Source organism: Pseudonocardia kunmingensis (assembly GCF_006716445.1).
GTDB lineage: Bacteria > Actinomycetota > Actinomycetes > Mycobacteriales > Pseudonocardiaceae > Pseudonocardia > Pseudonocardia kunmingensis.
Genome location: NZ_VFPA01000002.1, coordinates 228,697 through 456,490, shown reverse-complemented (window position 1 = coordinate 456,490; position 227,794 = coordinate 228,697). Strand labels below are relative to the sequence as shown.

Below are 227,794 nucleotides of genomic sequence, written 5' to 3'. Positions count from 1 at the left end.
ATGCTGTCCGAGGGCCGCAACTATCTCGACCGGGCGCCGTACCTGATGCTCTACCCGGGGCTCGCGATCTTCCTGCTCGTCCTCGGCTTCAACCTCCTGGGCGACGGCCTCCGCGACGCCCTGGACCCGCGAGCGCGGCGACGCTGAGATCGGCCGGCGGCCGAGCAGGCGAGCGAGCAGGCGGGCGAGAACCGGGCTCGCTGCTCAGTGCCCGATCCGGTCCGCGAGGGCGAGGTACAGGGCGGCCTGCGCCTCCTGGATGCGGTGCACGCTGTCCGAATCGACGACGAACAAGTGGTCGATCGTCCCGACCGTCGCCATGGCGCCGCCGTCGTATCCGGCGAAGCCGATGCTCAGTAGGCCGTCGTGCCGGGCCCGGTCGAAAGCGGCGAGCACGTTGGCCGATCCGCCGCTGGTGGACAGGCCGACGGCGACGTCGCCCGGCCCGGCCAGCGCGGCGATCTGCCGGGCGAACACGTGCTCGACGCCGACGTCGTTGGCCAGCGCGGTCACGACGGCCGTCTCGTCCGCCAGGCAAACGGCCGCGACACCGCTGCCGCGCAGCGTCAACGCGAGCGCGGCGGCATCCGTCGAGCTCCCACCGTTGCCAAACGTCAGGACGCGCCCGCCTGCGGTGACCCGCTGGCCGATCTCGGCCGCGCACCGGTCCAGTTCGGCGCCGCACCGGGCCAGCACCGCTGCGCAGAGCGCGGTGCTCTCGGCCCGCTTCGTCGCCAGCGAGCGTTCCGCGTCGGCACGGAGCCGGTCCGTATCGGCGCCGCCGTAGAGGAAGGCCAGGTCGGCGTCGGTCCGGCGGTCGGCCGATTCGAGGATCAGCTGCGTGATCTCCCACAGCAGGTGGTAGCTCGTGACGAAGCCGTGGCCGTCCGCCTCGAGCTCGAAGGCCTCCAGACCGGACTGGCGGGCGGCGTCGAGGAACTCCGGCGATGGCCCCAGCGCAAGCGCAACGTCGCCCGCTCGGCCGAGCAGCTCGACGTCACGAGGCGCCGTCACGCACAGCGCCGGGTAGGCGGCCTTGCCGACGATCACGGGATGCAGGAACTCGACCACGACGTGATGCGCGTCGGGCGCCAGGTCCCCCGGCCCGTGCACGAGCAGCGTCGCGCCGTCGGCCAGCCGCGCGGCCAGCCGGGTCGCGACCGCAACCAGATTCGTCACGCCCCTCCTCGCTGGCGTTGGATGGTGGCCTCGCAGCCTCGGTCAGCAGATCCTCGGCAGCGGGTCCCCGATGAGCGTGTCGAGGATGCGGTGTCCACCGATGCCGGTGCGGACCAGCACCATGCCAGGTGGGTCGGCCGCCACCTCGCCGATCAGCTCGGCGTCCTCACCGCCGGGTGCGCCGCGCACCGCGGCGAGCGCGGCGTCGGCCACGTCGGCGGCGATCACCGCGATCAGCACACCCTCGTTGGCGACATAGAGCGGATCGAGCCCGAGCAGTTCGCAGGCGCCGTGCACGACGGGCCGCACCGGAACCGCGGATTCCGCGATCACCACTCCGACGTCGGAGGCCATCGCCAGCTCGTTGAGCACGGTGGCCACGCCGCCGCGGGTGGCGTCACGCATGACCCGGAGACCACTCCCGGCGGCGGCACCGAGGGCGGCGGCCACCGGCCACAGCGGCCGGGTGTCCGACGCGACGTCGGCCTCGAGGCCCATGTCGTCTCGGGCGAGCATGATCGCCGTGCCGTGGTCACCCACGTATCCGGAGCAGAGCACGCGGTCACCTGGCCGAAGACTGGCGGGGTCGAGGCCGGGTAGCTCGACCCGTCCGACCCCGGAGGTCACGATGTACAGGCCGTCGGCCTTACCGCGCTCGACCACCTTGGTGTCCCCAGTGACGATGGCGACGCCTGCGTCCCGGGCGGCGGCGCCAGCAGCTTCGACCTCGGCGCGCAGCACCTCGATCGGCAGCCCCTCCTCGAGCACGAAGGCGGCGGACAGCCCGAGCGCCCTGGCCCCGGAGACCGCGAGATCGTTGACGGTACCGTGCACCGCCAGCGAGCCGATCGATCCTCCGGGAAAGCGGAGCGGACTGACGACGTAGGCGTCGGTGGTCAGCGCGATCCCGCCGGGCATCACCGCGGCGTCGGTCAGCCGCTCCAGCACGTGATTGTCGAACGCCGGGACGAACAGCGCCTCGACCAGGGTCGCGGTGGCCTTGCCGCCCGCCCCGTGGGCCATGGTGATGTGCTGGTCCTTCAGCCGGGGACGGGCTCGCCTGGCCCGCTCGATGCCCTGCTGGACCTGGACCTCGCTGCGGGTCATCGCCTGCCGATCTCGACGTGCACCGGCTGTCGCTCTCGCGCGAACCGGCCGAAGTTGTAGTACGCGGCGCACGCGCCCTCGCTCGACACCATGCAGGTGCCGATCGGGGTCTCCGGCGTGCACGCGGTGCCGAAGACCTTGCACTCCCACGGCTTGAGCACGCCCTTGAGCACCTCGCCGCACTGGCATGCCTTGGGGTCCGCCACGCGCACGCCGGGCACGGCGAACCGGCGCTCCGCGTCGAAGTCGGCCCAGTCGTCGGCCAGCGCGAGCGCCGAGCGGGCGATGAAGCCAAGGCCCCGCCACTCGAACTGCGGCCGCAGTGTGAAGACGGTGCTCATCACGCGCAGCGCGGCCGGGTTCCCCTGGTAGGGCACCACCCGCGAGTACTGGTTCTCGATCTCGGCGCGGCCCTCGGCGAGCTGGCGCATCACCTGGTAGATCGCCTGGAGCACGTCCAGCGGCTCGAAGCCGGTGATGACGACCGGGCGGTTCCACTCGGCGGGGATGAACTCGAACGGCCGGCACCCCACCACGACCGAGACGTGGCCCGGCCCGAGGAATCCGTCCAGGCGCAGGTCGGGCGACTCCAGGATCGCCCGCACCGGCGGCACGATCGTGACGTGGTTGCAGAACACCGAGAAGTTGGTGAGCCCCTCGGCGCGCGCCCGCATCAGCGTCATCGCCGTGGACGGGGCAGTGGTCTCGAAGCCGATCGCGAAGAAGACCACCTCGCGGTCGGGGTTGTTGCGGGCGATGCGCAGCGCGTCGAGCGGTGAGTAGACCACGCGGACGTCCGCGCCGCGGGCCTTCGCGTCGAGCAGGCTGCCGTTGCCGCCGGGGATGCGCATCATGTCGCCGAAGCAGGTGAAGATCACTCCCGGCTGCTGGGCGACGGCGATCCCGTCGTCCACCCGCCCCATCGGGATCACGCAGACCGGGCAGCCCGGCCCGTGCACGAGCTCGACGTTCTCGGGGAGGAAGTCCTCCAGGCCGTGCTTGTAGATGGTGTGGGTATGGCCCCCGCACACCTCCATGACCTTGTAGCGGCGGCCCGGCTCGGCCAGCGCCGCGATTTGCGCGCCCAAGGCGCGGGCCGTGGCAGGGTCGCGGAACTCGTCGGAGTACTTCACTCGATCCGGCTCTCGAACAGGGCTTCCAGCTCTTCGGTGTAGGGATCGCCCATGCCCGCGAGGAACGCGAGCGTCGCCTGGGCCTCCTCCTCGTCAATCTTCGACAGCGCGAAGCCGACGTGGATGAGCACCCAGTCGCCGGCGGTGACGCCCTCGTCGACGATCAGTCCGACGTTGACTTTCCGCCGCACCCCTTCAACGTCGACGACGGCCAGCTGGTGCTCGGCACTCGTGATCTTGACGATCCGGCCCGGTACTCCGAGGCACATGTCAGCCGTTCACCCCGGCGAGGCGCTCGGCCTTGGCCGCGATCGACGGCAAGGCGCCGTTGATCTCTCGCAGGGTCTTGTTGATCCGCAGGACCGAGGGGCCGATGGGTGCGGTCTGGCTCTCCACCGCCCGGATTCCGAACGTGATCTTTCCGAGGTAGGTGCAGATCACGGCGAGCCTGCGGTGCAGGAGGATGAGGTAGGTCGCCAGCACCGCGACCACGACCGCTGCCTCGATGATGGTGAGGACGATCAGCAGCGTGGTCACGGGCGGCCTCCGGTCGGCTGCGGAGCGGACTGGCCGGCGGCGTCGAGCAGCGCATCGTGTCGCAGCGCCTCGGCCTTGAGAGCTTCGAGCGCGTCGCCGGTGCCGCCGAGCTGCCAGGTCGTCGCGGTGTTGCGGGCAACCGTGGTCGCGGTGTTCCAGAGGTCGATCACCGACCGCTCGACCCGGCCCACGGTGCGAAGCAGCCGGTGCAGCAGGAAGACCACGACCGGCACCACCACGAACAGGGCGATGCCGAGCGCGAGCCACCACAGGAACAGCACGTCGTCGGGCAGTGCTGAGGCGCTCTCCGCCTGGGCTACGAGCTGCGTCATGATCCCTCCAACGCCTTCCGGGCCGCCGTGGCGGTGTCCAGGATGTTCCCGGCAACGCGGTTCGTCGTGGCCACCTGCCAGAGGACCTCGGTGCGCTCCCGGGCCACGTGCAGCGTCGAGGTGATGTCGTCGGCGACGTCGGCGATGCGCCCGGCGGTTGCGGTGATCGCCAGCACCAGGACGGCGACCAGCAGAACCACGACGATGGCCAGCCCGTATCCGATGTACCAGCCGGTGAGATGGGATGACGCCAGGACCATCGTCGGCCCCCCGTTCGCCGTCTCGACAGAGTGGATCTTGACTAGGTGTGTTGACCATACACCGGCCTTGACGAGGCGTGAAGACGGTACCGTGTGCTGCGTCACAGCCTCTGGTTCCGCAAGATGGTCTTGAGTAGTAGCGTGCGGCCTACCGCTAGATGCAGATGACATCTAGGCCGAGAGGCGGATGCAATGGCGCCCACCACGAACGGTCAGACCCCGGCGGAGCGATTGCTCGAAATCCTGGGACCGGTGGACACGTTCCACGATCAGGAGGCGCTCGGCGACTTCGGGATGCCCGCTCGGATGATGACGGAGCACCTCCTCGAGCCGGTGGCCAAGGGATCCGTGACCAGTCGGCTGGGTCCGCTGGAGAAGGTGCACGCGTTCTGGTTTGCCGGCATGAGCTGCGACGGCTGCACGGTCTCCGTCACCGGCGCCACCACGCCCTCGATCGAAAGCCTGCTGCTCGGCGCGCACCCCGGGTTACCTCGGCTCATCCTGCACCACCCGGTGGTGAACGTGGAGTCCGGACCGAACTACCTGCGGGCCCACGAGGAGGCGATCCAGGGCAAGCTGGACGCCCCCTACGTCATCATCCTCGAGGGTTCGATCACGGACGAGACCCTCGCCATGGATACCGGCGGCTACTGGGTCGGTCAGGGCGAGGAGCCCTGGGGGCCGAACGGCGAGCACCGCACCGTCACGACCGACGAGTGGATCGCCCGCCTCGCCCCCGGCGCGGCCGCATCCATCGCGATCGGGACCTGCGCCACCTGGGGTGGCGTTCCCGCCGCCGAGGGCAACCCGACCGGCGCGATGAGCCTGATGGACTTCCTCGGCAAGGACTACCGCAGCGCGCTGGGCGTGCCGGTCGTCAACATCCCCGGTTGCGCGCCGGTCGGCGACAACTTCACCGAGACCGCCGCCGCGATCCTCTACTTCCTGCAGGGCTTCGGACCGCTCCCCGAGTTCGACGAGCTCGGCAGGCCGGCGTGGCTGTTCGGCGACACCGTGCACCGGCACTGTGTGCGAGGCGCCTACTACGAGGAGGGCGACTTCGCCGACGACTTCGGCGACAAGGAGTGCCTCGTCGAGATCGGCTGCTGGGGCCCGGTGGTCAACTGCAACATCACCGAGCGCGGCGCGATCAACCACCACGGTGGGTGCATGAACGCCGGCGGCGCCTGCATCGGCTGCACGATGCCGGGCTTCCCGGACAAGTTCACCCCGTTCTACACCCGGTCTCCGGGATCCGCGGTGTCCTCCACCGCCTCCCGCCTGATGGGGGGCATCATCAAGCCGCTGCGGAACATCACCAACGCACACCTCAACAGAGAGGTGCGCTGGGACCGGGAGGGCGCGGTGCCCAGCGCGTGGTCGCGGGAGAAGTCCGAGCCCGGTGTCGTCGCCGACGTGTTCCACCGCTTCTACGACAAGCTCCGCCGCTCCGGCGACACCGCGCGCAACCCCGGCGAGGTCTGGGGCAAGCGGGTCGAGGCCACCCAGCGCTCCGGCGGAAGCGCCACGGCGACAATGGCCGCCGACGACGTCCACGACCGGATCGGCAACGGCTCGGACAACCATCGCGCCGACGAGAGCTGAGGGCTCCCCCACCATGTGCTTCAAGAACCTGCCCATCGAGTTCGACGCGACCGGCCGGGCCACCCTGCGCGGCGGTATCCGTGATCCGTACTCGTTGGACGTCTCCAAGCCCGACGTCGCCATGAACGACGCCCAGCGCGAGGAGCAGATCCGCCAGCTCGTCGCGGCCAACGGGCACATCAAGGACATCAACATGGACCCGGTCACCCGGGTCGCCGGCGCGCTCGCGCTGCACATCACCGCCGACATGGCCGGGAAGGGCCGCTACCTCGACGCGCGCTCCCAGGCCACCCTGTTCCGCGGCTACGAGGTCATCCTGATGGGTCGGGACCCGCGCGACGCCATCTTCGTGTCCTCACGGGCGTGCGGGGTGTGCGGGGGGGTGCACGCGCACGCCGCCGCATATGCCATCGAGATGGCCATGGGGCTCAAGCCGCCGCCGATGGGCACCGTGGTCCGGAACATGCAGGAAGCCGCGGAGATGGGCTACGACAACCCGCTGCACCTGTACCTGCTGGCCGGGCCGGACTACTCCGAGCCCGTGATCAAGGCCGTGAACCCGGAGCTGTGGACCAAGGCCGAGACCTGGAAGTGCCCCAGCGAGCGCCAGCACGGGTTCAAGACGATGGCCGAGCTGATGACCGCGCTGACCCCGCTGACCGGGCAGCTGTACCGGGAGGGCCTGGAGTTCACCCGGCTCTCCCGCGAGATGTTCGTGACCCTCGCCGGTAAGTACCCGCACCCGCAGACCGTCGTCCCCGGCGGGGTGTCCTCCACGCTCACCCTGCAGACCCTCAACGAGTACCACTCCCGGCTGGGCAAGATCTTCGACTACGCCCAGCGCATGCTCGGGGTCTGGAACGACATCCCAGAGTTCTTCTACGAGGCCGACGAGCGCTACATGCAGGTCGGCGCCCGGCCGACCAACCTCATCGACCCCGGCTACTGGGACGACCCCTTCGCCTACGACGCCACCTACGAGAACTGCAACAGCTGGGGCGAGAAGCGCTGGTCCACCCCCGGCGTCGTCATCGACGGCCAGTTGGTCACCACCCGGCTCACCGACCTCAACATCGGGCTGGAGGAGTTCGTCGAGCACTCCTACTACGAGCAGTGGGCGGGCGACCGCTACGCGACCGACCCGATCGGCAACCCGATCAGCCCGTATCACCCCTGGAACAAGCAGACCCTGCCCAAGCCCGGTGAGAAGTCCTGGAAGGACAAGTACAGCTGGGCGACCGCGCCGCGCTGGGACCGCAAGGTCGTCGAGGCGGGTGCCTACGCACGGATGTACATGACCGCGATGGCCCAGAAGCTGCCGACCAACGACTTCATCGAGGCCACCGGGCACTCCCTGCGGATGGGCATCCCCAAGGGCATCACCCAGGAGACCGAGGTGGAGTGGCACGTGCCACCGGTGCTCAACGCGTTCGAACGCAACCGCGGCCGCGCCCACCACTACGTGTTCAGCCAGCTCGTCGGGCTGGCCAACCTCCTCGAGGCCTACCGGCTGTTCAAGACCGGCGAGACCCAGGTCGCCGCGGTGCCGCCGGACAAGCTCGACGACTACATGGGCAAGGACGAGCGCGTCAGTGTCGGCTGGTGGGGCGCGGGCCGGGGCTGGCTCACCCACCACATGGTGATGGATCAGGCGAAGATCGTGAACTACCAGATCCTCACCCCGTCCACGTTCAACGCCTCCCCGCGCGACCCCTGGGACCAGCCGGGCCCGTACGAGGAGGCGGTGATGAACACGCCGATCATCGAGGACGTCTCCGACCCCTCGAAGTTCACCTCGATCGACATGCTGCGCGCCATCCGCAGCTTCGACCCGTGCATGCCCTGCACCACGCACACCTCCACCGGCGAGGGCACGGTGGTCCGGGAGGTCAACACCTGCTCCTGCGGCGCCGACTAGGCCGGTGTCCGTTCTCGTCGGCGGGGTCGGGGAGCTCTTCCAGTCCGATCTGGACGTGGGGCGTCGCGCGGTCGATCTGCTGCTGACCGGGCAGCTCGGGCCGGACGTGTACATCGAGGAGTTGCACTACGGCGCTGTCGCCGTGGCGCAGCGCCTCGAGGAGCTGCGCCCGGACTGGCTGCTGCTGATCGGAGCCGTCGAGTGGGGCGGGCGGCCCGGCGAGGTCCGGCGACGGGTGGTGCGCGACCTGTCCCCCGCGCCCGACGACGTGCAGGCGGCCGTGCGCGACGCCGCGGTCGGCTACGTCGGCATCGACCTGCTGCTCGACGTGTGTGCCGGCTTCGGCGCCCTGCCGTCGCGGACGGTTCTACTGGAGGTCGAGCCGGCCCGGACCGGCCCGGGCGACGAGTTGTCGGACGAAACCCACGCCGCCCTGTTGGAGGTCCAGGGTCTCGTCCGCACCGAATTGGCCCGCCGGCCGCTGCTGGAGGTGGTCGCTCAGCTGCACGAGCGGTGCGCGGGGGACCGCCTGGAGCCAAGCGAGGCGCTGACGACCGTGCGTGAGCTTCTGTCCGAACTGGACAGGCTCGACGAGACCGGGCAGTGGGGCGCGGCGTTCGCTCGGCGGGACCGGCTGCGTCTCCAGATCGCGGAGAGCCACACGAGTGAGAGTATGGAGCACCTCGACTGGGCGCTGTGGTGGGCGCTGATCGAGGAGCTGGATCGACTGCAGCCCCTCGACGCCGGCCTCGCGGGCACCGACCGCTGCTGAGCGTTGGCGGACGAAACGCTCCGCTGGATCCGGCATACCGCTCGCCCTCGCGCGGGTGGACGGTGCGAACTGCACGAACGCTGGCGCGCATTCCAGCAGTTCCGCGCCGGGCGGGCCCCCGGCGCTGCGACTGCCAGTGCCGACAGTGCAGCTCGGGCCCCCGCCGGTCGGCACGTACCCGCCGCGTCTCTACCAACAACTGAGGACGCCGAGGTCGGCCAGGCATTTCGTCCGTTCGAACTAGCGATCGGCCGGCTGCCGGTTGATCACGGTCTCGACAGTGCCGTTCGCCGAGCTGGTGCCGCAGCCGGCGGCGCAGTTGCTGCTACCGCCGTCCTTCCCACAGCTGCAGTCCTCGCTCGGTCCGGTTCCCTCGTTCCCGCTTACGCCAGATCTCTCTTCGAACGTCAGGTGCTCGTCGTCCGGCGGTGCCGGGCCGTCCAGGCAGCCACAGAAGGCGCCGTGCGCCCGGCCAGGTCCGGCGGGCACGCGAAGGGTGAGCAGCCGCTCCCGGAAGGCGGCCAGCTCGCCGATCTGGGCCACCTTCTCGTCATGCAGCCGGTCCAGTTGAGGCACGATCTCCCGCAGCAGCCCGGGTCGGCGGCGGCCATCAGCGGGGCGAGACGTCCTCCAGCATCCCGAGGTTCGGCGGAGGCACGACGGCCCGCCGGCCCGCCGCAGTGCGGATCACCAGCGCGCCGTCCAGGCGGACGTCGACCGCCTCACCCTCGACCACCGGGCCCGCTGGACCGAGCGGGACCAACCGGGCCCGCACCTGACGGCCCAGCGTCGCGCAGCGGGCCCGGTAGACCTCCAGCAGCGCTTCGTCCGGCTCGTCCATCCGTCCTTCCACCGCGCTGACGATCATTGCCAGCAGTGGCGCTCGCGGAGCGACGGCCTGCTCGGCGAGGATCGTGACGACGGCCCACCGGACGCTGTCCGGGCCGAGTTCGGTGCGCACCCCGATCGCTCCGATGCGCCCACCCGGGCCGTACACCTCGTCGGGCCAGCGGATTGTGCTGCCCTCACCCAGGACATCGGCCAGGCCGAGTCCGGCGGCCAGATAGGGCCAGCCCTCTCGCTGGATCGACAGGTCCGGCCGCAGGAGCATGGAGAAGACGAGCCCCTTTCCCGGTTCCCATGGCAGGCCCGCCCGTCCGCGCGGAGCCGCGAGGTAGCCCGCCGTCACCACTCCCCCGGCCGGCCCGCCGGCCCGTGCCCACGCCTCCGCGTCGACCTCGGACGAGAGCAGGGCGGGATAGGTCCGCACCGGACGGCCCGGAAGCAGGGTGGCGAGCGCCCCCGCCGACAGGTCGTCGATCACTGCCACGAGGACGGCCCGCCCATCTGCGCGGTGATGTCTTCGAACAGCCGGGTCAGCCGGTCCATCTGCGGGATGTGGAACCGGGCGCAGCCCCGGGCCACCAGCGAGCGGAACCGCTCGACCTCCTCCGGGTTGCGGCGGCGCAACGCCGTCACGACGTCCACGACCAGCGACTGCATGACGGCCGGTGGCATCTCCAGCAACCCGCCCAGCCAGATCGTGGTCAGCTCCGCAGCGGTGGCTGGTCGATCCAGCACGCCCATGACGAGGGCCTCCGCCTCGACCGCGCGGTCCTCGGGCCAGGCGTCGGCCCAGCGCAGGAGCTCCTCCCGCACGATCGCTGGCCATTGCTCAGCCGGTTCGAGGTCGAGGACATCAAGCAGCGCCCCGGCCTCGTCGCCCACTCGCCCCAGAACGGCCGCGGCCGTGGCGCAGACCGGTTCAGGTACCCCGGGAACCCCAGGGCCTGGCGTGCGGCCAGGCGGGCCCGCACCGTGTCGCCGGCCCGCTCGTGGGCGAGCGCGAGATTGGCCTTCGCCATCGCGTGGCCGTCGGGCCGGACTGTGCGCGGATGGGCGCCGACCGCGCTGTGCAGGACCTCGATCGCCTCGGCCGTGGCGCCCAGAGCGAGGTGGACGAGGCCGAGGGTGTTCGCGGCCGCACCCAGTCCGGCGAGGTCGCCGCCCCGGTCGGCGAGCGCGATGGCCTCGGCGAGGACGGGAGCCGCCTCGGCGCTGCGGCCCGCGGTCAGCAGCGCCGCCCCGAGCTCGCGCGCCGCCGCGGAGGCGTGCGCGGGCACCCGATCCGGGTCGAGCTGCTCCTGGGCCCGCCGGAAGTCCTCGATCGGATCCTCGCCGAGATCCCGACGCGCCAGGCCCAGGTTGAACAGCGCGGCGCCGTGCTCCAACGGTTGCCCGAGCGCGGCGAAGGCGGCGGACGCGCGCTGGAAGCACCCGGCCGCCGCATCCGGTAGACCCGCCGCCCGCAGGGCCGCGCCGCGGGCGTTGAGCGCCTTCGCGTGCTCGGCGGGCATCCGGTCCGGATCGAAGAGCTCGGCCGCGACGGCGAGAGCGCGCTCGGCATCGATGAACCGGCCCGCCTCCGTCAGGGCGAATCCGAGGTGGAAGCTCGCGGTCGCGTGCTGGATCGGGTATCGGTCGGCGGGATAGCGGGCCAGCCGCGCCCTCAGCTCGATCAACGGGGGCGGTACCGGGGCGTTCATCGGCGGCCTATCCTGCTCGGATCATGGACGTGATCGTCGCCGGAGTCGGCAACCTGCTGCGCGGTGACGACGGCTTTGGCGTGCTCGTGGCGCAGTACCTCGAACAGGACGAGCCGCCCCCAGGAGTGCGGGTGCTGGACATCGGGATCGGCGGCATCCACCTCGTCCAGGAGCTGCTGCGGCCCGTCGACGTGCTGATCGTGGTAGATGCCGTCGAGCTGGAACGGCCTCCCGGCACCGTGCTCGTCATCCGCCCGGCGATCACCGACGTGACAGTCATGCCGCTGGCGCAGCGGCACGACGAACTCGCCGATATGCACTACGCAACCCCGGAACGCGCCTTCATGCTGGCCCACGGACTCGGCGTGCTCCCGCCGGTGACCTGGCTGGTCGGGTGCCAGCCAGGTGCGGAATCGGACCGACCCGGTGAGGATCTGTCGCCCGAGGTGCGCGCCGCGATCGGTTCCGCCGCCGCCGAGGTCCGCAGGCTGGTGACCGAGGCCGGCGTGTCCTGGACCGCGGGCTAAGCCGCGGGTTCGGACCCCGTCCGCGTCGCGCTGGCCACGAGATGCGCGAGCAGCGTCTCGTTGGGCGCCTTCACCTTGTGCTTCTTCGCGAGATGATCCGCAAGCACGGTCCGCAGTTCTTCCTCGGTGCTCGCGGTGACCTTGCACCCACATGTCACTGCCCCCGCTGCCGCACAGCTGAACTGGTAGCTCATCGAGCGCTCCTCACGGTCAGGCGCCACGGACGACCGCGGCGAGACGGTCCCGCACGGCGGTGAGGTCCCCGTTCACCTCGGCCAGGATCGGCTCGAGAGGCTCGACCCGCCGTCCGATCGCCCGTACGCCGGCGTTGACGGTGCCGAGCGTCTTCATCGCCGAGCGAAGCAGGACCAGGTACGCGATCAGGTAGGCGGCGACAGCGGCCAGGACGACCGCCACTCCGACGATGGTGAGGATCCCGAAGATGTTCACGACGCCCTCCCGGCCAGCAGCTTCTCGACGGCCGCGCCGTAGCGCAACAGCCCGCCACCGGCCTCCTTGACGAGGTCACGCGTGTCGATCAGCGCGGGCACGGGGTCGAGGTTGGCGGTGATCCCGACGCCGTGTTCGAGGATGTCATCGGCGTAGCGGCCGATCTCGGCGATACGGCTCAGCACGCGCTGCGCCAGGAACACCACGAGCGGCGCGACCACGAGGAACAGCACGAGCAGGCCGATGACCGACCACACCACGGAAGCGGCAGTCATGCCGGCTCCTCTCTCCAGGTGGCGGCGATACTAGATGACGATCGCATCTAGTGTGAAGCAGCTCACCGCGGACGCGGCTCGATCTGCAGCAGGGTCGCTCCGGGCGGGGCGTGCACCGCCGCTGTGAGGTCCTCGTCGACCTCCATGCGGGAGAAGCCGGGAAAGCCCTCCACGAGCGCCTGCACGACACCTTCGCGCAGCGTCTCGGCGGACGCCGTGCAGCCGGCGCACGCACCCGAGAGACGCAGGCGCACCACGCCGTTCGTGACATCGATGAGCTCCACCTGCCCGCCGTGGCCCTCGATGTAGGGCCTGATGGAGTTGAGCGCCCGGTCCGCCGCCTGCCGCTCGTCCACGCCGGCGCCGTAGGCGTCGAGCAACCAGCCGATCGCCGGGTCCGCGCTGCGCAGGCGGTCGAGCTCATCGTCTCCCAGGACCGCGGCGAGCCTGCCGAGCGCGAGGCGGTGCACCGCGTCGATACCATCGAGAAGTTCGAAGATCGGTGCCCGCACCTGGTCGTCGAGGCCCTCGAGCTGGCCGAGGAGTTCTTCGAGCCGGTCCAGCACGCCCGCAAGATCTGACACGGGCCGGACCCTACGCTGGTAGTTGTCGCAAGCATATAGTGCACGAGCGGAGGTGACCTGACGTGGAGCGACTGCCCGAACCGAAGTCCGAGGCATTGCGCGCGCTGTACTGGCGCGACGAAATCCTGCAGCTGATGTTCTGGATCAAGGGCGAGGGGTTCGGTGACGAGGCGGACCCCGCCCTGCTCGAGCGGTTCCTCGGGGTGGACGCGCTGGTCGGCCTCGGGTACCTCGACCGGCTGGTCGGCGAGGGCTTGCTGCGGTGCAATCCCGCACTGCGGTACGAGTTGACCGAGCTCGGGCACGCCCACGGGGCCCGGGTCTTCAGCGAGGAGTTCGCCGAGATGACGAAGCCGGGTCACGGCGAGTGCAGCGCGTCCTGCTGGTGCCGGCAGTCCCCCGACGAGGCGGACGCCTGCACCGAACGCAGGCTCGCCGGGCACGCGGGTCATTGATGGCTTCCGAGAACGCTGACCTCCCCGAGGGGTTGCCGCGTGGCCTGCCGCGCAACTTCCTGCGCCCCTGCCTGCTGCTGCTGATCGCCGAGCAACCCTCACACGGCTACGACCTGCTGGAACGGCTCGGCGACATCGGCTATCAGCGCGCCGAACCGGGCGGGCTGTACCGCACCCTGCGCCTGTTGGAGCAAGAGGGGCTGATCAGGTCGGACTGGGGCACCTCGCACGTAGGCCCGCAGCGGCGGACCTACTGGCTCACCGAGGACGGCATGGACTGGCTGCACGCCTGGGCGGGCTCGATGCGGCTCACGCGGGATGTGCTCGACCGGTACCTCTTCCGGTACGAGGTCGTGACTGGGGCCGAGAAGGCGGACCGTCAGCCCGAAGCCTAGCGGGGGACCCGGCAGATCCCCTGGTCACGCGGTCACGGCGGGGGTCATCCTCGCGCTCAGCCTGCCGACGGCCTCGATCACCGCGGCCGCTCCGTCGAGGTCGGTGCTGTCGACCAGCGGTGTCGCGCGACCGTCCGCGACCGTCACGGCGTCGCTCCAGGGCACCTCGCCCACCATCCGGAGGCCGTGCCGGTCGCAGAAGTCGGCGATCGCCTCGGCGTCCTCGGGACGGCGGATCTTGTTGGCCACCACCTCGACGCGACCGATCGGCAGTTCGGCGGCGAGCACGGCCTGGCGCCGCACCGACTCGAGCGATCGAAAGTAGGGCTCGGCGACCAGCAGCAGCAGGTCGGCGTGTCGGGCTGTGCCCCGCGACAGGTGCTCCGGGGAGGCCTCCATGTCGACGACGGCGACCACCTCGGGATCGGCGCCGAGGTCCGACAGCAGCGCGCTCACGGTGGCGTGGCCACCGCACAGGCAGCCCTGCTCCGCGTGCTCGGGCATCCCCATCAGCAGCAACCTGACCCCGTCCGGCCCGGCGACCGCATACCGCTCGAGTATCTTGTCGACCGGCACCACCAGCGCAGGTCCGGTCAGCTTGCGCGAGACCAGGGTCTCCGGTAGCCAATCGGCGGTGGCGGCCTGCTCCCGTACTCCCAGCGCCGCCGCCAGATTCGGGTTCGAGTCGGCGTCTATCGCGACGACGCGGCGCCCCGCCCGGGCCAGGAGCCGGGTCAGCGTCGCGGAGATCGTGGTCTTGCCGGCGCCACCCTTGCCCGCCACAGCAACGATCACAGCTGCCCCGATTCCTCGTGGTGGTAGAAGTCAGTAGAGGCCATCGTCACATAGCCCCGGACCGTCCAGATAGAGTGGCTCAGATCACGAGGAAGGGGCCCGCATTGAAGCTCGGGATCGTCGGGAAGGGCGGGGTCGGGAAGACCACCGTCTCGGCACTGCTCGCCCGGTCGTACGCCGCCGACGGCGCACGCGTGCTGGCCATCGACACAGACTCCAATCCCAACCTCGGCGTCTCGCTCGGGCTCTCCGTGCCCGAGATGGAGGCACTCCCGGTCCTGCCCCGTGCGCTCATCGTCGGTACCGGCGGGAACAGCACCTCCGCGGAGCTGGTCCGGGACTACGGGCGCACCACTCCCAGCGGCGTGTCCCTGCTCTCGGCGATCAAGGTCAACGAGGCCGCCGCCGGATGCATGTGCGGCGGCCACGCCACCGTCCGCAGTCTGCTCGGAACGGCCATCGAGGAGCAGGCCGACGTCGCCATCGTCGACATGGAGGCCGGGCTGGAACACCTGTCCCGATCCGGTGGCACGCTCGCCCACGCCGATGTGCTGCTCGTGGTCATGGAGCCGACACGCAAGTCGGTGCTCACCGCCTCCCGCACCGTGGTGCTGGCCGAGGAGCTCGGCATCCCGCGCACGGTGGCGGTCGGGAACAAGGCGCGCACTGCGGACGACGCCGAGTTCTTCCGCACGGCCTGCGCCGAGTACGGCGTCCCGCTGGCCGGAGTCATCTCCTTCGCCGCAGCGGTCGTGGCCGCCGACCTGGCCGGTGGCGTGGTCGACGCCGAGCAGGGCGAGCAGATCATGCGCGAGATCGCCGAGCTGCGTGCCTTCGTCGGCGGAGTGCCAGTCGGCTGACTCTGGCAGCACGAACGCAACAGCGCTCTCGTCCGACCCTGTCGGACGAGAGCGCTGTTCGTTGCTACCCCGGCAGTCGCTGGGCGAGCCCGACCAGCGCGCGCACGGCCGGCGCATCGGGCGCTGTGTCCAGCGGAGCAACGCCGTCGCGCTCGGCGCGCACGATCGCTTCGTCGTCCGGGATGCTGACGATCTCGTGGTCGGGAAACGCAGCCGTGATCATGGCGAGCTCCTCCTCGGTGCGGACCCGGTTGGCGACCACGACGACCGTGCCCAGCGCCTTGTCGCGGGCCAGTTCGGCGGCGCGTTGGCCGACCTGGATCGACCGCGGCGTCGGCTCGACGACGACGAGCACCGCGTCGACCGACTTCTCGTTCATCCTGGTCATCGTCCCGATGCCGGCCTCCAGGTCGGCGATCACGGTCTGGCCGGGGAAATCAGCGGAGCCGAGCAACTGCTCGGCAGAAAGCGCACATCAAGGGCATCCCGGTTCCGGGTTCTGCAACGCGGTGACCACAGCGACCCGGACGCCGTCGGGGCCGTCGGACCCGAAGCGGTCGACGAGCTCGTTCCAGCCGGGAGCGTGCTCCGGCGCGTCCTCGCCGCCCTCGTCGAGCGACTCGCGCAGCGTCACCAGGCGCTCGGTCTCCTGCTCCCCCAGTCCGAGCGAGATCCCGAGGTTGGGGTTCGAGTCGCAGTCCAGAGCGACGACCTTCGCGCCGCCCCGGGCGAGCGTCCTGGCTACCACAGCGGCTGTCGTCGTCTTACCGACGCCCCCCTTGCCGACCACCGCGATCTTCACGAGATACGCCTCCGCTCCACCATCTCGACCAACTTCCCGATCGCGGCCACCGCCGCACTGTCCGGGGCGGCGTCGATCGGCGCCCGCCCATCCCGCTCCGCCGCGGCGAAGTCCTCGTCCCAGGGGACGGCGCCGATGACCTCCAGGCCGGTCCGGTCGGTGACGTCATCGATGTCGCGATCGTCCCGCACCCGGTTGACGATGGCGAAGATCCGCTCCGGCGCGTGCTTGGCCTGAGCGAGCCGTGCAAGCTTGCGGCCGGTCAGCAGCGCCTTCGCCGTCGGTTCAACGACGACGAGGACCGTGTCGGCGAAGTTGCCCCATCCGAAGAAGGGCTGCCGGGTGCCGCCGGGCAGATCCCCCACGAGGTTCCACCGCTCGACCGGTAGTTCCGCAATGATCTGCCGGAAGGCGAACTGGGAGCGGAAGTGATCCCGCCCGGACCGCATCTTGCCGAACTGGAGGAACCGCACCCCATCCGGGCCGGGCACCGCGTAGCGCTGCACCGCGTCGTCGGCAGTGAGCCCTTGGCGCAACCGGAACCGCGGGCCTTCCTCGCCCTCAGCCCGCTCCCGCACCGCCTCGGCCGGGATGGGCGCGTCATCGATTTCGATCCCGAGGGAGTACGCCAGTCCGGGCATCGGATCGGAGTCGACAGCGAGCACCGGTGCTCCGCCACGAGCCAGCAATCGCGCGAACGTGCCGGCGATAGCCGACTTGCCGACCCCACCTTTCCCCACCAGGGCCACCCGCATCGGTGCAGGCTATCCGCATCTATGTGTCGAGGACCACATCGGGTTGGGCCAGCGCGCCTCGGGCCGCGGGCCTCCACTTGTTCGCCGCGCGCGAGGTTCCACGCACAGTGCGTCCGACGACTCCCCCGCCATCGTCGAAGCGGTCTTCTGGTCACCTCCGCCACGATCCTGCACCGGCACCGACGACTCGCCGCCCGCCACCGGACCACCAGCACTGGACCACCAGCCGCCGCCGACCCGGTCGACCACCCATCCCAGCCGGCCTGCGGGCACTGGCAGTCCGCCTGGCCACCGAGAACCCGACCCGGGGCTATCGACGCGTGCCCGGCGAGCCCGCCGGCCTCGGCCACCAGATCGGCGCCTCCACCACCTGGAAGATCCTCACCGCCGCCGGGATCGACCCGTCGCCACAGCGATCCGGGCCGACCTGGCCGCAGTTCCCCCGCGCCCAGGCCCACGCGATCCTCGCCTGCGACCTGTTCCCCATCGACACCATCACCCCGACCCGGCTCTACGTCTTCTTCGTCGTCGAACACGCCACCCGCCACGTCCACATCCTCGGGGTCACCGCCCACCCGACCCCGGCCTGGCTGACCCGATTGGCGCGCAACCCCGCGATGGACCTCGACGACGCCCGCACGACCTTCCGATTCCTCATCCGCGACCGAGACGCCACGTTCACCGCCACGCTCGACGCCATCTTCACCGGCCCCGGGATCCAGGTGATCAAGACTCCGGTTCGGGCGCCACGCCCGAACGCGATCGCCGAACGGTTCGCCGGCAGCATCCGCCGCGAACTCCTGGACCGCATCCTCATCATCAACCAACGCCACCCGGCGTCGGTCCTGACCACTACGAGGACCACTTCAACCGCCATCGCCCGCACCGCGCACCGGCACAGGCCGCCCCGCTACGTGCCCTTCCAGAGCGCCGCCAGACCGACACCAGCCACGTCCACCGACACGACCGACTCGGCGGTCTTCTCCACGAATATCAGCAGGTCGCATGACGTGAGCCGAGTTTCGGGCACCTACAGGTCCAGGCTCCGGTCGGCTGGCTCGTCGACCCAAGGACGTGCACGTAGCGGCCGCCGACTTCCAGGACGAAGAAGACGTAGATCCGTTTCAGCGTCGCCGCGCAGTCGACATGGAAGAAGCCCCCGGCCAGCATGGTCGAGGCCTGCGCCCGCAGGAACTGTCGCCACGTCGTATCGGTGGACCGGGACGGCGCCGGAGGTATCCGCCGCAGCGTGCGGATCCTGCGGATGGTGGATGCTCCGACGCGATGGCCGAGCTTGCGCAGTTCGCCCTGGATTCGCTGGTAGCCCGAGGTCTGGTTCTCGCTGGCCATCCGTTCGATCAGCACAGCGATGGCGTCATCGAGAGGTGGGTGACCGGACCGGTTCGGGTAGGTCCACCTTTTGGCCACCAGGCGGCGGTGCCACCGCAGGACCGTGCCCGGCGTGACCAGGCGGTGGCCGCGCAGCACCCTGGGTAGCTGCCGGATCAGCGCCGCGAACACGGCCCGGTCGGCCCGGTCCAGGCCGGGCGTCGGGGTGGCTCTGCGGAGTACGGCGACCCTCGTGGCGCAGGACGAGCAGCTCGACGTCCTTGGACGCCGGGGTGCGGCCGAGCAGCAACAGCCGGCCGAGAAGCCGATCGAAGATCAGGTAGAGCAGGCGTAACGACACGTTCACGATCATGCCCCGCCGCAGGAGAACGCCGATCGACGCAGGTCCCAAGCCCCGGCCGACTTATGGAACCCCACAGGCCGTCCGCCAGCTCGCGACGGCCTGGAATCTGCAGCTCTCCCCGCACTGTTGGGGCACAGGCGTCGTTCAGGCCGCCACCCTGCAGCTGCTTGCCGCCACTCCGCGCGCCCCGTTCGGCATGACCGGTGGCGACCCGCTGATCTTCGAGTTTGACCGCGGGCACAACCCGTTGCGCGAAGGTGTGCTGGTCGAGCCGATTCGACCGCAGAGAGGCAGGGTCTCGATCCCGTCGGATCCGGGTCTCGGTGTCACAGTCGACGAGGACTGGGTTCGCGAGCACCGCGTCGACGGGCACGGCGTCCGGATGAAGGTGTGACCGGCCCATGTCGCCCGGACAAACCAAGATCACTACCCCCAACGAACCTCAACCGGCGGTGTGGATGATGGCGAGTAAGCGGCGCCGGTGCTCGATGAGCACCGCGCTGCCGATCTCAGTCATGGGTTCGCCCCTCAAGGTCGGGATACTCATCCGCTGAACTGGTCCAAGACCTCCTCGATAACGGCTATTCGCCTTGTCGGGCTCCCGCCGAAGGTTAGTGTGATGTGCTCGATTCCGGCCGCCCGATATCTCATCAGCAGGTCGGCTACGTAGGACGGTGGGCCGGAGATGGTTCCGGTGGACCACGGGTCGCCGGTGACGTCGCTCGCGAGCCGCAACGGGCTGAACACGCCCGCTCGAAGTGTGACGTCCCGCCCGAATGACACGGCCTCTTCTTGAAGCTCGCGCAGGCGGCAACCGAGCACTTCCGGGCTCATCCCGTAGATGTGTGGGAACCACACATCGCCGTATCGAGCGGCGCGGGTCGCTGCGGCGCGGACGTTGCCGCCAACCCAGATGGGCGGGGGTGCCGGGTCCCGGATTGACGGGTAGACGCCCATCTCGCGGATGTCAAACCCGTCGCCGTGGAACGAGAACAGCCCGTCGCTGCTGTTGCGTAGCGCCGCGAGGACACCGAGCGTTGCGTTGCTAACCGGTCCGCGCCGGGCGTGGTCGGCGCCGAGGGCGTCGAACTCCTCGCGCATCCAGCCTGTGCCGACGCCGAAGTCGAATCGGCCCTCGGAGAGCACCTGGACCGTCCCGGCGAGCTTTGCCCACATCAACGGGTGCCGGTAGGGCAGGATGCCGACGCCGAGGCCGAGCCGGCACCGGCTCGTCACCGCTGCGGCGAACCCGAGGCTGGTGAACGCTTCGAGGAACGGCAGCTGTGCGGGCACCTCGTAGCTGGCGTCGTGGCTGTCGGCGTAGGGGTACTCGGTCTCCTGCGCTCCGCTGAGCGCGATGTGGTCGCCCACCCACAGTGAGTCCACCCCGGCGTCCTCGGCGAGCGCGGCGAACTCCCGGATAGCGGCGGGTGAGGCGCCGCGCCCGGTGTTGGGCAGCAGCACCCCGATCGTCGGGCGCGGGCTCACGCCGCGTCCGCCCGCACGAACACCGGGAGAGTGATCTCCTCCGTGACGTCCTCGTAGTCCAGCCGCAGCGGCATCCCGATCCGCGCGTCGTCGGGGGCGACATCGACAAGGTTCGCCATCATCGTCGGCCCCTCGGTGAGCTGCACCAGGCCGAGTACCAGCGGCACCCGGTCCCGGAACGCCGTGCCGGCCGGGCGGTGCACCACCGTGAAGCTGTAGAGCTCGCCGGTTCCTGCGACCAGCTCCCAGGTGCCACCGAGCTGCCCACACTCGGGGCACGCCGCCGTCGGGTAGAAGCGGAACGTCCCGCACGCCTCGCACCGCTGCAGCCGCAGCGCGTGCTCGCGAGCCGAGCTCCAGTACGGCGCGGAATCGGGGTTGATGGTGGGGATCGGCCGATCTGTCGTCATCGTGCGGGTCCCTCTCATCGGTTCGCGGCGGCCAGGATGGCCACCGAGTAGTTGGACGCGACGGCGCTCGCGGAGGTGACCAGGGCGGTGCGGGCGCCCTCGACCTGGCGGTCCTCGGCCTCGCCCCTGACCTGCCGCACCCCCTCGTTGAGATGCAGCATCCCGCCGGGCACGCCCGGGTGCGCGCAGCTGAGCAGGCCGCCGTGCGTGTTCAGCGGCAGCCTGCCGCCGAGCTCGATGCCACCGTCGGCGACGAACCCGGCCGCCTCCCCACGGCCGCAGAACCCGAGGTCCTCCAGCTGCACCATCAGCGTGATCGCGAAGCTGTCGTAGATCTGGGCGACGTCGATGTCCTCGGGGCTGAGCCCGGCCTCGCCGAACGCCTGCCGGCCGGCGACGTCGCACACCGTCCGCACCAGGTCGTGCGACGCGTCGCCGCGGACGAGGTGCCCCATGTGGTAGGTCGAGTGGGCCTGGCCGAGCCCCAGCATCGCCACCTCTCGCGCGGCGTCGCGGCTCGCACCCTGCCGGGTGACGACGTACGCCGCGGCGCCGTCGGAGACCAGCGAGCAGTGCAGCTTGCGCAGCGGGCTGGACACCATCGTCGAGGCGCGCACATCGTCGAGGGTGATCGGGGTACGCATCTGGGCCCGCGGATTCAGCACGGCGTGCCGGCGCATGGCGACAGAGACCGGATCGAAGACCGTGTCGTCGAGCCCGTACTCGTGGAGGTAGCGTTGGGCCAGCAGGGCGTAGAACGCCGGGATGTGCGCACCGTAGGGGAACTCGTAGTCGAGGCTGTGCGCCCCCATCGAGGCGTACGCGGCGGTGCCGTCTGGATCCACCCCGCTGCGCAGCGTGTCGCCCGCGACGACGACGACGGTCTGGCACTGCCCGGACTCGACCGCCCAGGAGGCCAGTCGCAGCGCTGCGCAAGGCGACGCGCCCCCCATCGACAGCGAATCGCACAACGTCTTGGTGAACAGGCCCAGCGACTCCGCGAGCACCATGTGGTAGCGCGGGGACGGCCGGAACAAGGGCGCCGCGCACAACAGCCCGTCGACGTTTCGGAGAGTGAGCCCGGCGTCGGCGAGCGCTGCGGCGACGGCGTCGGCACAGAGGCTGATCGACGTGCGGTCAGGCACGACCCCGACGTCCGACTCACCGATGCCGGCGATAACCGCCTTGTGGGAGGGCATGAGGATCTTCCTCTCGTGATCGAGCAGCTAGAAGTAGAGGGCTCCGAGGTCCGCCTCGGCACCGGGCGGCAGCTCCTCGACGGCGCCGGAGCGCAGCAGCATGACCCGGTCGCACAGCCGGGCGAGCAGCCCGACGTTCTGGTCGACCCAGAGCACGCCGGTGCCGAGGTCGCGGCAGCTCGCGACCGTCGCCTCGCTGACCTCGCGCACCGCACGCGGCGACAGGCCGAGGCTGAGTTCGTCGAGCAGCAGCAGCCGAGGGCGGGCCACCAGGCCGCGAGCGACGGCGACGAGCTGCTGCTGGCCCCCGCTGAGCACGCCGGCCCGGCGCTCCAGCAGCGGCTCCAGGCCGGGGAGCAGCGCGAGAACGTCAGCCCGCGATGTCGGGTAGTCCCGGACACGCCCGCCCAGCGCCCCGACACGCAGGTTCTCCTCCACGGTCAGGTTCGGGAACAGGCGTCGCCCCTCGGGAACGTGGGTGACCCCGCGCGCGGCCACCGCCGCCGGGTCGGCGGGCAGCGGCGCGGAGTCGAACGCGACATCTCCCCCGCCGCGGGTGATCGTGCCGGAGATCGCGCGCAGCAGCGTCGTCTTGCCTACCCCGTTCGGGCCGGCGACGCCCACCAGCTCGCCCGACGCCACCCGCAGGCTCGCCCCGTGCAGTACCTCGGCCCGGCCGTAGCCGGCACGCAGGTCATCGACGACGAGCCCGGCCATCGTGGCGCTCATCGGCTCGGCCCGGGCAGCTCGGCGGGCTCGATACCGGCGAAGATCTGGGCGATGTCGCGGCGGCCGAGCACCTCGGTCGGCTCGCCGTGCCCGACGACCTGCCCGTAGTCGAGCACCGTCATCTCATCGGCGACGGTCGTGAGGAACCCGATGTGATGGGAGATGACGAGGATCGACAGGTCGAGCTGCTCGCGCAGGCTGGTCAGCAGCGTGCGCATACCGTCCATTTCCTGCCCGGACAACCCCGCGGTGGGCTCGTCGAGCAGCAGCACCCGGCCGGTGCCGACGATGCCGCGGGCGATCTCCACCCGCTTCTGCTCGCTGAGGTCGAGCCCGCTCGCGCTCATCCGGTGCCTGGCCGTGGGCACCCCGACCTGCTCCAGCGCCCAGTGCGCCTGCTCGGTCAGCTCGGCCTCTCGACGCCGGGTCGCGCGCCGGCCGATGAGCTCGGCCGCCAGCGAGCCGCGGCGGTCGGCGTAGAGCCCGAGCTTGACGTTGTCCAGCACGTCGAGGTCGGGCACGAGGGCCGGGGTCTGGAAGCAGCGGATCAACCCGCGGCGGCGGCGCCCGGCCGGGCCCAGCCCGTCGATCGGTGCGCCGTCGAGCTCGACGCTGCCAGCCGCCACCGGCTGTAGCCCGGACAGCGCGTTGAGCAGCGTCGTCTTGCCCGCGCCGTTCGGTCCGACCACGGCGTGCACCGAGCGCGGCCGCAGCTGCAGCGCCGCCCCGGTGAGCGCGACGAACGCACCGAACCGGACCTCCAGCTCGCGTACCGCGAGGGTGGGGACGCCCTCGGGCCGGGATTCGCCGCGGTCGGCCACGGCACCGGCGGTGAGCGGCCGCGGCCGGATCACCGGGCCGGCCGGCTCAGCGGCCGGGGGGTCCACCCCCTGGCGGCGCCGCAGGGCGCGGACGGCCCGCGTGGCCAGGCCGAAGAGCCCGTCGGGCAGCACGACGAGGAACACCAGCAGCACGGCGGCGAAGACGACCGCCGACAGGTGCCCGCCGCTGAGCACGTACTCGGGCAGCACGACGAGCAGCAGCGCGCCCAGGATCGGCCCGCCGACGGTCCCGGTCCCGCCGATCACCACCATCGCGAACAGGTAGACCGACTGCGCCACCGTGAAGCCGTCCGGGGAGAGGTAGCCGACCGACAGCGAGTAGACGAACCCGCCCAGCGCGGCGAGCGCGCAGCAGTACGCGAAGGCAAGCACCTTGGCCCGGGTCACCTGCACGCCGCAGGCCGCTGCCACCGCCTCGTTGCTCTTGATCAGCCGCAGCGCGCGGCCGGTGCGCGAATCGGCGAGGTTGCAGGTGAGGAACACCGCAGCGGCCAGCAGGAGCACGGCCAGCGCATAGAGGCCGGGCCCACCGGTCAGGCTGGTCCCGCCGGCGTCGAGATCGGGCACCATGAGCCCGCTCGCCCCGCCGGTGAGCCCGGCGAGCGCGTCGCCGGTGAGCAGCGTGACCACGACGTAGGCGAAGAAGAATGTCGTGACCGCGATGCCGAAGGTCCGCAACCGGACCATCACGGCGCCGAGCAGCACCGCGACGGCGGCCATGCCGAGGACACCGATCGCCACGCACACCACCGTCGGCAGCCCGGTCTGGGCGCGCAGCACGCTGACCAGGTACGCCCCGAGCGCGACGAACGCGGCGTGGCCGAAGGAGACCTGCCCCGTGTATCCGACGAACAGGTCCAGGCCGATCACGGCGATGGCCCAGGCCATCGCGACCACGAGGCTGAACCGCAGGGCCGGGTCCAGCGGCAGGACGCCGGCCACTGCGAGAACGGCGACGATCGACATGCTGGGCGCCAGCGTCCGGCTGGTCGCCTGGTTGATCTTCATGAGGTCACCTCCGCGCCGCTACAGCCGGGCCGACTGGGGCTGGCCGAGAAGCCCGTGCGGCCGGACGAGCAGCGTGATCATGAGCAGCCCGAACACCACGACGATGGCCAACTCCGGGTCCATGACGGCTGCGGTGATGTTGGAAACCACGCCGACGATCACTCCGCCGAGCAGTGCCCCTGGCAGGCTCGTGAGGCCGCCGAGCACCACCGCAGTGAACGCGAAGAGCAGGTAGGAGTCCATCATCGTGGGCGACAGGAAAGCCGTCGGCGCGATGAGCACGCCCACCAACAGCGACAGCGCGGCCGACAACCCCCAGCTCAGGGCCCCGAGCCGCAGCGTGCGCACGCCGAGCAGTCGGGCGGTGTCGGCGTCCTCGGCGACCGCGCGCAGGCTCAGCCCGGTCGCGGTGAAGCGGAAGAACGCCCACAAGGCCGCGGCCACGAGCACCGCCATCCCCGTGGCGAGCAACGTCTGTGGAGAGACCTGGAGCATCCCGCTGCTCAGCCCCGCGCCCGTGATCAGCGGCGGGAAGCGGTACGGCGCGCCCTCGCCCCACACGAATTCCATCACCGCGACCAGCAGCAGTGACAGGCCGAGCGTGCGCAGCGTCGTGTTGAGCGGTCCCGCCGACCCGCGCGGTGCCATCACCCCGAGGAACACCACCACGCCGAACAGGACGGCCGCCGCCAGCGCGGCGAGCGCCGCTACGGCCACCGGCCAGCCCGCCTGCCCGATCAGCGCGAACACCCAGAAGGCTCCGAGCGTGCACAATGCGCCCTGCGCGAAGTTCGGTACCCCCGTCGACTTGAACAGCAGCACGACGGCGAAGCCGAGCAGGCCGTAGAGGCAGCCGAGCCCGACTCCGCTGATCGCGGCCGGGATCAACAGGTCCATGTGGGTCTCCCTGTCCTGTTCGCTGCCCGCACCCGCTCATCCGGCGCTGATCGGGACCTGGGCGGCGGTGCTGAACTCGCGCCCGTCCAGCCGCACGACGAACACGTTCTCCAGACCGAGGTGGTCGTCGGCGCTCAAACTCACCGGGGGCAGGGCCGGGTCGAGGGTTCGCTCGTCGAACCCTTCGAGCGTGGCGACGAGCCCCTCGCGGGTCAGCGGCTGGGTCTGCTCCACGGCCTCGGTGAACAGCAGGCCCTGGGCGCAGCCGTAGATCGTCGCCGGCTCCGCCTCGACGCCCGCCGACTCCAACGCGGCGGCGCACTCCGAGCCCTCGCCGGCTGGCAGCTGCAGCGGCGAGGCCACGAGCAGCCGGTCGGCCACGGACGTGTCGTAGGCGCCTGCGAACTGCTTGGTCGCCAGCGTCGACACCCCGAGGACGGCCTTGCGGGGCACCGCTTGCTGAGCGACGAGCGCGTCGACGAACTTGACCGCGTCTGTGCCGGCCATGTCGACTACGACGTAATCCGGGCCGGCCGCTTTCACCTTCAGCGCGGCGGGCGTGTAGTCGGTGGTGCCGACCTCCTCCACCGTTTCGCCGGCGAACGTGCCCCCGCCCTCGGTGGCGCGGTCGCGGGCGTTCGCGATCGCTGACTCGTAGCCCGGCCACTGGTTGACCGCGGCGTAGACCGAGCCGGGCCCGCGCTCCGAGAACGCGAACGGCACGAGGGCGTTGATCTGATCCTCGTACATCGGCATCATCGCGAACACGTTCCGCTTGACCGGCTCGATGAGGTCGCGCAGCCCTGCGTAGGGGAACAGGTAGGGGATGCCGGCCTCATCCAGGCCGGAGTAGATCGCGCCAGCCTGGACGGTGCCGCACCCGCCGACGACTGCGAACACCGGCTCGTTCTGCAGCTGGCGGACGTTGCCCACCGCGCGCGAGGCGCTGTAGGCGTCGTCGAGCACGGTGTACTCGATCTGCCGGCCCGCCACGCCGCCCTGCCCGTTGACGTGCTCGAACCAGGCCTGGGTCCCGTTGCTGAACGGGGCGCAGACGGCGCCAGCGGCACCGGTCAGCGCGTTGGTGACGCCCACGGTGAGGGTCTCCTCGGCGACGCCGGAGGCCTCGCCGGCAGCGCCACCCCCGCCCGCGGCACAGCCGGCCGCGAGCAGCAGGCCAGCCGCCGCGACCAGGGGTGAGACGCGGCGCCTTGTCGGTGGCCGCAGGTCGGAGGTTGTTGCGTGGCGCACGGTCGCTCCTCGGGACGTCGTTGTCGGATGGGTCGTGCGGGCGGCCTAGCCGGACGTGCCGACCGTCCCAGCGGCGCGCCCGACATCGGCCAGCCGCTGTTTGAGGAGGTGCTTCTGGACCTTGCCGCTCTCGGTGACGGGCCAGTCGCTGGTCTCGAGCACCCGGCGCGGGACCTTGAAGCTGGCCATCCGCACGGCGCAATGCTGCACGATGCTGTCGGGGTCGAGGCCGGTGCCGGCGCGCAGCTCCACGAATGCGGCGGGCACCTCGCCGAGGCGCTCGTCGGGCATTCCGACGACGGCGACTCGATCGACACCGTCGAGCTCCGCGATCACCCGCTCGACCTCGGCGGCTGCGACGTTCTCGCCACCCGGCTTGATCATGTCCTTGAGCCGGTCGACGAAGTGCAGGTACCCGCGCTCGTCGAGCCGGCCGAGGTCGCCGGTGTGCAGCCAGCCGTCCGCGTCGATCGCGGCGGCCGTGGCGTCGGGGTCCTCGTAGTAGCCCCGCATGAGGGCCCACCCGCGCACGCACACCTCGCCGGTCGGGCCGGGCTCGGTGGACACCGCGCCGTTCGCGAGGATCCCCAGCTCCAGGCCGGGCAGCGCGCGCCCCGCCGTGGCGTCACGCACGTCCGGGTCGTCGTCCCACGCGGCGGCGGTGCTGATGCCGGCCGCCTCGGTCAGCCCGTAGAGCGGGACGACGTGCTCCACGCCCATACGCTCGCGGATCGCGCGCATGAGCTGCGGGGTCCCGACGGCCCATCCGCGGCGCACCGTCCGGAAGTGCTCGGGGGAGAAGTCGGGGTGCGCGAGCTCGGCGGCATACATCGCGGCCTGGCCGCTGCGCGCGGTGCAGCCCAGCTCGCGGACGAGTCGGAAGACCTCGTCGGGGGTGTACCGCTCCGGCGAGACCATCGTGCAGCCGTGCGTCAGCGCGATCAACGTGGTCGCGACTGTTCCGCCCACGTGGTAGTAGGGCTGGGTGCTGAACACGGTGTCCCGCTCGGTCAGACCCATGCGCTCGGCGAGGTGGTGCGCGGTGCCGAGCGTGGCCGTGCTGTCGAGCAGTGCGCCCTTGGGGAAGGCGGTGGTGCCGGAGGTGAACTGCAGCAGCACCGGGTCGTCGGCGCGCCCGGCCGGTGCCGGGACGGGCGCGGCGCCGGCGAGGGCGCGGAACTCCGCCCAGGACGAGGCGGCACCCGGGTCCGCCGCCGGCGCGACGTCAGGCGCACCCGCCCGCGCGGTGTGCAGCTCGAGGTCCGGGGACGTCAGCCACACCGCCGTCGGCGCGGGAGCGCCGCGCTCCCCCGCCTCGGCGATCGCTTCCTCCAGCAGCCGGCGAAGGTCGTGCACGTGCACGGTCTCGACGGCACACAGCACACGCGGTCGGGCAAGCGCCAGCACGTGCGCCAGCTCGTCGCGCCGGTAGCGGACGTTGACCGGGACGAGGATCGCTCCCAGGTGGCTGCAGGCGGTCTGGGCGACCGGCCAGATCGGGCTGCCGGGCGAGGCGACGGCCACGCGGTCCCCTCGGCCGACGCCGAGGGCGGCGAGCCCGGCGGCCATGACATGCGACGAGCGCCGCCACGCGGCGAAGGTCAGCCGCGAGCACCAGGTGGGTGCAGCGAAGACGAACGCGTCCTCCCCCGCGCGCGGGCCCCTCGCCGCATCCTCCAGCGCCGACCACCACGTCCGGGTGCTCACGTCAGCCCTCGCCGCCGGGGTTGCGGCGGAGCACGAGGCCAGGCATGTGCCCCTCCTGCAGGCGCTCTCCGTGCTGGTTGTCCAGCTCGAACCACCGCTCGACGAGGCCCCGCTCGGGATGGCGGGTGGGTCGCTTGCCCTCGATGACCATCCGACTGGTCACGGTGTCGCCCACGAAGATCGGCGCCCGGAACCTCCAGCCGTCGATTCCGAGCAACGCCACCGCGGTGCCCTCGAAGATGCCGATCCGGTCGAGGAGGCCCGTGATCACCGAGACGCCGAGCAGCCCGTGCACCACGCGCTGCCCGTACGCGGTGGTCTTCGCGAACTCCTCGTCCGTGTGCAGCGCGTTGTGGTCGCCGGACAGCTCGGAGAAGGACACGAGATCGGTCTCGGTGATGGTCCGGGTCGGCATCGTGAAGGCCTGCCCGAGGGTGAAGTCTTCGTAGTACATGCCCATTGCGTCTCTTACCGCTCCGTCTCGGGGCTGCTGTCCCAGGTCTGCGCGGTGATTCCGGCCGCGCGCAGCGCGGACTTGCTCACCTTCTGGGTCGCGGTCAGCGGGAGCTCCGCCACCAGCTCGACGTAGCGCGGCACCATGAACCGTGGGAGCCGCTCGACCAGGTAGGCGTGCAGGTCGGCCGGAGCGGGGGTCCGTCCGGGCTCGGGCACGACGACGGCCTTGATCTCGTGCTCTCCCCACCGGGACGGCACTCCGACCACCGCGCATTCCGCGATGTCCGGGTGGGTGGTGGCCTCGGCCTCGACCTCGCTGGACGGGATGTTCTCCCCGCGACGCCGGATGACGTCGTTCATCCGCTCGACGAAGTAGAAGTTGCCCTCGGCGTCGCGGGTGAACGCGTCGCCGGTGTGGAACCACTGGTTGCGGAAGCTCTCCGCGGTCTTCTCCGGCAGCCGCCAGTACCCCGACATGTGGGTCCACGGGACGTCCCCGCGCACCACCAGCTCGCCGACCTCGCCGTGCGGCACCGGATCGTCGTTCTCGTCGACGACCTGCGCCTGGTAGCCGGGACGTAGCCGACCGCAGCTGCGGCCGTCGACGAGGTCCGCACCGTCCGACCGGATCGGCGTGCTGATCTCGGTCATGTTGAAGATAGTGCTGACCTCGACGTCGAAGCGCTTCCGAAACGCGTCGAGCTCGGGCAGCAGCGGCACCATGATCACGTGACGGAGCGGGCGGTCGGCGTCATCGGGCGCCGCTGGCAGCGACTCGACGAACTTCGACATCGCGCTCAGCAGGAACGTCACGGTGCATCCGTGCCGGCGGATGTCCGGCCAGAACTCCTGCGTGCGGAACCCGTCCTTGACGACGACCCGACCACCGGCCAGTGCCATGAGGTAGGGAGGGTGCTTGCCGCCGACGTGGAACAGCGGGTAGGGGCAGTAGTACGTGTCGTCGGCGGTCAGCTGCGGGTAGGGCGGCATGCCGGTGGCGGTGGCGTGCAGCTGGGCCCAGGCCACCTGCACGCCCTTCGGGGGCCCGGTGGTGCCGGAGGTGTAGAGGATCGCGCAGGTGTCGCGACCGGACGGCGCCTCCTCAGCGGGGTCGGCTGCGGGCGGGTCGGCCGGCAGCAGTCCGCGGGCGTCGAGGACCTCCCAGGGCAGCGTGGGCCGGTCCGCGCCGGCGGCCTCGGCGTCGGTGACGACCACGGTGCGCAGCCCGGGCACCTGGTCGGCGATCTCGGCGAGCTGCGGCAGGTACTTCGCCGCGACGACCACGACCGACGCGGCCGAGTCCGCGACGACATGGGCCAGCATCCGGTTCCGGTACGCGGTGTTCACGGGCACCTCGATCGCCCGCAGTCGGCCCAGGCCGAGCCACGAGCACAGCGCGAGCGCGCTCATCGGGAGCATCGCCAGGACCGTGTCGCCCGCGCTGACCCCGACCTCGCGGTATGCCTGCGCCCAGCGCTTCGCCTCGCGATCGGTCTGCGCGTAGGTGAGAGTCCTGCCTCCTGCATCCTCCAGGTAGACCCGATCCGGGGTCTCGGCCGCACGGCGGGCGACGAGTGCGGGCAGCACCAGGTCAGGAGCGAGCACGGTCGGCGCTCCTCCCCGGCTGCGGCTGCAGCTCGTCTGCCGTCGGCCCGTCCAGTGCCAACCCGGTCTCCGCGCGGAACCGCAGCGCGCGGTAGCGCCCGCGGGTGGCCCCTCCGGAGGCGACCGAACCCAGCCAGCAGCCGAGCAGCCCCAGCGGGATGGAGACCAGCACCGGGTAGGTGTACGGGAACGGCGGCTCGTCGCCCGGCCAGACGGCCGGCCCGAGCGCGATGAGGACCACGGAGCTGACCAGGCCGACCAGGATGCCGGCCACCGCGCCCCGGGTGGTGAACCCGGGCCAGAACAACGCGCAGGCAAGCGACGGCAGGTTCGCACTGGCAGCCACCGCGAGCGCGACGCCGATGAGCACCGTGATGTTCAGCTGGCTGCCCAGCGCGAGGGTGAGGACCACCGCGACCACGCCGATGCCGACCGACGCGAGGCGGGCCACGGTCGCCTCACCCTTCGGGTCGTGCGCGCGCCCGCTCCGGTTGGCCCAGAGGTCATGCGCCACTGCCCCGGCCGCGGAGATCAGCAAGCCGGCGACGACGGCGAGGATCGTGACGCAGGCGACGCCGCTCACCACGGCGAGCGCGATGCCCCCCAGCAACGAGCCGGGCCCGCCCGCGACGAACTCGGTGATCGCCGGGGCGGTGAAGTTGGCGCCCGCGCCGACCTGCTTCTCCGCGCCCGGACCGAGGTAGGCCCGCGCGCCGAGTCCGACCACGACGATGACCAGGTAGAACGAGCCGATGAAGCCGATCGCCCACGCCGCCGACCGGCGGGCGGCCGTGGTGGTGCGCACGGTGAAGAAGCGGATCAGCATGTGCGGCAGGGCGATGCTGCCCAACGCGAACGTGACGAAGTACGAGATCGTCTCCACCGGCTCGTCCGGAGCCAGCAGCAGGCCCGGTTGCAGGTAGGCGGCCCCGTCGGGGGATGCCGCGGCCGCGTCGCGCAGCAGCGTGAAGGGGTTGCCCCCGGCCTGGACGAGGACGCCGATCGCGATCAGCACGCCCACCGTGATCAGCAGGGTGGCCTTGACGATCTGGATCCATGTGGTGGCCAGCATCCCGCCGAACGTGACGTAGACGATCATCAGCGCGCCGGTCGCGATCACCGCAGCAGTCGTGGAGATGCCGGTGAGCTGCGTGATGATCACACTCGCGCCGACGAACTGCGCCACGAGGTAGGCACCGGCCACGCACAGGGTGGCGAGGGCGGCGGCGGCCCGGACGGCCGGCTCGTTGAACCGTGCGGCCAGAACGGCGCCGACCGTGAACTCCGACGTGTTGCGCAGCCGCTCGGCGAACAGGTACAGGATCGGCAGGAACGACACGAGCGTGGCGCCGAGCAGCACGAACGAGTCGACGCCCATCAGGAACACCAGGCCGGCGACGCCGAGGAAGGTCGACGCCGACAGGTAGTCCCCGGCGATGGCCAGGCCGTTCTGCAGCCCGCCGATGGTGCGTCCCGTGGTATAGAAGTCCTCGGCGCTGCGGGTCCGGCTCGCCGCCCACCAGGTGACGCCCAGCGTCACAGCGATGAGCAGACCGAACACCGTCAGGGTCAGTGCGCTGTTCATCGGGTCGCTCCCTCACCGGTCACCGCGTCGAGCAGGGGCTGCACGCGGCGGGCAGACGACCGCATGTAGTAGGCCGTGCCGAGCGCGACGGCGACGAACTGGCTGAGCGTGAAGACCGGCGCGAGTGTCAGCGGCCCGACCACCGGGGTGCTGAGGAGGCTCTGGCCAAAGGCGTACGCCGCCATCCACAGCAGCAGCCACCCGCACGCCAGCCCGAGTCCGACGGCGGCGGTCCTCCGGCGGATCCGCATCAGCTGCAGGTATGTGGGGCTCTGGTCCGCCGCGACCACGGGCGGGATCGGGTCGCCTGGCAGTGCGCTGTCACCGTTCATCACCACTCCAATGGGGCGAGCGCGGAGCTCGGCAGACACAACTGCGGCCCGTCGAGCCCTACGGCTTGTACCGACCGACCGGTACATTGAGCCAGACCGTATTAGCCACATCACAGGACCGTCAAGGGTGAGAGTGGGGGCTTCTAGCGGCGGAGCGACCCCGTTGACCGCCCCTGGGGCGCTCTGTACCGTTCGGTCGGTACAGAAGGAGGCGACGCGTGGAGCACGTGCAGGTAGTCGGCACCGGCATGACGCCCTTCGGCAAGTTCCCCGGCCGGAGCCTGAAGAACCTCGCCGGCACGGCGGTGGCCGAGGCACTGCGGGACGCGGGCATCGGTCCGGACGACGTGGAGATCGCGTTTTTCGCCAACGCCACCGCCGGTCTCATCAGCGGGCAGGAGATGATCCGCGGCCAGGTGGCGCTGCGCGAGGCGGGGCTCTTGGGCATCCCGCTGGTCAACGTCGAGAATGCCTGCGCGTCGGGCTCCTCGGCCTTCTGCCTCGCGCACATGGCAGTAGCGTCGGGGCAGTACGAGGTCGCTCTCGCCGTCGGGGCCGAGAAGCTCGTGCACCCGGACAAGGCCCGCTCGTTCGCGGCGCTCGCCGCAGCCGTCGACCTGGACCGTCGCGACGACCTCCGCGCGCTGATCTACCCCGACGGCGACGCCGCCGCGGGCACAGGGTCGCTGTTCATGGACGTCTATGCGCACGCCGCCCGCGAGTACATGCGGCGCAGCGGCGCGACCGCCGCCGACTTCGCCGCGGTCACGGCGAAGAACCACCGCCACGGCGCGCTCAACCCGAAGGCCCAGTACCGCAACGAGGTCACCGAGGCGCAGGTGCTGGAGAGCCGGATGATCAGCGACCCGATCACGCTGCTGATGTGCTCGCCGATCGGCGACGGCGCGGCGGCGCTCGTGTTGTGCTCCGCCGAGCGCGCTCGGCGGCTCGGGGTGCCGGGCGTCGCCGTCCGCGCGACGAAGGTGCTCTCCGGCAGCGACCAGCACGAGCTTGCCCCCGTGCGCACCGCCCGGCGGGCCTACGACAGGGCAGGGCTGGGCCCCGGGGACCTCGACGTCGTGGAGCTGCACGACGCCGCGGCGCCCGCCGAGCTGCAGATCTACGAGGAGCTGGATCTGTGCCCGGAGGGCGACGGGCCTGGACTGCTGGCGTCGGGCGCCACCGCGCTGGGCGGCCGCATCCCGGTCAACCCCAGCGGCGGGCTGCTCAGCAGGGGCCACCCGGTCGGGGCCACCGGCTGCGCCCAGCTCGTCGAACTCGCCGACCAGCTGCGCGGACGGGCCGGCGGCCGGCAGGTACCCGGGGCCCGCGTGGGCCTCGCGGAGAACGCGGGCGGCTTCCTCGGCCCGGACCACGCCGCGGCGTCGGTCACCATCCTCAGCGTCTGACAGGAGGTCGACGATGACCTACCCGGTTCCGGTGACGCGCCGGACCTCCCCCGTCTCCGTCGCCTCGATCCTTGAGGCCAGCTACGCCCGCTACGGGTCCAAGCCTGCCCTGCTCGACGGCGACGTCGTGCACAGCTACGCCGACCTCGGCCGACGGGTGCACCGCGTGGTCGCGGCCCTGACCGCGCTCGGCGCCACCCGTGGCGATCGCGTCGCCGTGCTCGGGGCCAACAGTCCCGTGTTCATCGAGGTCAGCCAGGCTGCGTTCGTCGGCGGGTTCGTCCGGGTGGCGCCGAGCAGCAAGCTGCACCCGCTCGAGGTGGTCGAGCTCGTCGAGGACTGCCGAGCCCGGTTCCTGTTCGTCGACGAGGACTGGGCCCAGCGGATCCCGGCCGTGCGCGACCGGATGCCGTCGGTGGAGCATGTGATCGGCATGGCAGGTGCTGCCCCGGATGCCGTGCCCTACGCCGAGCTGATCGACCGCGCCGACCCGGGCGCGCCCGAGGACCTGCCCGGCCCGGACGAGCTCTGCGCGCTGCTCTACACCTCGGGTACCACCGGGCGGCCGAAGGGCGCGATGCTCACCCACGGCAACTGGGCGGCGATGATTCGCAATTCGATGATCGAGCTGCCGCCGATCGAGGCCGACGAGGTGATGCTGCACGTCGCCCCGCTCAGCCACTTCAGCGGCTATGTCGAGCCCACCTACAGCGCCCGCGGCGCCTTCCACATCGTGAGCCCGCAGTTCAACCCGGCACAGGTCGTCCAGGCGATCGAGCGGCACCGCGTGACGGCGATGCCGCTCGTGCCGACAATGCTCAACATGCTGCTGCCCGCGGCGGAGGCGCGGACAGCGGACGTGTCGAGCATGCGCACGATCGTGTACGGCGGGTCCGGCATCGCCCCGGACCGGCTCGCCCGCGCAGTCACCGCGTTCGGCGATGTGTTCGTGCAGTTCTTCGGCCTGTCCGAGACCCCGATGCCGCTCGCCGCGCTCTCCCCCGGCGACCACCGGTTCGCCGTCGACGGCCCCGTGCCGCCGCGGCTCGCCTCGGCCGGGCGGGTCAACCCGTTCGTCGAGCTACGGATCTGCGACGAGGAGCGCGCGCCGCTCCCTGCCGGCGAGGTCGGCGAGATCGTCGTGCGCGGCGACGTCGTGATGGCGGGGTACTGGGAGCGCCCGGAGCAGACCGCCGAGATGATCGACGAGGACGGCTGGGCCGCCACCGGCGACCTCGGTCGGATCGACGCCGACGGCTACCTCTACGTCGTCGACCGCAAGCGGGACATGATCGTCACCGGCGGCTACAACGTCTATCCCACCGAGGTCGAGAACGCGATCTCCGCGCTGCCCGACGTGCACGAGGTCGCGGTGGTCGGGGCGCCCGACGAGCAGTGGGGTGAGGCAGTCGTTGCCGTTGTCGTCCCCCGCCCTGGCGCCGCTCTGACCGCAGAGGACGTCGTCGCCGCGTGCCTGGCCCGGCTGGCGACCTACAAGAAACCTCGCGCCGTCGAGTTCGTCGAGGAGCTGCCGCGAACAGGCTCCGGCAAGATCATGCGTCGTCAGCTCCGCGAGCGCCTCTGGGCCGGACGGGACCGCCATGTCGGCTGACGGGCAGGCGTCCATACCGTCCCCATCCCGCACCGACGGCTGCGCCGGCAAGGTCGTCCTGGTGGTCGGTGGCACGCGCGGGATCGGCGCGGCCTGCGTGCGCGTGCTCGCAGCGTCCGGAGCCACGGTGGTCGTCACCGGCCGTACCCGCGCCGCGGCCGAGGCGGTCGCGGAGGAGGCGCGCGGTCTCGGCGCCACCGCACTCGCCGTGGAGCTCGACGTCCGCGACGCGAGCGCATCCGACGCGGCAGTGCAGGCCGCGGTGGACCGGTTCGGCCGGGTCGACAGCCTCGTCGCCAACGCCGGGGTGAACCCGCACTTCGTTCGCGCCGAGGACCTCACCGTCGAGATGTGGGACGAGATCGTCGATGTCAACCTGCGTGGCATCTTCTTCGCGGTGCAGGCCGCGGGCAGGCGGATGCTGGCACAGGGCGGGGGCAGCATCGTCTCGATCTCCTCGGTCACGGCCAGGGTCGGAACCCCCCGCGGCATGCCCTACGTGGCCACCAAGGGCGGGCTCGACGCGATGACGCTCACCCTCGCCGTCGACTGGGCGCCGCGCGGCGTGCGGGTCAACGGCGTCGCCCCCGGCTACATCGAGACCGACCTGACCAGCGGCATGCGCGGCCACGACGCGCTGAGCGCCGCGATCCTCCGTAAGACCCCGCTCGGCCGTTTCGGCAGGCCCGACGAGGTCGCAGGCCTCGTCGCCTACCTCGTGTCCGACCAGGCCGGCTACGTGACGGGTCAGACCTTCGCCGTCGACGGCGGCATGGCCGCGCACTGACCTGCTCCGCGCCCCCACCGAATCCCCAGCAAGCCCAGGAGGCGACATGATGGACCCCACCGCGTACGAGGACTTCCGCGCCGCGATCTTCGCATCGATGTGGCGCGACCTCGCTCCGCTGGAGGAGGAGATCGAGGAGCACGAGTCGATCCCCCGCGAGAAGATCTGGCCGGCTCTCCGCGAGATGGGCGCTTTCGGCCTGCTCATCCCGACCGAGTACGGCGGGCACGGGCTCAGCATCGCGCAGTACCTGCCGATCATCGCCGAGTTCGCAAAGGTGCACGGCGGCATCCGCGCGCTGGTGCACGTGCACAACTCCATGGGCCACGCGTTCTGGGAGCTCGCCGACGAACGGCAGCGCGATGCGGTGCTGCCCGGGGTCGCGGACGGCGCGCGGTCGGTCGCCTTCGGCCTCACGGAGCCCGACTCGGGCACCGGCCTCGACACCGCGACGACCGCGGTCGCCGACGGCGACGACTACGTGATCAACGGTCGCAAATGGCTGATCACGAACTCCGACTTCGCCAGCCACTTCATGGTGTTCGCCAGGACCGGCTCCACCCTCTCCGTCGTCACCGTCGAGCGCGACGCGCCCGGCCTGCGGATCGAGGAGCTGCCCGAGACCATGGGCTGCAAGGGTGGCCAGCACGGTCTGCTGACCTTCACCGACGTCCGGGTACCGCAGACCAACCGTCTCGGCGCCGAGGGATCCGGCGCCGAGGGTATGGAGCGAGCGCTGGAGATCAGCCGTGTCCTTGTCGCCGCGTCCTCGCTCGGCACGGCCGAGTACGCCCTCGATCTCTCGGTGCGCTTCGCGCAGCAGCGGGTGACGTTCGGCAAGCCCATTGCCTCCCGCCAGGCCGTCCAGCGCTACCTCGCCGAGATGGCCACCGACGTACACGCCCTGCGGCTGCTGCTCGACGATGCGGCCGCCAAGTGGGACGCCGGGCGCCGCATCCCTCAGGAGGCCTCGATCTGCAAGCTCTTCGGGCTGGAAGCCGTCGGTCGGGTCACCGACCGCGCCCTGCTCGTGCACGGCGGCATCGGATACACCCGCCGGCATCCGATAGAGCGGCTGTACCGCGACGCCCGGCTAAACTGGCTCGAAGAAGGCACGCCGACCATCCAGCAGCTCGTGATCGCCCGCGAGCTCCTCAAAGGCGCCGCGCGCCACTCCGAGGACATGGAGTTGACCAACCCGTGAGCGAAGAGACGACCAAGCAGCGCATCCTCCGCGTGGCAGGTGAACTCTTCGCGGCGAAAGGGTATGCGGCCACCGGAGTGGCAGAGCTCTGCGAGGCGGCTAATATCGGCAAAGGGGCCCTCTACCACCACATCAAGAGCAAGGAAGATCTGCTCTACCAGATTTCCAAGCGCCATGTCGAAGAGCCGTTGGAGGTTGCAGAGGCCCTGATCGACATGGAGTTGCCGGCCGACGAGAAGCTGCGCAGGCTGAGCCGATATCAGATGAAGACCATCGCCGACCATCTACCCGAGATCACCGTGTACTTCCGCGATGGCCACCACCTCGATGGTGAGTACCGAACGAAGCTCGAGGGCCTTCGAGCGCGCTGGGAGCGCGTCTGGGCAGTCGTCCTGCGGCAGGGCGTCGACCAGGGGATCTTCCGGAGCGCGGACCCGATCTCGGTGAAGGGTTTGCTGGGAATCTTCAACTACTCGTGGGTATGGCTTGACCCCGACGGGCTCCTGCCTCATGAGGAGATCGCGGACCAGCTGGCCGACATCGCGTTGTGGGGCCAGCTGGTCAACACCCGCGACCGAGCAGTGCCGGCATCGAAAGCCACCTCACCGGCGCCCGTGGCCCTGAGCCTCTCGCCGTGAAGGATCGCACGGCGTCGACGAGGCGGGGCGAGCAACAGGGCCCCGGCAAGGTCGTCACGTGATCGCGTAGGTGGCGAGCGGCCGGCTGGTGTCGCGGGCGTGATGGCGAAGCGCGGCGGCGATGTTGGTGGCCCCGGACAGGCGCAGCGCGGTGATCGCGAGGTTGCGTAGTGCGGCCATGACCTGCGGTCCGTGGGCGGTGCGGACCTGGGAGCGGTCCTCGTCGAAGGAGACGTCGCGAACCCAGTGGAGCCGGTTCTCAATCGACCATTGCCCGCGAATCCAGCGGGCGAGCAGGACCGGGTCGGCCTGGAACGCGGCCAGGCTGGTGATCGCATAGACGGTCACGGTCTTCCACTTCCCTGTACCGTGCCAAAACTCAATGTCAGGCCCGTGACCTGCAGGTTCACCCTTGATCAGGCCAGGGAATGATCAGCAGCATGGCCGTACGTCTGCTCCTTGGGCTCAGCCGGTCGTAGCATTTGATCTTGGGAGTTCGGTGGGACAGGATGCCCGCCGTGCGCGTGATGTTGATGTTGTCGGATCGTGAGGAGATCTCCCGTGGCCTGGCCGAGGGCCTGCAGTTCACCGAGATCGGGTTGCGGCTCGGGCGCGATGCGTCGGTGATCTCGCGCGAGGTGGCCCGTCACGGCGGCCGTGGCGGGTATCGGGCGGTGGTCGCGGACACCACGGCGTGCGCCGCGCGCGAGCGGCCGAAGCGGTTCGCCGTGGAGCGCTCACCCCGGCTGCGGGCAGTGGTGTGTCAGCAGCTGCGCGACGGGTGGTCCCCGGCCTCGATCGCGGGCCGGTTGCCGGTCGAGTACGCCAGCGACCAGGCTTGCCGGGTGTCTCACGAGGCGATCTACCAGTGGGTCTACGCCCAGCCGGTGTCCACCCTGGCCAGCGAACTGATCAGCCTGCGCACCGGCCGTAAGGCCCGCAAGGGCGGGCGGCGCCCCGAGCCGGCGCCGCGGATCCGGGAGCCGGTTTACATCGACGACCGCCCGGCCGAGGTCGAGGGCCGTCAGGTGCCCGGGCATTGGGAGGGGGACCTCGTGATCGGCAAGGGCGGCAAGACCGCGGTCGCGACGCTGGTCGAGCGCACCTCCCGGTTCCTCATCCTGGTGCCCTTAACCGGGCGTGACTCGTTGACCGTGGGTGACGCGGTCATCGCCGCCACCCACGGCCTGCCCGACCAGATCCGTCGCTCGCTGACCTGGGACTGCGGCTCGGAGATGGCCCGACACGCCACGATCACCGCGACCGGGCTGCCGGTGTACTTCGCCCATCCGCACAGCCCGTGGGAGCGCGGCAGCAACGAGAACCTCAACCGCATCGTGCGCGAGTACTTCCCCAAAGGTGTGACAATCACCTCCGATCCGACATACTTGGCGATGGTGGCTTCCGACATCAACGACAGACCCCGTAAGATTCACAACTGGAAGAAGCCCTCCGAGTTATTCACCGAACTCGTCGAGGCGAATGCTTCGACTGGCTGAATCTGCCCTCTACTTGATCACGCTGCAGATCCTCAGTTGGCTGGCACTGCTCTCCCGCTGCAGGACTGTGTTGATCACCGAGGTCTTGACGCTCCGGCATGAGGTCATAGTCCTTCGCCGCCAAGCTGGTCCACCTCGGCCGTCCTGGCCAGACCGCGCGATCCTGTCCGCGCTGGCACGGATCCTGCCCCGCAAACTCCGTCACCAACGACTCGTCACACCCGCCACCCTCCTGACCTGGCACCGCCGCCTCATCACAAAGAAATGGACCTATCCAAGCCCGCCCGGTCGCCCGCGCATCAACGACGCTCTCCGCGACCTGGTCATCCGCCTGGCACGAGAGAACCCGCGCTGGGGACACCGCCGCATCCAAGGAGAACTCTCCAGACTCGGGCACCACATCGGCGCCGGCACCATCCGCCGCGTCCTCGCCACTGGCCGTCGCGGCCCCGCGCCGCGAGGGACCGACACCCAGTGGCGAACCTTCCTGCGCGCCCAAGCGGCAGGGCTGCTGGCCACCGACTTCTTCCACCTCGACACCATCGGCCTGCGCAGGCTCTACGTCCTGTTCGTCATGGAGATCCGCACCCGACGCGTCCACATCCTCGGCGTCACCGCGCACCCGACCGCAGCCTGGACCACCCAGGCTGCCCGCAACCTCCTGGCCGACCTCGACCAACGGATCTCCGGGTTCAGATTCCTCATCCGCGACCGAGACGGGAAGTACGGACCATCCTTCGATGCCGTGTTCGCCTCCGAGGGCATCGAAGCGGTGAAGACCCCGCCACGGACCCCGCGGGCCAACTGCTACGCCGAACGGTTCGTCCGCACCGTCCGATCAGAATGCACCGACCGGATCCTGATCTACAACGAACGCCACGCCGCCACAGTCATTGACCAGTTCACCCGCCACTTCAATGATCACCGGCCGCACCAGGGCCGTGAACAACGTCCACCCAACCACGACCCCGCCGTCGTCATCCCCCTCGACGGCCCAATCCTCCGACGCCGAGTCCTCGGCGGCGTGATCAACGAGTACCGACGAGTTGCCTGACTGCACCCAAAAACGCAGGTCACACCCCGCGTGGAGGATTTTGGCACGCTACAAGGCCACGACCAGCAGGGCCTGGCGGCCGGCGGGCAGCTTGCGCCACCGAGTCCGGCGCTGGTTGCGCTGCGCTCGCAGCGCATCCGACAGCACGCCGAGGGCGCGGCTGGACACGGTCATCCCGGACGGGTAGGACAGCACCTTGAAGCTCCTGGTGAGGCGGATTGATCTAGGCAATCGACCGTCTACCAGGAGCTTCACCCAATCGAGGTCACGCCACGCCGCACACGCCCTGACCTGGCCGTCCAGCAGGTTGGCAAAGGCTCACTCGCGGCTCCTGCAGGGCCGGTGCCCATTCGGGACTGTTGTTCACGACGTGCCCGGCCAGGGAGCGGCCAGGGAGGGCGGGAAAACCGCCTACACGGGCGAAGGAGGCCAGGTGATCGGACACCACCAGATCGGGAGGTATGCGTAATGCAGAACGCCGAAACGGTGCTGGGTGTCCTGCGTGAGCGCGGCCGGCGCGGCCTGCCGTGTGATGAACTGTATCGACAACTGTTCAACCCGCAGTTGTATCTGCTGGCCTACGGGCCCATCTACGCCAACCAGGGCGCGATGACGCCCGGGGTCACGCAGGAAACCGTGGACGGCATGTCCCAGGCGAAGATCGTACGCATCATCGATGCGATGCGCCTCGAGCGCTACCGGTTCCGCCCGGGGCGGCGGGTGCACATCTCGAAACAGAACGGGAAGACCCGCACGTTGGGGTTGCCGACCTGGTCGGAAAAGCTCGTCGGCGAGGTGGTGCGGCTCCTGTTGGATGCGTACTACGAACCGACGTTCTCCGACCACCAGGTAGCGGACGCAACCGAGGAAAGGGGCCGGGTAGTGGTCCACCTTGGACGAACTCTCAGTTGGTCTTGTGTGGGGTGTGACACGTGCCGTACCGTGAATGTAGTACAATCGAGTCGCTGTCCGCGAGGCTCACTCGTGACCGGGGCCCGATGGCACGCGATGGCATGCAGGCGCGCACCTCCGGCACCTGGCCGGAACCGGACCCGTCTCGAAGGAGAGATGTGCAGATGACCGAGTCGACGACCTGTTGCGGACCCGGATACGCGACTCCCGCGGACGCCACCCGGGCGGAGCCGGAGAAGATCGGCTACACGATCGCGCTCTACACCGGCACGGACGTCGTGGAGCCCGACTACCTGGCCACTGTCGACCTGGATCCGGACTCGCCGACATACTCGCAGGTCGTGCACCGGCTGCCGATGCCCAACGTCGGCGACGAGCTGCACCATTTCGGCTGGAACGCGTGCAGCTCGTGTCATGGCGACCCAAGCCGGCAGCGGCGGTTCCTGATCGCCGGCGGGCAGCGGTCCAGCCGCATCCACATCATCGACACGGCGGAGCCCCGTGCGCCGAAGATCCACAAGGTGATCGAGCCCGAGGAGATCATCGAGAAGGCCGATCTCACGGCCCCGCACACGGTGCACTGCCTGGCCGACGGCAACGTCATGATCAGCATGCTCGGCGACGGGAAGGGCAACGGGCCGGGAGGCTTCCTGCTCCTCGACTCGAACTTCGACATCGTCGGGCGGTGGGAGAACGACTCCACGGGTATGGAGTACGGCTACGACTTCTGGTACCAGCCGCGGCACAACGTGATGATCTCCAGCGAGTGGGCGGCTCCGAACACCTACCTCGGCGGGTTCGATCTGGCCGACGTCGAGGCCGGGAAATACGGACGCCGGCTGCACTTCTGGGACTGGCAGAACCGCAATCTCGTCAAGAGCGTGGACCTGGGCGAGGACGGGGCGATCCCGCTGGAGGTGCGATTCCAGCACGACCCGGCCAGCACACACGGCTACGTAGGCGCCGCACTGAGCACCAACATGTTTCACTGGCACAAGCCGAACGGCGAGTGGGAGGTCGAGAAGGTCATCGACGTCCCGCCGGTGGAGGTCGAGGGCTGGTCGTTCCCGGTCCCCGGGCTGATGACCGACATCCTGGTATCGATGGACGACCGCTACCTCTACTTCGTGAACTGGTTGCACGGCAGCGTCAACCAGTACGACATCACCGATCCGTCGAAGCCGCGGCAGGCCGGTCAGGTGTGGATCGGTGGTCTGCTCGGCAAGGCCGACGAGGTCAACGGCCGCCCGGTGGCCGGTGCGGCGCAAATGATCCAGCTCTCGCTCGACGGTAAGCGGCTGTACACCACGACGTCGCTGTTCAGCAGCTGGGACAATCAGTTCTACCCGGAGATGGCCGCGCAGGGCTCATGCATGTACAAGATCAATTGTGACGTCGAGAACGGCGGCATGGAGATTGACGAGGGGTTCCTGGTCGACTTCGGCAAGGAACCCGCGGGTCCGGCTCGGGCGCACGAGATGCGCTACCCGGGTGGAGACTGCTCGTCCGACATCTGGCTGTGAGGTGACGGGGTACGACATCACCATCCGCAACCGCGAGGGGCGGGTGGTGCACGTCGACGCCGATCGGTTCCTGCTCGAGGCCCTGGAGGACGCCGGGTTCCGGCTGCCCTTCGGGTGCCGCTTCGGGGCCTGTCTGACCTGTGCTGCGTCGGTCGTCGAGGGCGAGGTCGACCAGACTCAGGGCCGGGCTTACGCGCTCCGGCCAGAGCAGGCGGCCGACGGTTACGTGCTCCTGTGCGTGGCGAAGCCGCGCACGGACTGCACCGTCGACGTGGGAGTTCGACGTGACCTCTACGTCAATCAGTTCCGGAACGGGATGCGTCGCCGGGACCGTTCGGCCGGTTCCCGTGACGGCAGGTGAGGCCCCGGGGACCTTCCAGCCCGTCGCGGGTGCGCTATCGGAACAGTCGCGGAATGAGGTCCGTGGCCCGGGTCCGAGAAGGCTGCGGATGTGCGCGACGACCCGGTGACGCCCCTGGCCCATCTCGACCGCCCCACCGGCCGGGCGAGGTCGGCTGGTGCCACCGGCGCCGGGAAGCCGGCGCCGGTGGCAGCAGCGGGGTTGTCGCCCTCGCGGTCCTGCCGGTCATCGCCCTCGTTTGGTGCACCCGGGCCGGGACCTGACCTCCCGGGACGGGGCCGGCCCGGCTCGGGAGGTCCCGTTCTGGTGCCGGTTCAGAGGCCGCCGATGCTCAGCGCACTCTCGATGCCGACGAACCCGCCGACCAGCAGGAGCAGCACGGCGAACGCGCGGCTCAGTCCGGCCGAGGACATCCGGTCGGCGGTCAGCTTCCCGGCCAGCGCCCCGGCGATCGCGACCGCGGCGAAGGGCAGCACCACCGCCCAGTCCAGCTGCTGGTGCCCGGTCCGCACGACCAGGGAGCTGACCGAGTTGATCGTGATGACCAGCAGCGACGTGCCGATCGCCAGCGGCATGGGCAGGCCGAGCATCATCGCCAGCGCCGGGACGACCAGGAACCCGCCGCCGACGCCGAGAAACCCGGTGAGGAATCCGACCACGGCCCCGCTGGTGATCACTCTTACCGCCCGCACGACCCGGGTCCGGGTCGAGGCCGCGGTGGCGAGGACGGCGATCGCACCAGCCGTCCCCGAGCCCTCTGTCGGCGACTCCGGATCGAGCCCGTCCCGAGTTCTGGACGACCTGGTCCGGACCAGCATGAGCACCGCGACCAGTAGGGTCAGCGTGGCGAAGGTCAGCAGCAGCACCGGCTGCGGAACGGCGCGGTTGGCCAGCGAGCCCGCCCACGCCGTCGGGACACCGACAATGCCGAATGCCACCCCGGTGCGCCAGTTGATCGCGCGGGCGCGCAGCCGGGCGAGCAGCCCCGCCGCCGAGACGAGCCCGACGATGATGATGCTGCCGGTGGTAGCGGTGCGGGCGTCCTGCCCCAGCGCGTAGACCAGCGCGGGCACGGCGAGGACCCCGCCGCCACCGCCAAAAGTCCCGATGGCCAGGCCGACGGCCAAACCGAGCACGCCGGCCAGGACGCCAGTCACGCCACGGTTCCGGGCTTGCCGTCGTCGTCGGCGAACGGGAGCCCGGCCTGTGCCCAGGCCTTCATCCCACCAGCCATGTTGCGGGCGTCGGCGAGTGCGACGGCCGCGTTGCCGGACCGGCGCTCGACCACGACCGTCCGGCCCCGGTCGAGCGCGGCGGGGTCCAGGACGCCGAGCGGGACGTGGAGAGAGCGCCCTCCATGTGGCCGGCCCGCCATTCCCCGGGCTCGCGCACGTCCGGCAGCAGTGCGCCGTTTGCGGCCAGCCGGTTGGCGTCGGCGGGATCGATCTGCGGGGCGTCTTGGGGGCGGGTCACCGTCGGGGGTCCTTCCGGTCGGGCGAGCCGAGCAGGTCCAGCTGGTAGCCGGTCCTGGTGGTGAAGTCCGCGCGGAGCACGAAGCGGTCACCACGCACCAGCGTCTGTCGCCACTCGACGGGCTTGCCCTTCGCGGTACCGAGCCGGCGGATCGAGAACGCAGCGGTCGACGGGCTGCCGCCGAGCAGCCGGTGCTCGGCCGGGGTGGGCAGGATCGGCTGGATCGTCTCCTCGCCGCCGGTCAGCACGACGCCACACAGCTCGGCGTAGCGCGCGTAGAGCGCGCCGCTGGAGAAGTCCGCCCCGAGTAGCGGGGCGGCCAGATCGTGCGGGAGCCAAACCCGGTCCAGAGCCAGCGGGGCGCCGCCGGCGTACCGCAGCCGCTCCAGGTACACCAGCGGGGTGGACTCCTCCAGGCCGAGCCGGACGGCAATGACACCGTCAGCGCGCACGTCCAGCGCACGCACGACGTTCTCCTGCTCCAGCCCCATCGCCCGGACCGACTCGTAGAGGCTGTAAAGCGCCCCGAGCCGCTGGACGATCTCCACCGGTTCGGCCAGTCGGGACGGGCGTCCCCGCGTCCCGACGACGAGGCCCTCCTCACGCAGCACCCTCACCGCCTGCCGGACGGTCTGCCGGCTGACCCCGTACTCCTCAACCAGCGAGTGCTCACCGGGAAACCCGCCGGTGAACTCATCGGCGTCGAGCCGTCGTCGCAGGTCGTCGAGCAACTGCTCCCAGAGCAGCCGTCCCGGCCGGCGCCGCAACGTTGCCGGACCGATCGTCGTCCCGTCGCCACTCATGACCGTTAATGTACGGTCATTTAAGCGCGCAATGCAACCTCGTCGAGGGTGCCGCCCGCCACGCCGGGCCGAGCGTCAGAATGGATCATCGGCCTCGTTCGTGACACGACCGCTCGCGGCGGTCCGAGCGAGCAGGTCCGGACGGCGAGGTGGGCGGGACCGCGGCAGTCGCGGGAACGGGACACCCCAGCAGACGGGGAGACGACAGGGTTCACGCGGGCGTCAGGTCGCGGGGGCCAACGGAATGAGAGCGGCCGGGAAAGGCGGCCCGCGTCAGAACCACGCGCGACAGCGGCGGTCGTCGATCGACAGCCGGCTAGTGGCGAACCGGTACACGACGTGTGATCGACCGGTGAGCTGACGTACGCCACGCCGCCACTGGCCACGCCGGCGGCGGACCGCAGCGTGCCGGTCACGCATCCATCCCCCGGGGCGACGCCGGAGGTCAGGCCAAGCCACGAAGCATGGCGTTCCAATACATGGCAGGCAACCCGTAGCGCTTGAGGTACCACATGTCGCGGCGTTCCTTGATCGTGTCGATGTACGGGATGGACGGCTTCGGCGTCATCGAGTAGTCGAACTCGGCGAGCAGCATGTGGTTGCGTGACGTCGTCAGCGGGCAGGAGGCGTAACCCTCGTAGCGCGCCCCCGGAGCCCGCCCCGCCATCACGTCTCGGAGGTTCTCCACGACGACGGGGGCCTGTTTGCGGATCGCCGCCCCGGTCTTGGAGTTGGGCGAGGAGCCGGCGTCGCCGAGCGCAAAGACGTTCGAGTACCGGGTGTGCTGCATCGTGTGCTTGTCGATCTCGACGTAGCCCGCGGGCGAGTTCGGGTCGGCCAGTGCCGACTTCTTCACCCAGTCCGGCGCGCTCTGCGGCGGGACCGCGTGCAACACGTCGTAGGGAAGAGTCGTGGTGGAGTCGCCGCTCGCGACGGCGATCTCCTTGGCCACCGGGTTCACCGACGTCATCTCGCTCTGAAAGTGGACGTTGATCCGGTAGCGCCGGGCCACACCCTCGAGCACCTGCGCGAACTCCTTCACGCCGAACATGCCGGGCGTCGGGAGCACCAGGTGCACGTCAATGTCGCGTAGCACGCCCTCCTTGCGCCAATAGTCGGCGGCGAGGTAGGCGATCTTCTGCGGCGCGCCCGCGCACTTGATCGGACCGCCGGGCATGGTGAACACCGCGGTGCCCTTGCGCAGTTCGCGCACGAACGACCAGGTCGCCGGGGCGAGCTCGTAGCGGTAGTTGCTGGAGACGCCGTCGCGCCCCAGCGCGTCTGACAACCCGGTCACCTTCGCCCAGTCCAGCTGGATACCTGGGCACATGACCAGGTAGGAGTACTCGACGCTCGACCCGTCGTCGAGTTCGACGGTGCGGGCGTCGGGGTCCACCGACACCGCAGCCTTCTGGATCCAGGTCACGCCCTTCGGCATCACCGACGCTTGCGGCCGCGCGCTCTCCTCGATCGGCGCGCGTCCACCGCCGACCAGGGTCCACAGCGGCTGGTAGTAGTGCGTGACCACGGGATCGATCACCGCGACGTCGCTCTCCCCCACCCGGCGTAGCCGCGCCGCCACGCTGATGCCCGCGCTGCCGCCCCCGACGATCACGATCCGGTGTCCAGCCATGGCCACGCCTCCTCAAATGTCCGCACAATACAGGCTATGACCCTGTGCAGCGCGACACAACGTCCGATTTCCAGGGGTTCGCCCGAGCGCGCCCCCGACTTTGGCGCGAGAAGTGTCACATCCGACGCCCGCCGTGCCAAAATGACCGAACATTGAGCCTGTCGTCCGCGCGTCGTGGGCTGCGCGGAGAAACTCTTGGGGTAGCCCGCAGCGAGAGGAGACCCGATCCTCATGATCACCGTCCTGACCCTCGACACCCCCGGCCTCGGCGACCGCAGCTACCTGGCGCACGACGGCGAGGTCGCTCTCGTCGTCGACCCGCAGCGCGACCACGACCGGGTCCGCGAGCTGGCTGAGCGGGCCGGCGTCCGGATCACCCACGTGTTCGAGTCGCACATCCACAACGACTACGTGACCGGCGGCTACCGGCTGGCCCGTGCGGTCGGCGCGCGCTACCTACTCAACGCCGACGACCCGGTCTCGTTCGACCGCGTCGGGGTTCGCGACGGTGACGTCGTCACGGTCGGCCGGATGCGGGTCTGCGTGCTGCACACTCCCGGCCACACCCACACCCACCTGTCGTTCGCCGTCGAAGACGAGAGCGGCCAATCGGTCGGCGTCTTTACAGGCGGCTCCCTGCTCTACGGCTCCACCGGCCGTCCCGACCTGCTCGGCCCGGCCCACACCGACACCCTCGTCCACGCCCAGTGGCACTCGGCCCGACGGCTGGCCAACGAGCTGCCCGACAGCACGGCGGTCTACCCGACGCACGGGTTCGGCAGCTTCTGCTCGGCCACCCAGTCGGGCGGCGATGCCAGCACGATCGGCGCGGAGAAGGCCGTCAACCCGGCGCTAACCGCCGACGAGGAACGCTATGTCCGCGAGCTGCTCGCCGGGCTGGACGCCTTTCCCGCCTACTACGCCCATATGTGCCCGGCCAACGCCGCCGGCCCGGACGAGATCGATCTGTCCCCGCTGGCCGAAGCCGACCCGGCCGAGCTGCGCCGCCGGATCGAGGCCGGGGAGTGGGTCGTCGACCTGCGCACCGGCACCGCGTTCGCCGCCGGGCACGTCGCGGGCACGGTCAACATCGGCTTGGGCGGGCAGTTCGTCACCTACCTGGGCTGGCTCATGCCCTGGGGTACCCCAGTGACCCTGCTCGGCGAGACGCCCGCCGAGGTCACCGAGGCCCAGCGCGAGCTCGTCCGGATCGGGATCGACCGGCCGGCAGCGATGGCCACCGGCAAGCCGGAGGACTGGGCCGGCGACACGCCCCTACGCAGCTTCCCGCAGGCCACCTTCGCCGACCTGGCCGCCGCGTTCGACCGCGGCGAGCGGCCCGCGGTGCTCGACGTCCGCCGGAACGCCGAGCGCACGACCGAACACATCGAGGGGTCGGTCGGGATCCCGATCCACGAGATCCTCGGCCGGCTCGGCGAGGTCCCACCCGGCCCAGTCTGGGTGCACTGCGCAAGCGGGTACCGGGCCTCCGTCGTAGCCGGGCTGCTCGACGCCTGCGGCCACGATGTCGTCGCGATCGACGACATCTTCGGCAACGCCCGTGCGGCCGGCCTACCGCTGATCACCGCGTGACCTCTGCCGTCAGGGCACCCACGTACGAGCCGATCCGGCCGACCCTGCTGTCGACAGCAGGGCACATCCCGCCACATCCACCTTCACTGGGCAGCTTGGGCTCAGCCGGTCGTAGCATTTGATCTTGGGAGTTCGGTGGGACAGGATGCCCGCCGTGCGCGTGATGTTGATGTTGTCGGATCGTGAGGAGATCTCCCGTGGCCTGGCCGAGGGCCTGCAGTTCACCGAGATCGGGTTGCGGCTCGGGCGCGATGCGTCGGTGATCTCGCGCGAGGTGGCCCGTCACGGCGGCCGTGGCGGGTATCGGGCGGTGGTCGCGGACACCACGGCGTGCGCCGCGCGCGAGCGGCCGAAGCGGTTCGCCGTGGAGCGCTCACCCCGGCTGCGGGCAGTGGTGTGTCAGCAGCTGCGCGACGGGTGGTCCCCGGCCTCGATCGCGGGCCGGTTGCCGGTCGAGTACGCCAGCGACCAGGCTTGCCGGGTGTCTCACGAGGCGATCTACCAGTGGGTCTACGCCCAGCCGGTGTCCACCCTGGCCAGCGAACTGATCAGCCTGCGCACCGGCCGTAAGGCCCGCAAGGGCGGGCGGCGCCCCGAGCCGGCGCCGCGGATCCGGGAGCCGGTTTACATCGACGACCGCCCGGCCGAGGTCGAGGGCCGTCAGGTGCCCGGGCATTGGGAGGGGGACCTCGTGATCGGCAAGGGCGGCAAGACCGCGGTCGCGACGCTGGTCGAGCGCACCTCCCGGTTCCTCATCCTGGTGCCCTTAACCGGGCGTGACTCGTTGACCGTGGGTGACGCGGTCATCGCCGCCACCCACGGCCTGCCCGACCAGATCCGTCGCTCGCTGACCTGGGACTGCGGCTCGGAGATGGCCCGACACGCCACGATCACCGCGACCGGGCTGCCGGTGTACTTCGCCCATCCGCACAGCCCGTGGGAGCGCGGCAGCAACGAGAACCTCAACCGCATCGTGCGCGAGTACTTCCCCAAAGGTGTGACAATCACCTCCGATCCGACATACTTGGCGATGGTGGCTTCCGACATCAACGACAGACCCCGTAAGATTCACAACTGGAAGAAGCCCTCCGAGTTATTCACCGAACTCGTCGAGGCGAATGCTTCGACTGGCTGAATCTGCCCAGGTATGGCGGGCAACAACCGAATCGACGAGACAACCCCACCGGAGCGGAGATGGCGTTCGTCGAGGGGTTCGAGTACCGAGGCGCAGTGCTGGCGGGTCCGGTCGGGTCGCGCACCGCTGGTCGACATCAGCATCTCGCTCACTACTTGGCCCTGAAGAAGGCCGATCGCTCGAATCAGAGGGCTGGCGGTCGGCCCGGGCGGGTGTTGATCTCCACTTGTGGGGCGATCATGCAGCGAGGGTCGAGATCTTGACGAGGTTGTGGTGTGGGTGCCGAGAACCCTGCCACGGCGTCTGATAAGCGCATTCGCACACAGCAACTCCTGCAGCCGCAGCCCGACCCGCGGCCAAGGATGATCGCTCGCTGTGGCCATTCGACTCACGTACCTGGCGCTCGCCCGCGTGCTGAGCTGGCTGGCGCTGCTCGCCCGATCCGACGCAGCCAAGGAAGCCGAGATCCTCGTGCTCCGTCACGAGCTCGCCGTGCTGCGCCGAGGCAATCCACGCCCGACGTTGAGCTGGGTTGACCGTGCGTTCCTCAGCGCCCTGAGCAGGCTGCTCCCCCCGCAGCTGCGCCGGCTGCGACTGGTGTCACCCAGAACCCTGCTACGCTGGCACGCCCACCTCGTCGCCCGCCGCTGGACCTACCCACGACGCCAACCGGGTCGCCCACTCACCCCAGAGCCAATCCGGGCCCTGGTGCTGCAGATGGCCCGAGAGAACCCCACCTGGGGCTACCGACGCATCCAGGGTGAGCTTGTCGGACTCGGCCATCCAGTCGCCGCTTCCACGGTGTGGAAGATTCTCAAGGCCGCTGGCATCGACCCCGCGCCTCAACGGTCCGGGCCGACCTGGCGGCAGTTCCTGGCTGCGCAGGCCAACGCGATCCTCGCGGCCGACTTCGCCCACGTCGACACCGTCTTCCTGCGCCGCCTCTACATCCTGGTGGTGATCGAGCACGGCAACCGCCGTGTTCGCATAGCCGGGATCACTGCCCACCCCACCAGAGCCTGGGTCACCCAGCAGGCCCGCAACCTGCTCATGGCCCTCGGCGGCCGCGCCGACCAGTTTCAGTTCTTGATCCGCGACCGGGACAGCAAGTTCACCGCCGCCTTCGACGCCGTGTTCGTCGGCGCCGACATCCGCATCATCCGCACCCCGGTTCGGGCACCCCGGGCGAACGCGATCGCCGAGCGCTTCATCGGCACCCTGCGCCGCGAATGCCTCGACCACATCCTCATCACCGGACCGCGCCACCTCGCGGCGGTGTTGCAGGAATACGTCGAGCACTACAACACCCACCGCCCGCACCGATCGCTCCATCAGCACCCGCCCGCAGGCCGCACTCCCCCGCCCTCCGCAGCGACCGTTCGGCCGCTGCGACGAGATCGCCTCGGTGGCCTCGTACACGAGTATGTGCAGGTCGCATGATGTGACCAGGTTCTCGGCACTCACAGCGTTCGCCCGGCCGCCGCGCCGGTCTCTGGAGAGCGGGAACGGGTTGACCATCGGGCCCGTCCCGGCGTCGCGGTGGAAGTCGTAGAACACCCGAAGGACTGTCTCCGAGTGCGCCCGCGTCGCCGCCGCGTACTTCGGTCCCGGACCTGGCTTGCCGGTCACCACATTCGGCACGACACGCCTCCTGCTGACGCCGGAGGCGGCCCGGGTCGACTTGTCCCGCACCGTCAACCAGCGGCAGAAGTCGCGAGCCTCGACCCGGGTCGCCTGGTCCCACCCGACGTCGATGGCCCAGCCGAACCGGAACCAGCGCAGCAGGTCCATCGCATACGACCGCTGCGTCGCAGCCGAGCGGCCCGAGGCCTGCAGCTCCTGCAGGAACGCCATCACCGGAACGACCAGATTGCCGTCGCCGTCGATCAGCCGAACCGGCGCCCACGGATCGCTACCCGCCTCGACCACGCCGACCCTCGGCACGACCAGCATGGACAGATCACGATCTTCACCGATCCCGTCGATCATGGCCGCGGAACGTAGCCCCGCCCAACCCGCTCGAGGTCCAGCGACACGACCGACGGGACCAGTAGTTCAGTCAACAGGAGCACGTTCGGGTTCGATCCGCTGCTCGGCTACGTAGATCACGGAGCTGGCGGCGCTGGAGAACCGGTCGCCGAGCTGTTGCGCCCGGGCAGGGCCGGCTCGAACACCGCCTCGGACCACGTCGCGGTGCTGGATGCCGCGCTCGCGCAGGTGCCCGCCGCGCTGCGCGTCCCGGACCCCGACGGGCGGATCCCGGTGCTGGTGCGCACCGACGCGGCCGCAGCTACGGGCGAGTTCGCCGCACACCTCGCCGCCGCGGGAGTCGAGTTCTCCGTCGGCGCCAGCTTCGCCCACCTCGACATCCACACCGCACTCGCCGCGCTGCCGACACAGGCGTGGACCCCGGCCTATCAGGCCCGCAAGCCGCGCGCCGCCGAGACCGGGATCCAGCTCGAGCCCCGCGACGGCGCCTGGGTCGCCGAGGCCACCGGGCTGATCCCGCTGCCCGGCTGGCCGCCCGGCACCCGCCTGATCCTGCGCAAGGAACGCCCACACCCCGGCGCCCAGCTGCGCACCACCGACGCCGACGGGATGCGCGTCACCGGCTTCCTCACCAACACCGGCCGCGGCGGCCCCGCCCGCCAGCTCGCCGACCTCGAGCTACGCCATCGCCGCCACGCCCGCGTCGAAGACCGCATCCGCGCCGGCAAGGACACCGGTCTGCGCAACCTCCCGTTCCATGACATGGACCAGAACCGGATCTGGGTCGCCATCGCCGCGCTGGCCGCGGACCTGCTGGCCTGGACCGCCCGGCTCGCCCTGCCCACGGCCGCCGCCCTCTACGAGCCGAAACGGCTGCGCCTGCGCATCCTCGCCGTCGCCGGACGGATCGTGCGCACCGCCCGCCGCCGCCTACTCGAGATCGACCCCGCCTGGCCCTGGGCCGACCTGATCACCACCGCACACGCCCGATTGACCGCGCTACCCGCCCCTTGACCACCGCCCCCGGCGCCGACGACCAGGACCCGGAGCACCGGCAGACACGCTGAGCCGGCAACCTCGCCTGCCCGGACCCCGCCCGCCCCCCGACAAGATCAAACACGCCAACCTGAAGATCACAGTACGAGCGTTACGAAAGATCGAGGCTAGCAGGGCGACGTAGGCCGGGAGTAACCGCTGGCCGGGATCAGGAGAGAGGCCCGGGGATGGTTCTCGCTGAGATATCTCCGCATGCGCTCGAGCGCCCTCTGGGCGCGGCGGTTGTTGCCCTTGCTCTGCGATTCGTTGAATCGTTGGCGAACGATCCAGACCGTGGCCTGCACCTGATGTGGCGCTATGTAGCTGCCCTGGTTGTCGCTGAGGATATCCGCGGCCCCGCGGTAGCAGTTCGCGGCCTGTTCGTAACAGAGCTTGGACTGCAGTCCGGAGGCGGCGTAGGCGGCATCGGTGGCACGGGTCCCGCAGGCCACGGAGTAGGCGTGTTTATCGATGCAGACCCGTGTGCACCCTGCAGTCTCATCTTCGGAACTGTCGCCGCCGTAGAAGATCAGGTGTGCAAACGCATTGGTCTTGTACCCCTTGAGCACCTCGTCGTAATGATCCCCGTTCAGGATCCGCTGAGCCTGAGCCTTGGTACGCTCAGTGGCCATCACGCCGCTGCCCACACCGCCCAGAGGGTTCTTCGACTTCGCCACCCTGGCCGCGGTCACGATGGTGCTGGCCCACACCGTCTGAACCGAGTAGACCGCCACCAGACCTGCCACTTCGTACTGCCCCAGTCCGGTGTCCTGGGCGATCACTGCGCAGGTCGCTCGCGCATCGACATACCAGTCCATACCCTGCCGACGCTCGTCGTTGGTCCCCACATACCAGTGGTCGAGGACGTTTTCGACCTTCATCGGGTGGTGCCGGACAAACTCCTGGGCGCGAGCGCGGGCCACGCGCGCCCATTCCCGCCTTTCTTCCTTGTCGGCCATCTGACTGACAAGCTCTGCGGGAACCTTGTCGTCACCAGTGGCGATCCTGCGGCCACGGTCAATATTCTGGCATGTCGATCTCCTGTCCCGAGGAAGATCCGATTTCTCATCGAGCATGGGGGCCGAAACGCCATTTCCCGGCCGGTGCCGGTCCCTCTAATTCAAAGGCTACACGCGGACGTCACGGCCCACTGGGTTCCGCAGAATCCCGTGGGGTCAGCGACTCGCCGACATCCCTGACAGCGGCGCGGAGGCCAATCCTCCGCCAGGGATCTCGTGGACGCAACCCTGGCCCGACGTTGGCGCGAGCCCTGCGGAACAGTTCCGCCGAGCCTGGTGGTTCTCCACCCGGGAGCACCGCAACGACACTCACAGATGCCACAGTGCCCGGGCTGCTGGCGGCTGGTGGTCGCTGCACCCAAGCAACCATGGCATGGTCATACGTCGGCCTCCGACTGACGTTGCTGCTTCACCCGGTCAAGCCCGCGCGTGCCCGGCAACGTCTTTGCCTCGTCGGCCAACGGCGCCGCGTCGCCCGCAACCGTGGCGCACCGCGCGGACGCAGGAGGGACGGACCACGGGATGAGCGACGTCGTGGTGAGCGCCGCCCGGTTCCGCCTCGGCTCGTCGACCTTCGGGGCGAACGACCTTGCTGCCTCGTCAACGGCCGCAGATGACCTGGACGAGCCGGGGAGCCGCTACCAGCGCATCGCCGCCGACCTTCGGGCCGCGATCCGTTGTGGTGCGTTGAGTGCAGGAGACCTGATCCCGACGATCAAGACGATCGCCGGCCGCTATCGGTGTCTGGCGCAACGGCGCATCGGGCGACGAATCTGACCGACGCCGGCGAGGTGATCGCCTCGCCTGGTCGCCGCGCGGTAGTTGCCGATGGAGCAGCAGCCGGCTGGAGAGCAACGATTGCGCAGACAGGCCTCCCCGGCCCAGTCGGCCCCGAGCTCGGAAGGGCCAGCCAGGCTCGCCTCATCTGTCGACCCGACTGCTGCCCTAAGTAACGATGCGGCTGCAGGCAGCGAAGACGAAGCAGAACTACGGCATCATCCGAACTTCTCCGTTGGTCCGGTTGGCCCTGCGTTGAACGACGGCAGCCCCGCCGCGCTGCCCGGCAAATGGACGGGTAGGACAAACGTGATCGACGACGCTTTCGATGCAGGCAGTGCCGAGGTGACGCTCGTTTATCCAGCTGTCCGGGTCTTTCGTTCCTCGGCCATGCACAGCAGCTCAAGCACCCGAGCGTGTCGGACCACGGCTCCTATCGCCGTGAGGGCGCAGTCCACGGGTCGCAATGCAGCGAGCTCGGAGCACTCATCGACGCCAAGCCACGCGCCCTTAGGACGCACTGCACAGCCTGCTCGGACTCGGGACGACGATCGCCCCCCGAGGCGGGCACATGTCGGAAGGGCCTCGGACAAGGGCCCAGACGCTGGCAGGGCAAAGATCGGGCGGAGCAGGCAAGCTCGTCGACTCCGATGCGCGGGCTTGGACGAAATGACCGAACGAAGCTCGCGCTTGGTGGGTCGGGGAGACCGGCTGGCCGCCGATAGCGGTCTGGGCGGCGGATGCTGTGCTGCCTGAGCCGGGCGCGCAGGTGGCCGTTGACGGGAAGCTCGTCACCGTCCTGGCGGCCACGCCGAGCCCGTCCGGCGCCGACCTAGTGTTCCGCCGCGGCGACGGCACTCTCGGGGAGGCGTCACTCGACGCCAGTGACCTGCACCGCGCGCTCGTGCCGGTCAACGATTCTGGCGGAGACCCGGAGCGTGCGCTGACCGGGCTGTGGGGCCGCTGGATGCAGTACGCCGTTCCGCGCATCCGTTCGGCAGTGCTGGCGACCAGGCCTCTGCGGCCGTACGCGCACCAGGACGAGGCCGTCTTCACTCACATGCTCGCCCAGCCCCGACTGCGGTTCCTGCTCGCCGACGAACCCGGCACCGGCAAGACGATCATGACGGGGATGTACCTGGCCGAGGGAACGCGGCGGGGACTGATCCCAGGGCGGACGGTAATCGTCGTCCCGGCCCACCTGGTGGAGAAGTGGCGGCGGGACCTGCGCCGGTACTTCGCCATCGAGGCCGACCGGCTCACTCCGGAGCTCGCCCGCGACCCGAAGGAGCTCGATCCGCGCGTGAGCGTGTGGGTCGTCTCGGTCGACCTGTACACCTACAACACCGACGTGCGCCGCAAGGTGGCTGGGACCCGGGCCTCGTGGTCGCTCGCGGTCTTCGACGAGGCGCACCGGTTGACCCCCACCTCGCAGTACCTGACCGCGGCCCGGGAGCTCGGGGCCGGGACGCACCACCTGCTGCTGCTAACCGCCACGCCGCACCGCGGCAAGGAACATTTCTTCCGCGGGCTGCTGAACCTGCTTGACCCGACCCTCTACCCGTGGGATCCACGGCAGACGGAGTACGACACGGCGCTACGCCCAAGCACGCTGTCCTTCCTGCGGCGGATGAAGGAGGAGCTGAAGGACTTCGAGGGCCGGCCGCTGTTCCCGCCCCGCTACGCCGAGACCGTCCCGGTCGACCTAACGGGCGCGGAGGAGGCCGCCTATACCGCCGTCATGGACTACGTCGACAACTTCTACGGCGAGAACGCGACCCTGGCGCGGTCCATCTACGGCAAGCGCGCGGCGTCGTCGGTGGTGGCGGCGGCGGCGACCATCCGCCGCCGCGAGGAGGCGCTTCGCGGTCCGGCAAGCGGGCGCTCTGACGCGGCGGTCCCCGATGAGTTCGTCGGTGACGGGACTGAACTGCAGCTCGAGGTCACCGACGAGGAGGCGTGGCAGCGTGCCGAGGACGCGGTTGTCTCCGCCCGCACTAAGGACAAGGGCAGGGAATTGGAGCGAATCGCCTCCGTCCTCGAGGCCCTGCGGCTGGCCACCGTCGGCGGCACGCCAACCAAGTGGCTCCGAGCCTGTGAGCTGTTGGAAAAGCACGGGATCCGCCCCGGCGAAAGTCAGCTGCTGGTCTTCAGCGAGTTCGCGGACACCGCGCGCTGGCTGGCCGGCATGTTCGCCAATGCCGGGTTTACCGTTGAGACGCTCGAGGGCGCCGTCGGCCACCGGGAGCGCGACCGGCTGCAGCAGCGGTTCCTCGACGGTGACTTCCAGGTGCTGGTGAGCACCGACGCCGGCGGCGAAGGCATCGACCTACAGAGCGCGAACGTCATGATTGACTGGGACATCCCCTGGTCGTTGGTTCGCCTCGAACAGCGCATGGGCAGGCTACATCGCATCGGCCAGACGCGGCCGGTGCACATCTACCACCTGGTCGCCCCAGCCACCCGCGAAGGCCGCGTCCAGGAGGTCATGCTCGAGAACCTGGAAGCCGCCGGCGAGTCGTTGGGCGGTAGGATCTTTGACCTGCTCGACGCGACCGCCGCCCGCGCGGGATTCGACTACGGGCGCGCCCTGGTCGAGGCCCAGCGCACCGGCGCCCCCATCCACGTACCCGTGCCGGGCACCCAGGAGCTGCTCGACGCCGCCCGCGAACTGGTCGCCGACGAGGACCGGCTGCACACCCCGGCCAACACCGCCGAGGCGATGGCCCGCTTCCGAGCTGACCGACTGGAAGCGATCAACCCGGTCATCGTCGACGCCTTCGTCGACCAGCTGGCCCGCGCACGCGACTGGGCGCTGGGCCCCGGCCCGGCGAAGGGCATCCGCGAGGTCACCGCGCAGGTCCGGCTGCCGCCGGCACTCGGCGGCGGCCTCGAGCGTCTGGTCGCCGCCGACGGCGCATCGGTACGCCAGGCGATCAACGACGGCGCCCAGGGCCTCGACGACGTCGTGGTGCTCGGTCCCACCGAGGAGCCGTTCGCCGAGCTCGTCGACCTGGCTCTGCACGAAGGCGAGACCGAGCTCATCCGCGGCACCCAGCTGGTCGACACCGCCGCACTGACCGGCTACACGCTGCTGATCTACGACGGCGAGGTCGAGGCGCACGACGGCGTCCGCCGCCACCGTCGCAAGGCGCCGCTGCTCATCCGGTTCTCCGCCGCGGGCGCGTTCGAGATCGCCTGGGAATCCCTGATGACGCTGCGTCCGGACACCACCGGGTCCGCGGCGACAACCTTGCCGCCGGCGGTGCGCACGGAGGGCATGGCCCAGGCGCAGGCCGCACTGGCCCGCGAGGTCGACCGCGTCCGCACCGAGCGCTCTGCCTGGGTAGCGAAGGCCCGCGAGCAGCTCGACCAGGTCGAGTACCGCCACCTCGACGAGCTCGACGAACTGCCCGCGGAGGTCCGCCGCGAGCGGCGGGAGGCCTTCGCCGCGCTCAAGGCCGACCGGCTCCGACAGCTGGAGGACATCGGCAAGGTCACCGGCACCGCGCCGCGGCTGATCGGTTGGGCGCAGGTGGCCGCCGGCGCCCGCAGCACCGAGCTCGGCTACGACCCCGACAGCGAGGCGGTCGCCGTCGCGACCGTCCTGGAGGAGCTGGAGCGGCTCGGCTACGTCGTCGACGACCGGCAGACCGCCGGCGTCGGCTACGACCTATTCGCCCGGCACGCGCAGACCGGCGAACAGCGGCTGGTCGAGGTCAAGGGCTTCCAGGCCGGACTCGAGGCAGTGTGGCTCGAGCAGCACGAGTGGGCGCAGGCCCAGCAGCGTGGCGAGGACTACTGGCTGTACGTGGTCACCAACTGCGCGACCGCGCCGACGGTCGTCCTCCGCGCCCAGGACCCGGCCGGCCAGTTGGCCGCCGGTCCGCGGCGCATCGAACGGTTCCAGATCAAGGTCACCGACCTGAAACAGCTTATGAAAGGCGATCAGTGAGCGTCGACGAGCTCCAGCAGACGAGTGACACCCCGCCGACGTTCAGCACCGTCCATGACGTGCGCACCAGGATGATCGACAGGTGGTTCCCCTGTGGACCTGTAGATGCCGCAGTCAAGACCCCCGCAGGTAGTGGGCTGAGCGAGAAGGCTCTGTTCACCTGGTTCGCGTCCCGGCCGATCGCGCAGGCCCGCGCGGCCGTCTTGACTACGCTGCTACCAGACAGGGAGGACCTCCGCTCGGCCGTCGTTGACCTGGTTTCCTCGGGAAGCCGGGACGCCCGCGAGACAGTTGAGGCGGCGCTCGCCGAGGACTACCCGGCGGGCCGGCCGGTTGTGCTCGACGTCTTCTCCGGTCGCGGCATCATCCCGCTGGAGGCGGCGCGGCTCGGTGTCACCGCGGTGGGCACCGACCTGAGCCCCGTAGCGACGCTGGCTGGCCGTCTGCTGGCCGAGTACCCAATGCGTGACTGGTCCGGAGAGCCGCGACTGCCATTCGCCACCGAGACATTAGGCGACGCGACGCTCTTCCCCGAGGAGGCGCCGCGGCTGTTGAACGACGTGGCATCGTTGCTCGCCGAAGTCGGTCGGCGGGCGGCCACCGAGGTGGCCCAGCTCTACCCCCTAAACGCAGCCGGCGAGCACCCGTGGGCCTACCTGTGGGCGCTGAGCATCCCATGTGACCACTGCAAACGACGTTTTCCACTCATCGGCAGCTTGTCGCTGCGGCATCCTTACGCGCGCAGGGACGACCCTGGGCAGACCCTTTACCTCATTGTGGACGATGACACGTGGCGTACCGAGGTGAGGGACGGGCTGCCAGTCCAGGAGCCCACGTTCGCCGCAGCCGTCGGGCGCAAGGGTAAGAGCGCGCGGTGCGTGTTCTGCAAGCACACGCATCCCCTCGACGCCGTCAAGGCAAAGGGGGCCAACGGTGAGTTCACCGACGTCCTGCTCGCCGTGGCCGATGGCGGAGAGACCCCGCGCAAGGTGTTCCGGGCGCCGTCTCAAGCCGACTTCGCCGCACTCGAGAAGGTCTCGGCAGTGCAGTTCGGGCGCGTTGGGAACCTCACGGAGGTTCCTGACGAGCCGATTCCCCCAGGCAATCAGGACACGATTCGTGCTAGCGGCTACGGCTTCCGGACGTACGGCGCGCTCATAAACGCACGACAGACCGCGTACATTGTGGCCCTCGTCCGCGCCATTCGTTCGTGCCACAGTGACATGCTCACGGCGAGTGCCAGCTCGGACTACGCTTCCGCGCTCACAGGCTTTGCCGCCGGCACGTTGGTGAGGAAGCTGCGCCGCTCAACCAGGGGTGCTCGGCTGAACCGACATGGCAAGCCGGACGGATCCCAGCAGAACCGGCTGGACTGTCACGACATCTTCACTGACGAGAGCAAGGTCGCCTTCAACCTCGACTACCTCGAGACAGGTCCAGGCGCCGGACCTGGCACATGGGGGTCCATCGCGTCCAACGGCCTCAAGACGCTCGAGAAGGTCATAAAGGAAAACGGCGCCGGTCGCTCGGGACGATTTCGCCGCGCTTCTGCAGTTGCCCTTCCATTCCGGGACAACTCCGTCGACGCCGTCATCACCGATCCGCCGTACTACAACATGATCGACTACGCCGACGCGTCCGATCTGTTCTACGTCTGGCTGAAGCGCGGCCTGTTCGACGTCATGCCTGATCTGTTCGGTGGGACCGGCCTCCAGGACAAGACCGACGAGATCATCGTCAAGCGCGGCAACGCACCTGGGGAGCACCGCACCCGCGACTTCTACGAACAAATGCTCAGTCGCGCCTTCGCCGAGGCGAAGCGGGTCCTGCGGCCGGACGGTCACCTCGTCGTCGTCTTCGGCCACTCCGACCCCGACGCCTGGCTGCGACTGCTTGCCGCGCTACGCGACGCCGGCTTCGTCGTCACAAGCTCCTGGCCCTCGCGCACCGAGGCCGGCAACACCGGAGTGGCGAGCATCAAGGTCACCGTCACGATCGGCTGCCGGGTCGCCGCACCGCAGCGGCCCGTCGCCACCGCCGCGCAGGTCGACCGCGAGGTCACCACCGCGGTCAAGTCCGCGGTGCTGCAGTGGGACACCGACGGGCTGGCGCTCACCGACCAGCTGATGGCCGCCTACGGGCCGGCGATGGAGGTCTACGGCCGGTACAGCAGCGTGCTGCTGCCCACCGGCGAGCAGGCCGGTCTGGACCGCTACCTGACCCTGGCCCGGGCCGCGGTGCGGGATGCGACCGCGCTGAAGGTCGACCAGCTGCCGCTGGAGACCTTCGATGCCCCCACCCGATTCGCCGTCTTCTGGCAGCGGCTTTACGGCCGCACCGACGTCCCGAAGGGGGAGGCCAGGTTCCTCGCCCAGGCCGACAACCTCCGGCTGGAGGACATGCGCGGGCCGCTGCTGACCGAGAGCAAGAGCGGCTTCAAGCTGCGCCTGGACGCCCCGGATGCGGTCACCGAGCGGTCCTCGAACTTCGAGGTCGCTCGGGCGATGGCGAAGGCATGGGACGACGGCGGCACCGAGGCGGTGGCGACCGTCATGGCGACCGCCGACCGTCAGGCTAACGACGCGCACCTGTGGGCGGTCGTCGCCGAGACCCTCCGGCAGCTGCCGGCCAGCGACCCGGTCACAAAGGCCCTCACGGCGGTTCAGCGCAACGCCGGAACCATCGGAACCATGATCGAGTACGTGGCCGCCGCGGCCGCGGCAGAAGCGGACGCGCGGGCGCAGCTCACGCTGTCCTTCGGGGAGGACCAAGCATGATCGCCAGCAACGCCGCGCAGCACTGGGCGGACATCCTCGAGCTGCGGCCCGAGGTCCGCGCCTCCGACGGGTCGGTGGGCGAGCTCCAGATGAGCCTGCACAAGGCCGTCTACCAGACCGTCGACGTGCCCTACCGCAAGGTCGAGTACTACGGCAACATCACCGAGCCCACCCCGAACCTGGTCGGGTTCTTCGCCCGGGTCGCCCGCCGGCTGGGCACCAACGCCGACGCCCCGGCCCTGTTCCACCTGGACCAGGGGATGGGCGGCGGCAAGAGCCACGCGCTCGTCGGGCTGTACCACATGGCGAGCAGCCCCGAAGGGTTCTTCGCCACCGACCTCGGCCAGCAGGTCTACGCCGAGGCCGCCCGCGGCACGGGCGAGGTCGACCTCATCGGCGCGGTCACGGTGACGCTGACCGCGGACTACTTCAGCCCGGGCAGCACCAGCGAGGTGTTCGGCCCTGCGACCAACCTGTTCGAGCGGTTCATTTGGGCACTCGTCGGCGGGGACATGGACCGCTACCAGCGCTACGTCGCCGGCGGGCCGAACAAGGGCACCCTGCAGCAGGCGCTGACCGACGCCGGACGGCCGGTGCTCATCCTGCTCGACGAGCTCATGGACTACGTCCTGGCGCTCGCCGACGTCGCCCACATCGACACGATGCCGAGCGAGAAGGCGTTCCTCAACGCGCTGCTGGACGCCTGCGACGACGTCCCGCGGGTGGCATTCGTCGTCGTGATGATTCGCTCCGAGCTCGACGAGCGCGGCTATCCACCGGCGGCCGTCGACTTCCGCGACTACGTCGCCGCCCGGCTGGTCCGCAACGGTCAGACCGTCGCGGTCACCGAGGCGCAGGACTTCTCCGCGATCATCCGGCGCCGGCTGTTCGAGCTGCCCGACGGCGAGCTGCCCCTCCGGGACCTGACCCGTCGGTACACGGCCGCCGACCCGGCCTGGCGCCAGCACGTGTTCGATAAGCTCGGTGCCAATCGCGGGCTGCCCGGCTTCGAGGAGCGGGCGGTCGCCAGCTACCCATTCCACCCGGAGCTGATGCGGTTGGTCCGCGAGGAGTGGTCGCAGGTCTCCGGCTTCCAGCGGGTCCGCTCGACCGTCGCCATCTTCGCCCGCACCGCGCTGTACTGGGTCACCGAGCACAAGGCCAGCCGCTGGGCTCCGCCGCTGATCGGCGTCGGCGATATCCCGCTGACCGTCGCCCTCGAGCAGTTGCTCTCGTCCGGCCTGCTGCTCGGCAACGACCGCGCCATCCAGGGCTATCGGGCGGTAGCGAACACCGACGTCACCAGCACCGACGGCCGCAGCGGTCGCGCGGTCAACGTCGACGTGGCGCTGCGCCGCGACGGCGTCACTGTCGACCAGCCGGCACCCGCGGTGCGCATGGCCACCGCTCTGCTGTGCTACTCCATCGTCAGCCGGGGTCGGGGCCGCCGCGGCGCCACGAAGGCCGAGCTGATGCTGGCCATCTTCGGGCCCGCAGGCGCCCCCGTGCCGTACCCGGCCGCCGAGGAGGTGTTCAACAAGCTCACCGGCGACGACGGCCTCGGTGCCCTCGAGGTCACCACGCCCACCAACGCGCCGGCCCGCTACCACCTGTCGATCAAGCAGACACTGCGCATGTACTTCACCGCGGCGATGGCGGTCGTCCCGCCGGAGGCGCGCGGCGAGCTGGTGTGGGAGCAGGCGCAGAAGCTGGCCTCGAAGGGCGTCTTCTACAACCTCGTGACCGTCGACAAGCCCGCCGGTGAGGAGCCGCTGGAGAAGGTCTTCGAGGGCGTCGACAGCAGCGAGACCCGGCTGGTGCTCCTCGACCCGCGCCGGTGGACGCTGCTCAACGGCAAGGACTCCGCCAGCCGGGACGACATCACCGCTCTGCTCGGACTTGGCGACCACCCGCTGCGCGTGGACAACGCCGCCAGCTGCGTCATCGCTTGTGTCAACACTCAGCGCCGTGACATCGCGTTCAAGCGGGCCGCGGAGGTCCTCGCGTGGCGCGAGGTGCTCAAGCAGCTTACCAACGACTCCGAGGACGAGGTCCGGGAGGCGCGCGGCAAGCACGATGAGGCGCTGGCGAAGCTACGCCGCGACGCTGAGCGCGCCTATCAGCACTTCGCCTACCTGGTTCGCGCGGGTGAGCTGCACGTCGAGTTCAAGCGGTTCGACGACGACACACGCACCGCGCTCAACGGCGGGCACGTGTGGACTGCCCTGGTCGAGGCCGGTCGTGCCACCCTGCCAGCGGGGCTGTCCGCAAGCTACGTCGCCGCTCTCCTCGAGGGCTTCGACCGCGTACTCACCCCTCGTGAGATCGTTCAGTCGTTCTATAAGAATCCGTCGTTTCCGCTGATCACCTCCACCGACGAGATCCGCCGTGTGTTGTATGACCTGCTCAACGGCGGTTGGGAGCTCGTCGACGCAGAGAACAATCCACTGTCGATCGCCACGCCCGAGCAGATCTCCATCAACTCCATCAACCAGGCGCTGCGCCGCCGACCGGAACAGCCGACGACATCGCCCGGTCCACAGCCAGTCACCCCCGGCGGCACGCCCGGCGAGGACGACCAGAACACTCGGTCTTCTGCCCCCGACGACCGCGCGGACCACGATCCGACCAAGTCCAGTTCGGCAAAGCCGGCGGGTCCGACCGTCTACAAGCGGTACACGATCCAGCTCGCGAACCGCAGCATCACTGGTGCGGACGCTCGCGACCAGGCGTGGCAGCTGTTCAGGGAGTTGGCGAAGGTGATCGACAACGCCAACTCCGCCGACCACCAGCTGCTGACACTCCACCTGACTCTGGTGACTGCCGAGGGGCATCAGGGCGCCATCGCGGCAAAGGCCCAGGCACTCGGATCACAGGTGCGCGTCGAGGATGATGACTTCTGACGCTGCGTTGCAGACACCGCGCCATGGGTATCCTGGCAGACAGGTACGCGCGGATCCTTGCACCGACGTGTCCAGTCCCAGTTGTTGCTTGACGTTTCTGTCTCAGCTGATGCTTGTCAGTGGATCTAGGAGACGTGGGGGACTTTGCGGGGTCGGTCGGCGACCTCGTTCGTGCAATTGCGGCGCACACACGTGTGGTATCGGCCATGGCGAGCCACATCACCCGCATCCCCGCATGTCCTCCAGCGCCTGGGCAATCAACGCCAAGTCACCAGTCCAGATGCCATTCGAAGGTTGCACCCGACGCCATCGTGATCGGCCGACGGAGTCACGAATGATCCGGCGAACTAGAACCAGACGAAGCGGAAGCTGCCAACGAACGCAGGAACGATCGCGGCAGTCCGCGGCGGAATACGCCTTCACCGCCTCCGAGTACCGAAGCCACCGGCCAGGGCCGGCATGCCGGCGTTCTGACGCTTCTGACTTGTTGGATGGGCTCAGGCCGCTGGGTCTGCAGCCCATAGCGTGCCGAGGGTGACGGTCGGCTGGCTCGGACGCTTCTTGCCGCCCTTGTCGGGCTGGCTCACCCATAGCGTGCCGCCGGCCGTCGCCCGCCCGCGGCGTGGCTCAACAGAGGCATGAACCCACCTGAAGCCAGGCTGCCCGTCGCGGTGCTTCCCGGAACCTGCGACGGAAGGTGGCGCGTGATCACGATCGGGATCGACCCGCACCAGAGCTCGCTGACCGCGGTGGCCCTCGAGCCCTCCGGCAAGGTCGCGGCCACGATCCGCCTCGAGGTGAACAGCACCGCTGTCGCGGCGCTGCGCGCCTGGGCAGCACGCTGGGATCAACGCTGGTGGGCGGTCGAAGGCGCAGCGGGACTGGGTCGCGGCGTGGCCCAGGGCCTGGGCGCCGCCGGCGACCCGTCGTGGACGTGCCCGCCCAGTTGGCCGCGCGAGCGCGGCTGCTCAACACCGGCCGCGCCCGCAAAACCGATCCGATCGATGCCACGTCGGTGGCCACGGTCGCCCAGCACCATCGGCGGCTGCACCCGGTCCAGGCCGAGGACCACAGCGTCGTGCTGCGGCTGCTCTCCGAACGACGTGACGACCTGGCCGAGGAGCGCACCCGCACCGCGAACCGGCTCCACGCGCTGCTGCGCGATCTGCTCGAGGGAGGCGCCAAACGCAACCTCACCGTGGACCGGGCCGTCGCGCTGCTGCGCAGGATGCGCCCGGCGACCCGCGTCGATGAGCAGCGCACGGCCTTGGCTCGGGACCTGGTGGCCGACCTGCGTCGTCTCGACACCGCGCTGGAGCGCAACGCCACCGACATCGCCGCTGCCGTCACCGCCCACGGCACGACCGTGACCCAGATCCACGGCGTCGGACCGGTTCTCGCCGCGAAGATCGTCGGCCACACCCGCACGGTCGTCGGTTTCCCAGCCGACACCACTACGCCAGCTACTGCGGCACCGCACCGATCGAGGCGTCCACCGGGGGACCAGCGCCGCCATCGCCTGTCCCGGGCCGGGAACCGTCAGCTCAACCGCGCCCTGCACCTCGTCGCGGTCTGCCAGATCCGCACCAGCGGCCCCGGGCGTGACTTCTAACACGGCGAAGGGAGCAGTCCCCATCCGCATCAAACCCCGGAGTCCCACAAGAGATCCGCAAACGCTAGTGCGGTGACCATGAACGTTCACCGGTTGGCGACACGCCGGGCAGCGTCCCTGATCGCCGGGGCGGGTGATCCCACTCTCGGCGCTGACATCGTGTCGGTCGGCAAGTGGGGGTTGGGGTGGCAGAGCCTGTCAGAGCACGACGGTTGACCGACGAGGAAGGCCGTCGGCTGACTCAGATCGTGCGCCGCGGGCGCGGGAACCCGATTCGGGTCCGCCGGGCGACGATCATCATGGCCTCGGCGTCGGGAACGCTTGTGCCCGCGATCGCGCGGCTGGTGGCAGCCGATGAGGACACCGTCCGCGATGTGATCCACGCGTTCAACCAGCGGGGGCTGGCCGCGCTGGACCCTCAGTGGGCGGGAGGCCGTCCCCGCCTGATCAGTGACGACGACATCGGTTTCATCGCCCGCGACGGCCACCACCCGCCCGGGCAAGCTCGGCTGCCCGTTCACACGCTGGAGCATCCGCAAACTCGTCGCCTACCTCGCCCGCTGCCACGAACGACGGATCGTGATCGGCCGCGAACGGCTGCGACTCATCCTGCGCGAGGCCGGGGTGTCGTTCCAGCGAACCCGGACCTGGAAGGAATCCACGGACCCGGACAAGGACCTCAAGCTGGACCGCATCGAGGAAGTGACCAGCCGGTTCCCCGACCGTTGCTTCGCGTTCGACCAGTTCGGGCCGCTGTCGATTCGTCCCTGCCACGGCTCCACCTGGGCTCGCGAGTCCAAGCCGACCCGGTTGCCCGCGACCTACACCCGCACCCACGCCCGTCCGCTACTTCCACGGCTGTTACAGCATCGCCGATGACCAGCTCTGGGGTGTGAACCGGCGCCGCAAGGGCGCCGATCACACCCTCGCGGCGCTCCGCTCGATCCGCGCGGCCCGCCCGGACCGCGCACCGATCTACGTGATCATGGATAACCTGTCGGCGAACAAGACCCCCGCGATCCGGGCGTGGGCGGCGCGGAACAAGGTCGAGCTGTGTTTCACCCCGACCTCCGCGTCCTGGGCCAACCCGATCGAGGCCCAGTTCGGGCCGCTGCGCACCTTCGTGATGGGCGCCTCGAACCACCCCAACCACACCGTGCTGGCCCGCCGGCTGCAGGGCTACCTGCGTTGGCGCAACGCCAACGCCCGGCACCCCGACGTTCTCGCGGCCCAACGCCGCGAACGCGCCCGCGTCCGCAGCGAACGTCAGCAACGCTGGGGCCGCCCCCGCAACACCGCCGCATGACCACAACCGGCGAACGTATGTGGTCACCGCACTAGTGACAGTCCCCTGGCCCGGCCGCTATCACAGGGTGCGGTGGTGCACCTCAGGGCCCGACTGCTCATGCGCCGCCGACATCAGGTGGCGACCGATAATGTTGGGCCTGGCTACCGGTATGCTGTGGTACCCATTGAATCGCCAGTGCGTGATATCTTCTTCGCGAAACAGTCGTCTGGTCGAATCCCTTGTGCGTCGCACCAAGAGTTCGCTTCTTTAGGTGTGGAAGAAGGCTGGTTGACCACAGTGATCCAAAAGTCGCCATTCCTGTAGCTGGGGTAGTCGCCAGACCATAGAAGTAGGGCGCCGGGATACGTCGAGCGCAGAACCATGTGATCGGCGAGGACGTCTGCTGGCGAGAAGGCCTGGCCCTCGGCAACCAAACCCGGCTTCTTTGCCGACAGCTGCGGCACCCAGTAACCGATTAGGCGCTCGACGTTTGGGTCATCAGCAGCTCGCAGTTGCTGAAGCTGCGTCTGAGGGTCAGCGCTGACCTGAGACGGGGGCGCGGAATTGATCGACAGCCCTGGGTCTCCCCGAGACACTGAGCTTGCCCCAGTACCGGCGAAAGTAAGTATTGCCCCTAGCAGAAGCGCCGTTGCTAGCAGAGTCGTACACGCCACCCAAACCCAGACCTTGCGCTCTTTGGGATGGGCTACTGTCTTGTGCTGTGGTGAGGTCGCGGTACGCGCTGCAGGGGGGGATACTGGGTCCGGCGGTTCGCCGGTGACGCTGGCGTCTGCTGAGGCCATCGAACGTGCTCGCGCGGCAGCGCGATCATTCTCTGCTTCCTCGGCGTTTCCTAGCATCTCGTAGACATCGGCACGTTCGGACAAGAAGTCGGGCGATTCGAGGCAAAGCTGGATAGCACGGCTGTAATCTTGTAGGCAGCTCTCAAGATCGCCGTTACGTCGGTGGACATGCCCGCGCAGGATATATGCCGACTCATCCGGCAGTGTGGCGATAGCATCGTTTGCATCCTTGAGCGCTTGGTCTAGATCGCCGATCTGGATGAGAAGTCTGGCGCGGCTAAGGAGGCTTATTTGGCGAAGCTCTGGAATCTGAGCCTGAGTGAGCATCGTGAACTCTTGAATAGCTTTCCCGGGCTTGTTCGCGTCATCATAGATATCAGCTCGAATCATATGGGCCTGTGTCTCATCTAGGCCCACCTGAATCGCTCGATCGAGAGATCTGATTGCGGCGTCGAACTGTCCTTTTCTTTGGAGTGCTAGCGCGAGCGCCGCGTGCCCATCTTCTAGCTGAGGATAGCGACGAGTGAAGTCGGTGGCGAGTGCAAGAAACTGGTCGTCATCTTCGGACTCCGAGGCCTCTTCCAGCGCTGTCGCGGCACGAACCAGCCTTCGGTCTTGTGAATTCCGAGCCAGAGTTCGTATGCCGGAGATTCCTGATCCGATCAGCCAGCCAGTCGCCGAAGCTGCTCCTCCGACGAGGGCGCCTGCCGCCTCGTCCTCCCAGGTGGTCCGCCGGACGTAGTGGCTGCCACCTGGCAGACGATCGTGCCTGTACATGGGCATGGAGGGTTTCCCCTCTCCCGTGGAGCTCCTGGAAGCTGTGGTCGAGGCGGGACAAGATGTCGGGAGCGGACTCGCGAAGCGTGTGGTGGGCGTTACATCGCCATCGGATTGACCTGGCCTCCGGCGGCCTGGCGCAGCCCGGACCCCGCGGCCGGTCCGGGATGTCGGCGTACTACCTCATGTGTCGGTCGGAGTACGACCGACACATGTCGGTCCCGGCGGGGGGATCATGACACGGGAGTGCTGCTGGGGGCGAGTGACGCGCGGTCTTTGAGGCGGTAGCTGGGTCCGTTGATGCTGAGCACGTGGCAGTGGTGCAGGAGCCGGTCGAGGATGGCGGTGGCCAGGACGTCGTCGGCGAACACGTGGCCCCACTCGCTGAACGCCTTGTTGCTGGTGAGGATCACCGAGCCGCGTTCGTAGCGGCGGCTGATCAGCTGGAACACCATGTTCGCCGCGGCCCGGTCCAGCGGGAGGTAGCCGACCTCGTCGAGGACCAGGACGGCGGGTCGTAGGTAGGTTTGGAGCTTCTTGGCGAACCGCCCGGTCTGCTCGGCGGCGCGGAGTTGTCGGACGGCCTCGTCGAGGCTGGTGAAGTAGATCGAGTAGCCGGCGCCGGCGGCGGCGACGGCGAGCGCGACGGCGAGGTGGGTCTTCCCGACCCCGGGTGGGCCGAGCAGGGCGATGTTGCTGTGGCTGGCCACGAACTCCAGGGCGGCCAGGTCGCGGACCTTGCGGGTGTCGAGCTCGGGTTGGAAGGCGAAGTCGAACTGGTCCAGGCCCTTGTGGTGGGGCAGCCCGGAGAGTTTGAGCGCGGTCCGGAACCGGCGGCCCTCCCGGACGCCGAGTTCCTCGCCCAGGAGCAGGTCGACGAACTCGAGGTAGCCCATGGTGTCGGCCTCTGCCCGGGCGACGAGCGTTTCGAGGTGCTGGCCCAGATGCGGCGGGGTGAGGCGGGTGGCGTGGCCGCGGATGCGGGTGGTGACCAGCTCGCTCATGCCGCCGGTCCTGCCCCGATGCCGGCGTGGCGCAGCGCGGTTCGCAGTGCCACGGCGTGCTCGCCGAGATCGTTGACGAGGTCGTCGACCAGGCGCTCGCGGGAGGCGAAGGACGACGCCCGGCCCAGCCCGGTGAGGAACCCGGCGAGGTCGTCGAGGGCCTCGTCGCCGCAGTGCAGCAGCCAGTCCTCGACGGTGCCGATCAGATGGCGCAGCCGCTCGGCCTGGTCGGGATCCAGAACAACGCCAGGCTCGGTGGCGGGTGCGACGTTGACGGTGCTCACCGGTCGCTCCCCTCGGCCGGCCCAGCAGTGGTGATCCCGGTAGTGGTGATCCCGGTAGTGGTGATCCCGGCGGCGGTGTCGTAGGAGGTCAGCGCTCGTCGTGCGACCGGGGTCGCGGCGATCGGGCGGGCTGCGATCAGCCCGGCGAGCGGGTCGAGCCCCGGCTCGTCCTCGGCTCTGGCAGTGGTGTCGGGCGGCTGGGGTGGCGGGTCCAGGGTGACTGCGCGGGTGTGTCCGTCGGGCAGCCCGTCCCAGTGCGTCGGGTCGACCACCATCACGCCACGACGATTGGCCCGGGCGTGCGCGGCCAGCATGATCGGGTCACCGTCGAGGGCCAGGCGGTGGATCGTGACGGTGTCGGCGCTGATCCGCAGCTCGACCCGCTGCCCGGCCCGTGCTGGGCGCCCGTCGCCGGCGCGGGCGGGCACCGAGTAGCTCGATCCCTCGAAGCTGATCAGGCAGTCCCGCCCGACCCGGCGCAGGTGCCGGTCTGTGACCAGGTAGGGCAGCTCGGGCAGAGCGCCCAGCGCACCGTGATCGGCTGCGGCGCGGACCCCGATGAGCTCGCCGTGGGTGCGGTGACGCTGGGCGCGGCGGATCGGCACCCACTGGGCGAACGCCCCGTCCAGCTCGGCCAGGCTGTCGAACGTGCGTCCGGCCAGGACGTGGTCGCGCACGATCGCGACCTGGCGCTCGACGCGGCCCTTCCCGGTCGGGCGGTAGGCGGCGAGCACGTCGATCACGAACCGGTAATGCTGCGCGAACGCCGCGGCCTGCGGGTGCAGCGGCACCGCCTCCCGAGGCGCGACGTGCCGCTTGACCACGGTCTTGGTGCGGTCATAGACGATCGCGGCAGGCACCCCGCCGAAGTGCGCGAACGCCCGGCGGTGGCAGTCGAAGAACGTGCCCAGGTCCTGGCTGGTGGTGAAGCAGCAGAACGGGTCCCGGGAGTAGGACAACGTCATGTGGAACGAGTAGACCTTCGCGACACCACGATCGAGCAGGACCTGACCTTCGTCGCCCCAGTCGACCTGGGCTTGGGCGCCGGCGATCACCTCGAACCGGCGGTGCAACCCGTTCAGGCCCGACTCGACCTCGCCGTCGCGGGCCAGCCGTTCGCGGGCCTCGGCGACGTAGAGCTTGACCCGCTGGTAATGCCCGTCGAATCCGTGCTCGGCGACGAGCCGCTCATGGATCACCGAGGCCTTCAACCGCGAATCGGCGGCCAACCAGGCATCGACCACCGGGGCCAGAGCGTCGATCTTGCGGGCGACGGTGCCCTTGCGCCGCGGCGCGACCGGCGGCCCGGCCGGCGCGCCGGTCGACGGGTAGCGCTTCACGGTGCGCCAGTCCAGGCCGACCTCATCGGCGATCTCTCGCCAGGTCGCGCCGGCATCACGCAACGGCTTGTAGCGGCGTAGGTCCATCCATGCCTCCACGGGCAGGATCACGGGGTGGCCCCCTCCGGTCTGGTCTGCTTGGCGGCTGACAAGACCGGAGGGTGGCCACGCCCTCGGCGAATCGATCAACGACTCGCCGGGACCTCAACGACAGATCACCTCGTACGCCGACCTACACATGAGCTCGTACGCGGACACCTGGTTCTCGAGGTCAACCGCCCGGACCGCGGCGTGCGGCACCTGCGCGGGAAGAACGACACCATCGACGCCGAGGCCGCCGCCCGCGCGGTGCTGTCCGGCGCGGCGACGGCCGTGCCGAAGACCGCCGACGGCACCGTCGAGATGATCCGCCAGGTCAAGATCGCGAAGGACGCCGCGACCAAGGCCCGCAGCCAGGCGATCATCACGCTGAAAACGGTCATCGTGACCGCACCCGCGGAACTCCGTGAACGGCTCGAACCGCTCAACGACAAGGCGCTGATCGCTGAATGTCGCGAGTTGCGCTATGGCTCGATGAGCGGGCCCGCCGACGCGGCCCGCTACACGCTGCGCGCACTCGCCGACCGCTACCACGCCCTCGAGCAGGAAACCCGGCTGCACGACCGCGTCCTGGCCACCCTCACCGAGCGCGCCGCACCCGCGCTGACCAGCCTGTTCGGCGTCGGCGAGGACTCCGCGGCCGAGCTGCTCTCGTCGTGGGCGACAACCCCGAACGGATCCGCAGCGAGGCCGCCCTGGCCAAGCTCTGCGGCGCCTGCCCCATCCCCGCGTCCTCCGGGAAGACCTCGCGGCACCGCCTCAACCGAGGCGGCCACCGGCAGGCCAACGCGGCCCTGCACCGCATCATCGTCGTCCGCACGCGATTCCACGAACCCACGATCACCTACGTCGCCCGGCGCACCGCAGAAGGTACCAAGAAGATCGAAAATAAGTGGACTGCTTAGGCGGTTATGTAACGGAGGCATGGATCGCGGAAGAACGCGCGGATCAGTTCAGGTAGGCGCTGGAGACGTAGGAGCGCGGATTCGGCCTTGCCGCGCAGGTCGTCGGCGCTGCTGATGGCGGTTTTTCCGATGCGATCATGTTTGACGTTCTTCCACACCCATTCGTCCGGGTTGAGTTCTGGAGAGTAGGGCGGGAGGAAGAACAGGCGGGGCCTGCCTTCGGTCGAGGCGGCGAAGTCTTTCACCGCGCGGGAGCGGTGGACGGGGTGGCCGTCAATGATGAGGAAGACGGTGCCGCCGTCGTCGTTGAGTAGGTCGCGGCAGTAGTCGATGAACACGTCAGCGTTCATTTTTCCGGTGAACGTTCTGAAATGCATCGCACCCTTGGCGGTGACCGCGGAGATCATGTTGATCGCGTGTCGGGCGCCGGTGGTTCGCACGACGGGGGTCTGACCGACCGGCGCCCAGGTGGTGCCGGAGTGGCAGTCGGAGCGGATGCCGGCCTCGTCGGCGAAGTACACGGTGGCCCCGAGCTGCGCGGCTTCGTCGCGGATGGCCGGGTACTCCTCGGCACGCCAGCGGGCTACCCGCTCGGGGTCCTGCTGGGTGGCCCGGTGCAGCGGCCGCTGTGGCGATAGTCCGAGCGAGCGCAGGACCCGTCCAACCGATCCGACAGACAGGTTCACCCCGAACCGTTGGGCAATGACTTGCCGAACCAGGTCGCGGGTCCACAGCGCGAACTCCAACTGAAACTGGGCCGGATTCGAACCCGCGATCATCGTGAACAACACGCTCATCTGCGCTCGAGTCAGCTTCGGCGGGCGGCCCGGAACTGGCTTGGCCCGCAGCGCCTCGGCGCCACCTTTCCGATACGCTGCAACCCATCCGAACACCGTCGACCGATTGAAACCGAGACCGGCCGCGACATCTTCCGGGTGGGCACCGTTCTCGATCTGCTCGCAGGCCCGAATGCGGAGAGCTTCCAGAGTCGCGTGATCGAGCTTCCGGCCATCGTTGTCGCGCACACGAGAATTAGATCACAAGTCAGCTCGAATGTCTACCTACTTACAGTCTGCTTAGTAAGACCAAGAAAGAGATTCTACGCTGCCTGAAAAGGCTCCTGGTTCGCGAGATCTATCAGATGATCGTTGCGCCGCACAAGTCGGATTGTGCCGGCGCCGCGGCTTGACAACTATAGGAGCATCAACTCGATGGTCGAGTCGTTCTGGGGCACCATGCAACTCGAACTCCTCGACTCCAGAACGTGGAAGAGCCGCGCCGAGCTTGCCAACGCGATATTCGAGTGGATAGAGTGCTGGTACAACCCGCACAGACGCCATTCCGGCATCGGAATGCTCTCGCCGGTCGACTACGAAGCAGTCCACACCCCGCCCGACCAAGATCACTGACCCCACACCGTCAGTGTCCGGCGCAGGGGCCAAGCTCATCGCCCGTAACCTTCTGTCGCACCTCGACGACCAGATCTCCGAGTTTCCGATTCCTCATCCGCGACCGAGACACCAAAATTCAGCACATCATTCGACGCAGTGTTCGCCTCCGAAGGCATCGAAGCGTTGAAGACTCCACCACGGACGCCGCAAGCCAACTGCTACGCTGAAAGATCGTCCGTAGCATCCGATCAGAGTGCACCGACAGGATCCTGATCTACAACGAACGGCACGCCGCGACGATCCTCGACGAGTACGCCCGACACTTCAACGACCACCGACCACACCAAGGCCGCGGACAGCGCCACCCAACCACGACACCGCCGCCGTCGTCCCGCTCGACGCCCCAATCCGACGACACCGTGTCCTCGGCGGCGTGATCAACGAGTACCGACGAGCCGCCTGAACCGCACTCGAACCCCAGGCCACACGCTGAGCAAAGGATTTTGGCGCACTACAGGCGGAGATCAACAACGATCGTTCAGGCATCCGGGCCGAGGCGCAGCGCGTAGTCGACCGTGCCGAAGGGCCAGACCGCGGCCAGCCAGGCGCTCACGGCACGGTGCAGGTGCGCGTCCAGCTCGGCCCGGTCGGCCCGCACCCAGGAGCGCACCTCGGCGTCCACGTCCGCCCGGCTGGACGGGTAGATGTAGACACATCCGATCACGCCGCCGCCTGCGGGCTCCACCACGCTGTAGGTGAACCCGGTACGCCGGGCGAAGTCGTCCGCATGCTGCTGCAGGTCGGCCAGATTCGCCTCCAGCGCCATCCCGCCCGCCGGCGGCCAGGTCCGGCTCTCGAAGCCGGGCGTCGCGCGGATGTGCTCGATGCTGCTGCTCCACGCCGCGTGGTCGTCGGGGTTGTGCGGCGGGCCCAGCGGTTCCAGGCGGAACCGCGGGGTCACCATCTCCGGTGGGACGGCGAAGTCGTCGGGGACGAAGGCGCGATCGGTCATGGCGGCGAGGCTATGGGTTACCTGCGAGGGCCTGGCGCGGCAGCTCAGGTATGTACAGCATGGAAGACAAGTTGTCCACTGTTGAGGACAACGCAGGCTGCCCGTGAGCTTGACGAAGCCACAGGGCGATGCCTACCGTCCTGACAGCAGGACACACAGTCCTGTCCTCTGCGCATTCTCTGCTCGCCGTCCCGGTCGGCCCGGGGCCGGCCAAGAAAGGACCGATGCTCGTGGACGAACCGCTGCTGAGCCTGCGCACCTTCGTCGAGGGCATCGCCGACGAGTTGCGGACGGTCGAGGGGGCACACTGGGACCTCGAGCTGGGGGCGATCGCCGAGCTGTGCTACCGGCAGAAGCGCCCACCGGCTCTGCTGTTCGACCGGATCGGCGACTACCCGCAGGGCATGCGGGTGCTCACCGGCAGCACCGGGTCTGCGCGCCGTTTGGCCCGCACCCTGCGGCTCGGCGACGACCTGGACGACGCCAGCGTCGTCGCCGCGCTGCGCGGCAAGCCCTCGCAGTGGGCGGCCGCGGCAAAGGACTTCCCGGTGCAGGAGGTGTCGACGGCGCCGTTCCTGCAGAACGTGGTGGAGAAGGACGACGTCGACCTGCTGGCCTTCCCGGTGCCGCGGTGGCACGGCGGTGACGGCGGCCGTTTCATCGGCACCGGCTGCCTGGTGGTGACGTCAGATCCCGAGACCGGCGTGCCCAACGGCGGCTGCTACCGGATGCAGGTGCAGAACGAAGGCCGCAGCACGACGATCGCCGCGGTGCCCGGCAAGCACGGCGCGCAGAACATCGCCCGCTGGTTCGCGAAGGAGGGCAGGGCACCGGTCACCGTGTCGTTCGGGCACGACCCGCTGCTGCTGGTACTCGGCGGCACCGAGGTCCCCGGCGGGATCTCCGAGCTCGACTACGCCGGGGCCGTGCTCGGCGAGCGCGTTCCGGTGTTCCGCTCGCCCGAGAACGGGTTGCCGATCCCGGCCGCGAGCGAGATCGCGGTGGAAGGCTGGCTCTATCCCGACCGGCGCTGCGTCGAGGGCCCTTTCGGGGAGTGGACCGGATACTTCGCCGGGAGTCCCCGGCCGAACCTCGACATGGAGATCACCCGGCTCTACCACCGTGACGACCCGATCCTGCTCGGAGCGCCGCCCGGCAAGCCGCCGCACGACTACTCCTACATGCGCACGATGATGAAGTCGGCGATGATCCACGACGAGCTGGTGAGCATGGGCGTGCCCGGCGTCACGGCCGCGTGGGCGCACGAGCCGGGTGGCGGGAGGCTGTTCGTCGTGGTCTCGGTGGACCAGCGCTACGCCGGGCACTCCCGTCAGGTCGGCCACCTTGCCGCCAACACCCCGGCGGCGGCGTACATGAACCGGTACGTCGTCGTGGTCGACGACGACATCGACGTGTCCGACCTCGGCCAGGTCGTCTGGGCGATGTCCACGCGCACGGACCCGGCCGTCGACATCGACGTCGTCGGCCGCACGTGGGGCAGCAAGCTCGACCCGATGCTCCCGCCCGACACCCCGCCGTACAACAGCAGGGCGATCATCGACGCGTGCATCCCCTACGAGCGCAAGGACACCTTCCCGAGGGTGGCGCAGAGCGACCCCGCCTACCTGCGCGAGGTTCTCGGCCGGTGGGGGCACGTCCTCGAGGACTGAGGCGAGGGCTGGGCGGGGGCCCTATCCGTCCAGGTCGAGGGGGGCGGGGTCGGCGTCGTGGCGCCGGCCCCGCCCCAGCTCACCCGTCCAGCGGGGGAACAGGTCGTTCGGCACGTGACAGATGTCCAGGATGCGGCCGACGAGCTGGTCGACCAGTTGCTGCACATCCTTGCCGCCCGCGTAGAACGCCGGACTGGCCGGCATGATGACGGCCCCCTCCCGGCTCAGCGAGGCGAGGTGCTCCAGGACGGGGGTGCGCAGCGGGGTCTCCCGCACGACCATCACGAGCGGCCGCCGCTCCTTGAGGGTCACGTCGGCCGCGCGCTGCAGCAGGTCCTTGCTCGTGCCGAGGGCGATACCGGCCACGGCCGAGGTGGTGGCGGGGACGACGACCATGCCCTTGGTGGGGTAGGAGCCGCTGGCCGGCCCGGCCGCCATGTTGGCCGGGGCCCAGTAGGAGATCGCTGAGACGTCGCAGCCGACCCACTCCCCCACGTCGGAGCGCCAGTGCGCGTCCCGCACCGCGATGCCGGTCTCGTCGAGGATCGTCAGCCGGGCGGCCTTGCTGATCACCAGGTCCACGGCCTCGCCCGCCCCCAGCATCGCCCGGATGAGGGTGGCGGCGTAGGGCGTGCCGCTCGCTCCCGTCACGCCGATCACCCACGGCACGCGCCGCGGCGCCGTCGGCGCGCCGTCAGCCGGCCGCATGGTGCGCCGCGTCGCGATAGCCCGACGGCGGCGTGCCACCGATGCGCAGGGTGACGTGCTCGGCCGTCTGACGCACCGCGTCCCCGACCTCCTCGACGTTGCGCTCGTCCAGCTCGCTGGAGAAGGCGAGCACCACGATCGCGAGCGCGGCCCGCGACTTGGCGTCGAACACGGTGGACGCCACGGCGGCCTGGGAGAGGTCGAGCTGCTTGATGCTGCGGCTGAAGCCGTCCTCGCGGGCCCGCTGCAGGACGTCGTGGAGCTCGGCCGGCTCGACCACCGTGAACTCGGTGAACTTGGTCAGGCCGTGCTGGGCGACCTGCTTGTCGAACTCGCTCGGCGGCATCCAGGCCGCGAAGGCATGGAGGAGGGCCGGCGCGGAGAAGGGGAACCGGTCGCCGACCCCGACGCTCACGCGGATGCCGCTCGCGCGTTCGGCCTTGGCCACCACGGTGAATCCGCCCGACCCGTCGCGTTCCGCGGCGAAGGCCACGAAGCCGAGGCGCCTGCTCAGGGCGTCGAGCTCCTCCTGGACGACGCTGACGACGAGCTCCTGGCTGACGCCGGTCAACGTGAGCAACCGGGATCCCAGGCTCCAGCCGGCGCGCTCGGTGGTGTTGGCCCAACCGGCCCGCTGCAGCGTCGCGAGGATGTTGTAGCAGGTACTGCGGTTGAGATCGAGTTCGTCGACCAGCGTTCCGGGTGAGACGGAACGGGGCCATTCCGCGGCGAGGTGCTCCAGGATCCGGATGGCCGCGGCGACGGCGGGGACGTTGGCGGCCACCGACCTGCTCTCCTATCCTCCTGCGCACGGCAGTGCCGCGTACACGACACCGAGCTGCGCGAGGCGATCGGGCGGAGTCCGTTTTGACCTGCCCTGAGGACTACTTGTCCTTCTGGTTGGAATACTAAGGTCAGCCGCTGATCCCGTCAACGCATTGACCGGTCGCAGGGACAGGACATAGTCTCCTCTATAGAGGACAAAGTGTCCTCAGCTGCGCTCCACTCGTGACGCCGTCGTCCTCCGGAGGTAACCCACATTGACCGGCGCGAGACCGACCGGGACCGCAGAGGTTCCCACACTGCACGGCCCCGGCTCCCCCAGCCTGGAGTGCCGGGACCTGCTGGTCCGCCTGACCGGTGCGACCGGCGCTGTGGACATCCTCAAGGGCGTCGACCTGACCATCGCCGCCGGTGAGTTCGTCTCCGTGCTCGGCGCCTCGGGCACCGGCAAGACGACGCTGCTCAGGGTACTGGGCGGCCTCACCCCATCCACCGACGGCGCGGTCCTGGCCGGCGGGGTCCCCGTCTCCGGGCCACCGGACGGCGTCGTCACGGTGTTCCAGGACTACACGAACTCGCTGCTGCCCTGGCGCACCGTCCGTCGCAACGTCGCCCTCGGCGTCGAGGACGGCCTCAGCAAGGAGGAATGCACCCGGCGCGTCGACGACGCTCTCGAGATGGTCGGCCTGACGGCGAGCGCGCAGGAGTACCCGTTCCGGCTGTCAGGCGGGATGCAGCAGCGGGTGCAGATCGCCCGCGCCCTCGCGATGCGGCCGTCGGTCCTGCTCATGGACGAGCCGTTCGGCGCCCTGGACGCGATGACCAAGGCGTCGCTGCAGGACCAGCTCCAGCGGGTGCAGTCCCTGACCGGCACCGCCGTCGTCTTCGTGACCCACGACGTCGAGGAGGCCGTGTACCTCAGCGACCGGGTCGTCGTCCTCAGCGGCCGCCCGGCCGGCATCGGCCTCACCCTCGACGTCGACCTGCCACGGCCGCGCGACCAGATCGGCACCAAGGAGACACCGGAGTACCTCGACCTGCGCCACCGTGTGTACGCGGCGCTCGGGCATGAGGTCGCACGGTGAAGCCGGGCCTCCTGACCCGGATCAACGCGCTCGGGCTGGCGACCGGTGTCGGGATCCTGCTGCTCTGGGAGCTCGTCATGCGCGTCGGGCTCGTCGATCTCGAGTACCTGCCGATGCCGTCGGAGATCTCGGAGGGCGGGTGGGAGATCGTCGAGAACGGGAAGCTGTTCGAGAACCTGGCCCACACCCTCGCCGCCGCCGTGGTGGGCTGGCTGGCCGCCGTCGTGGTCGGGGTGGCGCTGGGCACCCTGATCGGGCTGCTGCGCCCGGTGTGGACCTACACGATGGCGAGCATCGACTCGCTGCGGTCGCTGCCGATCGTCGCGTTCGTGCCGGTCGCGGTGCTCCTGTTCGGCTTCAGCATGCAGACCGAGATCCTCCTCGCGTTCTACGCGGCGCTGTGGCCGATCACGCTCAACACGATCTCCGGGATGCACAGCCTCGACCAGCGCAAGCGCGAGGTCGGGCGGGTGCTGAAGCTCGGGACCTTCGGTGAGCTCTGGAAGCTGCGCCTGCCCGCGGCGACCCCGTCGATCGTGGTCGGGCTCCGCCTCGGCATCTCGATCTCCCTGGTCCTGACGCTGGTGGCCGAGATGGTCGGCAACCCGGCCGGGCTCGGCTTCGCGCTGATCCAGAGCGCCCAGGCGCTGCGGCCCGAGCTGATGTTCGCCTACATCATCGCCATCGGGCTGACCGGGATCGTGCTCAACGCGCTGCTGCAGTCCGGTGCCCGGCTGTTGTTCCGCGGACAGATGGCAGCGGCGGGAGACATCGCATGAGTATCGCTGAGGCTGAGGCCCGGACGACGGTGGCGCCGCCGCGGACGAAGGTCCGGCGGCGGAAGGGCCACGACGGGATGGGCACCGGGCCGCTGCGCGGACTGCTGCCCCTGGTGCTGCTGCTGGTGATCTGGCAGGTCGTCGGGGACCCGAGCTCGCCCTACTTCCCGCCACCGTCGAAGTGGGTGACCGAGGTCCGGCCGCTGCTCGACGACGGCGTGCTCGCCACGGCCATCGGGGACACGGCACTGACCGTTGTACTGGGCCTGCTCATCGCTACCGTGCTCGGCGCCGCGCTCGGGGCGCTCGTCGGCGCGAACCGCACGCTGGACCGCGCCGCCGGTCCGACGCTGGAGTTCCTGCGGGTGCTGCCGGCGGCGGCCCTGGTGCCGCTGGCCGCGCTGCTGCTCGGCTACACGCTGGAGATGAAGCTCGCCGTGGTCATCCTGCCGGCCACGTGGCCGGTGCTGCTGACCGTGCGGTCGGCGCGGCGCGCGATGAGCCCCGTCCTGCTCGACGTCCCCCGGACGCTCCACCTCTCGTGGTGGGCCAGGACGCGCAAGATCCTCGTGCCCGCGCTGACGCCGAGTGTGCTGCTGGGCGTCCGGGTCTCCGGGCCGCTGGCGCTGATCATCGCGCTGCTCGTGGAGATCGTCACCAAGATCAACGGAATCGGTGCGCTCCTGGGCACAGCGCAGGCCACGTTCAAGTCCGCACAGGTCTTCGGGCTGCTGGTGATCGCGGGTTTGCTCGGGTTCGCCGTGAACTGGCTCGTCACGCGGGCCGAGTCGGCCGTCAACGTGCGGCTCACGGGAGGCGGTCGCTGAGCCTCCGCAGACCGATGGGAACGGGCGTCACCGATGGAGGTGGCGCCCGTTCCCATTTCAGCCGGAGGTACGAGCCACCGCCGCCCGGCCCGCTCGACCCCGCGGTGGCGGGCCCCGCACAGGTGTCCGCCCAGGTGGCCGTCATGCCGTCCGGGCACTCTCGCGGGCAGGGCCCGGCCCGCGCCTCGGACAGGAGCCGGGCGGCAGTCTGTCGGAGGCCGTCGCCGAGCCTGGCCTGCAGCGGGGGCAGGGCAGGCACCGGCATGTCCACGCAAACGCCGGCGCCGGGACCCTGTGGGAGGGTCCCGGCGCCGGCGCGATCAGCTGGGGAGGGGCTCAGGGGTTGGGCTGGTGCACGAGTGCGGCGGGGTCGACGTCACCGGTGAACCCGGTGGCCGAGCGCATCGCTTCCAGCCACAGCGCGACGTCCTGCTGACGGACGTCGGTGTTGTAGGTGGGGAACGGGATGGAGGCCACGATCTCGTCGGAGTAGCCGGTCTGGTCCTGCAGGACGTCGCGGGCGGCTCCGTCGTTCGCGGCGATGTACTGCTGGGCCTCGTCGAGGGCCGCGACGAACTTGTCGATGTCGGCGTCGTGGCCATCAGCCCAGTCCTCGCGGGACGCCCAGTAGATCGGGCTGATCTCCAGGGCCATGGACCGGTACGGGGTGCCGAGGCTGACGCCGCCGACGCTCTCGATCTGACCGCTGAACGGGGTCACGGTCTCCACCGCGTCCACCCGGCCGCTGCGGAGCTGGTCGGCCTGGGACGGGCCGTCGACCTGCACGATCTTGACCGACTTCGGGTCGACACCCGACTTCTGCAGCCAGTAGAGGGTGGCCACGTGCAGGGTGCCGGTCTCGTTGAGCACACCGATGGTCTTGCCGGGGAGCTGGGTGACGTCGGTGATCCCGGAGTCCTTGGCGACCATGAGGAAGTTCGACGGGTTGGCCTCGGTGTCCACCGAGGAGCCTGCGACCTCCACCATCGGGATCCCCTGTGCCGTCGAGCTGATCGCCAGCGTCGGCGTCGAGAGCACGATGTCGAACGAGGTGCCCAGTGCCTGCGGCAGCGTCGCGACGTTCTCGATCTTCGTGTATTCGATCTGCAGGCCGTGCTTCTCGAACAACCCCTGCTCCTGCGCGACCCAGAACGGGAGCGCGGTCAGGTTGGAGTTCGACGCGACCCGCAGGGTGCCCGCCTCGGCGCCGCCCCCACCGCCGCCGCAGGCCGTGACCAGCAAGGCAGTGGCCAGCGCAAGCGCTGCCCCGATCCGCCGTCGTCTGTTCGTCATCTCGCTCCCTTGTGAGACCCCGACGATCGTGCAAATCGCCGACCGCGCGGCGGTCTGCATGGACGCTGCCGTGTTGCAGCTCGCCCGTGACAGTTGCCCCACCTGCGAGACACCCTGTCCTGTCGGCAGGACGCTATAAGGCGAGTCGGTTCCGGTCAAGCTTCGGTCAAGCTTCACCGACAGGTGTGGACGGCATCCCGACGGGCCCGCTTGACGCTGATCAGAGTCGAACCTACTGTCCTATTGACAGGACACGACGTCTCGCTGGATGGTCAAGAAGTGAAACTTGGTTCCTCGTTCCACGTACCGGCCGAGCCGGCCACCGTGCTCGAGAAGTTCCTGGACGCGCCCACGATGCTGGCGTGCATTCCGGGGTGCACGGAGCTGGAGCGCCCGGACGAGGCGCACTTCCGCGGGCGGTTGACGAACGAGATCGCGCACGTCCGGTTCGACGCCGCGTTCTCCGTGGAGATCACCGAACTCTCGCCACCGCACACGGTGCGCGCGGTCCTGACCGGCGAGGACGCCCGGCTGGGCAGCTCGCTCAAGGTCGACGCCTCGCTCGACGTGGCACCGGCAGGCGGCGGGTCCGACGTGACGTACGCGATGGAGCTGGCCATGTGGGGGCGGCTCGGCCGGATGGGCGAAGCGATCTTCCGCCGCCGCACCGTCGAGGTGGAGAAGGAGTTCCTACAGGCGTTCGCCAGGGCCTGCGCCGGCGAGGACGTCACGGCCGGCGCGTCCGCACGCACCAACGGCGCGCCCGGCCGCCAGGTACTGGCCGCCGTCCCCGCGCCGGCGGGAGTGCTGCACGAGGCCGCTCCGCTCGCGGCGGGTGCCGTCACCGCTCCTGCCGTGTCCGCGCTCCCGGGTGTTCCGGTACCGGTGGCCTCCACCAACGGTTCTCGCGGTGTCACCGCCGCCCCGGTCGCTCCGGCGGACGCCGCGGCGGCAGCGGTCGCCTCGCTCCGTCCCATCTCCGACGGGGCCGGCGCTCCCCTTGGCAGCCTGACCGGCCGGTCCGTCGCCGCAGTCGTCGTCGGCGCGGTCGCGGCGCTGGTCGTCCTCCGCAAGGTCCTCCTCGCCCGCAAGGCCGGCCGATGAACGCCGTGCTGCACCGCCCGACGACGCCGGCCGAGGCGTTCGAACTGCTGGAGCGGCCGGACGCGATGGTCCTCAGCGGCGGCACCGCGATCCAGGTTCTGCTCAAGCAGGGGCTGATCGCCGCCACCGACCTCGTCGACGTCGCCCGGATCCCCGGCCTCGCCCAGATCCACCGAGCGGACGACTGCACCCGGATCGGCGCGATGGTCTCGCTGCGCCAGGTCGAGACGAACCCGGCGATCCGGGCGGCCGCGCCGCTGCTCGCGGACACCTGCGGTCGCGTCGCCAACCCGCGCGTCCGCAACACGGCGAGCGTGGCGGGCAACATCGCCCACGGCGACTACCGGCTGGACCCGCCGACGGCCTTGATGATCCTCGACGCGACCGTGCACCTGGCCTCGGCGCGGGGCACGCGGGACGTCGCGGCCCGCGAGTTCTTCGTCGGGTTCCAGGCCACCGCCGTCGAGCGGGGCGAGCTGATCATCGGGATCACCGTGCCCGACCAGCCTGCCGGTTCCTCCCACGCGTACGCGAAGAAGAGCAGCCTCGGCGAGAACGACTGGCCCTCCGCCTCGGCCGGCGCTCTGCTGGTCGGCGCCGGCTCCGGCACCAGCCGACGCCTGCGCCTCGGGCTCGGTGCGCTCGCACCCGTGCCGCGGTTCGTCGAGATCGACGTCTCCGGGCTGGATCGGGCGGCGGCGGTGGACGCGGCGCGGTCGGTCGCCGAACCGCTCCTCGACCCGATCCCCGACATCCGGGGCAGCGAGTCCTACAAGCGGCGGCTCGGCCTTGTCGCCGTCGCCGATGCCGTGACCGAGGCGTGGAGGTAGCGCGACCGTGACCGAACTCCTGGACAAGGGCTCCGCCCCGGCCGAGTCCCCCGCGGAGGCCGCCATGCCGTTCTCGGTGGGAAGGCGTGAGCCGCGCCGCGACGGCGAGGCGAAGGTGCGCGGCACGCTGTCCTACGTCGCGGACCTGCCCGTTCCGGCCGCTGCCGCCGTCGGCATCACCCGCAGCACCCGCCCGCACGCCCGGATCGTCGGCATCGACGCATCCGCGGCGCTCGCCGTCGCCGGCGTCGAGGCCGTCGTCACCGGGGCCGACCTGCACGCGGCGCTCGGCGACCGCATGTACACGGGCCCGGCGTTCAACGACCAGCCCCCGCTGGCCGTGGACAAGGTGCGCTACGTCGGCGAGCCGGTGGCCGCGGTCGTCGCCCTCGACGTGGCCACCGCGCGGGCCGCAGCAGACCTGGTCGTCGTCGACTACGCGGAACTCGAGCCCGTGCACGACGTGCAGGCGGCCATCGACGGGGTCGCCTACGTGCACGACGAGCTGCGGCCCTCGGCGGTCTTCGGCGACCTCAAGCACCTGGCCGGCATCTCGGGCACCAACGTCAACTACGAGTACAACCTCGTCGACGGCGATGTCGACAAGGCGATGGCCGGTGCGGCGACGACCGCCCAGGGCGATTTCTGGGCGCCGCCCACCCACCACGTGCCCATCGAGCTGCCCTGCACGAACGCGTGGATCGAGGGCGAGACGCTGGTCCTGCTCACCACCACCCAGACGCCGTCGTACTGCCGGCAGGCCGTCGCGGACATGCTCGACCTGCCGCTCAACCGGGTGCGCGTCCGCACCGGGCCGCTCGGCGGCAGCTTCGGCGCGAAGATGTACGACCGGCTGGAGCCGCTCGCCGCGGCGCTGGCGTGGACCCTGCGGCGTGCCGTGCGGATCCGGGCGACCCGTGAGGAGGCGTTCGTCCTCACCTCCCGCCACGGCGTGCAGGTGATCAGCAGCATGGGCGCCGACGCCGACGGGAACATCGTCGCGTCCCGGGCCGACGTCCGCTACGAGACGGGCGCGTTCGCCGACGTCGGCCCGCGGATCACCGCGAAGTCCGGGATGGTGGCGGCCGGGCCGTACCGGGTGCACGACGTGCACGTGCGGTCCCGCTGCATCTACACCAACAAGCCGTCAGCGGGGCCGTTCCGCGGCTTCGGCGTTCCGCAGGTGACGTGGTCGCACGAGAGCCTCGTGGACGAGCTGGCCCGCAGCCACGGCGAGGACCCCGCGGCCTTCCGCCGACGCAACCTGCTCCGCGAAGGCGACATCGCGCCGGTCGGTACCCCGATGCACAGCGCCGACTTCGTCGGATGCCTGGACGCCGTCACGGCGGCCATCGGGTGGGATCGGCCGCTGGAGCGGCCCGACGGCCGCTACGCCCGCGGGCGGGGTGTCGCCGTCGGCGTCAAGGCGGTACTCACGCCGACGATCTCCAACGCCGTGCTCCAGCTCAACCAGGACGGGTCGGCGACGCTGCTGATCAGCACGGTGGACATGGGCCAGGGCAGTGACACGATCATGCCGCAGATAGTCGCCGAGGTACTCGGCCTCCCCGCCGACGCGGTGCGGGTGGTCAACGCGGACACCGACGTCACCCCGTACGACACGATCACGGCCGGCAGCCGATCGACCTACCACACGGGAAACGCCGTGCGGCTGGTCGCCGAGAAGATGCGCGACCGGCTGCTCGAGCTGGCCGCTGCGCAGACCTCGTCCGGCCGCAACCGCCTCTCCCTCGTCCCCGGCGGGGTGCAGAACGGCCGCACCGGGGAGATCACCCCGATCTCCGACGTGCTGCACCGGCACTTCGGCGCGCGCGGGACGACCCTGACCGAGCAGGCGAACTTCGGCACGGCGTGGGAGCCATACGACAAGGCGACCGGCCGGTCGGAGAAGGTGACCGAGCACTGGTTCGCCGGGGCCGTCGCCGTCCAGCTGCTGGTGGACCGCGCCACCGGGCGGCTGACGATCGAGCACCTCGCCAGCGCCGGGGACGTGGGCCGGGCGATCAACCCGACCATGGTGGAGCAGCAGCTCTCCGGAGGCGCGATCATGGGCCTCGGGCACGCCGTGTTCGACGAGATGGTGTTCGACCAGGGCCAGCTCGTGAACGGGACGCTCCTGGACTACCAGCTCCCGTCGGTGCGGGACATGCCTCACGAGATCACCTCGGTCATCGTCGAGAGCCCGCACCGCACGGGCCCGTTCGGGGCGAAGGGCGTCGGGGAGACGACACTCATCCCGGTGGCCCCCGCTGTCGCCAACGCGGTGCGCGACGCCGTCGGCGTGCGCATCACCCGGCTGCCCCTGACCCCCGAGCGGGTCCTCGACGCAATGACAGAAGCAGGGGTGGACCTGTGAGCGAGATCGAGTACGTCGTCAACGGCACGCGGCGGGCCGTCCGGGCAGGCGACGACGACCTGCTGCTGGACGTCCTGCGGGAGCAGGTCGGCAGCACGAGCGCCCGGGAGGGCTGCGGTGTCGGCGCCTGCGGCGCGTGCACCGTGCTCGTCGGGGGGCACAGCGTGAGCTCGTGCCTGGCCCGCGCGGTGCGCTACGACGGGGCGGAGATCCAGACTGCGGACGGCCTGCCGCCCGACCACCCCATCGTCGCGGCGTTCGTGCAGACCGGCGCGATGCAGTGCGGGTACTGCATCCCGGGGTTCGTGCTCATGGCCGACGAGTTGCTGCGGGAGAACCCGCGGCCGACGAAGGAGCAGATCGTCGCACACCTGGAGGGCAACATCTGCCGCTGCGGGACGTACGCGGAGATCATCGCCGCCGTCGAGCTGGCGGCCGAGCGGATGGCGGCGACCCGATGACCGTCACGACCCCGCGCGGCGAGTTCGGCGTGCTGGACCTCGGCCCGCTGGACGGCCCCACCGTCGTCCTGCTGCACCCGCTGGCTTCCGCCGCGGAGCTCTGGCGGCCACTCGCCGAGGAGTGGAGCGGCCGCGGCAGGAGGGTGCTCGCCATCGACGCCCGCGGACACGGACGGTCGAGCTGGGACGGGCGGCCCTTCACCGTCGGGGAGATGGCCGAGGACGCGGCGAGCGTGCTCGACGAGCTGGCCCTGCGGGACGTCGGCGTGCTCGGGATGTCGATGGGCGGTTGCACCGCGCAGGCGCTCGCCCTGGCCCGTCCCGACCTGGTGGGCTCCCTCGTGCTCGTGGACTCCACCAGCAGTTACGGCCCGGACCGGGTCGCCCAGTGGGAGCAGCGTGCCCTGCAGGCCGAGGGGTCCGAACGTGCCGACCTGCTCGGCTTCCAGCTCACACGCTGGTTCACCGACGGGTTCCGCGCCGCGAATCCGGACGTCGCCGCGCGCGTGTCGGAGATCTTCACGGGGACGACGAAGGCCGCGCACGCCGCCGCGTGCCGCGCGCTGGGCGCGTTCGATGCAACCGACCGCCTCGGGCAGATCGGCGTTCCGACCCTGGTCATCGTCGGGGAGGAGGACTACGCCACTCCCCCGGAGATGTCGAAGACCCTGCACGCGGGCATCCCGGGCTCCCGGCTCGTCGTCCTGCCCGACGCGCGGCACCTCAGCATGGTCGAGAGCAGTCAGGCCAGGACGTTGGCCGAGCAGCACTTGTTCACCTGACCGGCGCACGCCGGGGCCGGCCCGGACCGGCATCGTGGGGGAGTCGGCTGCTGCTCGGCCGACGACCTCGCTGCTCCCCGATCCAGAACAGCCCTCGGAAGGGACTCGATGACCGACCAGCCGGAAACCGCCCAGCCCGACACCGGCCAGCCGGGGTTCGCCCCCGTGCGGCAGGTGGACCGGGCGAGGTTCGCGGCGCTGGCGCCGGACGAGCGGTACGCGCAGATGCTGCTCGGCCACGACAGCGGCGCGCGGCACTGCTCCGTCGCCTACATCCAGACGCCGCCGGGTGGCGGATCGCCGGAAGGCCTGCACACCCACGAGGGCGACCAGATCTTCTTCGTGCTCCAGGGCACGATGAGCATCGAGGTCGACGGCACCGAGCACTCGGTCGAGGCGGGCAACCTGATCGTCTTTCCGGCCGGGGTGCCGCACCGCAACTGGAACGGCGGCACCGAGCCCACCGTGCACCTCGCCGTCAACGCTCCGCTGCCCGACCCGGCCCAGCCGTTCGCGCGCCGGGTCGGTCCGGCGTCGGGCTGACCCGCAAGGCGCGCAGGTGTCAGGGTGGGTGCGGTGAGCGTGCCGTTCCCCGAACCGACCGCACCGCGCCCGTCGCGCGCCGAGGTGCTGCTCGACTACCTCGACTACTTCCGCTCGGTGATCATCGACAAGCTGCAGGGGCTGCCCGACCACGAGCTGCGCGCAAGTCGGCTCGGCTCCCGCTGGACTCCACTCGGGCTGCTCAAGCACCTCACGTACGTGGAGCTTCGCTGGATCGTCTGGGGCTTCGCGGGCAGGCCCGTCGCCGAGCCCTGGGGCGACTCCCGCGACGGGCGCTGGTTCGTCCCCGAGCACGAGAGCCTGCCCGAGCTCGTCGACGCCCTACAGAGCCAAGCGGCGCACACCCGCGACGTCGTCGAGGCCCACGACCTGTCCGAACGCGGCGCGCCCGGACCACGCTGGCCCGACGCGGAACCTGCGACGCTGGAGCGTGTCCTGCTGCATCTGCTCCAGGAGTACGCTCGCCACGCCGGGCACCTCGACATCGTCCGCGAGCTGATCGACGGACGAACCGGCGAGTAGCCGCGGAGATGCACGCTCCCGCGCTTGTTGTTGCGGGGCAACACGTTCGTGACTGCTCGGCGGCCGGACCAACGTGACGTGAGGAGCCAACGCTGTGCGGCGGTAGGGGTCGCGTCGGCAGCGGTCGGCGATGGAGCCCCGGGCCCAACGGCTCAGAGCGGTCTCCCGCTCCGCACGGAAATACGCCTGGAAGCGTATGCCGCTGCCCCACCCGGGCGAGGATGCTGCCCGGCACGACCACCACTCGAAGTCGACGGACGCCCAGACGCAGTCTCTACCCGGCCTCACCGCTCAGCTTGATCTTTAACCTCGGCAGGCGTCGGCGCTGCCTGTGAGGACCCTGGTTGATCATGGAAGCAGCCCTTGGTTGATCATGCTTCTGTCGAAGGAAGAAGATCAACACAAGGGCTGCGGTGGATAGTCTGCACGATCATGCTCAGGTCTCGGCGATTGGGGAGTTGTCGCGGTTCCGCCACGAGTTCTACGCCTCGCTGACCGCCCGAGCGGATGCGTTGTTCGAGCTGACCGACGCAGTGCTGTGCGCTGATGGGCCAGTCACCTCGCTGGTCGAGCTGACCCTGGTGGCCGAGCACCGGCGCGGGCACGGCGCGATGTACGACGCGCTGGGCCGGGGCCGGGTCGAGCCCGAGAGGCTGCGCCGGACGCTGGCGTCGTCACCGCTGCCCAGGACGGGGGATGGGCGGCGCGGTCGATGTCAGCCCGTGGCTGCGACCGGACGCTGCAACCAGCGCGCAGCGGCTGTTCTGCCACGTCTACGGTCGGGCGAAGAACACGGCGCAGCTCATCCCGGGCTGGCCGTACTCGTTCGTCGCCGCCCTCGAGACCGGCCGGACCTCGTGGACCGCGGTGCTGGACGCGGTCCGCCTCGGCCCGGCTGACGATGCGACCGCGGTGACCACCGCCCAGCTCCGCGCCGTGATCGATCGCCTGATCATGGCCGGGCAGTGGCGCCCCGGTGACCCGCAGATTCTGGTCGTGACCGACGCCGGCTACGACATCACCCGGCTCGCGTTCGTCCTGGCCGACCTCCCGGTCGAGCTGGTCGGGCGGATCCGCTCCGACCGGGTCCTGCGGCTGCCCAAGCCACCGCGGGTGCCCGGCACCAACGGACGCCCACCCAAGCACGGCCCGGAGATCGCCCTGGACAAGCCCGCGACCTGGCCCGAACCGCAGCACACGACGAGCACCGAGACCACTCGCTACGGCATCGTGGTTGCCACCAGCTGGGACCGGGCCACATCGGGGTCCAGCTGCTGCGCGAGATGACATCCGCCCGGGTCGTCGCGGTGGACAGCGGTGAGCTGGGGCGAGAGCTGGCGGCCAAGGTCGGCGCGGAGGTGGTCCTCGACGCGGACCACGCGATCGAGGGCGTCACCGACCTGACCGGTGGCGACGTGGTGATCGACTTCGTCGGCGAGCAGAACACCCCGGAGCAGGCCACCCGGATGCTGCGTCAGGGCGGCACCTACTTCGTGGTGGGCTACGGGGCGCAGCTGACGACGCCGACGGTCGAGCTGGTGTCCAAGGAGATCTCCGTCGTGGGCAACCTCGTGGGCAGCTACGCAGACCTCGACGACCTCATGAAGCTCGTGGCGCGCGGCCGGGTCACCTTGGAGACGCAGCGCTACCCGCTCGACCAGGCGCTGCGCGCGCTCGACGACCTCGCCGAAGGCCGCGTCCGGGGGCGGGCGGTCCTCACACCCTGACGTTCCACCGGGTCAACGGCCACATGCACCCACGACCCCTGCGCGACACGTGGAGCTACCTGCCCTCAGGGGCGTCGCGGCTCCGGACGTCCGGGAGGCACCGCCGTCGGCCGCGGCGGGCGTGTCCGCCGGGCGTCACGGCGCCGGCGGGGAGATCGGCTCGCAGATCCGCTTCATCAGTCGCAGGAAGACCTGCCGTTGGGGAGACGACAGCGGCCGGAGCAGCTCGTGCTGCACGTCGACGACCGCCGCGGCGTGACGCAGGAGCTGGTCGCGGCCCTCGGCGGACAAGGTCAGCAGGTTGCGGCGGCCGTCGGCCGAGTCGCGGATGCGCGCGACCAGCCCCCGGGTCTCCAGCCGAGCGATGACGTCGGCCCCCGTCGACTTGTCCAGCGACCCGCGCTCCCCCAACGTCCGCTGGTCGATCCGTGCCTCGTGGTGCAGCACGAGCAGCACGTTGTACTGCACCGACGTGAGGTCGGGCGACACCCGCTCCCCCCACAGCGTGGTGTGCACCTGTTGCGCGCGGCGGATCAGGTGTCCGGGAGCCGTGTGCAACCGGACGGCCGGCAGCCGCAACGGCCAGCCCTGCACGACGGCGTTGTGCTCGGTCGCGGCGCTGGGGCTGGGTGGATCACCGCGGTAGGCGACCAGGCGGAGCACCCCCAGGAGGGTCTCGCCGTCGTCGAAGGACAGTGGCTGCAGGAGCCGCTCCTGGATGCCGACGACCGCCGGTGCGCCCGCCAGCAGGGCCGCCCTCCCCTGCTCGGTCAGCCTCACCAGCTTGCGCCTGCCGTCCTCGACGTCGCGCTCGCGGTCCAGCAGGCCCCGCCGGGCGAGCCGGAGCAACACGTCGGCCGCGGTGGACTTGTCGAGCGACATGAGCTCGCCGACGGTGCGCTGGTCGATGCCCGGTTGCTGCCCGACGACGAGCAGGATCCCGTACTGCACCGACGTCAGGTTCACCGGCACGTGCTGCTGCCACAGGCTGCCGTGCACCTGCTGGGCGCAGCGGATGAGGTGCCCGGGCGCGCTGTCCAGGACCGGCAGGCCCTCGGGGTCGGGCGACTCCGGCACGAGCTCCGGGGCCGGGACCGGGCTCCTAGTCACGCCGCGCCGCCCGGCGTCAGAGCCACGTCGCCAGCGCCTCCCCCCGCAGCAGCGGGAACCGGTCGCACATCATGGGCCCGACGGTACGTGGTCCTCCCGGTCTCACATCGCCTCGGGCGCTCGCCCGGGCGGCCCGCTTGCCGCCGCGCCGCCGCCGCGCTTGGCCTGCTGGACGAGCCGGTAGACGTGGCCCCGAAGCTCGGCGAAGCGGGGCAGCGAGCGGATGGTGAGCTGGTCGCGCTCGGCCGGCAGGTCGATGACGACGTCCTCGAGAACGACGGTGGGCGAGGCGGACAGCACCAGCACCCGCTGGCCGAGGTAGACGGCCTCGTCGATGTCGTGGGTGACGAACAGGACGGTGACGCCGAGCCGCTTCCAGAGCGCGCGCACGAGGTCCTCCAGATCGGCGCGCGTCTGCGCGTCGACGGCGGCGAAGGGCTCGTCCATGAGCAGCACCTGCGGTTCGTAGGCCAGCGCACGGGCGATGGCCACCCGCTGCTGCATGCCGCCGGAGAGCTGCCAGGGGTGCGCGGTGTGCACGTCGGCGAGGCCGACGGCCTCGAGCGCCTCCTCCACGAGGCGCCGGCGTTCGGCGCGCGGGACCTTCTTCTCCTTCAGCGGCAGCTCGACGTTCTGGCGCACGGTCATCCACGGGAACAGGCTGCGGCCGTACTCCTGGAACACCACCGCCATCCCCCGCGGCGGGCCCGTCACCTGCTCGCCCTGCAGCACGACCTCACCGGAGGTCGGTTCCAGCAGGCCGGAGATGCAGCGCAGCAACGTGGTCTTGCCTGCTCCGGACGGGCCGACGATGCAGACGAGCTCGCCGACGGCGACGCCGAACGTCAGGTCCCGCAGCGCCTCGACGCTGCGGCCGCGGCCGTCGTACACCTTGCGGACGCCGCGCACGTCCAGCAGCGGCGGATGCCCGGACCCGGGAACGGGGGTCGCGGCGCGGACGTCGGCGGGTGTGGACATCTCAGCCCTCTCCTCGCTGGGACCGGCGCAGGCCTGTGTACCAGGCCAGAGCCCGAGACTCGGCGATACGGAACATCAGCGACAGCGCCACTCCGATGAGGCCGAGCAGGATGATCCCGCTCCACATCTCCGGAATGGCGAAGCCGCGCTGGAACTGGATGATGGTGAACCCCAGGCCGTTGCTGGCGGCGAACATCTCGCTGATCACCATCAGGATGATCCCGATGGACAGCGCCTGGCGGGCCCCGGCGGCGATCTGCGGGCTGGCGCCACGCAGCACGAGGTGCACGAGCCGCGAGCGCCTGCGCATCCGGAAGCACCGGGCGGTGTCGTCCAGCACCTCGTCGAGCGACCGCACGCCCTCGACCGTGTTGAGCAGAACCGGCCACACGCAGCCGGAGACGATGACCAGGATCTTGCTGCCGTTCCCGATCCCGGCGAAGAGCGTGATGATCGGGACCAGTACCGGTGGCGGGACGGCGCGGAAGAACTCCAGGACCGGTTCCAGGACGGCGCGCAGCGCACGTGAGGAGCCGACGGCGACTCCCAGGGCGATGCCCAGGACCAGGGCCAGGACGTACCCGACGAGCAGCCTGCCGATGCTGGGCAGGACCTCGGAGGTCAGCCGCCCGGTCAGCCAGGTGTCGCCGAACACGCCCAGGATGGTCTGCAGCGGAGGCCAGTAGAAGCTCTCGCTGCCAGCCGTCGCCACCCACCACGCGCTCACCAGCACGACCGGGAGCCCGGCGACGAGCAGGAGCCTGCGCAGCAGCGACGAGGCGCTCCGGGGCGCGGCGACGGTATTCATCGAGGGAGCTCCCCGCGGATCGAGGGGTGCCAGTGCAGCACCCGGCGTTCGGCGGTCCGGGCCACCAGGTTGACGGCGACGCCGATCAGCCCCGTGACGATGACCAGCGCGTAGAGCGCGGCCACCGCGCCGGAGGACTGCGCGACCGCGATCCGCTGCCCCAGCCCGGGACTGCCGATGATCAGCTCGCCGGTGATCTCCAGGACCAGGGCGACGGCGGCGGCCAGCCGGAAGCCCGTCACGACGTAGGGCAGCGCGGTGGGCCAGATGACGGTGCGCACCTGGGCCCACGTCGAGAAGCGGTACGACCGAGCGGTCTCGCGGGCCACCGGGTCGACGTCCTGGATGCCGTAGAGGACCTGCACGAGGACCTGCCAGAAGCACGCGTAGACCACCAGCAGGAGCGTGGCACGGGGCTCGGCGCCGTAGATCAGAACGGCCAGCGGGATGAGCGCCACCGAGGGGATGGGGCGCAGGAACTCGATCGTCGAGCTGGTCGCCGCGCGCAGGACCGGGACGCTGCCGATGACCATGCCGAGGCCCACGCCGCCGGCCATCGCGATGGCCAGGCCGAGCGCCGCCCCCAGCATCGTGGCACCCAGCGCATCCCAGAACTCGCCAGTGCCGAGCTGGTCCACCAGGGCCAGCGCCATCGCGCTGAACGGGGGCAGGAATCCGGGGTCGACCAGACCGGTGCGCGGGATCAGTTCGAGGAGCCCCACCAGGCTGGCCAGCCCCAGCACACCCAGCCGGCCCGTGCGCGGCGGGCCCGACCGGCGCCGGCCGTCCGCCCCGGCCCCGGTGACGGGCACGGCGGTTGCTGTCGTCATGGGCCTGCGCCTCCAGGTGTGGTGCGTGCGGGCGACTGCCACTCAGCCGAGCAGGGCCTGAAGGTCCGGCCGTGTCGTCACCAGGCCGTCGCGCTCGGCGAGCTCGGCCAGCACCTCGATGGCCGTCCTGTTGATCTCAGGTGTCCACTTCGGGAGCACCAGCTCCGCCGCCAGCTCGGCCGGGATGTCGAGGTAGGTGGGGATGATCGCGCGCACCGCGTCGGGGTTGTCCCGCGCGTAGCTCAGGGACTTGTCGATCGCCGTCGTGAACCGCGCGACCAGTTCGGGGTTCTCCTGGGCGAACTTCCGGGTCGTGAAGTAGGTCGACACCATCAGCTCCGGGGTGGTGTCGGTGAACGGCGAGGCCAGGATCCGGTGACCGTCGGCCTTCGCCATCGCGAGGAACGGCTCGACCTGCCAGATGGCGTCGACGTCGCCGGCCGCGAGCGCCGCGTTCATGTTGGGGAACGGCATCTCGACGAACTCCACCGCGCCGGCGTCGCCGCCCGCGGCACGCACGGAGGCCCGCACGGTGGTGTCCCCGATGTTCTGCAGGGTGTTGACGGCGACCTTCTTGCCGACGAGGTCGGCGGCCGACCGCATCGGGCTGTCGCCGGTCACCATGACCTCGACGTAATCCGCGCCGGGCGTGCCGGTGCCGTACACACCGCTCGCCACGACCTTGAGCGGCAGGCCCTTGGACGCGCCCAGCAGCGTCGAGGTGTTGTTGCCGAAACCGAAATCGAGGCTGCCGCTGGCGACCCCGGGCACGATGGCGGCGCCGCCCTGCCCGGAGCTCAACTCGAGGCCGATCCCCTCCTGCTCGAAGAAGCCCTGCTGGATCCCGAGGTACACCGGGGCGACGTCGACGATCGGGATGAGGCCGAGGGTGACGGTCTCGGTGCCTCCGGCCGCGCCTGCGTCCTCGCCACCGCACCCGGCGAGCAGGACGGCGAGCAGCGCACCGATCCCCACCAGGCCGCGCCGGTGCCGTCGAGCGGTCGTTCCACGCAGTGTTGGCACGTTGTGCTCCTGTCGATCAGCCGGGGCACTCACCCGGGCCTGGCCCGGTGTCGTCCAGGGATGCGGCGGCACCGCGTCCGCGATCGGCCTGCCGCGCGGCCGGGTGCGGGGACGCCGCGCCGCGGAGGACCCGGACGCGCTCCCATGTGGGCGCGTCCTTCCGTGTACGGACGATGGGACCATAGTTGCACCCCCGCCCCGGGTCAAGGAGTTCGACACGCAGCCGGCTGCGCCTCCTCCCCGGGGGCACCGGGGCCCGGGTAGGCGTAGATCCAGTCGGTGTCGCGGAAGTCGTCGTGCGCGCGCTGCCGTAGCAGGGCGCTGCGCATGCTGGCCCCCACGCCGCCGATGTGCAGCACGTCGCCGAAGAGCCGGGCAGTGGTCTGCACGCGGCCCGTGCGGGGCGCCCGCTGCGCCGCGTAGGCCGAGAAGGCCGGGGCCACCTCACCGCCGTGGGCGTGCACGCTGTCGGCCAGCACGACCGCGTCCTCGAGCGCCTGACAGGCGCCCTGGGCGATGTACTGGAGCATCGGATGAGCGGCGTCCCCGAGCAGCGTGACGTGGTTGTCGGTCCAGCCCTCCAGCGGCGGCCGGTCGAACATCGGCCACCGCCGCGACCGGTCGATCATCGCGATCCCGCCGGCGACCTCGGGGCACACATCGGCGAACGCCGCCTCGAGCTCCTCCTCGGTGCCCCATACCGGAAGGCCCGCCGCGTGCGCGGGACTACGGAAGACCGCGACCTGGTTGCACAGCTCGCCCCGGCGGACGGGGTACTGCACCAGGTGCAGCCCCGGCCCCGCCCAGATCACCATGTCGTCCAGCCGGTCCAGGCCGGCTTTCGCCTGCATGTCCGCCATCGGGACCGTGCCGCGGTAGGCGACGTAGCCGGAACAGACCGGTTCCGCGTCGCCCACCAGGCGTTCGCGCACGACCGACCGGAGACCGTCGGCCCCGATCAGGGCGCCGCACTCGTAGACGGTCCCGTCCGCGCAGCTCACGCGCGCTCCCCGGGGCAGCTTCTCGACGTCCACGACCTCCTTGGAGGACTCCAAAGTGACGTGCTCGGACGCCTTGCACGCGTCGAAGAGGGCCTGCAGCAGATCGGCCCGGTGCGTCACGAAGTAGCGGTGGCCGTACCGCTGGGCGAACGCCTCGCCCGTCTCCAGCGCGGTGATCTGCTCGCCGGACAGGGCGTCCATGAGCACGAGACGCCTCGGGAAGAACGCGTCCGCGGTGACCTGCTCCAGCACTCCGAGTCGTTCGAGCATGCGCGAGGCGTTGGGGGCCAGCTGGAGGCCTGCGCCGATCTCACCGAACGCCTCCGCGCGCTCCAGGACGTGCACCCGGTAGCCGTGCCGGGACAGCGCCAGCGCGGCGGCGAGACCACCGATGCCGCCCCCGGCGACCAGGAACGGCGCCTTCACGAGATCAGTCATCGGCATCGAGGCCTTTCGGGGACGCCCCGTCCATCAACGCCCGGATGGGCGGCGGCGGGGAAACTGCTCCGTATACTGACTATCTGAGCTTAGAAGCTCCTCCGAAGTACGGTCAAGAGCAGGCCCGTCCCGCTCACCGACCTACCGGTTCAGACCCCCTCCACGAAGTCGGCGATGACGATGGAGTCGACGTCGACGGCCGTCGGATCGATCTGGCCGAGCTCGCCGCCGGCTCGGATCACCTCGTCGACCGCGGCCCTGTCGATGGCCAGGTCGAGTCCGTCGGCCGCCTGCCGCAGCACCGAACGCGCGACCTCGAGGGAGATCCCGCCTCGGCGCGCATATGCGGGTGCAGCCGTCTCTAGATCGCCGGAGATGGTGTCGATCGCCCGCTGCTGCGCGCGCAGGAACGCCGCGATGGTGTCGGGATGGTCGTCGATGAACGACTGGGTGGCCCAGTGCGTAGTATCGGTCCAGCTCGTGACGTAGTCACTGGTGTCGAACAGCTGCCGCGCCTTGCCCTCGCTGATGAGGACCTCCGAGGTCGGAGGGAACGACCAGGCGACGTCCGCCAGCCCCTGGGTCGTCGCGGTCCAGGCCTCCGTCGTGCCTCCGACGTGCAGGATCTCGACGTCCTGACCCGGCGTCAGTCCGACCTCGCGGGCGATCCTGGTCGCGAAGTAGGTGGTGATCGAGCCGGGCTGGCTCGCGGCGATCCGCTTGCCCCGCAGCTGCTCGATCGAGTGCAGCTCGGAGTCCGCCGGCACCAGGAACACGGCACGGGCTCGGTTGTCGCACCCGGCGATGAGCCGCAGGTCCCGCTGCCCCTTCTGATGTGCGGTGAAGGCGGGCAGCGTGGCCGGCATGCCCAAACCCATCGTGCTCACACCGCGGACGGTGTCGGTTCCGCCGGGAAAGCTGACGAGGTCCAGCTCCAGCCCCTCGTCCCGGTAGTACCCGAGCTCCGCGGCCACCAGGAACGGGACAGCGGAGATGTTGGTCTCCATGTGGGTGACCGCCACCTCCCCCTGGTGCGACGAGCCGGCGCCGCCCCCGCCCGACCCGCCGCACGCGCTCGCCGCGCCGAGGAGGACCACCCCGCCGACGCCCCACCCGAACGCTGCCAGGACCTGCCGTCGGTTGACGGTCGTGTCGTGCGGACGCATCTCCGGCTCCTTTGCCTCTGCCCTGCTCGTCGTCGGGGGGTGGGGTCCTGGTCAGACCACGACCTCGCCGTGGCACTCCTTGGCGAAGAGGTCCCGCGGCTCCCACGAGCGCTGCGCGAGCCCCTGCTCGTGCGAGTACCGGAGGAAGGCACTCAGCGTGTGCTCGTTGTCCCGGATCCCGTAGGGCCAGTAGTCCTCGCCCATCACCTCGCGGGTCCGGCGGACCTCCTCGGCCAGCCACGGCAGCATGTAGCGCAGCGCGGCGGTCTCGTCCATGTCCGCGGCGGCCAGCACCTTGGCCTCCCCGAACGCCTTCATCAGCGACCGTGCGAGCCACGGGTGCGCCCGGTAGAGCTCCCGGCGCAGCGCGAGGACGTGCATGATCGGGAAGATCCTGGTCTTGCGGAAGTACTCGGCCTCGGCCTCGTGCGGGCGGGGGAACAGGTGGCGCACCTCGGGCGAGCCCTCGGCGAAGGGCCTGGGGGTGCGCGCGCTGTAGAGCGCGTCGATCTCCCCGGTCACCAGCATGTCGGCCAGCGTCCGGTCCTCCGGGATGGCCGCGATCTCGACGCCCGGCGGCGGGTTCACCGCGACCTTCTCGTGCCGGCCCGGCGCGTGCAGTCCGCCGGTCCGGTAGCGCACGCCGTCGACCGGCACCCCGTGGTGCTCGGCGAGGAGCCCCCTGATCCACACGGCTGCGGTGATCTGGTACTCCGGCACCCCGACCACCCGGCCGACGAGGTCATCGGGCGCCTCGATCCCCGAACGCGCGTTGACGTAGATGCCGCTGTGCCGGAAGACCCGGGAGGGGAACACCGGAATGGCGACGAACGGGCTGGTCTCCGAATCGTCCCCCAGCATCATCACGTAGGTCGACAGCGACATCTCGGCGACGTCGAACTCCCGGTAGGACACCATCCGGAAGAACGTCTCCTCGACCGGCAGGGTGAGGTAGTTGAGGGCGACGCCCTCGGCCCGGACCTCTCCGGTGCGCAGGGCCAGCGTCCGATCGTAATCCCCGCAGGCGACGGTGACCGGAAGGAGCGTGCTCATGAAATGATTCGTATACGGACCATATTGGGAAGCTAGCAATGCCATCGAAACCTCACAAGGCCTGTTCAATCCCTGATCGACCGGCTAGAGCGAAACGAACACGAGGGGTATGCGGAGGACTGACGGATCCCAGATCTGGGTCAGCCCGGCGACCGGGCGATCGCCGCGGCGGTGCTGCTGCCGTAGCCCCGCTCCACCCGCACGTCGACGACGGCGGTCCGGCCGCCGCGGACGTGTTCGAGCCCGGCGGTGATGGCGGCGGAGAGCTCCTCGGGCGTGCGCACCGGGCCGATGCCCTCCAGGCCCTGCCCGCGGGCCAGCGCGGCCAGGTCCGGTTCCGGGCCTTCCATCCGCATCCCGATGTGGGCGTTCTCCACGGGTCGACTGCGGATCCGCGCCATCCGGTCCTGGTGCAGCTCGTCGTTGAAGAAGGAGCTGTTGTTCGCCACGACGACGAGCAGCGGCAGCTCGTACCGCGCTGCCGTCCACAGTGCCGTCAGCCCCATCAGGTAGTCGCCGTCCCCGAGGACGGCGAGCGGGATGCGCCCCGTGCCCTTCAACGCCAGCGCCGCACCGACGGCGATGCCGGGGCCAGAGCCGATGCCGCCCCCGCCGTCCGATCCCAGGTAGTCCAGCGGTGAGCGGACTGGCCAGTGCGAGGCGTCCCAGGCGAACGGGGTCCGGACCAGCGTCACGGCGTCGGCCGCGGTGGCCGCGCGCAGCCGGGTGGCCAGGTGCCCGACGGTCAGCTTGCCGGTCGGCCCGGTGGCGGGTGGTTCCGCGGCATCCTCGGCGGTGCCGGTGATGGCGGAGCGGCTGGCCGGCGTGGCCGCACCGTCCGGTAGCCGTTCCAGCAACGCCGCGACGGCGGTGTCCGGGCGGCTGTGCAGGAACACGTCGACCGCCGGCAGGACGTGGTCGTTCTTGGTCCAGCCGTTGAACAGCTGATGGTCCGAGCTCGCGGAGATGATTCGGGCGTTCGGCTCCTCCCCCTTGTTGGCCAGCCGGAGGGTGCCGCCGAGGTCCACCCAGTCGAGGCTGAGCACGACGTCGGCGGATCGGAGCAGCTCGAGGTTCTCCGGGGAGACGAACAACCCCGGTGTACCGGTGTGCAACGGGTGGTCCGTCGGGAAGGCGGCGGCGACCTTGAGGTCGGTGACGACCGCCGCGCCGATGCGCTCCGCGAGCTCCACCCGCCGGTCCCACTCGGCACCGTCGCGGCTCACCCGGCCGGCCAGGATGACGGGCCGGGCCGCCCCGGCCAGCAGGTCCACCGCAGCCGCGATCGACTCGGAGGCCGGCTGGGAGTCGGCGATCGCGGCGTACCGGGCGGCGTCGCCGGCCAGGTCCTCGGTGAACGGCTGCTCCTGCACCGCCGCGTCGAAGCACACGTACACCGGAGCCGCCGGGTGCGTGCGGGTGAGCTGGTTGCCCCGCCGTACCGACGCCACGGACGCGCGGACCGACGCCGGCTGGTCGTCCCACTTGACGTAGGGCCTGACCAGCGCGGCCTGGTCGGCCGCGGTGTGGATCCAGTCGATCCAGGGCCTGCGGCGATCCGCGTCGACCGGTCCGGTGGCCCCCAGCACCAGCATCGGCACCCGGTCGCAGTAGGCGTTGAAGATCGCCATCGTCGCGTGCATGAGGCCGACGTTGCTGTGCACCGCGGCGGCCATCGGGCTGTCGGTGACCTTGGCGTAGCCGTGGGCGATGCCGATGGAGTGTTCCTCGTGCAGGCAGAGCAGCATCTGCGGGTCGGCGTTGCCGAGGTGGTTCACCAGGCTGTCGTGCAGCCCGCGGTAACTGGCGCCGGGGTTGAGCGCGATGTACGGAACGCCGGTGGCGCGCAGCGCCCCCGCGATGGCGTCGCTCCCCCACTCACACGGCACCTCGCCCGGCAGTTCGACCTTCTCGTCGTCGTGCATCCCGGTCCTTCCGCAGCCTGGAGCCGTCAGAGCATGACGTTGACGGCCTTGACGGTGGTATAGCCGAGCAGTTCCTCGATGCTCTCCTCGCGGCCGATTCCCGAGCCCTTCACGCCCCCGAACGGCACCCCGGGGAAGTGCCGGGACGTGCCGTTGATCCACACATAGCCGACCCCCAGCTCCTGGGCCATGCGGTGGGCCCGGCGCACGTCGTCGGTCCAGACGGCGGCCGTCAGCCCGTAGTCCACGCTGTTCGCCATCGCCACGACGTCGCTCTCGTCCTTCCAGCGGATCACCGAGAGCACGGGGCCGAAGACCTCCTCGCGGGCGATGCGGGAGTCTGCCGCCACCGACCCGAGCACGGTGGGCGCGACGAACAGTCCCCGCTCGATCCCGGGCGGCGGGCCGCCGCCCGCGAGCACCTCGGCGCCCTCCGCCCTGGCCATGGCGATGTGGCCGAGGATCCGGTCGTAGTGCTGCCGCGAGATGACGGTCCCCTGCTCGCTCGTCGGGTCCAGCGGCGAGGCGATCCGGCGGCCCTGCAGGAGACGGACCACCTCAGCGACGACCTCGTCCGCGAGCGACTCGTGCACCAGGAGCCGGGACGTGGACCCGCACGACTGGCCGGACCAGGTGAAGTTCATGCCATCGACGGCACCGCGGGCGACCAGGAGCGGGTCGGTGTCGGGGCACGCGATCAGCGCGTTCTTGCCGCCGAGCTCGAGCGTCACCTCCTTGACGCCGGCGTCGGCGGCGTCGCGCTGGATCGCCCGTCCGGTCGGCTCGCTGCCGATGAAGCCGATGCGGCGCACCGCGGGGTGGCGCACGATTGCGCGGGGCACGGCCGGCCCGTCGCCGACCAGGATCGACAGCACGCCGGGCGGCAGGATCTCGGCGGCGAGCTCGCCGAGCAGGAGCGCGGACAGCGGGGCGACCTCCGGCGGCTTGAGCACGGTGGCGTTGCCGGCCACGAGCGGTGTGGCGATCTTGCTGGCCGCGAACATGAACGGGTGGTTGAACGGGACGATCCGCGCGGCCACCCCGTAGGGCTCGCGCACGGTGTAGTGCAGGTTCTCGCTGGCCGGGATCGTGGTGCCCTTGAGCTCCAGGGCGAGGCCGGCGAACATCCGCAGCGAGCCGACCGCCACCCGCACGTCCGAGGACATCTCTCGCACGGGCGCCCCGCCGTCGATCGCGTCCAGCACGGCGAAGTCCTGGGCCCGCTCCTCGATCGCGTCCGCGAGCTGCTCGACGAGGCGGGCGCGTTCGCGCACCGGGGTCCGGCGCCAGCCCGCCGCGGCCTCGCGGGCGGCGTCCACCGCCGCGACCACGTCCTGCTCGTCGGCGTCGGGCACCTCGGCGATGACGTCCTCGGTCCACGGGCTGGAGTCGGCGTACGTCCGGCCGGATCGCGCCGCGACGAGACGGCCGGCCGCCAGCAGCCGCCATCGCCGGTCGAGCAACGCCTCGGCACGGGCGGTGTTCTCCGCCTCCGTCGGTTCGCTGGCCGTGATCGGGGCGCCGGTCATCACGTTCCTCCTTCTCGGCGTGGATCCGGGGTCTGCGCGGTGCACGGCTCAGATGCCGGTGATGGGGAACTGCCCGGCCCGCGCACGCCGGACGAGGTAGTCGTAGCCCGCGGCCAGGAAGGCGGGGGTCACCACCGTCTCGCGCTTGGCGCGGGCCTCCTCCTCGCAGGTCCACACCGCGGGGCCGCCAGCCTGGATGGCCTGCAGCTGGGTGTGGCAGGCCCGGTTCAGCAGCACCGCGCGCATCACGGCCGCCGCGGCGTTCTCACCGACGGTGACCAGACCGTGGCCCGGGATCAGCACGCCGGCCGCGTCGCCGAGCGCCTCGGCGAGGGCGGCGCCGAGCTTGGCGTCGGTGATCAGGTTGCTGGTCAGGGTGAACCGGGGCACGTCGGGATCGAGGAAGGAGACCGCGTCGTGCGACACGGCGCGCAGCGGCACGTCCAACGAGGCGAACGCGACCGCCCCTGTGGCGTGCGAGTGCACGACCGCGCCCACGTCCGGGCGGGCCGCCATGATCTCGGTGTGGATCGGGTACTCGAAGTGCCGGTTGCCCTCGCCCGCCAGCACGTCGCCGTCCGGCGAGACGAGCAGGACCCGCTCGTCGGTGACCTCCTCGAAGGCCCACCCGGCCGCCTTCATCCACACGCCGCGCCCCTCGGGATCGCGCACGGTGGCGTGTCCCCACACCATGTCCGCGTGGCCCGCCACTGCCAGGGCCTGGTTCGCCTCGGCGGCCTGTCGGGCGGGAGATTCGTGCTCAGCCATGTGATGAGTTCTCCTGTCGAGCGGCTCGGGTACGGGGATCAGCCTCGGCGCAGCCGGCCCTCCGCCCACCACAGCAGCATGTTGCCGAGGAAGGCGGCGAGCATGACCAGCAGGACGATCGCGTACATGCGCGGCAGATCCAGCACCGCAAAGGCTTGGGAGATCATCAGCCCGAGGCCGGCCTTGGCCGCGAACAGCTCGGCGATGATCGCTGCGATGAAGGCGATGCTGAAGCCGATCCGGATGCCGACCATGATGCTCGGCGCCGCCTCCGGAATGACGATCTTGGTGGCCAGCTGCAGCCTGCTCGCGTTCAGCGAGCGGCCCAGCTTGAGCAGCGAGCCGCTCACGGCGCGGACGGCCGCCGCGGTCGACATCAGGACGGGAAAGAACGCCGAGATGGCGACCATCGTCATCTCGGCCTCGAGGCCCACCCCGAAGACGGCCAGCAGGATCGGGTACAGGATCACCCGGGGAACGGCGAAGGTGCCGGCCACCAGTGGCTCGAAGATCGCCGTCAGCGTCCTGCTGCGTCCCATGAGGTAACCGAGCGGAAAGGCCAGGACGGTGCCGAGCACGAACCCGCTGAGCACCGCGCTTCCGGTTGCCGCCAGGCCTGGGTAGATCCAGCCCTCGGCGAAGCCGCCGTAGAGCCGGCCGAGGGTGTCGGTGGGTGACGGGACGAGCTCGCTGAACGGGTCGAGCGCGTACCAGCAGGCGAGGGCGGCGACGGGAACCGCCGCCCTGGCCACCGATAGACGCCAGGCCGAGCGGGATGCGGTGGGGCGGGGTGCCGGCGGCGCGGCGATGCCGGTCTCGGTGGTGGTCACGATGTCAGCCCATGTCCTTCCGGACGCGGCGTTCGATGCTGTTGAGCAGGACGTTCGCGGCCACCGCGATGACGAGCACCACGAGGATGTAGGCGTACATGTCCTGCATGTCGAAGGCCCGGTACGTGTAGCCGATCCGGAAGCCCAACCCCTCGGACGCCAGGATGAACTCCATCGCGATGACGCCGATCATCGCGTAGATGAACCCGAGCACCAGACCGGGCACGATCAGCGGCGTGGCCGCGGGCGCGAGCACCTTGAGGTAGAGCTGCCTGCGGCTGCAGTTCAGGGACCGGGCCAGCTTGGGCAGCGTGGGCGAGATGGAGTTGAGCCCGACCATCGTGTTGAGCGCCACCGGGATCAGCGCCATCGTGGTGGCGATCGCGATGATCGGTGCAGGCCCGAGACCCAGAACGGCGAGCAGGATCGGGTAGAACACCAGCGTCGGCATCGAGTACAGGCTGACGAGGTAGGGCTCGAAGGTGGCGCCCACGAACGGGAGCCGCCAGAACAGGATGCCGATCAGCAGGCCGCCAGTGGCACCGATCCCGAAGGCCGCCAGCACCGCGGCCACCGTCGTGGCCAGGTCCCCGATGAACTCGTCACCGCGGACCACCTCGACCAGTCGCAGGAGCATCGCGGACGGCGCGGGCATGATCAGCGGCTCGATGAGTCCGGTCCGGGCGCAGAGTTCGAGCACCGCGACCGCACCGAGCACGATGCCCCACCGGGCGGTGGTGACGAACGAGGGCCGGTGGACCAGCGGGACACGGGGCGGGGCGAGCAGCGGCGCGCGGCTCATGCGGTGAGCTCGCCACTCGCGTCGAGCACCTTCTCGGACTCCGCACGGAGCAGCTCCCAGACCTGCGAGGTCAGCTCGTGGAAGCGCAGGCTGGTCAGAGTCTCGGGACCCCGCGGCCGGTCCAGGTCGACGACGATCTTCTCCATGATGTGCGAGGGGCGGGCCGACATGATCCACACCTCGTCGGAGAGGTAGACCGCCTCCTGGATGTCGTGGGTGACGAACAGGACGCTCTTGCGCGTCTCGTCCCACACCCGCAGCAGCTCGCGGCCGATGAACATCCGCGTCTGCTGGTCCAGGGCGCCGAACGGCTCGTCCATCAGCAGGATGCGCGGGTCCAGCAGCAGAGCACGGGCGATGGCGACGCGCTGCTTCATGCCCCCGGACAGCTCGCGCGGGTGCCGGTGCTCGAATCCCTTGAGCCCGACGAGGTTGATCATGTCGCGGGCGGCGGCCTCGCGCTCCTTCCGCCCGACGCCGGCGATCTCCAGTCCGAACGCGACATTGCTCAGCACCGTGCGCCAGTGCAGCGTGGAGTCCTCCTGGAACACCATCGCGGTGTCGCGCCGGGGCCCGGTCACCGGCTCGCCGTCGATGCTGACGCCGCCGCGCACGGGCGTGCGCAGCCCGCCGACCACGTCCAGCAACGTGCTCTTGCCGCACCCGCTGGGCCCGATCAACGAGACGAAACGGCCGTCCGCGATGTGTCCCTCGGCGCTGCGGACCGCCTCCACGCCCTCCCCGTCCTTCGTCGCGTAGACCACGCAGACGTCGTCGAGGCGGACGCCGAGGCCGACGCCATGGCCGTCGGCCTCCCGCAGTTGCTGTCCCGTGCTCTCACTGACCCGCACTGACGATCCCTGCCCTCGCTGTTGTCCGGTGTCCGACATGGCGGGCGCGACCCGCCGGGGTAGGCCTGTCTCAGAGAGCGGCGACGAAGTCGGTGACGATGAGCCGTTCCAGGTCCAGCGCCGCGGGGTCGAGCTGCCCCAGCTCGGAGCCCGCCCGGATGTTCTCCTCGATCCCCGGCATGTCGATCTCGAGGCTGAACGCCGATCCGGCCTGCTCGAGCGCGGCCCGCGCCAGGTCGTCCGCGATCCCGGCGCCACGCGCGTAGGCCGGCGCGGCCGCGTCCAGATCCGTGGTGATCGCCGTGATGGCGCGCTGCGCAGCGCGCAACCACGCCTGCAGGATGTCCGGCGAGTCGTCGATGACCGACTGCGTCGTCCAGTAGGTGTTGTCGGACCAGTTGGGCACGTGGTCCTTGCACTCGAAGAGCAGGCGCGCCTTGCCCTCGTCGATCAGTCGCTGCGAGATCGGCAACGCCGACCACGCCACGTCGGCGACCCCCTGTTGCGCCGCCGTCCAGGCGTCCGGCGGGCTCCCGACGTTGAGGATCTCGACAGTCTGACCGGGCACGAGACCCCGCTCGGTGACGATCCGGGTCGCGAAGTACGTCGTGATGGAGCCGGGCTGGCTGACCGCGATCCGCTTGCCCCGCAGGTCGTCGATGCTCCGGATCTCCGAATCGACGGGCACGAGGAAGTTGACCAGTGGCTCGCGGACGGCACCGCCGATGATCCGCAGATCGCGCTGCCCCTTCTGGAAGGCGATCAAGCCCGGCAATGTCGCCGGCATCCCGAAGGGGATGCCCGAGGCGATGCCGCGGATCGTGTCGGTCCCCCCGGGAAAGCTGACGAGATCCAGGTCGAGCCCCTCGTCCTGGAAGTAGCCGAGTCCGGCCGCGACGAGGACGGGAGCCGCATTGATGATCGATTCGAGGTGTGCGACCGCCGCCTCACCCCGGAAACCCACGCCACCGGGGCCCGCGGTGGAAGGCCCGCCACCGCAGGCACTCAGGCCTCCCAGAACGACTGCTCCGCCTGCGCCCCAGCCGAGCAGGCGCAGGAAGTCGCGGCGGCCGCAGTGCTTCGTCGCTGCGTACATGGGGGCGTTCCTCTCCGTGACGCGAAGCGAGCGTCCACGATGGACCGACATTGGTACGTATGCGGAGTGGTTGCGGCGGACGCTAGTGCGAGTTCCGAGGGAGGTCAAGAGTTCATATTGCCAGGCCAAGGCCTAGCTCCCCGCGATAGCTTCCGGTACGTTCAGGCTGCGTTTCGGTCCGTATCCGTCCTACTGCGACTCCGTAGAAAGCTTGCGGCCAGGACAGCCAGACGAGGTGAGATGAATGGTGACGACGCGATTCGCTGCCGATGACGACGGTGACCTGGACGCCCTGTACCAGGACGTCGCCGAGGCCGACCTGCAGCCGCTGTGGTTGTTGAAGGGGTTGTTGCCCGAGCAGCCCAGCGCGATGCGACCGCACGTGTGGCGCGCGAAGACGCTGCGACACCTGGCCGAGCGTGCCGGTGATCTCGTGGGTATCGACCGCGGCGGGGACCGGCGCGTGCTGGGCCTGGCCCACCCGGACCTGGGCGGGCTGCCGTTCGCCACGCGCACGTTGTGGGGCGCGGTGCAGTACCTCGGACCGGGTGAGCTCGCGCCGGCCCACCGGCACAGCCCGTCCGCGATCCGCTTCGTCCTCGAGGGCTCGGGCGTGTTCACGTTGGTCAACGGCGACCCGGTCCGGATGGAACCGGGCGATCTCGTGCTCACGCCGAGCTACGCCTGGCACGAGCACCACAATCCGGGCAACGAGCCGATGATCTGGTTCGACGGTCTGGACCTGCCGCTGATCGGCAACCTCGACGCGGTGTTCTTCGAGAACGGACCTGACGAGCTCACGCCCTACGACGAGGTCCCCGTCTCCCGCTCCGAGCAGCTCCACGGCACCGCGGGACTGCGGCCGCTGTACGTCGATTCGTCCCTCACCCAGCAGCCTGCCGAGCACCGGCACTCCCCGCTGATGACATACCGGTGGGTCGACACCGATCGGGCCCTCGACACGATGCTCGCGGCCACCGGAGGGCGCGCCGCCGCGCTGCGCTACGTCGATCCCCTGACCGGCCGGGACATGATGCCCACGCTGCGGGGCGAGATGCACCGCCTGCTGCCCGGGCACCGCACACCGACCACCCGCACCGTCGGCAGCGGGATCTGGGTCGTCCACCGCGGCACGGGCGCTTCGGTCATCAACGGTGTGCGGTACGAGTGGGGCGCAGGCGACATCCTCGTCGCGCCGTCCTGGGCGGCGGTCGACCACGAGGCGACGGACCGGGCCGACCTCTTCCTGCTCTCCGACGGCCCGGTCATCGAGGCCGTCGGGCTGGCCCGCACCGAGACCCTTGCCCACCCACAGACCGTGACCGACACCGTGTCGGCATAGCGAGGAGAGACCCCATGCGTCTGGCGACCTTCGGCGACGACCGGATCGGCGTCGTGCACGGTGACGCGGTGCGCGACGTCAGCACGCTGGTCGACGAGCGCGGCAGCGGCATCAGCCGGATGCGACGGCTGATCGAGGCATGGCCCGCCCTCGGTTCGACGGCCGTCTCCGATGCCGCGGACCGCTCGTCGCCCGCCCGGCTGGCCGATGTCGAGCTGCAGCCTCCGGTCCCCGACCCGACGAAGATCATTGCAGCCCCGGTGAACTACGCCGACCATCAGTCCGAGATGAATGTCGACGCGCATGTCAGCGCGCTCGGGTTCTTCCTGAAGGCGCCGTCCTCGCTGTTGCGACCGGGCGGAACGATCCAGCTGCCCTACGACGACCGCCGGTTCGACCAGGAGGGCGAGCTCGCGTGCATCATCGGCAGGCGGGCTCGCTCGGTCTCCCCGGCCGAGGCACTGGACCACGTCTTCGGCTACACGGGGCTGATGGACATCACGATGCGCGGCGGGGAGGACCGCTCCACCCGCAAGTCGTTCCAGACCTTCACGCCCTTGGGTCCGTGGATCGTCACGGCCGACGTCTTCGGGGCGCCGGGCGAGGTCGACCTCGAATGCTGGGTGAGCGGTGAACAGCGACAGAAGGCCAACACCCGTGACCTCATCTGGGACGTCGCGCAGCTGGTGTCCTATGCCTCGTCGGTCACGACCCTGCACCCTGGTGACGTGATCGCCACGGGTACGCCCGCCGGCGTCGGGCCGCTGGCGGCAGGCGACACCGTCGTGCTGAACCTGTCCGGGCTCGGGGGCAGGTTGGAGGTCGACGTTCGCGCGGACGCGGCCGGCCCGTCGCCCACCACCGGCAAGGATCGGGGCCCGGTGCCACCGCCCGCGCGGTGAGCCCTCCTCGGCCGGTCCGGTGCTGGCGTCGCCGACGAGAGAAGGACGAACCCGTTGCCGTGGCGGGCTGCGTAGCCGAAGACCGCCGCCTCCCGGCTCAGCGCGCCCGGCGGAGGGCGCGGCTGTCGAGCGACACGGGTGACGTGTCGGCCGTGACCTTTGCGCCGGGTGCTCGTTCCCACCAGAGGAACCGTCCGGGCTTCTGCCGCAGAAGAGGTGCTGATGCACCCGCCCAGCAAACACCGCAGGTCCGCATCGGGTGCACGATCACGGGGTCACCGACCCTGACGCTCGTGACCGCGTCCCCGACGGCCTCCACCCAGCCCGCGTTCTCGTGGCCCAGCGTGAACGGATCGCGGCGTCAGCCCGACGGTGGGTTGCGAGGTGACAGCAGATCAGGTCCTCGACCTCCAGCATCCCGGCCGAAGCGACATCGCCGTGCCGGTTCTGCGCTCGGCCCGACTCACCGCATCCGACGCGCTGATCACACTGGTCGGCACGACATCGCTCCCGGCCCCGTTCGTGGCCGTCGGTGAGGAGGGCGAGTGGGGTCTGGACGCCGACGACCCGCTGCTCGTTCCCGCCGAGGAAGCCGCTGGGTGTTGCGCCCCGTTCCCGACCCTGGTGTCGATCGCCACCGCCGACGACCGCACCCTCATGATCGACCTCGAACAGCGCGGAGTTCTCCGGATCGGCGGCAACCACGCACGATGCGTCGCGCTGCTGCGGCACCTCGCCGCAGAGCTGGCCACCAGCCGAACGGCCGAGGACACCGAAGTCCTCCTCGTCGGGCTTGGTGACGAACTGGCCGCGCTGAACCCCGACCAGCTCCTCGTCTCTGATCTGGACACCGCACTCACCGAGATCGAGCACCGGGCCACCACCACTGGGGCCGCGATCCAGCGGCACCAGGTCGCCTCCGTTGTCGAAGGACGGGTGCACAACATCGCGGCCGACTCCTGGCTGCCCACGGTGCTCCTCGTCGGACACGAACCCGACGACGACCAACGCGCCCGACTCGACGGCCTCGGCGCGACCGATCCAGGCACCACCGCGGTCGCGGTCGTCGTGGTCGACCCGGTCGACCCGCAGGTGCACATCGGCGACGACGGCGTTCTCGACCTGCCCGACATCGACGACGGCCCGTGGCAGGCCGCCCAGCTCACCGAGAACGCCGGCACCCACCTGGCCGCCATTCTCGGCTCCACCGCGGCGCCGGCCGTCCCCGTGGGACCGGCAACCGCCACCGAACCATGGGCGGCTGGCCTGAACGAGGACGGCTCGCTCGCCACCGCACCCGCCGATCCCCCCGACGACGACGAACTCGACGACGACGGGCGGGCGAGTGACGTCGGAGCAGCGATCGCGCCGCCCGGCCCACCGGAGCCCGTCGACCCCGCCGCAGCCCGCCGACTCGCCATCGTCGACCACCAGGACCCGAACCTCGACGACGACCTCGCCGCCTGGCATGAATGCACCCCACCGGTACCGATGATCGCGATACTGGGCGAGCCCACCGTCCGGGCACCCGGCACGATCCCGCCGACCCGGCCGAGCTGGTTCGCCGAGGTGCTGGTCTACCTGAGCCTGCACCCGGCCGGGGTCACCTCGGCAAAGGCGGTCACCGACCTGTGGCCCGACGGGCACCGGATCAGCCCGGCGACGATCCGACACGCCTTCTACGGCGCCCGCCGCTGGGCCGGCCGCGGTCTCGGCGGCAATCCCCAGGCTTCGTTCGTCAGCGACATGCAGACCGACAACACCTACCGCCTGCGTGGCCACCTGCTGGACTGGGACCTGTACCGGCGGCTGCGCAAACGCGGCCAGGCCCGACACGAGGCGCGCCACCCGGGTGCGCTCGGCGACTACGAAGCGGCCCTCGCCCTGATCCGCGGCCCCGTGCTCAGCGCGCTGCGCCCGGGCGGGTACACGTGGCTCAACAACCACGACCAACGCCACGACCTGCAGATTCCCGGGTTCATCGTCGACACCGCACACGAGCTCGTCGACATCGCCCTCGGCATCGGCGACACCGTGCTTGCCCGCCGGGCCGCCGAAAGGGCCCGGATGATCGATATCGACGTCGCGTTCGACCGACCGCTCACCGACCTCATGCGCATCGCCCACGCCGAGGACAACCGCTCCGAAATGGAGCTGTACGCCGCCGTCCTGCTCGACGCCCGCGGCTTCGACGTTCCCGAGGAACTCTCGCCCGACAGCTTCGCCGTCCTCAACGATCTGCTGCCGGCCGGACCGCGCCGGCCGCGACCATGACGACCGTCCACACTGCGGTGGTGCTGGCCATGATCGCCGGGCCGGCCGGGCTCCTGCTTGCCCAGCGCACCATGCACGTACAGATCGCCCTCCGCCCTGTCGAGGTCGCGACAGTTACAGCCGTGACGGGGACGACGGTGGCAGTGGCGATTGCCCGGCCACCAGCGGACGTCGCGGTGCTGCTGCCGCTCGCTGTGCTGGGCAGCGCCGCTGCAGTTGTCGACGCTCGAGAGGGCCGGCTACCCGATGCGCTGACCGGCCCGCTGCTCGTGGCCACCCTGCTGATCGTGCTCCTCACCGGGGGCGGCGTCATCGGCGCAGCCGTCGGCGCCGGCGCCGCGGGGGCACTCAAGCTGGTCGCGAGTGCGGCGATCGGCTGGGGTGACGTCAAGCTCGTCCCGACCCTCGCCGTAGTCCTCACCCAGTACGACGCCGTCGCCTCCGGCATCATCAACGCCGCACTGCTCGTGGCCGCCACCGCGATCATCGTCAGCGTAGCGACGCCGGGCCACAACGTGCTCGTGCCCTACGGCCCGGCATTGGTGTTCGGCACCGTCGGCGCCGCCGGCTTCTGAATCCGCAGCCGCCGTGCGGCCCGAACAGGCGGGCGGCGAGCCGGTCGGGCCGCCCGGCGGGCCGGCGGGCCAGCCGGTGCCGAGGGCGGCGTGACGACGGCGGGCGCGTCGAGGTCGATGTGGGTGAACCGGCCGCGGATCGCCGCGTCAGTCCGGCGGTTGTGGCCGCGCAGGTTCCGCGCGACGGCGCGGTCGCCGTCCCGATCGGGGTCGAGGTGCTCGACGAACGCGGCCAGGTCGACCTGGCGGGGAAGGGTCGGCACACGCTGCGGGGCCTGCGTGACCGCCCACGCCGACAGCTCACCGGCCGGCCGGGTCAGGAAGTGCGCCCGCAGTGCGTCGGCGACGTCCTTCGTGACGGCGCGTGCGCCGACCGCGCCCAGCCCCGGGACGTGCCCGAGGACCGCCCAGCCGGGCTGCCCGGCCCCGGCCAACGACACGACGTCGGCCGTGCGCGGCCCGGTGGCGAGCAGCTCCCTCGCCGCAGCGAACGTGTCGCGGTCCAGTGGGCGCGGCAGTTCGGCGTCGGGGGTCCTCGCGCCGGTCGCGTTGTTCAACGCGGTCGCCGCGCCGGCGAGGTCCCGCACCGCCTCGGCCCGCGCCGCGCGACCCTCCCGACCGCGTCCGGACCGGCGGTGCCGCACGAGTCGTTCGGCGATGTAGGTGGCGATGTGCGCGAGCTGGTAGGTCTCGTAGCTGCCCAGCGCCAGCAGCGGATAGTCCGGAGCGGTCATCACACGACCCTCTCGATGGCGGATCGCGACCGCCGGGAGGCAGCCGCGCCGGCGACTGCCTCCCGGGCCGCCGCGGCCGGCCGCGTGGACGCACGGGCTGGTGAGGCGAACACCCGCGCGGCGGCCGCCGCAGCCTGCTCACGAGCCGAGGGCCCCGGTGTTGGGAGAAACGCGGTCGCGGCGAGTTCCTCGGCCCTGTGGAAGGCCGTCACCGTCGAATGGAACGCCCCGAGGTCGCGGACGTCGAACACGACGCGGCCGAGCACGACGCGGAGATGACTGGCCCGCCCGACCGGTCGCTCCATCCGCGCGGAGGCGGGCGGCGAGTCCGCCGCTTCGACCATGACCGCCGGCTCGGCCATCCCCCGCACCGGCATCGCCCTCCTCGGATCGGCCTCCCGCGGCAGGATCCGCGCTTGGTGAGCCACCGACTGCCAGACCCGGTTGAAACTGGCCACCGTCTGCGCGTCGTGCATGTAGAGCAATGCCCCTCCGACCCGCACGCTCACCGCGGCACCGTCGGTCCCTGGTCGGTGCGCGGCCACCGTCGTGTCCTGCAGGCCCACCAGCGCGACGAGCACGCTGACCGCCTGGCGAGTGCGTTGCATCCGATCCGCCTCAGATCCCGGGGCGCGACCGGATCAGCCGCGCGGCGGACTCGAGCGTCGCCGGACCGCATGGTCGCGCCGTGGTCTGCGCACTACCGATCCGTGGTCGAGCGCGGCGCCCACCAAGGTCGGGGACACCGCCCACTCATCTGCCCACCGCCCGACGGCACCTGCCGCTTCCGTCGCCGCACGGGCCTGATGCTCACGATCGCGTTCCCGCTGCCACGCCGCGATCTCACGCAGTAACGCCGACAACGCCACCGCAAGGGCAACGGCCGCCGGCCCGGGCTCGTCCGGCACCCCGAGCATCCGGCGCTGCCGCAGCAACTGCCGGGCAACCCGGCGCAGCCCGGCCGCCCGCAGGCCCGCCGTTGCCTGCGCCCCTCGTGGTGGCCGCGCCGCCCGGTCGAACACCTCGGCAGCCGCGCGCAGCCCGCTCGACCAGCCGCCCACCGCGGTCAGCAGGTCCCGCGTCGCGTGCGCGATCCCATCGGCGTCCTCGCCGGCCTGGCCGCGGCGCGCCGAGCCGATCGCGGCCCGGGCACCGTCGACGCGCCGCCGCGCCGCCTCCACCGGCGACGCGGCCTCCGAACCCAGCGCGGCCTCCTCCCACCCCCGCAGCAGCCGCGGCAACGACAGGTCCGGCGCCAGCTTGCTCCCGCTGTAGAACACCGGACCGCCCGCGGCACTCACGTCCCCGCGGCGGGCCACCTTGTACCCCAGCGGATCACCCGACGGCGCCCACCGCAGCGCGACCAGGTACCCGGCGTCCTCCAACTCCGCAACAAACCCGGCGACACCGTCGGACGCCACCGCAGCCACGCGCACCGCACGCGCCAGCTCAACCCGCGCCGGAACGCGGCCCTGCCGACGAGCCTTCTCGATCTCCCCGCGCCCCGGCGCCCGCGCCGCCGTCCCGTCCGCCGACGCCGTCACCGTCAATCCCAGCCGCCGCTCGATCCGCGCCGCCGCCGCTCGCAGCCGCGGGAAATCCCGCGACGGCCAGAACCGCCGGCTCGTGTCCTGCCGCACCAGCACCACAGCGATATGGATGTGGTCATCGGCATGCCGGATCGCCACCCACCGCGGCCCACCCACATCACCGCCTGCCGCGACCCCCGCGCCGTCCAGCAGCTCCCGCGCGACCAACGCCCACTCCGCGTCCGACAACACCCGATCCCCCGCCGCGACCCGCGCCGAGCAATGCCACACGTACCCCCGCTTGCCCGCGTCGTCGCGCTCGGCCAATCCAGCGGCGACAGCCGGTGCCCGCAGCGCCCGGATCAACGGGCCCAGCTCCCGATCGAACTCGCCGCTGCCCGTCTGCCGCGGCTGCCAGCCGGCGTCCCGCCCATCCCAGCTCGCGATCACCCGCGGCCGCACGTGCTCCTGCGCCCGCCCCGGCCCCATCAGATAGGCGATCAGCCCGCCGACCCGCCACCCGTGCACAACCTTCGTGATCACCGACGGGCCCGGTCGAGCTCTGCGACCACCACATCGACCACGGCATCCAGCCGCGCGAGCAGACGACCGACCTGCGCGTCGACGACCCCACCCGCGGACGCAGCACGCTCCACCAACACCACGTCCGCGTGCAACCGCAACAGGTCCGGGAGACCAAGCGACACGACGACGTCGCCGCGCTGCGCGACGTCGAGCACCGTCTGCCCGATCCACGCGCCCACCGCCAGACCCGCGAGTGCGGCCCGCTCCTGGACGAGCACCAGCTCCGCATCGGAGAACCGCACCACCACCTGCCGGCGCCGCGGCAGAGCGGTCCGCACCCGGCGCCGACGTGCCGGCTCGCGAGCCTCCCCGTCACGCTCCACAGCCCTGACGGCACCAGACCCCCGCTGCGAAGCCGTGGCCACCGGCGAAGCAGCTGGTCCTCACGTTGGGGGTCGCACGCGAAGCGGCACCTCGAAGCCCTCCGCCCTCGCCCGGACGCGCAGCCAAGGAACGCCCCCGTTCCGCACCGACCACGCCACATGCCTCCGCCAGAAGCATCGCTTCTGGCATATCTCGCTGCAAGCGGCGCGTATTCGATCAGATGCGAACTCGATACGGTCCGCTGCGCGGTTCTCGGTCAGGATGCAGAACTCGCGCTGAGCAGCAGGGACGCGCTGCTGGTGCGGGCGATGATGCCACCCCGAGCCGCCGTGCAGGCACGTCGTGCGACCACTCGTTCGGCTGGTTGACCTGCTGCGATACTGGCGAAATCGCATCTGATGCGACATTCTCCCGTTCAACGCGAGCCGGATCGGGAGTGGTCGAGAGTGGGGATCGGGGCGCAGGTGCCGGGTGCGGCACGGCTGCACCTGGCCGACGGGATCCCGCTGCTGCGCCCCGAGGAGCAGGTGTTCACCGCGATGCTCGAGGGCTGGCGCAACCAGCAGTTGGCCCGCAACCTCGCAGTCGCGACGATCGCCGCCCGGGAGCGCGCCGCCCGCGCGTTCGCCGTGCATGCCGACGCGTTCCCGTGGTTGTGGTCCGCGGCGCTGCTCGATGAGTGGCTCGGGGACCTGCGCGCGGTGCGCGGGCTGCGCCGCTCGACGTTGCGCGGCTATCAGGAGTCGATCCGGCTGCTGTGTCTCTACCTGACCGACCCCGCCTACGGCTGGCCCGGCGAGTGCGAGACCCGGTTCGGCACCCACCCGGTCCAGGTCGTGCACGAGTGGAACACCGCGGTGCACGTCCAGCAGGCCGAGGGCGACCCGATCAAGCGCGCCTTCACCATCGATGAGCTGCAGGCGTTCTTCGACCACGCCGACGGGCAGGTCGCCCGCATCCGCGGCGCCGGTCGGAAGGGCTGGCTGCCCGCGTTCCGCGACGCCACCCTGTTCAAGATCGCCTACGGGTACGGGTTGCGGCGCAACGAGACCCGGATGCTCGACGTCGCCGACTTCGGCACCAACCCGCACGCGCCCGAGTTCGGCGAGCGCGGGGTCTGCTACGTCCGCCACGGCAAGGCGATGAAGGGCTCCGCCCCGAAACGGCGCAGCGTGCTGACCGTCTGGCCGTGGGTCACCGAGGCCCTCGCCGAGTGGACCACCGAGATCCGGCCGCTGCTCGCCGCCAGCAGCGTCCCGCCCAGCACGGCGATGTGGCCCTCGGAGCGGGCGCCGCGGGTCGGGCTGACCCAGATCGACGCCCGCTTCGCCGCCCTCCGCACCACGCTCGGCCTCGGGCGCGGTCTGGACTTCCACTCGCTGCGCCGCTCCTACGTCACCCACCTGATCGAGGCCGGGTGGGACCCGCTCTTCGTCCAGCACCAGGTCGGGCACGAGCACGCCTCCACGACCGCGATCTACACCTGCGTGTCCTCGGACTTCCGCACCCGCACCCTGCGCCGCGCGCTGGACGCCACCCTCGCCCAAGCCGCAACCGGCGCCACGGCGACCACCGCGACCGCGGTGGCGCTCGGGCCGCGACCGGACCGGAGCAGCCGATGAACCGCCGACGCCAGGTCAGCTACCAGTGGCGGCTGCGCGAGATCATGGCCACCCGCGGGCTGTTTACCACCACCCACCTCGCGCCGCTGCTCGCCGAACGCGGCATCACGCTGTCGGCCTCCCAAATCCACCGCCTGGTCACCGGCACCCCCGAACGGCTCTCGCTTCCCGTGCTCGCCGCGCTCTGCGACCTGCTCGAAGTCACCCCCGCCGACCTCATCGCCACCCGAGCCGAGAACACCACCACCCGCAAGACCGCCGGCGCCACCGGCCCGACCGCCGTCGCCGGCCCGTCCGAGCTACGCCCGACCCGCGCCCGGCTGCGCCCCGAGCCGTGACCCGACCGCCACACCCGCCCGACAACGAATCGACCACGGCACCGACCACGACGACAGGGACCACGGCCGGCACGACGTCCGTCGCTGCGCCGCCGCGCGCGAAGCGGTGGATCTGCGTGCGCTGCGGACGCGACCACTCCGCCTACCGGTGCTGGCCCGAGGGACGCCTCTGCCGGACCTGCGCCCTGGCCGCCCTGAGGATCCACGGCCCCTGCCCCGGCTGCGGTGAGCAGCGGATCCTTCCCGGCCGCGGCGCCGACGGCTCCCCGATCTGCCCGGCCTGCGCCGGGATCATCCACAGCGTGTTCCGGTGCCGCCGCTGCCAAACCGAGGGACGGCTCTACCACCGCAAACTCTGCATCCGCTGCACGGTCACCGACCGGGTCGCCGCGCTGCTCGACAACGGTACCGGCCACATCGACCCCGCCCTGGTCCCGCTCGCCGCCGCGCTGAGCACCGGCCCCACCCCGACCCCGGGCGGGCGGCTGGTCTGGCTCACCAAGCCGCACAACCGCGACCTGCTGCGCGCCCTGGCCACCGGGGACCTGCCGCTGACCCACCCCGACCTGAACACCTACCCCGACCAGGCCGGGGTCCCCTACCTGCGCGCGCTGCTCGTCCACTGCGGCGCGCTACCGGAGATCGACAAGCAGCTTCTCGACTACGAAGCCTGGCTGACCCGACGCCTCACCGGTCTCGCCGCCCATCCCCACGAGCGGCTGCTGCGCCAGTTCGGGCTCTGGCACCAGCTACCCCGGATGCGCACCAAAGCCGCGCTGCAGCCGATCACTCCTCCTGCCCGGACCTACGCCCGGCTCGAGTTCGTCCAGGCCACCATGTTCTGCAACTGGCTCGCCGACACCGGCCGCCACCCGGGCGAGCTCGGACAGGTCGACCTCGACCGCTACTACACCGCGCTCAAGATCGGGCGCCGGCAATCGCTACGCGGGTTCCTGAACTGGGCCATGACCAGCCGCAACCTCCCGACACTGACCTTCGCCCGGACCCGGTTCACCACCGGCGAGGCCCTCACCCAGACCCAACGCCTCGACCTGCTGCGCCGCTCCGTCACCGACCACGGCGCCGACAGCGCCGACAGCGCCGGCGACGGCGGGGACAGCGGGAACGGGCCGCTGCGGATGCGGGTCGCGGCCTGCGTCCTGCTGCTCTACGCCCAGCCCGTCACCCGCATCAGGACCATCACCATCGACGACATCGTCACCGACGACGACGGCGCGATGACCCTGCGCCTCGGCGACCCGCCCGCACCGGTCCCCGAACCGTTCGCCACCCTCGTCCGTCGGCTACTCGCGCAGCGACCCGCCGGCAGCACCAACCCCTGGCTGTTCCCCGGCCGGCACGCCGGCCAGCCGCTGAACTACACCAGCCTCAGCCTGGGCTTACGCAACCTCGGGATCCCGATGCGGCGCGCCCGCGTCGGCGCCATCCGACAACTCGCACTCCAGGCACCCGCCCCGGTCATCGCCGACGCCCTCGGGTTCCACAACACCACCACCCAGCGCCAGACCATCAACGCCGGCGGCATCTGGAACCGCTACGCCGCACCGACCCGAGCCGGAACCTGACGCTCGAACACACGGCAGACGAATACGCGACCCTCCCAGTTGAGGTCCCCGGTGGGTTCAGCCTGAATGAACCGTTGTCAGAACGAACCCACGGGCTTTCAGCCGCTCAGGATCGTGATCGCGTCCGGTTCGATCAGACTGCCCGGTCGCGGAACAGCAGGGAGGGGCGGGGGCCCGCTGCCCGCGCAGGTTTCAGTGGTCGAGCGGGGACGGTGCGGACGCCTCGGGCGGCGCCGGGGTGGCCTCGATGGGACGTTCGAGCAGGCTCCGGGCGATGTCGGCGTAGGCGATCGCGGTCGCCGAGCTCAGGTGGAACACCGCCGCCAGGTGCAGCGGGTCCGCCCGGACCGCGAGCGCTTCCTGCAGCACGCGGTCGCCGCGGACCTGCTCGAGCTGGACACCGCGCAGCAGCAGGTGCCAGCTCAGGTAGTAGTCGCTGACCGGTGCGGTGCCGGTCGCGGTGACCGTGGAGACCAGCACGTGCCGGTTCGGCGTGTGCGGCCACGTGCGGCGGCGATGTTGCAGCCAGGCGAGCAGCGCGTGGTGCACGAACTCCGAGAGCCGTTGGGAGTGACCGCCCAGCGTGATGCGTCGACCGGCCAGGTCAACGTCGTCGAGGGTCAGCTCGCGGATCGCCCTCGCGCGGGCGGCGTGGACGGCGACCAGGGCGACGACCAGCCGCTGGGCAGGGGTCACCGCGACGTGCTCGACGGCGAGGATTTGCGCGTCGGTCATCGGCAGCAGGGCCCGGGTCGGTGCTCGCCCGACGTGCAGCCGGCGGGTCGGATCGGCGAAGACCAGACGTCGGCGCTTCGCGAAGCGGAACAGCGACCGCAGCGCGGTGAACGTGCCCGCAAGGCGATGCCCGCTCAACTGGTTCAGCACGGCGCCCGCACTACGTCGTAGGGGCCCAGCACCAAATCGGAGTCGGAAGAAGGTTTCGGGCGTCAGCGGACCCAAAGGGCCGAAAAGTTCTTGCAGCGGAGATTTTGTGCGGGGGACGACGCAGTGAAGCTCGGCCAAGGGAAAGGCCGCACCGAAGGCGTCCAACAAGGCGCTCGGCCACGCGGCCTTGAGCGACGACCGGCCGACGTCCGCGTCGAAGCGGTTGATCCGACCACGCCGAGCCACGGCCAGTCGGCTGATCAAGCCACGCAGGCGGCGGAGGTTATCCACAGATCAGGACTGGTCAGTCGCGACCAGCCCATCGACGCCGAGACTGGTCGGCGATGGGCCAACAAGCTGCACGAACGCGATGACGAGCACCGAACGACCACGTCGGACCACATCGACGACCACCGTGTCCGCCACTGTCAGTCGCCAGGAAGCACTGGACGTGTCAGCGACGGAGCACGGAGGCGACGATGACCAGCGATTCCAGGCTGACTCCGAGGTGGTACACGACCGCTCAGGTGGCTGAACTGCTCGGCTTCGGCCTGTACAAGACCAAGGCCCTCATCGCCAGCGGCGAGCTCCGTTCCCTGAAGGACGGCAGGTACCGCCGGATCCTTCCCGAGTGGGTCGACGACTACGTCAAGCAACGAGCTGAGGAATCCCGAACGTGACTGGACGCGCAAGAGCGGCAGGCGAAGGATCGATCTTCCCCTATCGGAGCGGGTTCGCGGCCTACTCCTGGGTCCGCACTCCAACCGGCAAGCGCACCAAGAAGTGGGTCTACGGCAGAACCCGCCAGCAGGTCCACGACAAGTGGATCGCTCTTCAGAGCCTGGCCAAGGACACCGCGATCCCGAACCGCGTTCCAACGCTCAGCGAGCACCTGCAGTACTGGCTCGCCGAGATCGTCCGGCCCAACCTCGCTCCGCTGACCTACCAGACTTACGAGATCATCGTGCGCCTCTACATCGAGCCCCACCTCGGCGCGAAGCGACTCGACCGACTGCAGTTGCGCGAGGTCCAGAGCTGGATCAACACCATCGCCCGCGCCTGCCAGTGCTGCGCCCAGGACAAGGACGCCGGCCGACCCCCGAGCAAGCAGCGCTGTTGTGCCGTCGACCGTTGCTGCCAGACCACGGTCTCGCCGAGGACGCTCTCCGATATCCGCGGCTGCCTGCGCTCCGCGCTCGGCCAGGCCGTCACCGAGGAGCTCGTCAGCCGCAACGTCGCCGCGGCGGTCAAGCTGCCGAAGGTGCGCTCCCGCTCGAACCGTCGGCAGGCCTGGACGACCGACGAGGCCCGCCGGTTCCTCGAGTCCGCCCGCGCTGACCACGACCCGTTCTACGCCGCCTACGTCCTCATCCTCGTCCTCGGCCTGCGGAAGGGCGAGGTCCTCGGCCTCACCTGGGCCCACGTGGACCTCGACAAATCGTCCTTGCACATCGCGCTGCAGCTGCAGCGCGTTAGTCGCGAGCTCCTGCACCGCGAAACCAAGACCGAAGGATCCGACGGGGTGCTGCCACTACCCGGCATCTGCGCGACGGCGCTCCGGCTCCGTCATGACGACCAGATTCGCGCCCGCGCCGCCGCAGGCTCTGCATGGCAGGGCAACGACCTCGTGTTCACCACCCGCTACGGCACCCCCATTGAGCCTCGCAACTTCAATCGCTCCTGGGACGCTCGCTGCGCGAAGGCCGACATCCGGAAGATCACCGTGCACGACGGCCGGCGCAGCTGCGGCACCCTGCTCGCCGACCTCGACGTCCACCCCCGCGTGGCGATGCAGATCCTCCGGCACGCGCAGTTCGCACTGACCATGGAGATCTACACCCTCGCCTCCCCCGACGCGACCAAAGAGGCCCTCAAGCGACTGGGTGCCAGCCTCGACCGCTGACCGAAACCAGATGTCGTACTTCCGATCGTTCTGAAGACCGTTACCGGCTAACCAACGCCGCCGTCCGCGGGCCGGCCTCCGATCAACGGTTGAATTGACGACAGCGCCCGGAGGTACGGGCAGCCGCAAAGCCGCTGAGTCAGCAGCTACCGGCTCATCGAGCGATCATCGCCTTCGACGGGTCGCGAAGTGTTGCGGATGGAGAGCTTGGGCTCAGCCGGTCGTAGCATTTGATCTTGGGAGTTCGGTGGGACAGGATGCCCGCCGTGCGCGTGATGTTGATGTTGTCGGATCGTGAGGAGATCTCCCGTGGCCTGGCCGAGGGCCTGCAGTTCACCGAGATCGGGTTGCGGCTCGGGCGCGATGCGTCGGTGATCTCGCGCGAGGTGGCCCGTCACGGCGGCCGTGGCGGGTATCGGGCGGTGGTCGCGGACACCACGGCGTGCGCCGCGCGCGAGCGGCCGAAGCGGTTCGCCGTGGAGCGCTCACCCCGGCTGCGGGCAGTGGTGTGTCAGCAGCTGCGCGACGGGTGGTCCCCGGCCTCGATCGCGGGCCGGTTGCCGGTCGAGTACGCCAGCGACCAGGCTTGCCGGGTGTCTCACGAGGCGATCTACCAGTGGGTCTACGCCCAGCCGGTGTCCACCCTGGCCAGCGAACTGATCAGCCTGCGCACCGGCCGTAAGGCCCGCAAGGGCGGGCGGCGCCCCGAGCCGGCGCCGCGGATCCGGGAGCCGGTTTACATCGACGACCGCCCGGCCGAGGTCGAGGGCCGTCAGGTGCCCGGGCATTGGGAGGGGGACCTCGTGATCGGCAAGGGCGGCAAGACCGCGGTCGCGACGCTGGTCGAGCGCACCTCCCGGTTCCTCATCCTGGTGCCCTTAACCGGGCGTGACTCGTTGACCGTGGGTGACGCGGTCATCGCCGCCACCCACGGCCTGCCCGACCAGATCCGTCGCTCGCTGACCTGGGACTGCGGCTCGGAGATGGCCCGACACGCCACGATCACCGCGACCGGGCTGCCGGTGTACTTCGCCCATCCGCACAGCCCGTGGGAGCGCGGCAGCAACGAGAACCTCAACCGCATCGTGCGCGAGTACTTCCCCAAAGGTGTGACAATCACCTCCGATCCGACATACTTGGCGATGGTGGCTTCCGACATCAACGACAGACCCCGTAAGATTCACAACTGGAAGAAGCCCTCCGAGTTATTCACCGAACTCGTCGAGGCGAATGCTTCGACTGGCTGAATCTGCCGAGTTCTTCGCAACGGAGAGTTGGTCCACCAGCACGTGCCGCGGCGTGACCACAAGAACCGGGCGGCGGGCCCCGCCGAGTCAACTCTGCGAGGATCATCCCGATCTTGAGGGTCTTGCCCACGCCCACGGCGTCGGCGATGAGCAGGCGGGGCGCAGCCGGGCAGGATCGAGGGCCTTCCACCGCCTGGCGCTGGAAGGCCAGGGCGTCGAGCAGCATGTGCGGGCTCACCATCAGGCTCGGCTCATGCAGCGGCACCGGCGTCTTGCGCACCACCGCCTCCACCCACAGCCTGCTGCGGCGGAAGTACGGCGAGTCGGCTTGCACGAGTCGAGCGGCGGCCGGGTCGAGGGCCTCGATGTCGTCCAGAGCTGTAGAAGGTGGCGGATGTGGCCTGCACCAGCTTGGAGCTGCCGACGCAGCGCACCTTCCACCCATCTTCCGCAGGCTCGCAGGAGACAATCCACTCCTCGTCGCGGACAACCACCACGCTGCCCGCGCGAACGCCCTGCCCAACTCCACCGCTCCCCCCTCGGACCCCGGCAGTACGCCGCGACCCGACTGGCTAATGCCGGGGCACCCGGCGCCCGAGACGACATCGATGTGACGCACGGTGACGACCCGTGGCTGCGATCACCCGTCCTGCGGTACGCCAAGCATGATCCGAGCCCGTAGAACTTGCCCCCGATGAGTTCGCACGAGAGCCCCACCACAGTGTTGGACTGGCAACAGCTCCGCGTGGAGGTCGTGAACAGGCTGGCGGCGGCGTCCGCCAAGGGGAAGGCGCACTGGCAGCGCCTCCTGGACCTCGTCGACCAGCGCCTCGCAGCTGACCCGTCCGTGCAGGCCCCGCCGGTGGACGGTCGGCAGTGGTGGCTCACCGAAGTGCGGATCGAGGGGTTCCGGGGCATCCCGGACTCGTTCGAACTAACTCTGGATCCCGGAGCCGGGCTCACCGTAGTGCACGCACCCAACGGCACCGGAAAGTCGACCATCGCCGACGCGGTGCGCGCCGCGCTGTGGGGAGCACCGGCGCCACAGCCACGCGAACTGTGGCAACCCGTCGATCGGGCGGTCGGGGCCGCGCGGGCACGGGTGGAGGTCCGCCTGCGCTGCGGGCGCGACGAGCTGCGGTGCGTCTGGACCGACGACCCACAACCGCACGCGGTGGCCGTACTCGCGTCCCACGACAACGAGCACCCCGTCACCGTCGCCGATCCGGACTGGCAGGCCGCGCTTTCAGCGTTCACCCCCGTCTTCTCCTACGCCGAGACCCAGGACCGCCTGGGCACACCCGAGGCCCTCGTGAAGCACCTCGACGACCTCCTCGCGCTGGGCCCGTGTTTCGTCCAGCTCAGCGAGGACGTCGCGTCACGAGCAGCGGCAGCCAAGGAATCGGTGGCGCGGCTGCAGGCCCTCAAAGGATCGGCGAGAACGGCTATCGCCACTGTCGACGCGCAGTTCACCGACGGCGCCGCGCCCCCCATGGCCGTGATCGAGTTCCCCAACCGGTTCGGGAGCGAGGGTCCCGACAACTGGCTGTCCGAGAACAAGCTGGACGGCGACCTGACGACCACGGTCTTCAGCGTCACCACCGAAGGCCTCGCCAAGGTCAAGCGTCAGGCGGAGCAGGTTCGCGATGCACTCGGGCAGCTCGACGACAGCGAGACGCGGCTCGACAGCCGGATCGACGACCGGCTGAACGAGCACCTGACCGAGCTGCACGACGCCCTCACCGGCAACCCTCCAGGAGGCCCGTGCCCGGTGTGCGGGCACGGCGTCGACTGGTGGCTCGTCCTGTCGGACACAGCCCGGCGGCTGAGCGAGTGGTCGACCGCCCGCCGTCAGGTGGACAAGTCCGCCCGGGGGCTGCAGGAGGTGCACCGTGAACACGTGCGACCGTTGCTCGAGGCCGCCAGGTCCCTCGCCATCGATCCGGACGGGCTGGCGGACACGCTGACCGACCCACCACCGGACCACGGGCGGACGGCCACCGATCGGGCTCGGCTGGGCGATGTCGTCGACCGTCTCCTCGGCTCGTCGTTCTCGGTACTCGCGCACGAGGTGCAGACACGCGGCGACCACGACCGCCGATGGCGGGCGGCTCGACTGGCGGCGGTTGATCCGTTCGCGCAGGCGTGGCGCGACGACGGGCCGGTCGCCGTGACGGCGAACGACTGGACCCAGGCGTCCAAGAACCTCACCGTCCTGCGGAAGGAACTGCGGGACTCCCGCGGCACGCGGCTGGGCGAGGAGGTCGCCGAGGTTCTGCACCGGCTACTGGCCGACACCCCGCTCCAGCTCGCCGGCCTCACGTTCGCCGCCGCCGACACCCTGCAACTCGTCGGGGATGACGGTGGCGAGCGTCGACTAGGGATGCTCAGCGCGGGCCAGCGCAACGCCTTGGTGCTGGCCCCGCTGCTACGAGCACGGTCCGGCGGGCCGTTCGCGTTTCTTGTCGTGGACGACCCGGTGCACGCGTTCGATGACATGCGCATCGACCTCGTCTCCGACGAGTTGGTCCGGTTGTCAGCAGACCGCCGTGTCGTCGTGCTCACTCACGACTCGCGCCTCAACGAAGCGCTCGTCGCCAAGAGGCCGGACACCGACGTGCGCACCCTCACCCGCGATGGGGGGTCGGTCACGGCGGATGCGCGGAAGGCTCCGTGGGTGTCGCTGCTGGACGATGCTCAGGATCTTGTTGCCCTCGGCGCGAAAGCCGACCTTCCTGCAGGACTCGGACGGCTGCCGGTACTGGTCCGCGGCATGTGCCGGCACGCGGTGGAGGGTGCGCTACGCGGCCTCGCACTGCGGTGGGCCGTGCTCGCCCAGGAGGACCTGCACGCCACTGTGATCGCACTCGATAAGACCAAGACCACGGCGAAGCGCTTCACCCACGCGAGCCGCTACGAGCTGCCGGACCGGCCAGGTGCGGCACCGGCCGCCCGCGCTGTTTGCGAGAGCTACCTGCGTCTGTGGAACGAAGCCACACACGACACCGGCGGGAGCTCAGCGGGAGGGCTAGCCGACGAGGTCAGAGCGGCGCGCAAAGCCTGCAAGCTGCTCGGCGCCTGGGGTGAACCCTGACTCCCGACCTGCATCGGCGGCTACGGGTCCTGCGGCTGCGCCAGCGCATCGAAAGGTGCAGCTGGACGATCTACACCACGTGCTTCGGGCTGCCCGCCCAGCCTCGCTACCACCAAGACGTCAGACAGCGACTCGCGCTGCTTCCCGCCTGGGCCTCTGACGACTACGACGAGCTGCGGGCGATGGCCGCGCAGCTGTACTGGGTGTACTTCCAATGCTGCGATGTACTGCACGGCCGGCGCGCCTACACCGATCTCGCCCAATCTCTCGTCTCGGCCTGGGAGAAGATCGTCGCTGAAGGCGAGGAGACCGTCACGACACGCTGCGGTGACCGGTTCCAGGCCGTGCCCGCGAGCAGTCCCCGCACCCCTCACCGGCCTGGAGCGGAGACGTAGGCCCTCTTCGACAGCGAGCTTCAGCGCGTCGTCAGATCCCTACGGCTCGAGCGCCCGACGACCTTGGCTGCCTCGCACCCCGGCGGAACCTGATCAGGAAGGTCGTGGCCCGGACAATGCAGGCCAGAACAGGCTTATCGCCGCCCGCTCGCCCACAGCCACGCGGACTGACCGAACACACATCGACGCGCATCTACACAAGACGGCCCGCACCGGCCCCACTCACGGCCGTAGCTGTACTTCGTAGCTGTACAACGGCGAAGGCCCGGTCCGTGGATCTCGGACCGGGCCTCTGACCTGCGTGGGCGATACTGGGATCGAACCAGTGACCTCTTCGGTGTGAACGAAGCGCTCTCCCCCTGAGCTAATCGCCCCTTGCAGTCACAGACCTTACCTCACGCGAAGAAGGGGCTCTGCAACCAGGTCCAGTGTCCGAGCCCGACCCAGCCTGCGACCAGGTAGAGGGCGTTGAGCAGGTACAGGGTGAGCAGCACGACGAGGCCGGTGGCGGCGAGTACCGCGAGGCGCACGATGATCGACTGACGGCCGAGCCACTCGGTCCAGCCGTCGTACCTGGCACGGGCGAAGTGAAGAACCCTGCGCGCCCAGGAGAACTCGGTGGCCAGGATCGCGAGGCCCGCGAAGACGACGAGCCACCCCGGTCCGGGATACGGGATCATGACGATGCCGGCGGCGAGGACGATGCCGCCCAGCACCGCAACGCCGACCCGGTACGTGCGCCGCAGCGCGGGCTTGGCCTCGATGCGGGCGCGGAAGCTCGGCCGCTGCTCCTTCTCGATGCTGCTCAGATCGCCACCTGCCCCTGCGCCATCACTGCCGACGGTGAGGCGGGCGCGGCACTGCCCTGCTCGAGCGAGATCGCGTAGGCCGCGAAGCTGTCCGCCTCGCCGCCCGATCCTACTGTGCGCGGGCCTTCGCCGGTTCCGGTGACGTCGAAGGTGCCCAGTGCCTGCGGCGCCGCGCCGGCCGGCACGCCCCAGAGCACGTAGGTCGTGCTGTCGGCCTCGTTCGGCGGCATGCCGACGGTGTAGATCTCCCGCTGGCCGTCCGCGACCACGACGGCGGCGACGGTGGTGCCGTCGTCGGTGCTCAGCAGGGCGTGCTGGGTGCCGGGGCGGGCGAGCTCCTGCAGCAGGTCGGTCACGCGCTGCGACTGCGCGGCCTCGGCGTCGCGCTGCTGCTGCAACTGCGCGTTGCGGACGGCGAGGCCTCCGATCGCGACCACCGCGACGAGGGCGAGCGCGGCCGCCACCAACTGCCGGCCGCGCCGCGGGAGCCACCTCGTGGGCGCGGGCCGAGGCTCGGTGCGCTGCGGGACGGCCGCGGGGGCGGGCGGGGGGTCGGGCGGGGGGTCGGCGGCCTGCGGCGGCGGGGAGGCGTGCTCCTGCGGGGTCTCGGCGGCGCGGGCGAGCAGGGTGTCGCGCAGCGCGGGCGGCGGGGCGACCTGGTCCACGGACGCGCCCAGCCCGGTGAGCACCTCCTCGGCGTCGCGGACCGCGGCCCGGCAGGACGGGCAGCCGGGCAGGTGCTGCCGGAACGCCAGCTCCTCGTCGGGCTCGAGCGCGTGCAGCGCCCAGGCCACGGCCTCCTCCTCGCGCGGGCAGGGCCGCTCGGCGTGCCCGTTCATCGGGAACCGCCCGTCATGTCGGCCACGATGTCACCGAGGCGGGGGCCGAGGACGTTGCGCAGGCGCTGGATGCCCGTGAACATCCGCGACTTGACGGTGCCCAGCGGCACGCCGGTCAGGGCGGCGACCTCGCGCTGCGTGTAGCCGGCGTAGTAGGCCAGCGCGAGCGCCTGGCGCTGCTCGGCGGGCAGCCCGCCGAGCGCGTCGCGGACGTGACCGGCGACGACCGCCCCGAGCGCCGCCTGGTCCGCACCGGGGCCCGGCGGCGCGGACCACTCCTCGCCGTCCTCCGCGGCGGGCACCGTGCGCCTGCGGATCGCGCTCTCCTTGCGGACCGCGTCCACGGACTTGTGGTGCACGAGCGTCAGGAGCCACGTGCCGAAGGCGCCGCGGGCGGCGTCGAAGCGCGCCGGGTTGCGCCAGAACGTGAGGAACACCTCCTGCACGACGTCCTCCGCGATGCCGTCGTCCGCGCAGATCCGCCGGGCCAGCGAGTAGGCGGGGCGGCCGTAGCGGTCGTACAGGGCACCCAGCGCCTCCTGGTCCCCTTCGGTGACCCGCCGGACCAGCTGCTCGTCACGAGGATCGCGCGGCCGTGCGCCGGCCGCGGTGCGCCGCTCGGGCGTCCCGTGGGCATCAGCGACGTCGGCCACCAGTTCGGTCCTCACCACGTACTCGTCTTCGCTGTATCGCTGGAGCCGGTTCAATCTAGCGCCCGCAACGTGCTGCACGTCGCACCGGCGGCGACGACCGCAGGTCACCACTGCGCCGTCAGGGTGACCCGGGCCCGCGTCGAGGGGACATCGCCCTTCGACCCGTCACATCTTCCGGGGACGGTCGTTTTCCCGCATGACGGACCACGCGGGACCCAGAAAGAGGACGCACGATGCGCGACGAGCACACGGTCATCTGCTCACCGGCAGTGTTCGAGCTGATCGCTCCGGACGCCCCGGTGGTGCCCGTCAACGTCGAGTTGGCGTACAACACCCGCGATCCGTACGCCGTGCAGGCGTCGTTCCGGACCGGCTCGACCACGGCGGTCGAGTGGGTGTTCGCCCGGGACCTCCTGCACGACGGCCTCATCGGCCCGTCGGGCACCGGCGACGTGCGGGTGCAGCCCGTGCCGGGCAACCCGGGCCGGGTGCAGCTCGAGCTCTCCTCGCCGTCCGGCCACGCCGTGTTCACGACGTGCGCGCAGACGCTCGGGGACTTCCTGCACCGCACCTACCGGGCCGTGCCGGCGGAGAGCGAGTACTCCTGGCTCGACTTCGACGTCGCGCTGTCGGATCTCCTGAACGACCCGGCTCGTGACTGAAACCCCAGGTCAGAGCCCCTGGCAGTAGGAGAGGGGGGGTGGTGTGAACCCCCCTCGGGGCCTACGCTAGAGTTCTCCACATCAAAGCAGCGGAAACGCTGCACATGCGGACGTAGCGCAGCTGGTAGCGCATCACCTTGCCAAGGTGAGGGTCGCGGGTTCGAGTCCCGTCGTCCGCTCGGAGGAACCTCGGGTCCCGTCGGACCTCCACGGATCGAACTCCACGGAACGCTCCGAGGATTTCGGCGGAGTGGCCGAGTGGCTTAGGCAAGGGCCTGCAAAGCCCTGTACGCGGGTTCGATTCCCGCCTCCGCCTCGGGCGATTAGCTCAGTGGGAGAGCGCTTCCTTGACACGGAAGAGGTCACTGGTTCAATCCCAGTATCGCCCACCAGCATGAACGGCCTGGTCAGAGGCTCCGCGAGGAGCTTCCGGCCAGGCCGTTCGTCGTCGTGGCGCCGCGCGGCTCAGCGCCCCGGCACCGGGGCGACCGCGGCCGGTCGGGCGGGCGGCGCTCCGGGCGCTGTCCGCCACCACCGGCGCGAGGCCAGGGCGGCCGCTGCGGCGCCCGCCGCGTTGAGCAGGACGTCGTCCACGGAGGACACCCGGTCCAGCTGCAGGGCGTACTGCGCGGTCTCGACCAGGACCGAGCAGCCCGCGGCGAGCGCCAGGACCCGCGCCACCGATGCCAGTGCCGCGAACCGCAGCGGGGCGAAGAACCCCAGCGCCGCGAACACCAGCAGGTTGCCGACGACCTGGCCCCGGTCCATCGCGAGCAGGTCCGCCAGCGGCACCAGGCTCACCCGACCGGGGACCTCCCCGGCCCGGCTGCCCGGCATCATGGTCATCCACACCCACGGCACCGTCCCGTACACGATGCCGACCTCGGCCAGCGACCTGCGCCACGCCCACGTCGACGCGGTGCCCGTGGCACTCCGACCAGCGGCCAGCGCGCACACCACCAGCACAGCCACCGGCAGCAGGACCACCGTCAGGACGGCCACCCCGGTGAACGTGCCGACCCAGTGGTGCCACCCTCCCCCGATCACGGTGCCTCGCCTTCGCGGGTGCCCATGCCCCCATCCAAGGCAGCCGGGTGTTGCCGGCCCGTATCCGGTTCTCGATATGCCGACGATATGGCCCGGCTCGTAGCATGGCGGCCTTGTGCGCGTGTTGATCGTCGAGGACGAGCCCTACCTGGCCGAGGCCATCCGTGACGGGCTGCGCCTGGAAGCGATCGCGGCCGACGTCGCCGGCGACGGCGACACCGCCCTGGAACTGCTGAGCACGAACGCCTACGACCTCGCCGTCCTCGACCGCGACGTCCCCGGCCCCTCCGGCGACGAGATCGCGATGAGCATCGTCGCCTCCGGCAGCGGCATGCCGATCCTGATGCTCACGGCCGCCGACCGGCTCGACGACAAGGTCTCCGGGTTCGAGCTCGGCGCCGACGACTACCTCACGAAGCCGTTCGAGCTGCGGGAGCTCGTGCTCCGGCTCCGGGCGCTCGACCGCAGACGTGCGCACAACAGGCCGCCCGTGCGGGAGATCGCGGGGCTGCGGTTGGACCCGTTCCGCCGCGAGGTCTACCGCGACGGCCGCTACGTCGCGCTCACCCGCAAGCAGTTCGCCGTGCTCGAGGTCCTCGTCGCCGCCGAGGGCGGCGTCGTGAGCGCCGAGGAACTCCTGGAGCGGGCGTGGGACGAGAACGCCGACCCCTTCACCAACGCGGTGCGCATCACCGTCTCGGCCCTGCGCAAACGCCTCGGCGAACCCGGGATCATCGCCACCGTGGCCGGCGTCGGCTACCGCATCGACACCGAGCGGGTGTGAGGGAGGCGATCGTGGACAGGGAGCCCGGTATGAGCGTTCGCCTCAAGCTGACCCTCAGTTACGCCGGGTTCCTCATGCTCGCGGGTGGCCTGCTGCTCGCCGCGGTGTGGGTGTTCCTGCTCCGGGGCACGCCGTCCAGCTACACCCTCCCCGACCTCGCCAACCTCCCGCTCGTCTTCCAACCGGGCAGCTTCGGCCCAGCCGTCTTCGGCCCGGCGGCGATCGTGGTGATGGCGTTCCTGCTCGTGTTCGGTCTCGTGGGCGGATGGATCCTCGCCGGCCGCATGCTCGCCCCCCTGACCCGCATCACGAACGCCACCCGCACGGCCGCGCACGGTTCGCTCTCCCACCGGATCCGGCTGCCGGGCCGCAGCGACGAGTTCCGCGAGCTCGCCGACGCCTTCGACAGCATGCTCGCGCAGCTCGAAGCACACGTCGCCGAACAGCGGCGATTCGCGGCGAACGCCTCCCACGAGCTGCGCACCCCGCTGGCGATATCGAAGGCACTGCTCGACGTGGCCCGCACCGACCCGGACCGCGACAGCGGTGAGCTCGTCGACCGCCTGCACACCGTCAACACCCGGGCCATCGACCTGACCGAGGCGCTGCTCCTGCTCAGCCGCGCCGACCAGCGGTCCTTCACCCGGCAGCACGTCGACCTGTCCCTCCTCGCGGAGGAAGCCACCGAAACGCTCCTCCCCCTCGCGGAGGAGCGCGGCGTCACCGTCGAGACCTTCGGTGACCCCGCCCCCACCACCGGCTCGCACGCGCTCCTGCTGCAGCTGACGACGAACCTCGTGCACAACGCGATCGTCCACAACACGCCGGGGCGGGGCGCCGTGTGGGTCCACACCGGCGTGCGCCCCGCGGGGGTGGTGCTCACCGTCGAGAACACCGGCGAGACGCTCCGGCCGGAGCTGGTCCCCACGCTCGTCGAGCCGTTCCAGCGCGGCGGCGAACGCGTCCGCACCGACCACGCGGGCGTCGGCCTCGGCCTCGCGATCGTCACCAGCATCACCCGAGCGCACGACGGGACCCTCACGCTCACCCCCCGCGCCGGCGGCGGGCTCCGCGTCACGGTGGCGCTCCCCGCCGCGCCACCGCACCGCAGCGGATGACGAGCGGGCCGTCCGGGGTCGCTCACACCGCGTCGAGCACCGCCGTGACCAGCGTCCGGGCCGTCTCGAAGTCCATGCTCAGCACGTTCTTCGTGACGGCGACGGCGACGCGCCGGTCGGGGTCGGCGCCCGCCCAGCTGCCTCCGGCACCGGCCATCCCGAACACCCGGGAAGCGCCGTCCTCGTCGAAGGGAAGGCCGAGCCCGAAGCCGAGGCCCCAGCGGCTCGGGTTGCCGTAGACCTGGTCCGGGCCCGACGACGACTCCGTGTACGCGGCGGGCAGCCGCTCCGGCGACACCACCGTGCCGTCGAGCCAGCCCGCGTACATGCGGGCGAGCGCCCGCGCCGTGACCTTCGCACCCGCCGGGATGTCCGCGCCGAGCACGCGGGGGTCGCGGCCGAGCGCGGCGGTGGGCATGAGCTCCATCGGTGCGGCCCGGAGCATGGGCTCGGGCATCTGCCAGCCCCCCGCGCCCGCCGGCACCGGCGCGTCCTCCGGGACGGCCAGGTCACGGGTCTCCTCGGGACGCATCCCGAACCGGATCTCGCCGGGGAGGCCGAGGTCCGCGGTCAGCTCGTCGAGCAGGTCGGACAGCTCACGGCCGCTCGCGCGCCGGGCGATCTCGCCGTTGAGATAGCCGAAGGTGTAGGCGTGGTAACCGACCGCGGTGCCCGGTTCCCACCAGGGCTTCGCCTCCTCGAGCGCGGCGACCATCGCGGGCCACGAGCAGACGTCGTCGACCGTCACGCCGGGCGGCAGCCCGGGCACGCCCGCGCTGTGGTCGAGGGCCTGCCGCACCGTGACGGCGCCCTTGCCGTGCTTCGCGAAGCCGGGCCAGATCTCGGCGACGCGGGTGTCGTAGGTCAGCGCGCCGTCGTCCACCAGCCGGTGCACCAACGTCGCCGTGGCGCCCTTGCCGATCGACCAGTTGTAGAAGAGGGTGTCGGGCCGCACCGCCCGCCCGGTCGCCGGATCGGCGATGCCCAATGCGACGTCGACGGCCAACCGCCCGTCGACGTACGCGGCCACCTGCAGGCCCCGTTCCGCTCCCGACGCCACCAGTTCCGCGGCCCGCCCGGCCACGATCTCCTGCACATCGCCCATCTGCACGCACTCCTTCGTCCCGGTCGGTCGAGGATGGGACTCCGGCCCCGCCACGAACTCATCGGCGGGGTGTTCCGCGGGACGTGCGTCAGTACTGGTTGACCCGCTCGTCCTCGCGCAGGGCGGCGTCGATCACGGAGGCGGGCGTCGTCGTGCCCGACTGGCTGCGGGCGATCTGCCCCGCCGTCGGCACCGTGCCCGCGGCGGGCCACGTGGCGGGTCGCCACAGCGCGGACCGGGCGAAGGCCTTGGCGCAGTGCAGGAACAGCTCCTCCACTCCTACCTCGACCGCGAGCTGCGGCGCCACGCCCTGCACGGCCAGCCGCGGCAGGTAGGGGGCGTCGGCGACGATGCGCGCGGTGCCGTTCACGCGCAGCGTCTCCCCCGTCCCCGGCACCAGGAACAGCATGCCGACGCGCGGCTGCCGCAGGATGTTGCGCAAGCTGTCGAGCCGCCGGTTGCCCTTGCGGTCGCCGAAGGCGAGCGTGCGGTCGTCGAGGACGAGGACGCTGCCAGGGGTGTCGCCGCGCGGCGACACGTCGCAGGAGCCGTCGTCGGCCGCGGTGGCCAGCAGGAAGAACGGGCTGGCCTCGATGAAGCGCCGCGACTCGGCGTCGACGTGGTCGATGGCCTTGTCCGCGATGGTGTGGTGCGGCGCCTCGACGAACTCCCGCAGCTCGTCCTCGCTGTGCAGGACCCTCGTCATGGTTCTCCTTCGCGGACGGCGTCGACGGCCGGGACCGACCTCCGAGGTAAGGCAGACCTTAGTCAGTCGCCCGGCGGATGTCGGGGGCCGGAGCTACCGTCGCCCGTGACGCGAGGTTCCCCGCAGGAGGCGCGCATGACGGACGAGTGGCGGTTGCCGGAGACCTACCGCAGCAGCGCGGGCACCGTCCGCTGGCACCGCCTCGGTCCTCCCGGCGCGCCCCCGGTCGTCCTGCTGCACGGAACGCCGTTCTCGTCCTACGTGTGGCGCGGTGTGGCGCAGGCCCTCGCCCGGCGTCACCGCGTGCACGTCTGGGACATGCCCGGCTACGGGGCGTCGGAGAAACGCGAGGGGCAGGACGTGTCGCTGGCCGTGGAACGCGACGTCTTCGTCGAGCTGCTCGGCGAGTGGGGCCTCGCCGAGCCCGTGGTGATCGCCCACGACTCCGGCGGGGCCGTCGCGCTCGGCGCCCACCTGTTGCGCGGTGCGCGGTACCGGAAGCTGGCCCTGGTCGACGCCGTCTCCCTGCCACCGTGGGGGAGCGCCTTCTCGCAGCTGGTCGGCGAGCACGCGGATGTGTTCGCCCGCCTCCCACCCGGCGCGCACGCGGCCCTGCTGCGCGAGTACGTCGGCTCGGCCAGCAGCCCGGGGCTGCACCCGGCCACCCTCGACGCGCTCGTGGCCCCCTGGATCGCGGACGGCGGGCAGCAGGCCTTCTACCGACAGCTCACTGCGCGGCTGGGCGACCGGAGCTACACCGACGCGATGCAGGAGCGGTACTGCACGGTCGACATGCCGGTCATGGTGTGCTGGGGCGCGGAGGACACGTGGGTCCCCGTGGAGCGGGGGCGGGAGCTGGCCGCTCGCGTCCCCGGGGCGCAGCTGCGGATCATCCCGGGCGCCGGTCACCTCGTCCAGGAGGACCGGCCCGCCGAGCTCACCGCGGCGCTGGTCGAGTTCCTGCACGACGTGGGCTGATCATCGGCGCCGCGGCCCCGGCCGGTCAGGCGGGGGTCGCCTTCTCCCCCGTCGGCGTGACGGCGAACCAGCGGCCCTCCGCGCCGTGCTGACCGGTGGTGGCCAGCAGCCCGTCGTCGTCGCGGTGGCGGTAGAGCGGCCAGCCCGCGAGCGTGAGCTGGGTGGCGCCGTCGGGGCGCTGCACCCGGCCGATCAGCTCGTCGTCCACACCGGCGAGGTCGAGCTCCTGGTCCGGTTCGACGGTCACCGGGATCCAGGTCTCGGCGCACGCCCCGGTGCAGGTCGAGGTGGACGGCTCGGCGCTGTCGGCGTCGGAGCGGTACAGCAGGTGGCCCGCGCCGTCGGTGACGACGGTGCCGAGCGGGCCGGTCTGCACCGCCCACAGGGACGCGCCGCCGGAGCCGTGGGCACCGTGCCCACCGCCGTGGCCCTCGTGCTGCGCCTGCGCGGGCGGGGCGGGCTCCTGCGCCGCCTGGTCGGGCGCGCTGCAGCCGGCGAGCAGTGCGACCAGGAGCACCGGCCCGCACAGGGCGCGGCGCAGGACGGGATGCGAAGCGGGTGTCACGGGCCCCGATACTCCTCCCCGGACGCCGCGTGCGGACGCCGGGGTCGCTACCTCCGGACGTGCACGCCGAGGCCGGAGCCGCCGGGGACCACCTCGGGTCGCAGGACCAGATCGTCGTCGTAGTCGCCGCCGTCCTGGGGGCGGAACGGGATCGGCGCGGCGGTCGCCAGCGTGCGCAGGCGCTCCGTGAGCCGTTCGGACGCCGCCGCGCACCCGTCGTCGCTCATGCGGTCCGCGCCCGATACGACGAACGGCGGCAGCACGTCCATGCCCGTGTAGAAGAGCGTGCCGTGCAGGAGCGGGAACAGCAGCTGCTCGATGTCGCCGTTGACGCCGCGGGGGCCGATGCTGGGCTCGGGCGCGCCGGCCGTCACCACGGCGAGCGCGCGTGTGCCGCGCAGCAGCCCGTCGCCGTAGCGGCGGGTGCGGCGGGTCCCGGGGTCGCGCACGCCGTAGGCGAAGCCCTTGACGAACACGCGGTCGAACCAGCCCTTGAGGATCGCCGGCATCCCGTACCACCACAGCGGGAACTGCAGCACCACCGCATCTGCCCAGCGCAGCTCGTCCTGCTGGGTGCGGATGTCGGGGCTGAGCGAGCCGCCGCAGTGGGCGCGCTCGGACGCGTCCCCGACGATGAGCCGCTCCCCCTCCGCCGCCGCGAAGTCGGCGCGGTCGACGACCGGGTTCCAGCGCATCGCGTACAGGTCGGTCGTGCGCACCTCGTGGCCGAGCTCCCGCAGGACCCGTGCGCCGTCGGCGCGCAGCGTTCCGCTCAGGGAGCGCGGCTCGGGATGGGCGAAGACCCACAAGACGTTCATGTCGACCATCGTCGGCGCCGGCGCCCGCACCGACCAGTGGCAGCAATGCCGCACTCCGTCAAGATACCGCCACGCGGAACAGAACGACAATCATTGTCGTTAACCGAGGCATGCGACCGAACATCCACCCCGCCTACGGGCCCGTCGTCTACCAGGACCGCGCTACCGGCCAGTCCTTCCTCACCCGCTCCACCGCGACGTCGGCGGAGACGGTCACCTGGGAGGACGGCAACGACTACCCGGTGATCCGCGTCGACATCACCGCGTACTCCCACCCGTTCTGGACGGGCGCGCAGCGCGTCCTCGACTCGGCGGGCCAGGTCGAGAAGTTCCGCCGCCGCTACGGCGGGCGCGGGCGCGCGTGATCACGCGGCCTCGGGGTCGGGCAGGACCTGGCGCGGGAGCAGGTCGGTGACCCGCGTGCCGTTGCGCTCGTCGCGGGGCCGCCACTCGCGCGGGTAGCCCAGCGACACCTCCACGTGCCGCACGCCGTCCTCCCACGTCACCCGCGGGATGTGCAGGTGCCCGTAGACGACGGCGGCGGCGCGGTAGCGGACCGGCCAGTCCGCCGTCCGCGTCGAGCCGCACCAGAGGGCGAACTCGGGGTAGCGCAGCACGCGGGTGGGGTGGCGGGTGAGCGGCCAGTGGTTGACCAGCACCGTGGGCAGGTCGGGGTCGCAGGCGTCGAGCCTGCGCTCCGACTCCGCGATGCGCGCCGCGCACCACGCCGCCCGGTCCGGGTAGGGGTCGGGGTGCAGCAGGTGCTCGTCGGTGCACACGACGCCTGCGGCGTACGCGGCGGCCAGCCCCTCCGCGGACGTCGTCGTCCCCTCCGGCAGGAACGAGTAGTCGTAGAGCGCGAAGAGCGGCGCCACGGTCACGGGACCGCCAGGGCCCTCCCACACCGGGAACGGGTCCTCGGGGGTGAGGACGTCCCGCTCGCGGCAGGCCTGCACCAGGGCCCGGTAGCGCTGCTCGCCGCGCAGCGGCACCGGGTCCTTGCCGCGCGTCCACAGCTCGTGGTTGCCCGGCACCCAGAGCACCCGCGCGAAGCGCTCCCGCAGCAGCCCCAGCGCCCACTCGACGTCGGCCACCTGTTCCGCGACGTCGCCCGCGACGATCAGCCAGTCCCCGTCGCTCGTCGGGTGCAGGGCCTCCACGACCGCGCGGTTGTCGGGGTAGCGCACGTGCAGGTCGCTGACGGCGAGCAGCCGCGGGTCGGTCACCCCACAGTCGTACCCGACGGACGGCGAGGGTGGCCAGGATCGAGTTACCGCCGGTAACGTCGCGCGCAGGGGCACGAGGGAGGCGCAATGGGAACGGCTGTGGTCGACGAGGTCCGGCGGACGATCCGGTGGGGGCTGCGGCACGGGCTCGTCCGCCGCGCCGTCGGGAAGCGCATGCAGGCCGGTGACCTCACCGCCCAGCTCATGCTCGACCCCGCGACGATCGCCGACCCGTTCCCGCACTACGCGACGGTCCGCGCGCAGGGCCGTCTGATCGACAACACGGTCGTGCTCAACACGGCCCACCACGACCTCGCCGTGGCGATCCTGCGCAGCTCCGACTTCGGGGTCGTCGGCGGGCCGTCCGGGCGCGCGCCCGCCGCGTTGCGCTACGCGGTGCGCGCCGGCGGCCGCGGCCCGCTCGGCCCGGTGGAACCGCCGTCCATGCTGGCCACCGACCCGCCCGACCACACCCGCTACCGCAAGCTCGTCACGCGCGCGTTCAGCGCGCGGGCGGTGGCGGCGCTGCGGTCGCGCACCGAGGAGATCGCCGCCGACCTCCTAGACACCATGGCCGGCAACGGCGCGGGCGCGGACGTCATCGGCGACTACGCGAGCCTGCTGCCCGCCACCGTCATCGCCGAGATGCTCGGCGCGCCGGTGGAGATGCGGCGACAGTTCCTGGAGTGGGGCGAGGGCGCGGCGCTGTCGCTGGACGCCGGCCTGACGTTCTCGCAGTTCCGCCGCTCCGAGCGCGACATCGCGGCGCTGCAGGAGTGGATGACCGGCCACTTCGCGCACCTGCGCCGCCACCCGGGGGACAACATCCTCTCCGCGCTCGTGCACCAGCACGACGACGAGGGGCGCCTGTCCGAGGACGAGCTGACCAGCATCGCGATGCTGCTGCTCGCCGCCGGCTTCGAGACCACGGTCAACCTCATCGGCAACGGTGTCGCCCAGCTCTGCGCCCATCCCGACCAGCTCGCGCTGCTGCGCGAGGAGCCGGCGCGCTGGCCCCGCGCCGTCGACGAGATCCTCCGCGTCGACTCCCCCGTGCAGCGCACCGGGCGCATCGCGCAGCGTGACACGGAGGTGGCGGGCGAGCGCGTGCGGCGGGGGCAGGTCGTCGTCGTGCTGATCGGTGGTGCCAACCGCGATCCCGCCGTCTTCGCCGACCCCGACCGCTTCGACGTCACGCGCGAGAACGCCGGTGAGCACCTCGCCTTCTCCAGCGGGCCGCACTTCTGCCTGGGCGCCGGCCTGGCCCGGATGGAGGGAGAGGTCGGCCTGCGGGCGCTGTTCGACCGCTTCCCCGACCTGACGCCCGCCGGCCCGCCCCGGCGCCGCCCCACGCGCGTGCTGCGCGGCTACCACGCCATGCCCGTGCGCCTCTCCCCCGCCGCGGTGGGCGCCTAGCGCCCGGGGCGAGCAATTCGGCGGATGGCGGCCGGCGGGTGTGGCAGCAGGCCGCACACTCAGCGCCTCCAGCGCGATCACCGTGTGCGGCCGGAGGACGTGTCCTGGCCGGGGCGGGGTGCGTTCCGCGGAACGCGACCGGGGACGGGTCAGGCCGCGCGTCAGGCGGCGGTCCGGGTCGGGCGCGGGAGCAGGCGTCCAGGATCGGCTCGGGGTCGAGGCGCTCGCCGAACCAGCTCGGAGTGGGACCGCCACGCCGGCAAGATCACGGCCTACGGCCGGAGTATCAGGAACGGACCCGGTCCGCGGGCGCGGTCCAGCCGGTGGAGCGGATCCACTCGGCCAGGTCCCAGGTGGTCGGCTCGATCGCCCGCACCGCTGCGAGGTCGGACGGGTATTCGGACCCCTTGGCGAACTGGCGGAACATCGCCTTGTCGAGGTCGTTGCCGAGGACGCTCAGTGGCAGGGCCTCGTAGCGTGACGGTAGCCCGGCGCGCGCGCCGAACGCGGCGGCGATCTGGGGGCCCGTCGGCTCGTCGCCGACGACCTCGATGGCTCCGCCGGGCACGTCCGCGGTGCCGAGCAGGATCGCGGCGGCGACCTGGCCGATGTCCTTGATCGAGATCATCTTCAGGGCGACGTCGTCCGGCAGCGGCAGCCTCAGCACGATCGTTCCGTCCTCCAGGCTCGGCGCCATCACGGTCGCGAGGTTCTCCATGAAGGCGGTCGCGCGAACCATCGTGGTCCTCAGGCCGGAAAGCTTCAGGTATTCCTCGATCCGGTGCTTCGAGTCGTGGTGCGGCACGCCCGTTTCACGATCCGCTCCGAAGACCGAGTTGAACACGACGTGTGGCACGCGCGCCGCGCCCGCCGCATCGACGAGGGCGGTGCCGACTCGGACCTCCTCCTCGACCTCCTCGAGGCTGTTCGCCTCCGGGGTCATGAAGTAGAACGCATCGACCGCCTCCAGCGCGGCGACCAGTGACGCCGGGTCGTCGATCCGGACGGTCGCCAGCTCGACGCCTCGGGCGGCCAGCGCCCGCGCCCGATCGGACTCGGGGGTGCGGACGAGGGCCCGCACCCGCGCTCCTCGGGCCAGCAGCGCGTCGACGACCGCCCCGCCCTGCTGCCCCGTCGCACCGAAGACCGCGATCGCACCGTTCTCCCGCGTGACCATGTCGCCACCTCTCGTTAGTTCACGCCCATGAACCTCAACTAGTTCACGCCGTGAACCAGACGAGTTCATGCCGTGAACTTACGCCAGGCATGGGGGTGTCGAGGAGACTGCGCGGTAGGTCAGGACGAGGTGGACGCCGGGACGCCGGACGCGTCCACGATGGCGGTGGCGAGGCGTTCGAGGTCGCGCTGGCCGTCGGCGTCGAGGTTCCCGGCGACATCGGGCAGGCGCTTGACGGTCTCGGCGAACACCGCCTCGGCGAGCACCTTCCCCGCGGGCGTCACGCCGAGCATGATGACCCGCCGGTCCTGCTCTGAACTCGCCCGGCCGACCAGGCCGCGCCGCTCGGTGCGGTCGACGAGTTGACTCAGCGCGTTCTTGGTCATGCCGAGCGCGGCGGCGAAGTACGCCATCTGCCGCGGCTCGTCCTTGACCGCGCACAGCAGCGTGGCCTGTGAGGGCGTCAGGTCGTACTCGGCGCAGATCTGCGCGTACCTGCGCTGGATCAGGACCGAGAGCCAGAAGAGCTTGTCGCCGTAGTTCACGCCCGCCGCCCCTCGTCTGGTGCCTAACACGAAGTCTACCGACGCCGACCGGCTTGCCCGACCGTCCAACCGACAGTGAGATCCGCCTTGCCTTGCCTGGCCTGGAGCGCCGCGACCCCTCCGCGAAGTCCTCGGCGCCTGGCGAATCCGGCCGGACTCGACGAGCACCAGGTCCGCCGCCGGACCTCCTGGCGGTGTCGGCCGGTGTTCGCCCACCCTCTGCTCGCCGTGATCGCCGCCCACGACGATGCCACACGACCGACCCCGGCCGGTTGATCGCGTTGACCTGAAACGAAGTTCAACGGCTGCTCATCAGCCTGAGTCCTGGCACCCGCCCGCATCGTGGCCTGCCCCGAGGCCTGGTCGATCTGGCGCCGATGCCACCAACACCGAGCCCGCACCAGCCACTACCGACGCCAAGAAGCAACACTTCACTCGCTATCACGATCTACGGCTGGAGTACTGGCTAGCTGCCGAGGGCCGCGAGGGCCGCCTCCGCCTGGCGCTGCACCGCCGCGAGGCGGGACGCGCCGGCGTCGGAGTCGTCCGCGCCCATGACGCCGCCCGCGTAGCGGCTGTAGACGCCGGCGCCGATGCAGGCCATGCGCCAGCGGGCGAAGGCGACGTAGACGTCGAGGTCGGCCACCAACCTCGGGTGGTCGCGACCGGTGCGCTCGGCGTAGCGGGCCACCAGCTCGTCGCGGTCGACGTAGCCGGGGGCGAGGCTCGGGGCCGAGACCGTGGCCGGGACGGGGTCGCCGGGCCGCCCCCAGGACGCGATCAGCCAGCCCAGGTCGGCGAGCGGGTCGCCGATCGCGGCGAGCTCCCAGTCGAAGACGGCGCGCACCCGCCCGTCCGGGCCGACGGCGAGGTTGCCCAGGCGGTAGTCGCCGTGCGCGATGCGCGACTCCGGCGGCGCGAGCGCGGCCGATCGCCGCACCAGCGCCGCGTGGGCCGCGTCCACCGCGGACAGGTCGGGCACGGCCGACTCGTGCACCTGCCGGTGCCAGCGGCGCAGCTGGCGTTCGAGGTAGTTGCCGGGCCGGCGCAGGTCCCCGAGGCCGACGGCGTCGGGGTCGACGGCGTGCAGGTCGGCGAGGACGTCCACGGCGTGCAGGCCCGCGGTGCGGCGCGCCGGTCCGTCGGGCAGCCGGTGACCGGCCTCCTCGTCGTTCAGCACGTCGCCGTCCACGAACTCCATGAGGTAGAACTCGGCGCCGATCACGTCCGGGTCGGCGCAGTACGCCACCGGCGGCGCCACGGGCACCGGCGTGGGCGCGAGCGCGCTGATGAATCGCCACTCCCGGCTCATGTCGTGCGCGGTGGCCAGCACCATCCCGGTGGGTGGCCGGCGCAGCGCCCACCGGCCGCCCGCCGCGTCGGTGATGCGGTAGGTCAGGTTGGAGTGGCCACCGGAGATCCGCTCGACCAGCACCGGCTCGTCCCCCACCGGTACCTGCGGTGCCGCGCGGCGCAGCCAGTCGGTCAGGGGGCGGGGCGGAACGGCGTCGGTCATCCCCCCATCAAAGCCGACGCGCACCCGCCAGCGGGAGGACCAAGGTCGACAGCAGGTGTTCCAGCTCGGCGTCCGGATCCGCGGTGAGGCCGGTGTGCACCGGGCCTGCCTGGACGATCGTGCTGCGCGGTGCGGTGAGCCTGCGGAAGCGGCGTCCCCGGTCCTCGGCGCCCGCCGGACCGGCGTGGCGGGCGTCGGTGCGCTCGTCCGCGCAGTGCGCCTGCACGGCCTGCAGCGCGGCGCCGATCAGGTCGGCGTCGGCGCCGGGGTCGAGCGCGTGCAGGCGCTGCACGTCGAGGTGCACGCGCGCGCCGAGGTAGTCGACGGGCCGGCTGTAGAGGACGACGCCCGCGTTGAACGCCTCGCCCCGCTCGATCCGCGGGACGACGCGCAGCAGCGCGTACTCGAACGGCTGCCGCGCCGTCACGTCCGCACCCAGAACGGCCGGCCGGGGCCGCGGGTGGCCGGAGGGCCACCCACCGCCGTCCGCTCCGCCGCCGCGGCGCGCACCCCGGGCAGCCAGGCGTCCCGGGCGTCGCGGCGGGCGAGCAACTGCGTGCCGAACGCCGCGCGCACCTCGTCGGGGTCGTCGAAGCCGGGCTCGTCGGCGAGCCACGCGTCGGGCACCGCGGCGGCCGCGGCCCGCACCGCCTCCGGCGTGACCAGCGGGGCGAGGGCGGCGTCGGCCGCGTCGAGGTCGGGCGCGCAGCCGAGCAGGACGTGGTCGGCCGCGTCGTAGGGGCGCTCGACCCACGCCTGCGCGCCGGACCAGGCGTGCTGGAACGTCAGCGTGGCGCCGTGGTCGATCAGGTAGGGCGCGCCCTGCCAGAACAGCATGTTCGTGTTGCGCCACGACCGGTCGACGTTGCCCACGAGCGCATCGAACCAGAGCACGCGTCCGGCGAACTCCGGGTCGACGCCGAACGCCACCGGGTCGAGGTCGAGGGCGCCGGGCAGGAAGTCCATCCCGAGGTTGAGCCCGGGGCTGGCCTTCAGCAGCTCCTGCACCTCCTGGTCGGGTTCCGCGGCACCGAGCGCCGGGTCGAGCTCGACCGTCACCAGCTCGGGCACCGGCAGACCCAGCCCGCGGGCGAGCTCGCCGGTGACGATCTCCGCGACGAGCACCTTGCGCCCCTGCCCCGCACCGATGAACTTGACGACGTAGGTGCCGAGGTCGTCGGCCTCCATCAGCCCCGGCAACGAGCCGCCCTCGCGCAGCGGCGTGACGTACCGGGTGGCCGTGACGTGGCGCAGCATGAGCACCTCCTCCGACCGACGATGCTGCGACATCCTCGCATCGCGCACCGAGGCCGTTCCGATCACGTCACACGGATGTGACCGGCAGGTCCTAGGTTCCGCGCATGACCGACAGTCCCACGAAGCCGGCCCGCAGCGCCGTCGACGAGGTGCCCCCGCCCGGCCGGTTGCTCGTGCTGGGCATGCAGCACGTGCTCGTGATGTACGCCGGCTGCGTGGCGGTGCCGCTGATCGTCGGCAGCGCGCTCGGGCTCGACACCCGCACGATCGGCCTGCTGGTGAACGCCGACCTCGTCGTGGCCGGGATCATCACCCTGCTGCAGACCCTCGGCGTCGGGAAGATCCTCGGCGTGCGGCTGCCGGTGGTCACCGGCGCCACGTTCGCCGCCGTCACGCCGATGATCCTGATCGGGCAGAACTTCGGCCTTCCCGGCGTCTACGGGTCGATGATCGCGTCCGGGATCTTCGGCGTCCTGATCGCGGTGCCGTTCTCCTCGATCATCCGGTTCTTCCCGCCGGTCGTGACGGGCAGCGTGATCACGATCATCGGGCTGTCGCTGATCTCGGCCGCGGCCGGGCTCATCGCCGGCCAGGACCCCACCGCGCCCGACTACGGCGACCTCACCGGCCTCGCGCTGGCGGGCGGCATCGTGGTGCTGATCGTGCTGATCACCCGGTTCGTGCGCGGGTTCGTCGGCCAGATCGCGGTGCTCACCGGCCTCCTGGTCGGCGCGCTCGTCGCGATCCCGCTGGGCCTCACCGACTTCTCGGGCGTCGCGAGCGCGCCGTGGTTCGGCATGGCCGCGCCGTTCCTGTTCGGCCCGCCCGAGTTCCCCGTGGCCGGGGTCGTCTCGATGTGCGTGGTGATGCTCGTGATCTTCGCCGAGTCGACCGCCGACATGCTCGCCGTCGGCGAGATGACCGGCGAGGACCTGCCGCCGAAGCGGATCGCGCGCGGACTGGCCGCGGACGGCCTGTCCGGGGTGCTCGGCGGCGTGCTCAACTCGTTCCCCGACACGATCTTCGCCCAGAACGTCGGGCTGGTGCAGCTCACCGGCGTCCGCAGCCGCTACGTCCCCGCGGTGGCAGGTGCCGCGCTGCTGGTGCTGGGACTGGTGCCGAAGTTCGGCGAGGTGGTGGCCTCGCTGCCGGGACCGGTGGTCGGCGGCGCGGGCCTGGTGATGTTCGCGACGGTGACGGCCGTGGGCATCCGCACGCTGCACAAGGTGCACTTCGAGGGCAGCGACAACCTGATGATCGTGGCGATCTCGCTCGGCGTCGGGATGCTGCCGGTGGTGGCCCCGTCCTTCTACGCACAGGTGCCGGGCAACCTGCAGATCGTGATCGGCTCGTCGATCACGTCGTGCGCGATCGTCGCGTTCGCGCTGAACCTGCTGTTCCACCACGTGCCGTGGGGCCGCCCCCACGGGACGACCCCACCCGGCGAGGACGGTGGTTCAGCGGCGCCCACCCAGGAGGTGCGATGACGAGAAGTGCGTCGTCGCCGGCGAGAGCGCGGGCGACGGGTGCGGCGTGTGCGGCGCGGTGATCCGCTCCATGTCCCGGCGGTGCTGGGCCTGGCGGCCGCGGATGTAGTGGTCGACGCTGTAGCGCCCGGGCCCTGCCGCGGCGATGGCGATCATGCCCGCACCGATCACGCCGACGAGCTCCCACCCGCCGTTGGAGATGAAGATCCCGTTGGCGCCGTGCACGAACACCGCGGCGCCGACCATGATGAAGAGCTGCAGCCCGCACATGATCGGGGTGAGGGCGCCGAGGATCAGCAGCACGCTGCCGGCGAACTCGACCACCGTGACGAACGAGGCCGACACGATCGCGAGCGGGATGCTGAGGTTCTCGAACCCCTCGGTGGTGCGGCCGATGCCGTTGATCACCATCTTCTGGTAGCCGTGGGCGAACATCACCACGCCGAGGAGGACGCGCGCGAACAGCAGCGCCCAGTCACGCGCGGGCATGGGGAGCGGTCGGTTCATCGGGCTGACCTCCGGAACGGTGTGTGATCGAACTGCCTCGTGGAGTGACAGCAGTTAACCCGACGGAGGCGGTCGATCACGTCCGGTCAGCGGAGCCTCGCGACGGCCGAACGGTTGCACGCGACGAGCTGTGCTGTGAAAACGAGGCGAACGTGCAACTGCACGTACTCGCCCAGTAGCCCCGCGTGATGAACCGCTCATCGTGATCAAGCTGTGACCACACGTGGTCACCCGGTGCCGCTACCAGGCCGCGAGCGACCCGTCCGCGTGGCGCCACAACGGCGTGCGCCAGGCGTGCCCGCGCTCGGCGGCCCGCCGGACGGCCGCCTCGTCCACCTCGATGCCCAGGCCGGGAGCGGTGGGCCGCGCGATGGAACCGTCGACGAACGTGAACGGGGCGGGGTCGACGAGGTAGCCGAGCAGGCCCCCGACGTCGGCGCTGTCGTCGCCGTAGCCGATGCCGAGCGACTGCTCCTGGATCAGGAAGTTCGGGGTCGCGAAGTCGACCTGCAGGCTCGCGGCGAGCGCGATCGGGCCCAGCGGGCAGTGCGGGGCGAGCAGGACGTCGTGGACCTCGGCCATCGCGGCGATGCGGCGGGTCTCGGAGATGCCGCCCGCGTGGCTCACGTCCGGCTGGGCGACGGCGATGCCCGCCTCGAAGGCGGCCCGGAAGTCCCACCGGGAGAAGAGGCGCTCCCCGGTGGCGACCGGGATCGTCGTGGAGCGGACCACGGCGTCCAGGTCGCGGGTGTGCTCGGGCAGCACCGGTTCCTCGACGAACAGCGGCAGCAGCGGCTCCAGCAGCGGCAGCACGCGGCGCGACATCGCGGTGGAGAACCGCCCGTGGCAGTCGATCGCGACGTCGACCTGCGGGCCGACGGCGTCGCGCACCGCCGCGACGCGGTCGACGACGCGCTGGACGGCGGCCGGGGTGTCCAGCGGGGCGAGCAGCTCCGAGGGGTTCATCTTCACGGCGGTGAGGCCGCGCTCCACCTGCGCCCGCGCGGCGTCGGCCAGCTCGGCGGGCTCGCTGCCGTGCACCCAGCCGTACACCCGGACGCGGTCGCGCACCGGGCCACCGAGCAGCTGGTGCACCGGCACGCCGAGGGCGTGGCCCGCGATGTCCCACAGCGCCTGGTCGATGCCTGCGGTGACCGAGCCGAGCACCGGGCCACCGCGGTAGAACCCGGCCTTGGTGAGGACCTGCCAGTGGTCCTCGATGCGGCTCGCGTCCTGGCCGACGAGGTACTCCATCGCCTCCTCGACGCCGCGCGCGGTGGTGGCCGCCCGGCCCTCGACGATCGGCTCGCCCCAGCCGCTGACGCCCTCGTCGGTGTCGAGGCGCAGGAACAGCCACCGCGGCTCGACGAGGAACAGCTCGTACCCGACGATCTTCACCGGCTCCCGCCCTGCGGGAGGACGAGCACCTTGCTGGCCGGGTCCGTGCCCTTGGCGAGCGCCTCGAAGGCGCCGGGACCACCGGCGAGGTCGGTGCGACCCTCGATGAGCGCGTCGAGGGCGTCGGGTGCGGTGGCGGCCCACTGCGCGGTGTCGCGGAACTCGGCGGCGCTGTAGCAGAAGCTGCCGACGACCGAACGCTCCTTCGTCGAGATCTCGTACGCGGCGAGCTCCAGGGTGGGCGCGCCCATCCCGACCAGCACCACGGTGGCCCCGATCGGCGCGGTGGCGAAGGCCGTGGCGAGGGTGCGCGCGCTGCCGACGGCGTCGACCACGAGCGTGGGGTCCCCGTCCAGCGCGGTACGCACGGCGGCGGGGACGTCGTCGGCGCCTGCCGGGTCGATCGTGGCGGCACCGAGCCGCGCGTTGAGCTCCCGGCGCTGCGGCGCGGGCTCGGACACGGCCACCCGCTCGGCGCCCATGCGCTGCGCGGCCAGCACGCAGGCCTGCCCGATCGGCCCGCCGCCGAGCACGAGGACCGCGTCGCCCGCACCGCACCCGCCGCGCACCAGCGCGTGGTAGCCGACGGCGAGCGGCTCGACGAGCGCGCCGTGCTCGACGGGCATCCCGTCCGGCAGGCGCACCGCGTTGCGCGCGGGCACCGCCATCCGCTCGGCGAAGGCGGAGGTGAGCGCAGGCGTCACGCCGACGACCTGCTTGTCCGGGCACGCCTGCTCGCGCCCGGCCGCGCACTGGCGGCACCGGCCGCACCACAGCACCGGGTTGACGGTGACGGCGTCACCCACCGCGATCCCGTCGCCGGCCTCGGCGCCCACGGAGAGCACCCGCCCGACCGTCTCGTGGCCCATCACCTGCCCGCGGATGCGCCGCCCGTTCTCACCGGTGTAGCCGTGGATGTCGGAGCCGCAGATCCCGGTGGCCAGCACCTCGATCAGGACGTCGCCGGGGCCGGGCTGCGGCTCGGGCACGTCGTCGACGGTCAGCTTCCAGAAGTCCGAGAGCACCAGCGCACGCATGTGCACAACCTAGTGATGTCCACGGGAGCCTGTGTCAGGCGAGCGTCGTCGCCACCCACCGCGTGATGTCCTCCCCCCGCACCGCCGCGGCCATCAGGTCCGGGAACAGCTCCGGCGTGCAGGCGAACGCCGGCACGCCCAGCGCGGACAGCGCCGCGGCGGTGTCGTGGTCGTAGGCCGGCGCGCCGGAGTCCGACAGCGCGAGCAGCGCCACCACCTGCACCCCGGCGCGGGTGAGCGCGGCGACCCGGCGCAGCAGCTCGGCGCGGTCGCCGCCCTCGTACAGGTCGCTGATCAGTACGAGCAGGGTGTCCGTGGGCCGGGTGATCAGGGCCTGGCAGTAGGCCACCGCGCGGTTGATGTCGGTGCCGCCGCCCAGGCGCGTGCCGAACAGCAGCTCGACGGGGTCGCCGAGGTCGTCGGTGAGGTCGACGACCGCCGTGTCGAACGCGACGAAGTGGGTGCGCAGCGCCCGCATCGAGGCGAGTACCGCGCCGAACAGCCCGGCGTAGACCACCGACTCGGCCATCGACCCGGACTGGTCGACCGCGAGCACCACGTCGCGCTCCACGCTGCCGCTGCGCCTGCCGTGCCCGATCAGCCGTTCCGGCACGATGGTGCCCAGGTCCGGGGAGAAGTGCTGCAGGTTGGCGCGGATCGTGCGGGCCAGGTCGATGTCACCGGCCCGGGGCCTGCGGGTGCGGGTGGAGCGGTCCAGCGCTCCGGTCACGGCGGCGCGCATCCGGTCGGCGAGGCGGCGCTCGAGCTCCGCGACGACGGTGCGCACCACCGTCCGGGCGGTCTCCTTCGTCTCCTCGGGCAGCACGCCGCGCAGCGACAGGAGGGTGCCCACGAGGTGGACGTCCGGCTCGACCGCGGCCAGCAGTTCGGGTTCGAGCAGCATGCGGGTGAGGCCGAGGCGCTCGACGGCGTCGCGCTGCATCACCTGCACCACCGGCGTGGGGAAGTACTCGCGGATGTCGCCGAGCCAGCGCGCGACCTGCGGCGCCGACCCGCCCAGGCCGCCCGTCCGCGGCCCGGACTCGCCCGCGCCGTCGCCGTCGTAGAGGGCGCCGAGCGCGGCGTCGAGGCGACGGTCCTCGGGGCCGAGGCCCGCACCCGTGCCGTCGGCGGTGTCGTCGGCGCCGGCGCCCAGCACCAGCCGCCACCGCCGCAGCCGCTCGTCGTCACCCATGCCCCACCCCCAGCAGCCGCGCGAACACCGGCACCACGAGCTCCGCGCGCCGTTCGTCGATCTCCTCGACGCCGCGTGCGGCCGGGGTGGCACCGGCGAGCGCCGCGGCGCGCTCCCCGATCGCGCGCTTCTCCGGGTCGGCGAACGCGCCGAAGGTGCGCCGCAGCAGCGGCAGCACCTCGTCGAACTGCGCCTCGGGCACCTCGGCGAGCCAGCCGTCGACGACGCGCAGCAGCCGGTCGTCGTGCACCAGCAGCAGCGCTCCCCCGGCGAAGAACCCCTCGACGTACGCGCCGGCCTGCGCCGCGGGCGTGCCGGGCGTCAGGGCGCGGGCCAGGCGTCGCTCGACCTCGTCGACGGCCATGCGGTCGGCGTCGGCGAGCAGCCGGGCCAGCCGCCCGGCCAGCAGCGGCGGCAGCGCGGGCCGGTCCGCGAGCCGCACCAGCGCCACGAGCCAGCGGTCACCTGCCCCGTCGCCGAGCAGGCCGGTGACCGCGTGCACCCCGTCGACCAGCTCGGACAGGCGTGCCGCCTCGTCGTCGTCGATGCCGTGCGCGGCCGGCGGCAGGCCCGCGCAGATGCGGTCGAGCGCCCGGTCGGCCACGGTCCGCAGCGCGCCGGTGTCGGTGCCGCGCACGTTCCCGTAGCGGGTGGCGCGGGCCAGCGCCGGGAAGGCGGCCATGAGGTGCGCGACGTCGGCGTCGCCCGCGGCCCGGGCGTCCAGCGCGGTGAGCGCGTCCGGCAGCGCGTCGGGCAGGTCGGCGAGCAGGCACCGCTCGACGGCCGCGGTGACGTCGGCGAGCGCAGGCGCGTCCGCGACCGCCGAGCGGACGCGCGCGGCCGCCGCCCCGGCTACGGTGGTGCCGTACACCCCGGCGGCCACCAGGTCGACCTCGAACTCCGGCTGCCAGGCGATCTCCCAGGTCTCGCGGAACGTGCCGGTGCTGCGCCGGGCGCTCACGGCGGGGCGACCCCATCCGATCCCGAGCAGGCGCAGCCGGTGCAGCAGCCGCGAACGGTCGAGACCACCGGGCGTGCGCAGGTCGAGGTCCAGCTCGCGGGGCTGCGGCTCGCGGCGCAGACGCAGCCGCCGGGCGGTGGCGGCGAGATCGGCGGCCAGCGGCGTCTGCGGGGCGTCGGCGGGCACGGCGCCCATCCGCTCGCCGACCACCAGCCTGCGGGTGACGAGGTCGAGCTGCACCTCGTCGCCGCCGCACAGCACGGCGAGCGTGGCCTCGGTGACCTCCGCGAGCCCGGCCGAGGACCGGTCGCGCAGCGCGGCGAGGGTGTCGGCGAGGCGCACGGCCTCGATCACGTGCGCGGTGGAGACCGGCAGGTCCTCGGCGCGCAGCACCCCGGCCACCGCGGCGAGCCAGCGCGCTGTCACGTCCTCCTCGGTGGTGAACAGGTGGTGGTACCAGCCCGGGGACGTCACGCCTGCGCCGTAGCCGCTCGCGGTGGCGAGCCGCCCGTGCGTCCACGGCACCCAGGCGCACGCGGTCCTGCGCTTCGGCAGCCCCCGCAGCAGGGCCTGGTCGCGGGACGCCGGTGGCAGCGGGTCGGTGAGCGCCGGCACGTGCCAGGCACCGCAGACGACCGCGATCCGCTCGTGGCCCTCCTTGCGGGTGCGCCGCAGAACCGTTCGCATGTACGCCTCGCGCCGCGCGTCGTACGAGTCGGGCGGGTCGTCGGCCCGCAGCGCGGCCATGGCCTCGGCGATCACGGCGAACGCGGGCTCGCTCCCGCGGCGGTGCTCGATCGCGTCGTCCCACCAGCGCTCGGGGTCGTCGTACCCGGCGACGGCGGCCAGGCGCGCGAGCGGGTCGCCCGAGCCACCGGGCCGGCCGCCGAGGGCGAACTGGTGCGCGGCGGGCAGGTCGCAGAACCGCACCGGGACGCCGGCCGCGTCCGCGTACCGGATCGCCTGCCACTCCGGGCTGAACACCGCGAACGGCCAGAACGCGGCGCGGGAGACGTCGTCGACGGTCCACGCGAGCAGCGCGACCGGCGGCTCGAGGTCCGGGTCGCCGGCCAGCCCCACCACCGCGTCGGCCTCCGGCGGCCCCTCGACCAGCACGATGTCCGGGGCGAACGCCGCCAGCTCCGCGGCCAGCGCCCGCGCGGAGCCGGGACCGTGGTGGCGGACCCCGAACAGCCGGGTCGTCACCCCGTGATCTCCTGGCTCGCCCGGTAGAAGTCGGCCCACCCCTCGCGCTCGCGCACGACCGTCTCCAGGTACTCCACCCACACCGCGCGGTCGGCCACCGGGTCCTTGACGACGGCCCCGAGGATGCCGGCGGCCACGTCCTGGGCCCGGAGCACGCCGTCGCCGAAGTGCGCGGCGAGCGCGAGACCGCCGGTGAGGACGCTGATCGCCTCGGCCGTGGACAGCGTCCCCGACGGCGACTTCACCGCGGTGCGCCCGTCCTCGGTGCGCCCCGAGCGCAGCTCGCGGAACACCGTGACCACGCGGCGGACCTCCGCGAGCCCCGCGACCTCCGACGGCAGCTCGAGGGAGGCCCCCAGCTGCGCCACCCGACGCGTCACGATCTCCACCTCGGCCTCGGCGGACTCCGGCAGCGGGAGCACGACCGTGTTGAACCGGCGCCGCAGGGCGCTGGAGAGCTCGTTGACGCCGCGGTCGCGGTTGTTCGCGGTGGCGATGAGGTTGAACCCGGGCCGGGCCTGCACCTCCGTGCCCAGCTCGGGCACCGGCAACGTCTTCTCCGACAGCACCGTGATCAGCGAGTCCTGCACGTCCGCGGCGATGCGGGTGAGCTCCTCGAGCCGGACGATCTTCCCGTCGCGCATGGCGCGCAGCACCGGGCTCTCGACGAGCGCGGCCGGGCTGGGGCCCTCTGCGATCAGGCGCGCGTAGTTCCAGCCGTAGCGGATCGCCTCCTCGGCGGTGCCCGCGGTGCCCTGCACGAGCAGCGTGGAGTCCCCGCTGATCGCGGCGGCGAGGTGCTCGGACACCCAGGTCTTCGCGGTGCCGGGCACGCCGAGCAGCAGCAGCGCGCGGTCGGTGGCGAGCGTCGCCACCGCCACCTCGACCAGCCGCCGGGGCCCGACGTACTTGGGTGTGATCGCGGTGCCGTCGGGCAGCGTGCCGCCGAGCAGGTAGGTCACCACCGCCCACGGCGAGAGCCGCCATGACGGCGGGCGCGGCCGGTCGTCGACGGCGGCCAGCGCGGCCAGCTCGTCGGCGTGGTCCTGCTCGGCGTGCGGCCGCAGGACCTCGGACACCTCGGTCATCGCAGCTCCTCGTGCATCTCGCGGCGGACGGTCAGGGTGGTGCCGAGCGCGCGCCACCACGGGGCGGCGCCCACCGGGACGGGCGCGGTGGCGATCGGATGGCGCAGGCAGGGCGTCGGAACGGTGCTGCCGGCGGCGCGGGCGGCGGCGCCGAGCCCGCGGTCGCCGGGGTGGGTGGCGAGCCAGTCGAGCACGGCCGAGCCCAGCTCCACCGACCAGGGGGCGGGCAGGTCTGCCACCGCGGCGGCCATCGTCGGCGGGGCGAGCTTCGCGGCCAACGCGGACACGGCGGCGCGGTGCAGCTGCGGGGGCAGCAGGCGCACCATCCCCGCCACGGCGCCGTCCTGCGGGCCCGCGGCGTCGAGTGCGGCGGCGACCCAGCCGGTGTCACGCTGCCGGCCTGCGGCGCTCGCCCAGCCGGCGTGCAGCACGCGCGGGTCGGCCCCGGTGACGGGCCGGGCGAGCACCTGCGCGGGGGCGCCGTAGGGCGCCCAGTGGGCGAGCGGGGTGGCGGCGACGACGCCGCGCACCAGGTCGCCCCCACCGGGGAGGTCACGTCGCAGTGCGGCGTCGGCGGGGTCGGGCGGCGTGACGCGCAGGGCGTCGCCGTCCGGCCGCACGAGCCGCGCGGCCCGTTCGCGCATCCGTGCCGCGAGGCGCGAGCCGGGCAGCCGCGCCAGCAGGTCCGCGGCCGCGACCCGCACCGGTCCCGCGCGGTCGTCGAGCGCGGTCTCCAGGAACGGCTCGTCGTCGGCGGTCAGGTGCTCGCCCAGCACGTGGAGGAACTCCGCGCGGACGCCGGCCGGCTCGCGCGCCCAGGTCGCCGCCAGCGCGGACCGGGCGGCGGCCGGGTCCTCCTCGAGCGTCCGGTCGAGCCACTCGCGGCGCTGCCGCGCGCTGCCGTACTCCCAGACGTCGGCGCCGGCGGGCGCGGACACCAGGAACGACCACGCCGGGTTGCGCTCCCCCAGCCAGCTGCCCGCCGGACCCGCGACCGCGGCGAGCGGCGCCCGCAGGGCCACCCGCGTGCGCGCTGCCTCGGCGAGCGCGGGCAGCTGCTCGGGCGGCACCCGCAGACCCGCCTCGTGCACCGCGGTCAGCCACTCGGGGAGCAGGTCCGCGGGCAGCCGCGGCAGGCGTCTGCGCGCGAGCGGCGGCACGAGCGGGCGCTCGTCCCGCGGGGCCACCGGCAGCCGTGCCTGCGGCCGCGCCGGCGCGTGCCCGGCGCGTCGGTAGTTCGCGAGCACCGCGGCGGCCCGCAGGAGGGCGGCCTCGGGTTCACCGGTGGCCAGCGGTCGCACCGGCGCCGGCAGCGCGGCCGGGTCGGGCCGCCGCCGCTGCGTACCCAGCAGGGCTGCGGCGACCAGCTCGTCCCACGCGCTCACAGCCGTACCGCCCGGTCCTGCTCCCACACCGTCAACGGACGCAGGCCGCCGCCCGTCCACTCGCCGGCGACGGTCACCCCGGCGCCCGCCGACACCGCGAGCAGCGGCCACGGGTCGGCGCGCTCGGCCAGCGGGAGCGCGGCTCCGTCGGCGTCGACGAGCGCCCAGCCGTCGCCGTCGGGCACCGGGGCGACGCCGGCGAGCAGCAGGGGCCAGCGGTCCAGCCAGGGATCGGCGGCCAGCGCCGCCGCGAACGACGCGCACGCCGCCCCGACCCCGTCGCCCACCGGTGGTTCCGACCGGACGGGCTCGTCGACGTCGGCCGCGAGCGCCCGCAGCGGGACCGTGCCGGGGTAGAAGGCCAGCTCACCGCGGACGCGGTGGCCGACCGGCAGCACCCCGGGCAGCGGCTGGCCGGGCGGTGCGAACGACAGCAGCAGCGCCGGCCGCCCGCTCGCCCGCCCGCGCAGCCAGGTGCGGCGGGTGGTGAGCCGCTCGGTCACCTCGTCGGCGACGCCCGCGACCAGCCAGTCGTCGGCCACGCGCTCCCCGTTCGCGAGGACGTCGGCGGTCTCGACGGGGAAGCCGAGCCGGGTGCGGACGGTGGCGGCGAGGTCGGCGGGCAGCTCCGCGAGCCGAGCGCCCGCCTCGGCGAGCACGTGCAGCAGGGCGAGCTCGGACAGCAGCCGGCCCGGCCAGTCGCGCCCCCGCCCGATCCCGGCGGCGGCGCGGCGCAACCCGCTCGCGAGGCCGGGTGCCTGGGCGTCGACCATCCGCGCGGCCACGCCGTAGAGCTCCTCCGCACCGTCGCTCGCCGCGCTGCCCAGGCCACCGCGGATCCGGTCGGCCAGCCACTCCCGCAGCTCGGCCGCACCCGCCTCGACGCGCTGCGCCCGCTGCTCGGCCCGCCGCGCGGCGGCCTCGGGGTCGCGGGGCGGCGCCCCCGGCGCGCGAGCGCTCCGGCGCCCGGCCCGCTCGGCCCGCCACGCGCGCGCCCATTCCGGCTCGGCGGCGGCCGGGACCGCGTCCTGCACCCACAGCAGCAGCAGGCCGAGCGCGTGCTTGCACGGGGACCTGCGGCTCGGGCACGAGCACCGGAACGCAGCCGGCGCGAGGTCTCCCCCGAGATCGACGCACACCTGGTACGGGTTCGTCCCGCTGCCCCGGCACGCGCCCCACACGGCGGCGTCGGACGCCCCGAGCCCCGTCCACCGCGCGGGCACCGCCAGGCCGCGGCCGGCGGCCCCCGACGCCGGATCGGGCGCGAGGGCGAGCACGCGTTCCTCGTCCCAGGCCATCGGCGTCAGCCTAGAGCGGAGCCATCCTGGATAAGTAGTATCCAGGTATGCGGATGGGCGAGGGCGTCGAGTGGGCCCTGCACTGCTGCGTCGACCTCGCGCTCGGCGGCGCGGGTCGGGCCGTGCCCGCCGCCCGCCTCGCCGCCTACCACGATCTCCCGCCGGTGTACTTCAACAAGCAGCTGCAGGCGCTCGCCCGTGCCGGGATCGTCGTGTCGGTGCCCGGGCCGCGGGGCGGGTTCCGGCTGGCCCGCCCCCCGGAGCAGATCACGTTCATGGACGTGGTCGTCGCGATCGAGGGCCCGGACCCGGCGTTCCGGTGCGCGGAGATCCGCCGTCGCGGGCCGGGGGCCGGCGACCCCGCGGCCGATCCGGGCCCGTGCCTCATCGACGAGGCGATGCGCGGTGCCGAGCTCGCCTGGCGCTCCGCGCTGGCCGCGCGCACGGTCGCCGACATCGCGGGAGCGGTGCGCGAACGCGCGCCCGACGTGCCGGAGCGGATCCGCGGCTGGCTGGCGGCGTCCCGCACCTGAGAGCGCCCACGAGACCGCACCCACCCCCCACCAGGAGGAACCCGTGTCCCTGACCATCGTCAACCCCACCGAGCTGCACGACCCGGTGCCGTTCGGCTACAGCCACGTGGCGGCTGTCCGCGGCGAGCTCGTCCTCGTCGGCGGCCAGTACGGCTCCGACGCCGCCGGGCAGCCCGTCCCGGGCGGTTTCGAGACCCAGGTCGACACCGCGTTCGCGCACCTCGGCACGGCGCTCGCCGCCGTCGGCCTCGGCTACGGCGACGTCGCGCGGCTCGGCACCTACGTCGTCGACCACGACCTCGACAAGCTCGCCGTCGTGGGCGCGCACCTGCACCGCATCTGGGGCGACCGGCCGCCGGCCCAGACCCTCATCGGCGTGGCCGCGCTCGCCCTGCCGGGGATGCTGTTCGAGGTCGACGCCGTCGCGGTGCGCGGCTGACGCGCCCGCCGCACCTCCCGCCCGCGCGGCCGGGAGGTGCGGCCGTTCCCCTGGCCGGTTACCGTCCCGCGACGTGGAGCAGGCGTACGAGAAGGACACCGGACCGCGCACTCTGGCCATCGACATCGGCGGGTCCGGGCTCAAGGCGATCGTGCTGTCCCCCGACGGCGAGATGGTCTCCGACCGCACCCGCCGCGAGACCCCCTACCCGTGCACCCCGCCGGTCCTGCTGGCCGAGCTCTCCGCGCTCGCCGCGACCCAGCCCGCGCACGACCGCGTGTCCGTCGGGTTCCCGGGAGCGATCCGCAGCGGCCGGGTGCGCGAGGTGCCCGCGTTCTCCCGCCGCGGTCCGGGGCTGCCGCCGGACGCGGAGCTGGTGGCCCAGTGGACCGGGTTCGAGCTGCAGGCCGCGCTCGCCGAGCGGTTCGGCCGGCCGACGCGCGTGGCCAACGACGCCGACGTGCAGGGCTGCGCCGTCGTGTCCGGCCACGGCATGGAACTGGTGGTCACGCTGGGCACCGGGGTCGGGTGCGCGGTGTTCTACGACGGTGCGCTGCTGCCGCACATGGAGCTGTCGCACGGCACGTTCGGCGGCACGTCCATCGAGGTCGCCTGCGGCGACAACGAGCGCCAGAAGATCGGCAAGGACGCCTGGCGGGCACGCGTGCTCGAGGCGCTGGACGCGTTCGAGGCGATGGTGCTGCCCGACCACCTCTACGTCGGGGGCGGCAACGCCAAGAAGCTCGACCCGGAGACGATCGGCCCGAACCGGACGGTGATCCCCAACATCTCCGGGCTGCTGGGCGGCATCGCCCTGTGGGAACGGACGAGCGACGCCCCGCACGTCGCGGCTGCGGGCGCGCCGTGAAGGGTGGCACGGTTCCTGGCCGGTGACATGATCCTCGACACCCCAGGACGACGGAGGCGCGGTGCCCGGACGGCTGACCCTTCTGCCGAGTGTCCTCGTCCTCGTCGGCGCGCTCGCCGCCTGCGGTTCGGACGGCGGCGAGCCACCGGTCACCGGGCCCCCCGGCCCGCCGCTCTCGGGTCGGCTGCTCGCCCTCGACGGGACAGGCGGCACGGTGTTCACGATCAGCGCCGTGGACGGCCTGCCCCGCACCACGACCGTCGTCACCGGTGTCGAGCAGGCGGCGCTCTCCCCGGACCGGACGACGCTGGCCTGGGCCGGCAAGGACGGGAGCCTCACGCTGCGCGTCCTGGACACCGGGGAGGAGCGCGCCGTGGCACCCGTTCCCGGGGGCGCCGGAGTCGGCTGCCTCGCGTGGTCGCCGGACGGCGGGCGGCTGGTGACGTTCAGCCGCGGCGCCCGCACGACCTTCGTGGCGGGCCTGGACGGCACGGTGGTGCAGATCGACGAGGTGAACAGCGCGCCCTACCACCGGAGCAGCGGCGGGATCAGCATCCCGGTTCCGGGTGCACCACCGCCGGCGGCTCCCGTGCCGAGCGTCGCCGCGTCCTCCGAGCTGACCTGCCCGCGCTGGGTGGACAGCACCCGCCTGGTGTTCGACCGGGTGGTGGAGATGCCCTCCAGCATCAGCGTCGAGGAGGGTGAGCGGCCGGACCCGGTACCGCCGGACACGACGACGGTCGCGACCGTCGAGGGCGGGTCCGTGCGGCTCGACGACTCCCCCGTCCGCTGGCGCCTGCACGACGAGTGCGGCGGTCGTGTGATCATCGGACCCGGCCGCGACGAAGGCAACGGCCTCTTCGCGGTCGACGCCGCCGCGCTCACCGCCGGCGACCCGGGCGCCGCGATGACGGCGGCGGCCGAGCTCGCACCGGCGGGTGCCGACCTCGCGTTCGGTGCCCGGTTCGTCCCCGGTTCCTGCGACATCGTCGTGCTCACGGAGGCCGCGTCCGGCGAGCTCCACCCGACCGAACGCCGCGACGCGCGGACCGGCGACGTGCACCAGCTCGCCCCGGCCTTCGACACCGGGCCCCCGCCGATCGCCGCGCGGGACACCGTGGCGTGGGCGCCGGGCGACGATCCCGCAGTGTACGCCGGCCGCCCCGGCTCCCTCGGCCTGGACCTGCACGACCTCGGCAACGGCGGGGTCACCGAGATCCGCCTGCCCGAGGACGGGCTGCTGGTCGACGAGCTGCTGGGCTGGTTGCCGTAGGAGCGAACCGGCGAGGGCGCGTCCCGGACGTCGGCACGCGGGCGGAGGCGGCAGGATGGCCGCGTGTCCGCAACCGACCTCCCCGCCCTGCCCGCCGACATCACGGCCACGCCCGAATGGACCGCGCTCACCGAGCACCACGCCGCGGTGTCCGGCCGGCACCTGCGTGAGCTGTTCGCCGACGACCCGGAGCGCGCCACCGCCCTGACCGCCGCAGGCGCCGACCTCGTCCTGGACTACTCCAAGCACCGCATCACCCGCGACACGCTGCCGCTGCTCACCGCGCTCGCCCGGGCCGCCGGGCTGCCCGAGCGCACCGAGGCGATGTTCGCGGGCGCACACATCAACACCAGCGAGGACCGCGCCGTCCTGCACACGGCCCTGCGGGCGCCGCGGGCCACGGCGCTGGCCGTCGACGGCCAGGACGTGCCCACCGAGGTGCACACCGTGCTCGGGCGGATGGGCGAGTTCACCGACGCGGTGCGGTCCGGGGCGTGGACCGGGCACACCGGCGAGCGGATCCGCGCCGTCGTCAACATCGGGATCGGCGGCTCCGACCTCGGGCCGGTGATGGCCTACGAGGCGCTGCGCGCCTACGCCGACCGCTCGTTCACCATGCGGTTCGTCTCCAACATCGACCCGACCGACGTCGCCGAGGCCACCCGTGACCTCGACCCGGCCACCACGCTGTTCATCGTCTCGTCCAAGACGTTCACCACGCTGGAGACGCTGACCAACGCCAAGGTCGCACGGCAGTGGCTGGTCGACGGGCTCGGCGACGAGTCGGCCGTCGCGAAGCACTTCGTGGCCGTGTCGACGAACGCGAAGGAGGTCAGCGCGTTCGGCATCGACGAGGCCAACATGTTCGGCTTCTGGGACTGGGTCGGCGGCCGCTACTCCCTCGACTCCGCGATCGGGCTCTCGCTCATGGTCGCGATCGGCAAGGAGCAGTTCGCCGAGTTCCTCGCCGGCATGTACGCGATGGACTCCCACTTCCGCAAGGCTCCGCTCGAGGAGAACCTGCCGGTCATCGCCGGCCTGCTGAACGTCTGGTACGCCAACTTCTTCGGCACCGAGACCCACGCCGTGCTCCCCTACAGCCAGTACCTGCACCGGCTGCCCGCCTACCTGCAGCAGCTGACGATGGAGAGCAACGGCAAGTCCGTCCGCGGCGACGGCAGCCCCGTCACGACCAGCACCGGTGAGATCTTCTGGGGCGAGCCGGGCACCAACGGCCAGCACGCCTTCTACCAGCTGCTGCACCAGGGCACGCGCCTCGTGCCTGCCGACTTCATCGGCTTCGCCGAGCCCAACCACGCCGTCGACGTGGCCGGTGAGGGCGACATGCACGACCTGTTCATGTCCAACCTGTTCGCCCAGAGCCAGGCGCTCGCGTTCGGCAAGACCGCCGAGGAGATCGCCGCCGAGGGCACCCCCGCCGACGTCGTGCCGCACAAGGTGATGCCGGGCAACCGGCCCTCCTCCACGATCCTCGCGCCGAAGCTCACGCCGTCCACGCTCGGCCAGCTCATCGCGTTCTACGAGCACGTCACGTTCGTCGAGGGCACGATCTGGGGCGTCGACTCGTTCGACCAGTGGGGCGTGGAGCTCGGCAAGGTGCTCGCCAAGCAGCTCAGCCCGGTGCTGTCGGCCGACACCGCCGACACCGCCGGCCTGGACGCCTCCACCGCGGCGCTCGTGCGCCGCTACCGGGAGTGGCGGGGGCGCCCCGCCTGACGTGCACATCGGAGGAGAGCGGGTGCAGGAACTGCACGACGACGGGCCGGGCGCGGCGCCACCGGCCGGGCTGCGCGGGCCCGCGGCCGTCCCCGCGCCGCGCCCAGGCCTCGGCGCAGGCGTCGCCGTACTGCTGGGCATCGCGGCGCTGGCGGGCCTGTGGGCCGCGTTCACCGGGGTCGGTCCGGCGCACCTGGACGGCGAGCTGCTCGGCGGGTCGATCCGGTCCCGCACCGACACCCTGACCGCGCTCGCCGTCGTCGTCACCGAGCTGGGCAGCACGGTGTCGATGGCGCTGCTCGCCACCGCGGTCGGGATCTGGTCCTGGGCTGCAGGGCGCCGCGCCGACGCCGTGCTCGCCGTCGTCGCCATGGCGGGCGGGGCCGCCGCCTTCCGCGCGCTCAAGGAGCTGCTGGACCGCCCCCGTCCCCCGCTCGACGGCCGGCTGGTGCACGCGGGCAACGAGTCGTTGCCGTCCGGGCACGCGACGATGGCGATCGTCGTGATCGGCACGCTCGTCGTGCTCGCCTGGGCGGGCCGCGGTCCCGCGGCCCGCGTCGTGATGGTGCTGGGCGCCGCGCTGTGGGTGGCCGCCGTCGGCCTCACCCGCATCTACCTGGGCGTGCACTGGTTCAGCGACGTCCTCGCCGGCTGGCTCGTCGGCGGTGCCTGGCTCGCGCTGTGCGTGGCGGTGTGGAGCTGGTGGCGCGCCCGCTCCGCACGACACCTCACGCGCGGGAGCGACGCGACGCCGGGCTGAGGTGGCGCGCCGCCGTCTCCGGTGCGGGCGTGCACGTCGCACCCGCGCGCTCTCCGCGGTGCGGGCCAGCGAGCGCGAGTCGCCCCTCAGACCCCCGGTGTTCGGCTCGCCGCACACCGGGGGTCTGATCGGCATGAGAAGCACACCAGCGCGGTGACGACAACCGTCGTGTGCCGCTCGGAGCGATCAGCACCGGGCCAGGGCGGCCGATCGCCCGGCCCATCGCGGCGTGCAGGCGGTCGAGGGCGGGCCCGCCCAGCTCGTCGGCGGGCGCGGCGGGCCGGACGGCGGCCTGCCAGAGGATCTCGTCGGCCAGCAGGTTGCCCACCCCGGCCAGCACGCCCTGGTCGAGAAGCCGGGCCTTCACCGGGGCGCGGCTGCGCGCAACGCGGGTGCGGAACTCGTCGCGGCCGATCGTCTCCGCGTCCGGCCCGAGCACGGACAGGTCCGGCTCCAGGCGGACGCGGCCCAGCCGCCGCTTGTCGAACAGCCGCAGGTGCCCGCCGTCGGTGAACGTGACGGTGAAGCGGTCCCACTCGGGCTTGCGGGGCGTGCGGTCGGGGCGCTCCGGCTCCCCGCCGCCCCGCTCGCCGTCCCCGGGACGGCCGATCGTTGCGAGCAGCACACCACGGCGGTAGGAACCACCCAGAGGTGCGACTCACCGTGATCACAGCGCCGTGATCGCAGCGAGAAGTACCCGAGGGCCGTTCCGACGTGCCTGGCGTGCGGCTCGCACCGATCACCGCCTCGTCGACGGGGCAGAGGCGGGCCCGGCCCGCGGCACGGCCGTTTCCGCCACGGCCCGCTGGTCGATCCCGAACCCGCCGGCACGGCGCTGCGCGAGCAGCAGGAGCGCGAGACCGACGATCGCTGACCCGGCGCCCGCACACACCTCCACGTGCCGGCACACACGTCCTGTCGTGTGTGCGAGCCCTGGAAGGTGTGTGCGAGCGTCCGGAACACCGGCGCGGGCCGCCGTGTTGGCCTGCTCGTGGGTCGATCACGGGTACGGGCGCCGGAGCTGCGGGGGCGGCGCTGGCTGAACACCGGCGGTGCCGAGCTCTCGCTCGCCGAGCTGCGCGGCAAGATCGTGCTGCTGGACTTCTGGACGTTCTGCTGCATCAACTGCCTGCACGTCCTCGACGAGCTCCGCGAGCTCGAGCAGCGCCACGCCGACGTGCTGGTGACCATCGGCGTGCACTCGCCGAAGTTCGTGCACGAGGCCGACCCGGACGCCGTCGAGGCCGCCGTCGAGCGCTACGCGGTGCACCACCCGGTGCTCGACGACCCGGAGCTGGTGACGTGGGACGCCTACGCCGCCCGCGCCTGGCCGACGCTGGTCGTCGTCGACCCGGCCGGGTACGTCGTCGCGCAGCTCTCCGGCGAGGGGCACGCGCACGGGCTGGACGTGCTGGTCGAGGAGCTGGTGGCCGAGCACGAGGCCGCGGGCACGCTGCGCAGGGGCGACGGGCCCTACGTCGCACCGCCCGAGCCGGCGACGGCGCTGCGCTTCCCGGGCAAGGTGGTCGCGCTGCCCGGCGGCACGTTCCTCGTGTCCGACACGGCCCACCACCAGCTCGTCGAGCTGGAACCCGACCTGGTCACCGAGCGGCGGCGGATCGGCACCGGCGAACGCGGCCTGTCCGACGCGCCGGCCCGCTTCTCCGAGCCGCAGGGCCTGCTGCTGCTCCCGGAGCCGGTGGCCGCGGCGGCCGGGTACGACGTGGTCGTCGCCGACACCGTCAACCACGCGCTGCGCGGCCTGCGCCTGGCCGACGGCGCCGTCACCACGCTCGCCGGGACCGGCGAGCAGTTGCGCACCCGGGTGGAGGTCGGCGCGGGCGCAGGCGAGCTGTCCTCGCCGTGGGACCTGGCCTGGTGGCAGGACCGCGTGGTCGTCGCGATGGCGGGCAGCCACCAGCTGTGGTCGTTCGACCCGGCCACCGGTGTGCTCACCGTGCTCGCCGGCACCACGAACGAGGGCCTGCGCGACGGGCCGCGCGCCGACGCGTTCCTCGCCCAGCCGTCCGGGCTCGCGACCGGGCCCGACGCCACGCTGTGGGTCGCCGACGCGGAGACCTCCGCCCTGCGCGCCGTGGCGCCCGCCCCGGCGGCCGGGGCGGAGGTGGCCACCGCCGTCGGGCAGGGCCTGTTCGACTTCGGCTTCCGCGACGGCCCGGCCGACCAGGCGCTGCTGCAGCACCCGCTCGGCGTCGCCGTCCTCCCCGACAGCTCGGTGGCCCTGGCCGACACCTACAACGGTGCCGTGCGCCGCTACGACCCGGCCACCCGCACCGTCGGCACCCTCGCCCGCGACCTGCGCGAGCCGAGCGACGTGGTCGTCGACGGCGAGCACCTCGTCGTGGTCGAGTCCGCCGCGCACCGGCTCGTGCGGGTCCCGATCCCCGCGAGCACGCGGGTCGACGCCGGCGCTCACCGCGTGCGGCGCGCCCGCACCGACCTCTCCCCCGGCGCGCTCGCGCTGCGGATCGACTTCACCCCGCCGACCGGCCAGCACCTCGACACCCGGTTCGGGGACCCGACCTCGCTCACCGTGGCCGCGTCGCCGCCCGGACTGCTGGCCGCCGGGACGGGCACGGCGCCCGGTCTCGACCGCGCGCTGCGGTTCGCCGCCGACGGGCCGGGCGAGGGCGTCCTGCAGGTCAGCGTGGCCGCCGCCGCCTGCGACGACGGCGACGGCGTCTTCGCCGCCTGCCACCGCTACCAGCAGGACTGGGGCATCCCGGTGCGGCTGGTGGACGGAGCCCCGGCCGAGCTGGTGCTGGACCTGCGCGCCGTGCACGAGGGGTGACCGCCGCGCCGCGGCCGACCACCCTCCGCCGGACGGGCACCCCCGGTTGATCGGTCCCAGACGTACGCCACGGCCGTCACCACCACGCCAGCTCCGCCACCACCACCCGGGTGGCCTCCGCGAGCAGGGCCTCGTCGACGTCGGCGTCCTCGGTGGCCCGGGAGGTCAGGATCGCGAGGACGATCGGGGCCCGGTCCGGCGGCCACACCACGCCGACGTCGTTGGCGGTGGCGTAGTCGCCGGTGCCGGTCTTGTCGCCCACGCGCCAGCCCTGCGGGACGCCGGCGCGGATGCGGGCGGCGCCGGTGGTGTTGCCGACGAGCCACTCGGTCAGCAGCGCGCGGTCGGCCGGGTCGAGGCGGTCGCCGAGCACCAGCGCGTCGACGCAGCCGGCGATCGCGCGCGGGCTGGTCGTGTCGCGCTCGTCGCCCGGGATCGCGGTGTTGAGCTCGGGTTCGGTCCGGTCGAGGCGGGTGACGTCGTCGCCGAGCGAGCGGGCGAAGGCGGTGATCCCGCCCGGACCTCCGAGTTCCTCCAGCAGCAGGTTGCCCGCGGTGTTGTCGCTGAAGCGGACGGCGGCGTCGCACAGCTCGCGGATCGTCATCCCGTCGGCGACGTGCCGCTCGGCGACCGGCGAGTAGGCCGCGAGGTCCGCCTGCTGGTAGTGCACCCGGTGGTCGAGGTACTCGGGCGGGGTGGCGTCCAGCACCGCGGCGGCGGCGAGCGCCTTGAACGTCGAGCACATGGCGAACCGCTCGTCGGCGCGGTGGGCGAGCTCGCGGCCGGAGCCGGTGTCCAGCGCGTACACGCCGAGGCGCGCGTCGAAGCGGCCTTCCAGCGCGGCCAGGTGGTCCGTGCGGGGCGCGGCGGGCGGGGCCGGCGCAGGCGGTGCGGCGGGCGCCGCCGGGGAGCCGCACCCGGCGAGCGGCAGCAGCAACGCCGCTCCGAGCAGGGCACGGCGGCGCACGGGGCGGGGATGTCTCTCGTCGTTCACGATCACGGGGCCAGGCAAGCAAGCCGCTTGCGATACCGCAAATAGGATGACACGCGGGTTCCGATATGGCCTTGCTATCGGCGCTGCTACCGTCCCCCTGTGGATCTCCTGCGGCACCTGGACTTCTTCGTCGCCATCGCTGAAGAGGGTCACTTCGGGCGTGCGGCGTCGCGGCTCGGGATGGCCCAGCCACCGCTGTCGCAGGGGTTGCAGCGGCTGGAGCGCGCCCTCGGCGTCGTGCTCGTCGACCGCAGCTCGCGCGGGGCCCGCCTCAACGCCGCCGGACGCGACCTGCTGCCCCGCGCCCGCGCCCTGCTGGAGGACGCGGAGGAGCTGCGCCGGGCCGCGAGCGCGCACGGCGCCGACGCCCCCCTCCGCATCGGCGCGGTCCCCCAGCTGACGGCCCGCGCCGCGGCAGCTGTCGCCACCGCGTGCCGGGCGGCGGGCGGCGGTCCTCCCGAGGTCGTCACCGGCCCGACCACGGAACTGGTCGACGGGCTGTCGGCCGGCCGGCTCGACCTCGCGGTGGTGGTGCACCCCGCGCTGCTCGGCACGCTGCACAGCGGGCCGGTGCACCGGCTGGCCACGGCGCTGCTGCTCCCGGCCGAGCACGCCGCCGCGGCCGGGACGGGGCCGGTGGTCCTGCGCTCGCTGCGCGGGCTCGCGCTCGCCGCCGCACCGCGCGCCCACGGCCCGGCGGCGCACGACCTCCTGCGCGACACCCTCGAGCAGCGCGGCCTGGTCACCGAGCCGGTGAGCGCCCCGGACGACCGCGCCGCGCTGGTGCTGGTCGCCACCGGCCGCGCCTTCGCGATCACCGCGGACCCCGACCTCCGCGCACCGGGGGTGGTGCGGCGCGACGTCGCCGGGGAACCCCTGCCGCTGCGCCTGCGCGCCGTGTGGCGCGGCCCCGGCCCCGACCCCGCCGTCCGCGACGCCGTGCTCGCCGCGCTGGGCGCGGAGCCCGCCGCGTGAACGAGCTGGAACGCGAGATCCGCCGGACGTTCGCCGACGCCGGCGTGCACGGCAGGCTGCACGCCGTGCCGCTCGGCGGCCCGTCCCGGGAGGTCGGCGTCGATCCGGACGAGCCCGTCGTCATGGCCTCGGTGTACAAGGTGCCGCTGCTCGTCGCGTTCTGCCGCGCCGTCGACGCCGGTGGGCTCGACCCTCGCGAGCGGGTGACGGTCGACCCGGCCGAGCGGACGGCCGGGCCCAGCGGGCTGTCGGTCATGCGCGACCCGGTGACGCTCTCCTGGCGCGACCTCGCAAGCTCGATGATCACGGTGTCGGACAACACGGCGGCGGACGTCGTGCTGCGCCGCGTCGGCCTCGCCGCGGTGCACGAGGTGCTGCAGGACCTGGATCTGGCGCACACCCGGGTGCAGGGCGGCACCGCCGACGTGCACCGCACCCTCGTGGCCGACACCGCCACCGCCGACACCGCGGCCGCGTTCCGCGCGCTCACCAGCAACGACGCCGCGCCGTCGGTCCGCGCCTACGACCCCGCGCTGGACAGCGCCACCACGGCGCGGGACATGACGCGCCTGCTGGCCGCGATCTGGGGCGACCGCGCGGCGTCCCCGCGCCGGTGCGCGTTCGCCCGCGACCTGCTCGGCGCGCAGGTCTGGTCGCACCGGCTGCGCTCGGGCTTCCCGCCGGTCGGGGTGCGGGTCGCCGGCAAGACCGGCACCCTCGGGGCGGTGCGCAACGAGGTCGGGGTGGTCGAGTTCGACGGTGAGCGGCCCGTCGCCGTCGCCGTGTTCACCCGCGCCGCCCGCGCCGAGGCCGTGCTCCCCCGGGCCGACGCCGTGATCGGCCAGGCCGCGCGCCTCGCCGTGACGGACCTGCGCTCGGGCCGCCTCTGACGCCGATCCACCCGGACGAACGGCACCCTCGTCGGCTAGGTAGCGACGAAAGTGCCGTTCGTCGCGTGGGTGCGGCTTGTACTCAGGCGCGCAGCCAGGTCAGGACCGCCATCACGCGGCGGTGGTCGTCGCTCGACGGCGGCAGCCCGAGCTTGGTGAAGATCGAGGAGATGTGCTTCTCGACCGCGCCCTGGCTGATCACCAGGGTGCGGCCGACGGCCGTGTTGGTCCGGCCCTGCGCCATCAGCTCCAGCACCTCCCGCTCGCGCGGCGAGAGCTCCGCGAGCGGGTCGCGCCTGCGGCGGTGCGCGAACAGCGCCGAGACGACCTCCGGGTCGAGCACCGTGCCGCCGTCGACGACGCGCTCGAGGGCGTCGGAGAGGTCGGCGAGCTTCGAGACCCGGTCCTTCAGCAGGTAGCCGACGCCACCGCCTGCGGAGAGCAGGTCAGAGGCGTAGGTCTCCTCGACGTACTGCGACAGCACCAGGATCGCCGTCCCCGGCACGGTCCGGCGCACCTCCAGGGCCGCGCGCAGACCCTCGTCGGTGAACGACGGCGGCATCCGGACGTCGACCACCGCGACGTCGGGACGGTGCTCCTGCACCGCCTCCACCAGGGCCGCACCGTCGCCGACCGCGGCGACGACCTCGGCCCCCGCCTCGTCGAGGAGCCGGACGAGGCCTTCCCGGAGCAGCAGCGAATCCTCAGCCAGTACGACCCTCACCTACCGATCATCCCCCACCCCGCGCAGCGGGATCTCGGCGGTCAGCACGGTGGGGCCACCGGCCGGGCTCACGACGTCGAGGACGCCCTCGACGGTGGCCAGCCGGTCGGCCAGCCCGGCCAGCCCGTGGCCCTTGCCCAGGTGCGCGCCACCGCGGCCGTCGTCGCGCACCTGCACCAGGACGCGCTCCCCGTCGGCGGCCACGACCACGGTGCAGAGCGACGCGTGAGCGTGCTTCGCGACGTTCGTCAGCGCCTCGGTCACCACGAAGTACGCGGTGTTCTCGACGGCGGCGGCGAGCCGCTGCCCGTCGGGCAGGGCAACGTCCAGCGAGACCTCCACCGGGCAGCGGGCCGCCGCCGCGGCCAGCGCCGGGCCCAACCCCCGGTCGGCGAGGATCGGCGGCGCGATGCCCCGCGACAGCGCCCGCAGCTCGTCCAGCGCCTCGCGGCTCTGCTCCAGCGCCTCGGCCACCAGCGGTCGGGCCTTGTCCGGGTTGTCGTCGAGCCGGCGCGCAACGGCCTCGAGGTCCATGTTGAGCCGGACGAGGCGCTGCTGCGGGCCGTCGTGGATGTCGCGCTCGAGCCGGCGCAGCGTCTGCGCCTCGGCCTGCACGGCCGCGCGCCTGCTCGACTCCAGCTGCACCGCCCGCGCGCGCAGGGCGGCGGTCTGGTTGGTCAGCAGGCCGCGGGCGAGCCCGGCGCGGGTGGCGACGAGGCCGCGGACCACCAGCGGCGCGGTCGCGACCATGACCGCGCCGATCACCGTGTTCAGGACGATCTCGCCGAACTGGCCCCGCACACCCGTGATCAGCCAGAACAGGCCGCCGTCGCTGTCGTCCAGTGGAAGGGCCCACTGCCACGTGACGTAGAGCAGCGAGCCGAGGCCGCCGACCGTCCAGACCACGGCGATGACGAACATGGCCAGCCGCACCGGGAACCCGATGACGGCGTGCAGCAGGTCGCGCCAGGACTGCGGGTCGGCCAGCATGCTGAACAGCCGGGGGATGCCGCGTCCCCTCGGCTCGCGGTAGTGCACCGGCGGCAGCGCCCGCCCGGTGGCCCACTCGGCGCCCCGCCGCTCGACGCCCGCCAGGCCGCGGGAGGCGCGCAGGGTGCCGGCCAGGATCGGCAGCCCGAGCCAGACGACGAGCGTGCCCACGCCCGCGGCGAACCCGGCGACCGCGATCACGAACGCGACGATGCACAACGGAAGCCCGCCCAGCAGGTAGCCGTACCCCCGCCAGAACCTGTGGGTCACGGTCCCGCTCGCCGGGACGGACGCGTACTCGGTCATGCCTGCAACCCTGGTCCCCCACCGCCCGCACACCCAGCCGGTATGCCTCCCGACGAGGGTAGGGCCAACCCGAACCGGCATACGCTGATGGTCATGACCGAGGTGTGGCGTTCCGTCGACGAGTACTTCACCGGGCAGCTCCTCGCCCCCGACCCCGTCCTCGACGCCGCGCTCGAGGCCAACGCACTCGGCGGGCTCCCCACGATCGACGTCAGCCCGGCCCAGGGCAAGCTGCTGCACCTGCTCGCCCGGTCGGTCGGCGCCCGCCGCGTCCTCGAGGTCGGCACGCTGGGCGGCTACTCGACGATCTGGCTGGCCCGCGCGCTGCCCGCCGACGGGCGGCTCGTCACGTGCGAGCTCGACCCGCACCACGCCGAGGTGGCCCGCGCCAACCTGGCCCGCGCCGGCCTGGACGCGGTGGTCGACGTGCGGGTCGGACCGGCACTCGACACCCTCCCCACCCTGGACGGCCCGTTCGACCTGGCCTTCATCGACGCCGACAAGGCGTCCAACGCGGAGTACTTCCGGCACGCCCTGCGCCTCTCCCGCCCCGGCGCCATGATCGTCGTCGACAACGTCGTCCGCGGCGGGCGCGTGGTCGAGGCGGGCAGCGACGACCCGTCGATCCGCGGGACGCGCGAGGTCACCGAGGTGATCGCGGCCGAGCCCCGGGTGGAGGCGACGATCGTCCAGACGGTCGGGGCGAAGGGCTACGACGGCTTCCTGCTGGCCGTCGTGAACTGATCCCACCGTTGGGTTAGCGTCCTGCCCATGGAGGCCTCTGATCTCAGCGATGTGCTGTCCGCCGTACGGGACTTCATCCGCAAGGAGGTCGTGCCGCTCGAGGAGCAGATCGACGCCGAGGACGCCATCCCGGAGCGCGTGATCGCCACGTGCAAGGAGATGGGCCTCTACGGCTTCGCCATCCCCGAGCAGTACGGCGGGCTGGGGATGTCGCTCACCGAGGAGGCGCAGCTCGCCTTCGAGCTGGGCTGGACCACCCCGGCGCTGCGCTCGCTGTTCGGCACCAACAACGGCATCGCGGGTCAGGTGCTGCTGGTCGGGGGCACCGACGAGCAGCGCCGGGACTGGCTGCCGCGCCTCGCCTCCGGCGAGGTCACCGCGTCGTTCGGGCTCACGGAGGCCGACGCCGGCTCCGACCCCGCCGGCCTCGCGACCACCGCGCGCCGCGACGGCGCGGACTGGGTGCTGAACGGCACCAAGCGGTTCATCACCAACGCGCCCGTCGCCGATGTGATCATGGTGTTCGCCCGGTCCAACCCGGACGCGGTCGGCAACCGCGGGATCTCGACGTTCCTCGTCCCCGCGGGCACCCCGGGCCTGTCGATCGGGCCGAGGGACCACAAGATGGGCCAGTTCGGGGCCTGGACCGCCGACGTGCACCTCGACGACGTGCGGGTCCCGGCCGCGGCGCTCGTCGGCGGCGAGGACGGCGTGGACCGCGGCTTCCAGATCGCCGCCCGCTGCCTCGCGCACGGGCGCGGGCACATCGCGGCGCTGTGCGTCGGGATGGCGGGCCGGTTGGTGCACGAGTCGGTGGAGTACGCGAAGACGCGCGAGCAGGGCGGCCGCCCCATCGCGTCGTTCCAGCTGGTGCAGGGCCTCATCGCCGACTCCGTCACCGATCACCTCGCCGGTCGCGCCCTCGTACTGGAGATGGCCAGGGCCTACGACGCGGGCACCGACAAGGTGCAGGGACCGTCCGCCGCCAAGTACTTCGCCAGCGAGATGGTGGGCCGCGTGGCCGACCGCGCGGTACAGGTGCACGGCGGCTCCGGGTACATCCGCGGCGTGGCCGTGGAGCGCTTCTACCGCGACGCCCGGCTGTTCCGGATCTACGAGGGCACCAGCCAGATCCAGCAGGTGATCATCGCCCGCCAGGCGCTGGGCGAGGCGGCGCGCGGCTGAGCCCCTGCTCTGACGAACGGCACTCCCGTCGGCTAGGTGCCGACGAGTGTGCCGTTCGTCGGCTGGGGCGTGCGCTCAGTGCGTCGCCGACTCCTGGGCGCGCACCGCGCCGCGGGTGCCGAGCAGCGCCGCGACGAACGCCAGCACCAGCGCGACGAGCACGCCGAGGTTGGCGTAGGCCCAGTCGCCCTCCCGGCCGCCGAGCCCGAGCGGGCCGAGCAGGTAGCCCTGCCAGGCCAGCCACCCGGCCGCGCTGTTGGTGACCAGTCCCCAGCCGAGGACCGTGCAGACCGCCACGACCGCGATGGGGAACGGCCGGACGTCGCCGTACCGGCCCGCGGGGTCGAACAGGGCGGCGTCGTCGTAGTCGCGGCGGCGCAGGGCGATGTCGGCGAGCATGACGCCGCACCAGGCCGCCACCGGCACGCCGAGCGTGATCAGGAAGCCCTGGAACTGGCCGAAGAAGTCGTCGCCGAAGAACACCACGTAGACGGTGCCGACGACCATGATCCCGCCGTCGATCAGCGCGGCGACGTAGCGGGGCACCCGCACGCCCATCGCCAGCATCGCGAGGCCGGACGAGTAGATGTCCAGCACCGCGCCCCCGACCAGCCCGAGGACCGCCACCAGCGCGAACGGCACGAGGAACCACGTGGGCAGCGCGGCGGCGAGCGCGCCGATCGGGTCGGCGGAGATCGCCTCGGAGAGCTCTGCCGACGAGCCCGCGAGCAGCAGCCCGAAGGCGAACAGCAGCACCGGTGCCAGCGCCGAGGCGAACGTCGTCCAGGCCACCACGCCCCCACCCGACGTGCTGCGCGGCAGGTAGCGGGAGTAGTCGGCCGCCATGTTCACCCAGCCGAGGCCGAAGCCGGTCATGAGGAACACGAGGGCGCCCATGACCTGCTGCGCCGAGCCGGACGGCAGCGCCGTCACGGCGGCGACGTCGATCTGCGGGACCACGAGGATCATGTAGACGACCGTGAGCACCGCGGTGACGACCGTGATCACGGTCTGCAGGCGCATGATCAGCTGGAAGCCCAGCACCCCTGCGACCACGACCAGCCCGGCGACCACGACCAGCGCCACCAGCAACGTGCCGGTCCCGCCGCCCCAGCCGAGCCGGCTGAACACCGTGGCCGTGGCGAGCGTGGCCACGATCGTCAGCACGGTCTCCCAGCCGACTGTCAGCAGCCACGAGATCACCGCGGGCAGCCGGTTGCCCCGGACCCCGAACGCCGCCCGGCTGAGCACCATCGTCGGCGCCGATCCGCGCTTGCCCGCGATCGCGACGAACCCGCACAGCAGGAACGAGAACACGATGCCGAGCACGCCCGCGATCAGCGCCTGGGCGAAGGAGATCCCGAAGTCGAGCGCGAACGCGCCGTAGCTGAGCCCGAGCACCGAGATGTTCGCGGCGAACCACGGCCAGAACAGCTGGCGCGGCGTGCCGTGGCGCTCGGCGTCGGAGATGACGTTGATGCCGTTCTCCTCGACGCGCAGCGCCGACTGCCGCGTCTCCTGCGGCGTGTCCCGCTCCCCGGCCATGGCTTCCTCCTGTACCGGTCACGACCGTCCGCGCAGCGTACCCAGCGGCACGGACGGACGATCACCTGTTCGAACTGTGGCGCCACCAGGCGACGCCGCTGGTCATCTGCGCCGAGCGAGGACGATGCTCGGCCGATGACGAACGACGACCTCGTGCTCCGATCGGCCACCGCCCACGACTGGCCCGCCATCTGGCCCGTCTGGCACGCCGTCGTGGCGACCGGCGAGAGCATCGGTTGGGACCCGTCGACCGACGAGCCCACGGCGCGTGCGCTCTGGATGCGCCCGCCGCCGACGACGGTGTTCGTCGCCGAGCGCGGAGCGCCGTCGCCGAACACCGAGCCCGAGGTGGTGGGCACCGCCAAGCTGGCGCCGGACCAGCCCGGCCTCGGCGACCACGTGGCCGGGGCGAGCTTCCTCGTCCATCCGGACGCCGCCGGCGCCGGGATCGGACGGGCGCTCGCCGAACACGTGCTGGCGCAGGCGCGGCTGCAGGGCTACCGGGCGATGCGGTTCAACGCGGTGGTCGAGACGAACACCCGCGCGGTGGCGCTGTGGACGTCGCTGGGCTTCACGGTCGTCGGGACCGTGCCCGAGGCGTTCCGGCACCCGCGGCACGGCCTCGTCGGCATGCACGTCATGCACCGGAGGTTGTGAGCCCGCGGTGGCGGGCCCGGTGTGGTGACCTCAGTGCTCCGCGGGGCGGATGTGGTACTCGAACACCAGGCCGCCGACGGCCATCAGCAGCAGCACGCCCGCGATGACCAGCAGCCACACGTAGAAGAACGCCAGCGCGATCCCGCACAGCGCGGCCGACGCCGCCACGGCGATCGGCCAGTAGCTGCCCGGCGAGAAGAAGCCGACGTCACCCGCGCCGTCGGACACCTCGGCCTCGGGGTTGTCCTCGGGACGCTCCTCCAGGCGGCGGGAGACGAACCGGAAGTACCCGCCGATGATCAGTGCGAGCCCACCGGTGAGGAACAGCCCCGCGATGCCCACGGGCTCCCGCGCCAGCACGGCGTAGACGATCGCCGCGAGGAAGAAGAACACCATGATGAGCTCGAAGATGCGGGATTCGACCTTCATGGCGTGCCTCAGCTCCCGGAGGTGACCGGCAGCGACGCGGAGCGCTGCGTGCGGTCGGTCGTGAACGGGTAGGTGGTGTAGGCCTGCGGCGTGCACAGCTGGCCACAGCCGAGCTGCTCCAGCGCCTCCCCCGCGGTGTACGGCGCGTTCGTGACCGGGTTGACCTGCTGGCGCAGCCCGAGCCACTGGTCGTACAGCTCCGGCGAGATGGCCCTGACCTCGAAGTTCATCATCGCGTGGTAGGCGCCGCAGAGCTCAGCGCACCGCCCGACGAAGGCGCCCTCGCGCTCGATCCCGTCGATCTGCCAGACGTTGTCCTGGTCGTTGACCTCGGGCATCGGGAAGACGTCGCGCTTGAACAGGAACTCCGGCACGAAGAAGCTGTGGATCACGTCGTTCGAGCTCTGGGTGAACTCGATGGTCCGCCCGGTGGGCAGCACCAGCAGCGGGATCGTGTCGCTGGTGCCCAGCGTGCTGACCGGCTGCCCGTCCGGGGCCTGCGTCTCGGGGTAGGCGAACTCCCAGTTCCACTGGAACGCGGTGACGTCCACCCGCACGTCGGGGTCCGGCGCGTCGGTGTCGACGTAGTTCTGCACGTTGACGGTGAACGCGAACAGCACCGCCACGATGATCGTCGGGATCACCGTGAAGGTGATCTCCAGCGGCAGGTTGTACTGCGTCTGGCGGGGCGGCGGGCCTGCGTCGCCCTTGCGCTTGCGGTGGAAGGCGATCGCCCAGAACATCGCGCCCCACGTGACGACGCCGACGACCAGCGCGGCGACGGCGGACCACGTCCACAGCTCGCGCATCGCCTCGGCCTGCGGCGTGACGCCGACCGGCCAGCCGAACCGCAGGACCTCCTCCATGGAGCAGCCGGAGGTGAGGGGGACGACCAGCAGGGCCAGGCCGGCCAGCTGTGCCACCCGCCGCAGCGGGCGCGGCCTCGCCGAACCGGGCCTCGTCTCAGCGGGGTGGTCTGCCCCGCGCTGTGCTCGGCCCACTGCTCGCCGCCTCCCACACGTCGTTCCGTCGTCGTCGGCCGTCCGGGCGTCGGGTACCCGCCTTCGACCTCGCGTAGAGACTAGCCGAGGAGACCACCGCCGCCCGGGCAGGGTCCGGGGGAAATCCGGTGGCGTTCCCGGCCGGACCGTGCCGGGATGGGCAGGTGGTCGACCTCGCACCTGACCTCGCCCTCACGCCCGTCGCCGCCGACGACGACGCGGCGCTGCGCGACTGGTTCTCCCTGATCACCGCCGCGCGGGCGCACGACACGCCCGCCGACCCGCCCCCGTGCCTGGTGGAGCACCGCGCTCAGCTCCTGGCCGGCGACCCCGGCTACGACGAACGCGCCTGGCTCGCCCGGGCCGGCGCGGAGGTGGTCGGCGTCGCGCTGCTCACGCTGCCCGTGCTCGACAACCTCGACAACGCCTACGCCGAGATCCTCGTCGCACCGGCGCACCGCAGGCGCGGCGTCGGGGGCAGGCTGCTCGCCCACCTCGCCGAGGCGGCCCGGGCGGCCGGGCGCGTGCGCCTGCAGATCGACGCCCGGGAGCCGCTCGACGAGCGCGGCCCCGGCCCGGCCTTCCTCGCCGCGGCGGGCGCGCGCCTGGCGCTCGCCGACCAGCGCAGGCGCCTGACGCTGCCGCCTCCCGAGCCGGCCGCCCTCGACGCGCTCGCGGCGCAGGCCCGCACGGCGTCGGCGGGGTACGAGCTGGTGCAGTGGACCGGTGACACCCCGCCCGAGTGGCTCGACGACGTGGCCGCGCTGGTCGCGCGGATGTCCACCGACGCCCCCCACGACGACCTGCACCACGGCCCCGAGCACTACGACGCGGCCCGCGTCCGCGCGCAGGACGAGTCCCGCCGGGCCCGCGGCCTGCGGTGCACCGTCACGGCGGCACAGGCGCCGGACGGCCGGCTCGCCGCCTACACGGCGATCTTCCAGACCGCCACGGTGGCATGGCACGCGAACCAGGGCGACACGATCGTCGCGCCGGAGCACCGGGGGCGGCGCCTGGGCATGCTGGTCAAGCTGGCCAACCTGGAACGCGTCCGGCGCGATCGCCCGGACCTGGCGGTGATCGACACCTACAACGCCGACTCGAACCCGTGGATGGTCGCGATCAACGAGGCCATGGGCTTCCGCCCCCACGACCGCTACGGCGAGTGGGAGCTCGACCTCTGACCCCCGCGGTGGAGGTGTGGGGTCAGGCCGGCAGGAGCGGCTCGATCGCGGCAGCGGCGTCCGGGCCGTAGGCGTCGCGCAGGCGGGTGACGGCCGTGGCGCGGTCCCACGTCCACTCCTGCGGGCCGTCGGTCTCCAGCACCTGCACGGCGATCAGCGAACCCAGCTGGGCCGAGTGCTCGAGCGAGAGCCCGCCGGTCACGGCCGCGAGGAAGCCGGCGCGGAAGGCGTCGCCGACGCCGGTGGGGTCGACCTTGCCGGTCTCGGGAACGACGCCGATCTTCAGCGTCTCCGGCCCGTGGATCTCCACGCCGTTCTCGCCGTGCGTGGTGATCCGGATGTCGACGCGGGAGGCGACGTCCTGCTCGGTCCAGCCCGTCTTCTGCAGCAGCAGCTCCCACTCGTAGTCGTTGCTGAGCAGGTAGCGGGCACCCTCGACGAGCCGCCGGATCTCCGGACCCTCCATGCGCGCGAGCTGCTGGGACGGGTCGGCGGCGAACGGGAGGCCCAGCTCGCGGGCCTCGTCGGTGTGGCGCAGCATCGCGTCCGGGTCGTCGGCGCCCATCAGCACGAGGTCGATCCCGCGCTCGACGAGCGGGGCGAGCGAGATGTCCCGGGAGCGCGCCATCGCACCGGTGTAGAACGACGCGATCTGTCGCATGTCGTCGTCGGTGGTGCACACGAACCGGGCGGTGTTGACATCGTCACACACGAGCACGGCGGAGCAGTCCACGCCGTGGGCCTCGAGGCGGGCGCGGTACTCGCCGAAGTCGGCGCCGACCGCGCCCACGAGCAGCGGCGCCTGCCCCAGCACGCCGAGGGCGTAGGCGATGTTCCCCGCGACGCCGCCCGGCCGGATGACCATGTCGTCGACGAGGAAGCTGAGCGAGAGCCGATCCAGCTGGTCCATGACCAGCTGGTCGACGAACCTGCCCGGGAAGTGCATGAGCTGGTCGGTGGCGATGGACCCCGTGACGGCGATAGGCACGGGGCGTCACCCTACCCGCCCCCGAACGCGACGGACCCCGGCCGGAGGTACCGGCCGGGGTCCGTCGCGTGCAGGCTCAGTTGAACGAGTCGCCGCAGGCGCAGGAGCCGCCCGCGTTCGGGTTGTCGATCGTGAAGCCCTGCTTCTCGATGCTGTCGACGAAGTCGATGACCGCGCCCTGGAGGTACGGGGCGCTCATCCGGTCGACGCCCACCTTGAGCCCGTGGTAGTCGCGGAACAGGTCCCCGTCGAGCGAGCGGTCGTCGAAGAACAGCTGGTAGCGCAGGCCGGCGCAGCCACCGGGCTGGACGGCGATGCGCAGGTGCATGTCGTCGCGCCCCTCCTGGTCGAGAAGCGCCTTGGCCTTGAGCGCAGCGGCGTCGGTGAGCTCGACACCGTGCGTCTCGGTCTCGACGGCGGTGGTGTTGTCGACAGTCATGACTCTCCCAACAGCGTGCGGGGCGGTGCTGTTCCCACCTTACCTCCCGGATCCGTCGTCAGCGGGTGCTCCACTGCCGTGCGACGTGTTCGGCCAGCGCGGCGAGGGTGCCCGCGGGGTCGGCCATCGACGCCGCGACGCCGCCGGCGTGCTCGGCGACGCCGAAGGCCGCGTCGACCCCCACCGCGGCGGCCTCGCGCCGCCCCACCGAGACCTGACCGGCGAGCACGACGCACGGCAGCCCGCGGTCGGCGGCGCCGCGCGCCACCGCCGTGATGAGCTTCCCGCGCAGCGACTGCCAGTCGAAGCTGCCCTCCCCGGTGAGGGCCAGCTGCGCCTTGTCCAGCTCCGCGTCGAGCCCGACCAGCTCCCGGACCAGGCCCGCCCCCGACACCCGCCGCGCCCCGCAGGCCAGCAGCGCCGCGCCCAGCCCGCCCGCGGCACCGGCGCCCGGCTCGTCGCGCACGTCGACGCCGAACGCCGCGGCCAGCACGTCCGCGAACCGGGCGAGCGCGGCGTCCAGCTGAGCGACGGCGGCGTCGTCGGCGCCCTTCTGCGGCCCGAACACCGCGGCCGCGCCGTGCGTGCCCAGCAGGGGGTTGTCGACGTCGGCGGCCGCGACGAGGCGGACGCCCCCGAGATCCACCGCACCGTCCAACCGCGCGCAGCGGGCCAGCGCGGCCCCGCCGCCCGACAGCGGCGCGCCGTCGTCGTCCACGGGCACGGCGCCCAGCGCGGCGAGCATCCCGGCCCCGCCGTCGGTGGTGGCCGAGCCGCCCAGCCCGATGACGACCTCGGCGACGCCCGCGTCCCGCGCGTCGGCGACCAGCTCGCCCACACCGCGGGAGGTGACGCCGACCGCGACCTCGGGCACCCGCCGCTCCCGCGGCACGAGGTGCAGGCCGCACGCCGCCGCCGACTCGAGGTAGGCGGTGTCGCCGATCCGCAGCCACCGCGCGGGCACCGGGTCCCCGAACGGGCCCGTGACCTCGCGTTCGTGCCACTCACCGCCGAGCGCCGCGTGCAGCACATCGGCGAATCCGGTGCCGCCGTCGGCGAGTGGGAGCAGCCGCACCTCGTCGTCGGGAGCGGCTCGCCGCCACCCCGTTGCGATCGCCTCGGCGGCTGCCGGGGCGCTGAGGGTGCCGCCGAAGGAGTCAGGAGCCACGACCACGCGCATGCGGGAGAACCTATCGCCCGTAAGGTGGTATCCGTGAGGTTCCTGCGCCGCTCCACGCCGTCGACCGTCGGCGCCGACTCGTCCGAGTCCTCTGCGAAGTCGTCCTCGGGAAAGTCGGAGGCGTCGGCACCCCCCGAGCCCGCCCGCCCCACCGGGAAGGGCCGGCCCACCCCCAAGCGCCGCGACGCCGAGGGCCGCCGCCGTGGCCCGGCCCCCGCACCCCCGCGCACGCAGCGCGAGGCCTCGCGGCTGGCCCGGGCCAACCGCCCGTCCAAGGAGCAGCGGCGCGCGCAGGCGCTCGAGCGGCGCGAGCGCATGGCCGCCGGTGACGAGCGCTACCTGATGCCCAGGGACCGCGGCCCGGTGAAGGCCTACGTGCGCGACGTCGTCGACTCGCGTCCGCACATCATGGGCCTGTTCATGCCGCTGGCGCTCGTGGTGGTGCTGTCGCTCCTGGTGCCGGTGCCCGCCGCGCAGCAGTACCTGAGCCTGTTCAGCCTCGTCGCGCTCACCACGATGATCATCGAGGGGATCTTCCTCGGCGCGTCGACCACCAGGAAGGCGCGCGCCAAGTTCCCCGAGGAGCACATCAACGCCCTCGGCACCGGCTGGTACGCCTTCACCCGGGCGAGCCAGCTGCGCAGGCTGCGCGTCCCGAAGCCGCGCGTCGAGCGCGGCGCGAACCCCTGAGCGCAGCACCGGCAGCGCGGGCATCGGCACCGACCCGCACCCTCGTCCTCGGCGGCACCCGCTCGGGCAAGTCGCGGCACGCCGAGGACCTCCTCCCCGCCGACGAGCCGGTGCGCTACCTCGCCACGGCCCGCCACCTCCCCGACGACCCGGAGTGGTCGGCGCGCATCGCGGCGCACCGGGCCCGCAGGCCCGCGGGCTGGACCACGCTGGAGGACGCCGACGCGGCCGCCGTCGTCCGCGCCGGGGGCGGGCCGCTGCTCGTCGACGACCTGGCCACCTGGCTCACCGGGGAGCTCGACGACGCCGACGCATGGGAGGCCACCGAGGTCCCGGCCGCCATCGACGCGGCGGTGGACGAGCTCGTGGCCGCGGTCCGGGTCGCGCCCGACCGCCTCGTGCTCGTCTCGGCGGAGGTGGGGCTCGGCGTCGTGCCCGCCACCCGCGCCGGCCGGCTCTTCCGCGACGAGCTGGGGGCGCTCAACGCCGCGCTCGCGGCCGTCTGCGACGAGGTCGTGCTCCTCGTCGCGGGACTCCCGCTGCGCCTCAAGTGACCCGCGGACGGTAAGAACACCCCGTGGAACTGCCTCCCGTCACCGCCCCCGACCTCGACGCGCACCGCGCCGCCGTCGCCCGGCACGCCGAACTGGCCGTGCCCGACGGCGCTCTCGGCCGCCTCGCCGAGCTCGGCGTGTGGCTCGCCGCCGCGCAGGGCACCTGCCCACCGCGACCGCCGGCCCGCCCGCGCGTCGTCGTCGTGGCGGGCGACCACGGCGTCGCCGCCGCTGGGGTGTCGGCCGACCCGCCGGGTGCCACGGCCCGCCAGGTGGCGGCGGTGCGCGAGCACACGGCCCCGGTGGGAGTGCTCGCACCGGTCGCCGGGGTGTCGGTGCGGGTCGTCGACCTCGCGCTCGACACCCCACCCGAGGGCACCGAGCGCCACCGCGTCCGGCGCGGCACCGGGCGCATCGACCGCGAGGACGCGCTCACCGCCGACGAGGTGGAGCGCGCCGTCGCGGTCGGGCGCGCGCTCGCGGACGAGGAGGTCGACGCGGGCGCGGACCTGCTGCTGCCCGCCTCGCTCGGGGTCGGCGCCACGACGCCGGCCGCCACCCTGGTGGCCACGCTCACCGGCGCCGAGCCGGTGGCGGTGATCGGGCGGGGCAGCGGCATCGACGACGCCGGCTGGATGCGCAAGGCGGTCGCGGTGCGCGACGCCCTGCGCCGGGCCCGCCCGCACGCGCGCGACCCGCTGGCGCTGCTGCGCATCGCGGGCGGCGCCGACATCGCCGCGCTGGCCGGGTTCTGCCTGCAGGCGGCGCTGCGCCGCACGCCCGTGCTGCTCGACGGGCTCGTGGTCGGCGCCGCCGCACTGCTGGCCGACGAGCTCGCCGCGGGCGCCCGCGAGTGGTGGCTCTGCGCGCAGAGGTCGCCGGACCCCGCGATGGCGCTCGTCGAGGAGCACCTGCGCCTGTCCCCCGTGCTCGACCTCGGCATCCGCCTGGGCGACGGCACCGGCGCGGTGGCCGCCGTCCCGTTGCTGCAGATGGCCGCGCGGCTGCTCGCCGAGACCGGGACGGCGGTCCCGACCGCCACCACGTCCGCGACCACCGCCGAGACCGCCACCGCTGAGACCGCGGAGCCCGGCCCCGCGTGAGGTCGCTCGCGTTCGCGCTGAGCCTGCTGACCGTGGTGCCGGTGCCTGCGGCGGCGCCGGACGCACGGGTGGCGGCCGGGGCGCTGCGCTGGGCGCCGGTCGTCGGCGCGTTGCTGGGGGCGGTGGCGGGCGGGGTGTTGCTGGGGCTGGCCGCGCTCGGCGTGCCGGCGCTGGTGGCCGGCCTGCTCACCGTCGGTTTCCTGGCGCTGGCCACCCGCGGCATGCACCTGGACGGCCTGGCCGACACCGCCGACGGCCTCGGCTGCTACGGCCCGCCCGAGCGCGCGCTCGCGGTGATGCGCGACGGCGGCGCGGGCCCGTTCGCGGTCGTCACGCTGGTCGTCGTGCTGGGCGCGCAGGCCGCGGCGCTCGCCGCGCTCACCGGCACCGGGACGACGGCGGTGGCGGCGCTCGCGCTGGCCGGCGCGACCGGCCGGGCCGGCTTCACGTGGGTGGCGCGCCGCGGGGTGCCCGCCGCCCGCCCGGGCGGGCTCGGCGCGCTGGTCGCGGGATCGCAACCGTGGTGGGTGCCGGTGGGCTGGTGGACGGCGCTGGCCGCGGCCGGCCTCGCGCTGGGCCCGCGCGCGGCCGTCGGGGTGCTGCTCGCCGCGGCGCTGGTGATCGCCCTGTCCCGGCACACGAGGCGCCGCTTCGGCGGGATGACGGGCGACGTGCTCGGCGCCGCGAGCGAACTGGCCACAGCGGTCACGTTGATAGCCCTGTCCACTTGAGCACCTTGGAGGTGCGGTCGATCAGGACGATGCGGGGACGAGGGTGCGCATCCACGAGTGCGTATCGGGGGCCGTTCCCCTCTGGATGTCCGTCAGCAGTTCCCGGAGCTTCAGGGTGATCGGGCCGGGCTGCCCGCCGCCGATCTCCACCGCGCCCTCGTTGTGCTTGACGCCGCCGATCGGGGTGATGACGGCGGCGGTGCCGCAGCCGAAGACCTCGGTGATCCGCCCGTCCGCGGCGCCCTCGAGCCACTCCTGGCCGGACACGCGCCGCTCGGTGACCTGGCAGCCCAGCTCCTTGGCCAGCACCAGCAGCGAGTCGCGCGTGACGCCGGCGAGGATGCTGCCGGTGAGCGACGGCGTGACGACCTCCGCGTCGTCCCCCGATCCGTACACGAAGAAGAGGTTGTTCGACCCCATCTCGTCGATCCAGGTGCGCTCCTCGGCGTCGAGGTAGGCGACCTGGGCACAGCCGTGCTCGGCGCCCTGGGCCTGCGGCAGGAGCGACGCGGCGTAGTTGCCGCCGCACTTCGCGGTGCCGGTGCCGCCGAGGGCGGAGCGCGTGTAGTCGGTGGACAGCCACACGTCGACGGGCTTGACGCCGCCCGAGAAGTACGGGCCCGCGGGCGAGGCGATCACGGCGTACAGGTATTCCGCGGACGGGCGCACCCCCAGCCCGACCTCCGTGGCGATCATGAACGGCCGCAGGTAGAGCGACTCCTCGCCGCCCGCGGGCGGCACCCACTCGCGGTCGGCGCCCACCAGCTCCGACAGCGAGGCGAGGAACAGCTCGTCGGGCAGCTCGGCCATGGCCATCCGCGCCGCGGAGGCGCGGAAGCGCGCCGCGTTGGCGTCCGGGCGGAAGCTCGCGATCGAGCCGTCGGGCTGCCGGTAGGCCTTGAGGCCCTCGAAGATCTCCTGCCCGTAGTGCAGGACCATCGTGGCCGGGTCGAACGTGAGCGGTCCGTAGGGCACCACTGCCGGGTCGTGCCACCCGCTCCCCGACGTCCACCGGATCGTCACCATGTGGTCGGTGAAGTACCGGCCGAACCCCGGGTCGGCGACGATCTCCGCCCGCCGGTCGGCGGGCACCGGCGCGGGGTGGGGGGTGCGGGTGAACTGCGCGCTCATAGCGGAGACGGTACTAGGCGGGGCAACGGTCGGACGTCCGAGCATCCCCCCGCCCCGACCGCGTCAGCGCACGTGCGACTCGACGAACGGGGGCTTCACGACGGTGCACTCCAGAGCACGCCCGCGGACGTCGACCGTCACCACGTCGTCGAGCCCCACACCGGCGGCGGTGTCGATCAGCGCGAGGGCGATGCCGGTCTTCAGCGTCGGGGAGAACGTGCCGGAGGTCGTGGTGCCCACCGGCGCGCCGTCGACCAGGACCGCCATGCCGGCCCGCGGCACGCCGCGGCCGGTGGCGCGCAGGCCGCGCAGCCGCCGCGCCGGCTTCGCCTCCTTCTCCGCGATCAGCGCCTCCCGGCCCCAGAACTCCGGCTTGGACCAGCCGACGGCCCAGCCGCTGCCCGCCTGCACCGGGGTGATCTCCTCGGAGAGGTCCTGCCCGTGCAGCGGGTAGCCCATCTCGGTGCGCAGGGTGTCGCGCGCCGCCAGCCCGGCGGGGCCGCCGCCCAGCGGCTCGGCCGCGGCGAGCAGCGCGTCCCACACGCCGGGGGCGTCGTCGGCGGGCACGAGCAGCTCGTAGCCGCGCTCGCCGGTGTAGCCGGTGCGGCACACGCGAATGCCGGCGACGTCGGAGAACCCCATGTAGTCCATCCCCGCGAGGTCCGCCGCGCCGGGCAGCACGGTGACGAGCACCTCGGCCGCCTTCGGCCCCTGCACGGCGAGCACGGCGAGGTCGCGGTGGCGGTCGGTGACCGTGACGTCCGCGGGCGCGGCGGCGCGCAGCATCTCCGCGACCCGCGCGGCGTTGGCCGCGTTCGGCACGGCGAGCACCTCGTCGGGGCCGACGAGGTAGACGATCAGGTCGTCGACCACGCCGCCGGACTCGGTGCAGCAGAGCGTGTACTGCGCCTGCCCCGGGCCGAGCTTCCCGAGGTCGGCGGTCAGGCACCGGTCGACGAACGCGGCCGCGCCCGGGCCGGTGATCGCGAGCTTGCCGAGGTGGCTGACGTCGAAGATCCCGACGGCGTCGCGCACGCTCGTGTGCTCGGCCACCGTGCCCGCCGGGTAGGTCAGGGGCATCGACCACCCCCCGAACTCGCCGAGGGTGGCGCCGAGGGCGACGTGCCGGTCGTGCAGGGGGCTGGTCAGGAGGTCGGCCACGCGGGCGAACCTACCCGGCGCCCGCCTCCCCGGTCGCGGAGCGCCCGAGCACCGTGCAGAGCACCCACCCGACGGCCAGCGCGACCGCCGTGGTGACCACCTGCTGCGTCGGCAGCATCGCCGCGAGCCCCGCGCACAGCAGCAGCCCGAGCCACGACGTCCAGCGCGGCCAGCTGCGGTCCTCGAGGGGCAGCCGCAGGGCAGCGAGGTTGATCACACCGTAGTAGACCAGCACCGAGCACGCCGACAGCGCGATCGCCGCGACGGGCCCGGCGAGCGCGGCGACGCCGATCGCGACCAGGCCGCCCAGTACGTCGGCCCGCCACGGCGTGCCCCGGGAGGAGATCGTGGCGAGCGCGGTGGGCAGCTCGCCGCGCCGGGCCATCGCCAGCGTCGTGCGGCTGACCCCGACCAGCACCGACAGCAGCGCGGACCCCGCCGCCACGGCCGCGCCCGCACGCACGAGCACGCCGAGCGCGCTCGCCTCCCCGCCGTCGACGACCGCGACGAGCGGCGCGGCCTCGGTGGCCAGCCGGCCGCTGCCGAGGCCGGCCAGCAGCGCCGCGGCGACGAGCAGGTAGGTGACCAGCGCGATGCCGAGGGCGAGCGCGATGGCGCGGCGCAGCGTGCGGCGCGGGTCACGCACCTCCTCGCCGAGGGTGGCGATCCGGGCGTAGCCGGCGAACGCGAAGAAGACCAGCCCGGCCGCGGTGAGCACGCCGAACACGCCACCGCGGGTGGGCACCGGCTCGACGTCCGGGGTGGCCGCGGTGGACACGGGCGCCGCCTCGGGCCCGAGCAACCCGATCGCCACCACGACGAGCAGCACCGCGAGCGTGCCCCCGACCAGCGCGTACGCGCCGCGCGACGTCCAGCGCACGCCCGCGGTGTTCAGCACCGTGACGGCGACGATCACCATCACGGCGGCGGGCAACGGCGCCGACGGGAGCACGTAGCTGCCGAACACCCCTGCGGCCGCGGCGGCCGACGCGGTCTTCCCGACCAGGAACGCCACGCCCGCGAGCCGGCCCGCGCCCGGCGAGAGCCGCGCGCGGCCGTAGACGTACCCGCCGCCGCTCTCCGGATGGGCGACGGCCAGGTCGGCCGTGGAGGCGGCGTTGCAGGCCGCGACGACGCCCGCGAGCACCACGGCGAGCAGCAACCAGGGCCCGGCGGCCGCGGCGGCGGGCGCCCAGACCGCGAACACGCCCGTACCGAGCATGGCGGCCAGCCCGAGCACGGTGGCGTCGGCCGTACCCAGTCGGCGCTGCAGGCTCGAGGACACGGCGCCCAGCCTTGCACCCGGGGCTGGCCGCTCCGACGGCACGGTGGTGTCATTAGCATCTCGAACGGGTCTCGCCCCGCCGGTGGGCCGCCCCGCTCCGCCACCCCCTCCGAGAGGACCGACGCGTGTCCACCGACCTGCACATCGCAGACGGATCGCCCGCCACCGCCGACGTCGACGCCGTGGTCGTCGGGCTGCTGCCCGCCGCCGACGGGGAGCAGGTCCCGCGCCTCGCGCGCGGCGCCGACGAGGTGGCCGAGGCGTTCGGCGGTGCCGACGAGCTCACCGCGCTGCTCGCCGTCGCCGGGGCCACCGGCAAGGCCGACGAGGTGGTGAAGCTGCCCACGCGCGGGAGCACCACGGCGCCGCTGCTCGTCGCGGTCGGTCTCGGGGCACCCGACGAGGGTGGGGAACCGCACGCCGAGCAGGTGCGCCGCGCCGCGGGCGCCGTCGCCCGCGCGCTGGCCGGCACCGGGAGCGCCGTCAGCACCCTGGGCCGGATCGACCTCGGCGCCGCGGCCGAGGGCACGCTGCTGGGCGCCTACCAGTTCACGGCCTACCGCTCGAACGGCAACGGGCGCGCGCCGGTGGGCACGGTCGGCCTGTTCGCCGACGCCGGCCAGGAGGAGACCCTGCGCGTCGCCACCGCCGTCGCCACGGCGGTGCGCACGGCGCGCGACCTGGTCAACACCCCGCCCAACGACCTCTACCCGGAGACGTTCGCCGCCCGCGCCCGCGAGCTCGCGCAGGCCGCGGGCGTCGAGGTGGAGGTGCTCGACGAGGAGGCGCTCGCCACCGGCGGCTACGGCGGTGTGCTCGGCGTGGGCGGCGGGTCGGCGCGCACGCCGCGGCTCGTCCGGCTGCGCTACGCCGGCGGGCCGGACCCGCGCGCGAAGGTCGCGCTGGTGGGCAAGGGCATCACGTTCGACACGGGCGGCATCTCGATCAAGCCGGCCGCGAACATGGACCACATGACCTCGGACATGGGCGGTGCCGCCGCGGTCATCGCCGCCACGGTGCTGGCCGCGCAGCTGGAGCTGCCGGTGGCCGTCACCGCCACGGTCCCGATGGCCGAGAACATGCCCAGCGCCACCGCGTACCGCCCGGGCGACGTGCTGCGGATGTACGGCGGCACCACCGTCGAGGTGCTCAACACCGACGCCGAGGGCCGGCTCATCCTGGCCGACGCGATCGTCCGCGCCGCCGAGGACGAGCCCGACTACCTGGTGGAGACCTCCACGCTCACCGGCGCCCAGCAGGTGGCGCTCGGGCTGCGCACGGCGGGCGTCATGGGCAGCGACGACTTCCGCGACCGGGTGGCCGCGCACGCACGCGCCACCGGCGAGGACGGCTGGGCCATGCCGCTGCCCGAGCACCTGCGCGGCGAGCTGGACTCGCGCATCGCCGACATCGCCAACGTCACCGGCAGCCGCTGGGGCGGCATGCTCGTCGCGGGCACGTTCCTGCGCGAGTTCGTGCCCGCCGGCCTGCCGTGGGCCCACATCGACATCGCGGGCCCGAGCTTCCACAGCGGTGGCCCGTACGGCTACACGACGAAGGGCGGAACGGGCGTCCCGGTCCGCACGCTGCACGCCCTGCTGACGGACATAGCAAAGAACGGCTGAACAACCGCCTCCCCTCGCGCCTCCCACCGCACCTTGGAGCCGTACTGCTGTTCTGAGCCGTCAGAAACAGCAGTGTGGCTCCAAGGTGCGATCGGGTCGGGGGCGGTCAGCGGCGGCGGATCACCGGGAGCACCAGGCGAGACCGGTGCTCGCCACCGTGGTGCACCCGGTTCAGGGCCGGGCGGAAGTCCTCCGCGCTCTCCTCCGCGATCGTGCCCCCGGTGTTCGTGTTGCGGTCGAAGCGCGGGAAGTTGCTGCTGGAGACCTCGAGCCGGATGCGGTGGCCCGCCCGGAACAGGTTGGCCGTGGCCACCAGGTCGACGCGCACCTCGTAGACCTGGCCGGGCTCCATCAGCCGCGGCTCGGACAGCGACTCGCGGTAGCGCACCCGCAGGATCCCGTCGGCCAGGTTCTCCGCGCGCCCGTCCGGGTGGACGTCCACGAGCTTGGCGGTGAAGTCCGTGTCCGGCGCCGAGGACGAGACGTGCAGGACCGCCTCCACCGGGCCGATGACTTCCAGCGGCTCGGCGAGCGGCTCGGTGGTGTAGCAGAGCACGTCCGCGCGCCGCTCGACCTCGCGCTGGTCGCGGGGTCCGGCGTTCACGCCGACGTTCAGCCCCGGCAGGAACGTCCCACCGCCGACGGTCGGGACCGGGTCGCGCGGGTCGTACAGGTAGGCGTCGTAGGCGGTGCCCGCGGGCGGCGCGGTGCCGAGTGTGCCGTCACCCGCCGCGGTGTTCGCGCGGCCCTCCCCGCCGAGGTGGTAGTCGACGAACTCGGTGCCGGGCAGCGGCCAGTCGTCCTCGTCGCGCCAGACGCCGGCGCCCATCACGAAGACGCGCACCGGCTTGTCGCCCTCGAACCCGTTGTCCTCGCCCTTGAGCAGGTGGTCGAACCACCGCAGCTGCATGCCGGTGACGTCGGCCGCGTCGGCCCCCGACAACAGCCCGAAGCCCCGTTCCGGGAACCAGCCGCTCACCGGACCGTGCGCCCACGGCCCGATGACGAGGCGCTGCAGGTCCCGCGCCGCAGCACTGCCACCTGCCGCCCTCATCCCGGTGTAGTTGGCGATCGTGCCCTTGAGGAACAGGTCGTACCAGCCGCCCATGTTCAGGGCGGGCACGGTGATGTCGCCGTAGTGCTCGCGCGGTGCGCAGGAGCGCCAGAACCCGTCGTAGGACGGGTGGTCGAGCCAGTCGTCGTAGTAGGGGGCGATGCCCTTGAGCTCGGGCAGCCCCCGCAGCGGCGTGCGCCGGTAGAGCTCCTCGTTGGCGTCGACGGCGGCGACGAGCGCACCGAACTGCTCGGGTGTGGCGCTCCCCGCCACCAGGCGCCGCTGCAGCTCGGCGAGCCCGAGCGCGGACAGCGTCCAGTGCAGGTTGAAGCCCAGCTGGAACGCCCCGCCCTGGTAGGCCCAGCCCTCGTAGTACTGGTCGGTGGTGACGAACGGCGCGATCGCCGCCAGCGCGGGCGGCGCCTGGCCCGCCGCCAGCCACTGGGTGGCCCCGAAGTACGAGCCGCCGATCATGCCGACCCGCCCGGTGGACCACGGCTGCGCCGCCGCCCACGCGACGGTGTCGGCGCCGTCGGCGGCCTCGTCGAAGAACGGGTTGAACTCACCCTCGCTGGCGAACCGGCCGCGGGTGTCCTGCACGACGACGGCGTAGCCGGCCTGCGCGCCGCGCAGCACGTCGAAGGAGAGGTTGCGCAGGCCCGGCACCTCCTTGCCGTACGGCAGCCGCTGCACCAGCACGGGGAAGGGCCCGTCCCCCTCCGGCCGGTAGACGTCGGTGGCCATCCGCACACCGTCGCGCATCGGCACCATGACGTTCTTCTCGATGATCAGGTTCACACCGGTCCCCTCTCGCCGCCTGCGGATGACGCTAGCGGCCATGAACGTTCTCGGTGCCGTGCAGCGGCCGGTCACCGACAAGGGGGCGTCAGCTCCGCGGCGGCTCCTCCCGGGTTCCTGACGAGCGGGATCCGCATGACGAACGGCACTTTCGTCGGCTAGGTACCGACGAGAGTGCCGTTCGTCCGGGTGGGAGCCTGGGCAACACGCCCGCCGCTCCTGCGCCCAACAGGCGCTACTCCTCCAGCCGGGCGCGGCGGGCCCGCTCGCGCAGGACCCGCTCGCGGGCGTCGTGGTCGCGCATCCGCTGCGGGTAGCCGACGAGTTGCACGTCGTAGACCGGCATCGCGAGCGAGCGGGCGAACTTCCGGGCGGCGGCCGGGTCGGCGACGCGCCTGCGCGTCCACGCACCGTCCTTGTCCACCAGCAACACGGTGGTGGCGGTGACCGTGGTGCGCGGCTCGACGAAGGCCTCCACGCCCTCGTGCGCCGCGGCCCACCGCCGCAGGTGCGCCCGGTCGTCGTCGGCCGCACCGCGGGCCCCGCTCCGGCCCCTCGTCCACCTCGCCAGCAGGCCCATCCGACCCACCTCCCGTCTGATCGAACGCACGACGCGGGTGATTCGCTCCCGGGAAGCACCAGCCGCCACGCGTGACCCCGGCAGATGACAAGATGGGATCCGCGGCGTCACATGCCGCTGCCCACACCCCGTGGCGGCCGATCGGTAGGGAGTACACACGTGCCCGAGCACAACGCGGACCTCGTCGTTCTCGGCGGCGGATCGGGCGGCTACGCCGCCGCGCTGCGCGCTGCAGAGCTGGGGATGTCCGTGGTGCTGGTGGAGCGCGACAAGCTCGGCGGCACCTGCCTGCACTACGGCTGCATCCCCACGAAGGCGCTGCTGCACGCCGCCGAGGTGGCCGACGCCGCCCGCGAGGGCGACAAGATCGGCGTCAAGAGCTCGCTCGCCGGCATCGACATGGCCGGCGTCAACGGCTACAAGGACGGCGTGATCGCCAAGCTCTACAAGGGCCTGCAGGGGCTGGTGAAGTCCCGCAAGATCACCCTGGTGGAGGGCACCGGGCGCTTCGAGGGGCCGAACACCGTGGTGGTCGGTGACGACCGCTACGTCGGGAAGAACGTCGTGCTCGCCACCGGCAGCTACGCCAAGTCGCTTCCCGGCCTCGACATCGGCGGCCGGATCATCACCAGCAACGAGGCCATCCGGCTCGACAACGTCCCCGACCGGGTGGTCGTGCTCGGCGGCGGCGTGATCGGAGTCGAGTTCGCCTCGGTCTTCAAGAGCTTCGGCGCCGAGGTCACCATCGTCGAGGCGCTGCCCCACCTCGTCCCCAACGAGGACGAGTTCGCCTCCAAGCTGCTCGAGCGTGCGTTCCGCCGCCGCAAGATCGCCTTCAAGACCGGTGTGAAGTTCACCGGCGCGAAGCAGACCGACGAGTCGGTCACCGTCTCGCTGGAGTCCGGCGAGGAGATCGAGGCCGACCTGCTCCTGGTGGCCGTCGGCCGCGGCCCCAACACCGCGGGCCACGGCTTCGAGGAGGCCGGCGTCGCGATGGAGCGCGGGTTCGTCCTCGCCGACGAGCAGCTGCGCACCAACCTCCGAGGTGTGTACGCCCTCGGCGACATCGTCCCCGGCCTGCAGCTGGCCCACCGCGGCTTCGCCCAGGGCATCTTCGTGGCCGAGCAGATCGCGGGCCTCAACCCGCCGCCCATCGACGAGGCCGGCATCCCGCGCGTCACCTACTGCGAGCCCGAGGTGGCCTCCGTCGGGCTCACCGAGGCGCAGGCCCGCGAGCGCCACGGGGAGATCCAGACGCTGACCTACGACCTCGCGGGCAACGGCAAGAGCCAGATCCTGCAGACCCAGGGTGCGATCAAGCTCGTCAAGGCGGGCGGCGAGGGCACGCAGGGTCCGGTCGTCGGCATCCACATGGTCGGCGCGCGCGTCGGCGAGCTGATCGGCGAGGCCCAGCTGGTCTACAACTGGGACGCCCAGGCCGAGGACGTCGCCGCCCTCGTGCACGCCCACCCCACCCAGAACGAGGCGTTCGGGGAAGCGCACCTCGCGCTCGCCGGCAAGCCCCTGCACAGCCACAGCTGACGCCCCCGAACCCCCGAACCGCAGGAAGAGGAGCTCCGACCCGAAATGGCCTTCTCCGTCCAGATGCCCGCCCTCGGTGAGAGTGTCACCGAGGGCACCGTCACCCGATGGCTCAAGCAGGAGGGCGACCGGGTCGAGGTCGACGAGCCCCTGCTCGAGGTCTCCACCGACAAGGTCGACACCGAGATCCCCTCCCCTGCCGCAGGCGTCCTGCAGCGCATCGTCGCGGGCGAGGACGACACCGTCGAGGTCGGCGGTGAGCTCGCCGTCATCGGCGACGCCGACGAGGCGCCCGCCGAGTCCGGCGACAGCGGTGCCGACGACAGCGGTGCCGGCGACACCGGGGGCGAGACCCCCGCGGAGTCCGCCGCGGAGGCACCCGCCGAGGAGGAGGCCGACGCCCAGGAGCCGGCCGCCCCGGCGAACCAGGCCGAGGAGCCCACCGAGGCGCCGCGTGCGGCCACCGGTTCCACCGGCGGTGAGGGCACCGCCGTGAACATGCCCGAGCTCGGCGAGAGCGTCACCGAGGGCACCGTCACCCGGTGGCTCAAGCAGGTCGGTGACCGGGTCGAGGTCGACGAGCCGCTGCTCGAGGTCTCCACCGACAAGGTCGACACCGAGATCCCCTCCCCCGTGGCCGGCACCCTGCTGGAGATCTCCGCCAACGAGGACGACACCGTCGACGTCGGCGGGCAGCTCGCCGTCATCGGCGACGCCTCGGCGCAGAGTGCCCCCGCCGCGCAGGAGCCAGAGCCCGCCCAGGAGCAGGCCGAGGAGCCCCCGCGGCAGCAGGCCGAGCAGCAGCCCTCCGGGAACGGGTCGGCGTCGCAGGCCGCGCAGGCCGACGCCGACACCGAGCGCGCCGAGGTCGCCACCGAGCAGCCCGAGCGCCCCGCCGGGCAGGACGACGAGCAGGACGGCGGGCAGGAGGACGGCGGCCGGGGCGGCGCGCCGTACGTCACCCCGCTCGTGCGCAAGCTCGCGGCGGAGCACGACGTGGACCTGACCTCGATCACGGGGTCCGGTGTCGGCGGCCGCATCCGCAAGCAGGACGTGCTCGCCGCGGCCGATGCGAAGAAGCCGGCCGCCGAGCCGGAGCCCGCTGCGGCGGCGTCCGCGCCTGCGCCGCAGGCCCCGGCCCCGAGCGGTGCCCCGGCGCGCCAGGTGCCCAAGCCGGCCGCGAACGCGCCGGAGCCGGGCACCACGGTGAAGATGCCGCGGCTGCGGCAGGTCATCGCGCAGCGCATGACCGAGTCGCTGCGGATCTCCGCGCAGCTCACCACCGTGCAGGAGGTCGACGTCACGCGGATCGCCGCGCTGCGGGCCCGCGCGAAGGCCGAGTTCGAGCGGCGCGAGGGCGTCAAGCTGACGTTCCTGCCGTTCTTCGCGAAGGCCACGGTCGAGGCGCTCAAGGCCTACCCGCAGGTCAACTCGTCGATCAACGAGGAGACCAAGGAGGTCACCTACCACGGCGGCGTGCACCTGGCCATCGCGGTGGACACCCCGCGCGGGCTGCTCGTGCCGGTGATCAAGAACGCCGAGGACCTCAACATCGCGGGGATCGCCCGGCGGATCGCCGACGTCGCGCAGCGCACGCGCGACAACAAGATCGGTCCCGACGAGCTGTCCGGTGGCACGTTCACCATCACCAACATCGGCAGCGCCGGGGCGCTCTTCGACACCCCGATCATCAACCAGCCGCAGGTCGCCATCCTCGGCACCGGCAAGATCACCAAGCAGCCCACGGTCGTCACCGGCCCGGACGGCGAGGACTCGATCGCCATCCGCTCGGTCTGCTTCCTGCCGCTGACCTACGACCACCGGATCGTCGACGGCGCCGACGCCGGCCGGTTCGTCAGCGCGATCAAGGCCCGGCTCGAAGAAGGCGCCTTCGAGGCCGACCTGGGTCTGTGACCTCCGACCCCGCGGAGTCGCTCGACTCGCGCGGCTCCGCGGGGTCGGAGAGGATCATCACGTGCGCGTCCTCGTCGCCGGGTCGTCCGGCCTGATCGGAACCGCCCTCGTCGCCGACCTGCGCCATGCGGGGCACGAGGTGCTGCGCCTCGTCCGCAGGGCGCCGGCGGCACCGGACGAGCGGGGCTGGGACCCGCCCGCGGGGCGGATCGACGGCGGCACGTTCGACGGCGTCGACGCCGTGGTCAACCTGAACGGCGCCGGGATCGGCGACCGGCCCTGGAGCGGCGCACGCAAGCAGCAGCTGCGCGACAGCCGCACCGTGCCGACCGACGTGCTGGCCACCGCCGTCGCCGAGCACGGCGTCCCGGCCCTGCTCAACGCCTCGGGCATCAACGCGTACGGCGACACCGGGTCGCGCGTGGTCGACGAGTCGGCGCCGATCGGCTCGGGGTTCCTCGCGGAGCTGTGCCGCGACTGGGAGGCCGCCACCGCCCCGGCCGCCGCCGGGGGCGCCCGGGTCGTGCTGATGCGCTCCGCCGCGGTGCTGTCCCCGGCCGGTGGCCTGCTGGGCAGGCTGCGGCCGCTGTTCTCGCTGATGCTCGGCGCACGCCTGGGCACCGGGCGGCAGGCGTTCCCGTGGATCTCCCTCGACGACGAGGTCGGCGCCATGCGGTTCCTCGTGGAGCACGCGGACGTGACGGGCCCGGTGAACCTGGCCGGGCCGGAGCCGGCCACCAACGCCCAGTTCACCGCCGCGCTCGCGGAGGTGCTGCACCGGCCCGCCCCGCTGGCGGTGCCGGCGTTCGCGCTGCGCGCCGTGCTCGGCCAGATGGCCGAGGAGATGGTGCTGACCGGCCCGTTCGCCGTCCCCGCGGTGCTCGAGGAGCACGGCTACCAGTTCCGCCACCGCACCGTCACGGACGCGCTGAGCGCCGCCGTGGGCAGTTAGACCGAATCTCACCTGGGCGTAGCGTGAGCGGCATGGGAACCCGTGATGCCGGCGCGTCCTGCCGCCGGAGCACCGAACCGCTGCGGATCGACCGCATCGGCACCGTCGACTACCTCGCCGCGTGGGACGCCCAGCGCGCCGCGGCCGACGCCCGCCGCGCCGGGACGGGCCCCGACGCGCTGATGCTGCTCGAGCACCCGTTCGTCTACACGGCCGGCAAGCGCACCCGGCCCGAGGACCGGCCCACGGACGGTTCCCCCGTCATCGACGTCGACCGCGGCGGCCGCATCACATGGCACGGCCCGGGGCAGCTCGTCGGCTACCCGATCGTCGGGCTCGCCGAGCCGCTCGACGTCGTCGACTTCGTGCGGCGGCTCGAGGAGGCGCTGATCCACGTGGTCCACGACGCCGGACTCCCGGCCGCGGGGCGGATCGACGGGCGCAGCGGGGTCTGGCTGCCTGCCGACGACCGGCGGCCGGAACGCAAACTCGCGGCGATCGGCGTGCGCGTGCAGGGCGGGGTGACGCTGCACGGCTTCGCCCTCAACTGCGAACCGGACCTCACCGCCTACGACCGCATCGTGGCGTGCGGGATCACCGATGCCGGCGTCAGCTCGCTCGCCGTCGAGCTCGGTCGGGACGTGCCGGTGTCCGAGGTGCTCGATGCCACGGCCACCGCCGTTGCGGACGCACTCGACGGGAGGCTGCCGGTGGCCGAGCACGTCGTGCCGCGCGCGGCGGCGCCGACCGGGCTGGACCTGCGCCTGCACCCGGCGCTGCACTGACACGGAGGCGGCGCGCCGGCCCGGCGCGCCGCCCGGTTCAGCCGAGCTGCGGGGCCACCTGCGAGGCGACCAGCTCCACCTGATCGAGGTCGGCCAGGTCGAGCAGCTGCAGGTAGACGCGGGTGATCCCGGTCTTCTCGCGCCACTCCCCCAGCCGGTCGACCACCTCGCCGGGCGTGCCGGCGAGCCCGTTGGCGCGCAGCTCGTCCACCTCGCGGCCCAGCGCCAGCGCCCGGCGGGCGACCTCGTCGTCGTCGCGGCCGACCGCGATCACGAGCGCGACCGAGCGCACGAGGTCGGCCGGGTCGCGCCCGATCTCGCGGCACGCGGCGTCGACACGCTCGAACTGCGCCGCGACCACGTCGGACGTCGAGAACCCGACGTTGAACTCCGAGGCGAACCGCGCGGCGAGCTCCGGCGTCCGCTTCTTGCCGTGACCGCCGACGATCACCGGCGGGTGCGGCTGCTGCACCGGCTGGGGCAGCGCGGGCGAGTCGGTGACGGTGTAGTGCTCGCCCGCGAAGGAGTACCGCTCCCCGGGCAGGGTGCTCCACAGGCCGGTGATCACCTCGAGCTGCTCTTCGAGCCGGTCGAAGCGCTCGCGCAGGCCCGGGAACGGGATGCCGTACGCGGCGTGCTCGGCCTCGAACCAGCCGGCGCCCAGCCCCAGCTCGACCCGGCCACCCGACATCTGGTCGACCTGCGCCACGGACACCGCGAGCGGGCCGGGCAGCCGGAAGGTGGCCGAGTTGACGAGCGTGCCGAGCCGGATCCGCGACGTCTCACGGGCGAGGCCCGCGAGCGTCAGCCAGGCGTCGGTCGGGCCCGGTTCCCCGGTGGCGTCGCCCATGGCGAGGTAGTGGTCGGAGCGGAAGAACGCGTCGTAGCCCGCCGCCTCGGCGGTGGTGGCGACGCGCAGCAGGTCGTCGTAGCTGGCCCCCTGCTGGGGCTCGGTGAAGATCCGCAGGTCCACCCGTCGAACCTAGTGGCCGGAGTGGCGGCGGCCCGCACCGGCCGGTAGGAACGCACCATCATGACCTGGACGCCGACCGACATGCCCGACCAGTCCGGCCGCACCGTGCTCGTCACCGGCGCGACCTCCGGCCTCGGGTTCGCCGCCGCCGTCGCGCTCGCGAGGGGCGGGGCCCGGGTGCTGCTCACGGCACGCGACCCCGAGCGCGGCAAGGCCGCGCTGGACCGGGTCCAGGGTGCGGGCGGCGACGCCGAGCTGGTGGAGCTCGACCTCGCCGACCTGGCTTCGGTGCGCCGCGCCGCCGCGGACGTCCGGGCGCGCACCGGCGACGCGCTGCACGTCCTGATGAACAACGCCGGCGTGATGGCCACCCCGCGCGCCGCCACCGTCGACGGCTTCGAGCTGCAGATCGGCACCAACCACCTCGGCCACGCGGCGCTCACCTGGCTGCTGATGCCCGCATTGCGCGCCGCGGGCGCAGCGCGGGTCGTGACGGTGTCCAGCCTCGCCCACCGTGGTCCCGGGCTGAACGTCGACGACCTGCACTTCGCGCGGCGGGCGTACCGCCCCGACCTCGCGTACAGCCAGTCGAAGCTGGCCAACCTGCTGTTCACCGCCGAGCTGGACCGGCGGCTGCGCGCGGCCGCGGACGACGTGATCGCGGTCGCCGCGCACCCCGGCCTCACCGACACCGAGCTGCTCGGCAACTCCCTGCGCAGGCGGGGCCCGGAGTGGCTCGCCACCACCGGGCGGTTGGTCAACCGCGTGATCACGCAGCCGGTGCGGCGCGGCGTGCTCCCCCAGCTGTACGCGGCCACGGCCGCCCAGGTGCGCGGCGGCGACTACATCGGCCCCGGTGGCCTGGCCGAGACCCGCGGGCTCCCGGCCCCCGCCCGCCGCAGCTCCGCCGCCCAGGACCCCGAGCTCGCCCGCAGGCTGTGGGTGGCCACGGCCGAGGCCACCGGCGTGGAGCCGGACCCCGCCTGAGGCCCATCCGGCGATCATGCCGAGCGTCACGCCCGCGGTGCCGGTGCAGCCCCCGGCGGGCGCGCACGGGCGGCGTAGCCTGGCGACCGTGACGATCGCACCCGAAGGTCGCAAGCTCCTGCGCCTGGAGGTCCGCAACAGCGAGACCCCGATCGAGCGCAAGCCGTCCTGGATCCGGACGAAGGCGCGCACCGGACCGCAGTACACCGAGCTGAAGTCGCTCGTGCGCTCCGGCGGGCTGCACACCGTGTGCGAGGAGGCCGGCTGCCCCAACATCTACGAGTGTTGGGAGGACCGGGAGGCCACCTTCCTCATCGGCGGCGAGCAGTGCACCCGCCGCTGCGACTTCTGCCTCATCGACACCGGGAAGCCCACCGCGCTCGACCGCGACGAGCCCCGGCGCGTCGCCGAGTCCGTGCGCACCATGGGCCTGCGCTACTCCACCGTCACCGGCGTCGCCCGCGACGACCTCGAGGACGGCGGAGCCTGGCTCTACGCCGAGACCGTCCGCCAGATCCACGAGCTCAACCCGGGCACCGGTGTGGAACTGCTGATCCCGGACTTCAACGCCGAGCCCGACCAGCTCGCCGAGGTCTTCGGCTCCCGCCCCGAGGTGCTCGCGCACAACCTCGAGACGGTGCCGCGCGTCTTCAAGCGCCTCCGCCCCGCGTTCCGCTACGAGCGCTCCCTCGAGGTCATCACCCGGGCCCGCGCCGCCGGGCTCGTCACCAAGTCCAACCTGATCCTGGGCATGGGCGAGACCCCCGACGAGGTCGCGCCGGCGCTGCGCGACCTCCACGAGGCGGGTTGCGAGATCATCACGATCACGCAGTACCTGCGCCCCTCGGCGCGCCACCACCCGGTCGACCGCTGGGTGAAGCCCGAGGAGTTCGTCGAGCACTCCCGCGTGGCCGAGGAGATCGGCTTCGCCGGCGTCATGGCCGGGCCACTGGTCCGCTCGTCCTACCGGGCCGGCCGCCTGTACGCCCAGACCGTGGCCCACCGCGGCGAGGAGCTCTCCTCCGACCTGGCGCACCTCGCGGCGGAGGGCCCCGCCGCCCAGGAGGCCAGCAGCCTCCTCGCCCGCAGCTGACGCTCACCGGCGCACCTCGGAGCCACAGCTGTACGGCTCCGAGGTGCGCCTGGCGTGACCACGTATCCTCGTCGTATGGCCGGTGGGAAGCCCGACAAGGCAGCGAAGCAGGAAGCCAGGCGCGCGCGGCGCGCGGCGTCCAGGGCGCGGTACAAGCAGATCTGGCAGGCGTTCCAGATGCAGCGCCGCGAGGACAAGGCGCTGCTCCCGCTGATGATCGGCGTGCTGCTGGCGGCGGTGGCAGTGGTCTTCGCGATCGGCCTGATCTTCGACCTGCAGTGGATCCTGCTGCCCCTCGGGATCGCGGTGGGCCTGCTCGCGGCGGTGAGCCTCTTCGGCAGGCGCGTGCAGCGCAACGTCTACAGCAAGGCCGAGGGGCAGCCCGGTGCCGCCGGCTGGGCGCTGGACAACCTGCGCGGCCAGTGGCGCGTCACCCCCGGCGTCGCCGGCACCACCCACCTCGACGCGGTGCACCGGGTGATCGGCCGCCCCGGGATCGTCCTCGTCGCCGAGGGGGCGCCGCACCGGGTCAAGAGCCTGCTGGCGCAGGAGAAGAAGCGCACCGCACGGGTCGCGGGCACGATGCCGATCTACGACATCATCGTCGGCAACGACGAGGGCCAGGTGCCCCTCTCCAAGCTCCAGCGCCACCTCATGAAGCTGCCGCGCAACATCGACCGCAAGCAGATGGAGTCGATGGAGGCGCGGCTGGCGGCCCTCGGCTCCCGCGCCGCGGCCATGCCGAAGGGCCCGATGCCGGCCGGCGCGAAGATGCGCAGCGTGCAGCGCACGGTCCGGCGCCGCTGACGCTCGTCGACGTCTCCGTCGGTCGCAGGCGCTGCTACTGCACGGCCGTGCCGTTCGTGCCGTCGGGGGCCAGCGCCACCGCCACCCTCGTCACCAGCTCGTCCGGTCCGGTCGCGCTCGGGTCGGTCAGGTAGGTCTCGGTCACCGGGCCCACCGCGCGGTGGCCGTGCTCGCGCACGTGCTCCAGGAGGGCCGTGTAGGCGAGCGGCAGGTGTGGATACGGTCCGACGTGCAGGGTGGTCGCCCAGGGACCTCCGGGCAGGGCCGCGTCGCCATCCGGAGCGGGCACGCCGACCAGCACGTCGAACTCGTCGACCAGGTCCAGCGGGAACACCGCGACGAGCGGCGCCCGCCCCGGCACGACGCCGGCGCGGAGCACCGCCCGGCAGAGCGCACCGGTGTCGGCGTCGAGCGCGCAGGCGCGTACCCGACCGTGACGCCCGGCCAGCCGCGCCGGCCCACGCTCCGCGATCGCCACGGCGTACGGCATCCGCTCGGGGGCCTCGCGCAGCGCGTCGAGCGTGCGAAGCGCCTGCTCCCGGCGGACGAGCTCGGCGGCCAGCCGGTCCCGTTGGTCGGCGAGCACGGCGGCCACCGCCGCGTCGTCGGGCGCAGCGAGCACCTGCCGCACCACCGGCAGCGGCACGTCGAGGCCCCGCAGCAGCGCGATCGTCATGGCTGTCCGCACCTGCTCCGTGCGGTAGTACCGGTAGCCGGAGCGCGGGTCGACCGCGGCCGGGACGAGCAACCCTTCGACGTCGTAGTGGCGCACGGCCTTGACCGTGAGCCGCGCCAACCGGGCGAACTCGCCGATCGGCATCAGACCCATCGGCTGACCGGTACCTGCAGGTGGGTCCGCAGCTGCGCGGGCGGCGTGGCCGACGGGTCGGTCAGGTAGACCTCGGTGTGCGGGCCGGCCGGAACCAGCCCCGCACGCTCGACGAACGCGTAGAGCGCGGCCAGCGTCGGCCCCTCGTCAGCGTACGGACCGCGGTGCAGCAGCCGCGCCACCCGCTGACCCCGGGGCTTGCGCAGGTGGACGGGCGCGCCGAAGCGGGCGGCCGCGGTCGCCACGGCCTCGGGCGTGGCGTGCGGCGGGGCGGGGACGAGCAGCCGCCAGTGCCAGCCGTCGGGGGCGTCGAGGTCGAAGCGCAGCGGGTCGCCGTCCTGGCTGTAGCTGCCCTCGAGCGGGACGTCGTCGCGGCTGCCGAGCGCGGCGCGTACGGCGAAGAGCGCGCGGACGGCGGCGGTGAAGGCCGGCATCTCCGGGGCGCCGGTGCCGTCGACGGTCAGCACGTCGCGGGCGGGAAGGTCGAGGAGCTCGGGGGTGCGGGTGCGGGTGTCGTTCTCCATGTCCCGGACGCTCCGGTCTCCCCCACGGGGAGGGTCAAGCCCTGGTGCGGACGACGACCGTGCGGGTGGCGCGGTCGTGCCAGCCGCGGCCGTCCTCGTCGCGGGCCAGCGGCGGGAGCACCAGCGCGATCATCGCGGTGCGCAGCAGCGCCCGGGGAACGCCGATGACGGCCGAGGTGTCGACCGACGCCACCCGGATCCCCAGCGCGACCATCCCGGCGCTGGCCCCGAACACGGCCACCGGCACCGCGGTGAGCAGGTACCAGATGCCGAGCACGTACCAGCCCAGGCTCGGGTCCCCGAGCGCGCCGGGGCCGGTGAGCAGCGCCGCGATCCCGTAGCCGAGCAGCCAGTCGACCGCCAGGGCGGCGACGCGGCGTCCCAGCCCCGCCACCGAGCTCACCCCCGTGGCGGGCAGTCCCAGCCGCTCCCCCGGGTGCGGCCCGCCCACGCCGGGGGAAGCGCCGGGCAACCAGGACTCGATCCAGCGGGCCATGGGCCCTAGCGTATGAGGGTGTGACGAGGACCTGCCGCTCGGTCGGCCCCGTTAACGTCTGCGAAACGACCGGGTGACGGCCGGGCAACACGGCCGCCATAGCGTCGCCGCCGACGAAGGCAGTCCAGCCGACCACCGTGTCGTTCGAAGGAGCCAGTGGGTGTTCAGCAACTCCGAAGAGGTCCTGAAGTTCATCTCGGACGAGGAGGTGGAGTACGTCGACATCCGGTTCTGCGACCTCCCCGGAGTGATGCAGCACCTCACCGTCCCCGCCGCCACGGCCGCTGACCTGCTCGAGAACGGCGCCGCCTTCGACGGCTCGTCCGTCCGCGGCTTCCAGGCGATCAACGAGTCCGACATGGCGCTGTTCGCGGACTCCGCCACCGCCCGGCTCGACCCGTTCCGCAAGCACAAGACGTTGAACATCAACTTCTTCGTGCACGACCCGATCACGGGCGAGCCCTACAGCCGCGACCCGCGCAACATCGCGCGCAAGGCCGAGGAGTACCTGCGGGCCTCCGGCATCGCGGACACCGCCTTCATGGCGCCCGAGGCCGAGTTCTACATCTTCGACTCGATCCGGTTCGGCTCGAACCCGCACGAGACCTTCCACCACATCGACTCCTCCGAGGGCTGGTGGAACACCGGGCGCGAGGAGGTCGGGGGCAACCTCGGCTACAAGGTCAACTACAAGGGCGGCTACTTCCCCGTCCCGCCGGTCGACCACTACGCCGACCTGCGCGCCGACATCGTGCACAACATGCAGGCGTCGGGCTTCGAGGTCGAGCGCGAGCACCACGAGGTCGGCACCGCCGGGCAGGCGGAGATCAACTACAAGTTCAACACGCTGCTCCACGCCGCCGACGACATCATGCTGTTCAAGTACCTGGTGAAGAACACGGCGTGGGAGGCCGGCAAGACCGCGACCTTCATGCCGAAGCCGCTGTTCGGCGACAACGGCTCGGGCATGCACGTGCACCAGTCGCTGTGGAAGGACGGCCAGCCGCTCTTCCACGACGAGACCGGCTACGGCGGCCTGTCCGACATGGCCCGCTACTACATCGGCGGCCTGCTCCACCACGCCCCGAGCCTGCTGGCCTTCACCAACCCGACGGTGAACTCCTACCACCGCCTGGTGCCCGGCTTCGAGGCCCCGGTGAACCTCGTCTACTCGGCCCGCAACCGCTCGGCCTGCATCCGGATCCCGCTGTCGGGCAACAGCCCGAAGGCCAAGCGCATCGAGTTCCGCTGCCCCGACTCCTCCGGCAACCCCTACCTCGCCTTCTCGGCGATGTTGATGGCCGGCATCGACGGCATCAAGAACAAGATCGAGCCGCCGGCCCCCATCGACAAGGACCTCTACGAGCTCCCGCCGGAGGAGGCCAAGGACATCCCGCAGGTGCCCGGCAGCCTCGCCGCGGTCATCGACCGGCTCGAGGCCGACCACGAGTACCTGCTCGAAGGCGGCGTGTTCACCCCCGACCTGATCGAGACCTGGATCTCCTACAAGCGGGAGAACGAGATCGACCCGCTGCGGCTGCGTCCGCACCCGTACGAGTTCGCCCTGTACTACGACGTCTGATCGGTAGCCCTGCCTGACCTGCGGCAACGGGTCTGGGCAGCATGATCAGGCCGTCAGCAGGCCGTCAGACTGCGAAGGCCCGGTGTTCCTGTCCTCGGACTGGGAGGCCGGGCCTTCGTCGTGCCCAGAGGTGAGTACGGCATCCACGGCCCGTCGCGTGCGCTCGGCGCTGGACGGCATGAGGTGGGTATAGGTGCGCAGGGTGAAGCCGGGATCGGCGTGCCCGAGGTACTCGGACAGAGCTTTGATCGACTCCCCGCCGTCGAGGAGCACCGAGGCGTAGAAGTGGCGCAGGGCGTGGAAGCCGTCGCCGCGCTTCGGGTCCACCACGCCGGCCTTTCGCAGGGCCGGCTTCCAGACGTGATGGTTGAAGGAGTTCCGGTTGAGCGCTCCGCGCTCGCGGGTCCAGGTCAGGACGCGCACGGTGATCGGCTCACCATTGGGCTCCCGCCAGGGGAAGGTCATGGTGAGCGGCGGGTACCGGGTGAGGTGGGTGCGCAGGGCCGCCTTGACGGTGTCAGGTACGTGGGACATCGCGAACGCCCCGTGCTCGGGTGGCGCGAAGACGAACTGGCCGCGCATCCGCTTGAGCTGAAGCACCACGTGAACGACCTGTGCTCCCTCGTCGATGTCGTCAACGGGCAGACCGAACGCCTCACCCTGTCGAAGGCCACAGCCGGCCCCGAGAGCGGGTGCGAGGCGGTACCTCTCCCCCAGCGCACCCCGGTCCGCCCGCACGCTTTCCGCGGTCCACGGGATGACCTCGGGACCACGCGGTCGGCACGCGCGCTGGTTCGCGAGCTCCTGGAACCGCTGGGAGACCCGTGGGCTTCACGTCCAGTCGGTAGCTGCACGAGCGGAGGAACGCCGCGCAGCCGTTGAGAACGAAGGCGGCCAGCCGCTCCGCAACGGAAGGGTCGGCGTCCATGACCCGGCGGTGCTCACCCATGGCACGACGCTACGACCTTCCCACAAAGGGTAGGCGAGACGCGGAGCGCACAGCTGTGGCAGGAACACGCAGCTCAGGCACGTGGTGAGAACTTTCGATACGTCTTCAAGCCGCCCCCTGCCGGGGACGGGCCGGACCGCGCCGGACGGCATGCGCGGCCGCTTCCTTGCCGCTCCGCTCGCGGGCGGCCGCGCGCCTATGGGCCGCCGGCCATGCGTCGGCAAGGGAGACGTGCGACGTAAGATAGTGGCCATCCCCGCTGGCCGCAGATCGTCTTACATGATCACGAGGAGTCAACCCCGCTGCGCGCCCCGATCCCGCCGGTGGCCACGCTGGCAGGGGCATGCGCTGGTTCAGTCCGTGGTCAAGTAGCGGGATCGGATGTTCCGGGTTGACACCTCGTGATCACGTGAAGAGCCGGCCAGGATCGCGGGGATGAGGGCGAGTGGCTGCCCACGTACGTGCGTTACATCGCCGTCGGGATTCAGTTGTTGTACGGCAGCCGGTATACAAGCAGGGCTGCAGGGACTTCAAGTGACTCCCCCATGTCGATGGCGCCGAGTTCTGCACTCTCCAACTCTAGTCCACATAATTGGCAGCGAAAACTAAGCGGAGACACCGATATCGAGTCCTCTCGGTCGCGAGTCTCTCCACTGCCTCCCTCAACTATACTCGCAACCTCCTCGCAATAGAGCCAACCGGGATTTCGACAGGCTGGGCACTCATATGAAATTGGGAACGAGAATTCATCGGCGGGATGCGGCGGGCTCATCTGCGAGCTCATCCTCCTCAGCTCGATCTGGTCGAACGTGCTGAATCGCTCGGAGTAGGAACGGTGAGCGCTTTCGATTCGCGCCCGCGCACGGATTCCGTTCTCTTTAAGCTGGGATTGATCGAGCCTTTCGGCCGCTTCGCCCTGCTCTTCCCACAGTGCGTATGGTACTCCATTCTTGAAACGAATGTCGTTGCAGCAAATCCAGTTAACCACCTTCACCATAACACGTAGTGCATCTAGCGATGCTTGCTGTTCAACGATGCCACCATGCGCCGCCGCGTTCCTGGCCTCAAACACGACCTTGTCGCTAGATATGTACGGAAAGTGCGGATGTATCCAAGACATACGATGACACACCTCGACACCGCCTATAGTTCTCAGCTCGTATCCCGCCCCTTCCATGCCATCTACCCCTGACAGTATTCTAAGGGTAGCGTCATTCGCCGTCCTCCTGTCAATCAGGAGAATCGGATTCTCGCCGGCCAACGAAGCTTTGCACCAGGCTTCAACCGCAATTCCACTATGGAGTGCGACTCCTTCAATGTCGTCCGGGTCGGCTATGAATATCTCAAGTGCTTGACGGGCGCTCTTCATTCCAGTTCTAAGAAATTGAGCACTTAATAATACGCTGGTCTCGCGCACTTGCGTGGAGTTCTTGACTTCTTTGAACATGTCGGCTCCCAAGGAAAACTTGCAGAGCGGCTGCGCTCCGAGGAGAGATCTTTGCATGAACAGTTGCCAACGTATGGCCACGTCAGCGGATCACGCGTAGCGATCGTGCCTGGTCCGCTCCCCCACCTGACGAACCTACGACGTCTGATCCAGTCGTCGCGCGGACCCGACCGTCAGCCCGAGAACGGCGGTTGGCCTCCGAGAGAAGTCTGTCGAAACCTCGCAGCGCCAACCGCCGCTCTTCGTACCCGTGTGCACCAGATGCCGGAAAGCGCGCCGCTACCCGTTGCCCCCGACCGGCTCCAGCGCGGCGAGCTCGGTGCGCGCCGTGACGCCGAGCTTGGGGTAGGCCTTGTACAGGTGGTAGCCGACGGTGCGAGGGCTGAGGAACAGCTGCGCGGCGATGTCGCGGTTGGAGTGCCCGCGCGCGGCGAGCCGGACGATCTTCCGTTCCTGGGGGGTGAGTCGGGCCAGCGCACCGGTCGTCCCGGTGTCCGGCACGGCGTCCCCGGCCGCGTCGAGCTCCGCGCGCGCCCGTGCCGCCCACGGCGCGGCGTCGAGCCTGCGGAACGTCTCGAACGCCTCGCGCAGCCGGGCCATGGCCTCGGACCTCCGGCGGATGCGGCGCAGCCATTCGCCGTGGAGCAGGGCGGTCCGCGCGCGGTCGAACGGGCGGTCGTCCTGCGCGTGCAGTCGTAGCGCGGCCCGGTAGAGCTCGTCGGCATCGTCGTCGGCGGCGAGCAGCGCGCGGCAGCGCTGGACGTGCGCGTCGATCCACGGCTGCTCGACCTGGCGCGCCCACTCGGTGAGCCGATCCAGCGGCTCGCGTGCGTCCTCCGGTCTGCCGAGCCGGACGGCCGCTTCCACCACGTCCGGGATGCTGCGCAGGCCCGGCAGCTGGTGCCGCACCGGCCCGGTGTGAAGGGCGTCCAGCCGGGCGCGGGCGGACTCCCAGCGGGCGTGGCCGAGGTCGAGCAGGGCCAGTGCCCAGTGCGCCCAGGCCAGGCCGGGGCCGGGCGCACCCGGTTCCGGCGCGGATACGGCGTCGTCGGCCAGCGCGTGGCAGCGCTGCTCGTCACCGGTCACGGCGGCCAGGTAGGCCAGCACGCCGCTGATCTCGGCGATCCACTGCCGGTGCCCGGACTCCTGTGCGATGCGCAGCGCCTCGCTCGCGTCGTCCCACGCGTCGGCGTGGCGGCCGAGGAACGTCTGCGCGCGGGCGACGCACGCGAGCACCGGCGGCATCCGGCCGATCCACCCGTGCTCGCGGCACCCGGCGAGCAGCTGCGCCGCCACCCGGTGCGACTCGGTGTCGTGCCCGGCGACCTGGAGGCTGGTGGCCCCGACGAGGATCGTCTCGTGCGGGCCGCCGAACCCGGTACGGGCCGCGGCCCCGATCCGGTCGGCCGCGGCGCCGCCCCACCCCTGACCGATCGCCGCTCGCACGGCCCAGCTCAGCAGCCGCGCGACGTGCGTGATCGGGTCTCCCGGCGGCAGCGGCAGCGCATCCAGCTGCTCGGCAGTCTCCGCGATCTCGTCCGCGCCGAGGTACCAGGCGGCGTGCACCGCGTCGAGCATCGTGTGCGTGGCGAGCAGCGGGTCGTCGGCCCGGACGAGCCCCGCTGCCTCGGTCAGCAGCCGCCGGGCCGCGCGGAGCGAGCCCTGGTGGAAGGCGGCGGAGGCCCGCACCCGGAGCGCGCGGGCCCGCCATTCCGGCTCCCGCGTGGACGCCGCGGCGCGATCGGCGATCACAGCCATGCGCTCGGCATCGCCCTCCTCCGCCGCGGCCTCGGCGGCGAGGACGAGCCGGCGGACGCGGTTCTCCCCGGCCGGCGTCAGCCGGGCCGCCCGGTCGTACGCGGCGACCGCCGTGGCGTATCCGCTGCGCGTCGCGGCGCGCAGGGCCGTGTGCTCGAGCTCCGCAGCCACCTGCTCGTCTGGGCCGGTGGCGACCATGGCGCGGTGCCAGGCGCGCCGGTCGGCGTCGTCGGGCCGGTCGAGGGCGTCGGCGAGGGCGGTGTGCACCACGAGCCGCAGGCTGGTCGGTGCCGCCTGGTAGAGCGCCGACCGCACCAGGGGATGGCGGAAGTGCACGGTGTGCTGGTCCACGCGGACCAGCCCGGCGACCTCCGCGGGCACCAGGTCGGTGGCCCCGGAGCCGAGGGCGGCGCCCGCGCGCAGGACCACCCCGAGATCGCCGGCGTCCTCGGCGGCCGCGACGAGGAGCAGCTGCCGGGTCGGCTCGGGGAGGCGTCGGGCCTGGTCGAGGAACACCGCCTGCACGGTGTCGCTCAACGGCAGGGCCTGACCTGCGGCGATCGGCCGGTGCGTGGCGACGGCGGCCGGGAGCTCGAGCAGGGCGAGCGGGTTGCCCTGCGCCTCCGCGAGCACCCGGTACCGGTCGGCGGGCGACAGGTCGGCGGCGTGCTCGGCGAGCAGCCCCGCGGCGGTGGGCGCGTCGAGCCCGGTCAGCGGCAGCTCGGTCAGGCCGGGCGCCGCGAAGCCCGGTCGCGCGGCGACGATCACCGCGATGCCTTCGGCGTCGAGCCGCCGGGCGGCGAACAACACGGCCTCGGCCGACGCCCGGTCCAGCCACTGGGCGTCGTCGAGGAGACAGAGGACGGGGGCGGAGTCGGCGAGCTCCGCGAGCAGGGAGAGCACCGCGAGACCGACGAGCATGCGGTCGCCCGGTTCGGCGGGGACGAGGCCGAACGCCCCGCGCAAGGCACGGGCCTGCGGCACCGGGAGGGCGTCCACCCGGTCGAGGGCGGGACGCAGCAGCAGGTGCAGACCGGCGAAGGGCAGGTGCGCCTCGGACTCGATGCCGGTGCCGCGCACCAGCCGGAAGCCGCTCGCCGCCGACGCAGCGTGGTCGAGCAGCGCGGTTTTCCCGATGCCGGGCTCCCCCGTGAGGAACAGGCCGCCGCTGCCGCCCGCCCGGCAGTCCGACAGCAACCGGTCGATGACCGATAGCTCTTGTGCCCGTCCGTGCAACACCGGCCGACCGTACTGAACCCGCACGGGGGAACTACCGGGTCGTGACGGATTCGGCAGCGCGCGGGGCTCTCTAGCGTTCCTGCCCATGGACGGAGGCCCGGAGACACCCGACGCCGAGGCGCTGGCGCAGCGGTACCTGGCGTGCTGGAACGAGCGCGACCCGGCCCGGCGCGCGGCGCTCGTCGCCGGGCTCTGGACCGTCGACGCGGTCTACGTGGACCCGATCGTGGCCGCCGAGGGTCGCGGCGCGATCCACGACGTGCTCGCCACCGCCCAGCGGCAGTTCCCCGATCTCGTGTTCCGCCCCGCCGGGCGGCCGGACGGCCACCACCACGTGGTCCGCCTCCGCTGGGAGATGGCCCCCGACGGCGGGCCCGCCGTGATCGTCGGGCTCGCCGTCCTGGTGACCGAACGCGGGCGCCTGCGCCGCGTCTTCGGCTTCCTCGACCCCGTCCCCTGACGAAAGGACCTGCCCGTGCCCCCTGATCCGACGACCGTCCACCCGCTGCCGGCCCACGAGCGGGTCGTGTTCCTCGCGCCCCTCGTCACCTCCCCGACGATCTCCGTGGGCGCCTACACCTACTACGACGATCCCGACGGCGCGGCCGACTTCGAGCACCGCAACGTGCTGTACGCCTACGGCCCTGAGCGGCTCGTCATCGGCAGGTACTGCGCGATCGCGTCCGGAACCCGGTTCCTCATGGCCGGCGCCGACCATCCCACGATGGGTGTGTCCACCTTCCCGTTCACGATGTTCGGCGGCGACTGGACCGAGCGGACCCTCGACATCGTCACCGGCATGGAAAGCCGGGGCGACACCGTCGTCGGCAACGACGTGTGGTTCGGCTACCGCGCCACCGTCATGCCCGGCGTGCGGATCGGCGACGGGGCGATCGTCGCGGCCGGCGCGGTGGTCACCGCGGACGTGCCGCCGTACACGATCGTCGGCGGCAACCCGGCCCGGCCGATCCGGCGGCGCTTCGACGACGCCGACGTCGAGCGGCTGCTGCGCGCGGCGTGGTGGGACTGGCCGGTCGAGCTCGTGACCACCCACGTGCGCACGATCATGGCGGGCACCCCGGCCGAGATCGAGCGCATCGCCGCCGCCCACCGCGAAGGGAGCACCGCGTGACGTCGCGCGTCGCGATCGAGGAACACGTCGTCGCCGGCCCGGACGACGGGCCGTACGCCCTCACCACCGGCCCGGACGGCGCCCTGTGGTTCACCATGGTCCGCAGCGGCCGGGTCGGGCGGTGGGTGCCGGGGGAGGAGCACACGAGCCACGCGCTCGACCCGGCGTCCGGTCCCACGGTGATCGTCGCCGGCCCGGACGGCGCGCTGTGGTTCACCGAGTACCAGGCGCACCGGATCGGCCGGCTCACCGTCGACGGCGTCCTCACGGAGTTCCCGCTGCCCACCCCCGACTCCGGGCCCTACGGCATCGCCACCGGCCCGGACGGGGCCCTGTGGTTCACCCAGACCGCCGCGGACCGCATCGGCCGGATCGGCGTCGACGGCCGGGTGACCGAGTTCCCGCTGCCGACCACCGGCGCGTTCCCGTCCGCGATCACGGCCGGGCCCGACGGCGCGATGTGGTTCACCCTGAACCAGGCGAACGCGATCGGGCGGATCGGCACCGAGGGCGGGATCACCGTCCACCCGCTGCCGACCCCGGCCGCCGGGCCCGTCGGCATCGGCGCGGACCGGGACGCCGTCTGGTTCGTCGAGATCGCCGCCGGCCAGATCGGGCGGATCACCCCCGACGGGACGGTCGCGGAGTTCCCGCTGCCCGACCGCGCCGCCCGGCCGCACGCGATCACCGCCGCCGCCGACGGAACCTGCTGGTTCACCGAGTGGGGCCGCAACCGGGTCGGCGCGATCCACCCCGACGCCACCATCGAGGTGCACGACCTGCCCCCGCCGCACTCGGAACCGCACGGCATCACGCTCGGCCCCGACGGCGCCCTGTGGATCGCCCTGGAGACCGGCGCGCTCGCCCGGTGCACGACCGAAGGAGACCGATGATGACCGCCACGCCGGACGCAGCCACGCCTCGGACACCGACGATCCACGGGGGACCCATGACCGATCCGACCACGTTCGACGCGGGCGCCGAGTTCGACCGGCAGGTCGCGAACCTGATCGCGCTCGGCTATCCGGCGCTGGCCGGCGTCGACCCGGAGCAGTTCACCGCCCGGCTGGCGCCGCTGCGCGCCGCCGCCGCCGGGAGCGCCGCACCCGACCCCGAGGGCGGGCGCCTGCCCTCCTGCTGGTGGTGACCCGGGAGATGGCTCCGGTCGAGGAGACGATGCCGCGCACCACGCTCGCCGGGAGGAGCAAGCCCGGTTTCGTCGACCACTCCTTCGAGCCCGGCGCCCTCGAACGGTTCGTCGCCACCCCGGCAACCCGGCTGCCCGACCCGACCGCGTACCTGCTGCGCGACGTCGAGCGCGGCGAGGAGTTCTGCGGCGCCGTTCCCGACGACGCCATGGAGGTGATCGCACAGCGGGGGCGCACGCTCCTGACCATCGAGGAGGGGACCGCGATGATCACCCAGTACCCGCAGGTCCTGGTGAAGAACAAGTGCTTCTCCCTCGGCGGCTCGCGCTGCGGGGACCGCCGCGTCCCGGCGATCTGGATCAGCCGGAACGCCCCGAAGCTCGGCTGGTGCTGGGAGCGCAACCCGCACACGTGGCTGGGCATGGCCTCCGCGGGCGGCCGCAGCCCCGCGACCGGGGACACCGCCGGGTAACGCCCGTCAGGTGATCGACGCCCAGCCGACGGACGGCACTTTCGTCGGTACCTGGCCGACGAATGTGCCGTTCGTCGTTCACGATGGAGCGAACTGGGAGCAGGAGGGTGGGACGCGTGGAGCTGCGTCAGCTGCGGTACTTCTGCGCCGTGGCCGAGCAGGAGCACCTCACGCGGGCCGCGGACCTCCTCGGCATCCGTCCGACGTCGCTGAGCCAGCAGATCATCGCCCTGGAACGCACGCTCGGGACGGCGCTGTTCCGCCGGACCCCCGCCGGGATGATCCCGACGGCGGCGGGGCGGGCGCTGCTCCCGCAGGCGCGCCACGTGCTCGACGCGGCGGAGGAGGCGATGCGGGTGGCACGCGCCGCGGGCCGGACGCCGCTGCGGATCGGGGTGACACCCGGCGCCCCGCCCGCCGCCGGGCCGGCGCTGCGGGCCCACGCGGACGTCGACCTCCTCGACGTGCCCGTCGCGCGCCAGCTGGAGCTGCTGCACGCCGGCGGGTTGGACGCCGGCCTGGTCGTCCTGCCCGCCGACACCGCAGGGCTGTGCGCGGTGACGGTGAGCGACGTGCCGCTGGGCGTGCTCGTCGCCGACACGCACGCCCTGGCGGGCGCGGCGGCCCTCACGTGGGCCGACCTGGACGATCAGGACCTGCTGTGGTTCGACCGCGCGCTGGCGCCCGGGTACCACGACGCGATCCTCGCATCCTGCCGCGCGGCGGGATGGCGGCCGGGCACGCTGAGGGCGGGCCCGCCGCGGCGCGGGCTCTTCGTCGCCGAGCTGCGCCACGGCGGTGCCGTCGTGGCTCTGCGCCCGCGCTGGGACAGGCGCGACGGCGACGGGCTCGCCTGGGTGCCGCTGGCCGCGGACGGACCCCGGTTGCGGCACGCGCTCGTGTGGGATCCGTCGCACGACCGCGCCGGGCCGCTCGCCGCGCTCGCCGCGGACCTCGCGGCTGAGGCGGTGCCGCACGACGATGCGGAACCGCCTCGTGGACGGCGCTGACCCGCTCCGGTGGACTGGCGGTGCTCGACGGGGCGGACGCACGAGGAGGAACGAGTGGCGCTGACGCACTGGGCTTTCGTCTACACCGCGGCCGGCTGCCCGCCGCAGGGCCGGTTCACCACGGAGGACACCGGCGCCTGCCGGACCGTGCTGGTCGGCATCCCCGGTCCCGAACACGTCCTCGAGGTGGTCGGGCCGCTGGTGCGCGACGGGGTGCAGCTCATCGAGCTGTGCGGCGGGTTCGGCCCGGTCTGGGCGGGCAAGGTGATCGAGGCGATCGACGGCGCAGTGCCGGTGGGAGTGGTCGGCTACGGCCCCGAGGCCGTCGACCAGGTCCATGCGATCTTCGCGTGACCCTTCGACGCCGTTGAACGTAACCGGAGCGGGCCCACGCCGGTCGCGGATCAGCGGTGTTCGGCGACGACGTCGTAGAGGGCAGGGTTGGCGACAGCAACCGTCCGGGCGGATTCGACGGAGGCGACCACGGCGGGATGCCCCCCGGCGGCCTCGCACGCTTCGGCGCTGTCCCAGTGCGCGACGTTCACGAGTGGGAACCGTGCGTCCGGCGAGATCGCCCGGTGCAGCCGCACATCGCGGAATCCGGGCGCCTTCCGCATGAGCTGCGCGCGTTCGCGCCACTGTTCGATGAATTCATCGAGCTGGTCGGCAGGAATCTCGAAGACGTTGATGAAAGTAATACCATTGTCGGTCATGGGCGTTTCGTTCCTTCGTAGGTCGAGCCGTTTCCGTGGCTGCACCCCTGTGGGGCACTGCGGCTTCAGATTTCGTGAGCTGCCGGGGAGCGTCGCCACACGGTGCCCCGGCGCTGGTGTTCCAGGACTTCCTCGGCGAGCAGGGCGGCCTCGGTGCCGTACAGGCGTTCGACGAGCCACAGACCGAGGTCGATGCCGGAGGTGACGCCCCCGGAGGTGACCAGGTCACCGTCGTCGACGACACGGGCGTCGAGCACCGCCCCGCCCTGCGCCCTCAGGTCGTCCTTGGCGATGTGGTGGGTCGTGCAGGGTCGTCCGGTGGTGAGTCCGGCGGCGGACAGCAGCAGGGTCCCGGTGCAGACCGCGGCCAGGACGGGTCCGGGGCGCTGGACGTCGGCCAGCGCCTTCGGCAGCACGCCGCCGCGGATCTGCACATCCACGGCGGAGCCGGCGCCGTAGCCGCCGCCCGGTACCAGGATCAGGTCGGCCGCCCCCGGGGCCCACGGGGCGCGAACGACGATCTCCATTCCGGAGGACGCGGTCACGGTGCCCGGGCCGTCGACGCTGACGAAGGTGTACTCGACGTCGTCCATGACGCCCAGAGCGGCGAGCGGGCCGATGAAGTCCTGTTCCTCGACACCGTCGTAGAGCGCTGTGTGCACGCGGAGAGTCACGTCGAACCTTTCGGAGGGGTGCGGGGCCCGCCAAGCATGCCGAGGGAGCAGAGCACGCGGACAGTGGCGCGGACGCCCATGATGCGTAACATCCGGCCACGTGCACGTCGTCGCCGTACTCGCTCTCGACGGCGTCGTGGGCTTCGACCTGACGATCCCGTGCCAGGTCTTCGCGGTCACCCCCGGCTACGAGGTGCGGGTCTGCGCCGAGCGGGGCGCCACGGCGACCGCTGCCGGGCAGGAGTCCTTCAGGATCTCCTCGAGGTTCGGGCTGGACGACGCGCTGGGCGCCGACACCGTGATCGTGCCGGGTGTGGACCCGGACCGGCCGCCGCGTCCACGGGTGACGCGGTTGCTGCGCGACGTGGCGGCTCGGGGAGCGCGGGTGGCGTCGATCTGCACCGGGGCGTTCGTGCTCGCGGCGGCCGGGCTGCTGGACGGCCGCCGGGCGACGACGCACTGGTTGCTGGCGGGGCAGCTGGCGAAGTCCTGCCCGGACGCGCAGGTGGACCCGGCCGTCCTGTTCGTCGACGACGGGCGGGTCCTGACGTCGGCGGGCGTCGCCGCGGGACTCGACCTGTGCCTGCACATGGTGCGGCGCGACATGGGCGCGGCGGTGGCCACCGAGACGGCACGGATGATCGTGATGCCGCCGCAGCGCGCGGGCGGGCAGGCGCAGTTCATCGAGCACCGCCACCCCGTCGGCGGCGAGGACGGCCTCGGGCCGGCCCTGCGGTGGATGCAGGACAACCTCGGCACTCCGATGACCATCGACGACATCGCGGCCCGGGCCAACATGAGCACGCGCAGCCTGTCGCGGCACTTCCGCGCCGAGACGGGGACGACGCCGCTGCGCTGGCTCCTCGAGCAGCGCCTGCAACGCGCGCGGGAACTGCTGGAGACCACCGACCTGCCGGTGGAACGGGTCGCGCGGACGGCCGGCTTCGGATCGATCGAGACCCTCCGGCACCACTTCGCCCGCCACCTCGGCACCACCCCGCGGTCGTACCGGACGACCTTCCAGGCAGGACGGGAGACGCCCTCCGCAACCGACGCGGCCGGTCGGCTCTGATCACCGTCGCGATCGTCCTCGTCGAGCGCGTCGGCCGGTACGCGCGGCCTACAGGCTCAGCAGCAGGTCGCGGACCGCGACGGGCTGGGACAGGAACGGGTGGTGGCCTGCGTCGAGCTCGACGACACGGCCGGCCCTGCGCGCGAACTCGCGCTGCAACCTGGCAGGGGTGCCCGCGTCGGCGGCGCACACGAGGTACGTGGACGGCACCTCGTGCCAGGCGGCCGCCCCGACCGGCTGCCCGGTCACCTGCACCGACTGCCGGGCGAGGTGATCTGCTGCCGTCGTCCGGACGTCGGCGTCGCAGTCCTGCAGGAACGTGTCCACCAGTAGTTCGGGGCGGACCCCGAACGTCCCGGCGGCGAGGTCGACGTCGAGGAACGGGGCGGGGCCGTCGTCGCCGAAATCGGCGAGGCTCTGCCCGACCTCGGGCAGGTAGCTGGAGATCAGCAGCAGGTGGCGCACCGACCCGGCGCCCGCAACCGCCTCCGCCGTCACGATGCCGCCGTAGCTGTGAGCGACCACGACGGTCGGCTCGTCGCTGTCCTGCAGCACCTGCCGCACCGCGGCGACGTCCTCGCTCAGCCCCGGGCCACCGGCACCTGCCGGCACGCCGGCCTCTCCGCAGCTCGGCAACGCCGGGGCCACGCTCGACACGCCCCGCTCCTGCAGGAGCCCGGTCATGCGATGCCACCACCACGATCCGTCTCGCACGCATGCCCCGTGCACGAACACGACCCGCACAACCACCTCCGCGTCCGGCCGGGACTTCCCTTCGATCGACGGTAGACGTATCAGTTATTACGTGAAAACGTGACCCGGTGGGACGGCGACCCCAACCGGAGATCAAGGAGCGACTGCTCGACGCGTGCACCGACCACGCGCTCGAGCACGGCCTGCCCGACAGGCTCGAGCCGCTGGCCTCCGCCGCCGGCACCTCGGCCCGCATGCTGATCTATCACTTCGGCACCCGCGACGCCCTGCTGCGCGCCGTCCTCGGCCGCGCGCGGAAACGCCAGCTCGCCGCCTTCGGCGACCTGCTGCGCGTGCGACCCGACGAGCCCTACACCGCCACGCTGGCGAGCGCCTGGACCGCCATGACCGGCCCTGAAGGGCAGCCCTACCTGCGGATGTTCGGGCAGTTGCGGGAAAGCTCGGCGCAGCAGCTGTGGCCCGACTTCCGCCGCGTGGCGACCACCGACTGGCTCGGGCCACTCGAAGAAGGCCTACGCAGTATCGGCCGCCCGGAGCTCGCAACCCTCCTCCTCGCGGTCATCCGCGGTCTCCTCATGGACCTCGACGCCACTGCCGACCGCGCCCGCACGGACAGAGCGTTCTCCGACTTCCTCAGCACGCTCGATCACCCGGTCGTCGGCTGACCGACCTACCGTTCCCGAGCCGTCGAGCGCGATCTCGACGAGCACGGCCGGCGGCCTCACGACGGTCGTCGGCCGCGGGGGCCGCCGACCGGCGGACGGACCGGGAGCGCGCGCGGTGTCGTGCCGGGCGAGCGCGGCGGACATGCCTGGCAGGCACATCAGGGCCGCACCGCCACCGAGGCGCTCTCCCAGACGAACCCGTCCGGGTCGGTGCACGGCTCGCCACCACCGGCGATCGCGATCCGGTGCGATCCCGTGCCCTCGGGGGAGACACCGGCGTCCTTCGCCAGGGCCCGGCGGCGGTACAGGGCCAGCGTGACCGGGCCCGACCCGGACGCGAACTCGACGTACATGCGCCCGAAGCTCCTCGCCACGGCGAGGCCCCGCTCGAGGTAGAACCGCTTGCTGGCGGCGACGTCGGCGACTCCGAGCAGGAGCACCATGCCGCCGATCTGCCGGGTGGCCGGGCCGGTGTCCTTCTTCGCCGAGGTCGCGACCTTCCAGATCGTTCCGTCCGGGGCCTGGACGACGCCACCGCATCCCCACAGGGACCTCGCAACGGGCTTGAGCGTCGTCGCCCCGGCGTCGACGGCCGCGTCGACCAGCGCGCGGACGTCGGCCGGCTGGGACACCACGAGCGACAGGGTGAACCCGCGGAAGCCGCTGGTCGGCGCCTGCGAGGCCCGCAGGCACAGCTGGGTGTCCAGGCCGAAGGCCTCGGCGTAGAAGGTTCCGGCGGCCGCGGGGTCGGCCACCTCGAGGGTGACGGCGTCGATGGAGGTCATGGCAGGAACGCTAAGTGCGACCATCTGACCAGCGCTTCTCGATTCCTGACCGGTCGTGCCCACGGCCGGTCGCGGCGTCCGGCGGGACCCGCCGGCCGTCGGTCACCAGGACGTCGACCGCGTCGAGCGGGGCGAGCCGGACCGGTGCCGAGTAGCTGAACTTCGCGGCCGGTGCCGTGCTTCCGCGGGTGGACGTCGGCGACGACGTCCGGCGCACCGACGGCCTGCTCGACGCGCCGTGGACCCTGCACGTGATCGGGGACGCCTCCGGGACGCACGAGCTGCTCGGGTTCGACGGGACGACCGTGCGCGTCGCGGTTGACGGGGACTCGGCCCGCGCGGTGGGCTCGCAGCCGATCGCCGGAACGGTCGTGCGGCACGGCCGCTGAGCCCGACATGATCCGGCCTCGACCGTCGACCGTGGAGGCACCGGGTGGAACTGAGGCATCTCGCGGGGTTCGTGGCGGTGGCCGAGGAGTTGCACTTCGGCCGAGCCGCCGCGCGGCTGCACATCTCGCAGTCCCCCTTGAGCCAGCAGATCCGGCTACTGGAGCGCGATCTCGGGGTCGAGCTGTTCGAGCGGAGCACCCGCTCGGTGCAGCTCACCGCCGCCGGCCGGGCGTTCCTCGAACCCGCACGGGAGGTGCTGGCGTCGGCTTCGGTGGCCCGGAGGGCCGCGCGGGCCTCCGGGCGGGGTGAGGTCGGCCGCGTGTCGCTGGGTTTCGCCGGCGCGAGCAGCGCGGTGACCCTGCCGCTGCTCACCCGCGCGGTCGCCGCCGAGCTACCCGGTGTCGAGATGGCCCTGCACGGCCCGCACTACTCCGCCGAGACGGTGAGTCGGATCGCCGAGGGCGTCCTCGACCTGGGGTTCGCCACGGTGCCGAGCTCGAGGGGCCTGAACACGCGGCTGGTGCGCCGGGACCCGTTGATGCTCGCCGTGGCCGACGTGCACCCCCTCGCCGCGCGACGCTCGGTCGCGCTCGAGGAACTCTCCGTCGAGCGCTTCGTCGCCTTCCCCGCCGCTCGCGGCTCCGAGGTGCGGGAGCTGTCGGTGCGCGCGTGCCTGGAGGCCGGGTTCGGCCCCGCCATCGTCCAGGAGGCACCGGACTCGTTCAGCCTCCTCGCCATGGTGGGCGCCGGAACCGGGGTCGCCCTCGTCGTCGAGGCCGCGCGCTCCATCCGGCTCGACCACGTCGTGTTCGTGCCACTCGATGGCGAGGTCCCGGTCCTGCCGGTCTGCCTGGTGTGGCGCCGGGTCGACGAGTCCGCCGTGCTGCGCGCGGTGCTCGACCTGGCCGAGCGGGTACTCCCGACCCCCGATTGAGTCGCAATCCAGCTCACCGAGCGCCGCTATCGGTCTTGGACGGCACCTAATCCCCGATGTCAGGGTGGTCCGGCAGGCTCAGAGAGGAGCACGCCGTGACCGAGCACCACCCGAGCGCGCCGGCCCAGGCCGGCATCACCCGCGATGCCCGCCGCGCCGGGATCAGTGCCTTCGCCGGCACCACCCTCGAATGGTTCGACTTCTACATCTACGGGTCCGCCGCTGCTCTGGTCTTCGGCGAGGTGTTCTTCGCCGAGGCCCCCGCGCCGATCGGCACCCTGGCCGCGTTCGGCACCTTCTGGGTCGGCTTCCTCGCCCGCCCGATCGGCGGGCTGGTCTTCGGGCACTTCGGCGACCGGTACGGGCGCAAGTCCGCCCTGGTCGTCACCCTGGTGTTGATGGGCGGCGCCACCATCGCCATCGGCCTGCTCCCCGGCTACGCCCAGATCGGCGTGCTGGCCCCGATCCTGCTCGTCGTGCTGCGGATGGTGCAGGGCATCGCCGTCGGCGGCGAGTGGGGCGGTGCGGTCCTGATCGCCACCGAGTACGCCCCACCGGGCAAGAAGCTGCTCTACGGTGCGTTCGCCCAGCAGGGCTCCCCGGTCGGCAACCTGCTCGCGACACTGGCGTTCCTCGCCGTCGCCCAGCTCCCGGACGCCGCCTTCACCGGGTGGGGCTGGCGGATCCCGTTCCTGGCCTCGGCCGTGCTGATGGTCGTCGGCCTGTTCATCCGGCTGCGGCTGCGCGAGACCCCGGAGATGACCAGGGTCCTGGAGCAGAAGAAGGCCACGGGCCTGCCGGCGAAGGTCGTGCTCACCCGGTTCCCGGGGCTGGTGGCGCTGGGCGCCTGCGCCTGCATCGCGGGCGTCGCGCTGACCTACGTCAAGAGCACCTTCGCGCTGTCGTGGGCGACCGAGGGCGACGCGCCGCTGTTCGACCGCTCGACATTCCTCGCGATCGTCGCGATCGCACTCGCCGTGCAGGTCGTCGCACAGCCCCTGGGCGCGGTCCTGGGCAGCCGGATCGACCTCGAGCGGGCCGTGTTCTGGATGCTGCTCCCCGAGCTGGCGTTGCTGCCACTGCTGTTCGTGCTGGTCGACACCGGGTCGTTCTGGTGGGCCACCGTCGGCATGGCGCTGGCCACCATCCCGCACGCGATGTACTACGCGATCATGGCCGGCGTCCTGTCCTCGGCGTTCCCCACCGAGGTCCGCTACACCGGCATCTCGCTCTCCTACCAGCTCTGCGCCACGATCTTCTCCGGCACCGCGCCCTTCCTCTGCCAGCTCCTGCTCACCACCACCGGCAGCATCTGGTCCGTCGTCGGCCTCGGCCTGCTCTACGTCGTGGTCACCCTGGTCGCCGTCGTCCCGCTGCTGCGCCGGATCGCCGCCACCGAGCAGACCCCGTCCACCGACACGCTCGCACGGACGCGCTGACCACCCCCTGGAGGGACAGTGAACTTCGCCGACCTCGACCCCGCCCTGCGTCCGCTGCTGGACCGCTACCTCGATCCCGACGACCGCGCCCGCATCGAACCCCTGCTGACCGACCTCGGCGGACTCGCCGCGGGCGAGCTCGACCGGCTCGCCGCCACCGCAGAGATCAACGTCCCGGCCCTGCGGCCCTGGTCCGCGGCCGGGGAGCGCATCGACGAGGTCGTCTTCCACCCCGCCTACGAGCGCATGGTCGAGATCGGGTTCTGCCGCTTCGGGCTGGCAGCCCTGTCGCATCGGGGCCTGCCCGGCCGGCGCGGCGCCGCCCCGCACGTGGTGAAGTACGCGCTGTCGTACCTGTTCTCCCAGGCCGAGTACGGCCTCGGCTGCCCGATCAACATGACCGACTCCGCCGCCCGGGTGCTGCAGATGTTCGACGCCGAGGCCTTCCGCCCCGAGATCGAGGCCCTGACCTCCACCGATCCGGCCACGCATGCCACCGGCGCGATGTTCATGACCGAGGTCGACGGCGGTACCGACCTGGCCCGGACCGCCACCGTCGCCACCGACCACGGCGACCACTGGACGCTGTCCGGCCGCAAGTGGTTCTGCTCCAACGTCACCGCCGACGTCGTCCTCACCCTCGCCCAGGTCCCCGGCCAGGGCGAGGGCACCCGCGGGCTCGGCATGTTCCTGCTCCCCCGCCTGCGCCCGGACGGCAGCCGCAACAGCTACCGGATCGACCGGCTCAAGGACAAGCTCGGCACCCACTCGATGGCCAGCGGCGAGGTCACCCTCGTCGAGGCCTACGCCCGCCCGGTCGGCGACCTCACCCGCGGCGTCCAGCAGATGCTGGAGATGGTCAACCACTCCCGCGTCTCCAACGTCATGCGGTCCACCGCGCTGATGCGCCGCGCCGTGCACGAGGCGGTCACCCACGCCCGGCAGCGTGTCGTGTTCGGCAAGGCCCTGTTCGACCAGCCGCTCATGCGCCGCACCCTGCTCGGCCTGCAGCTCGACACCGAGGCAGCGCTCGGGATCGTCCTCGAGATCGGGGACCTGCTCGAGCGGGGCGACGCCGGCGACGAGCGGGCCCGCACCGCCGCGCGCGTCCTCACCCCCGTGGCCAAGCACTCCGTCTGCAAGCGGGCCCGCTGGGTCACCGCCGAGGCCATGGAGGTCCGCGGCGGCAACGGCTACATCGAGGACTGGATCAACCCCCGCCTCGTCCGCGACGCCCACCTCGGCTCGATCTGGGAAGGCGCCTCGAACGTCGTCGCGCTCGACGTGCTGCGCTGCATGCGCCGGCAGAACGCGCACCAGGTCCTGGCCGACACCTACCTCGGGCGGCTCGACCCGGCCGTCACGCCGCTGGCGCCCCGCCTCGCCGCGCACTGGCGGGCCCTGCGCGAGCGGGGCGACGCCCTGCTCACCCGCGACCGCGAGCAGCAGGAGTTCGCGGCGGGCGACTACACCGAGGCGCTCGCCCAGGCCGTGATGGCGGCCCTGCTCGTCGAGCAGGCCGCGTGGGAGGCCGAGGACGGCCGCGGCGAGCGCAAGCTGCTCGTCGCCGAGGCCTACCTGCAGCGCCTGTTCACCCCCGACGAGATCCCCACGGCCGCGCTCGACGCGCTCGCCACGATCACCGAGGGAGCCGCATGACCGCCGCTCGCGCTCCCCTCGCCGGGATCCGGGTCCTCGACCTGTCCAAGATCCTCGCCGGACCGTACGTCAGCCAGGCCCTGTCCGACATGGGGGCCGACGTGATCAAGATCGAGCACCCCGACGGCGGTGACCCCACACGGCGCTGGGGACCGCCGTTCCGGGGGCCCGACGCGACATACCACCTCGCCGTCAACCGCAACAAGCGGTCCCTCGCGCTCGACCTCGGCACCGAGACAGGTCAGGAGGTCGTGCACCGCCTGCTCGACCGCAGCGACGTCGTCCTCGACAACTTCCGGCCGGGCAGCTCGCTGGCCCGCACCTTCCACGGGCCCGACCTCGTGCAGCGCCACCCGCGGCTCGTCGCCCTGCACATCTCCGCCTACGGCGAGACCGGCCCGCTGCGCGACGAGCCCGGTTACGACATGGTCGTCCAGGCGGCTGCCGGACTGATGTCACTGACCGGCGATCCCGACGGTCCACCGGTCAAGGCCGGCTTCGCCTTCGGCGACCTCGGCGCGGCGATGTGGGGGCTCAGCGGCGTCCTCGCCGCCCTCGTCGAACGGGAACGCACGGGCCGCGGCGCGTACGTCGCCACCTCGCTCTACGAGTCGCAGCTCGCATTCCACGCGAGCTTCGCCACCGGCTACTTCGCCACGGGTGAGAACCCGCCCAGGCTGGGCTCCGGCCATCCCAGCCTGGTGCCCTACCAGGCCTACCCCACCGCCGACGGGTACCTCGTGGTGGCCATCGGCAACGACGCCCAGTGGCGGGGCCTCTGCACGGCACTGCACCGGCACGACCTCGCGGCCGATCCGCGCTACGCCACCAACGCCGACCGCGTCCCGCGACGCGCCGAGATCAACCACGCGCTCACGGCCGAGCTGCGGGGCCGCACGAACGCGCACTGGCTCGCCCTGCTGAAGGAACACGCCGTGCCGGTCGCACCGGTCCGGAGCCTCGCCGAGGTCTACGACTGCCCGCAGACCGCCGCCCTCGGGATGATCGAGGAGGTCGACCACCCCGACGTCGGCACGCTGGAGCAGATCGCGCTCCCGCTGACCTTCGACGGCGAGCGCCCCGCGCCGCGCAGCGCACCCCCCGCCCTCGACCAGCACCGGGCCGAGATCCTCGCCGAGCTCGGGGTCGGCGACCCGAACCAGCCACTGCGACGTCGATCCAGATCGTGATCACGGACTACTGTCGGAGGTGGTGTCGGTCATCCCCCGAGGCGGCGCCGCTGGTCGGCCTTGGCCCTCCGATCCGCCACGTCGGGGGACACGATCCGCTCCATCTGTCCGGCCAGGTCGGCGAGCAGGTCGGCGTAGGCCGGGTCGTCGGCGAGATCCGTGCGCTCCCAGGGATCGGTGTCCAGGTCGAACAGCTGCGGGCGGTGCCCGACGTAGCTGCAGTACTTGTACCGCCCGCGCTTGAGCATGAACCCGCCGTCGACCATGCCCTGGGCGTGGTACTCGGCGAACGCCGGACGCGGCGGCAGGTCAGGACGGCCGCACAGGCTGCGGCCGGGTAGCTCGGGATCGACCGGCAGGCCGGCGAGGTCGCGCAGGGTGGGCAGGAGGTCGACCAGGCTCACGTCGCCGGTCACCCGCGCCGGCGCCCGGTGGCCGGGCAGCCGCAGCAGCAGCGGCACCCGCACCGCGGGCTCGTAGAAGCACTGCTTCTGCCAGATGCCGTGGTGGCCCGCCATCTCCCCGTGGTCGCTGGTGTAGACCACGACCGTGTTCTCCCGCAGGCGCGAGCCGTCGATCGCGGCCAGCAGCCTGCCCACCTGGGAGTCCAGGTGGCTCACCAGCGCCCAGTACGACGCGGTGGCCAGGCGCACCTGGTCCGGCGACAGCGGTTCCTCGTTGTGGAAGCCGTAGCGGAGGCGGGCGATGACGGGGTGCTGCTGCTCGGGCGGGTCCTGCCAGGTCGGCGGGAGCGGCACGTGCGCCGGGTCGTACCAGCCGGCGAACTCCCGCGGGGCCACCAGCGGGAAGTGCGGGTGCATGTACCCGACGTAGAGCAGGAACGGCGTCTCGTCGGTGTCGGTCGCCCGCTGGCGCAGGTGGTCGAGGGCTTGGTCGGTGGTCGCGACGTCGTGCCGGGTGTGCACGTGCTCGCCCGCGCCGCACTCGGTGACGTGGGAGTTGCTGCCCCGCCGCCACCCGGGCGTCCGCGCCGGGGGCCGCCCGTCGTGGTCGACCCAGAAGTCGAGGTCGTCGGACAGGCGCCGGTCGAAGCCCAGCAGCCGGTCCGGCCCGTTGAAGTGCGTGCGGCCGACGAGGACGCTCTCGTAGCCCGCCGGACGCAGGTGGTGGCCCCAGCTGCGGAAGGACGCGTCGGGGACGACCCCGTTGTCCCAGGCGTCGATCTCGTGCACGTAGCGCCCGGACAGCAGCGACAGCCGGGACGGCACGCACATGGGGCTGGTGCAGTAGGCGTTCTCGAACAGCAGTCCCTGCTCGGCGAGCCGATCCAGGTTCGGGGTGCGGACCACCGGATGCCCGTACGCCCCGGTGGCCGCCGCGGCGTGCTCGTCGGACAGGACCACCACGATGCTGGGAGGGCGGGTCATGCCGCCTGCCCGGCACCGCGCAGGTGCAGCTCGTCGGCGAAGTGGCAGGCCGCGGTCCGGCCCGGCGCCACCTCGACCGCGGCCGGCCGCTCGGTCGAGCACCGCGGCACGGCATAGGGGCAGCGGGTGTGGAACGGGCAGCCGGGCGGCGGGTCCGACGGGTCGGGCAGGTCGCCCTCGAGCACGATCCGGTCCCGCCCGCCCCGGCGCGACGGGTGGGTCGCGGGCACGGCCGAGAGCAGCGCCTCGGTGTAGGGGTGGCGGGGGCGCGCGAACAGCTCCTCGGTCGGCGCGACCTCCACGACCCGCCCCAGGTACATCACGGCCACCCGGTCGCAGAGCTGCCGCACCACCGACAGGTCGTGGGAGATGAACAGCGTGGTGAGGTCCAGGTCGGCCTGCAGCCGGGCGAGCAGGTTGAGGATCTGCGCCCGCACCGACACGTCCAACGCGCTCACCGCCTCGTCGGCGATCACCAGCCGCGGGTGCAGGGCCAGCGCCCGCGCGATCGCGACGCGCTGGCGCTGCCCCCCGGAGAACGCGTGCGGGTAGCGGCTCATGTGCTCCGGGCGCAGCCCCACCGTGGTCAGCAGCTCGGCCACCCGCTCCTGCAACGCCCGCCCGCGCGCCACCCGGTTGACCTTCAGCGGCTCACCGATGATGTCGCGCAGCGTCATGCGCGGGTTGAGCGAGGAGAACGGGTCCTGGAAGATCATCCGGATCTCCTGGCGGTACGGGCGCAGCGCCCGTTCCCCCAGCCCGGCGAGGTCGACCTCGCCGCCGTCGGCCCGCCGGTAGTGCAGCTGCCCGGCCGTCGGCCGGTACGCCCGCACGATCGCCCGGCCCAGGGTGCTCTTGCCGCAGCCGCTCTCCCCCACCAGGCCGAGCGTCTCGCCGTGGTGGATCTCGAGGCCGACCCCGTCGACGGCCCGGACGAGCCCGCCCGAGCCCCGCCTGCCGGGGAAGTGCACCTGCAGGTCCTCCACGCGCAGCAGCGGGCTGTCCATCGTCGTGGTCACCGTCGGTCCTCCCCGTGCACGCACTCCATCCAGTGGCCGTCCCCGAGCTCGATCCGCGGCGGGGCGTGCTCGTCGCAGCGCCCCGCGACCGCCACCGTGCAGCGCGGGTGGAACGCGCAGCCGGACGGGCGGACCAGTGGCGGCGGCACGCTGCCCGCGATGGCCGGCAGCTCGCCGCCCCGCGGACCGCCGATCGACGGGATGGACGCCAGCATCGCGCGCGTGTACGGGTGGCGCGGCACGTCGAAGATCTCGGTGACGCCGCCGGTCTCCACCACGCGCCCCAGGTACATCACCGCCACGCGGTCCGCCATCTCCGCGACCACGCCCATGTCGTGGGTGATGAACAGGATCGCCATGTCGTGCTCGTCCTGGATGCGCCGGAGCAGGTCGAGGATCTGCGCCTGGGTGGTCACGTCCAGCGCGGTGGTCGGCTCGTCGGCGATGAGCAGCGCGGGGTTGCACATCAGCGCCATCGCGATCATCACGCGCTGGCGCATGCCACCCGAGAGCTGGAACGGGTAGTCGTCCAGGTGCCGCCGCGGCTGTGTGATGCCGACGTGGTCGAGCATCTGCGCGGCCTGTTCCCTGGCCTCGCGCTTCGAGAGCTTCGTGTGCGTCAGCGCCATCTCGGCGACCTGGTCACCGACGGTGTGCACCGGGCTGAGCGAGGACATCGGCTCCTGGAAGATCATCCCGATCCCGGCTCCGCGCACCGCCCGCATGGCGGGCCCCCGGGGATCGAGCCGCGCGAGGTCGACCGCGTCCTCGGGTCCGCGCGAGAAGAGGATCTCCCCGCCGACGATCCGGGCCGACGGGACCAGCAGCCGCATCACCGACCGCGCCGCGACGCTCTTGCCGCTGCCGCTCTCGCCGACCAGGCACAGGGTCTCGCCCCGGCCCACGGCGAGATCGACCCCGTCGACGGCCCGGACCACGCCGCCGTCGACGCCGATGTGCGTGTGCAGGTCCCGGATCTCGAGCACCGGGTCCTTGATGTCCGGCTCACCGTTCATAGGGGTCCGCCGCATCGCGCAGTCCGTCACCGAGGAAGTTGAAGGCGAGCACCACCAGCACCACGGCCAGCCCGGGGAAGAGCAGCCACGGGGCGCTGGACAGGGCACGCAGGTTCTGCCCCTCCTGCAGCAGCACCCCCCAGCTCACGGCGGGGGGCTGCATCCCCAGCCCGAGGAACGACAGCGTGGTCTCCCCCAGGATCATCCCGGGGACCGCCAGCGTGAGTGCCGCGATGATGTACCCGGCGCAGGACGGCAGCAGGTGCCGCACGATGATCCGCAGCCTGCCGACCCCGTCCAGCCGGGCGGCCAGGGTGAACTCCTCCTCGCGCAGCGACAGGAACTGCCCGCGCACCACGCGGGCCAGCCCGGTCCAGCCGATCAGCGACAGGATGATCGTGATGCCGAAGTAGATCTGGAGCGTCGACCACTCCGGCGGTAGGGCGGCCGAGAGGCCCATCCACAGCGGGATGGCCGGCACCGCGATGATGAACTCGATCACCCGCTGGATCACCGTGTCGACCCGGCCGGCGAAGAAGCCGGAGATGCCGCCGATCAGCACCCCGAGCACGAAGCTCAGGAACACCCCGACCAGGCCGACCGACATCGAGATGCGGGCGGCGTGCAGCGTCCGGGAGAACACGTCCTGGCCCTGGCTGTTGGCGCCGACCAGGTAGAAGGGGTCGCCCGCCCGCTGCGGGCCGAACAGGTGCACGTCGGACTCGATCCCGAACAGGGAGTAGGTCTCGCCGCGGACGAAGAATCCCAGCGGGATCTTCCGGCTCTCGTCGACGGTGAAGCTGCGCGCGAGGCTCACCGGGTCGGTCTCCGACCGGTAGCCGTAGACGTAGAAGCCGAGCTCGCCGTCGTCGAGCACGTGCACCCGCTGGGGCGGGGCGTAGGCGTAGTCGGCGTTGTACGCGCCCGCCGACGACGGCGTCACGAACGGCGAGAAGATCGCGAGCAGGTAGGCCACCGCGAGCACGCCCAGGCTGACCATCGCGACCCGGTGGCGGCGGAACCGGCGCCAGATGAGCGTGCGCTGCGAGGCCTGCCCGTCGCCCGGGGGGCCTGCGGAGCCCGGCGGTGCCTCCCGGGCCAGGGTCTCGGCCATGCGGTCCGCTCTCCTCATCGGTTGCCGTACCGGATGCGCGGGTCCGACCAGGCCAGCAGGAGGTCGGAGACGAGCGTGCCGAGCACGGTCAGCAGGCTCAAGATCATGATGAACGAGCCGGCGAGGTACATGTCCTGCGCCTTGAGCGCCTGCAGCAGCAGCGGCCCGGTGGTCGGCAGGTTGAACACGATGCTCACCACCACCTCGCCGGACACCAGCGCGGGCAGCACCCACCCGACCGTCGACAGGAACGGTCCGAGCGCCATCCGCACCGGGTACTTCAGCAGCAGCCGCCGCTCGGTGAGGCCCTTCGCCCGTGCCGTGTCGACGTAGGGCTTGGCCAGCTCGTCGAGCAGGGTCGCGCGCAGCGTCCGGATCAGGGCGGCGGTGCCGGCCGCCCCGACCACGACGATCGGCATCCACACGTTGCCCAGCAGGTCGAGCACCTTGCCGAGGTTCCACGCCGAGTCCTGGAACTCCGGGGAGAAGAGGCCTCCGACCTCCTGCCCGAAGTAGGTGAACGCGATGTAGGCCAACCCGAGCCCGAGCAGGAACTCCGGGACCGCCAGCCCGACGAACCCCACCATGGTGAAGGCGTAGTCGCCGAACGAGTAGCGGCGCACCGCCGAGTAGATCCCGATCGGGAACGCGAGCAGCCACGTCACCATCAGGGCGCACAGCGAGATGGCGACGCTGAGCAGCAACCGGGACCCGATGAGCTCCGAGACCGGCCTGTTCCACAGGAAAGACTCGCCGAAGTCGCCCTGCAACATGCCGCCGACCCACGTGAAGTACTGCACGTGCAGGGGCTCGTCGAGCCCGTAGCGCTCCTCCAGCACCGCGATCCGGGTCTCGTCGACCTGGCCCTCCGCCGCCATCTCGGCGATGACCGTGTCGAGGTAGCTGCCGGGCGGGAGCTGGATGATCAGGAACGAGACGACGGAGATCAGGACGATCGTCGGGACGAGGTAGAGCAGCCTGCGCAGGACGTAGCGGCCCACCGGCTCAGCTCGTCAGGTAGAGCTGCTCGGGGAAGGTGATCCCCGGGCTCGGGAAGAACGCGGACGCGAGCACGGTCTGCTCGGCATCGCGCAGGTTGTGCATCTTGTCGCTCACGACGCCCCAGAAGGCGCCGGGCCGGACGAGGACCGTGCCGATGACGTAGAACTCGTCGGCCGCGATGTCGAGCAGCTGCGCCATCAGCTCCTTCTGCCGCGCGCCGTCGACCGTGCCACGGATCTCGTCGAACAGCGCGAACTGCCGCTTCGTGGGCTCGGGCGGCTCCTCCCCCGCCGTACCGCCGGAGTCGTACCACTCCGCCCAGGTCGGGGCGTACCCCGCGCTGGAGTCCGGCGGCGGGCTGAAGGGCACGTAGGAGATCGGGTCGACGATCGCCTCCGGGCCGCCGCCCTGCCCGACGAAGATGTAGGCCTCGTGTTCCTTGGCTCCGAGCTGGCTGTTGAAGAAGGAGCGCTCGAGCCCCTTCACCACCGCGGTGACGCCGACGTTCGCCCACTGCCCCCGCACCAGCTCGGCGACGTTCGCGAACGCGCTCTGGATGCCGAGCGGGTAGGAGAGCACGAACGACACCGGCTGCCCGTCCGGCCCCAGCCGCCTGCCCTGCGCGTCCCGGTTCGCCAGCCCCGCCCGGTCGAGGTGTGCGTTGGCCTGCGCGACGTCGAACGCCGTGTGCTGGGTGGCGAGCCGCTCGTGGTAGTAGCCGGAGTCCTTCAGCGGCGCGACCTGCCACGGGTCGGCCTGCCCCGCGTAGACCACCTTGCTGATCTCCGCCCGGTCGATCGCGACCGAGAGGCCGACGCGGAAGTCCTTGCTGCGGAACACCGAGCGCAGCGTCGGGTTCGCGTGCCCCATGTTGAAGAAGATCGTCGCGCTGTTGGCGATCGTGTCGACGGTCGAGTAGACCTTGTACCCGCCGCGCGCCTCGTTGTCCACGACGACCGGCTTGTTGACCGCGTCGTTGATGTGGCGCTGGTGCAGGTCGAGCTCCCCGTTGAGCGCCATCTGCAGCACGGCCTGGTTGTCCTGCACGATCGCGTAGCGGATGGCGTCGACGTAGGGGAGCTGGCTGCCCTCGGGGTCGGTCTTCCAGTAGTAGGGGTTGCGCTCGACGACGAACTCGTTGCCCTGGCCGAACGGGGCGCTCGGCATCCAGGCGGTCAGCCGCGGCAGATCGGTGTTCTGCCAGTGCGCGACGTCGCCGATGCCCTCCGACGCCTTGCGGTGGAACAGGTCGACGGGGTTGCTGGCCTGCGCCTGCGCCACCAGCGCGGTCAGGTCGCCGCCGTGGCGTGGGTGGAACTGCGTCAGGTAGTGCGCGGGGCGCAGCAGGTCGTAGGTCTCCTCGGTGTTGGCGAGGTAGAGCAGCACGAGCCCGCTCGGCTCGGCGAACACCAGCCGGACGGTGTGCGGGTCGACCACCTCCAGGCGCGCGGGCTCGCCGTCGGACTTGCCACCGGCGCGCAGCCAACCCGGCGCACCCCCGCCGAGCTCGGGGTCCTGCAGCACGTCGTTGTAGGAGAAGGCGATGTCGTCGGCCGTGAACGGCGCGCCGTCCGACCACCGCATCCCCGGACGCAGCCGCAGCGTCACCGTCCGGCCGTCCGCCGACACCTCGAAGGACTCGGCCACGTTCGGCACGACGGTGTTGCCGACCGGGTCCCAGCGCAGCAGCGGCTCGTACCCCACGGTCTTGAGCAGCCAGAACCCGTCGCCGGGGCCGGTGAGCGCGGTGCGCCAGGTGCCCCCGTAGACGCCCATCGTGGAGGCGGGCGTCACGACCATGGGCGTCCTCGGCAGGCGCTCGGCCACCGGCGGCAGCTCGCCCGCCTGGACGCGGGCGGCGAGCGACGGCGCCTCGAGGCCCTTGGCGGCACCCGCGGCACCCTGCGGCGCGGTCGGCTCCGTCGAGAAGAAGCCGCACCCGGCGCCGGCGGAGGCCGCTGCGAGGGCGCCGGTGAGGCGGAGGAAGTCGCGCCGGGTCGTGCCGCCGAAGCGTCGGGGTTCCGTCATTGGAGCTCCTGCATGCAGCGGGTGAAGGACGTGGGATGTCCGATGTCCGCGTCAC

Annotated in this window: 228 protein-coding genes, 4 tRNA genes and 4 pseudogenes (1 of these 236 cut by a window edge); 110 read left to right on the top strand and 126 right to left on the bottom strand. The window is 71.9% G+C overall.

Going from position 1 to position 227,794, the window contains the following annotated elements; translation table 11 throughout:
• A protein-coding gene (gene nikC, locus FB558_RS18025; RefSeq protein ID WP_211366660.1) for a nickel transporter permease crosses the window boundary here: on the top strand, positions 1–147 show its end. 762 nt of this gene lie to the left of the window's left edge; only the last 147 of its 909 coding nucleotides appear in the window; its start codon lies beyond the left edge, outside the window; the stop codon is at positions 145–147.
• Between the two features lie 57 nt (positions 148–204).
• Here the strand turns inward: nikC and FB558_RS44575 are convergent, their stop codons facing one another.
• From FB558_RS44575 to FB558_RS17990, 7 genes are read right to left on the bottom strand one after another with little or no spacing between them, the layout of a single operon-like run.
• Complete coding sequence (locus FB558_RS44575) at positions 205–1,179, bottom strand: SIS domain-containing protein (RefSeq protein WP_246106595.1); 975 nt, start codon at positions 1,177–1,179, stop codon at positions 205–207.
• A 42-nt stretch (positions 1,180–1,221) separates the two neighbouring features.
• A complete protein-coding gene (hypE, locus tag FB558_RS18015; RefSeq protein WP_142054981.1) occupies positions 1,222–2,286 on the bottom strand; it encodes a hydrogenase expression/formation protein HypE in 1,065 nt (354 codons plus the stop codon).
• Positions 2,283–3,419 (bottom strand): hydrogenase formation protein HypD, encoded by a 1,137-nt coding sequence (gene hypD, locus FB558_RS18010; RefSeq protein WP_142054979.1) that lies wholly within the window; start codon positions 3,417–3,419, stop codon positions 2,283–2,285. The genes hypE and hypD overlap by 4 nt, the downstream gene beginning before the upstream one ends.
• Positions 3,416–3,688: a HypC/HybG/HupF family hydrogenase formation chaperone gene (locus tag FB558_RS18005; RefSeq protein WP_142054977.1), complete on the bottom strand. Its 273-nt coding sequence runs from the start codon at positions 3,686–3,688 to the stop codon at positions 3,416–3,418. The genes hypD and FB558_RS18005 overlap by 4 nt, the downstream gene beginning before the upstream one ends.
• A 1-nt stretch (position 3,689) precedes the next feature.
• Positions 3,690–3,956 carry a hypothetical protein gene (locus FB558_RS18000; RefSeq protein ID WP_142054975.1) on the bottom strand — a complete coding sequence of 89 codons (267 nt, stop codon included), beginning with the start codon at positions 3,954–3,956 and terminating at the stop codon, positions 3,690–3,692.
• A complete protein-coding gene (locus FB558_RS17995) occupies positions 3,953–4,288 on the bottom strand; it encodes a hypothetical protein (RefSeq protein WP_142054973.1) in 336 nt (111 codons plus the stop codon). Before FB558_RS17995 ends, FB558_RS18000 begins: the two co-directional genes overlap by 4 nt.
• Positions 4,285–4,548 (bottom strand): hypothetical protein, encoded by a 264-nt coding sequence (locus FB558_RS17990; RefSeq protein WP_142054971.1) that lies wholly within the window; start codon positions 4,546–4,548, stop codon positions 4,285–4,287. The genes FB558_RS17995 and FB558_RS17990 overlap by 4 nt, the downstream gene beginning before the upstream one ends.
• 252 nt (positions 4,549–4,800) lie before the next feature.
• Between FB558_RS17990 and FB558_RS17985 the strand changes: the two genes are divergently transcribed.
• The 3 genes from FB558_RS17985 to FB558_RS17975 are packed head-to-tail and all read left to right on the top strand — an operon-like array spanning position 4,801 to position 8,843.
• Entirely contained in the window at positions 4,801–6,153 is a 1,353-nt protein-coding gene (locus FB558_RS17985) for an NADH-quinone oxidoreductase subunit B family protein (protein WP_246106594.1), read from the top strand.
• Between the two features lie 13 nt (positions 6,154–6,166).
• A complete protein-coding gene (locus FB558_RS17980; RefSeq protein ID WP_142054969.1) occupies positions 6,167–8,071 on the top strand; it encodes a nickel-dependent hydrogenase large subunit in 1,905 nt (634 codons plus the stop codon).
• Positions 8,072–8,075: 4 nt separating this feature from the next.
• Positions 8,076–8,843 carry a hypothetical protein gene (locus FB558_RS17975; protein WP_142054967.1) on the top strand — a complete coding sequence of 256 codons (768 nt, stop codon included), beginning with the start codon at positions 8,076–8,078 and terminating at the stop codon, positions 8,841–8,843.
• A gap of 240 nt (positions 8,844–9,083) precedes the next feature.
• Here FB558_RS17975 and FB558_RS17970 read toward each other — a convergent pair whose 3' ends face one another.
• From FB558_RS17970 to FB558_RS17955, 4 genes are read right to left on the bottom strand one after another with little or no spacing between them, the layout of a single operon-like run.
• On the bottom strand, positions 9,084–9,419 hold the full coding sequence (locus FB558_RS17970; protein WP_142054965.1) for a hypothetical protein: 336 nt from the start codon (positions 9,417–9,419) through the stop codon (positions 9,084–9,086).
• Positions 9,420–9,453: 34 nt separating this feature from the next.
• On the bottom strand, positions 9,454–10,167 hold the full coding sequence (locus tag FB558_RS17965) for a biotin--[acetyl-CoA-carboxylase] ligase (protein ID WP_142054963.1): 714 nt from the start codon (positions 10,165–10,167) through the stop codon (positions 9,454–9,456).
• On the bottom strand, positions 10,164–10,424 hold the full coding sequence (locus FB558_RS17960) for a hypothetical protein (RefSeq protein ID WP_142054961.1): 261 nt from the start codon (positions 10,422–10,424) through the stop codon (positions 10,164–10,166). Before FB558_RS17960 ends, FB558_RS17965 begins: the two co-directional genes overlap by 4 nt.
• Positions 10,391–11,389 (bottom strand): tetratricopeptide repeat protein, encoded by a 999-nt coding sequence (locus tag FB558_RS17955; protein ID WP_142054959.1) that lies wholly within the window; start codon positions 11,387–11,389, stop codon positions 10,391–10,393. Before FB558_RS17955 ends, FB558_RS17960 begins: the two co-directional genes overlap by 34 nt.
• Before the next feature lie 23 nt (positions 11,390–11,412).
• On the opposite strand from FB558_RS17955, the gene FB558_RS17950 reads away from it, so the two are divergent.
• Positions 11,413–11,916, top strand: coding sequence for a hydrogenase maturation protease (locus FB558_RS17950; RefSeq protein ID WP_142054957.1), 504 nt, complete (start codon positions 11,413–11,415; stop codon positions 11,914–11,916).
• Here FB558_RS17950 and FB558_RS17945 read toward each other — a convergent pair.
• From FB558_RS17945 to FB558_RS17930, 4 genes are all read right to left on the bottom strand, one after another.
• Positions 11,913–12,110 carry a DUF1059 domain-containing protein gene (locus FB558_RS17945; protein WP_142054955.1) on the bottom strand — a complete coding sequence of 66 codons (198 nt, stop codon included), beginning with the start codon at positions 12,108–12,110 and terminating at the stop codon, positions 11,913–11,915. The genes FB558_RS17950 and FB558_RS17945 overlap by 4 nt on opposite strands.
• Before the next feature lie 16 nt (positions 12,111–12,126).
• A complete protein-coding gene (locus tag FB558_RS17940) occupies positions 12,127–12,366 on the bottom strand; it encodes a hypothetical protein (RefSeq protein ID WP_142054952.1) in 240 nt (79 codons plus the stop codon).
• Complete coding sequence (locus FB558_RS17935) at positions 12,363–12,641, bottom strand: hypothetical protein (protein WP_142054950.1); 279 nt, start codon at positions 12,639–12,641, stop codon at positions 12,363–12,365. Before FB558_RS17935 ends, FB558_RS17940 begins: the two co-directional genes overlap by 4 nt.
• A 62-nt stretch (positions 12,642–12,703) precedes the next feature.
• Complete coding sequence (locus tag FB558_RS17930; RefSeq protein WP_142054948.1) at positions 12,704–13,225, bottom strand: NifU family protein; 522 nt, start codon at positions 13,223–13,225, stop codon at positions 12,704–12,706.
• Positions 13,226–13,287: 62 nt separating this feature from the next.
• Here FB558_RS17930 and FB558_RS17925 point away from each other — a divergent pair, with 62 nt between their 5' ends.
• Both FB558_RS17925 and FB558_RS17920 read left to right on the top strand, forming a co-directional pair.
• Complete coding sequence (locus tag FB558_RS17925; RefSeq protein WP_142054946.1) at positions 13,288–13,680, top strand: hypothetical protein; 393 nt, start codon at positions 13,288–13,290, stop codon at positions 13,678–13,680.
• Positions 13,680–14,075 (top strand): helix-turn-helix transcriptional regulator, encoded by a 396-nt coding sequence (locus FB558_RS17920; RefSeq protein WP_142054944.1) that lies wholly within the window; start codon positions 13,680–13,682, stop codon positions 14,073–14,075. The genes FB558_RS17925 and FB558_RS17920 overlap by 1 nt, the downstream gene beginning before the upstream one ends.
• Positions 14,076–14,099: 24 nt before the next feature.
• On the opposite strand, the gene FB558_RS17915 is transcribed toward FB558_RS17920, so the two are convergent.
• Entirely contained in the window at positions 14,100–14,870 is a 771-nt protein-coding gene (locus tag FB558_RS17915) for an ATP-binding protein (RefSeq protein ID WP_170231375.1), read from the bottom strand.
• 104 nt (positions 14,871–14,974) lie between these two features.
• Here FB558_RS17915 and FB558_RS17910 point away from each other — a divergent pair, with 104 nt between their 5' ends.
• Positions 14,975–15,730, top strand: coding sequence for a nucleotide-binding protein (locus FB558_RS17910; RefSeq protein ID WP_170231374.1), 756 nt, complete (start codon positions 14,975–14,977; stop codon positions 15,728–15,730).
• A gap of 64 nt (positions 15,731–15,794) precedes the next feature.
• Here FB558_RS17910 and FB558_RS17905 read toward each other — a convergent pair whose 3' ends face one another.
• The 4 genes from FB558_RS17905 to FB558_RS17885 form a co-directional block, all read right to left on the bottom strand.
• On the bottom strand, positions 15,795–16,109 hold the full coding sequence (locus FB558_RS17905) for an ATP-binding protein (protein ID WP_142054937.1): 315 nt from the start codon (positions 16,107–16,109) through the stop codon (positions 15,795–15,797).
• A 96-nt stretch (positions 16,110–16,205) separates the two neighbouring features.
• Entirely contained in the window at positions 16,206–16,532 is a 327-nt protein-coding gene (locus FB558_RS17900; RefSeq protein ID WP_170231373.1) for a nucleotide-binding protein, read from the bottom strand.
• A complete protein-coding gene (locus tag FB558_RS17895; protein WP_142054933.1) occupies positions 16,529–17,287 on the bottom strand; it encodes a nucleotide-binding protein in 759 nt (252 codons plus the stop codon). The genes FB558_RS17900 and FB558_RS17895 overlap by 4 nt, the downstream gene beginning before the upstream one ends.
• 993 nt (positions 17,288–18,280) lie before the next feature.
• Complete coding sequence (locus FB558_RS17885; RefSeq protein ID WP_246106593.1) at positions 18,281–18,808, bottom strand: helix-turn-helix domain-containing protein; 528 nt, start codon at positions 18,806–18,808, stop codon at positions 18,281–18,283.
• Between the two features lie 179 nt (positions 18,809–18,987).
• On the opposite strand from FB558_RS17885, the gene FB558_RS17880 reads away from it, so the two are divergent.
• Positions 18,988–19,374: an enolase C-terminal domain-like protein gene (locus FB558_RS17880; protein ID WP_142054931.1), complete on the top strand. Its 387-nt coding sequence runs from the start codon at positions 18,988–18,990 to the stop codon at positions 19,372–19,374.
• Positions 19,375–19,523: 149 nt separating this feature from the next.
• On the opposite strand, the gene FB558_RS17875 is transcribed toward FB558_RS17880, so the two are convergent.
• The 12 genes from FB558_RS17875 to FB558_RS17820 are packed head-to-tail and all read right to left on the bottom strand — an operon-like array spanning position 19,524 to position 32,489.
• A complete protein-coding gene (locus FB558_RS17875; protein ID WP_170231372.1) occupies positions 19,524–20,444 on the bottom strand; it encodes a TIGR03619 family F420-dependent LLM class oxidoreductase in 921 nt (306 codons plus the stop codon).
• Between the two features lie 20 nt (positions 20,445–20,464).
• Complete coding sequence (locus tag FB558_RS17870; RefSeq protein ID WP_142054927.1) at positions 20,465–20,878, bottom strand: Zn-ribbon domain-containing OB-fold protein; 414 nt, start codon at positions 20,876–20,878, stop codon at positions 20,465–20,467.
• A gap of 14 nt (positions 20,879–20,892) precedes the next feature.
• Entirely contained in the window at positions 20,893–22,077 is a 1,185-nt protein-coding gene (locus FB558_RS17865) for a thiolase family protein (protein WP_142054925.1), read from the bottom strand.
• A 27-nt stretch (positions 22,078–22,104) separates the two neighbouring features.
• The gene (locus FB558_RS17860; protein WP_142054923.1) at positions 22,105–22,806 is read right to left on the bottom strand and encodes an ATP-binding cassette domain-containing protein; all 702 of its coding nucleotides are present in this window, start codon (positions 22,804–22,806) and stop codon (positions 22,105–22,107) included.
• Entirely contained in the window at positions 22,803–24,656 is a 1,854-nt protein-coding gene (locus tag FB558_RS17855; RefSeq protein WP_142054921.1) for a branched-chain amino acid ABC transporter ATP-binding protein/permease, read from the bottom strand. Before FB558_RS17855 ends, FB558_RS17860 begins: the two co-directional genes overlap by 4 nt.
• 18 nt (positions 24,657–24,674) lie before the next feature.
• Positions 24,675–25,553: a branched-chain amino acid ABC transporter permease gene (locus FB558_RS17850; RefSeq protein ID WP_142054918.1), complete on the bottom strand. Its 879-nt coding sequence runs from the start codon at positions 25,551–25,553 to the stop codon at positions 24,675–24,677.
• Positions 25,554–25,589: 36 nt separating this feature from the next.
• Positions 25,590–26,804, bottom strand: a complete 1,215-nt coding sequence (locus FB558_RS17845; protein WP_142054916.1) for an ABC transporter substrate-binding protein — start codon at positions 26,802–26,804, stop codon at positions 25,590–25,592.
• 45 nt (positions 26,805–26,849) lie between these two features.
• On the bottom strand, positions 26,850–28,511 hold the full coding sequence (locus FB558_RS17840; RefSeq protein WP_142054914.1) for a class I adenylate-forming enzyme family protein: 1,662 nt from the start codon (positions 28,509–28,511) through the stop codon (positions 26,850–26,852).
• A 1-nt stretch (position 28,512) separates the two neighbouring features.
• On the bottom strand, positions 28,513–28,965 hold the full coding sequence (locus FB558_RS17835) for a MaoC/PaaZ C-terminal domain-containing protein (RefSeq protein ID WP_211366658.1): 453 nt from the start codon (positions 28,963–28,965) through the stop codon (positions 28,513–28,515).
• A gap of 14 nt (positions 28,966–28,979) precedes the next feature.
• A complete protein-coding gene (locus tag FB558_RS17830; RefSeq protein WP_142054910.1) occupies positions 28,980–30,572 on the bottom strand; it encodes an AMP-binding protein in 1,593 nt (530 codons plus the stop codon).
• Positions 30,559–32,157 carry a solute symporter family protein gene (locus FB558_RS17825; RefSeq protein ID WP_142054908.1) on the bottom strand — a complete coding sequence of 533 codons (1,599 nt, stop codon included), beginning with the start codon at positions 32,155–32,157 and terminating at the stop codon, positions 30,559–30,561. The genes FB558_RS17830 and FB558_RS17825 overlap by 14 nt, the downstream gene beginning before the upstream one ends.
• The gene (locus tag FB558_RS17820; RefSeq protein WP_170231371.1) at positions 32,154–32,489 is read right to left on the bottom strand and encodes a DUF485 domain-containing protein; all 336 of its coding nucleotides are present in this window, start codon (positions 32,487–32,489) and stop codon (positions 32,154–32,156) included. The genes FB558_RS17825 and FB558_RS17820 overlap by 4 nt, the downstream gene beginning before the upstream one ends.
• Positions 32,490–32,707: 218 nt before the next feature.
• Here FB558_RS17820 and FB558_RS17815 point away from each other — a divergent pair, with 218 nt between their 5' ends.
• Genes FB558_RS17815 through FB558_RS17795 form a run of 5 tightly spaced genes read left to right on the top strand, consistent with a single transcriptional unit; the run spans position 32,708 to position 38,139 of the window.
• Positions 32,708–33,898, top strand: a complete 1,191-nt coding sequence (locus FB558_RS17815) for a thiolase family protein (RefSeq protein ID WP_142054904.1) — start codon at positions 32,708–32,710, stop codon at positions 33,896–33,898.
• A 13-nt stretch (positions 33,899–33,911) separates the two neighbouring features.
• A complete protein-coding gene (locus FB558_RS17810) occupies positions 33,912–35,510 on the top strand; it encodes an AMP-binding protein (protein ID WP_142054902.1) in 1,599 nt (532 codons plus the stop codon).
• The gene (locus tag FB558_RS17805; protein WP_142054899.1) at positions 35,500–36,297 is read left to right on the top strand and encodes an SDR family NAD(P)-dependent oxidoreductase; all 798 of its coding nucleotides are present in this window, start codon (positions 35,500–35,502) and stop codon (positions 36,295–36,297) included. Before FB558_RS17810 ends, FB558_RS17805 begins: the two co-directional genes overlap by 11 nt.
• A 46-nt stretch (positions 36,298–36,343) precedes the next feature.
• Positions 36,344–37,501: an acyl-CoA dehydrogenase family protein gene (locus FB558_RS17800; protein ID WP_142054897.1), complete on the top strand. Its 1,158-nt coding sequence runs from the start codon at positions 36,344–36,346 to the stop codon at positions 37,499–37,501.
• Positions 37,498–38,139 carry a TetR/AcrR family transcriptional regulator gene (locus FB558_RS17795; protein WP_170231370.1) on the top strand — a complete coding sequence of 214 codons (642 nt, stop codon included), beginning with the start codon at positions 37,498–37,500 and terminating at the stop codon, positions 38,137–38,139. Before FB558_RS17800 ends, FB558_RS17795 begins: the two co-directional genes overlap by 4 nt.
• Before the next feature lie 54 nt (positions 38,140–38,193).
• On the opposite strand, the gene FB558_RS45695 is transcribed toward FB558_RS17795, so the two are convergent.
• Positions 38,194–38,487 carry a transposase gene (locus FB558_RS45695; protein ID WP_211366656.1) on the bottom strand — a complete coding sequence of 98 codons (294 nt, stop codon included), beginning with the start codon at positions 38,485–38,487 and terminating at the stop codon, positions 38,194–38,196.
• A 179-nt stretch (positions 38,488–38,666) separates the two neighbouring features.
• Here FB558_RS45695 and FB558_RS17785 point away from each other — a divergent pair, with 179 nt between their 5' ends.
• Together FB558_RS17785 and FB558_RS44565 are read left to right on the top strand one after the other, a co-directional pair.
• Positions 38,667–39,638 (top strand): IS30 family transposase, encoded by a 972-nt coding sequence (locus FB558_RS17785; protein ID WP_246106683.1) that lies wholly within the window; start codon positions 38,667–38,669, stop codon positions 39,636–39,638.
• 13 nt (positions 39,639–39,651) lie between these two features.
• Entirely contained in the window at positions 39,652–40,692 is a 1,041-nt protein-coding gene (locus FB558_RS44565; protein ID WP_246106592.1) for an integrase core domain-containing protein, read from the top strand.
• 48 nt (positions 40,693–40,740) lie between these two features.
• Here FB558_RS44565 and FB558_RS17775 read toward each other — a convergent pair whose 3' ends face one another.
• Positions 40,741–40,887, bottom strand: coding sequence for a hypothetical protein (locus FB558_RS17775; protein ID WP_246106591.1), 147 nt, complete (start codon positions 40,885–40,887; stop codon positions 40,741–40,743).
• A 273-nt stretch (positions 40,888–41,160) separates the two neighbouring features.
• Here FB558_RS17775 and FB558_RS43940 point away from each other — a divergent pair, with 273 nt between their 5' ends.
• From FB558_RS43940 to FB558_RS17760, 3 genes are read left to right on the top strand one after another with little or no spacing between them, the layout of a single operon-like run.
• Positions 41,161–41,772 (top strand): RNA-dependent RNA polymerase family protein, encoded by a 612-nt coding sequence (locus FB558_RS43940; protein ID WP_211366655.1) that lies wholly within the window; start codon positions 41,161–41,163, stop codon positions 41,770–41,772.
• Entirely contained in the window at positions 41,769–43,127 is a 1,359-nt protein-coding gene (locus FB558_RS17765; protein WP_142054893.1) for a selenium-binding family protein, read from the top strand. Before FB558_RS43940 ends, FB558_RS17765 begins: the two co-directional genes overlap by 4 nt.
• Positions 43,096–43,488 carry a 2Fe-2S iron-sulfur cluster-binding protein gene (locus FB558_RS17760; RefSeq protein WP_342787387.1) on the top strand — a complete coding sequence of 131 codons (393 nt, stop codon included), beginning with the start codon at positions 43,096–43,098 and terminating at the stop codon, positions 43,486–43,488. The genes FB558_RS17765 and FB558_RS17760 overlap by 32 nt, the downstream gene beginning before the upstream one ends.
• A gap of 314 nt (positions 43,489–43,802) precedes the next feature.
• Here FB558_RS17760 and FB558_RS17755 read toward each other — a convergent pair whose 3' ends face one another.
• The 4 genes from FB558_RS17755 to FB558_RS17740 all read right to left on the bottom strand — a co-directional run bounded on the left by FB558_RS17755 (position 43,803) and on the right by FB558_RS17740 (position 47,397).
• The gene (locus FB558_RS17755) at positions 43,803–44,645 is read right to left on the bottom strand and encodes a sulfite exporter TauE/SafE family protein (RefSeq protein ID WP_170231369.1); all 843 of its coding nucleotides are present in this window, start codon (positions 44,643–44,645) and stop codon (positions 43,803–43,805) included.
• Positions 44,642–44,776, bottom strand: coding sequence for a hypothetical protein (locus FB558_RS45210; RefSeq protein ID WP_281288643.1), 135 nt, complete (start codon positions 44,774–44,776; stop codon positions 44,642–44,644). The genes FB558_RS17755 and FB558_RS45210 overlap by 4 nt, the downstream gene beginning before the upstream one ends.
• A 181-nt stretch (positions 44,777–44,957) precedes the next feature.
• On the bottom strand, positions 44,958–45,764 hold the full coding sequence (locus FB558_RS17745; RefSeq protein ID WP_142054889.1) for a GntR family transcriptional regulator: 807 nt from the start codon (positions 45,762–45,764) through the stop codon (positions 44,958–44,960).
• Positions 45,765–46,209: 445 nt separating this feature from the next.
• Positions 46,210–47,397 carry an NAD(P)/FAD-dependent oxidoreductase gene (locus FB558_RS17740; protein ID WP_142054887.1) on the bottom strand — a complete coding sequence of 396 codons (1,188 nt, stop codon included), beginning with the start codon at positions 47,395–47,397 and terminating at the stop codon, positions 46,210–46,212.
• Between the two features lie 231 nt (positions 47,398–47,628).
• Here FB558_RS17740 and FB558_RS17735 point away from each other — a divergent pair, with 231 nt between their 5' ends.
• The 4 genes and pseudogenes from FB558_RS17735 to FB558_RS17715 form a co-directional block, all read left to right on the top strand.
• Complete coding sequence (locus FB558_RS17735; protein ID WP_142054885.1) at positions 47,629–48,990, top strand: MBL fold metallo-hydrolase; 1,362 nt, start codon at positions 47,629–47,631, stop codon at positions 48,988–48,990.
• Between the two features lie 163 nt (positions 48,991–49,153).
• Positions 49,154–50,125, top strand: a complete 972-nt coding sequence (locus FB558_RS17730) for an IS30 family transposase (RefSeq protein WP_246106683.1) — start codon at positions 49,154–49,156, stop codon at positions 50,123–50,125.
• Positions 50,126–50,842: 717 nt separating this feature from the next.
• On the top strand, positions 50,843–51,565 hold the full coding sequence (locus FB558_RS45525) for an integrase core domain-containing protein (RefSeq protein WP_342787459.1): 723 nt from the start codon (positions 50,843–50,845) through the stop codon (positions 51,563–51,565).
• A gap of 642 nt (positions 51,566–52,207) precedes the next feature.
• Positions 52,208–53,128 (top strand): annotated as a pseudogene (locus FB558_RS17715) (transposase); the annotation flags it as partial.
• A gap of 149 nt (positions 53,129–53,277) precedes the next feature.
• Here FB558_RS17715 and FB558_RS17710 read toward each other — a convergent pair.
• Entirely contained in the window at positions 53,278–54,108 is an 831-nt protein-coding gene (locus tag FB558_RS17710; protein ID WP_142054881.1) for a DUF7178 family protein, read from the bottom strand.
• A gap of 582 nt (positions 54,109–54,690) precedes the next feature.
• Between FB558_RS17710 and FB558_RS17705 the strand changes: the two genes are divergently transcribed.
• The 8 genes and pseudogenes from FB558_RS17705 (at position 54,691) to FB558_RS44540 (ending at position 67,498) form a co-directional block, all read left to right on the top strand.
• Positions 54,691–54,945, top strand: coding sequence for a GntR family transcriptional regulator (locus tag FB558_RS17705; protein WP_142054879.1), 255 nt, complete (start codon positions 54,691–54,693; stop codon positions 54,943–54,945).
• 745 nt (positions 54,946–55,690) lie between these two features.
• Positions 55,691–58,900 carry a helicase-related protein gene (locus tag FB558_RS17700; protein ID WP_142054877.1) on the top strand — a complete coding sequence of 1,070 codons (3,210 nt, stop codon included), beginning with the start codon at positions 55,691–55,693 and terminating at the stop codon, positions 58,898–58,900.
• A complete protein-coding gene (locus FB558_RS44555) occupies positions 58,897–61,677 on the top strand; it encodes a hypothetical protein (protein ID WP_246106589.1) in 2,781 nt (926 codons plus the stop codon). The genes FB558_RS17700 and FB558_RS44555 overlap by 4 nt, the downstream gene beginning before the upstream one ends.
• A complete protein-coding gene (locus FB558_RS17695) occupies positions 61,674–64,580 on the top strand; it encodes a DUF499 domain-containing protein (protein WP_342787458.1) in 2,907 nt (968 codons plus the stop codon). The genes FB558_RS44555 and FB558_RS17695 overlap by 4 nt, the downstream gene beginning before the upstream one ends.
• Positions 64,581–65,508: 928 nt before the next feature.
• Positions 65,509–66,192, top strand: coding sequence for an IS110 family transposase (locus tag FB558_RS17690; RefSeq protein WP_142054872.1), 684 nt, complete (start codon positions 65,509–65,511; stop codon positions 66,190–66,192).
• A 299-nt stretch (positions 66,193–66,491) separates the two neighbouring features.
• A pseudogene (locus FB558_RS44550) lies at positions 66,492–66,590 on the top strand (hypothetical protein); the annotation flags it as partial.
• A gap of 52 nt (positions 66,591–66,642) precedes the next feature.
• The gene (locus tag FB558_RS44545; RefSeq protein WP_246106702.1) at positions 66,643–67,071 is read left to right on the top strand and encodes a hypothetical protein; all 429 of its coding nucleotides are present in this window, start codon (positions 66,643–66,645) and stop codon (positions 67,069–67,071) included.
• 13 nt (positions 67,072–67,084) lie between these two features.
• Positions 67,085–67,498, top strand: coding sequence for a transposase (locus FB558_RS44540; RefSeq protein ID WP_246106588.1), 414 nt, complete (start codon positions 67,085–67,087; stop codon positions 67,496–67,498).
• A gap of 143 nt (positions 67,499–67,641) precedes the next feature.
• Here the strand turns inward: FB558_RS44540 and FB558_RS17680 are convergent, their stop codons facing one another.
• The 5 genes from FB558_RS17680 to FB558_RS43295 form a co-directional block, all read right to left on the bottom strand.
• Positions 67,642–69,060, bottom strand: coding sequence for a tetratricopeptide repeat protein (locus tag FB558_RS17680; RefSeq protein ID WP_170231368.1), 1,419 nt, complete (start codon positions 69,058–69,060; stop codon positions 67,642–67,644).
• 233 nt (positions 69,061–69,293) lie between these two features.
• Entirely contained in the window at positions 69,294–70,064 is a 771-nt protein-coding gene (gene istB, locus FB558_RS17675) for an IS21-like element helper ATPase IstB (protein WP_142054868.1), read from the bottom strand.
• Positions 70,061–70,348: a hypothetical protein gene (locus tag FB558_RS17670; RefSeq protein WP_142054866.1), complete on the bottom strand. Its 288-nt coding sequence runs from the start codon at positions 70,346–70,348 to the stop codon at positions 70,061–70,063. Before FB558_RS17670 ends, istB begins: the two co-directional genes overlap by 4 nt.
• Complete coding sequence (gene istA, locus FB558_RS17665; RefSeq protein WP_211366654.1) at positions 70,345–71,799, bottom strand: IS21 family transposase; 1,455 nt, start codon at positions 71,797–71,799, stop codon at positions 70,345–70,347. Before istA ends, FB558_RS17670 begins: the two co-directional genes overlap by 4 nt.
• A 93-nt stretch (positions 71,800–71,892) precedes the next feature.
• Entirely contained in the window at positions 71,893–72,348 is a 456-nt protein-coding gene (locus tag FB558_RS43295) for a hypothetical protein (RefSeq protein ID WP_170231367.1), read from the bottom strand.
• A 95-nt stretch (positions 72,349–72,443) separates the two neighbouring features.
• On the opposite strand from FB558_RS43295, the gene FB558_RS43290 reads away from it, so the two are divergent.
• Positions 72,444–72,692, top strand: a complete 249-nt coding sequence (locus FB558_RS43290) for a transposase (RefSeq protein WP_170231366.1) — start codon at positions 72,444–72,446, stop codon at positions 72,690–72,692.
• On the opposite strand, the gene FB558_RS17655 is transcribed toward FB558_RS43290, so the two are convergent.
• Positions 72,689–73,717, bottom strand: a complete 1,029-nt coding sequence (locus FB558_RS17655) for an IS630 family transposase (protein ID WP_142054862.1) — start codon at positions 73,715–73,717, stop codon at positions 72,689–72,691. The genes FB558_RS43290 and FB558_RS17655 overlap by 4 nt on opposite strands.
• 186 nt (positions 73,718–73,903) lie before the next feature.
• Here FB558_RS17655 and FB558_RS17650 point away from each other — a divergent pair, with 186 nt between their 5' ends.
• On the top strand, positions 73,904–74,101 hold the full coding sequence (locus FB558_RS17650) for an integrase core domain-containing protein (protein WP_142054860.1): 198 nt from the start codon (positions 73,904–73,906) through the stop codon (positions 74,099–74,101).
• 212 nt (positions 74,102–74,313) lie between these two features.
• Complete coding sequence (locus FB558_RS45690; protein WP_211366753.1) at positions 74,314–74,520, top strand: integrase core domain-containing protein; 207 nt, start codon at positions 74,314–74,316, stop codon at positions 74,518–74,520.
• A gap of 101 nt (positions 74,521–74,621) precedes the next feature.
• On the opposite strand, the gene FB558_RS17640 is transcribed toward FB558_RS45690, so the two are convergent.
• Positions 74,622–75,095, bottom strand: a complete 474-nt coding sequence (locus FB558_RS17640; RefSeq protein ID WP_142054858.1) for a GNAT family N-acetyltransferase — start codon at positions 75,093–75,095, stop codon at positions 74,622–74,624.
• Between the two features lie 230 nt (positions 75,096–75,325).
• Here FB558_RS17640 and FB558_RS17635 point away from each other — a divergent pair, with 230 nt between their 5' ends.
• Entirely contained in the window at positions 75,326–76,765 is a 1,440-nt protein-coding gene (locus FB558_RS17635; protein WP_211366653.1) for a UbiD family decarboxylase, read from the top strand.
• Between the two features lie 21 nt (positions 76,766–76,786).
• Here FB558_RS17635 and FB558_RS17630 read toward each other — a convergent pair whose 3' ends face one another.
• Positions 76,787–77,416, bottom strand: coding sequence for a UbiX family flavin prenyltransferase (locus FB558_RS17630; RefSeq protein WP_211366652.1), 630 nt, complete (start codon positions 77,414–77,416; stop codon positions 76,787–76,789).
• Positions 77,417–77,459: 43 nt separating this feature from the next.
• Complete coding sequence (locus tag FB558_RS17625) at positions 77,460–78,257, bottom strand: IclR family transcriptional regulator (protein WP_142054852.1); 798 nt, start codon at positions 78,255–78,257, stop codon at positions 77,460–77,462.
• 256 nt (positions 78,258–78,513) lie between these two features.
• Here FB558_RS17625 and FB558_RS17620 point away from each other — a divergent pair, with 256 nt between their 5' ends.
• Genes FB558_RS17620 through FB558_RS17610 form a run of 3 tightly spaced genes read left to right on the top strand, consistent with a single transcriptional unit; the run spans position 78,514 to position 80,947 of the window.
• Positions 78,514–79,341 (top strand): ABC transporter ATP-binding protein, encoded by an 828-nt coding sequence (locus tag FB558_RS17620; RefSeq protein ID WP_246106587.1) that lies wholly within the window; start codon positions 78,514–78,516, stop codon positions 79,339–79,341.
• Positions 79,338–80,120 (top strand): ABC transporter permease, encoded by a 783-nt coding sequence (locus tag FB558_RS17615; RefSeq protein WP_142054850.1) that lies wholly within the window; start codon positions 79,338–79,340, stop codon positions 80,118–80,120. Before FB558_RS17620 ends, FB558_RS17615 begins: the two co-directional genes overlap by 4 nt.
• Positions 80,117–80,947: an ABC transporter permease gene (locus tag FB558_RS17610; protein WP_142054848.1), complete on the top strand. Its 831-nt coding sequence runs from the start codon at positions 80,117–80,119 to the stop codon at positions 80,945–80,947. Before FB558_RS17615 ends, FB558_RS17610 begins: the two co-directional genes overlap by 4 nt.
• 336 nt (positions 80,948–81,283) lie before the next feature.
• On the opposite strand, the gene FB558_RS17605 is transcribed toward FB558_RS17610, so the two are convergent.
• Positions 81,284–82,240 (bottom strand): ABC transporter substrate-binding protein, encoded by a 957-nt coding sequence (locus FB558_RS17605; RefSeq protein ID WP_170231365.1) that lies wholly within the window; start codon positions 82,238–82,240, stop codon positions 81,284–81,286.
• A 279-nt stretch (positions 82,241–82,519) separates the two neighbouring features.
• Here FB558_RS17605 and FB558_RS17600 point away from each other — a divergent pair, with 279 nt between their 5' ends.
• The 9 genes and pseudogenes from FB558_RS17600 (at position 82,520) to FB558_RS17560 (ending at position 90,607) form a co-directional block, all read left to right on the top strand.
• On the top strand, positions 82,520–83,344 hold the full coding sequence (locus FB558_RS17600; protein ID WP_170231364.1) for an SRPBCC family protein: 825 nt from the start codon (positions 82,520–82,522) through the stop codon (positions 83,342–83,344).
• The gene (locus FB558_RS17595) at positions 83,341–84,174 is read left to right on the top strand and encodes an FAD binding domain-containing protein (protein ID WP_142054842.1); all 834 of its coding nucleotides are present in this window, start codon (positions 83,341–83,343) and stop codon (positions 84,172–84,174) included. Before FB558_RS17600 ends, FB558_RS17595 begins: the two co-directional genes overlap by 4 nt.
• Positions 84,175–84,181: 7 nt before the next feature.
• Complete coding sequence (locus FB558_RS17590) at positions 84,182–86,551, top strand: xanthine dehydrogenase family protein molybdopterin-binding subunit (RefSeq protein WP_246106586.1); 2,370 nt, start codon at positions 84,182–84,184, stop codon at positions 86,549–86,551.
• Complete coding sequence (locus FB558_RS17585) at positions 86,548–87,012, top strand: (2Fe-2S)-binding protein (protein ID WP_142054840.1); 465 nt, start codon at positions 86,548–86,550, stop codon at positions 87,010–87,012. Before FB558_RS17590 ends, FB558_RS17585 begins: the two co-directional genes overlap by 4 nt.
• Positions 87,009–87,794: an alpha/beta fold hydrolase gene (locus FB558_RS17580; RefSeq protein WP_142054838.1), complete on the top strand. Its 786-nt coding sequence runs from the start codon at positions 87,009–87,011 to the stop codon at positions 87,792–87,794. Before FB558_RS17585 ends, FB558_RS17580 begins: the two co-directional genes overlap by 4 nt.
• A gap of 108 nt (positions 87,795–87,902) precedes the next feature.
• Complete coding sequence (locus tag FB558_RS17575; protein WP_142054836.1) at positions 87,903–88,337, top strand: cupin domain-containing protein; 435 nt, start codon at positions 87,903–87,905, stop codon at positions 88,335–88,337.
• A 33-nt stretch (positions 88,338–88,370) separates the two neighbouring features.
• Complete coding sequence (locus FB558_RS17570; protein WP_142054834.1) at positions 88,371–88,880, top strand: DinB family protein; 510 nt, start codon at positions 88,371–88,373, stop codon at positions 88,878–88,880.
• 413 nt (positions 88,881–89,293) lie between these two features.
• Positions 89,294–90,167 (top strand): annotated as a pseudogene (locus tag FB558_RS17565) (transposase).
• The gene (locus tag FB558_RS17560; RefSeq protein ID WP_142054832.1) at positions 90,164–90,607 is read left to right on the top strand and encodes a zinc-binding dehydrogenase; all 444 of its coding nucleotides are present in this window, start codon (positions 90,164–90,166) and stop codon (positions 90,605–90,607) included. The pseudogene FB558_RS17565 and the gene FB558_RS17560 overlap by 4 nt, the downstream one beginning before the upstream one ends.
• 135 nt (positions 90,608–90,742) lie before the next feature.
• On the opposite strand, the gene FB558_RS17555 is transcribed toward FB558_RS17560, so the two are convergent.
• The 15 genes from FB558_RS17555 to FB558_RS17485 form a co-directional block, all read right to left on the bottom strand.
• Positions 90,743–91,717, bottom strand: a complete 975-nt coding sequence (locus tag FB558_RS17555) for a MarR family winged helix-turn-helix transcriptional regulator (RefSeq protein WP_142054830.1) — start codon at positions 91,715–91,717, stop codon at positions 90,743–90,745.
• A 102-nt stretch (positions 91,718–91,819) separates the two neighbouring features.
• Positions 91,820–92,695, bottom strand: coding sequence for an ABC transporter ATP-binding protein (locus FB558_RS17550; RefSeq protein WP_142054827.1), 876 nt, complete (start codon positions 92,693–92,695; stop codon positions 91,820–91,822).
• A gap of 1 nt (position 92,696) precedes the next feature.
• Complete coding sequence (locus FB558_RS17545; protein ID WP_142054825.1) at positions 92,697–93,503, bottom strand: ABC transporter permease; 807 nt, start codon at positions 93,501–93,503, stop codon at positions 92,697–92,699.
• The gene (locus FB558_RS17540) at positions 93,500–94,333 is read right to left on the bottom strand and encodes an ABC transporter permease (protein ID WP_142054823.1); all 834 of its coding nucleotides are present in this window, start codon (positions 94,331–94,333) and stop codon (positions 93,500–93,502) included. The genes FB558_RS17545 and FB558_RS17540 overlap by 4 nt, the downstream gene beginning before the upstream one ends.
• Before the next feature lie 42 nt (positions 94,334–94,375).
• Positions 94,376–95,356: an ABC transporter substrate-binding protein gene (locus FB558_RS17535; RefSeq protein WP_246106584.1), complete on the bottom strand. Its 981-nt coding sequence runs from the start codon at positions 95,354–95,356 to the stop codon at positions 94,376–94,378.
• A gap of 203 nt (positions 95,357–95,559) precedes the next feature.
• Positions 95,560–96,795 carry an FAD-dependent monooxygenase gene (locus tag FB558_RS17530; protein ID WP_142054821.1) on the bottom strand — a complete coding sequence of 412 codons (1,236 nt, stop codon included), beginning with the start codon at positions 96,793–96,795 and terminating at the stop codon, positions 95,560–95,562.
• A gap of 149 nt (positions 96,796–96,944) precedes the next feature.
• On the bottom strand, positions 96,945–97,961 hold the full coding sequence (locus FB558_RS17525; protein WP_142054819.1) for an ABC transporter substrate-binding protein: 1,017 nt from the start codon (positions 97,959–97,961) through the stop codon (positions 96,945–96,947).
• Positions 97,962–98,012: 51 nt separating this feature from the next.
• Positions 98,013–99,014, bottom strand: a complete 1,002-nt coding sequence (locus tag FB558_RS17520; RefSeq protein WP_142054817.1) for a substrate-binding domain-containing protein — start codon at positions 99,012–99,014, stop codon at positions 98,013–98,015.
• Positions 99,015–99,154: 140 nt separating this feature from the next.
• Complete coding sequence (locus tag FB558_RS17515; RefSeq protein WP_142054815.1) at positions 99,155–100,939, bottom strand: thiamine pyrophosphate-binding protein; 1,785 nt, start codon at positions 100,937–100,939, stop codon at positions 99,155–99,157.
• A 26-nt stretch (positions 100,940–100,965) separates the two neighbouring features.
• Positions 100,966–102,468 carry an aldehyde dehydrogenase family protein gene (locus tag FB558_RS17510; RefSeq protein WP_142054813.1) on the bottom strand — a complete coding sequence of 501 codons (1,503 nt, stop codon included), beginning with the start codon at positions 102,466–102,468 and terminating at the stop codon, positions 100,966–100,968.
• A gap of 48 nt (positions 102,469–102,516) precedes the next feature.
• Positions 102,517–103,236 (bottom strand): class II aldolase/adducin family protein, encoded by a 720-nt coding sequence (locus tag FB558_RS17505; protein WP_142054811.1) that lies wholly within the window; start codon positions 103,234–103,236, stop codon positions 102,517–102,519.
• Positions 103,237–103,274: 38 nt separating this feature from the next.
• Entirely contained in the window at positions 103,275–104,066 is a 792-nt protein-coding gene (locus FB558_RS17500; protein ID WP_142054809.1) for an ABC transporter permease, read from the bottom strand.
• Positions 104,067–104,070: 4 nt separating this feature from the next.
• Positions 104,071–104,868 (bottom strand): ABC transporter permease, encoded by a 798-nt coding sequence (locus tag FB558_RS17495; protein WP_142054807.1) that lies wholly within the window; start codon positions 104,866–104,868, stop codon positions 104,071–104,073.
• A complete protein-coding gene (locus tag FB558_RS17490) occupies positions 104,865–105,719 on the bottom strand; it encodes an ABC transporter ATP-binding protein (RefSeq protein ID WP_246106583.1) in 855 nt (284 codons plus the stop codon). Before FB558_RS17490 ends, FB558_RS17495 begins: the two co-directional genes overlap by 4 nt.
• Positions 105,720–105,789: 70 nt before the next feature.
• Entirely contained in the window at positions 105,790–106,815 is a 1,026-nt protein-coding gene (locus tag FB558_RS17485; RefSeq protein WP_142054803.1) for an ABC transporter substrate-binding protein, read from the bottom strand.
• 244 nt (positions 106,816–107,059) lie between these two features.
• On the opposite strand from FB558_RS17485, the gene FB558_RS17480 reads away from it, so the two are divergent.
• Entirely contained in the window at positions 107,060–108,157 is a 1,098-nt protein-coding gene (locus tag FB558_RS17480) for a cupin domain-containing protein (protein ID WP_142054801.1), read from the top strand.
• Positions 108,158–108,171: 14 nt separating this feature from the next.
• On the top strand, positions 108,172–109,059 hold the full coding sequence (locus tag FB558_RS17475; protein WP_142054799.1) for a fumarylacetoacetate hydrolase family protein: 888 nt from the start codon (positions 108,172–108,174) through the stop codon (positions 109,057–109,059).
• 97 nt (positions 109,060–109,156) lie between these two features.
• Here the strand turns inward: FB558_RS17475 and FB558_RS45685 are convergent, their stop codons facing one another.
• Positions 109,157–109,402 (bottom strand): alcohol dehydrogenase catalytic domain-containing protein, encoded by a 246-nt coding sequence (locus FB558_RS45685; protein WP_142056525.1) that lies wholly within the window; start codon positions 109,400–109,402, stop codon positions 109,157–109,159.
• A 41-nt stretch (positions 109,403–109,443) separates the two neighbouring features.
• Here FB558_RS45685 and FB558_RS43285 point away from each other — a divergent pair, with 41 nt between their 5' ends.
• Together FB558_RS43285 and FB558_RS43280 are read left to right on the top strand one after the other, a co-directional pair.
• Positions 109,444–111,333: a bacterial transcriptional activator domain-containing protein gene (locus tag FB558_RS43285; protein ID WP_170231363.1), complete on the top strand. Its 1,890-nt coding sequence runs from the start codon at positions 109,444–109,446 to the stop codon at positions 111,331–111,333.
• Positions 111,330–111,908, top strand: a complete 579-nt coding sequence (locus FB558_RS43280) for a prepilin peptidase (RefSeq protein WP_170231362.1) — start codon at positions 111,330–111,332, stop codon at positions 111,906–111,908. Before FB558_RS43285 ends, FB558_RS43280 begins: the two co-directional genes overlap by 4 nt.
• Here FB558_RS43280 and FB558_RS17460 read toward each other — a convergent pair.
• The 4 genes from FB558_RS17460 to FB558_RS17445 all read right to left on the bottom strand — a co-directional run bounded on the left by FB558_RS17460 (position 111,860) and on the right by FB558_RS17445 (position 115,034).
• On the bottom strand, positions 111,860–112,642 hold the full coding sequence (locus FB558_RS17460) for a hypothetical protein (protein WP_142054797.1): 783 nt from the start codon (positions 112,640–112,642) through the stop codon (positions 111,860–111,862). The genes FB558_RS43280 and FB558_RS17460 overlap by 49 nt on opposite strands.
• Complete coding sequence (locus tag FB558_RS17455) at positions 112,642–113,151, bottom strand: hypothetical protein (RefSeq protein WP_142054795.1); 510 nt, start codon at positions 113,149–113,151, stop codon at positions 112,642–112,644. Before FB558_RS17455 ends, FB558_RS17460 begins: the two co-directional genes overlap by 1 nt.
• 132 nt (positions 113,152–113,283) lie before the next feature.
• Complete coding sequence (locus tag FB558_RS17450) at positions 113,284–114,714, bottom strand: relaxase/mobilization nuclease domain-containing protein (RefSeq protein WP_142054793.1); 1,431 nt, start codon at positions 114,712–114,714, stop codon at positions 113,284–113,286.
• Positions 114,711–115,034 (bottom strand): hypothetical protein, encoded by a 324-nt coding sequence (locus FB558_RS17445; RefSeq protein WP_142054791.1) that lies wholly within the window; start codon positions 115,032–115,034, stop codon positions 114,711–114,713. The genes FB558_RS17450 and FB558_RS17445 overlap by 4 nt, the downstream gene beginning before the upstream one ends.
• A 492-nt stretch (positions 115,035–115,526) precedes the next feature.
• Between FB558_RS17445 and FB558_RS17440 the strand changes: the two genes are divergently transcribed.
• From FB558_RS17440 to FB558_RS17430, 3 genes are all read left to right on the top strand, one after another.
• Positions 115,527–116,702 (top strand): tyrosine-type recombinase/integrase, encoded by a 1,176-nt coding sequence (locus FB558_RS17440; protein WP_246106582.1) that lies wholly within the window; start codon positions 115,527–115,529, stop codon positions 116,700–116,702.
• Entirely contained in the window at positions 116,699–117,040 is a 342-nt protein-coding gene (locus FB558_RS17435) for a helix-turn-helix domain-containing protein (RefSeq protein ID WP_142054789.1), read from the top strand. Before FB558_RS17440 ends, FB558_RS17435 begins: the two co-directional genes overlap by 4 nt.
• A gap of 116 nt (positions 117,041–117,156) precedes the next feature.
• Positions 117,157–118,626, top strand: coding sequence for a hypothetical protein (locus FB558_RS17430; RefSeq protein WP_142054787.1), 1,470 nt, complete (start codon positions 117,157–117,159; stop codon positions 118,624–118,626).
• Between the two features lie 192 nt (positions 118,627–118,818).
• Here FB558_RS17430 and FB558_RS17425 read toward each other — a convergent pair whose 3' ends face one another.
• The gene (locus FB558_RS17425; protein WP_142054785.1) at positions 118,819–119,775 is read right to left on the bottom strand and encodes a hypothetical protein; all 957 of its coding nucleotides are present in this window, start codon (positions 119,773–119,775) and stop codon (positions 118,819–118,821) included.
• Between the two features lie 215 nt (positions 119,776–119,990).
• Here FB558_RS17425 and FB558_RS17420 point away from each other — a divergent pair, with 215 nt between their 5' ends.
• From FB558_RS17420 to FB558_RS17410, 3 genes are all read left to right on the top strand, one after another.
• Positions 119,991–120,191: an excisionase family DNA-binding protein gene (locus FB558_RS17420; protein ID WP_142054783.1), complete on the top strand. Its 201-nt coding sequence runs from the start codon at positions 119,991–119,993 to the stop codon at positions 120,189–120,191.
• Entirely contained in the window at positions 120,188–121,414 is a 1,227-nt protein-coding gene (locus FB558_RS17415) for a tyrosine-type recombinase/integrase (protein ID WP_142054781.1), read from the top strand. The genes FB558_RS17420 and FB558_RS17415 overlap by 4 nt, the downstream gene beginning before the upstream one ends.
• Positions 121,415–121,689: 275 nt before the next feature.
• Positions 121,690–122,661, top strand: coding sequence for an IS30 family transposase (locus tag FB558_RS17410; protein WP_246106683.1), 972 nt, complete (start codon positions 121,690–121,692; stop codon positions 122,659–122,661).
• Here FB558_RS17410 and FB558_RS17405 read toward each other — a convergent pair.
• The gene (locus FB558_RS17405; protein WP_142054776.1) at positions 122,624–122,953 is read right to left on the bottom strand and encodes a DEAD/DEAH box helicase; all 330 of its coding nucleotides are present in this window, start codon (positions 122,951–122,953) and stop codon (positions 122,624–122,626) included. The genes FB558_RS17410 and FB558_RS17405 overlap by 38 nt on opposite strands.
• Before the next feature lie 402 nt (positions 122,954–123,355).
• Between FB558_RS17405 and FB558_RS17400 the strand changes: the two genes are divergently transcribed.
• On the top strand, positions 123,356–125,755 hold the full coding sequence (locus FB558_RS17400) for an AAA family ATPase (RefSeq protein ID WP_142054774.1): 2,400 nt from the start codon (positions 123,356–123,358) through the stop codon (positions 125,753–125,755).
• Positions 125,756–125,937: 182 nt separating this feature from the next.
• Complete coding sequence (locus FB558_RS17395; RefSeq protein WP_142054772.1) at positions 125,938–126,150, top strand: hypothetical protein; 213 nt, start codon at positions 125,938–125,940, stop codon at positions 126,148–126,150.
• A gap of 302 nt (positions 126,151–126,452) precedes the next feature.
• Here FB558_RS17395 and FB558_RS17390 read toward each other — a convergent pair.
• From FB558_RS17390 to FB558_RS17375, 4 genes are all read right to left on the bottom strand, one after another.
• Positions 126,453–126,524: transfer RNA gene (locus FB558_RS17390), tRNA-Val, on the bottom strand.
• Between the two features lie 21 nt (positions 126,525–126,545).
• The gene (locus FB558_RS17385) at positions 126,546–126,896 is read right to left on the bottom strand and encodes a TIGR02611 family protein (protein WP_281288661.1); all 351 of its coding nucleotides are present in this window, start codon (positions 126,894–126,896) and stop codon (positions 126,546–126,548) included.
• A 59-nt stretch (positions 126,897–126,955) separates the two neighbouring features.
• Complete coding sequence (locus tag FB558_RS17380; protein ID WP_142054770.1) at positions 126,956–127,798, bottom strand: anti-sigma factor; 843 nt, start codon at positions 127,796–127,798, stop codon at positions 126,956–126,958.
• Complete coding sequence (locus tag FB558_RS17375) at positions 127,795–128,466, bottom strand: RNA polymerase sigma factor (RefSeq protein WP_342787383.1); 672 nt, start codon at positions 128,464–128,466, stop codon at positions 127,795–127,797. Before FB558_RS17375 ends, FB558_RS17380 begins: the two co-directional genes overlap by 4 nt.
• A gap of 218 nt (positions 128,467–128,684) precedes the next feature.
• On the opposite strand from FB558_RS17375, the gene FB558_RS17370 reads away from it, so the two are divergent.
• The 4 genes from FB558_RS17370 (at position 128,685) to FB558_RS17355 (ending at position 129,505) form a co-directional block, all read left to right on the top strand.
• Entirely contained in the window at positions 128,685–129,113 is a 429-nt protein-coding gene (locus tag FB558_RS17370; RefSeq protein ID WP_142054768.1) for an SsgA family sporulation/cell division regulator, read from the top strand.
• A gap of 106 nt (positions 129,114–129,219) precedes the next feature.
• A tRNA-Gly gene (locus FB558_RS17365) sits at positions 129,220–129,292 on the top strand.
• A gap of 65 nt (positions 129,293–129,357) precedes the next feature.
• Positions 129,358–129,429: transfer RNA gene (locus tag FB558_RS17360), tRNA-Cys, on the top strand.
• Between the two features lies 1 nt (position 129,430).
• A tRNA-Val gene (locus FB558_RS17355) sits at positions 129,431–129,505 on the top strand.
• Positions 129,506–129,578: 73 nt separating this feature from the next.
• On the opposite strand, the gene FB558_RS17350 is transcribed toward FB558_RS17355, so the two are convergent.
• Positions 129,579–130,160 carry a VanZ family protein gene (locus FB558_RS17350; protein ID WP_246106580.1) on the bottom strand — a complete coding sequence of 194 codons (582 nt, stop codon included), beginning with the start codon at positions 130,158–130,160 and terminating at the stop codon, positions 129,579–129,581.
• A 115-nt stretch (positions 130,161–130,275) separates the two neighbouring features.
• Here FB558_RS17350 and FB558_RS17345 point away from each other — a divergent pair, with 115 nt between their 5' ends.
• Complete coding sequence (locus FB558_RS17345; protein WP_142054766.1) at positions 130,276–130,944, top strand: response regulator transcription factor; 669 nt, start codon at positions 130,276–130,278, stop codon at positions 130,942–130,944.
• Between the two features lie 29 nt (positions 130,945–130,973).
• Positions 130,974–132,062: a sensor histidine kinase gene (locus FB558_RS17340; protein WP_281288638.1), complete on the top strand. Its 1,089-nt coding sequence runs from the start codon at positions 130,974–130,976 to the stop codon at positions 132,060–132,062.
• Between the two features lie 22 nt (positions 132,063–132,084).
• On the opposite strand, the gene FB558_RS17335 is transcribed toward FB558_RS17340, so the two are convergent.
• Positions 132,085–133,167: a serine hydrolase domain-containing protein gene (locus FB558_RS17335; RefSeq protein WP_142054762.1), complete on the bottom strand. Its 1,083-nt coding sequence runs from the start codon at positions 133,165–133,167 to the stop codon at positions 132,085–132,087.
• 88 nt (positions 133,168–133,255) lie between these two features.
• Positions 133,256–133,873: an MSMEG_1061 family FMN-dependent PPOX-type flavoprotein gene (locus tag FB558_RS17330; RefSeq protein ID WP_142054760.1), complete on the bottom strand. Its 618-nt coding sequence runs from the start codon at positions 133,871–133,873 to the stop codon at positions 133,256–133,258.
• Positions 133,874–134,008: 135 nt separating this feature from the next.
• Between FB558_RS17330 and FB558_RS17325 the strand changes: the two genes are divergently transcribed.
• Positions 134,009–134,851, top strand: coding sequence for an alpha/beta fold hydrolase (locus FB558_RS17325; RefSeq protein ID WP_142054758.1), 843 nt, complete (start codon positions 134,009–134,011; stop codon positions 134,849–134,851).
• Positions 134,852–134,876: 25 nt separating this feature from the next.
• Here the strand turns inward: FB558_RS17325 and FB558_RS17320 are convergent, their stop codons facing one another.
• A complete protein-coding gene (locus FB558_RS17320) occupies positions 134,877–135,416 on the bottom strand; it encodes a hypothetical protein (RefSeq protein ID WP_142054756.1) in 540 nt (179 codons plus the stop codon).
• A 47-nt stretch (positions 135,417–135,463) separates the two neighbouring features.
• Entirely contained in the window at positions 135,464–136,234 is a 771-nt protein-coding gene (locus FB558_RS17315) for an NAD(P)H-dependent oxidoreductase (protein ID WP_142054754.1), read from the bottom strand.
• A 110-nt stretch (positions 136,235–136,344) separates the two neighbouring features.
• On the opposite strand from FB558_RS17315, the gene FB558_RS17310 reads away from it, so the two are divergent.
• The gene (locus tag FB558_RS17310; protein WP_142054752.1) at positions 136,345–136,599 is read left to right on the top strand and encodes a type B 50S ribosomal protein L31; all 255 of its coding nucleotides are present in this window, start codon (positions 136,345–136,347) and stop codon (positions 136,597–136,599) included.
• Here FB558_RS17310 and FB558_RS17305 read toward each other — a convergent pair whose 3' ends face one another.
• Entirely contained in the window at positions 136,600–137,460 is an 861-nt protein-coding gene (locus FB558_RS17305) for a metallophosphoesterase family protein (RefSeq protein ID WP_142054750.1), read from the bottom strand. It lies immediately after the preceding gene.
• 87 nt (positions 137,461–137,547) lie between these two features.
• On the opposite strand from FB558_RS17305, the gene FB558_RS17300 reads away from it, so the two are divergent.
• Positions 137,548–138,876, top strand: a complete 1,329-nt coding sequence (locus FB558_RS17300) for a cytochrome P450 (RefSeq protein WP_142054749.1) — start codon at positions 137,548–137,550, stop codon at positions 138,874–138,876.
• A 286-nt stretch (positions 138,877–139,162) separates the two neighbouring features.
• On the opposite strand, the gene FB558_RS17295 is transcribed toward FB558_RS17300, so the two are convergent.
• From FB558_RS17295 to FB558_RS17275, 5 genes are all read right to left on the bottom strand, one after another.
• Entirely contained in the window at positions 139,163–140,122 is a 960-nt protein-coding gene (locus FB558_RS17295) for an NmrA/HSCARG family protein (RefSeq protein ID WP_246106579.1), read from the bottom strand.
• Between the two features lie 50 nt (positions 140,123–140,172).
• Positions 140,173–140,598, bottom strand: a complete 426-nt coding sequence (locus FB558_RS17290; RefSeq protein WP_142054745.1) for a MarR family winged helix-turn-helix transcriptional regulator — start codon at positions 140,596–140,598, stop codon at positions 140,173–140,175.
• Positions 140,599–141,064: 466 nt separating this feature from the next.
• Positions 141,065–142,114 carry a phosphotransferase family protein gene (locus FB558_RS17285; RefSeq protein ID WP_142054743.1) on the bottom strand — a complete coding sequence of 350 codons (1,050 nt, stop codon included), beginning with the start codon at positions 142,112–142,114 and terminating at the stop codon, positions 141,065–141,067.
• Between the two features lie 7 nt (positions 142,115–142,121).
• Positions 142,122–142,541: a DUF3037 domain-containing protein gene (locus FB558_RS17280; RefSeq protein WP_211366650.1), complete on the bottom strand. Its 420-nt coding sequence runs from the start codon at positions 142,539–142,541 to the stop codon at positions 142,122–142,124.
• Positions 142,538–143,371: a HipA family kinase gene (locus FB558_RS17275; protein ID WP_246106578.1), complete on the bottom strand. Its 834-nt coding sequence runs from the start codon at positions 143,369–143,371 to the stop codon at positions 142,538–142,540. The genes FB558_RS17280 and FB558_RS17275 overlap by 4 nt, the downstream gene beginning before the upstream one ends.
• Before the next feature lie 104 nt (positions 143,372–143,475).
• Between FB558_RS17275 and FB558_RS17270 the strand changes: the two genes are divergently transcribed.
• Positions 143,476–144,858: a nucleobase:cation symporter-2 family protein gene (locus tag FB558_RS17270; RefSeq protein ID WP_142054741.1), complete on the top strand. Its 1,383-nt coding sequence runs from the start codon at positions 143,476–143,478 to the stop codon at positions 144,856–144,858.
• On the opposite strand, the gene FB558_RS17265 is transcribed toward FB558_RS17270, so the two are convergent.
• From FB558_RS17265 to FB558_RS17230, 8 genes are all read right to left on the bottom strand, one after another.
• The gene (locus FB558_RS17265; RefSeq protein ID WP_211366649.1) at positions 144,829–145,365 is read right to left on the bottom strand and encodes a DoxX family protein; all 537 of its coding nucleotides are present in this window, start codon (positions 145,363–145,365) and stop codon (positions 144,829–144,831) included. The two genes, FB558_RS17270 and FB558_RS17265, sit on opposite strands and share 30 nt — an antisense overlap.
• Positions 145,366–145,605: 240 nt before the next feature.
• On the bottom strand, positions 145,606–146,763 hold the full coding sequence (dgoD, locus tag FB558_RS17260) for a galactonate dehydratase (RefSeq protein ID WP_142054739.1): 1,158 nt from the start codon (positions 146,761–146,763) through the stop codon (positions 145,606–145,608).
• Positions 146,760–147,800 (bottom strand): zinc-dependent alcohol dehydrogenase, encoded by a 1,041-nt coding sequence (locus FB558_RS17255; RefSeq protein WP_142054737.1) that lies wholly within the window; start codon positions 147,798–147,800, stop codon positions 146,760–146,762. The genes dgoD and FB558_RS17255 overlap by 4 nt, the downstream gene beginning before the upstream one ends.
• 34 nt (positions 147,801–147,834) lie before the next feature.
• Positions 147,835–148,995 (bottom strand): VWA domain-containing protein, encoded by a 1,161-nt coding sequence (locus FB558_RS17250; protein WP_142054735.1) that lies wholly within the window; start codon positions 148,993–148,995, stop codon positions 147,835–147,837.
• Positions 148,988–151,162 carry a DUF5682 family protein gene (locus tag FB558_RS17245; RefSeq protein ID WP_142054733.1) on the bottom strand — a complete coding sequence of 725 codons (2,175 nt, stop codon included), beginning with the start codon at positions 151,160–151,162 and terminating at the stop codon, positions 148,988–148,990. Before FB558_RS17245 ends, FB558_RS17250 begins: the two co-directional genes overlap by 8 nt.
• Positions 151,159–152,250: an ATP-binding protein gene (locus tag FB558_RS17240; protein ID WP_142054731.1), complete on the bottom strand. Its 1,092-nt coding sequence runs from the start codon at positions 152,248–152,250 to the stop codon at positions 151,159–151,161. The genes FB558_RS17245 and FB558_RS17240 overlap by 4 nt, the downstream gene beginning before the upstream one ends.
• Entirely contained in the window at positions 152,247–153,635 is a 1,389-nt protein-coding gene (locus tag FB558_RS17235) for a DUF5691 domain-containing protein (RefSeq protein ID WP_142054729.1), read from the bottom strand. Before FB558_RS17235 ends, FB558_RS17240 begins: the two co-directional genes overlap by 4 nt.
• A complete protein-coding gene (locus tag FB558_RS17230; RefSeq protein WP_142054727.1) occupies positions 153,632–154,933 on the bottom strand; it encodes an SWIM zinc finger family protein in 1,302 nt (433 codons plus the stop codon). Before FB558_RS17230 ends, FB558_RS17235 begins: the two co-directional genes overlap by 4 nt.
• Positions 154,934–154,980: 47 nt before the next feature.
• On the opposite strand from FB558_RS17230, the gene FB558_RS17225 reads away from it, so the two are divergent.
• From FB558_RS17225 to FB558_RS17200, 6 genes are all read left to right on the top strand, one after another.
• A complete protein-coding gene (locus FB558_RS17225; RefSeq protein WP_142054725.1) occupies positions 154,981–155,466 on the top strand; it encodes an RrF2 family transcriptional regulator in 486 nt (161 codons plus the stop codon).
• 43 nt (positions 155,467–155,509) lie between these two features.
• Positions 155,510–155,905, top strand: coding sequence for a RidA family protein (locus tag FB558_RS17220; RefSeq protein ID WP_142054723.1), 396 nt, complete (start codon positions 155,510–155,512; stop codon positions 155,903–155,905).
• A 73-nt stretch (positions 155,906–155,978) separates the two neighbouring features.
• On the top strand, positions 155,979–156,773 hold the full coding sequence (locus FB558_RS17215) for an ROK family protein (protein WP_142054721.1): 795 nt from the start codon (positions 155,979–155,981) through the stop codon (positions 156,771–156,773).
• Between the two features lie 61 nt (positions 156,774–156,834).
• The gene (locus tag FB558_RS17210) at positions 156,835–158,046 is read left to right on the top strand and encodes a WD40 repeat domain-containing protein (RefSeq protein ID WP_142054719.1); all 1,212 of its coding nucleotides are present in this window, start codon (positions 156,835–156,837) and stop codon (positions 158,044–158,046) included.
• A 63-nt stretch (positions 158,047–158,109) separates the two neighbouring features.
• The gene (gene pgi, locus FB558_RS17205) at positions 158,110–159,783 is read left to right on the top strand and encodes a glucose-6-phosphate isomerase (protein WP_246106577.1); all 1,674 of its coding nucleotides are present in this window, start codon (positions 158,110–158,112) and stop codon (positions 159,781–159,783) included.
• A 22-nt stretch (positions 159,784–159,805) separates the two neighbouring features.
• On the top strand, positions 159,806–160,543 hold the full coding sequence (locus FB558_RS17200) for a phosphatase PAP2 family protein (protein WP_142054716.1): 738 nt from the start codon (positions 159,806–159,808) through the stop codon (positions 160,541–160,543).
• On the opposite strand, the gene FB558_RS17195 is transcribed toward FB558_RS17200, so the two are convergent.
• The gene (locus FB558_RS17195; protein ID WP_246106576.1) at positions 160,512–161,168 is read right to left on the bottom strand and encodes an Fpg/Nei family DNA glycosylase; all 657 of its coding nucleotides are present in this window, start codon (positions 161,166–161,168) and stop codon (positions 160,512–160,514) included. The genes FB558_RS17200 and FB558_RS17195 overlap by 32 nt on opposite strands.
• 366 nt (positions 161,169–161,534) lie before the next feature.
• Here FB558_RS17195 and FB558_RS17190 point away from each other — a divergent pair, with 366 nt between their 5' ends.
• Positions 161,535–163,355, top strand: coding sequence for an NHL domain-containing thioredoxin family protein (locus FB558_RS17190; RefSeq protein WP_246106575.1), 1,821 nt, complete (start codon positions 161,535–161,537; stop codon positions 163,353–163,355).
• Positions 163,356–163,431: 76 nt separating this feature from the next.
• Here the strand turns inward: FB558_RS17190 and bla are convergent, their stop codons facing one another.
• The gene (bla, locus tag FB558_RS17185) at positions 163,432–164,322 is read right to left on the bottom strand and encodes a class A beta-lactamase (protein WP_425468056.1); all 891 of its coding nucleotides are present in this window, start codon (positions 164,320–164,322) and stop codon (positions 163,432–163,434) included.
• 126 nt (positions 164,323–164,448) lie between these two features.
• Here bla and FB558_RS17180 point away from each other — a divergent pair, with 126 nt between their 5' ends.
• Together FB558_RS17180 and FB558_RS17175 are read left to right on the top strand one after the other, a co-directional pair.
• Complete coding sequence (locus tag FB558_RS17180; RefSeq protein WP_211366648.1) at positions 164,449–165,324, top strand: LysR family transcriptional regulator; 876 nt, start codon at positions 164,449–164,451, stop codon at positions 165,322–165,324.
• Positions 165,321–166,214: a serine hydrolase gene (locus FB558_RS17175; RefSeq protein ID WP_142054712.1), complete on the top strand. Its 894-nt coding sequence runs from the start codon at positions 165,321–165,323 to the stop codon at positions 166,212–166,214. The genes FB558_RS17180 and FB558_RS17175 overlap by 4 nt, the downstream gene beginning before the upstream one ends.
• Positions 166,215–166,296: 82 nt before the next feature.
• Here FB558_RS17175 and FB558_RS17170 read toward each other — a convergent pair whose 3' ends face one another.
• Complete coding sequence (locus tag FB558_RS17170) at positions 166,297–166,938, bottom strand: response regulator transcription factor (RefSeq protein WP_142054710.1); 642 nt, start codon at positions 166,936–166,938, stop codon at positions 166,297–166,299.
• Positions 166,939–168,234, bottom strand: a complete 1,296-nt coding sequence (locus tag FB558_RS17165; RefSeq protein WP_246106573.1) for a sensor histidine kinase — start codon at positions 168,232–168,234, stop codon at positions 166,939–166,941. It lies immediately after the preceding gene.
• An 87-nt stretch (positions 168,235–168,321) separates the two neighbouring features.
• Here FB558_RS17165 and FB558_RS17160 point away from each other — a divergent pair, with 87 nt between their 5' ends.
• Complete coding sequence (locus FB558_RS17160) at positions 168,322–168,978, top strand: O-methyltransferase (RefSeq protein WP_425468032.1); 657 nt, start codon at positions 168,322–168,324, stop codon at positions 168,976–168,978.
• Positions 168,979–169,005: 27 nt separating this feature from the next.
• Positions 169,006–170,163: an acyl-CoA dehydrogenase family protein gene (locus FB558_RS17155; RefSeq protein ID WP_142054704.1), complete on the top strand. Its 1,158-nt coding sequence runs from the start codon at positions 169,006–169,008 to the stop codon at positions 170,161–170,163.
• 75 nt (positions 170,164–170,238) lie between these two features.
• On the opposite strand, the gene FB558_RS17150 is transcribed toward FB558_RS17155, so the two are convergent.
• Positions 170,239–171,708, bottom strand: a complete 1,470-nt coding sequence (locus FB558_RS17150) for a purine-cytosine permease family protein (RefSeq protein ID WP_142054702.1) — start codon at positions 171,706–171,708, stop codon at positions 170,239–170,241.
• 135 nt (positions 171,709–171,843) lie between these two features.
• Here FB558_RS17150 and FB558_RS17145 point away from each other — a divergent pair, with 135 nt between their 5' ends.
• Positions 171,844–172,365, top strand: coding sequence for a GNAT family N-acetyltransferase (locus FB558_RS17145; protein ID WP_142054700.1), 522 nt, complete (start codon positions 171,844–171,846; stop codon positions 172,363–172,365).
• Between the two features lie 30 nt (positions 172,366–172,395).
• On the opposite strand, the gene FB558_RS17140 is transcribed toward FB558_RS17145, so the two are convergent.
• On the bottom strand, positions 172,396–172,794 hold the full coding sequence (locus FB558_RS17140) for a cytochrome c oxidase subunit 4 (protein ID WP_142054698.1): 399 nt from the start codon (positions 172,792–172,794) through the stop codon (positions 172,396–172,398).
• Positions 172,795–172,802: 8 nt separating this feature from the next.
• Entirely contained in the window at positions 172,803–173,726 is a 924-nt protein-coding gene (ctaC, locus tag FB558_RS17135; RefSeq protein WP_484291227.1) for an aa3-type cytochrome oxidase subunit II, read from the bottom strand.
• 233 nt (positions 173,727–173,959) lie between these two features.
• Between ctaC and FB558_RS17130 the strand changes: the two genes are divergently transcribed.
• On the top strand, positions 173,960–174,979 hold the full coding sequence (locus FB558_RS17130; protein WP_170231359.1) for a GNAT family N-acetyltransferase: 1,020 nt from the start codon (positions 173,960–173,962) through the stop codon (positions 174,977–174,979).
• A 22-nt stretch (positions 174,980–175,001) separates the two neighbouring features.
• On the opposite strand, the gene FB558_RS17125 is transcribed toward FB558_RS17130, so the two are convergent.
• The 3 genes from FB558_RS17125 to FB558_RS17115 form a co-directional block, all read right to left on the bottom strand.
• Positions 175,002–175,925: a carbohydrate kinase family protein gene (locus FB558_RS17125; protein ID WP_211366749.1), complete on the bottom strand. Its 924-nt coding sequence runs from the start codon at positions 175,923–175,925 to the stop codon at positions 175,002–175,004.
• Positions 175,926–176,043: 118 nt separating this feature from the next.
• Positions 176,044–176,406, bottom strand: a complete 363-nt coding sequence (locus FB558_RS17120) for a HesB/IscA family protein (RefSeq protein WP_142054693.1) — start codon at positions 176,404–176,406, stop codon at positions 176,044–176,046.
• A 58-nt stretch (positions 176,407–176,464) separates the two neighbouring features.
• Positions 176,465–177,586 carry a glycerate kinase family protein gene (locus FB558_RS17115; RefSeq protein ID WP_142054691.1) on the bottom strand — a complete coding sequence of 374 codons (1,122 nt, stop codon included), beginning with the start codon at positions 177,584–177,586 and terminating at the stop codon, positions 176,465–176,467.
• A gap of 33 nt (positions 177,587–177,619) precedes the next feature.
• On the opposite strand from FB558_RS17115, the gene FB558_RS17110 reads away from it, so the two are divergent.
• The 4 genes from FB558_RS17110 to FB558_RS17095 are packed head-to-tail and all read left to right on the top strand — an operon-like array spanning position 177,620 to position 180,664.
• Positions 177,620–178,276 carry a DUF3043 domain-containing protein gene (locus tag FB558_RS17110; protein WP_142054689.1) on the top strand — a complete coding sequence of 219 codons (657 nt, stop codon included), beginning with the start codon at positions 177,620–177,622 and terminating at the stop codon, positions 178,274–178,276.
• Complete coding sequence (locus FB558_RS17105; protein WP_142054687.1) at positions 178,273–178,830, top strand: bifunctional adenosylcobinamide kinase/adenosylcobinamide-phosphate guanylyltransferase; 558 nt, start codon at positions 178,273–178,275, stop codon at positions 178,828–178,830. Before FB558_RS17110 ends, FB558_RS17105 begins: the two co-directional genes overlap by 4 nt.
• Before the next feature lie 23 nt (positions 178,831–178,853).
• Positions 178,854–179,933, top strand: coding sequence for a nicotinate-nucleotide--dimethylbenzimidazole phosphoribosyltransferase (cobT, locus tag FB558_RS17100; protein WP_142054685.1), 1,080 nt, complete (start codon positions 178,854–178,856; stop codon positions 179,931–179,933).
• Positions 179,930–180,664 carry an adenosylcobinamide-GDP ribazoletransferase gene (locus tag FB558_RS17095; RefSeq protein ID WP_142054683.1) on the top strand — a complete coding sequence of 245 codons (735 nt, stop codon included), beginning with the start codon at positions 179,930–179,932 and terminating at the stop codon, positions 180,662–180,664. The genes cobT and FB558_RS17095 overlap by 4 nt, the downstream gene beginning before the upstream one ends.
• 21 nt (positions 180,665–180,685) lie before the next feature.
• On the opposite strand, the gene FB558_RS17090 is transcribed toward FB558_RS17095, so the two are convergent.
• The 3 genes from FB558_RS17090 to FB558_RS17080 all read right to left on the bottom strand — a co-directional run bounded on the left by FB558_RS17090 (position 180,686) and on the right by FB558_RS17080 (position 184,241).
• On the bottom strand, positions 180,686–181,795 hold the full coding sequence (locus FB558_RS17090; protein WP_142054681.1) for a branched-chain amino acid aminotransferase: 1,110 nt from the start codon (positions 181,793–181,795) through the stop codon (positions 180,686–180,688).
• A gap of 63 nt (positions 181,796–181,858) precedes the next feature.
• A complete protein-coding gene (gene gcvT / locus FB558_RS17085) occupies positions 181,859–182,956 on the bottom strand; it encodes a glycine cleavage system aminomethyltransferase GcvT (protein WP_142054679.1) in 1,098 nt (365 codons plus the stop codon).
• Between the two features lie 10 nt (positions 182,957–182,966).
• Positions 182,967–184,241, bottom strand: a complete 1,275-nt coding sequence (locus tag FB558_RS17080; RefSeq protein ID WP_246106572.1) for an APC family permease — start codon at positions 184,239–184,241, stop codon at positions 182,967–182,969.
• 125 nt (positions 184,242–184,366) lie between these two features.
• Here FB558_RS17080 and FB558_RS17075 point away from each other — a divergent pair, with 125 nt between their 5' ends.
• Positions 184,367–185,866 carry a leucyl aminopeptidase gene (locus FB558_RS17075; protein WP_142054677.1) on the top strand — a complete coding sequence of 500 codons (1,500 nt, stop codon included), beginning with the start codon at positions 184,367–184,369 and terminating at the stop codon, positions 185,864–185,866.
• 106 nt (positions 185,867–185,972) lie between these two features.
• On the opposite strand, the gene FB558_RS17070 is transcribed toward FB558_RS17075, so the two are convergent.
• Together FB558_RS17070 and FB558_RS17065 are read right to left on the bottom strand one after the other, a co-directional pair.
• The gene (locus FB558_RS17070; protein ID WP_246106571.1) at positions 185,973–187,718 is read right to left on the bottom strand and encodes a CocE/NonD family hydrolase; all 1,746 of its coding nucleotides are present in this window, start codon (positions 187,716–187,718) and stop codon (positions 185,973–185,975) included.
• Between the two features lie 235 nt (positions 187,719–187,953).
• Positions 187,954–188,298 carry an oxidoreductase gene (locus FB558_RS17065; RefSeq protein ID WP_142054675.1) on the bottom strand — a complete coding sequence of 115 codons (345 nt, stop codon included), beginning with the start codon at positions 188,296–188,298 and terminating at the stop codon, positions 187,954–187,956.
• Positions 188,299–188,457: 159 nt separating this feature from the next.
• Between FB558_RS17065 and lpdA the strand changes: the two genes are divergently transcribed.
• The 4 genes from lpdA to lipB all read left to right on the top strand — a co-directional run bounded on the left by lpdA (position 188,458) and on the right by lipB (position 193,491).
• Complete coding sequence (gene lpdA, locus FB558_RS17060; protein WP_142054673.1) at positions 188,458–189,840, top strand: dihydrolipoyl dehydrogenase; 1,383 nt, start codon at positions 188,458–188,460, stop codon at positions 189,838–189,840.
• A 45-nt stretch (positions 189,841–189,885) separates the two neighbouring features.
• Positions 189,886–191,754 (top strand): 2-oxoglutarate dehydrogenase, E2 component, dihydrolipoamide succinyltransferase, encoded by a 1,869-nt coding sequence (sucB, locus tag FB558_RS17055; RefSeq protein WP_142054671.1) that lies wholly within the window; start codon positions 189,886–189,888, stop codon positions 191,752–191,754.
• 61 nt (positions 191,755–191,815) lie between these two features.
• Positions 191,816–192,706, top strand: coding sequence for a TIGR01777 family oxidoreductase (locus tag FB558_RS17050; protein WP_142054670.1), 891 nt, complete (start codon positions 191,816–191,818; stop codon positions 192,704–192,706).
• A 32-nt stretch (positions 192,707–192,738) separates the two neighbouring features.
• Positions 192,739–193,491, top strand: coding sequence for a lipoyl(octanoyl) transferase LipB (lipB, locus tag FB558_RS17045; RefSeq protein ID WP_142054668.1), 753 nt, complete (start codon positions 192,739–192,741; stop codon positions 193,489–193,491).
• A 37-nt stretch (positions 193,492–193,528) separates the two neighbouring features.
• On the opposite strand, the gene FB558_RS17040 is transcribed toward lipB, so the two are convergent.
• Complete coding sequence (locus FB558_RS17040; protein ID WP_142054666.1) at positions 193,529–194,464, bottom strand: LLM class F420-dependent oxidoreductase; 936 nt, start codon at positions 194,462–194,464, stop codon at positions 193,529–193,531.
• A 60-nt stretch (positions 194,465–194,524) separates the two neighbouring features.
• Here FB558_RS17040 and FB558_RS17035 point away from each other — a divergent pair, with 60 nt between their 5' ends.
• From FB558_RS17035 to FB558_RS17025, 3 genes are all read left to right on the top strand, one after another.
• Complete coding sequence (locus tag FB558_RS17035; RefSeq protein WP_142054664.1) at positions 194,525–195,451, top strand: oxidoreductase; 927 nt, start codon at positions 194,525–194,527, stop codon at positions 195,449–195,451.
• A gap of 88 nt (positions 195,452–195,539) precedes the next feature.
• The gene (lipA, locus tag FB558_RS17030) at positions 195,540–196,544 is read left to right on the top strand and encodes a lipoyl synthase (RefSeq protein ID WP_142054662.1); all 1,005 of its coding nucleotides are present in this window, start codon (positions 195,540–195,542) and stop codon (positions 196,542–196,544) included.
• Between the two features lie 75 nt (positions 196,545–196,619).
• Positions 196,620–197,351 carry a DUF4191 domain-containing protein gene (locus tag FB558_RS17025; protein ID WP_142054660.1) on the top strand — a complete coding sequence of 244 codons (732 nt, stop codon included), beginning with the start codon at positions 196,620–196,622 and terminating at the stop codon, positions 197,349–197,351.
• A gap of 34 nt (positions 197,352–197,385) precedes the next feature.
• Here the strand turns inward: FB558_RS17025 and FB558_RS17020 are convergent, their stop codons facing one another.
• From FB558_RS17020 to FB558_RS17010, 3 genes are read right to left on the bottom strand one after another with little or no spacing between them, the layout of a single operon-like run.
• Entirely contained in the window at positions 197,386–198,180 is a 795-nt protein-coding gene (locus FB558_RS17020) for a MerR family transcriptional regulator (protein WP_142054658.1), read from the bottom strand.
• Complete coding sequence (locus tag FB558_RS17015) at positions 198,171–198,704, bottom strand: GyrI-like domain-containing protein (protein ID WP_142054656.1); 534 nt, start codon at positions 198,702–198,704, stop codon at positions 198,171–198,173. The genes FB558_RS17020 and FB558_RS17015 overlap by 10 nt, the downstream gene beginning before the upstream one ends.
• Before the next feature lie 34 nt (positions 198,705–198,738).
• Positions 198,739–199,200, bottom strand: a complete 462-nt coding sequence (locus tag FB558_RS17010; protein ID WP_142054655.1) for an RDD family protein — start codon at positions 199,198–199,200, stop codon at positions 198,739–198,741.
• Between the two features lie 160 nt (positions 199,201–199,360).
• Here FB558_RS17010 and glnA point away from each other — a divergent pair, with 160 nt between their 5' ends.
• Positions 199,361–200,782: a type I glutamate--ammonia ligase gene (gene glnA, locus FB558_RS17005; RefSeq protein ID WP_142054653.1), complete on the top strand. Its 1,422-nt coding sequence runs from the start codon at positions 199,361–199,363 to the stop codon at positions 200,780–200,782.
• Between the two features lie 45 nt (positions 200,783–200,827).
• Here the strand turns inward: glnA and FB558_RS17000 are convergent, their stop codons facing one another.
• The 3 genes from FB558_RS17000 to FB558_RS16990 form a co-directional block, all read right to left on the bottom strand.
• Positions 200,828–201,520: a tyrosine-type recombinase/integrase gene (locus FB558_RS17000; protein ID WP_211366646.1), complete on the bottom strand. Its 693-nt coding sequence runs from the start codon at positions 201,518–201,520 to the stop codon at positions 200,828–200,830.
• Positions 201,521–202,215: 695 nt separating this feature from the next.
• The gene (locus FB558_RS16995) at positions 202,216–203,178 is read right to left on the bottom strand and encodes a hypothetical protein (protein WP_142054649.1); all 963 of its coding nucleotides are present in this window, start codon (positions 203,176–203,178) and stop codon (positions 202,216–202,218) included.
• A gap of 279 nt (positions 203,179–203,457) precedes the next feature.
• On the bottom strand, positions 203,458–206,175 hold the full coding sequence (locus FB558_RS16990; protein ID WP_246106570.1) for an ATP-binding protein: 2,718 nt from the start codon (positions 206,173–206,175) through the stop codon (positions 203,458–203,460).
• A gap of 85 nt (positions 206,176–206,260) precedes the next feature.
• Between FB558_RS16990 and FB558_RS16985 the strand changes: the two genes are divergently transcribed.
• The 7 genes from FB558_RS16985 to FB558_RS16960 all read left to right on the top strand — a co-directional run bounded on the left by FB558_RS16985 (position 206,261) and on the right by FB558_RS16960 (position 210,291).
• Positions 206,261–206,635: a nuclear transport factor 2 family protein gene (locus FB558_RS16985; protein WP_142054645.1), complete on the top strand. Its 375-nt coding sequence runs from the start codon at positions 206,261–206,263 to the stop codon at positions 206,633–206,635.
• Between the two features lie 15 nt (positions 206,636–206,650).
• Complete coding sequence (locus FB558_RS16980) at positions 206,651–207,307, top strand: CatB-related O-acetyltransferase (protein WP_142054643.1); 657 nt, start codon at positions 206,651–206,653, stop codon at positions 207,305–207,307.
• Positions 207,304–208,200 carry a Vgb family protein gene (locus FB558_RS16975; RefSeq protein WP_142054641.1) on the top strand — a complete coding sequence of 299 codons (897 nt, stop codon included), beginning with the start codon at positions 207,304–207,306 and terminating at the stop codon, positions 208,198–208,200. Before FB558_RS16980 ends, FB558_RS16975 begins: the two co-directional genes overlap by 4 nt.
• 56 nt (positions 208,201–208,256) lie before the next feature.
• Positions 208,257–208,454 carry a hypothetical protein gene (locus tag FB558_RS44525; RefSeq protein WP_246106569.1) on the top strand — a complete coding sequence of 66 codons (198 nt, stop codon included), beginning with the start codon at positions 208,257–208,259 and terminating at the stop codon, positions 208,452–208,454.
• Positions 208,448–208,927: a DUF5701 family protein gene (locus FB558_RS16970; RefSeq protein ID WP_246106568.1), complete on the top strand. Its 480-nt coding sequence runs from the start codon at positions 208,448–208,450 to the stop codon at positions 208,925–208,927. The genes FB558_RS44525 and FB558_RS16970 overlap by 7 nt, the downstream gene beginning before the upstream one ends.
• A 116-nt stretch (positions 208,928–209,043) precedes the next feature.
• Complete coding sequence (locus tag FB558_RS16965) at positions 209,044–209,937, top strand: LysR family transcriptional regulator (RefSeq protein WP_246106567.1); 894 nt, start codon at positions 209,044–209,046, stop codon at positions 209,935–209,937.
• Positions 209,938–209,991: 54 nt separating this feature from the next.
• Complete coding sequence (locus FB558_RS16960; RefSeq protein ID WP_142054637.1) at positions 209,992–210,291, top strand: DUF6506 family protein; 300 nt, start codon at positions 209,992–209,994, stop codon at positions 210,289–210,291.
• Between the two features lie 50 nt (positions 210,292–210,341).
• On the opposite strand, the gene FB558_RS16955 is transcribed toward FB558_RS16960, so the two are convergent.
• Positions 210,342–210,650, bottom strand: coding sequence for an antibiotic biosynthesis monooxygenase family protein (locus FB558_RS16955; RefSeq protein ID WP_142054635.1), 309 nt, complete (start codon positions 210,648–210,650; stop codon positions 210,342–210,344).
• Positions 210,651–210,715: 65 nt separating this feature from the next.
• Positions 210,716–211,324, bottom strand: coding sequence for a DJ-1/PfpI family protein (locus tag FB558_RS16950; protein ID WP_246106566.1), 609 nt, complete (start codon positions 211,322–211,324; stop codon positions 210,716–210,718).
• Positions 211,325–211,424: 100 nt separating this feature from the next.
• On the opposite strand from FB558_RS16950, the gene FB558_RS16945 reads away from it, so the two are divergent.
• Entirely contained in the window at positions 211,425–212,396 is a 972-nt protein-coding gene (locus FB558_RS16945; protein ID WP_142054633.1) for a GlxA family transcriptional regulator, read from the top strand.
• 48 nt (positions 212,397–212,444) lie between these two features.
• Here the strand turns inward: FB558_RS16945 and FB558_RS16940 are convergent, their stop codons facing one another.
• Positions 212,445–213,125, bottom strand: coding sequence for an alpha/beta fold hydrolase (locus FB558_RS16940; RefSeq protein ID WP_281288660.1), 681 nt, complete (start codon positions 213,123–213,125; stop codon positions 212,445–212,447).
• A gap of 92 nt (positions 213,126–213,217) precedes the next feature.
• Between FB558_RS16940 and FB558_RS16935 the strand changes: the two genes are divergently transcribed.
• Positions 213,218–213,775, top strand: coding sequence for a TetR/AcrR family transcriptional regulator (locus tag FB558_RS16935; protein WP_142054631.1), 558 nt, complete (start codon positions 213,218–213,220; stop codon positions 213,773–213,775).
• A 158-nt stretch (positions 213,776–213,933) separates the two neighbouring features.
• Here the strand turns inward: FB558_RS16935 and FB558_RS16930 are convergent, their stop codons facing one another.
• Entirely contained in the window at positions 213,934–214,560 is a 627-nt protein-coding gene (locus FB558_RS16930; protein ID WP_142054629.1) for a VOC family protein, read from the bottom strand.
• A 188-nt stretch (positions 214,561–214,748) separates the two neighbouring features.
• On the opposite strand from FB558_RS16930, the gene FB558_RS16925 reads away from it, so the two are divergent.
• The 6 genes and pseudogenes from FB558_RS16925 (at position 214,749) to FB558_RS16905 (ending at position 220,172) form a co-directional block, all read left to right on the top strand.
• Positions 214,749–214,949: a hypothetical protein gene (locus FB558_RS16925; RefSeq protein ID WP_142054627.1), complete on the top strand. Its 201-nt coding sequence runs from the start codon at positions 214,749–214,751 to the stop codon at positions 214,947–214,949.
• Between the two features lie 44 nt (positions 214,950–214,993).
• Positions 214,994–215,884 carry a LysR substrate-binding domain-containing protein gene (locus FB558_RS16920; protein WP_142054625.1) on the top strand — a complete coding sequence of 297 codons (891 nt, stop codon included), beginning with the start codon at positions 214,994–214,996 and terminating at the stop codon, positions 215,882–215,884.
• Between the two features lie 95 nt (positions 215,885–215,979).
• On the top strand, positions 215,980–217,323 hold the full coding sequence (locus FB558_RS16915) for an MFS transporter (RefSeq protein ID WP_246106564.1): 1,344 nt from the start codon (positions 215,980–215,982) through the stop codon (positions 217,321–217,323).
• Between the two features lie 15 nt (positions 217,324–217,338).
• Positions 217,339–217,761, top strand: a pseudogene (locus FB558_RS45515) (hypothetical protein); the annotation flags it as partial.
• Positions 217,750–218,982, top strand: a complete 1,233-nt coding sequence (locus FB558_RS16910) for an acyl-CoA dehydrogenase family protein (RefSeq protein WP_425468055.1) — start codon at positions 217,750–217,752, stop codon at positions 218,980–218,982. The pseudogene FB558_RS45515 and the gene FB558_RS16910, both read left to right, overlap by 12 nt.
• Positions 218,979–220,172, top strand: coding sequence for a CaiB/BaiF CoA transferase family protein (locus FB558_RS16905; protein WP_142054619.1), 1,194 nt, complete (start codon positions 218,979–218,981; stop codon positions 220,170–220,172). The genes FB558_RS16910 and FB558_RS16905 overlap by 4 nt, the downstream gene beginning before the upstream one ends.
• 29 nt (positions 220,173–220,201) lie before the next feature.
• On the opposite strand, the gene FB558_RS16900 is transcribed toward FB558_RS16905, so the two are convergent.
• From FB558_RS16900 to FB558_RS16875, 6 genes are read right to left on the bottom strand one after another with little or no spacing between them, the layout of a single operon-like run.
• Entirely contained in the window at positions 220,202–221,560 is a 1,359-nt protein-coding gene (locus tag FB558_RS16900) for a sulfatase family protein (RefSeq protein ID WP_142054617.1), read from the bottom strand.
• The gene (locus FB558_RS16895; protein WP_246106563.1) at positions 221,557–222,579 is read right to left on the bottom strand and encodes an ABC transporter ATP-binding protein; all 1,023 of its coding nucleotides are present in this window, start codon (positions 222,577–222,579) and stop codon (positions 221,557–221,559) included. The genes FB558_RS16900 and FB558_RS16895 overlap by 4 nt, the downstream gene beginning before the upstream one ends.
• On the bottom strand, positions 222,576–223,610 hold the full coding sequence (locus FB558_RS16890) for an ABC transporter ATP-binding protein (RefSeq protein WP_142054615.1): 1,035 nt from the start codon (positions 223,608–223,610) through the stop codon (positions 222,576–222,578). Before FB558_RS16890 ends, FB558_RS16895 begins: the two co-directional genes overlap by 4 nt.
• On the bottom strand, positions 223,585–224,709 hold the full coding sequence (locus FB558_RS16885; RefSeq protein ID WP_211366644.1) for an ABC transporter permease: 1,125 nt from the start codon (positions 224,707–224,709) through the stop codon (positions 223,585–223,587). Before FB558_RS16885 ends, FB558_RS16890 begins: the two co-directional genes overlap by 26 nt.
• Before the next feature lie 14 nt (positions 224,710–224,723).
• Positions 224,724–225,710, bottom strand: coding sequence for an ABC transporter permease (locus FB558_RS16880; RefSeq protein WP_142054611.1), 987 nt, complete (start codon positions 225,708–225,710; stop codon positions 224,724–224,726).
• A 4-nt stretch (positions 225,711–225,714) separates the two neighbouring features.
• Positions 225,715–227,739: an ABC transporter substrate-binding protein gene (locus tag FB558_RS16875; RefSeq protein WP_142054609.1), complete on the bottom strand. Its 2,025-nt coding sequence runs from the start codon at positions 227,737–227,739 to the stop codon at positions 225,715–225,717.
• Positions 227,740–227,794 lie beyond the last annotated feature (55 nt).

Excerpts from the sequence above, each read along its gene's own strand:
- hypE (WP_142054981.1), bottom strand. The coding sequence starts at position 2,286 with ATGACCCGCAGCGAGGTCCAGGTCCAGCAGGGCATCGAGCGGGCCAGG.
- FB558_RS18005 (WP_142054977.1), bottom strand. The coding sequence starts at position 3,688 with ATGTGCCTCGGAGTACCGGGCCGGATCGTCAAGATCACGAGTGCCGAG.
- FB558_RS17995 (WP_142054973.1), bottom strand. The coding sequence starts at position 4,288 with ATGACGCAGCTCGTAGCCCAGGCGGAGAGCGCCTCAGCACTGCCCGAC.
- FB558_RS17990 (WP_142054971.1), bottom strand. The coding sequence starts at position 4,548 with ATGGTCCTGGCGTCATCCCATCTCACCGGCTGGTACATCGGATACGGG.
- FB558_RS17980 (WP_142054969.1), top strand. The coding sequence starts at position 6,167 with ATGTGCTTCAAGAACCTGCCCATCGAGTTCGACGCGACCGGCCGGGCC.
- FB558_RS17955 (WP_142054959.1), bottom strand. The coding sequence starts at position 11,389 with ATGAACGCCCCGGTACCGCCCCCGTTGATCGAGCTGAGGGCGCGGCTG.
- FB558_RS17950 (WP_142054957.1), top strand. The coding sequence starts at position 11,413 with ATGGACGTGATCGTCGCCGGAGTCGGCAACCTGCTGCGCGGTGACGAC.
- FB558_RS17945 (WP_142054955.1), bottom strand. The coding sequence starts at position 12,110 with ATGAGCTACCAGTTCAGCTGTGCGGCAGCGGGGGCAGTGACATGTGGG.
- FB558_RS17935 (WP_142054950.1), bottom strand. The coding sequence starts at position 12,641 with ATGACTGCCGCTTCCGTGGTGTGGTCGGTCATCGGCCTGCTCGTGCTG.
- FB558_RS17920 (WP_142054944.1), top strand. The coding sequence starts at position 13,680 with ATGGCTTCCGAGAACGCTGACCTCCCCGAGGGGTTGCCGCGTGGCCTG.
- FB558_RS17905 (WP_142054937.1), bottom strand. The coding sequence starts at position 16,109 with ATGAACGAGAAGTCGGTCGACGCGGTGCTCGTCGTCGTCGAGCCGACG.
- FB558_RS17895 (WP_142054933.1), bottom strand. The coding sequence starts at position 17,287 with ATGCGGGTGGCCCTGGTGGGGAAAGGTGGGGTCGGCAAGTCGGCTATC.
- FB558_RS17880 (WP_142054931.1), top strand. The coding sequence starts at position 18,988 with ATGCCCCGCCGCAGGAGAACGCCGATCGACGCAGGTCCCAAGCCCCGG.
- FB558_RS17870 (WP_142054927.1), bottom strand. The coding sequence starts at position 20,878 with ATGACGACAGATCGGCCGATCCCCACCATCAACCCCGATTCCGCGCCG.
- FB558_RS17865 (WP_142054925.1), bottom strand. The coding sequence starts at position 22,077 with ATGCCCTCCCACAAGGCGGTTATCGCCGGCATCGGTGAGTCGGACGTC.
- FB558_RS17860 (WP_142054923.1), bottom strand. The coding sequence starts at position 22,806 with ATGAGCGCCACGATGGCCGGGCTCGTCGTCGATGACCTGCGTGCCGGC.
- FB558_RS17855 (WP_142054921.1), bottom strand. The coding sequence starts at position 24,656 with ATGAAGATCAACCAGGCGACCAGCCGGACGCTGGCGCCCAGCATGTCG.
- FB558_RS17850 (WP_142054918.1), bottom strand. The coding sequence starts at position 25,553 with ATGGACCTGTTGATCCCGGCCGCGATCAGCGGAGTCGGGCTCGGCTGC.
- FB558_RS17835 (WP_211366658.1), bottom strand. The coding sequence starts at position 28,965 with ATGTACTACGAAGACTTCACCCTCGGGCAGGCCTTCACGATGCCGACC.
- FB558_RS17825 (WP_142054908.1), bottom strand. The coding sequence starts at position 32,157 with ATGAACAGCGCACTGACCCTGACGGTGTTCGGTCTGCTCATCGCTGTG.
- FB558_RS17820 (WP_170231371.1), bottom strand. The coding sequence starts at position 32,489 with ATGAACGGTGACAGCGCACTGCCAGGCGACCCGATCCCGCCCGTGGTC.
- FB558_RS17810 (WP_142054902.1), top strand. The coding sequence starts at position 33,912 with ATGACCTACCCGGTTCCGGTGACGCGCCGGACCTCCCCCGTCTCCGTC.
- FB558_RS17805 (WP_142054899.1), top strand. The coding sequence starts at position 35,500 with ATGTCGGCTGACGGGCAGGCGTCCATACCGTCCCCATCCCGCACCGAC.
- FB558_RS17800 (WP_142054897.1), top strand. The coding sequence starts at position 36,344 with ATGATGGACCCCACCGCGTACGAGGACTTCCGCGCCGCGATCTTCGCA.
- FB558_RS17785 (WP_246106683.1), top strand. The coding sequence starts at position 38,667 with ATGTTGATGTTGTCGGATCGTGAGGAGATCTCCCGTGGCCTGGCCGAG.
- FB558_RS43940 (WP_211366655.1), top strand. The coding sequence starts at position 41,161 with ATGCAGAACGCCGAAACGGTGCTGGGTGTCCTGCGTGAGCGCGGCCGG.
- FB558_RS17765 (WP_142054893.1), top strand. The coding sequence starts at position 41,769 with ATGACCGAGTCGACGACCTGTTGCGGACCCGGATACGCGACTCCCGCG.
- FB558_RS17745 (WP_142054889.1), bottom strand. The coding sequence starts at position 45,764 with ATGAGTGGCGACGGGACGACGATCGGTCCGGCAACGTTGCGGCGCCGG.
- FB558_RS17740 (WP_142054887.1), bottom strand. The coding sequence starts at position 47,397 with ATGGCTGGACACCGGATCGTGATCGTCGGGGGCGGCAGCGCGGGCATC.
- FB558_RS17735 (WP_142054885.1), top strand. The coding sequence starts at position 47,629 with ATGATCACCGTCCTGACCCTCGACACCCCCGGCCTCGGCGACCGCAGC.
- FB558_RS17730 (WP_246106683.1), top strand. The coding sequence starts at position 49,154 with ATGTTGATGTTGTCGGATCGTGAGGAGATCTCCCGTGGCCTGGCCGAG.
- FB558_RS45525 (WP_342787459.1), top strand. The coding sequence starts at position 50,843 with ATGGCCCGAGAGAACCCCACCTGGGGCTACCGACGCATCCAGGGTGAG.
- FB558_RS17710 (WP_142054881.1), bottom strand. The coding sequence starts at position 54,108 with ATGGCCGACAAGGAAGAAAGGCGGGAATGGGCGCGCGTGGCCCGCGCT.
- FB558_RS17705 (WP_142054879.1), top strand. The coding sequence starts at position 54,691 with ATGAGCGACGTCGTGGTGAGCGCCGCCCGGTTCCGCCTCGGCTCGTCG.
- FB558_RS17695 (WP_342787458.1), top strand. The coding sequence starts at position 61,674 with ATGATCGCCAGCAACGCCGCGCAGCACTGGGCGGACATCCTCGAGCTG.
- FB558_RS17680 (WP_170231368.1), bottom strand. The coding sequence starts at position 69,060 with ATGTACAGGCACGATCGTCTGCCAGGTGGCAGCCACTACGTCCGGCGG.
- istB (WP_142054868.1), bottom strand. The coding sequence starts at position 70,064 with ATGAGCGAGCTGGTCACCACCCGCATCCGCGGCCACGCCACCCGCCTC.
- FB558_RS17650 (WP_142054860.1), top strand. The coding sequence starts at position 73,904 with ATGGTCGAGTCGTTCTGGGGCACCATGCAACTCGAACTCCTCGACTCC.
- FB558_RS17640 (WP_142054858.1), bottom strand. The coding sequence starts at position 75,095 with ATGACCGATCGCGCCTTCGTCCCCGACGACTTCGCCGTCCCACCGGAG.
- FB558_RS17610 (WP_142054848.1), top strand. The coding sequence starts at position 80,117 with ATGAGTATCGCTGAGGCTGAGGCCCGGACGACGGTGGCGCCGCCGCGG.
- FB558_RS17605 (WP_170231365.1), bottom strand. The coding sequence starts at position 82,240 with ATGACGAACAGACGACGGCGGATCGGGGCAGCGCTTGCGCTGGCCACT.
- FB558_RS17595 (WP_142054842.1), top strand. The coding sequence starts at position 83,341 with ATGAACGCCGTGCTGCACCGCCCGACGACGCCGGCCGAGGCGTTCGAA.
- FB558_RS17580 (WP_142054838.1), top strand. The coding sequence starts at position 87,009 with ATGACCGTCACGACCCCGCGCGGCGAGTTCGGCGTGCTGGACCTCGGC.
- FB558_RS17575 (WP_142054836.1), top strand. The coding sequence starts at position 87,903 with ATGACCGACCAGCCGGAAACCGCCCAGCCCGACACCGGCCAGCCGGGG.
- FB558_RS17560 (WP_142054832.1), top strand. The coding sequence starts at position 90,164 with ATGACATCCGCCCGGGTCGTCGCGGTGGACAGCGGTGAGCTGGGGCGA.
- FB558_RS17550 (WP_142054827.1), bottom strand. The coding sequence starts at position 92,695 with ATGTCCACACCCGCCGACGTCCGCGCCGCGACCCCCGTTCCCGGGTCC.
- FB558_RS17545 (WP_142054825.1), bottom strand. The coding sequence starts at position 93,503 with ATGAATACCGTCGCCGCGCCCCGGAGCGCCTCGTCGCTGCTGCGCAGG.
- FB558_RS17540 (WP_142054823.1), bottom strand. The coding sequence starts at position 94,333 with ATGACGACAGCAACCGCCGTGCCCGTCACCGGGGCCGGGGCGGACGGC.
- FB558_RS17530 (WP_142054821.1), bottom strand. The coding sequence starts at position 96,795 with ATGACTGATCTCGTGAAGGCGCCGTTCCTGGTCGCCGGGGGCGGCATC.
- FB558_RS17525 (WP_142054819.1), bottom strand. The coding sequence starts at position 97,961 with ATGCGTCCGCACGACACGACCGTCAACCGACGGCAGGTCCTGGCAGCG.
- FB558_RS17520 (WP_142054817.1), bottom strand. The coding sequence starts at position 99,014 with ATGAGCACGCTCCTTCCGGTCACCGTCGCCTGCGGGGATTACGATCGG.
- FB558_RS17515 (WP_142054815.1), bottom strand. The coding sequence starts at position 100,939 with ATGCACGACGACGAGAAGGTCGAACTGCCGGGCGAGGTGCCGTGTGAG.
- FB558_RS17510 (WP_142054813.1), bottom strand. The coding sequence starts at position 102,468 with ATGACCGGCGCCCCGATCACGGCCAGCGAACCGACGGAGGCGGAGAAC.
- FB558_RS17505 (WP_142054811.1), bottom strand. The coding sequence starts at position 103,236 with ATGGCTGAGCACGAATCTCCCGCCCGACAGGCCGCCGAGGCGAACCAG.
- FB558_RS17495 (WP_142054807.1), bottom strand. The coding sequence starts at position 104,868 with ATGAGCCGCGCGCCGCTGCTCGCCCCGCCCCGTGTCCCGCTGGTCCAC.
- FB558_RS17485 (WP_142054803.1), bottom strand. The coding sequence starts at position 106,815 with ATGTACGCAGCGACGAAGCACTGCGGCCGCCGCGACTTCCTGCGCCTG.
- FB558_RS17480 (WP_142054801.1), top strand. The coding sequence starts at position 107,060 with ATGGTGACGACGCGATTCGCTGCCGATGACGACGGTGACCTGGACGCC.
- FB558_RS17475 (WP_142054799.1), top strand. The coding sequence starts at position 108,172 with ATGCGTCTGGCGACCTTCGGCGACGACCGGATCGGCGTCGTGCACGGT.
- FB558_RS43280 (WP_170231362.1), top strand. The coding sequence starts at position 111,330 with ATGACGACCGTCCACACTGCGGTGGTGCTGGCCATGATCGCCGGGCCG.
- FB558_RS17460 (WP_142054797.1), bottom strand. The coding sequence starts at position 112,642 with ATGACCGCTCCGGACTATCCGCTGCTGGCGCTGGGCAGCTACGAGACC.
- FB558_RS17435 (WP_142054789.1), top strand. The coding sequence starts at position 116,699 with ATGAACCGCCGACGCCAGGTCAGCTACCAGTGGCGGCTGCGCGAGATC.
- FB558_RS17420 (WP_142054783.1), top strand. The coding sequence starts at position 119,991 with ATGACCAGCGATTCCAGGCTGACTCCGAGGTGGTACACGACCGCTCAG.
- FB558_RS17410 (WP_246106683.1), top strand. The coding sequence starts at position 121,690 with ATGTTGATGTTGTCGGATCGTGAGGAGATCTCCCGTGGCCTGGCCGAG.
- FB558_RS17400 (WP_142054774.1), top strand. The coding sequence starts at position 123,356 with ATGAGTTCGCACGAGAGCCCCACCACAGTGTTGGACTGGCAACAGCTC.
- FB558_RS17395 (WP_142054772.1), top strand. The coding sequence starts at position 125,938 with ATGGCCGCGCAGCTGTACTGGGTGTACTTCCAATGCTGCGATGTACTG.
- FB558_RS17380 (WP_142054770.1), bottom strand. The coding sequence starts at position 127,798 with ATGAACGGGCACGCCGAGCGGCCCTGCCCGCGCGAGGAGGAGGCCGTG.
- FB558_RS17370 (WP_142054768.1), top strand. The coding sequence starts at position 128,685 with ATGCGCGACGAGCACACGGTCATCTGCTCACCGGCAGTGTTCGAGCTG.
- FB558_RS17340 (WP_281288638.1), top strand. The coding sequence starts at position 130,974 with ATGAGCGTTCGCCTCAAGCTGACCCTCAGTTACGCCGGGTTCCTCATG.
- FB558_RS17335 (WP_142054762.1), bottom strand. The coding sequence starts at position 133,167 with ATGGGCGATGTGCAGGAGATCGTGGCCGGGCGGGCCGCGGAACTGGTG.
- FB558_RS17330 (WP_142054760.1), bottom strand. The coding sequence starts at position 133,873 with ATGACGAGGGTCCTGCACAGCGAGGACGAGCTGCGGGAGTTCGTCGAG.
- FB558_RS17325 (WP_142054758.1), top strand. The coding sequence starts at position 134,009 with ATGACGGACGAGTGGCGGTTGCCGGAGACCTACCGCAGCAGCGCGGGC.
- FB558_RS17315 (WP_142054754.1), bottom strand. The coding sequence starts at position 136,234 with ATGAACGTCTTGTGGGTCTTCGCCCATCCCGAGCCGCGCTCCCTGAGC.
- FB558_RS17310 (WP_142054752.1), top strand. The coding sequence starts at position 136,345 with ATGCGACCGAACATCCACCCCGCCTACGGGCCCGTCGTCTACCAGGAC.
- FB558_RS17300 (WP_142054749.1), top strand. The coding sequence starts at position 137,548 with ATGGGAACGGCTGTGGTCGACGAGGTCCGGCGGACGATCCGGTGGGGG.
- FB558_RS17295 (WP_246106579.1), bottom strand. The coding sequence starts at position 140,122 with ATGAACTCGTCTGGTTCACGGCGTGAACTAGTTGAGGTTCATGGGCGT.
- FB558_RS17285 (WP_142054743.1), bottom strand. The coding sequence starts at position 142,114 with ATGACCGACGCCGTTCCGCCCCGCCCCCTGACCGACTGGCTGCGCCGC.
- FB558_RS17275 (WP_246106578.1), bottom strand. The coding sequence starts at position 143,371 with ATGCTGCGCCACGTCACGGCCACCCGGTACGTCACGCCGCTGCGCGAG.
- FB558_RS17270 (WP_142054741.1), top strand. The coding sequence starts at position 143,476 with ATGACCGACAGTCCCACGAAGCCGGCCCGCAGCGCCGTCGACGAGGTG.
- FB558_RS17265 (WP_211366649.1), bottom strand. The coding sequence starts at position 145,365 with ATGAACCGACCGCTCCCCATGCCCGCGCGTGACTGGGCGCTGCTGTTC.
- FB558_RS17255 (WP_142054737.1), bottom strand. The coding sequence starts at position 147,800 with ATGCGTGCGCTGGTGCTCTCGGACTTCTGGAAGCTGACCGTCGACGAC.
- FB558_RS17250 (WP_142054735.1), bottom strand. The coding sequence starts at position 148,995 with ATGGGTGACGACGAGCGGCTGCGGCGGTGGCGGCTGGTGCTGGGCGCC.
- FB558_RS17240 (WP_142054731.1), bottom strand. The coding sequence starts at position 152,250 with ATGACCGAGGTGTCCGAGGTCCTGCGGCCGCACGCCGAGCAGGACCAC.
- FB558_RS17230 (WP_142054727.1), bottom strand. The coding sequence starts at position 154,933 with ATGGCCTGGGACGAGGAACGCGTGCTCGCCCTCGCGCCCGATCCGGCG.
- FB558_RS17225 (WP_142054725.1), top strand. The coding sequence starts at position 154,981 with ATGCGGATGGGCGAGGGCGTCGAGTGGGCCCTGCACTGCTGCGTCGAC.
- FB558_RS17165 (WP_246106573.1), bottom strand. The coding sequence starts at position 168,234 with ATGACCGAGTACGCGTCCGTCCCGGCGAGCGGGACCGTGACCCACAGG.
- FB558_RS17160 (WP_425468032.1), top strand. The coding sequence starts at position 168,322 with ATGGTCATGACCGAGGTGTGGCGTTCCGTCGACGAGTACTTCACCGGG.
- FB558_RS17155 (WP_142054704.1), top strand. The coding sequence starts at position 169,006 with ATGGAGGCCTCTGATCTCAGCGATGTGCTGTCCGCCGTACGGGACTTC.
- FB558_RS17150 (WP_142054702.1), bottom strand. The coding sequence starts at position 171,708 with ATGGCCGGGGAGCGGGACACGCCGCAGGAGACGCGGCAGTCGGCGCTG.
- FB558_RS17145 (WP_142054700.1), top strand. The coding sequence starts at position 171,844 with ATGACGAACGACGACCTCGTGCTCCGATCGGCCACCGCCCACGACTGG.
- FB558_RS17140 (WP_142054698.1), bottom strand. The coding sequence starts at position 172,794 with ATGAAGGTCGAATCCCGCATCTTCGAGCTCATCATGGTGTTCTTCTTC.
- FB558_RS17125 (WP_211366749.1), bottom strand. The coding sequence starts at position 175,925 with ATGCACTTCCCGGGCAGGTTCGTCGACCAGCTGGTCATGGACCAGCTG.
- FB558_RS17120 (WP_142054693.1), bottom strand. The coding sequence starts at position 176,406 with ATGACTGTCGACAACACCACCGCCGTCGAGACCGAGACGCACGGTGTC.
- FB558_RS17115 (WP_142054691.1), bottom strand. The coding sequence starts at position 177,586 with ATGCGCGTGGTCGTGGCTCCTGACTCCTTCGGCGGCACCCTCAGCGCC.
- FB558_RS17090 (WP_142054681.1), bottom strand. The coding sequence starts at position 181,795 with ATGAGCGCGCAGTTCACCCGCACCCCCCACCCCGCGCCGGTGCCCGCC.
- FB558_RS17065 (WP_142054675.1), bottom strand. The coding sequence starts at position 188,298 with ATGGGCCTGCTGGCGAGGTGGACGAGGGGCCGGAGCGGGGCCCGCGGT.
- sucB (WP_142054671.1), top strand. The coding sequence starts at position 189,886 with ATGGCCTTCTCCGTCCAGATGCCCGCCCTCGGTGAGAGTGTCACCGAG.
- lipB (WP_142054668.1), top strand. The coding sequence starts at position 192,739 with ATGGGAACCCGTGATGCCGGCGCGTCCTGCCGCCGGAGCACCGAACCG.
- FB558_RS17035 (WP_142054664.1), top strand. The coding sequence starts at position 194,525 with ATGACCTGGACGCCGACCGACATGCCCGACCAGTCCGGCCGCACCGTG.
- FB558_RS17025 (WP_142054660.1), top strand. The coding sequence starts at position 196,620 with ATGGCCGGTGGGAAGCCCGACAAGGCAGCGAAGCAGGAAGCCAGGCGC.
- FB558_RS17020 (WP_142054658.1), bottom strand. The coding sequence starts at position 198,180 with ATGGGTCTGATGCCGATCGGCGAGTTCGCCCGGTTGGCGCGGCTCACG.
- FB558_RS17015 (WP_142054656.1), bottom strand. The coding sequence starts at position 198,704 with ATGGAGAACGACACCCGCACCCGCACCCCCGAGCTCCTCGACCTTCCC.
- FB558_RS17010 (WP_142054655.1), bottom strand. The coding sequence starts at position 199,200 with ATGGCCCGCTGGATCGAGTCCTGGTTGCCCGGCGCTTCCCCCGGCGTG.
- FB558_RS16995 (WP_142054649.1), bottom strand. The coding sequence starts at position 203,178 with ATGTTCAAAGAAGTCAAGAACTCCACGCAAGTGCGCGAGACCAGCGTA.
- FB558_RS16985 (WP_142054645.1), top strand. The coding sequence starts at position 206,261 with ATGGACGGAGGCCCGGAGACACCCGACGCCGAGGCGCTGGCGCAGCGG.
- FB558_RS44525 (WP_246106569.1), top strand. The coding sequence starts at position 208,257 with ATGACCGATCCGACCACGTTCGACGCGGGCGCCGAGTTCGACCGGCAG.
- FB558_RS16955 (WP_142054635.1), bottom strand. The coding sequence starts at position 210,650 with ATGACCGACAATGGTATTACTTTCATCAACGTCTTCGAGATTCCTGCC.
- FB558_RS16930 (WP_142054629.1), bottom strand. The coding sequence starts at position 214,560 with ATGACCTCCATCGACGCCGTCACCCTCGAGGTGGCCGACCCCGCGGCC.
- FB558_RS16910 (WP_425468055.1), top strand. The coding sequence starts at position 217,750 with ATGTTCGACGCCGAGGCCTTCCGCCCCGAGATCGAGGCCCTGACCTCC.
- FB558_RS16905 (WP_142054619.1), top strand. The coding sequence starts at position 218,979 with ATGACCGCCGCTCGCGCTCCCCTCGCCGGGATCCGGGTCCTCGACCTG.
- FB558_RS16900 (WP_142054617.1), bottom strand. The coding sequence starts at position 221,560 with ATGACCCGCCCTCCCAGCATCGTGGTGGTCCTGTCCGACGAGCACGCC.
- FB558_RS16890 (WP_142054615.1), bottom strand. The coding sequence starts at position 223,610 with ATGCGGCGGACCCCTATGAACGGTGAGCCGGACATCAAGGACCCGGTG.
- FB558_RS16885 (WP_211366644.1), bottom strand. The coding sequence starts at position 224,709 with ATGGCCGAGACCCTGGCCCGGGAGGCACCGCCGGGCTCCGCAGGCCCC.
- FB558_RS16875 (WP_142054609.1), bottom strand. The coding sequence starts at position 227,739 with ATGACGGAACCCCGACGCTTCGGCGGCACGACCCGGCGCGACTTCCTC.